Origin of the sequence: Mucilaginibacter myungsuensis (genome assembly GCF_015222005.1) — a bacterium.
Lineage (GTDB): Bacteria > Bacteroidota > Bacteroidia > Sphingobacteriales > Sphingobacteriaceae > Mucilaginibacter > Mucilaginibacter myungsuensis.
Window position 1 is genome coordinate 230686 of record NZ_JADFFL010000001.1, and the last position, 230686, is coordinate 461371.

The window sequence follows — 230686 nt, forward strand, 5'->3', positions numbered from 1 at the left end:
TAGCGGCCAAGGATTCGCCGATTCAAAGAACTTTATCCCACGCTGGTTAGCACCTGTGCCGGATACTATTAAGAACCGTATCAAAACATCATTCCCTGGCTCGCCAAGTGCAGGTGGGTCTGATAACGCTTCATTTGTAATGGCAGGTGCTCCGGGCATTTCGTTAGGCTCTTTAGGTTGGGCTTACGGTAACTACACCTGGCATACCAATCGCGATACTTACGATAAGGTTGTTTTTGAAGAGGTACGCAACAACGCGATGTTAGCTGCTATGTTAGCTTACATGGCCAGCGAAGATCCGCAAAAAACATCGACAGAGAAAGCCGAAGGCATCAGATGGCCTGGCTTCGTTAAGCCGAACCGCGGTGAGGAATTTAAGAAGTAGTAATTTTCTGACTTACAAAATAAAGCCCGATGTTCTTTAGAACATCGGGCTTTATTTTATCCCTTCTTAAACATCAGCACACTCAACGGTGGTAAAGTCACCACTATTGAGTCATCCTTACCATGCCAGTGTTCTTTCTCGGCGTCAACCGTTTCAGCGTTATTTACGCCGCTGCCCCAATATTTGGTTTCGTCACTATTAAATATCTGTTTCCATTTCCCTGATGACGTTACGCCCGTGCGTTGGCTTTCGCGCACTATCGGGGTCATGTTCAGGATCACTACAATATCGTCCGCAGACTTTTTACCTTTACGGATGTAGGCTAATACCGAATCATTGGCGTTACCACCATCCAGCCATTCAAAACCATCGTGTTCAAAGCCTCTTTCATATAAAGCGGGCTCGGCTTTGTAAAGCGCATTCAGATCTTTAACGGTTTGCTGGATGCCTACATGATTAGGGTATTGCAACAGGTGCCAATGCAGCGAATGCTGAAAATCCCACTCCGCGCCTTGAGCAAACTCGGCGCCCATAAACAACAACTTAGTACCCGGGTGCGAGAACATATACCCGTACATTAGCCTCAAATTTGCAAAACGTTGCCACTCATCGCCCGGCATTTTATTGATCATAGAGCCTTTACCATAAACCACCTCGTCGTGAGAGAATGGTAGCATAAAGTTCTCGGTAAACGCGTAGATCAAGCTGAAAGTAATTTCGTTATGATGATATTTACGATGGATCGGATTTTGACCGAAAAAGTTGATCGTATCGTGCATCCAGCCCATCATCCACTTCATCCCAAAGCCTAAACCACCTGCGTAAACCGGGCGACTAACGCCGGTAAACGATGTTGACTCCTCGGCAATGGTCTGCACATCAGGAAAGTGACTGTAGACCGCCGCGTTGAATTCTTTCAGGAATTCGATCGCTTCCAGGTTCTCGTTGCCACCAAATTGATTTTGCTCCCACTCGCCATGGTTACGCGAGTAATCTAGATAAAGCATTGATGCAACCGCATCTACACGCAAACCATCAGCATGGTATCTGTCTAACCAAAACAGTGCATTGCTGATCAGGAACGCTTTAACCTCGTTACGGCCGTAGTTGAATATGTATGATTTCCAATCGGGATGGAATCCTTTGCGCACATCAGCATGCTCGTAAAGGTGTGTACCGTCAAATTTATATAAAGCATGCGCATCACCGGGGAAGTGTGATGGTACCCAATCCAGGATCACTCCTATTCCAGCTTTGTGGAATTCTTCGATCAGATACATCAACTCCTGCGGATGGCCGTAACGTGAACTCGCTGCAAAGAAACCGATTATCTGATAACCCCAACTTGGATAGTAAGGGTGCTCCATGATCGGCATAAGCTCGATATGCGTAAAGCCCATTTCCTTCACATACGGAACTATCTTTTCAGCGATCTGTTTATAGGTATAAAATTCATCAGGGCTTTCGATGTTGCGCGCCCATGATCCTAAGTGAACTTCGTAAACAGAATATGGTTTATCCAGCGCATTATGCTCAATACGCTTCTTCATCCAATCCTGATCTTTCCACTCGTAATAAGTGTCAGTTACAATGGATGCCGTAGATGGCGGTATCTCCCACAATAAGGCAAACGGATCACCTTTTTCCAAGTCCTCACCAGTGCTGGCTTTGATGTAATATTTATAAACCTCACCATTGCCAATACCCGGCACAAAAGCTTCCCAAATGCCTGAACCATCCCAACGCGGGGATAAAGGCGTTGACTGTTTACTCCAACCATTAAAATTACCGATCACAGATACGCATTGCGCATTCGGCGCCCAAACCGCAAAGTACGTTCCTTGCTGTCCCTTAAACTCCACCACATGTGAGCCTAACTTCTCGTACAGTTTATAATGCTTACCCGACTTGAACAAGGCAATATCATAATCGGTAAAGCGGCTATAAAAATCGGTGTTATTAACTACTGTAGGCATTTCTGATAATACAGGCTGGATCACATCACTTAAAGTGCCCGCCGTTTCTTCAGTTATTGCTTTCTTTACAGGTTTGACAACGGTCGTCCCGACTTTTTTAGCAGGCGTTTTGTTTACCGGTTTAGCTTCAGGAGTTGTTTCGGCTTTTGCTTTACTTGATGTCGTTTTTTTCGCCGGGTTGGCTTCTGATGTGGTCTCAGTTTTTGCAGCTGTTGCTTTTTTTTTGCTTACAGGTTTTTCGGCCGGTAGGTCTGTTGTGGTGGTTGTAGTTTTTTTAGCCATAGTAGGTTGCCGTTAGGCGATGGTTATAAAGACGGGGCGCATTTGCCCTGCACATCAAATATAGTTTTATTAAACAGATATTTATTAATGATGTTTTACAGAATGCTTTAAACAACAAAGGCGATAGTTTCCTACCGCCTTCGCTCTTTATTTCATGATCTTCACCGTATGGAATTTCTTGTTGTGTCTAAATTCCAGTTTGTTATTGATGAACGTGAAGTTGGTGACCCACTTATTGTCTATCATAATATTCAACGGACGGAAAGGCAGGCCTACGATAGAGAACGCGTAATTCTCGTAACGTGGGTTGTATAAACCTTCCAGGCTTTGTTGGATCACAAAGTCGGCCTCAGTGCCATTTACTGCGAATTTCTTCTCCAAGTAAATGTCCTGCTCGTAAGCAAAGGTCTCACCATAATCTTCGAACATGAATGAGTTAGCTTCGTAATCGCTGTAGTAAATATTCAGCTTAACTTCTTCGATCTCTTTCTCGCCAACATATTGTTGTACCGGATACTCCGGTATTACCGAACCAGCCTTAACAAATAGTGGGATGGTATCCAGCGGAGTTGCTACTTCAACTTCGTCGCCGCCTTCCACAACTGTATTATCCCAGAAATTGTACCATTTACCTTTCGGCAGGTAAACTTTTCGACTTGTCTGGCCAGGATGTAACACCGGGCATATCAACAATTTATCACCGTAAGTGAACTCATCCTGACGGTAATGGTTCTTTAATACATGCTGCTCCTGCATTACCACCGGTCTCAGGATAGGGAAACCATAACGATGATGCTCCCAAAACGTTGAGTAAAGGTATGGCAACAAGCGGTAACGCAATTCGATAAACTTACGGTTGATGGACGTGAATGGCTCACCGAAACTCCATGGCTCACGCTCCTTGGTATCACCAGCCGAGTGCGCACGCATAAATGGTGAGAAAGTACCCAACTGGATCCAACGGGTGAATAATTCTCCATCAGGCTCACCGCTAAAACCACCGATATCGGTACCGCAGAAAGGAACGCCCGACATAGATAAGCGCTGGCACTGGATATTACCGATAGCTAAGTGTTCCCACGATGCCACGTTATCACCGGTCCAAACCGATGCGTAACGCTGCAGGCCAGAATAGCCCGCACGAGTGATGGTGAACGGACGCTTATTTTTCATGAGCTTGCGCAGACCCTCGTAAGTAGCGCGTACCATTTGCATACCGTAAACATTGTGTGCTTTACGGTGCGATCCGCGATGACCATCGTATTGGTGACGAACGTCGTCAGGGAATGTGCCCGCACCAAAAACGGCCGGCTCATTCATATCGTTCCACACTCCTGCTACGCCCATTTCAACCAACTCATCAAACAAACCACCCCACCAGGTACGTACCTCGGGGTTAGTAAAGTCGGGGAATTGGCAACGGCCCGGCCACACGTGACCTTCCATAAAATAATCGTCGCAACGGCGGCAGAAATATTTCTTCTCTTTACCTTCGCGGAATATCTCGTACGAGTCATCCACACGGATACCCGGATCAATGATCACAACGGTTTTAAAACCATCGGCCGCAAGGTCGGCGATCATTTTCTTAGGGTCTGGGAAATATTTACGGTTCCAGGTAAAGCAACGGTAGCCATCCATATAGTCGATATCTAAATATATACCGTCGCATGGGATCTTATTGGCACGGAAGCCTTTGGTAACCGCCCTTAATTTAGTTTCGGGATAGTAGCTCCAACGACATTGGTGATAGCCTAAAGCCCACATTGGTGGCATGGGGTGCGTACCCGTAATAACATGGTAACGCTTAACCACATCCATAATATGCGGACCATGGATGTAATAATACTGCATTTCGCCGCCGTCAGCCCAAAAACTGGTACTGTCTGACTGTTGCAAACCAAAGTCGAAATGCGATTTAAAAGTATTGTCGAAGAAGATACCGTGAGCGATGCCTTCATTAACGCTTACATAAAATGGAATAGTGCGGTACAGCGGATCTTGACCCCAACTGTAAGAATAAGCATCTGTGTTCCAGTTAGTAAACCTTTTTCCACGCAAATTTAATTCAGTTGGTTTATCACCTAAGCCAAAGAAAGTTTCGTCGGGATGGCATACTTTAGAACCATAAACATAATAACCACCAAATTGGGCATTCTCTTCCCAGTGCATCGAGGTACTATCTACACTGGTAACGTATTCGTTTTTATCAGAGAAAGCGATGTAGAAATTCTTTTTACTGATGTGACAATTGATGCTCGTGGTGCTGATGCGGTATTCGTCAGCGGTCTCGATCAGCGTAAATTCAGACTTGATCGGTTTTACATCTTTAGGGATAGCGTAAGAAAAATCCTCTAAAAATACGCCATGCGGGGCTAAACGGATGCGGATGATCTCGTTAGTTACCACAATGGCCTCAACTTTGGCCTCACCGTCAGTAAAGTAGAATTTATTCCCCGTCTGTTCTACAGCTTTTGGTGGGTTGAGGTATTTCTTTACGATGGGTTTAATACCATCAGCAGGGTTATTGAGATGTCGGAAACTATTTGGATCGTCGTCGATAGGTATTTCGATAGCTTCGTTTAGTACGTTTTCTTCCATAAAATGCTAAGATCGTGTTAAAATGCGGGCAGATCAGCAGTAATTTTATTGATGTGACCCTGTTTTATCTTTTAGTTAACGCATATTAGTGTTCAATAAGCGCGCCAAGAGGCTAAGATCAGTAAACAAATAATAATAAGAACGAATATGCCTGTTGCAAGCCTTAAAGCTACAATTAAACAGGCATACCGTCAATTAAAAACTGAGAATTGCACCGCTTGATGCCGGTAAAGCCAGATCAAGACCGTTAGCGATATCATCGGCCGCAAATTTGGCATCGCTTAAAGCATCTTTGAATGTGACTTTTCCCCCCAGGCCTAACCGCTCTTTTAAGTCGCCGGGGATACGGATATTAAGGTCGCGGTGGTCGCGGTTAAAGTTCACTACAACAAGCATACGCTGGTTTGATGTGTAGCGGATAAAACAATAAACCTTATCGTCAAAACCACGGCTATGCTGATTCTCCAGTATAAGTTCGTAGAAATCGCCCAGCTTTAACGCCTCATTTTCGCGGACGGCCAGCATCAATTTTTGATAGAAAAAGCGCAGGGCTTTCTCGCCACCTTCTAAAGTGCCGCCATCATATCTACCGCCGTTAACCCACTTTTGCAGGTTAGGTACACCCCAATAATCAAAAATAGTGGTACGGCCATCAGGTCCGCTAAAACCTTCGGAGCCGTTGGCAGGTTCGCCTACCTCCTGCCCCGAATAAACCATTACAGGACCTACAGATAAGGTCGCCGAAACGATCATGCCCGGGATAGCCAGCCAGGCATTACCTGCAAATGCTAGCGAGGCGATACGGTACTCATCATGGTTCTCCATAAAGCGCAGCATACGCTCGTCCATTCCGCGTGTGTCGTAATTCCACACTTTGTTTATCTCCCACACCGAACCTTCATTACGGGTAAGTCGGAAGATGGCATCGTACAAGCCACTTTTATCATACAGGTAATCGAACTTGCCATTAAAAAGGTAATTATGATACTCATTAATACTATATGCCTCGCCAATGAATAACAAGCCCGGGAATTCAGCTTTTAATTTTCCGATAACCCAGCCCCAAAACTCCATCGGCACATACTCCACCATATCGCAACGGAAGGCATTAATGCCCATGGACGCCCAATAGTGCAGGATATCGTACATTTTTGTCCACACTGATGGCAGCGGGTCAAAATGTAATTGCCAGCCATTTTGGTAGTCGACACCGTAGTTCAACTTGATAGTCTCGAACCAATTATTAATAGATGGCGAAGCACTATAAACGTTATCACCGGTAACTTTGGCCGGCACTTCATCAAACTTACCGTCTTTTAAAGGGTGCTGGTATCCATCGCCGCCCGGGTTATAGCCTTGCGGAGCAACGAAGGACTGTCCCGGCAAATAATAAAAATCGTTTTTGGGGTCGAAAGACTTACTTGTGTCATCCTGTTCGCCCAGATCAATAACGCCTTCAGGTTTAGCATCCGATTTGTAACTCCTTGCTACATGATTAGGCACAAAATCCATTATCACGAATAGTCCATTATCGTGCGTACGTTTGATCAGTGCCTGATATTCGGCCATGCGATTGTTCACGTCGACGGCAAGGTCGGGGTCAACATCGTAGTAATCTTTTATAGCATAAGGCGATCCGGCCCTTCCTTTGATCACGTCGGGATCATCATCGGGGATACCGAAAGCTGCGTGGCTGGTCATGGTGGCGTGCTCAATAACTCCTGTGTACCAAACGTGGGTAAAACCCATTGAACGAAGCTCTTGCAGGGCTTTATCGGTAATATCGTTGAACTTGCCTACGCCGTTCTCTTCTACCGATCCGTAAAATTTATTGGTTGTGTTGGTGTTACCGAACAGACGGGGTAGTGTCTGATAGATCACTAATTTATGATCGGGGAAGGATGTTGCCATTAGTTTGATATGCTGCTACCGCGGTAGCATGAATAAAACGATTGAACTTGATGCGATATTAAATAAAAAACCGCGTTTATAGAACAACTTAAGGCTATTTTGTTTGACAGGCATCTACCGATCAAAAAAAATGCCCTGCCTCTAAATGGAGACAGGGCATTATGTGCATTAGACTAAACTTAGTTTGCGAAGATACCCTCTGCCCCACCGGCAACGGTCTGTTCTTTACCGTAGACTAACAGATCAATATTCTGATCGGACAGGTTCTGAACTTTTACGCCATCTTTGCTCACGGTCACTTTTATAGTGATACCACGGAAACCGATATGGAACGAGAATGAGGCCCATTTTTCAGGCAGGAATGGTTGGAATGACAGTTTATCTTCACGCATTCGCATGCCGCCAAAGCCTTCTACAACCGACATCCAGGTACCTGCCATGGATGTGATGTGGCAGCCGTCCTCAGTATCGTTGTTGTAATCGTCCAGATCCAAGCGCGATGTCCGCAGGTAGAACTCGTACGCACGTTTCTCGTCACCCAGTTTAGCCGCTAAGATAGAGTGTACGCATGGAGACAATGAAGACTCATGTACCGTACGTGGCTCGTAGTAATCAAAATTTCTTTTGATGGTATCTATATCGTATTGGTCTTCAAAGAAATATATGCCTTGCAACACATCAGCCTGTTTGATATAACATGAACGTAAGATCCTGTCCCAACTCCATTTTTGGTTGATAGGGCGGTCGGTGGCAGGCAGATCTTTCACCAGGATCTGTTCTTTATCCAGGTAACCGTCTTGCTGTAAAAAGATCTGTTGCTTTTCATCGTACGGCAGATACATATTGGCGATGATATGCTTAAAACGTTCGCCTTCGGTAATGATATCAAAGTTGATCTTAGCCACCAACGCTTCATATTTAGCGTTGTCTATGGACTTTACCTTTTCAATAACTTCTAACGCATATTCCATACACCAAACCGCCAACGTACTGGTGTACCAGTTGTTGTTGATATTATTCTCGTACTCGTTAGGGCCTGTTACACCCAGCATCACGTACTGTTGCTTATCTTCAGACCAATTAACACGCTGCGACCAGAAGCGGGCAATAGCCAGTAATACTTCCAGACCGTAATCTGCCAGATAAGCTTCGTCGCCAGTGTAACGGACATAATTATATATCGCGAAAGCAATAGCGCCGTTACGGTGGATCTCCTCGAAAGTGATCTCCCATTCGTTATGGCATTCGGTACCATCCATGGTTACCATTGGGTAAAGGGCCGCACCATTTTTGAAGCCCAACAGAGCAGCATTTTCTATCGCTTTTCCTAATTGTTTATAGCGGTATAGTAACAAATTACGGGTTACGCGTTGCTCTGCGGTCGACAGATAGAATGGCACACAATAGGCCTCAGTATCCCAATAAGTAGAACCTCCGTATTTCTCGCCGGTAAAACCTTTCGGACCGATATTCAAGCGGTCGTCCTCGCCGGTATATGTTTGATTCAGTTGGAATATATTGAAACGGATAGCTTGTTGTGCCGATACATCGCCGTCGATAATGATATCGTTCAGTTCCCATTTTTTTGCCCAGGCTTCGGCTTGTTCGGCCATCATGGTGTCGAAACCTTTTGCCGATATCTTGTCCAGAACGGCATAGGTTAATTCTGCTAACTGATCAGACGGATGATTTTGTGACGACAAGTTAGCGGCATACTTGTATAGGGTAACCGTTTGCCCCTCGCCTGCTTTTAATTTCACTACTGTACCAACATATTTCTCTTTATCTATTGGCTCAGCTATTATTTCAGCAGCATTACCATCTAAAGTAAGGTTGAATTTCATACCGGTAGCGACCTCAAAGCCGGTCTTTTTGGTACGCATCTGCACATAACCGCCATCTTGCTTGGCTTCTTTACTTACCTCGTCCCAAAACTTTTCGTCGTAGTTAGAGTCCTGATTTTTAACGTCGCCATCTATAGATGGGGTAATTGTTAGCTCGCCTGAAAAATTGATGGGTTTGATACTGTATTTAATAGCACCGGTCTCGTCATCGGCCATGCTGCAAAAACGGATCGCCTCTACTTCAACTATCTTGCCCGATGCGGTCTTGGCAGTAAAGTTCCTTTTCAGGTAACCATCCTTCATATTCAACTCGCGACGGAACTCGCTTACCTCACATTTGGCCAGATCAAGCTGCTCACCGTCTAACTGAACATCGATACCCACCCAATTGGCGGCATTCAAAACTTTAGCAAAGTATTCGGGATAGCCGTTCTTCCACCACCCTACGCGGGTTTTATCAGGATAATAAACACCTGCAACATAGTTACCTAAAAGCGATTCGCCGCTGTAGGCTTCCTCAAAATTGGCGCGCTGGCCCATACGGCCGTTGCCCAAACTGAAGATACTCTCGGATACTTTATGTACATGCGGATCAAAGCCTTCTTCAATGATCTTCCACTCGTCAATTTTTATATAGTCTTTCATTTCTTATTATTCGGTTCTGTCTGGCATTATGATCATTAAACCACAAAGAACACAAAGGTTCTCACAAAGGCCTTGTTAGCTAAAAGATCTTTGTGTTACGATTCTTTTCTTTGTGTCTTTTGTGGTTAGATCGCTACTTTTTATTGGTGCCGTAAAGATGCAAAGCATTTTATCGATCTGAACATCCGATACACTAAGCTCAATTATTTTTTAAACTTTTTGTAAAACAATAAAGCGCTAATAAGTTGTTTAATAGCGCTTTACTAAAGTTAAAGAACGATTTTTTTGAGAAAAAATTTAAAGGATATTGATGACCAACAGCCCTCCTTATCTTCCATGCAATGCCGGATATTATAGCGTATCCAACAGATCTAAGGTCATTTTGTCCAATCCGGTCAGTACAATATCTGCCTTTGTTAATACCTCAGGCTGGCCGATGCCAACTACCTTCATTCCGCCGTTCTTACCGGCCTCAACCCCGGCAATTGCATCCTCGAATACCACACATTCTGATGGCTCAACACCCAACTCAGCCGCGCCTTTAATAAATACTTCCGGATCAGGCTTGGCGGCAGATACTTTGTTGCCGTCAACTATCGCATCGAAAAGGTCTGTGATACCTACTTTATCCAATATCATCATCGAATTTTTACTGGCCGATCCAAGCGCGGTCTTTAGTCCGGCATCACGACAAGCTATTAAAAACTCTTTAGCGCCCGGTAATATCTCGTCAGGTGTCATCTTGCCGATCATATCTACATACCAGGTATTTTTAAGGGTAGCCAATTCCTCCCGCTCTGCTTCTGCTTTGGTTACGCCGCCTATAGCCAAAATGATCTCTAACGAGCGTACACGGCTTACACCCTTCAACTGTTCATTGTCGTGTTCGGTAAAATCAAATCCCAACTGGTTGGCCAGTCGTTTCCAGGCTTGGTAATGGTAAACGGCGGTGTCGACTATCACACCGTCCAGATCAAAAATACATGCTTTTATTTTGCTCATAACTGTACGTGGCGAAAGGTACAAATTAGACGGATAAGGTGTCGGCTTTGTTTAAAAAAGATATATCAGCACAATTATCGCCAAAACAAAAACTCCCGTCTTTGGGGTCACAAAGTACGGGAGTTGGGTTTATAAAGATCGGTATTATTAAAGTATATAGTACACGCTCTCTTTATCCTGATCACTTTTGCTATTCAAGCCAATTTCTGGACTATCGTTCATCATTTGTTTCAGGTCGCGTTCGATAGTTTGAGATATCGCCGTAGTTGGTGTATCGGTCGGTTTGTTCTCGAAAGGATCTTGCAGATGGATGGCCATTTTCTCTACCAGTAAAAAGGCAGCGGCAATAGCTATGATCAGCGGAACCTCGAACATGCCGAAATACTCGATCAAACCAAAAGGCAATAGCGCAATGAAAAGGTACAAGCAAAAATGGATGTACAAACTATACGTAACCGGGAATACCGTGTTTTTGATACGCTCGCATTTCCCCATAGCATCGCAAAGGCGGTTGATCGTACCATCTATCTGCACTTGCTGATAGTCGTTCAGCCAGCCATTGCGATGAGCCAGACGCAGATCCATGCCGTGCAGTTTTAAAAGCGCGTTAGGCATATTGCTGAATCGGCGAGTAAATTTCACCTCTTCATCAACCAAAAAATCGATAGAGCGGATGTAGGCATTCTGCCCGCGCAAGCTTTGGCTTAAGCTATAGCACCAGGCTATTTGCCTGTTCAGGAAACGTTTTTTAAAGGTCTCTATTTCTTCAGAGCCATCATTCATGCCTAAAAAGGTGGTCATCTCGCGGGCCAGTGATCGCGAATCGTTCACTATAGCGCCCCATATACCGCGGGCCTCCCACCATCTATCGTAGGCCTGGTTAGACCTGAACGCAAGCAGCAGCGAAATGATAGTAGCGAGAATGGCCGGCACGGCAATAGGGATAGATATACGCAGACTTGGAAAAAATTGATGAAAAAGCGCTATGATGATACCATAGGCGGCAACCAATATCAACTCGCCCTTTATCTTTCCAACTACGTAGTTTACCGGAATATTTTTTTTGAGTAACATAGCGTTTAGCTTTAAAGGTTAAACATTAAACCAGTTAAACTTCTTCTAACTCCTCTACCTGAGGAGCTGCCACGCGAGCAGCTACAGTAACCACCGGCACCATTACGGCCGATACCTCAATTACAGGATATTTACATTTTTGGATCAGCAATTCGGGATCCACACTGTAGCGGTTAAGTTTATTGTAAGTATGATCTTTCACGCTTACAACACTCTCGATATCCTTAGCTTCTAAAAAGTTTTTAAATACCGCCACCGTGCTTCCGTAGAAGAACTCGTAGCTCACATTCACTAACTGATCTTTCTTCAATCGTTTAAGGTTGCCCAACTGATCTTCAAATTCTTGCGTGATGTGCTGGTACTCGCTTGCGCGGCGGGACAGCATTAATAATTCGGTAATACTGTCAGACACTTGCATAAAGTGCACCATCGAGATATTAAATTTTTGATCGGGGTGCTTATGCAGCAAATTATTTATGGCGGTAAGCGATGCCAAACTAAAATCGGTCGGGACCAGGATGTTCTTTGTTTTCATAGCGATACTCCTTATATTTGTTTTACTATTGTTGTTATGATACAATAGTAGGTACCGCTGATTAAGAACTCATAAGAGCGAGATTAAGATCCGATTAGAATTTCACCTTTTGGGATGATACGCGGGGAGCGCAATGCGGATGTCCGCACCCATATTCACTTTTGATATTATTGCAATAGTACCCTTGTGTAACCTGATGATATTCAGTGCCAAAGGCAAACCTACGCCATGACCGTCGAATTTACCGGTGTTAGATGCCCTGAAAAATGGCTCGAAGATATGCTGGATATCTTCTTCTGGAATACCGATACCCTGATCTTTCACACTGATCACTACCCTGCCCTTCTCGGTAAACAGTTTAATGATCACTGCTTTATTATCAGAGTATTTACAAGCATTAAGTACGATATTGCTGATGGCCAGTTTAAGCAGATGAACATTACCCAATAGCGTAATAGTATCAACATCCTCGGGCAGTTCAGAAAGATCTACGGTGATGTTGTTGGCCGCCACAATGTGATCTGCCGCTTTCTTGATATCCCAAACCAACTCATCCGCACGTATAGGTTCCCAATTTTGCTTCTTCCCGTCGAAGCCGGTTTGGGCTAAGCCAAGCAGACTGGTGATCATATCCTGCAAACTTTTAGCGCCTTTAAGTATCTCAGAAAGAGCTTGCTTGTTGACGGTATCATCAGGCGAGACGTGCTTTAGGGCCAGCTCGGCCTCGCCTTTGATAATTGATAGTGGCGTACGCAACTCGTGCGACGCATTACTGACAAAGTTATTTTGGGTCTCGAAAGCCGTCTCCAGACGGTTGAGCATATCGTTAAAGGTTCGGGTAAGTTCGGCTATCTCGTCGTTACCGTCGCTACCGTCTAAGCGCAAGTGCAGGTTGTTGGCTGTAATGGTGTTTACCTTTTTTATAATGTTACGTACAGGCTTAAAGGTATGGAAGGAAAAACGTGTACCTATAATATAAACCAGCACCAATAGCACCACAAAGCCTACTATAAGTATCTTCTCCAGGTTATCCAGTTCTTTTAATCCGTACGGATCTTTAGCCGATACCACAAAGATCAGGTCACCCTCGGTCAACCGCACTACCTTCCCGGCGTAAAAAGTGTTGTTAGTTTTATAGCGGGACTTACCGTCGGCCAAAATATTATCCAGGAAATTTTCGGGAATAGCATCGAACTTATGCGTGAGCCTGTCCGCAGGTTTAATAATGTATTGACTTTCACTGGGTAAGCGTTCCAAAAAACGCTGGCGCATGTCCTTAACCGCGCCGGCACTATCCAGATCTTTGGTTTGATAAACGTCGGCTGCAATGTTTACCCTCGCTTCCAGTCGTTTATAAAAATCCTCGAAGTTGAATTGATGCTCGAAATAAAAGACAGCTGCGCTAAAAAGAATGATCACCCCCGATGTTAGGGCAAAAAACAGCCAGGCAACTTTCTTTTGTATGGTCATTTATTGGGCCGGCTCCTTTAATATGTAGCCCATTCCAACCACGGTGTGGATCAGCTTAACATCATGATCCTTATCTAATTTTTTGCGCAGATAGTTAATGTAAACATCCACAACATTGGTGCCCATATTAAAATCGATATCCCAAACATGCTCCAATATCTCAATGCGCGACATCATCCGGTTCCTGTTCTTCACCAAAAACTCGATCAGACGGTATTCGGTAGCAGTAAGTTCGATCACGGCACCACCACGGCGCACCGAGCGCTCATCCTGATTGATCACCAGATCAGCTACTTGCAGGGTGCTTACCGGCTTGCCACCATTACGCCTGCGCGTGAGAGTGCGGATACGGGCATTCAATTCCTCTAAACTGAAGGGCTTAACCATGTAATCGTCGGCACCACTATCCAAGCCTACAACAATGTTATCAGTAGTACCTAAAGCGGTCAGCATCAATACGGGAGCCTGGCTATCAGCCTTACGCAGGTTGCGGCAAACCTCTATCCCGTTCATGCCGGGTAGCATCACATCTAAAATGATCAGTGCTGGGTCTATCTTCATGGCCATCTGCAAACCGGTGTTGCCGTCCATCGCTACACTTACCTGATAGCCTTCGGCACCAAGATCACGTTGTATAATGGATGCTAAGCGGGGTTCGTCTTCAATTAACAAGATCTTCATGCTCTCTCAAATATATTTAGTGCATAACAAAAATATGTTTAAACTGTTATTTTCAAACAGTCATGGGTCACATTTTTATTTACATGATTTGAATTTTGCAAATAATGGATCGATTAGCGCAAACGCTCGCCTCCTTAACCGCTATACCTTTGTATCAACAAAAAACAAATAAAAAATGAATACCACAAGTAAAATAGCATTAGTAACGGGCGGCAGCCGCGGTTTAGGAAAAAACATGGCATTGAGCCTGGCCAAGAAGGGAATTAACGTGATCCTGACCTACCACAGCCAAAAAGATGAAGCCCTTAAGGTAGCAAGCGAAATAGAAGCAATTGGCCAAAATGCAGCCGTGTTGCAACTGGATAGCGGCAATGTAAGTAGCTTCAATGATTTCTTTTTGCAAGTTAAGGCTATATTAAAAGACACCTTTAACGCGGATGGTTTTGACTTCTTGATCAACAATGCCGGTATAGGTATCAACGCTCCTATTGCCGACACTACCGAAGAGCAATTTGACACTCTTGTAAACATCCACTTTAAAGGTGTCTACTTCCTTACCCAACAAGCATTGCCGGTAATTAAAGATGGTGGCCGTATCATCAACCTGTCTTCGGGTTTGGCCCGTTTCACTATGCCGGGTTATTCGGCCTATGCAGCTATGAAAGGAGCTATCGAAACACTATCCCGTTATCAGGCCTTAGAATTAGGCAAACGTGGTATAGCTGTGAACATTGTAGCCCCCGGCGCTATCGAGACCGACTTTGGCGGTGGTGTAGTGCGCGATAACGAGCATATCAACAAACATATCGCCGGTATAACCGCTCTTGGCCGCGTTGGTTTGCCGGATGATATTGGCGGTGTTGTTGCTTTCCTTTGTACAGACGAAGCTCGTTGGATCAACGGTCAGCGTATCGAGGTATCGGGTGGTATCAACCTGTAATTGATAATAAAACCGAGTCTGGAGCTTGTCGAAGGGCGGCGTGTTGGGATCACAGCAATGCATAGCAGCCATTTGCATAGTGGTGATCCCTGCGCACCATAGTTCGGCAAGCTCACTATGACGCCTTATTAACAACAACATCATGGACAACATCGTGAAGGATCTTTGAGAATAGCACCAATGAGCTGCTAACCCGCTCTGCTGAGTTACAGATCCTTCGCTATGCTCCGGGGTGACAAAATTCTATATCTATCTAAAGTTATCATCCACTTGCCGGGTAGTAACATTATACCGCCTAACGATCAATCTATTATCTCCATCTTTATTAAAGTAATTGATGGCCCAACTAATAAACACGATCACCTTGTTACTGAATCCCGCCAGTGACATCAAGTGGACGAACAGCCACAACACCCAGGCAAAAAATCCCTGAAAATGCAATTTACCAATATCCGCCACGGCATGGTTACGACCAACTGTAGCCATGGATCCTTTGTCGTTATATTTAAATGGCACAAGCACTTCTCTGTTGATCAGCCTGAGCAAATTTTGCGCTAAATGTTTACCCTGTTGGATCGCAACCTGTGCCACACCCGGCAATCCTTCGGGTAATTCATCTGTGATCATAGCCGATACATCGCCAATGGCAAATACATTATTGTAAGAGTTCACCCGATTGACACCATCAACTTTGATCTTGCCACCGCGTGCGATTGGTGCATCGGTCAATCCGCCGGGCATCTCCCCCTTTACACCGGCCGCCCAAAATACATTGCGGGTTTTAATGACCGTTCCGTCGTCTATGGTGCACGTAAGGCCATCGTAATGTTCAACATGCACGTTGTTTTTGATCATGACACCCAAGCTTAATAGAAAGTCCTTAGCTTTTTTTGATGCCCCGTCGGACATGGCTGCTAGTAGGTCGGCTTTGCCTTCGGCGAGGTAAACCCGCATGTCATCCAAACACAGGCCCGGGTGGTCTTTGCAAAGGGTGTGCATACGCATTTCGGCCAACGCGCCGGACAGTTCCACACCGGTCGGACCGCCGCCTACTACTACAAAAGTGAGGAGTGCTTGCCGTTCTTCCTGGTCGGTGGTCACCATGGCTTTTTCCAAATTTTGTAGAACCAAACTGCGCAAGTTCAACGCCTCGGGCAGGTTCTTCATGGGCATGGTGTTACGCTCTAACTCCTCGCTGCCGAAAAAGTTGGTGGTAGCGCCGGTGGCTAATATCAGATAGTCGTATTTGATCGGGCCGACCTCGGTTTCTAAAGTATTATTCTGATGGTCGACTTTATTGACCGATGCCATCACGAAAGTAAAATTCTTTTGCCCGGCAAAGATGCGCCGAATAGGAAAAGCTACCGAATCGCCTTCGATAGCTCCCATAGCCACCTGATATAACAGGGGCTGGAAAGTGTGATAATTATGTTTATCCAGCAGCAATACCTCGGCCTTGGCCTTCTTTAGATTTTTTGCTACCTGTATACCGCCAAAGCCCCCGCCAATAATAACAATGCGAGGGGTGCCGGGTTTGGTTGTTGTAAAATCCATAGGGTCAGTTAACGACTTATGCCGTAATGTTGTACCCTAAATAAAGCAGATCTTTAGCTAATGTTTTGGATAAACTTTAAAATTAAATTTAGATGGATCAGTTTTTATTATTGGAGCCCTGTCTCGAATTCCATACGTGAGCTCCCATCTTCTGGTAATTAAAAGCCAAAGAGTCTGAAATGATCGTTGTGGTATCTCCCTTACCTCTCAATGTTGCAAATATTCTTTTGCTATCGTCGGCATCTTTGCTACCTCTGGCCGTAATGAGTTTTTTCTTATTATCGATGGTAACATGCTCTGCAGTTATAGTCATCTCGCCTATTTTTAAGTCGACGCCACCGTAAAGCTGAATGTGATCTTTATCTTTTTTAACCGATGACCCCGCTTTTAATACATAGATGTCTTTCATGGTCAGCGGGCGTTTTGCAGCGGCAGCTTTATTATCCGCCTTCACGTAAAACTTAGGGAACAAAGTTGGCTCCTGTATCCCATGGCTTTTGATATCATCAGATATGGCTACCCAATTTACCTGGTAGGTTTTAGCGCCGGTCTTCTTTTCGCCAACAAAACGTAGGCGTACGTGGTCGTCGTCGGATAACGAATTCATGTCCGGGCCATCAGGCTTAAAATTGATATTAAATCGGTAGCCATTAACGGTCTCTACTACAGCAGTTTTCCATTTTCCATTGGCGTACTTGGTGATCTTGGTAAGTTGGCCATCTGTAAAACGTACTTTATTAGCTTCGTAAAGGAACGGATAGGCCGGTATTTTTCCCGCCTCGGCTAACTCGAATACCTTTTTGTCATCTTTGATGATATAAGAAGGCCAGATCTCAATATATTTAAATTCTTTACCGATGGTCTCACCAAAGGATTTCAATTTCAAAACGTCGCCCACTTTAAGAATGTTGGCTAATTGTTTTTGCTGGGCGCGCCCCGTCGCAATAAAATACTCCTGACCGGCGTGGTCAAATGTCAAACCTTTATTGCCACGGTTATCGGTCGCATTAGCTTTGATCTTTACGGTAACTTCGCCCGCTTTATGAAACTCGTCTATCGATTTCTTTTTTATCTTGAAATCATCGGACTTACGATAAGCATCCTCTTTCTCACGTGCTGCTTCGCCCGCCGGGCTAAGTTTCTGGCGATACTTGTTGGTATCGATCACAGGCTCTTGTGCAGCGTCCTTAAAATCTTTACCAGCGCTATATAACATCTCACCGCCTTTATAAATACTTTCTGGCTTTAGTTGCAACGGTTCGCTGATCTTCATTTCCATCAGTCCCTTAGCTTTAGGCTCGAAATCTATGATAAAGGTCTGGACTTTAATAGAAAGCTCATCCCCTACTTTAAGATCAGGCATCTGAGGAAGGTTGAAGTGCAAGATCTGATACGGATACCCTTCATATTTAACTTTTAACAGGTCAAGCTTACCATCATTAAATTCCAGATCCGTAACTTTAACTTTGATGGTTTTGTCCACAAAGGCATGCGATCTTTTATAATAATCCGTCTTTTTAAAGTCCTCGATGACCTTGGGTAATTCAAGCTTCTTCAGCTTCTGAGGTCTGTCGATCACATTGTGTGCCTTCTCACTTTTCTTTAAGCTGGCAAAGGCCAGCGAGCTGATCAGTACCACGGGTACGAACAGCAGGTAGATCACTTTTTTCATATTGGTTGTCGGTTTAATAAATAACATAGTGATGCGCTTTTTAAGCGGCACTTTACTAAAGTTGTGATAGAGTATGCCATTGCCGGCGACCGACAAATGTAGCAGCAGGTTAGCGTAGTTCTGTTTGTCGGTATCGTTCGCTACCGCATGGTCTACCTCAAACTCGTGGTTCTCTTCCACCGAGCGTGCATACAGATAAATGAACGGGTTGAACCACAATATGATCTGTGCAAGTTTCACGATAATCCTATCGGCAGAGTGGTACAACTTCACGTGCATCATCTCGTGTGCGATGATCTGCCGGATCTCGTCAGCACTTAGCTCGCCCTCGTTCACAAAAATATAGTTAAGGAAAGAGCCGTTACTGACCTTGTTGTTGCCGCTCAAAATGTTCACATTGCCAAGTTTGCTTATCTGTTTGCCTTTCAACCGCTTGAAAAAAGCCAATAGCGTAATCAGTAAGTGCACACTTAGTGCTGCTACCGCGATATAATATGTGTAGCGTAAAACGTCTTGCCATTTTACTGGCTTACTTATGGTCGCCTCGTCGACTGTCAGGGTAAACACAGTTGGTTCGGCTGGTTGCGGAGCGTAGTTGTAAACCACTTGCTCCACAACCCCGGTATAAGGTTTAGGTTCGTTAATATCAATCTTGATCAGCGGGATCAGGAAACTCAGTATCACCGTTGATAGCAAATACCATCTATTGATGGAAAAGAACGTCAACTTGCGCAAGAACGCGTAATAGAACAGGTAGAAAACCGCTGTGCAGCCGGTCACCTGTGCCAGGTAAATGATCATGTTCATGATTTTTTGCTTTGGCTAATAATGTCCTTTATCTTATTCACGTCCTCTTCGCTCAGTTGCTCCTCTTTAACCATAAAACTGAAAAGGCTTTCGGCCGAGTTATCGAAATAACCCGAGAAGAACTTCTTGAAAGACGATTTGCGGTAGTCGCTTTTACTGATAGCCGGGAAATACTCGTAGGTCTTGCCATAAGCTTTATAATCCACGTACCCTTTCTTTTCCAAAAGTCTTACAACAGACGATATGGTGTTGTAGGGCGGCTTAGGATCATCGGGCAATTCATCGATGATATCCTTCACAAAGGCTGTTTTTAATCGCCACAAAATGTGCATTACGCGTTCTTCGGTCTTGGTTAGCTCTTCCATAACTCAAACTTAAAACTTACTTTTCAGTTTTACAACTATTTTATACGTTTTAAAACGTATTTATCAGTTTTATAAGTTAAAAAACTGATAATCAACATATATAAATTATAATTGCAAAGAACACGAGACTTTCGCAAAGGACTTAACGGGCATTGTAGTCAACTAAAAAGTAATCATATCGACTAATATCTTTATGTTCTTTGTGTCTTGTGCCTTACCCGAGATCCTTTGTGGACTTTGTGGTTAAACTCACCCGCCTCCGCCCCATACTCTACCAATTCAGTAGTTTAATTTCACATTTACGACGGATGTTTACCCGCGTTTACCTATTTTCGCAAAATTTCAATTGCGCATGCTACCTCTCTATGTGATCAAGATCGGCGGGAACGTCATCGATAATTCTGAAGCTTTACATCGTTTCTTGGAGACCTTTACCAAACTGAAGGGCCATAAGATATTGGTGCACGGCGGCGGTAAGGTAGCTACTAAACTAGCGGAAGATCTGGGTATAGAGTCGCAATTGGTAGATGGCCGTCGCATTACCGACATTGAGACATTGCGTGTGGTGACCATGGTTTACGGCGGATTGATCAGCAAAAATATCACCGCGCAACTACAACGTTACGGCACCAACGCCATTGGCCTTACCGGTGCTGACGGCAATTTTATTAAAGGCAAAAAACGCCCGGTAAAAACTATCGATTACGGCTACGTAGGCGACCTTGACGATAACTCGGTCAACGCCAAAGGTATCAGCGACCTGCTGAATGCCGGCTTCACCCCTGTCTTTGCGGCTTTAAGTCACGATGGAGAAGGTCAGCTTTTGAATACAAATGCAGATACCATAGCCTCAGCACTGGCGGTCGGCCTTTCATCTTTATATCAAACTACCCTCATCTACTGCTTCGAAAAGAAAGGCGTATTACAGGATATAGACGACCCGGAGTCATTAGTTAGGGATATCAATCCCGAGCGTTACGACGAGCTTAAAGCAGCCGGTATCATCCACAGCGGGATGCTACCTAAGTTGGATAATGCGTTCAAAGCGATAGATATGGGCGTACAAGCAGTTATCATTGGTCATGCCGATGATCTGAGACAAACTAACGAGGGCGGTACTTTTGGTACACGATTAAGCAAATAACAACATGAACACACAAGCAATTGCCATTTTAGGCAGCGGAAATATAGGCCTGTCATTGGCCAAAGGATTAGTTAAAGCAGGCATTTATCAGCCCGAGCAGATCGCGTTAACGCGCCGTAACATATCAGCCTTATCAATTTTAAAAGAACAAGGTTACATCACTACATCTAACAATGCTGAAGCCGTGGCCAATGCTACGATCATCGTGTTAGCCATCCTTCCGCAACAATTGAATAAGTTACTGGACGAGATCAAACCGTCTATCGACCCAAGCAAACACCTGCTGATATCTGTAGTATCCGGCGTAAGCTGCCAGGATGTGCGCGAGCATTTAGGTTTGGATGTACAGGTGGTCCGCGCAATGCCTAATACGGCTATCGCCATTGGCCACTCTATGACCTGTATCGCAACCGATACAGCTTCGGACGCTAACATTAGTTTGGTCACTTCATTGTTCGATACCGTTGGGGTGAGCATCCGAATTAATGAGGAACTGATGACATCGGCAACTGCGCTTTGCGCTTGCGGCATCGCCTTCTTTTTAAGATCGATACGTGCTGCTTCGCAAGGTGGTACCGAGATAGGTTTCCATGCGCACGATGCATTAAAAATGGCTGCGCAAACTGCCAAAGGTGCCGCCGATCTTCTTTTACAATTAGCATCGCACCCCGAGCAAGAGATCGATAAGGTAACATCTCCAAAGGGATGTACTATTGCCGGCCTGAACGAAATGGAGCATAACGGTTTCAGCTCGGCCATGATCAAGGGGATCAAAACATCTGCGGAGAAAGCAGGCATTCTGTACAAGCAGTCGTAGGCTGCTTTGTCGAAATGGTAAGCCACCCTGCCGAAATGAAAATTAATTAAGATATTTGCGCTCCCGAATAAAAACTAAAATAATAATTACCAATAGCTTAGGCAGCGCGGTCTTTTCAGGGCAAGTGTTTTGCTAAGCAAGGGTAAATGAATAATAACATGCTCACAGTAGAAAAAATAGGCGGCACGTCAATGAGTGCCCTTAAGAACGTAATTGATAACATCATCCTTTTTAATCGCACCGGCGACGAATTGTATAACCGCATTTTTGTGGTGTCGGCATTCTCGGGCGTAACTAATTTACTATTAGAGAATAAAAAGACCGCCGAGCCGGGCGTTTACCACCGTCTTGCGCAGATGCAGGATTTTCATAAACCACTTATCGATCTGGTGGCCAAATTGAAAGAGATCAACACACAATATGTTGACCTTGGTTTGAACTTGGCTGCTGCTGATGAGTTTATCGAAAAACATGTTGCTGATGCTCAAAAATACTTGGAGAACCTGTCTAACATATTGGCTTCAGGCTATGTAAGTAGAGACAATATTTTACAAGCAGCCCGCGAAATATTGGCGTCCATCGGCGAAAGCCACTCTGCCTGGAATTTTACTAATATTCTGCAAAACATGGGCATCAATGCCACATTGGTCGACCTGAGTGGTTTGCACGATAATCGTCCGTTTACCATTGATCAACGCATTAAACATGCGTTTGACGGTATCGAATTAGCCAAAACCATTTGCATTGTGACCGGCTATGTTAAAGGTACCGAAGGCATTATGCGGGAGTTTGACCGCGGTTACAGCGAGGTTACTTTCAGCAAGATCGCCGAGGAGTTGAAACCGACCGAAGCGATCATTCATAAAGAATATCACCTGTCTACAGCCGATCCGGGTATTGTCGGTATCGAGAACTGCCATCCGGTAGGTAATACCAATTACGATATCGCCGATCAATTAGCTGATGTGGGTATGGAAGCCATTCACCCTAAGGCATCAAAACCACTGGAGATAAATGGAATCAACCTGCGTATCAAAAACACTTTCGAGCCTGCTCATCAAGGTACGCTGATCACCAAGGATTTCATTTGCGAGACCAAACGAGTAGAAGTAATCACTGGTACTGATAAACTGATCTTAATAGACGTTTACGACCCATTAATGGTAAGTAACGTTGGTACCGACTTAAAGATCATGCAGGTTTTCTTTGACCATAACGTAAGCTATATTTTCAAGGCAACGAGTGCAAATAGTATCTCAATAGTGATATGGGAACGTGACTTGAACGATGGCCTTATACAGGAACTGGAAGCAAACTTTGAGAAAATAGCTGTTGAGAAAACCGCTATGGTTTGCATGCTGGGCACCAATATGGATCAGCCGGGTTTATTGGCCCGCGCTGCCGCTGCCCTTACCGAGGCAGGCATCAACATCATGAGTGCAGGTTTTGCCCTGCGCAAAGTAAACATCCAGTTTTTGGTAGCGAGAGAGTCATTTAAGGACGCGGTGATCGCGCTGAACCGAGCGATGGCCAACTAATTTTGAATGCGAAATGCGGAATGCCAATTGCGAAATAATTAAGTAGGTAATTTACCTTCATTTCGAATTTGACATTTCGCATTTCGATATCCTTAAAACCAATTTCGCAATTGGCATTCCGCATTTCGACTTCCTTTAGATCTTCTCCGTTAAATGCCGCCAATACCGTTTTGGTACATGCATTAAATGCAGCTTATTATTTTTCCTTGCGGGGATATTGACGCTTTTAAAATAATTCTTCCATAAAACCTGATACAGTTCTTCTCCCTCATCATAAGCGGAAACTACTTTAGTCGGCGTCACGTCTGAGAAATCCAGCGAAATATATTCCGTGTGATGCAAATTATAATGCACCCCATATTTTCGACGGGTATCATAAATGATCCATTGCTGATCGGCATATCGGTTCTTAAAATGACGAATGATCAGCGGCAGCACGTTAAAATCAGGTTCGATAGCTGCATAAAATGTTTCATCTTTTAATTTTTGGAAACGGATAAAAGCTTCCATCCGGTGCTTCTCGCGGCGTACCTTACGGACCAGTTCAGATACACGCATTACGTATTTATTGCCGTAATCTTCCTCGATATTCTGCCCTGCATCAAAAACGTAACGGATATAACCTAATAACATGTTATCCTCATTCTCAAATTCGGCCAAATGCGCAGCATACAAACGTTGCAAGCCCATTCGGGACAGCTTCTGTTTCAAACCAGCCAATACCCGTTCCGCCCTTGCGTTGTCAGTTATCACTTGGATCACCTCGTCAAACAAAGCATCGGTTCGCCTCTCCCCTTTTTTCAGGTCGACATAGAGCAGGCGACGTTCATACACTTCGAACGCGGCAGTAAGTAGCCCTTCAAAGCTACCGTCATATATCAACGTTGTCATATTAAAACAGGTTGAGTTGAGTGTGCGAATTTTTTAAATATTTACTGGTCGACTCTGCCAAAATAAATTGCTTGATCCTACTGCCGGTCAGGTCGCGACGTTCAAATTCGCTGCTGTTGCAGGTCACAAAATAACGGGCACGATTTAGGGCGATGCCCAACTTTTTCAAATGATCCCAATTCAGTTTACCGAACTTTCGCGCGCTCACGATCTTATGCGCTGATTGTACGCCTATCCCTGGCACACGCAAGATCAATTGCAGGTCGGCCTTATTAATATCCAGAGGGAATACCTCCATATTACGCAAGGCCCAGCTCAACTTCGGGTCGATGTCCAGATCCAACAATGGCTGGTCGTGATTTACGATCTCGTTCACGTGGAAACCGTAATTGCGCATCAACCAATCGGCCTGGTACAATCTATTCTCCCTGACCATTGGCACGGCGGTATTTAACTCAGGTAAGCGTTTATCAGCCAATACCGGCACATAACCAGAGTAATACACCCGACGCAGCTTATAGCTTTTGTAAAAGCTTGCCGCGGTGTACAGCACCTGCATATCCGTCTCAGGCGTGGCACCAACGATCATCTGAGTACTCTGCCCCGCCGGTGCAAACATTGGCGCTTTCTTAAATAGCTTCTTCTCTTCGGTTCGCTGAATGATCTCGGTCTTTAAAAAGCCCATTGGTTTGATCATTTCCTTGCGGTCTTTTTCAGGTGCTAAGAGTTTGAGTCCCTCCTCGGTCGGCATTTCAAGATTGACACTTAAACGGTCGGCATAAAGTCCGGCCTCCATCATTAGTTCGTCACTTGCTCCGGGGATGGATTTAAGGTGGATATAACCGTTGAATTTATGCTCAGTACGTAACTTCTTGGCTACCCGCACCAGGCGTTCCATAGTAAAGTCGGCATCTTTAAAAATACCTGAGCTAAGAAACAAGCCTTCGATATAATTACGTCGATAAAAATTGATGGTCAGATCCACTACCTCTTGCACAGTAAAGGCCGCCCGTTTGATATCGTTGGTCTTGCGGGATACGCAATAGGCGCAATCAAAAATGCAGTGGTTGGTAAGCAATATCTTCAATAAAGACACACACCGCCCGTCCTCGGTGTATGTATGGCAGATGCCATTGCTGGCATTTCCCAAACCTTTATTTTCATTCTTACGTTTACTCCCGCTCGATGAGCACGATACATCGTATTTTGCCGCATCGGCCAATATATTCAACTTCTCAACTATCCGCTCCTCATTCATTGAGATAAAATTACTAACAATTTTAGTTTAATCATCAAAAAAGATCAGATCTATTTAGAGATTGAGAAGTTAAGAAAGTTTACAAAGGTTAACATTTTTCAAACTGCATAATATTTAAGTATCTGCATACCAAATAGTTATAAATATATCAAGTTAAACGGTGTAAACCCTGGGCGACAAGCGATTGCTAAAATTTACCGCAAAAAACCAATTCTTATATAATGTATGTTTCGTTTTATGAGCAAGGCGACAAAACTTTCTCCGGTGTCCGGTGGTTGCTTTTTAAAAGATCATCATCATGAAAAAATTATATACAGCCGTCGTTACTGCCAAGGGTGGTCGCGAAGGTCACATCACATCGGCAGACGGAATTATTGATCTGGAATTACGCAAACCCGCGGCCATGGGTGGTGAGGACGGTTACGCCAATCCCGAATTGTTATTTGCAGGTGCCTGGGGGAGTTGCTACTTGGGCGCTTTAGGCTCGGTAGCTAAAAAGGATAACATTGATGTGAGCGAAGCAACTGCCCAAGTGCATATCAGCTTTAACCAGGAAAGTGAGACCACTTATGCCTTATCGGCCGAATTACATGTACACATTCCCGGATCGGAATTATCAGAGACCCAACGTTTAGCTGATCTGGCGCATAAGGGTTGCCCGTATTCTAAAGCTACCCGCGGCAACATCGAAGTAAAAGTGATAGCAGTTTGAAATGGAAGAGATGTTAGATATGAGATGTGAGACAGGCTGCGGTATAAGTGACGTGAGCTTTAAAAGCAAGCAAAATGAGCCATATACACAAACGTTAAGATATGTAAAAACTGATCTTTGAGTTATGAAAAACTTAGAAATGATCAATTTAGGAAATAACGGCCCGCTTGTTTCAAAACTGGGATTGGGCTGTATGCGCATGTCGTCGGTATGGGGAAGCGCACATCAGGATGAGGCCGAAAGCATTGCCACCATTAACGAGGCGTTGGATAAAGGCATTAACTTTTTAAACACGGGCGACCTTTTACGGCGCCGGTCATAATGAGTTGCTGGTAGGTAAGGCCATTAAAGGCCGCCGGGACGATGCTTTTATCAGCGTTAAATTTGGCGCGATATTTCATAACGGCCAATGGTTGGGTTTAGATCTTAGACCCATCGCTATCAAAAACTTCATCAATTACTCGCTTACCCGCTTGGGTATAGAGACCATTGACCTGTATCAGCCTTGTCGTATGGATGGCAGCGTACCTGTCGAAGATATTGTTGGTACCGTGGCCGACCTCGTTAAAGAAGGTAAGGTGCGCTACTTAGGCGTATCAGAGATCACTGCCGAACAACTACGGCAGGCTAATAATACTTATCCTGTAAGCGCGCTGGAGATCGGTTACTCGCTTGCCGACCGACAGATCGAGACCGACCTGCTACCAACTGCAAAAGAGTTAGGCATCAGCGTAGTGGCCTTTGCTAATACAGCCGAAGGTTTGCTTACCGGCGACCTGAAAGCACCATTGCCTGCCGATGGCCATCTGTTGCATTTCAGCCGTTTTCAGGGTGATAACCTGGTAAAAAACCTGGAGAAGGTCGAGATATTAAAGCAGCTGGCCACAGACAAAGATGCTACCCCTACCCAACTGGCCATTGCCTGGGTGAACGCCCAAGGTGATCATATTATTGCCATTAGTGAGCATGAGCCGCCGCAAACGCCTGCCCGAAAACATGGCCGCTATGAATATCCAATTTTCTGCAGATGAAATGAACCTGTTGAACACTACCTTTGCACAAGGCGCCATCCTGGGCGGAACCTATTTGCAACGCTAATGACCAACCCTACAGAGATCATCCCGGGAGTTATCTTTTACTCGTATCTGGCAACAAGCCGTAAAGATAAAGTCGGCTTCCTCCAGCACCATACGCTGGTGCTGCAGGTATCGGGCCATTTTAAGCTGGAAACGGCTGGGCAAACGGTGACCATGAACGGCGGCCAAATGCTGCTGATCCGCAAGAACCAGTTGGGGCAGATCACCAAAACTCCGCTACCGGATCAGGATTATGAAACTATTGTGATATCCTTACAGGAAGATCTGTTGCGACAGATCGCTTTAGAAGAACATATCGATATTGACCAAAAATATATCGGCCCGCCAAATATCCTTATTCCGGCTAACGAATTTTTAGCCGGTTATTTTAATTCGATAGTTCCTTACATACGCAATTCATCATCGATATTGACTACCGAGATGGGGCTGATCAAGATCAAAGAGGTGGTGAAATTGCTGATGCATACCATGCCACGGTTAAAAGAATTCCTGTTCGATTTTTCTGAACCTTATAAAATAGATCTGGAGAAATTTATGTTGGGCAACATCCATTTCAACTTGCCGGTAGAGAAGTTCGCTCAACTTACCGGCCGTAGTCTGGCCGCCTTTAAGCGCGATTTTCAAAAGACCTTCGGCCAACCGCCGCGCCAATGGCTGCAAGAACGCAGATTGACCGAAGCCCGGCATTTGATCGAGGCCAAACACCGCAAACCGTCAGCCATTTATTTAGACCTTGGTTTTGAGAGCCTTTCGCATTTTTCGCACACATTTAAAAAGCGGTTCGGGAAGACGCCGAGTGAATTTATTGGGGTTAATATAAATGCCCCGATCGGAAAATTAGCTACCTGATCGCAATAGTCACGACGCTTAAGCTATCATCGGATATATTTTAATGACCTGAGGATCTTGCTCTAAAGCATCACTATCGTAAACAGTTACGAGGTATGGTTTCGCATTCTGATCTTTGAAAAGCATCAGATCTAAATATTCTGCACCTATACTCCCGTTTTGCGAGAGCATTTTTATAGCTTCTGTATCGTTCGCTTGGATCAATTTTTCTATTGCGGTGTATTCCTCCTTAACGAAATAAATTACTTTAAGACTGTCTAATTCGGTTACCGCTGTTATGCCGAATTGATCGTTAGCAAGAATGCTTTTTACAACATATTCATCGTATTCCATAGCTATATTGGTTGATGTGCTAAAACTGAGCAACCTCCCTCTTAGTACTCTCTGGATAAATTGCAGTGCTACAATTTCCGCTGGTGCGATCTTTCTGCCGGATGTCTCGACAAAGGCTCCTGCGCTCTTAACGCTACAGATCCATGTCAGTCGGACGTGGTTGATCTAAACTACCGATGAGTTTAGTGATGCCTAATTTCACGGGTTCAGGTATCTTGTTATCGTCCCGGATCAGTTCTCGAATGAAATCATATTCTGAGTTTGACAACGCCAATAGTCCACTAATGTTGCAGATGAGTCGGTAAACGTCAGGGCTGATCTCAATATTATTATTGTACAGTCGGTTTACAACAAAATCGAACGCAATTTCAGTTTCATTATACTCAAGATATTCTTTAAAGCTATCGACTTCTTTACCACTTACTCCAAGGAATTCAGCAGCTATCAACAATCTCATTATTTGATCATCGACAACTTTCGTGTTTCGCACGTAACTCATATCACACTTTTTACGAAACTATCCGGCCTTGGCCATTAAGATAATTTATCGATATTCCCCCTCTTCCCCAACACACTATTCTTATAACCGAAAGTAAAATAAACGATCAAGCCTAAACATAACCAGATCAGGAAACGCTCCCAGCTTTGGTAAGGCAGTTCGGTCATTAGATAAAAGCAGCTCATTAGGCCTAATACCGGTATAAGCGACAAATTCTTTAAGAATGATAGCACGGTAAGCACCAATGATAAGATGATGAACAGGAAGAAAGGGAATTTATGGTGCAGATTATCACCATCCAACAGTTTGGTAAACGGCTCCCAAAACACTACCATACCGATAACGAACAGTACCGGTACGATGAACTTAGCATTGATATAAGGCAGACGGAAACGGCCTGCAACAGCGGCTTCGCGAGGCATTAATAACACACCACCACAAACTAAAACAAAAGCAAACAAAGTACCTATACTGGTCAGGTCGGTCACTTCGGTCAGGTTCATGAATAAAGCGGGTATTGCTACCACGCAACCAGTCACGATGGTAGCGAACGACGGCGTATGATATTTAGGGTGGATGCGCGAAAAAGCTTTAGGTAACAATCCATCGCGGCTCATGGTCATCCAGATACGTGGCTGGCCCATCTGGAAGATCAATAATACACTGGCTGTTGCGATAACCGCGCTGACAGATATCACATAGCTGATCTTATTTAAACCCACTTTCAGGAAAACGTAAGCCAAAGGATCACCAACGCGAAGGTCTTTGTACGATACCATACCGGTCAAAACCAAGGCGATCAGGATATAAAGTACGGTACAAATTATCAGCGAATAGATCATACCTCTTGGCAGATCACGTTGTGGGTCTTTACATTCCTCGGCCGTGGTAGAGATGGCATCGAAACCGATATAAGCAAAAAACACGCCCGATACCCCCTTCATCACTCCACTAAAACCGTTAGGTAAAAAAGGGCTCCAATTAGCTGGTGTAACATAAAAACAACCGATCAGGATAACCGCTATTACAATGGCTATCTTTAAGAACACCATAGCATTGGTCGCCTTCTTGGTTTCGCGAATGCCGATGTAAACCAGGTAAGTGATAGATACCACGATCAGCAGCGCCGGGATATTACCTATCAATTTAATGCTGCCAAAAGTGGGGGCTGTATCCCAGGCCAAAGCGGCGTTTTTAATGGTGTCGGTTATCTCACTTAACTTTCCGGCTTTAGTCAGTTCTTGCACCGCCTCATGGGCTTTAAAGGCCGACAGGTAATCCAGCGTTAGATATTCGGGGACATGGATACCAAGTCCGGCTAAAAAGTTAACAAAGTAGGTGCTCCATGATATAGCCACGGCAATGTTACCGATAGCGTATTCCATCAGCAGATCCCAGCCGATTATCCAGGCTACCAGTTCGCCGAAAGATGCATAAGCGTAAGTGTAAGCGCTGCCTGCCACCGGGATGCGCGAAGCAAATTCCGCATAACACAAAGCCGAAAACCCGCAGGTGACCGCGGTAAGGATAAACAATAAGGTAACTCCCGGACCGCCGTGAAAAGATGCCTCGCCTATGGTAGAAAAGATGCCCGCCCCTACTACGGCGGCAATACCCATCAGGGTTAAGTCTTTAACGCCTAAGGCCTTGGTCAGATGCACACCTGAGTGCTCGCCATCGCCGAAGCCGTTCTTTACATCATCTAAAATACTTTGTACTGATTTTTTGCGGAATATGCCGTTGGACATGCTATGTTCGGTAGGGTTTCTGTAATATTCAAACCAAACATAATCAATTTTTCGGAATATGAAGTTGTTGTTAAGGTAGTTTGAGGTTTAAGGTCCTGATCTGAGAACTTTAACCCCAAAGCATTCAAAGAAATAGCATAAATGACACTAAGCCCTTAAAATCGTAACAACTTTGTGCAGTTAAAGACTTACGAAGCTTTGAAACCTCGTAAGCCTACCATTAAATTTAATATCCCCTGTTGAAGAGGATGGATATCTGTTACTTCTGATACAAATTATCGATCAGCATATCGTGTTTGCGTTTACGCCTCACCATCAGTATCACAAAAATGATCACCGCTATCACGCTAACGCCAATAATGATCAACGTACCGCTTACCCCTTGCCATTTACCAAAGGTGAGGTACTGGTCGGTCCCATCCAGTTCAGGCGGAGATTTGATGCCCGCGAAGAATGCTTTCATCTCTTCGGCGGCTACATCCTGGCGTTGCTCATCATACAGATACTGGAAAGTGTAAGTTACCGGTTTGGTGTAGAGGATGCGGAACTTGCGTAATTGCACGCCGCTGCCGGTATCTGTACGCAGTACAAAATCGTGCACCTCCAGTTTATTCATAATAGTATCCTTACTATCGGTAATGGTACCTTCGGGCAAACCTGCCTGAACTTCTTTGATATAATCTTTAAATATCTTCTTCAGTTCTTTCTCCTTCTTTAGCACCTTTTGCTCTCCATTTGGCACACGGCTAACGATCATATAACCATAGCGTGAATTAGCGGTATAGGTCTGCTGACCAAGGGTATCTATCTTTCTAACATCGGCCGGTAAAGTAAGACTTACCACCTCATCTAATCGTACCTTTTTTGTGGTCTGGGCAGATCCGGCCAGGCCGAAAAGTACTATATTGAAACTCAATAATATCTTTTTCATAGTACCAATTACAACTATTTGGATATCGAATGGTTTTTGAAAATTTCAGACATGACACATTATCAATGCTTTAACAAATTAAATATCAATATTTTAACTAACAGAATTTAGCTTCGGATTAATTGTACTTTTAACACTTATAAAACATAAAATTAGCCTTATCGGTCGTACCTTTGCGGGCATGTCACCTAATGCTACCTACACCAAATACCCTAAAACAATGTTACGGATGGCCGCCGGGGCCATGTTCTTTATCGTGGGCTTATGCTTTGCCAGTTGGGCATCGCGTATCGCAACTATTCAGCAAACACTCGGATTAAGCGAGGCTGCATTAGGTGGCGTATTATTTGCCTTGCCCGTAGGCTTAATGTTGTCTTTACCATTTGCCGGTTGGGCGGTGAGTAAGATCGGAAGCCGCCGGTTATTGATCATTGCAGCCGTAACCTACGGGATAGCATTGGTAGGCTTAGGTTCGGTAACATCTATTTTTGGACTGATAGTCTGCTTAATATGTTTCGGCTTTGCAAGTAATACAGCCAATATCTCGGTGAACACACAGGCGGTAGCGGCCGAACAATTATACGAGCGGCCTATCCTGGCGTCCTTTCACGGACTTTGGAGTTTGGCCGGATTTGTCGGCGCTGGCATCGGTACTTTTATGATCGATAAACAGATAGCCCCTCAGCAGCATTTTATTATCATTTTAGGTTTGATGATATTGATCGTGGTCATCTGCTCCAGATATCTGAACAATGACCGCAGTATAAGTGACGAGCCAATATTTGTGATGCCCGATAGCTCGCTGATAAAATTGGGTATCATCGCCTTCTGTTCGTTAATGTGTGAAGGAGCGATGTTTGATTGGAGCGTGATCTATTTCAAAAAAGTAGTATCGGTAGACGGCGCGCAAATGGCCGCCGGATACACCGGCTTTATGCTGACCATGGCATCCGGTCGATTTGTGGCTGATAAGTTGGTTCATAAATTCGGGATTAAAAGGATACTACAGATCAGCGGACTATTATCTGCAATTGGTTTGATGATAGCCGTGATCTTCCCGACGTTCTACACCGCCATCATCGGTTTCTTGCTGGTAGGTTTTGGCGTATCGTCTGTAGTGCCATTGGTTTACAGCGAGGCCGGAAAGTCAAAAACCATGCGCCCCAGCGTGGCTTTAGCGGCAGTGTCTACCATCGGTTTTATCGGCTTCCTGATCGGGCCACCAGTGATCGGTTTCATTGCCGGCATTACCGGTAGTTTGCGGTATTCTTTCACGCTGATAGCCGCCATGGGCATGAGCGTTGCGATATTGTCTACAAAAGCGAAGCTGTCTTGAAAGTCCGAAGTCAAAAGTCCGAAGTCAAAAGTCTGAAGTCAAAAGTCTGAAGTCGGATCGTTTATGATCTATTATTTTGACTTTCGACTTGAGGCTTAAGACTTTAGACTTAGAACTCAAGACTTTATAACGTAATCAAACTCCTCATACCCATTCTTAAAGATCAGCTTTAACGGTTCGTGAGGTATGTCGATATCTAAAGATAGCTGACCGATGATCTGCGGCAGATTATCGCGGATGAGTTTCAAGTCGGTCACATGCGGCATGGTGATATGGATGTCTTCACCCATGGGCTTTATCTCCCACCCTTTTAGGTTGGCCTTACTTAACAGGTCTATCCATTTTTCCTGATACGCGCTCATAATAATTGGTTTATTATAAAAAGCAGATGTATCTGCAAAAGGTTTGCCCTAAAATAAAAATGCCCTCCAACGGACATTCCGTGGAGGGCATCTAAACTATAACAAAACCGCTTAGTTAGCAGTGAATTTGTAGATGGTCGATGTTTTGTAAGTTGCGCCCGGTTTTAAAGTAGTGGTCGGGAACTCTGGTTTATTAGGAGAATCAGGATAGTGCTGGGTCTCTAAACAAAGGCCTGTACGGAAATCGTTCTTAGCTTTACCACCTTTTAAGGTGTGCTTACCTTGCATAAAGTTACCGCTGTAAAACTGGATGCCCGGCTCCTCGGTGAATACTTGCATAGTGATGCCGGTCTTGTCGCCTGTTAAGGTGGTGATAGGCGTGGTGATATCGTGCTTGTTCAGTACGTAATTATGATCATAACCTTTACCGTTCTTCAGTTGCTCGTTAGCTTGCTCTATACGGGTACCGATCTTTTCAGGGCCGCGGAAATCGAATGGCGTACCTTCAACTTTCTCGATCTTGCCGGTCGGGATCAGTGTAACGTCAACAGGAGTATAACCATCAGCCGCTATTTGCAAAGTATGGTCAAGGATAGTACCGGTACCGAAGCCGTTCAGGTTCCAATATGCATGGTTGGTCAGGTTAACCACGGTCGGTTTAGTGGTGGTAGCCTCGTAAGCTATTTTTAAGCTGTTATCATCGCCCAAGGTGTAAATTACCTTAGTACTCAGGTCACCCGGGAAGCCCTGGTCGCCATCTTTCGAGGTATAGGTCAGTTCTAACGCGTTCTCGCCTACTTTTGTAGCAGCCCACAGGTGCGAATCGAACCCTACTGTACCGCCGTGCAGGGTGTTCGGTCCATTGTTGGCAGGTAATTTATACTCTTTACCATCTAAGGTAAATTTAGCTTTACCAATACGGTTACCGTAACGACCGATCAGCGCGCCAAAGTAATCGCCTGCGCCCTGGTAAGTGCTTACGCTATCAAAACCAACCACTACGTCGGTCATTTTGCCGTCCTTATCTGGCACTACCAGGCTAACCAATCTGCCGCCGAAGCTGGTGATGGCCGCTTGTACGCCGTTCTTGTTCTTCAAAACGAACAGGTCGGCCTGACCACTATCTACCGCGACCTGGAAACCTTTGGCATCCGGTAACGAGAAAGTTGAAATGGTGGTTGTGCTGGTAGAGCTGCTGTCCGTAGTTTCTGTTTTACTGCTGCTGCCCGAGCCGCCGCAAGCCGTTAAGCCTGCCATGCCTGCTAATAAAAGCCCGGCCGTAATGTTCTTTACGTGAAAATTCATCGTGATGTATGGTGTTTATAATATATGGTTAACAAATGTAAAGCTAACAGGAAATGTTTTGATCCGATACCCCTATCGTTAAATTTTTCAAATAAATTTTGATACTTAGAACTTCTATGTATATTTGAAATACCATGACGACAATTAGTAAAGACCTTATAGCAGCCACATCCACCCCCATTATTTTGGCGGTACTTAATCAGGGCGAAAGTTACGGGTACCAGATCATACAGAAAGTTAAGGAGGCATCTAACGGCCACCTGCAATTTTCGGACGGGACGCTCTACCCTATCTTGCGTAAACTGGAAGACAAAGGATTCATCGTATCTGAATGGCGCATTGCCGAGAACGAGAAACGCCGCCGCTACTACAACATCACCGAACAAGGCCGGGACCATTTTAAAAATGAGCAAACATCCTGGAATATTATGCACCAACTTATCATACAACTATGGAACCAACCCAAAACCATTTTAGCTTAACTACCCAACTTGCCAAATGGCAACAAACCATGGCTCACGGATCGCTCACATCCGACGACCTGACCGAGTTAACAGACCACCTGACCGAAGAAATATCATCGCTCCAAAAAGCCGGATTGAATGATGAAGAAGCCTGGATGGTAGCAAGGCAGCGTATCGGTCAGCCGGTCGTTATAGAAGCTGAGTTCCGTAAGGTAAATCCCGACCATTTAGCTAACCGCAATCTGGTGATGATGTTTTGGGGAGCTATCTTCTTTATGACGCTGCAGATCGTGTGCTTCGCATTGCCGTCTATTATAAACAGTTTTTTCAGGCCTTTAGACAGCAGAGGATTTCCTTCAAACTTATTGTCTGCTACGGATGTGCGCAATATGCTGTATGCTGAGATAGCAATTATTGCTGTGTTTGTTTTAGCAGTAGTATTTAAAGGAAACAGAATTGTGGCATGGTTTTCGGAAATGATAGAAAAATACTACTTCGTATGCTGTCTGTTGTTATTGGTTGCATCTCCTTTTCTCATCAGTTTTAACGATATGATGGTGCTTAACCATCTTATACACGGAATGCGTTCGGTCTACTCACCCGAAATACAGACGGCGGGCGGGGTGTTAAGTTTCGTTATTTATATCCCATTGATCGCTTTTACTGTATTCTACACGTTACGTTACCGTAGTCAGGATATCAGAAACATAGCGTCATTTGCCGGATCGATCAATTGGCAAGCATCACTAATGCTTGGGATCTTGTTTAAGTTAGTCAGTTTATCCACCTATAGTTTTTTTCCGGTCAGCATTTTAAATACAATACTGCCGACGATCATATTCTTTTTTGCAGGTTGGTTAATGGGTCGCTCTAAACGGCCGTGGGTAAATACATTGATACTGCATAGCCCATCCCTCGTATTATTGCCATTGGCGTTACTACCCAATAGCGTTGGTTTTGGGGATATGTTCAACTTTCTTTGCAAATTTGTCCTACCATCCGCGATAGGATGCACATCCAGCATCCTGCTTTACCGAAAGACACAGCTGGCCTAACTAACTTTTTAACCAAAAAAGTCAGTATTTTTCCACAATTAGTTATCTTTTACGTTTCGGTAACACTATTCGTTAAAGCTATTCGGGTAAACATATTACATTTGCATCGCAAACAACAATTGCGGTGCAAACGTATATAGCATAGCAATGATCGCTATTAACAGGTCTGCTTAAATGGATAACCCAAATTCGACGAACGTACATCCCCAAAATAAAAATTCAATTGTGCGCGGCCTGACCGATATGTTCATCAGCCTGTACAAAATATACCTCTTTCTGGCTAAATTTTTTAAAGAAGTTTTTCTGCCGCCCTACGAGTGGAACGAGGTGATGAAGCAGATGTACCAAATTGGTGTACGCTCCTTCACGCTTATTACTTTTACAGGATTTGTTGTCGGGTTGATATTTACCAAGCAATCAAGACCGTCGCTGGCGCAATTTGGCGCTACGTCGTGGATCCCTGGATTAGTTTCTATCGCTATTATGCGTGCCCTTGCCCCTTTGGTTACCGCACTGATCGCTGCCGGTAAAGTAGGATCAAGCATCGGTGCCGAATTAGGCTCCATGCGGGTGACCGAGCAGATAGACGCCATGGAAGTATCAGGTACTAAGCCCTTTAAATATTTGGTCTGCACGCGTATTATCGCGTCAAGTATCGCCATACCTATTTTGGCTATCTATGTAGGCTTTGTGGCCATGATGGGTAGCTATCTGAACGTGCTGGCAGGAGAAGGAACAAGTTTTACCACCTTTATGGCGCAGGTATTCGAGCCGTTATCATTTGTGGATTTTGAAGCATCATTGATCAAGGCCATATTTTTTGGATTTACTATCGGAGTGGTAAGCTGCTATCAAGGCTATTATGCCGATAAAGGTACCGAAGGTGTAGGCAAAGCCGCTAACGCATCCGTAGTTACGGCCATGTTCCTGATTTTCATGGAAGAAGTTATTATTGTACAAGTAGCCGGCTGGTTCCGTTAAAATTATGCAGAAACCAAAAGGACATATCAATTACGACGATACGGTGATCAGCATACGCGGATTGCGCAAATCATTCGGCGACCTGCATATCCTCAAAGGTGTCGATCTGGATCTCTTTCAAGGTGAGAACCTGGTCGTTTTAGGTCGCTCGGGTATGGGTAAATCTGTACTGATCAAGATCATTTCGGGATTATTAAATGCAGACTCTGGAAGCGTAAATGTATTAGGCGAGGAAGTGACTAACATTGCCGAAAAAACATTACAGCAACTACGCTTGAATATCGGATTCTCATTCCAGAACAGCGCCTTGTACGATAGTATGACGGTACGCAAGAATTTGGAATTTCCGCTGGTGCGTAACCACAAAGGCTTGCGCAGGGCAGAGATAGATAACGCTGTCGAAACGGTTTTAGACGCTGTAGGGCTTTCACAAACGATCAATCAAATGCCGTCAGAACTTTCAGGCGGTCAGCGTAAGCGTATCGGTATTGCAAGGACATTGATCCTGCAACCCAAGATCATGCTTTATGATGAGCCTACTGCAGGTCTGGATCCGATCACCTGTATCGAGATCAATGATCTAATCAATGAGGTGCAGCAGCGTTACAAAACATCATCAATTATTATTACACACGATATGACTTGCGCCAAGCAAACCGGCGACCGCATGGCGATCCTGCTCGACGGGCAATTTCAGCGCCAGGGCAGTTTCGACGAGGTTTTTGCAACCGACGATGACCGTGTGAGACCATTTTACGATTATAATTTTATACAATAGATATTTAACATGGATCCAAAAGAAAACAAACGTGCTATAACCGTAGGGATTTTTATCTTCCTTGGTATCGCGCTTTTTGTGCTGGGTATATTTACTTTGGGCAATGGCCAAAAAAGTTTTGGTGGCGGCTTAAATGTTAGCGCGGTGTTTAACGATGTGGGCGGTCTTAAAAAAGGCGGCGCAGTATGGTTCTCGGGCGTAAAGGTGGGTAACATCACCGATATCCGCTTTACCGGCCCGTCTGAAGTGACGGTTAAAATGACCATCGACGAAAAGATACAATCGTATGTGCATAACAATGCCGGGGTAAAGATCAGTTCGGACGGATTGATCGGTAACAAGATCATCGTGCTGGATCCTGGTAGCTCGCACGCACCGGTTATACAGAACGGCGATGTGCTGCATGCGGAAAAGATCTTATCTACCGAAGAGATCACCAAGACCTTGCAAGAGAACAATATCAACCTGCTATCTATTACTAATGACCTTAAAAAGGTGACCAAACAAATGGCCGAAGGTAAAGGCGTTGTCGGTACGCTTTTAAGCGATAGCGTACTGGCAGACAAGTTCCGCAGCATTGTTCAAAACCTGAATGCTACTACTTTAGCCACGCAACGCATGGCCGGCGACCTGCAAAAATTCGGCACAAAACTAAATAGCAAAGGTACATTGGCGGATAACCTGCTGACAGATACGTCGACTTACAAAAAACTGACCGCATCTGTAAACAACCTAAAGCAGACCACTGCCAGCGCTGCCCAGATGGTTGACAATATGAATAAAGCCAGCGATAAGCTGAATGGTACTAATAGCATTATTGGCGTATTGCTGAACGACCCTAAAGGTGCGGTGAAAGTTCAAAGTTCTCTCAACTACCTGCAAGAAGCCAGCATCAAACTGAATGATGATCTGGAGGCTGTCCAACATAACTTCTTCTTAAAAGGCTTCTTCAAGAAACGCGAGAAAGCAAAAGCGGATAGCATTAAAGCTGCCGAAAAGAGCAGACAATAGAGAACACGTATAAAGCGAAAGGCGTTTTGGATAACCAGAACGACTTTCGTTTTTATATACCGAAGGTTTTACCTTCTATAGCCAAGTCCGTTTCGGGGAATGCTGTTCGGGCCTCGTCCAGTAATTCGTTAAGGGTTTTGTAGCGTGCTGAAAAATGCCCGATGATCAGCTTTTGCGCGTTAACCTTTTGGGCTACCTCGCCGGCTTGCAATGCGGTGGTATGGAACGTCTCTTTAGCCCTATTCAACATATTGTGCAGAAAGGTAGCCTCGTGATAAAGCATATCCGTACCGGCTATCTGTTCAAAATAACTTTCGTTGTAAATAGTATCCGAGCAGTAAGCATACGACCGCGGACGGTCAGAGTCCGTGGTCAATTCCTGATTGTAATAGGTCTTGCCTTTCAGGTCGGTGTAGTTCTCCCCTTTTTTTAGTTTAGAATAATACTCCACGGGGATGTTCAATTGCTCTACTTTTTCTTTGATCAGCTTACGCAGGCGCTTCTTCTCTTTAAAGATAAAGCCCGTGCAGGCGATGCGGTGACTGAGCGGAATACTCTCCACGATAACATCCTGATTATCCAGTAGAACCGCAGGTGCGGACGGATCGGTAAAAACGTATTCGATAGGATAATTGATATGACTTTCGGAATATTGGAAGTTAAGCTCGATGATGTCCTTTAGTTGCGGCGGACAAAAGAGGTAAAGAGCTTTAGTGCGGCCATTAAGATTAAGGGATGATAGAAGGCCTATAAGTCCGAGATAATGATCACCGTGAAGGTGGCTGATGAAGATATGATCTATACGGCTGGCTTTAACATCAAAGCGCAGCATTTGCTGCTGGGTACCCTCGCCGCAATCTATCAGGTACAGGCGCTCGTTTACATTAAGCGCCTGTGCCGTAGGGTTTCTGTTGAAAATAGGTGTTGCTGAACTGCTTCCAAGTATGGTGACCTCGAATTTCATTACTCTGTAACGATCGCCAGCCTATTTTGCTTCTTTTTTTAATTCTTTTTCGATCTCTTCCATAAAGATCAGGTCAATAGCCTCGTCAACGGTCTGCACGATGGTCAAAACCGAGTCTAATTGAGATATGGTGATCAAACGGGCAACCGCCTCATTTAAACCTACCATAATGAAAGAGCCATCCGCATTTTTACACAAACGGTGGCCGACCAGCAAGCTGCTTAAACCGGATGAATCGGCAAACTTTACCTGCGACAGATCCAGAACGATATTGCGCTGACCTTCAGCATTTACCAATATCAATTCAGATTTAAGTTGTGGTGTAACTAACGAGTTGATCTTCGACTCATTTAGTTTTATCAATACATATTTTTCGTGTTTATCAACAGAAAACTTCATGTTATATCCTTATAATTTAGAACAGCTAAGATATGATTTATTTGTCCAATACAATAAAAAAGCAAATTTAACTATTAGTTGGTGTGTCTGCTCTTTGCGGATATTTTGCAGGTCCTATTTAATGCATCTAAACCATTATAGATCCCCAAGTTGTAACCAGAGTGGTAATATCCGTCAAACCTATAATAACCCCTCACATTTCTTTCGAACTTGTTGCATGGTAACTCCCGCCGCAAAACGCTAAGTTTGCACTAACCAATTATTCCAGGTCTTATGAAGGAAGTAGTTATTGTTGCAGCAACGCGTACCCCTATCGGTAGTTTCGGCGGTGCTTTATCATCCCTAAGCGCCACGCAGTTAGGCGGTATCGTTATTAAAAGTTCGGTCGAGAAGGCGGGTTTAAAGCCTGACCAAATACAAGAAGTTTATTTCGGCAATGTGATGTCGGCCAATTTAGGGCAAGCTCCGGCTACCCAGGCGGCAAAATTTGGCGGATTGCCAGATCTGCCTGCAACTACCATTAACAAGGTTTGTGCATCAGGCACTAAGGCTATTATGTTAGCGGTCCAAAGTATCGCTTTAGGTGATAACGACATTGTTATTGCCGGTGGTATGGAGAGCATGAGCAATATTCCTTATTACCTTGATAAAGCCCGCAATGGTTATCGTTTAGGTCATGGCCAACTGATAGATGGCTTGGTGAAGGACGGTCTTTGGGATGTTTACAACGATTGTCACATGGGATCTGCCGCCGAACTTTGTGCTGACGAATGCAAGATCAGTCGCGAGGATCAGGATGCGTTTGCAATTGAGTCATATAAACGATCACAACAATCCATTGCTGATGGTAAGTTTAAAGACGAGATCACCCCGATCGAGATCAAAGACCGCAAGGGCGATATTGTTATAAATACAGATGAAGAGCCATCTGCTGTAAAATTTGACAAGATACCTTCTTTAAAACCTGTTTTTAAGAAGGATGGCACGGTGACCGCGGCCAATGCATCAACCTTGAACGACGGCGCGGCTGCATTGGTATTGATGAGTCGCGAAAAAGCCGACGAGTTAGGCATCAAGCCGCTTGCACGAGTGGTAGCTTATGCTGATGCACAGCAAGCTCCTGAGTGGTTCACTACGGCACCTGCTAAAGCTATTCCATTGGCCTTGCATAAAGCTGGATTATCGACAGATGACATTGATTTTTTCGAGATCAACGAAGCATTCTCGGTTGTCGCGATAGCTAATAACCAGGCGTTAAAGATAGACCCGTCCAAGGTGAACGTTAACGGTGGCGCCGTTTCATTGGGGCATCCGCTGGGCGCTTCGGGTGCAAGGATCGTGGTAACATTGATAAACGTTTTGAGCCAAAATAATGGTAAATTTGGCGTGGCGGGCATTTGCAACGGTGGCGGTGGCGCCAGTGCAATTGTTATCGAAAATTTACGTTAACTGGTTATGATCAAAAAGCTTACGGTATTTTTTATTGCAATGCTATTCACCATGGGCGCAATGGCCCAACATTCTGATGAGGGCACACGCATCCGTCAACTGAATGTGTATCAGGATACTTTAAAAAAACTGGGCCGTAAGATATTTGACGAAGACTTGGACATGGAGCGCAAGAATGCTAACTACGCTTATATCAGATTACTGACCAGCGCCTTAAAGGTCAACAATTCATTCTACTACAAGTTCGATTCGGTAAAGACGATGAGCGTGATTACGGCGCCGGATAACAAGTTCAGGGTGTTCAGCTGGTTCGTAAAGAATGATGACGGCAGTTACCGCTTTTACGGTACGCTGCAAATGAATACCGGCGGTCCGCTGAAGATGTTCCCGCTTGGCGACCATTCCCCGCTGATCAAAAACCCTGAGGATTCTATTCGAACTAATCGCGAATGGTACGGCGCGCAATACTATAACATTATCCCCGTGAACGGGCTTAAAAAGTACTATGTGCTATTAGGCTGGAAGGGCAACACCATCGAATCGACCAAGAAAGTGATCGAGGTAATATCCTTCAACGCGCAAGGTGAGCCTGAGTTCGGTCAGCCCGTTTTTGATGGCAATAGCAAGACAAGACAACGCGTAGTATTTGAATATAACAGACAGGCATCCATGATGTTGCGCTATGTCCCTGCCGAGAACCTGATCGTGTTTGACCACCTTGCCCCTCCCGATAAAAAGATGGCAGGGCAAAAAAACATGTACGGCCCGGATCTGAGTTACGATGGGTATAAATTAAAGGGCGCCCGCTGGCAATTTGTGGAGAATATAGATATGAAGAACATGTCAAGCGAGGACGATGCCAAGTATATCACACCCGAGCCTCAGCCCAAGATCAACGGTATCCGGAAACCCGCGAGAGGAAAATAAACCTACAGGTTGCCCTGCCATACAGCACGTATGTTGGTCAATATTAATGCAACATTATATCAGGGTTGGTAATAAATTCAGCATTAAATTTTGATTTGGCAGAATTGTAGTATTTTAGAAAAATTTTAACTGACATTATATATGGCGAATGAGACACTGGCAGTGCCAGCCGAAAAGAAAGCAAGGTATCCCCGAAGTATCCCCTTTATCATCGGGAACGAAGCAGCCGAGCGATTTAGCTTTTATGGTATGCGATCGATACTTGCAACCTTCCTTGTAGCACAATTTTTTAACCCCACCCACAACCCGGCCTTACAAACCGTAGCCGAAGCTCAGGCCAACCAAAGTACTCACTTTTTTGTAACCCTTGCCTATACCCTACCTTTCTTAGGCGCATTGATAGCCGATTGGTTCACAGGTAAATACAAGATCATTTTATGGGTATCTATCATTTATTGTTTTGGTCACTTATGCCTTGCCATTTTTGATGATAACCTTAACGGTTTCATTTTTGGTGTGATCGTTGTGGCGGTCGGCGCAGGTGGTATCAAATCCTGTGTGGCAGCCAACGTCGGCGACCAGTTCGATAAGACAAATCAAACGCTATTATCCAAAGTTTACGGCTGGTTTTATTTCAGTATCAACGCCGGATCTATGGTAGCGACAGTATTGATCCCATGGGTTTACGCTAATTACGGTGCCAGTTTAGCATTTGGTATCCCGGGTATATTGATGGCATTAGCTACGATCATTTTCTTTTCGGGTCGCAAAATGTATGTGAGGGTCCCTCCTTCGGGTATCAACAAAAATAACTTTGTATTTATCTCCTTATACGCGTTGTTCAACCTTGGCAAAAAGCAAAAAGGCCAGTCTTGGTTAGATGTTGCTAAAGGACCTTACAATCCTGAAAAAGTTGAAGGCATTAAAGCGGTTTACCGTGTATTGGCGGTATTTGCATTCGTCCCGATATTTTGGGCCATGTGGGATCAAAACCTGTCTGAATGGGTATTACAAGCCGAAAAATTGGACCGTCATATCGTATTAGGTCCGCTGGATTTTACGGTATTGGCCGGTCAGGTACAAACAGTTAACCCTGTGTTCCTTTTGTTGTTCATTCCGATATTCAACTACTTCGTTTATCCTTTCTTTAGAAAGATCGGCATCAACCCAACACCGCTACGCCGTATCGGTACAGGTCTGGCATTGACCGGCTTATCATTCGTTATCATTGCGTTTGTGCAGGGGAATGTTGATAAGGGCGCTCATCCATCGGTTTGGTGGCAGATATTCGCTTACGTTATCTTATCGGCAGGTGAAGTAATGGTTTCAATAACCGGTTTAGAATACGCTTATACACAAGCACCTAAATCAATGAAATCGACGATGGGCGCTATATGGTTATTGACCGTAGCTGCAGGTAACTACTTCGACGTGATCGTGAACGGAAGTATCGCCAGCGGTGGTTACTTTTCTAAATTTGTAGGTGCTGATTTTTACTGGTTATTCGCAGGTATATGTGCCGCGTTCCTATTGGTGTTCCTGTTCGTGTCGCCACGATTAAAAGAGCGTAACTACATCGAGCAACCCGAAGAAGAGGCTGAAGCCGCTGCGATCTCTACAAATCTGTAATTCAATAACAAAGTAACATTTATAGCGATGTTGTTTAACCGTTAAATAAGGTTAAAAGCATCGCTATATTTGTATTATAAAATATAAGCCCTTAGCTTCGCCGAAAATTTTAGCTAAACAAAACATTTGCCCGTGTCTGACAGTATCGTCATTATACCTACCTACAACGAAAAGGAGAATATTCAGCGCATGATCCGCAAGGTAATGTCGCTTGAGTATGACTTTGACCTGCTTATCGTCGACGACGGCTCTCCGGATGGCACTGCTGCTATTGTAAAACAAATGCAGTTGGAGTTCCCTAACCGTGTTTTTCTTGAAGAGCGTAAAGGCAAATTAGGTTTAGGCACAGCCTATATCCACGGCTTTAAATGGTGTTTGGAGCGCCCTTACGAATACATTTTTGAGATGGACTGTGATTTCTCGCACAACCCCGACGATCTCATCCGTCTGCGGCAGGCTTGCGTGGAGGGTGCTGATATGTCCATCGGTTCACGCTATATCAAAGGCGTTAACGTCGTTAACTGGCCAATGAGCCGGGTGCTGATGAGCTACTTCGCTTCGGTATATGTTCGCTTCATTACCGGTATCGATATCCAGGACTCGACCGCTGGTTTTGTTTGCTATAAGCGCAAAGTACTGGAAGTTATCCAATTGCAAAAGATCAAGTTTGTAGGTTATGCTTTCCAGATCGAAATGAAGTATACTACGATCAAGCATGGCTTTAACGTGGTAGAGATACCGATCATCTTCACCGACCGTACCGTAGGCACGTCTAAAATGTCGAAAGGTATTTTTAAGGAGGCAATACTTGGTGTTATCCAAATGAAGATCAATAGTATCTTTAGGAAATATCCTGAGGGGTGATCATCGGGAGAATTTCGGATGTCGGACGTTCGATTTTAGATTTTTTTTGTGTTTTCGATTTGCGCGTTATTTCATCAAATAACTGCACTTTTTGCCTCTTATTTTACGTTTCTGTTATCGTTTGCAAAATACGCAACTGATAGGTTGCATATCGATTTTTAAAGCCAAATGTTGTTACGTTAATGGTCGCTAATTTTCTATAGATTTGACTTTAGGCGATGAGAACACCGAACAAAAATGCCGAACCAAAGATCAGCACCTCTAACGAACCGATACCAAGACAGAGGGCCACCGACGGTGAGACCGCATCAACTGACCATTTTACTCAGTTACTCGAACAAGAAGTTTCTAAAGCAATCCGAGATAAAGGCTACACATCTGAAGATCTTGATAATTTATTGAACGCCGAAAGTTGATACTGCGTTGATAACATTATCGAAACGTTGATTTGTCTCTTAAGGTAATCACACCTGAATGGTTGATCCAAAATTCTAATTCATCTTCTTTAAAAAATTTATCGATAACCTTCTTTCTGTTGAGTCGATGGTTGGTTCCAAAGCAACGATATAGGCCATCGTTATTTATGGCCATGACTTTCATTCTGGGATAATTTCCGGTTCCCTTTTGACATACCAAATCGCCAATCTTATAGTTTGTCTCCACAGTTAAGAATATTAAAAATTCAACAACAATCACGTTTCCATTCTATGCTAACCAAGAGTAAATTTACTAATAAAAGTAGCATTTGCAGTAATTTAAATTCGATAAGAATCATTTCGCAGACTTCTCATTGCACATTAAGGGTAGCATCTTTTCAAAATTATCTGCACATTTGCATATAGGCACATCTGCACATCGCGGTGGGCCCATCTGCAAACCAAAGAATGAACGAGCACCTCGATCCTGATCGTGAAAAACTTTCTGCTGCCGAATACGATATCGAAAAAGTACTTCGTCCGCAGGCTTTTGATGATTTTACCGGTCAGCAAAAAATATTAGATAACATTACCGTTTTTGTTCAGGCCGCCCGTATGCGTGGCGAGGCTTTGGACCATGTGCTGCTCCATGGCCCTCCGGGATTGGGTAAGACCACCCTATCGCACATCATCGCTAACGAAATGGGTGTAGGTATCAAGATCACCTCGGGCCCTGTATTGGACAAACCAGGCGACCTTGCCGGTCTGCTAACCAATCTGGAACCCGGCGACATTCTTTTTATCGACGAGATACATCGCCTAAGTCCTGTGGTGGAAGAATACCTGTACTCGGCCATGGAGGATTTTAAGATCGATATTATGTTGGAGAGCGGTCCTAATGCCCGCTCGGTGCAATTATCTTTAAATCCGTTCACGCTGGTCGGCGCTACTACCCGTTCGGGTTTGTTAACCGCTCCCCTACGGGCCCGTTTCGGGATCAATGCAAGACTTGAATATTATGATGCCAAGTTATTGACCACCATCTTATTAAGATCGGCAACGATATTAAAAACGCCTATTGATGAGACCGGCGCTTACGAGATAGCCCGCCGTAGCCGCGGTACGCCGCGTATAGGCAATGCCTTGTTGCGCAGGACACGTGACTTTGCCCAGATAAAAGGCAACGGCAGCATCGATACCGCCATAGCCAAATATGCCTTGAATGCGCTGAATGTGGACGAACACGGCCTGGATGAGATGGACAACAAGATCCTATCCACCATTATCGAGAAATTTAAAGGCGGCCCTGTGGGTTTAAAGACCATCGCGACAGCCGTTGGCGAGGACGAAGGCACCATTGAGGAGGTTTACGAACCTTTCCTGATACAGGAAGGTTTTTTGATGCGGACATCGCGCGGAAGAGAGGCTACCGAGCACGCTTACAAACATTTAGGCTTATTTAAAGCCGGAGGAACTCAAACACTATTTTAGTATATTTATCCACCATTATTAATTCACTTCATTTCAACTTGATGAAAAGATCATTACTTACCACTATGCTGTTAGGTGCTGCAATGCTTACGCAAGCACAAACAGTTGGCAAGGTAGTTAATCCGGTAGATTATGTAAACCCACTGATGGGTTCGGCATCAAAGCCGTCATTATCTAACGGTAACACCTACCCTGCCATCGCGCTGCCTTGGGGCATGAACACCTGGACACCGCAGACCGGCCCTAACGGCGACGGTTGGGCATACACTTATGATGCCGACAAGATCCGTGGCTTTAAACAAACCCACCAGCCATCGCCTTGGATGAACGATTACGGTGTGTTCTCGATCATGCCCGTGACCGGTAAAATGAAATTTACCGAGAACGACCGCGCAAGCTGGTTCAGCCACAAGGCCGAGATCGCTAAACCATATTACTACAGCGTCTATCTGGCGGATCACGATGTTACTACCGAGATCACCCCTACCGAGCGCGCTGCTCAATTCCGTTTCACATTTCCTAAGGCCGATAGCTCTTTCATCGTGATCGATGGTCAGGATCGTGGCTCGTACATCAAAGTTATCCCTGGTCAAAATAAGATCGTTGGTTACACGCAGCGTTATACCCGCGGCAAGATGACCAACTTTAAGAACTACTTTGTGATCTACAGCGATAAGCCGTTCACGTTCAACAAAACCTGGAGCACAACTGCTTCCGGCCGTGGCCGCGACCGTAAAGAGGTGAACCGTTTAGCCGGCAGAGATACTTTAGAGCTTACTGCTGACCATGTGGGCGCGGTTGTAGGTTTCAAGACCCGCCAAGGCGAGATCGTTAACCTAAAGGTAGCTTCGTCGTTCATCAGCTTAGAGCAAGCTGAGTTGAACCTGAAACGCGAGATCGGTAACAGCAGCTTTAACACCACCATGACCAACGGTCGCAACATCTGGAACAAAGCCTTGAGCAAGATCCAGGTTGAAGGTGGTTCTGTTGATCAGACCCGTACTTTTTACTCTTGCTTGTACCGTATGTTGTTCTTCCCGAACAAATTATACGAGTATGATGCCAACAACAAGATCGTTCACTACAGCCCTTACAATGGTAAGGTAGAACCTGGTTACATGTTCGGTGGTACCGGTTTCTGGGATACCTTCCGTGCGCTTTATCCATTCTTGAACCTGATGTACCCATCCATCAACAAAGAGATGCAGGAAGGCCTGGCTAACGACTTTAAAGAAGGCGGTTGGTTGCCTGAATGGTCGAGCCCGGGTTATTCAAACATCATGATCGGTAATAACTCTGCCGTGGTGGTATCTGATGCCTACATGAAAGGTATGCGCAACTACAGCATCAACACACTTTGGGATGCTGTTACGCACGGTGCTAATGGCGAAGGCCCGGAAGGTACCGGCCGTACAGGTGTTAAATATTACAATGAGTTAGGTTATGTACCTTACGATGTAAAGATCAACGAGAACGCTGCCCGTACTTTAGAGTACGCTTTTGACGATTTCGCGATCTACCAATTAGGTAAAGCTTTGGGTAAACCAGCTTCGGAGATAGAGATCTACAAGACCCGCTCTATGAACTACAAGAAATTGTTTGATCCGCAGACCGGTCTGATGCGTGGCAAAAACCAAAATGGTAGCTGGTCAACTCCTTTCAACCCTTTGAAATGGGGTGATGCCTTCACCGAGGGTAACTCATGGCACTACTCATGGAGCGTACTCCATGATATTAACGGCCTGGCTAACCTGATGGGTGGCAAAAAAGCATTCGTTAACAAACTGGATTCGGTATTTATGATACCTCCTATTTTTGACGATAGCTATTATGGCGGCGTTATCCACGAGATCCGCGAAATGCAGATCATGAACATGGGTAACTACGCGCACGGTAACCAGCCTATCCAACACATGATCTACCTGTACAACCACGGCGCTCAGCCTTGGAAAGCACAATATTGGGTACGTGAGGCTATGAACCGCCTATACAAACCAACTCCGGATGGCTATTGCGGCGACGAGGATAACGGTCAAACTTCGGCCTGGTATATCTTCTCTTCGTTAGGTTTCTACTCGGTTACCCCTACTGTTGATCAGTATGTGATCGGTGCGCCATTGTTTAAGAAAGCTACTTTGAACCTGGAGAACGGCAAGAAAGTAGTGATCAATGCTGCTAACAACAGCGACGCTAATCGCTACATCAAATCGATGACGGTTAACGGCAAACCTTACGACCTGAACTGGTTAAGCCACTCAGGCCTTCAAAAAGGTGCGGTGATCAACTTTAACATGGCCCCTGTCCCTAACAAGACACGTGGTATCAAAGATTCGTCTTTACCATACTCACTTTCTTTAGAGAAGTAAGATATCATGACCACATTAAAAAAACGGTTGTTATTGCTGATGCTACTTTGCCTGGTCAAGGCGGCATCGGCACAATCCAAACTTAACGTTTGCGTTGTCGGCTTAGATCACGATCATATTTATAATATCCTTAACGCGTACAGCAAAGGCCAGGTGAACATCATTGGCATTGCCGAACCAAATAAGATATTGTGGAGCAAATACGGCACGCGCTTTAAACTGCCCGATTCGGTATTTTTTGAGGACACTAAAAAGATGCTGGCCGTGCGTAAACCCGACGTGGTGTTAGGCTATAACGCCGTTGCTAAACATGTGGACATTGTGCGTGCCTGTGCACCCCTTGGTTTGCCTGTAATGGTAGAAAAACCATTGGCGGCAACACTTGGTCAGGCTAAAGAGATAGAGGCTCTATCAAAAAAACACAACACCAAAGTTTGGGTCAATTTTGAGACCACCTGGTATGCATCCAACCAAGCGGCTTACAATACGTTTGCTGCCGACAGCATTGGTGGTATCCGTAAAATGGTTTTCCATGACGGCCACGAAGGCCCGATAGAGATCGGTTGCAGCAAGGAATTTACCGACTGGCTCACCGACCCTATCCTTAACGGTGCGGGTGCTCTTAACGACTTTGGTTGCTACGGCGCCGACCTGGCCACTTGGTTTATGAAAGGGCAAAAACCTATTGCTGTTACCGCCGTTACCCGCCAATACAAACCGCAAGTTTACCCTAAGGTTGATGACGACGCGACCATTTTGGTGGAGTATGCTAATGCTACCGTCCTGATCGAAGGGTCATGGAACTGGCCATACTCTATTAAGGACATGGAAATATTTGGCGAGAAGGGCTATATCCATTCCTTAGATGGCAATAACGTTGTTACCCAGCTACGCGGCAAAAAAGCGGTGACACGTAAAGCACCACCATTGCCTGCACCTATCAACGATCCGCTGGTGTATTTGGCAGCCGCGTTGCAGGGCAAGATCACGGCTGATGACCAATCATCATTAGCTTATAATATGGTAGCTATGCAGATATTGGATGCTGCAAAACGTTCTGCCCAAACAGGCAAGCGCATAGTGCTGTAAGCACAGAAATTTGTTTATAATTAAAATTTTTTAAGTGGTGGTATAAATTTATTTTTACCGCCACTTTGTATTTAAATACCTCTAACCATATGCGTAAAGCGATATCTATGCTGGCCCTTGCAGGCATGTTCTTCTCTAATACCGTTTCGGCACAAAACAACGCCGCCATCATTGCCAAAAAGCAAGTTCCTATTCTTTGCTACCACCAGATCCGCGATTGGAAGTCGACCGACTCTAAAGGAGCTAAAGATTACATCGTTCAGGTACAAGCTTTTAAAGACCACATGAAAATGCTGGCCGACAGCGGTTATCATACCATCCTGCCCGATCAGCTGCATGCTTACCTGACCAAAGGCGCGGCACTACCAAGCAAACCGATCATGCTAACTTTCGATGATACCGATCTGGATCAGTTCACCGTAGCTAATCCTACGTTAAAAAAATACGGCTTTAAAGCAGTTTATTTTGTGATGACCGTATCTATCGGTCGCCCGCGTTACATGACCGCTGCGAACATCAAGCAACTGTCTGACGAAGGCAACGTGATCGCCTCCCACACCTGGGATCACCACCGCGTTGATAAATACTCGCACAATTCGGAGCTGATCATTAAAGGCCTGAATGGTAAGATCACCAAACGCCCAACAGACGACTGGGTTACCCAAATAGACAAACCGACCAAAAAATTAGAAGAGATCACCGGCAAAAAAGTAAAGTACTTTGCCTACCCCTTCGGCATCTGGAAAAAACCTGTGTTACCTGAGTTTAACAAAAAAGGCTTTAAACTGGCCTTCCAATTAGCCGACAAACGCGATCCGGATTATCCGTTATTGACCGTTCGTCGTATTTTGGATAGCGGATATTGGAGCACAAAGACGCTGAGTAACGCGATCAGGAATAGTTTTTAAGCCCCCGGCCCCTGAAGGGGGAATTAGAATATTGAGCCTTGCAAGTTTTGGACTTGTGAGGCTTTTTTGTTTCATGCCCACTTTCCAATCCCTCCTTGGGGAGGGATTGGAAACATAGTAGGTTTGACTTTCTATATGAGTGGCGCAAGTCAATCCCTCCTCGGGGAGGGGCGCGAGGGGCTTGTGCGGCTGCAGGGAGGGGTTAGCCACGATGCATATCGACGAAACCCCTCCCTGCCTTCACGCTTATTCCATCCGCACCCCTCCCCAAGGAGGGATTGGGAAAAACGGCCATCTCTAACCTTCAAAAACGTATCTTTGCTCCCCAATGCAAAACCGCTCTGCATACTCCCAACTCATCAAAGCCGAGGCCAAACGCCTGGGCTTTATGTTTTGCGGCATTGCTAAGGCAGAGTTTTTGGAGGAGGAAGCGCCACGCTTGGAAACCTGGCTAAACAAGGGCATGCACGGCGAAATGAAGTACATGGAAAACTACTTCGACAAGCGACTGGACCCGAGGTTGTTGGTTGACGATGCTAAGTCGGTAATATCATTGGGGCTGAATTATTATACCGATGAAAAACAGCTTGATCCTTTAGCACCTAAGATATCCAAATATGCTTATGGAGCTGATTATCACACCGTCATCAAAGAAAAGTTAAAAGAATTATTAAATACGATTCAGGAGCAGATCGGTGATGTTGGCGGTCGTGCTTTTGTGGATTCCGCACCTGTGTTGGATAAGGCCTGGGCTAAAAAGGCCGGCTTGGGTTGGGTGGGTAAAAACACCAATCTGATCAATCAGCGATCAGGATCGTTCTTCTTTTTGTGCGAGCTGATCATTGATGCCGAACTGGAATATGATATCCAGCCCACGGCCGACCATTGCGGTACCTGCACCCGCTGTATCGACGCCTGTCCTACCGAGGCTATTGTAGCCCCGTACATCGTTGATGGCAGTCGGTGCATCTCCTACCTCACCATTGAACTAAAGAACGAGCTACCGCAAGAATTTAAAGGCAAGACCGACGACTGGATGTTCGGCTGCGACGTTTGTCAGGACGTATGCCCCTGGAATAAATTTTCTACCCTGCATACCGAACCTGCCTTTAAACCCCACCATGAACTATTGGGCATGACCCAACGCGATTGGCAAGAGATCACTGAAGATACTTTTAAAGCTGTATTCAAGAATTCAGCGGTAAAGAGGACGAAGTACACGGGGCTGACGAGAAACATCAGTTTTTTGAAGAGTTAGAGACAAGAATAAAGAGTCAAGAATCAAGACAGAAGTTTGGAAACAAAAAGCCGACCGGAATAGAACCAACAATATAAATCCAAGGATCAAGATAGAAATTTGGGAACAAAAAAGCCGAAAAGCTTTCGCTTCCCGGCTCGATACCGTAAGTCCTTGTCTTGATTCTTGACTCTATACTCTTGAATCTTTTTCCTGACGCTGTATTCCTGATTCTCTTCTCAGAGCTTTTTAAACTTATCTTTCAACGCCGACAGCATGTCTTCATCCACAGGTTTGGCCGGGGTCTTATCCTCGCGCTTTACAAATGGTTTTTGCTGATAGGTTGGCTTCGGCTTGTTGTAGTTAGGGTTGCCGCCTTGCGGTTGTGCCGGGCGTTGCTGTTGTTGTGCTTGCTCTCCTTGCGCAGGTTTTGGTTGCGGCGGACGCGCGGCACGTTCGGCCTGGCGTTTGTCGTTCCAACGTTTGTAGATGGCTTCGAGCTGTTTTTTGGTGTACAATGGGAAATCGCCCTGCATCATCCAGCTATAATAGCTCGGCTCGATGTTGAATACCTCTTCTACCGGGCGGCCTTTGTGTTTACCAAAGTTAAAGCATTCCTCGCCGGCATCGTTAAATACCATACGGCCTGCAAAATCTACATTGCGGTTAAGGTTAGTGAACACGTGTAACGCTTCTACATCACCTACAACCGGGGTACTTTTATTGCCTTGTTTATCTTCGAACTCGGTATTTTCGTAACGCTCTATCTGGGCTAATAATACCTCCATGGTCGCGCGGGTGTCGGCCTCGGCAGTATGCGCGTTGATGATGTCCTTATCGCAATAGAATTTATAAGCGGCTTTGAGCGTACGTTGCTCCATTTGGTGGAAGATGTTCTGCACGTCCACCGTGTGGCGCTCGTCCAGGCTAAAATCAATATTGGCACGCATAAATTCCTCCATCAGCATCGGGATGTCGAATTTGTTGGAGTTGTAACCGGCAAGGTCGGCATCGCCAATAAAATCGGCTATCTCGGTGCCTATCTCTTTAAATGTCGGTTTATCGGCAATATCAGCATCGTAAATACCATGGATCAACGAAACTTCTAAGGGTATCGGCATAGCCGGGTTCACGCGCCAGGTCTTCACCTCGTCGTGCCCGTCCGGAAAAAGCTTTATTACAGAAAGTTCGACTATACGGTCGGCCCCCACGTTGGTGCCGGTGGCTTCGATATCGAAGAACGCAAGCGGCCTCTTGAGTATTAATTTCATTAGATGTGTAAATGCAACACAAAGGTGCTTAAAAGAAAGTACAAACCCCGCCTAATTATAATTTATTTCGGCGTCTGATGAAAATTCCGTATCTTTATTATCACTTAGACCTATTATTTTAAATGAAACTCTGGTTATTATTCCTGTCTTTTGGGGCGTTGCCTTTCGGTGTGTTCGCTCAGAATTTAAAGTTTGGTGAGGTTGCTGCCGATGAGATGAGCATGAAGATGTATGCAAAGGACAGCTCGGCCCATGCCGTTGTGCTGAATGAATTTGGCAAGACCTGGCTCAGCAGCGCCGACCACACCCCACTCATCCACGAGTACTACGTAAAAATAAAGCTATTTGATACCGAGGCCTTTAAGTATGGCACGATAGAGATCCCGCTGTACCGTGAGGATAACGACCGCTTTGAGACCGTCACCGATATCAAGGCCATCACTTACTACCGCGACGAGAACAATCAACTACACACTGCCGAACTGGACAAAAAGAGCATCTTCCGCGTTAACGAGAACAAACATTGGGACGTACTGAAATTTACCTTGCCCAACCTGCGCCCGGGCTGCGTGATCGAGTATCAATACACCATGGAGACCTTTCGCCTGTGGAATTTTAAAGAATGGCGTTTTCAGTGGAATATCCCCAAGGTTTACTCGGAATACGAGGCGCATATCCCCGCGTTTTACAACTACAACGTGCAATTGGTCGGCCCGTATAAACTGGACAAAAGCCCCGCCGTGCTTGAGCGCGATTGCTTTATGCCGGGCTACGGTGTTAAGTGCGATTGCTCTAAGATAAATTACGTGATGACCAATATCCCGGCCTTTGTGGAGGAGGAATACATGACATCGCCTAAAAATTTCATGTCGGCTGTTTATTATGAACTGTCTGACTATTATGATTTTGGCACAGGCAAGAACATCAAAGTAGCCAAAGAATGGAAGGACGTTGACCTTGACGTTAAGCGCGACCAATATTTTGGCGGACAGATAAAACGTTCGCCCGTGCCTAAGGCTGTGTTGGATGGGTTGATCGCCGGCAAGACCGACGAAATGGAAAAAGCCAAGGCCATTTACAAATTCATCCAGAACAGTTTTAAGTGGAACAACTTTATAGGCTGGCGGTCGGAGAAAGTAAAAACCGCCTTTGAGGCCCATACCGGCAGCGTAGCGGATATCAACCTGAGTTTGATCGGTACCCTTAATGCCGCCGGTATCAAGACCGACGCGGTGCTGCTATCAACCCGCGACCATGGCATGGTGAACAAGCTTTTCCCTGTCGAGACCGGGTTTAACTACGTGGTGGCTACCACCAAGATCGGCGATAAAACTTACATGCTGGATGCTACCGACCCGTTGTTGCCATTTGGACTGCTACCCTTAGAATGTATTAACGACCAGGGCCGGGTGGTGAGTTTGGATAAACCGTCGTACTGGGTAGATATGGTGGCAGCCGAGAAAAAGGGCCGTACCATTATGTTCGACGTTACCTTGCAGGAGAACGGTAAGTTTAAAGGCACTATGGTAAATTACTCGCTTGGTTACGAAGCTTTGGACAAGCGCCACGCCATGAGGAGGTACAACACCATGGACGAATATGTAGAAGAACTTGATGATCGCCTCAAAAAAGTAAAGATCAAAAAGTTCGACATTAAGAACCTGGATACCTTAGATGCCCCGCTGATCGAGAGTTACGAGGTAGAGATGGATGGATATCCCGACCTGAGTGCTGTCAAATATTCGTTCAACGCGTATTTTATCAATCGCGTTAACGAGAACCCATTTAAGCTGGAAGAGCGTAATTACCCGGTAGACCGCGGCGCTATTTACGACGACCGCTTCGTATTGAACCTGCACCTGCCGGCAAACATGGAGATAGAAAGTTTACCCGAAAACGTGGCCCTGGCTATGCCGGTACAAGGTGGCCGCTTTATGGTAGATTACAATAAAACAGCCGATGGGTTAAGTTTCTCTCATCGTACGCAGTTCAACCGTTCGGTATATTCCACGTCAGAATATCCTTATCTGAAGGAGATGTTCAACAAGATCATACAGGCGCAAAGCGGCGAGATCGTATTTAAGAAAAAGTGATGAGGGCTTACTGTCTGTTGATCTGTTTATACTTTATGGGAGGCATTGTGTATGCCCAGCAAAATTATGATGTGGCGCTTATCCCTAAACCCTTACTCCCCTACGCCACGGCCGTAGTGCGCAATTGCGATGAAAGCATTGAGGTGAAGGGTCTGGATAACACCATTTACCGCATTAAGCAGGCCACCACCATTATGAATAAAAATGGCGACGACCATGCCCAGATCGTGGTGTGGCATAACAAGGGCAACGTGATCAAGTACATTAAGGGCGTGGTTTACGATGCAGGCGGTAAGCAGATAGGCAAGTTTACTGAGAAAGATTTTGATGACTCGAACGCGGCCGGTGGCGAGAACTTATTCGCCGATTCGCGGGTGAAACATTATCGTCCGTCTATGATCATTTATCCTTACACCGTGGCTTATGAGTACGAGGTACGATCCAAACAAAGCCTAAACCTGAACGATTGGGAACCAAACCCCGGCGCTGGCGTATCGGTAGAGAAAAGTTCGTTCACCGTAACTACCAAGGGCGACTTTATCCTGAGGTATAAAGAGATCAACTGCCCGCAAAAGGCCGAGACCGGCACCAATGCCCAGGGACAGAATACCTATAAATGGGAACTGACCAACCTGAAAGCCATCCGGCCCGAGCCGTATAGCCCTGATCCGGAAAACTATCAGACAATGGTGAAGCTATCGCCGGCAAAATTTAGTTACGAAGGCATCCCGGGCGAGTATAATAACTGGAAAGATCTGGGTAAATGGATCTATGATAAGTTGCTGACCGGAAGGGATAAATTGCCCGAAGAGACCATCCAAAAAGTAAAACAATTGACAGCCGGCATTGCCGATCCAAAGCAAAAGGCCAAAGCCATTTACAACTACATGCAGCAAAAGACCCGCTACGTAAGCGTGCAGGTGGGCTTGGGCGGCTACCAACCGTTTTTAGCTGCGGATGTCGACCGCAATAGTTATGGGGATTGTAAAGCGCTGGTGAATTACACACAAGCGTTACTGAAAGTGGCCGGCATATCGTCGTGGTATTGTGTGGTGAAGAGTGGCAGCTGGAAAAAGAGCTTCGACCCGGATATAGCCACCATGGGCCAAGGCGACCATGTGATATTGGCCATCCCTTTTAAGAATGACACTACTTGGCTGGAATGTACCAGTCAGATCGCTCCCTTCGGTTTTTTGGGCGATTTTACAGATGACCGTTTGGTATTGGCCTGTACCCCCGAAGGCGGCAAGTTGCTGCATACCCCAAAATATACGTCGGCCACCAATGCTACCATCCGTAAAGCGGTGTTGGATATCGACGACAAGGGCAACCTGAGGGGCAATATGAATACCAGCTTTACCGGCACCGACTATGACACCCGTTACCGCTTTATCAATTCGGCTTATGCAGAACAGGTGAAGAATATTAAAGAGATATATCCCATCCCTAACTTTGATGTGGAGAGCCTAAAATTGACCAGGGCCGATGATGAGCGGGCGGTCTCTACTGAGGTTATCAAACTAAATTCGAGAGAGTTCGCTAATACCAACTCGGGCAAGTTATATTTTAAGATCAACCTGGCTACACGGCCGGGCGGTGTTCCTAAGGAATTGCGCAACCGCACTACCGATGTGTACATTAACCGGGGCTATGTAGAGGAGGATGAGTTTACCTATACCCTACCCAAAGGCTACAAACCCGACCGGACTTTGAGCAATACCGTGTTGGATAAACCCTTTGGCAAATTTACGCTGACCACCAAACTTGATGGCGACAAACTGACCTATAAACGGCGTCTGCAGATCAACGACGGCACCTATCCAAAAGAAAGCTACGATGAACTGATAGAGTTTATGCAGGCCATAGCCGACACGGACAGCGAGACCATGGTATTGGCCAAGGCTAACTGAAAATAATGATGCCAAGGATAATGCCTACGATCATTACCACATAAAGCAATATCTCGTTCTGGGCAAATTTTTTGTACTTAGTCCAAAAGGTATAGTCTTCCTTTTTATTCATGGGGCAAAGGTACAGTTTTGGGTTTTATCATAGGGTAGATCAACCACGAAGTTCACAAAGAGAGGAAGCACAAGGAACGCAAAGGTCTTGCCTATTCCTTAAACCTTTGCGCGCTTTGTGGTTAAATAATAAGACCGCCTCGTCAGCATCGTTGTAAATAACATCAACGTTAAACCTTTATTAATTAACTTGCTCCAAACAAAGCTATTGCACCCTAACGGTAGCCTGCATAAACCTACATCAACCCAACATGACCAAACTACTGACCTTATTGCTGGCCTTTGCCGCCGCGTTGCCTGCCTTCGGGCAAGAGTTGAACGTACCCAAGGGTAAAGAGTTTTCTTACACTACGCGTGTTACCGGCAGCGGTACGCGCAGCTATGATATTTATAACATCTACAATTTTAGATCTTTGGGTAAAAATGTCAATGGCGATAACGTTTTTGAATGCACACTTATCAAGTCGGCAAATAAAGACAACGCGGATGTTAAGGAGTATGATCTTGATACGGATGACCTTAGATCGGCCAAATTCAACAACTCAGGCGTATTAAATTCAGTTGCGTTTTTGCATAAACCGTTCACGGTCATTATTAATAAATACGGCAAAATAGTGAAGATGGACGGACTGGAACAAATAGTGAATGACGCGGCGGTGAAATGGGGTTTGTCGGCTGGCATGAAACAACAGCTGACCAGTCATTCCGGCACGATTAATTATAATATCCAACAACTTTTTTTCCAGATCCCGCAACAATATACCGGTGCAGGTAACAACTGGAAGACCAAAGATGGAACTACTTATAAAATATCGCCTACCAATATCTCAACAATAACCTCTGTTGACCTCGGCCAGGAGGTTAAACAGTTTCAGGAAGTCGATAAGAAAAAAAACACATTTATTAAGATCAACTATGTATCGGGGACTTTTACGGGGGATCGGGCGGTTTATATTCTTGATGCGAAGACAGGTTTGATCCAAAATTCGCTAAAGGACAGGAATTTTAACGCTGACTATAGCTCGGTAAAAAACCAAGTGGTTGATAAATCCGAACAACATATCGGATCGGCAGGGAAATATGCCCCCGCCGATACAACATGGTCGGACATGGCCGTAACACTTAGCAGTTTTGCTGACGCGCTTAAAACTAATGGTAAACCGGACATCACCAAATTGTCGGCTTATTTTAATGCCAATGATAAAAGATTTGTAACAGACACCTATTACATCACTCAAAAACTAAGGGTGCTGGGAAATATGTATGACGATGACTCGCTCGCCAAAAAGATCTACGATAGCACCTTGTTCAACACTCCGGACAAGTATCTTCATGCCCGACATGATAATTTATATACAGCGCTGGGTAGTAAGTTTGCCAAACTATCGCGCGGTGGTCAGCCACAAAAGGCTTATGAAACCTCCAAATACTTTTTTGATAGCGAGATGATCAAATTTTGGCTGCACGAGGCCACATCTCAAACCTTCTTGTTCAATGGTGAGAATGAGGCGATCGAAAGGGCCAATAATTTAGAACTTCTAAGGCTAATGAGTGCCGATAACGAACAGGGAATGCGGGCTGTTGCTAAACCTTTGTATTTGTGGGCCTCAGCAAAAAAAGACAGTACGAACACCGAACTATTGTTACAGAACATTGCTCAGCTTAACGCGATGGACGAACGCGCTATGCAACGGGGCAAGGCTGGCCGCTATGCTTTGCTCATGTATGATATGTTGTTAAAGAGAGGTAAGCAAGCGGAAGCTGAAAAGTTTTTGGATATTACCATAGGCAAACTATCTAAAGCGGTTGAAGATACGCTTTACAAAGACCGCATACAGGACCGATCGCTACTGGCACATGCCTACTACCTAAAATATCAGGCAGAAAAAACCGCAGGCAGAACGGACGCGCTGAAAAACCTTTCACTAGCGGCTCAATTTTCACCATCCGGACCAGCTGACAAAGACAGGATGATGATGATGGATCGACATTTTTTGAAGTCGAAAGAGAGCTATCGCCAAGATCTGATGGAGCACCTATTTGCATTAGGTAACGAAAAGGAAGCTTTAAAGGCATTTGCCGCTCACATTAGCGCCGAGCCGGAAAGCCTGACCGAAATGAAAGCACTTTATGAAAGTAAGTTCCCCGGCAAAAATTTCAAAACAGCGTTTCAAAACGATGTGGTGGCGAGTTGGGATACCGCGCCGGAATTCGAGCTAAAAGACTGGAAAGATAAGGATCATCAACTAAAAGAATACCTGAACAAGTGGATAGTTATTGATTTTTGGGGGACCTGGTGCGGCCCGTGTCAAGAAGAAGCACCAGGCATCAACCAGTTCAACAACGCGCTGTCCGACGATCCCAACGCTGCCTTTTTAAGTATAGCATGTAAAGATTGGCCAGATCATGTGACCACTTTTATGAATAAATTCAATTACACGTTCCCGGTACTGATGTCTGATAATAAGATAGAACACAAATTCAAAGTCGACGGTTACCCTTACAAGGTTTTGGTATCCCCCACCGGCAAATACATTACGTTGGAGCGAGGCAAAGATTGGAAGAAGATCCTGAAAACATTTAGCAGTATATAAAGCAACATGGCACAGATACTCTGCATCTTATCGCTATCTTCAACAACCAGTTATCCAACCATGACCAAATTACTTACTTCACTGTTTTTAATTGCGGCTGCTGTCCCTTGCCTGGCGCAGGAATTGAATGTGCCGAAAGGAAAAGAATTCTCGTACACTACGCAGATCGATGGCACCGGCACTCAAAAATATAACACGGCTAAAACCTATAATTTCCGTTCTTTAGGTAAGGATGCGGATGGCAATAGTGTATTTGAGTGCACGCTGATCCGCATAGTAGATAAACAAGATCATGATCGTGATGGCAAACCGTCGATCAATAGCGATAATGCCGCGTCATCTAAATTCAATAGCACCAGCATTATCGATGCTTTGGCCATCCTGAATAAACCTTTTAAAGTGACCGTTGACAAAGAAGGCAAAGTGCTTAAGGTTGACGGTGCCGATGAAGCCGCCAAAGCGGCCGGCGTAAAATGGGATCTGGACGCTGATACTAAAAATAGACTGATCAGTCATACACAATTCATCAGCTCGCAAATTCAGCAAATGTTCTTTTGGGTGCCGGGTGGAATTACGGACAAGACCGCTACCGAATGGAAAGCAAAGAACGGCCGGATCTACAAGGTCTCCCCTGTCGATGTGGTGCCTAATAACCTTAACCTGAACACTGAGGTAAAGAAACCTTTAGATGCTCCGAATAATGACCAGTCGCTGGTTAGGATCACTACCAAGGCTAACGACATGACCAATGAGTTAGCCGAGTACATCATAGATACCAAGACCGGTTTGGTGCAAACTTCGACCAAGAAACGGGATATGACCCTGCACATGAGTTCGCAAGAGATGCGCCACATTGATAAGACCGAGCAAAAGATCGGTGCGCCGGCAAAACCTGTTCAGCAGGATACAACGGTAACGGATATGATGGTCCAAATGGGTTCATTCTCGGATGCGATGCAGGTCAACCGTAAGTATGACCTGGACAAAATGCAGCGTTATTTTAAGGCTAACGATGCCAAATTTAACGGTAACCCATACTACCATAGTGCCAAACTGGGCGCGATACAACAGTTACCTAAAAGTGACGCCAACAGCGCCCTTTACGATAGCCTTTTGCTGGCAACCCCAAGCAAATATTTATACATTAAGGAGGGTCTTCACACACAGCTGATCAATAAATTTTACAAACTATCCGAGACCGACCCAGAGAAAGCCTACGAGGTAGCCCAACAATTTTACGATACAGATCGGTTTAGGGAGTGGGTACAAACGACCACCGCACAAACATTCTTAAGTCCATCAAAAGCCTATCCTAAGGAGTGGGATATCGCCCTTAAACTGGTAACTAAGATGTATAACGCTAAAGAGCCTATTCTGAAAAAGGAATTTACACCGCTATACCTTTGGGCCACCGCGCGTAAGGATACTTCCAACACAGCTTTATTGATGGCCAACGCCAAACAATTGGCCGCTGCCGATAAGCAAACCTTCCGTTTGGGCATGGGCGGCCGCTACGGTCTACTACTGTATGGGATGTTAGAAAAAGCCGGCAAACCTATCGAGGCCAAGACCATGCTGGACGCGACCATCACCAAACTGCACAATGCTGCCACCGATAGTACCAACGTGCTGATGGTAGATGATAAGTACACCTTGGCCCATGCCTATTACCTAAAGTACCTGGCAGAAAAAAAACGCGGCAATTTGAACGCGCCGAACTACCTATCGCTGGCGGCCCAAAATTCGCCATCCGGACCCAACGATAAAACTTACGCGAGGGGCTACGACAGCCATTTCCTGAAGTCGAAGCCAAGCTATCGCGAAGATCATATACAGTACCTATTATCCATTGGCGATGAGCGAAAGGCCGCTAAAAGCATTGCCGCTCACATTAGCGCCGAGCCGGAAAGCCTGCCCCAAATGAAAAAACTTTATCAGGGCAAATATCCTGACAAGGACTTTAAAATGGTGTTTATGAAAGACGTGGTAGGCAGTTGGCCGAACGCACCGGATTTTAACCTGCTGGATCTGGAAAACCGTAGCCACTCGCTGACCGAATATCTGAACAAGTGGACCGTAATAGATTTTTGGGGAACATGGTGTGGCCCATGCGTTGCCGAACTGCCCGATGTCAACGGCTTTTATCAGGAGTTGGCCACGGACGATAACGCCTCTTTCGTGAGCATTGCATGCAAGGACTTTACGCAGACCGTTATCCCGTTCATGAAAAAAAACGACTACAGTTTCCCGGTACTGATGTCGGATGGAAAGATCCAGCAAAAGTTTTTGGTACGGGCCTATCCGCATAAAGTATTGGTATCGCCAAGCGGAAAATTCATCCCTATAGAATACGGTAAGGATTGGCGCAAGATCCTGAAAACTTTTAGCAGTATTTAGATCACCTTCGGTAAAGCAAACTCTATAACGGGTCCAAGATCATTACACTCCGGCCCAACCTATTATCTATGACCAAATTACTGACCTTACTATTCGCCTTGATCCTCACATCTTCTGCTTTTGCACAGGAGTTGAATGTTCCGAAGGGGAAAAACTTTTCGTACACTACACATGTGGTAAATAATGGGTCGGACAAGTCCGATGAGTTGTACACTTATGCTTTCACATCGCTGGGCAGGGATGCTGCGGGGAATAATGTTTTTGAGTGTAAACTGATCCGCATGGTAGACAATACCGAAGATAAACGGATAGATGCGAAAATGAACACTGACGACATCAAGACCCTAAGTCTGTCCAGATCAAGTATGGTGATGACCTTGGCGCTTTTGAACAAACCATTCAAAGTGACCATCACCCCAAAAGGTGAAGTGGTCAAAGTAGATGGCCTTGAAAAATTAGTGAATGAGGCGGCTGATAAGTGGAAAATAGAACCGGACATCCGCAAGCAAATGCTGCACAACCAAGGCAATTACGACTATTACATGCAAAAAATGTTTTTCCGTATGCCGGATAATATCGCCAAGACTACGGACGGATGGAAGGATAAAAATGGAACAGCCTACAAGATAACACCTACTGACGATGCCAAACTTAACCTGATAGACCTGAACACCGAAAAACCAAAGTTGACTAAAAAGCCTTCGGCAAAAGGGAAGTTTTTGAACATAAGTTCCTCATCAAACACTGGCGAAAATGAGAAAGTAGAATACGTACTCGATGCACAGACAGGTCTGATCCAGAACGCTGTACGTAACCGTAACTTTGATTGGAGCTATAGTTCAGTCACCGAGAATGTTAAAGACAGGTACGAGCAACGCATCGGCACAAATACCGACGGTAGTAAACCGGATAGCGCCCGGACAAATATGATGGTGACGCTGAGCGGCTGGTCGGACGTTTTTAAGTCAGGCAATGATGCCGACCTGAAAAAAATGCAGGGCTATTTTAAAGCCAATGATACTAAATACAGAACCGACCCTTACTATAACGTTGCTAAACTACGCTTGCTGGGCAGCTTTAAAAAGAACGACAAAGCAGATGCCTATCATGATAGCGTTCTGCTGACCACGCCCGATGAGGCCCTGTATGTAAAGTATGATCCGCATGCATCGTTCATGAATAAGCTGGCATTGTTGGAACGTACCGATCCTCAAAAAGCCTATGCGCTTACCAAAGTATTCGCTAAGACCGATGCCCTACACATGTGGCTTCACTCCACCACGGCGCAAGCTATCTTGAACGAAGACCCTGAATATGCCGGCGAACGTGCCAACGTATTAGCATTGGCCAAACTAATGAGCGCCGACAAAGAACCTATGCTGCATGGCGTTGCTACTCCTCTAATGCTTTGGGCATCGGCCAAAGCTGAACCTCAAAACACAGATCTGTTGGTGGAAAACGCTGCCAAGTTAGCCAATATGGATGCACCATCCGTACGACAGGGAAAAGGCGGCCGTTACGCGTTGTTGACCTATCAAATGTTGCTGAACGCAGGCAAGGCTACAGAGGCTAAAACCCTGCTCGATTCGGCTATTAGTAAACTTACTAAAGCTGTCAGGGATAGTTCTTACACTTACGTGAACGACGATAAGTCTGTGCTTTCCCATGCTTACTATTTAAAATATCAGTCGGCTAAGACTGCCGGCAATGCCGATGCCTTGCAATACCTGTCCTTAGCGGCGCAGTTTTCTCCATCGAACGGTGAGCATGGTTCGTTAATGAATAACGATGATCACTTTTTAAAGTCGAAGAAAAGCTACCGCGACGTATTGATGCGCGAACTCTTTAACTCAGGCGATCAGCAACAGGGTTTAAAGACACTCATCTCCCACATTAAAGCCGAGCCGGAAAGTTTGGATGAAATGAAGAAAGTTTATGAAAGCGCTTTCCCGGGCAAGGACTTTAAGACACTATTGCAGACCGAGATCATGAACAGTTGGAACGAGCCGGTGGATTTTAAATTGAAAGATCTACAAGATAAAGCCCATCAACTAAAAGACTATCAGGGCAAGTGGTTGGTGATAGATTTTTGGGCTACCTGGTGCGCGCCCTGCATTGCCGAAATGCCTGCCGCTAATACTTTTAATAAGCAATTGGCTAATGATTCAAATGCCGCGTTCCTCAGCATTGCCTGTAATGACCTGACGGAAAAGGTAGCACCATTTATGAAAGATCATAATTATGATTTTCCCGTACTGATGTCGGACAATGTGATCGAGCGTAAGTATAAATTGCGGGCTATGGGGCATAAAGTACTGATGGCCCCTAACGGAAAATGGATAGCCTTAGACTTTCAAAAAGACTGGAAAAAGATATTAAAAGCTTTCAGTACTATTTAAAACTGTAACGATAATGACGGCCGGGCTATGAAGCATTTGGCAATAAAGCATACATTTGCAGGGCAATGAGGGAGCTTGCCTATCTAAATAAGTTTTTGTGGAAATACCGCTGGCGATTGATACCGGGCACGCTGTTCGTGATCATATCCAACGTTTTCAACGTGTTAACTGCGCAGGTGGTCCGCATTGCATTTGATCTGGTCACTATTAATATCGGCACTTATCACCTGTTTACCGGCTTTAAGCAGCAGGATACCATTTACGGCGCTTTTGGGCGTAGTTTAATGTGGTTCGGGGGATTAGTAGTATTGTTGGCGTTGCTGCGCGGGGCGTTCCTGTTCTTTATGCGGCAAACACTTATTCTGATGTCGCGCCATATTGAATTCGATCTAAAGAACGAGATATATGCGCATTACCAGGTGCTGTCCTTAGCTTTCTACCGTCGCCATAAAACAGGCGACCTAATGAATCGTATAACCGAAGATGTTAGCCGCGTGCGGATGTATTTAGGCCCGGGCATTATGTACACCATTAACACGGTGGTACTTTTTGCCATGACCATTTACGCTATGATGACAGTGAACGTCCGCCTGGCGATATTTTCTTTACTGCCGATGCCGATACTGGTGATCATGATCTATTACGTTAACGGCATCATCAACTCACGGAGCGAAAAGATCCAACAACGCCTCTCTTCCCTATCCAGTTTTGTGCAGGAGAATTTCTCCGGTATCCGGGTGATCCGCTCCTACGTGCGCGAAGGTTCAGTTAAGAAAAGTTTCGCCAAAGAAAGTGACGACTACAAGACGCAAGCCATGTCATTGGTACAGGTACAAGCTTTGTTTTACCCGCTGATGTTGCTACTGATCGGCGTGAGTAATATCGTTGTGATATACGTTGGTGGCGTAGAGGTAATGAAGGGTAACGCGACCGCAGGTAATGTGGCGGAGTTTATCGTTTACTTAAACCAGTTGATGTTCCCGGTGATATCTTTAGGTTGGGTAACCTCGCTGATCCAGCGTGCCGCGGCATCACAAAAACGTATCAATGAGTTTTTAAAGACGCAGCCCGAGATCGTATCGGCAACCAAAGAGCATACCAAAATAGGCGGGCAGATCACTTTTGATAATGTCAGCTTCACCTATCCGGATACCGGCATCCAGGCTTTGAAAAACGTATCCTTCACGGCCGAGCCCGGGCAAATGGTGGCTATTATTGGTCGCACTGGATCTGGGAAATCTACCATCGCAAACCTGATCATGCGAATGTATGACAGCGATACCGGCGATGTTAAAGTAGACGGCACCCCCATCCGCCAAAAAGATCCGGAGAATTATCGCTCGCAGATTGGTTTTGTTCCGCAGGAGGTTTTCCTTTTCTCAGATACTATCGCCAATAATATCGCCTTCAGTGCCGACGTGTTGGACATGCCTGTTGTGGAGCAGGCCGCTAAAGATGCTTCGGTTTACAACAACATTATCGCTTTCGAAAAAGGTTTTGAGACCATGATCGGCGAACGGGGTATTACGCTTTCGGGCGGACAAAAGCAACGCGTTTCCATTGCCCGGGCTATCGTAAAACAGCCGCAAGTTTTGATCTTTGACGACTGCCTCTCTGCTGTTGATACTCGTACCGAAGAAGCCATATTGGGTAACCTTGGCCGCATCATGCAGGGCAAAACGAGTATTATTATCGCGCATCGTATCTCTACCATTAAAAATGCCGATAAAATATTGGTGATGGATGCAGGCCAGATCGTAGAACATGGCACACACGAGCAATTAATGCAACAACACGGCGCTTATTTTGACCTGTACGAGAAGCAGTTACTGGAAGAAGCCGAAGAGAAGCTGCAATAACTCCTATCTACACTTTTTATTGCCTTTTGTTTCAATATTATTGAAATACACCCTTGCGTTTTGAAAAAATTGATATATTAGTACCGATCAATCTAAAACAAATACATTAAACATGGGTGATTTTGACAATAAAGAACGGGAGGAAGTTTTTTCGAAGAAAGTAAGGGCCGGCAAGCGTACCTATTTTTTTGATGTAAAGGCGACAAGATCAAACGATTATTATGTTACCATTACCGAAAGCAAAAAGCGATTAGAGGATAATGTGTTTGTTAAGCACAAGATATTCCTGTACAAAGAGGACTTTGAGAAATTTAGCGAAGGCCTGCAGGAGATCGTTGATTACATTAAACAACACCAGGAAGTAGTTGAAAAACGCTACGAATACAGCAACGATTACGAACCTGCAAAGGCATCGGCCGACGAGGGTTACTCGTACTAAATAGCAAACCCTAACCAATTATAAACCGTAAGCCTCCGCAAATTTTTTGCGCGAGGCTTTTTTGTATTTGTTACTTTTTAAACCACAAAGGGCACAAATAATATAAAACACAAAGGACACAAAGCTTTGCATGTTGATCATTGCATCTTTGTGTCCTTTGTGGAAGTCTCTGTGTACTTGTGGTTATATCACCACCAAAACTTACAAAGCCTTAGCATCCATATTGTCCATAGTAGCGATAGCACCGTAAGCGCGGAAACCTACGTTGCCCGACTTATATTCATCGTCCGATGCAGTTAATAATGGCGTTGCACCGTCACCTACGTAAAACTCAAATTTATTGCCTTTCGCTTTTACTTTCAACTTGTGGGTGTCATTCAGTTTCACCGCGAATTTCTCTGACGCAATCACTGTCCATTTTTTACCATCAGCTTTGCCGAATTCTATAGTGCCTTTTGTCGGGTTAAGGCCAACGTAATACCCAAGATAAGCATCGGCGCCAATAGATGGTTTGGTTACGCGGAACACCAGTCCTGCATCTCCCGGTGAATTAATAGTGATATCGGCACTGTATTCCAAGTCAGCAAAATTAGTCCCAGTAGCGATCATCTTCGGACCGTTCCCTCCCGAGCTATTGCCACCGTTAGATGCGCAATGCAATGCGTTATCTTTAGCGAACCAGCCACCACCGTAGATCACCAGGTCCTTAATGGCATTGTTGTCAAAAGTTTGTTTAAAGGTTTTGTTAGCCCAGTTGGTTTGCCCAATGGTCGGGAATACACTTAAACGCAAATTCTCTGAGCCATAAGGCACTAAGGTAACCTCTTCAGTCCTTTCGGTAGATGGTGTTGGGCTATAAGGAGCTTCAAAAGCAGCCGAGCCTTTGTGATCTATACCCCAACCCGGGATCTGTTTAGCCTTAGCTTTTAGCATGATCGGGGTTACATCCTGCTCGAATGGATTTTCAGGCATGGCAGCTTTTACTACCGTAAAGTTATTAGCGGCCGGGCCGGTCAGAACCAAACCATAGTTCCAAGGCGTGGCGGGACTTAATTCGGTCTCTTTGAAATCAGAAACCTGATACGTTCTTGATACTTTAACGTTCTCTTTGATCTTCAGCGCGTAAACCAGCGGACCACGTTCTACACTTACGCCATTATTCACCTGCTTGGTCACGGCTACATTCATTGGGAAATTAAGGGTGATCTTATCATTGGTTTTCCATTGTCTGTTCAGTGCCAGTACGTCGCCTGCTTTAACAGCAGCTACGGCAACGCCATTAACTTTTACTTGTGGCTTTTTACACCAGGCCGGGATACGTAAATTGAGCGGAAATTTGGCCGACTTATCTAAAGATAAGTTCAACGCGATCTGCTCATTAAAAGGATAATTGGTAACCTCATCTATTTTTACTTTGGAGCCATTAGCAACTACGGCATTTATCTCCATAGGTGCGTAAATGCTTACCGCTAAACCACCATCTGGTGTAGCCAGCCAGGCGTTCTTTACAAAATAAGGCCAGCCCATATGCATATTGTATCGGCAACATGGGAAACCTGAATATGGGCTCAGTACAATGCCATTGCCGTAATCCTGATTAAAACCATGGTTGCCAGGCGTGCTTTGGACCTGATTGGGTAAGGTGTAATAAGCATGGTTATGCAAGTCGCGGCTGTATTGTGCAGGCAAGGTATTAAAGGCGATCTTCTCTAACTGATCACCAATAGATACGCTATGGTCTACACGGGCAGCACTCTCTAAACTTTGCATCCATTCAACCACCGCACAGGTCTCTACGCCCTGCAAGGCACTCGTGCCCGACATAAATTCGGTACCCGAACCAATACCCGTTGGCTGGCCGGCGTTATTAAGTATATGTTCGATACCCCGCTGCATCCCTTGGGAAAATGCCGGCGTAGGTTCTACCTGCGAATAAACGATAGGGAATTTTAAGGCCTGCGATACATTGACCATGTGCTTAGGCATGTGGTCATCGCCATAATATAGGAACTCGTTCTGATTAAATATCTTGTCCCATGGGTAAGCCTGTTGTTTAAGCTTGGTGGCTAAGGTCAACAGATCCTTATCCCCTGTTTTATTATACACCCATAGTACGATCTCGATATTATCGGCAGCACGGGCTTTACCCCACTCAAACAGTGGTTCTTTATCCAAATTAGCCAACTGATATTTAAAGTAGTTGGATAATAGAGGGATAACTCGCTTATCCTGCGTAGCCTCGTGATAGCTTTGCAATGCATACATAAAAGGCATACGGGGCCACCAATCCTTCATCTTAGTCGGACCGAATTTGCCATCGGCTTCAGGATGATCAAGCGTATAGTCGAGCCATTTTTGTGCCTTGGCCTTTAGTTCCGCGTCATCCAGCGTATAAGCTAATGCCACTAAGCCTTTGACGTAATACGGCACTTTTTCCCAGCCATTACCGCTGCCGCCCAACCAGTCAGAATCCTTACCGAGGTCATTTTTGCCGGGGTAAAGTTCTTCTGCATGGCCGGTCATGCCGGTCTTTTGCAGTTCCAATTGTTTCAATAACCAGCCTTTGGCTTTGATACTACCTATTGGCAATTGAGCGTAAACATTTTGTTTTAATGGCGCACGGTTGAACGTGTAAGGCGTGTTTGTTTGTGCCGACGCGCTGTTTGCCAACAAGGCACACGAAAGCAGTACGACAGAGTAAATAGAGAATTTCATAATTGATATTGCTCCGTACCATCTGCACGGAATTTATGGTGGATGAGATACAAAGCTAAAAAAATAGCAGGAATGGGCAATAGCTATGTCGGGGCGGCAGATAACGAAAAAGGCCCCCTGAAATGATCAGGGAGCCTGCGTTAAAATTAAGATCTTAAATTAACGCATCAATGACGCGGCATTCATGGCGAAGATCATCATTGCTACGATAAAAATAATATACAAGATGATGGCCACGATAAGAATGATACCCTTCAGCTTAAAAAATGACTTCAGTTTAGCTATGGATGAGGTAAGTATAGCGCTATCTGCAAACCCGATAGCTTTCTTTGCCCTCGATGCGAATTGATATAAAGCCAGGTTGATAAAAAATATCACTATCGCTACAACAAAATAGGCCGCGCCAATGAACGGCCCCATCAGCGCGATCACCGGATTTGACATTGCACCCGGCATGGCGGACATTGCAGCCATCATGGTGCCGGCGAATATGCCCATTACCGCTATTAAACCGGCGCCGATAAAGCCCATAATGGCTAAGAACGACGCCCATTTGGCTGCCTGTTGTAAATAATACTGTGCTTCCTGACTAAGGGTCATGCCCTGTTCTTCAGATGGTTTGGTGTAAGCTTCGTCGCCGTAAGTTTCCATGTGTTGTGTGAATGTTTGGTTTGTTATCGTAAAAATAAAAATAATTACCTACCAAACAAGCCTTACCATCACAAAAGCGTCCCGCTCAGGATGGATACCGCAAAACTAAAATAGATCACCAGCCCTGTAACGTCAACCAGTGTAGCCACGAATGGAGCCGACGAAGTGGCCGGGTCGAAACCAAGTTTTTTGAGTAATAGTGGCAACATCGAACCTGTCAGAGAACCCCAAAGTACGATACCGACCAACGTCAGACCGACCGTCAAGCCTACCAATGCCCAATGCGGGCCGTAAACATCACTGAACAGACTCCAAACGTATATCCTTAAAAAACCGATGACACCAAGCGTACCGCCCAGCATAATGCCCGATACCAATTCCCGGCGCATTACACGCCACCAATCGGCTATCGTAACCTCGCCCAAGGCCATGGCCTGTATGATCAGCGTAGACGCCTGCGAACCGCTATTACCGCCGCTGGACATGATGAGCGGGATGAACATGGCCAAAACCAACGCTTTCTCTAACGCCCCTTCAAAATGTTGCATGGCGGTAGCGGTCAGCATCTCACCTAAAAACAGGATGATCAACCAGCCTACCCTTTTTTTCACCAGGGTGAACAGATTGATATCCAGATAAGGTTCGTCCAATGCCTCGGTACCACCGATCTTTTGGATATCCTCGGTATATTCTTCGTTGGCTATCCAAAGGATATCATCTACAGTGACGATACCTAACATGACCTTATCATCGTCAGTAACTGGTAAGGCCACCCGATTATTCATCCGAAAAACGTTGATGGCTTCTTCCTGTGGATCTTTTACGTTCAGCGAGATGGAACGGCCGTCCATCAACTCGCTCACTTTGGTCTCAGGCTTCACTAATAGAATATCGCGGATACGGATGTCATCAAGAAGCACACCCTTATTATCGATCACGTAGAGTACGTCGATGGTCTCGGAATTTTTACCATATCGCCTAAGGTGCGATAATACCCGCGGGATATCCCAATCTTGTTTTACGGTGACGTAATCAGGTGTCATCAAACGGCCAACGCTTTCTTCCTCGTAACCTAAAAGAGTTAACGCTTCTTTACGGTCATCAGCAGAAAGGTGAATGATAAGGTTCTTTACAGCATCGCCATGTAATTCGGCAAATAAAGCGGTACGATCATCGGGCGGCAAACCGTTAATTAGGTCAGCTATTCTTTTACTCTGAAGTTTTTTAATGATACGCTCCTGCGTAGGGAAATCCAGGATACGGAACACGTTAACAGCACGATTGATCTGCAGCAACTCGATGAATTTCACCGCATGCTCGGGATACTCATCGATCAGGGGTTCGACATCGGATATGTTGAGATCGTTAAGAAAAGCGCTAAGCGGTTTATCATCGTTCTGTTCCAGCAATAGTTCTAATTCTTCAACCATCTCTTTTTCCATACCTGTCGCCTCCTTTTGTGTTTACATGTTGTGTTGATAAATGCTGCCGGGCAGCTGCCGCAAAAGTGCGTTTATTTTTCCAAAAATTCAGCCCTTTTTTGTGTTATCTTTGCGCGGAAATTCAGAGTCAAGAATATAGAGTCAAGAGCCGAGACATCTTTGCTAATTGATCAATTTTATCTTGTTCCTGACTCTATATTCTTGACTCTTTAAACGAAAACATGGGACTACAATGTGGAATAGTAGGTTTGCCTAACGTTGGTAAATCAACACTTTTTAATTGCTTATCAAACGCTAAGGCGCAGGCTGCTAACTTTCCTTTCTGTACGATTGAGCCTAACGTAGGCGTGATCACCGTACCTGATGAGCGCCTGACCAAGCTGACCGAGATCGTTCAGCCTAAGAATGTGGTGCCTAACGTGATCGAGATAGTAGACATTGCGGGCCTTGTAAAAGGTGCCAGCAAAGGCGAAGGATTAGGTAACCAGTTTTTGGGTAATATCCGTGCAACTAACGCTATCATCCACGTGTTGCGTTGCTTTGATGACGATAACGTGATCCACGTTGACGGCTCGGTAGACCCGATCCGCGATAAAGAGATCATCGATACCGAATTGCAGTTGAAAGACCTGGAGTCGATAGAGAAAAAGCTTCAGAAGGTTGAGAAAGCTGCCAAAACAGGCGACAAGGATGCAAAAAAAGCATTCGATGTGTTGACCACTTACAGAGAGCATTTACTAAGGGGTAAGTCGGCCCGTACCGTGGCTGTAGAAGAAGAGGATAAAGAGCATGTAGCTGATCTTTGGTTACTGACCGCTAAACCCGTAATGTATGTTTGCAACGTAGACGAAGCTGCCGTAAACACAGGTAATGCTTACGTTGATAAAGTACGCGAGGTAGCCAAAGAAGAGAATGCCGAAGTGTTGGTTATCTCTGCCAAAATAGAGTCTGAAATTGCAGAGTTGGAAAGTTACGAAGAGCGCCAGATGTTCTTAGACGACCTGGGCTTAACCGAATCGGGTGTCACTAAACTGATCAAAGCGGCTTACCGTTTGCTTAACCTGCAAACATATTTTACCGCAGGTGTGCAAGAAGTACGCGCCTGGACCATTAACAAAGGTTTCACCGCGCCGCAAGCGGCCGGTGTTATCCACTCAGATTTTGAGAAAGGCTTTATCCGTGCCGAGGTTATTAAGTACGACGAGTTTGTGAAATATAACGGTAACGAAGCTACCATTAAAGAGAACGGCAAATTGGGCGTTGAGGGCAAAACCTACATCGTTCAGGACGGCGACGTGATGCACTTTAGATTTAATGTGTAATTTTCAGGCGAAAGGTTAAGGGCGAAAGGTTAAAGGTTCGTCGATCCTGATGATAGAATACAAACGGCGCTCAGACCACCTGAGCGCCGTTTTAGTTAAGTTGTTTTAGCTCCTTCCCAAACATTTTACCTTTAACCTTCAACCTTTCGCCTTTGACCTACAACTTCATCCGGTTTATCTGCGGGTTCATGGTGGCGTTTACCTGATAAGTATTGATGCTATTATTCATATTAACCTCAACAATGCGGTAACCTTTGTAGCTTGTTCCCCAATCGCCGCCAAAATGCGCGTCAAAAAAATGAGGAAATTTGCCGGTGTATCTTACGCCATCAAGTGTATGATCATGCCCGTGGAATGCGGCTTTGATGTTGGGATATTGATGCAGTAATGCGATCACTTCGGGGCATTCCGCAAAAGCTGCTTTCTCTTCGGGCAGCCAAATGTGGGGCGGGATGTGCAGGATCACAAATACCACCTCCTTGTGCTTGAACTTCTCGAACGAACTTTTCAAAAAGGCAAGATCCGGGCAAATAAACTCACCCTTAACGTTTGATGTATTGGCGAATACGATACCGATATCACCCTTCTCTACCACATAATTATCATCGTAACCAAATACCTTTTTCCAAAGCGCGGCATCAGCATGGTCGTGGTTACCCGGCACGGCATATACGGGTACGCCGATCTTGTCAAAGTATTCCGATTTGATCTTGGGTAGCAGGTCGGGGCGGTCATGTACAAGATCGCCGTTAGCTATCACCAGATCCAATTGGTTGCTTTTGTATTGAGCCTGCATCCAGCTTACCATATCGTCAAAAAATTTATCAGACTCGGTATTGGGCTGCCCGTAATGCCCATCGGAAACAATGGCAAAACGCAGTTTAAATACCTCCCGCGAATTATCATCGGTTGCGATCGGTGCACCGGCAAATGCATCTATCGCAGGCAATAAGGTGATCCCGGCCAATCCGGCCATTGATGAACTAATAAATTTTCTTCTACTATTCATTTGCAATGTATTGATAACACTAAATATAGGCTACAAAATTGCAATCGGGTTATTGCCGTGTTGTTAATTTCTTATCAATTTTCAAACATCGCGGTATCGATCAATTTTATATCTTTGCGCCATGCTTCCGTAGTTCAATGGATAGAATTATGGTTTCCGGTACCATCGATATGAGTTCGAATCTCGTCGGGAGCACTTTTAAGTCAAAAGCCTTTAGTCGTAAGTCTAAAGGCTTTTTTGCTTAAACTAACAAAGCCGCCAAAATTGGCGGCTTTGTTAGCAACATATCATAATTAATTACTAATAAGTACTCCATTGCGCCACACCTTCCGGTTCGGCTTTTTTTACTTCGTCACTTTTAACCTGGCTCATCTGTTTATCCAATTTTTCCTTTTCGGCTAAAGCTTTGGCCATTTCTTTAGGTTGCTTGGTTTGGCCTTCTGTTTCGGTCACATAAGTTATTGGATCTTCTACGTAAACAAAGTCTTTGCCCATGCCTTTGATCTCGCCTTCATTCCATGGGCCTCTAACAGTGCCGTCAGACAAGTTGTACACCTGCTGCAAAAATCTCGGGTCGGCGCCTAGTACCGCCGGTGGGAAATTCGGCTGAATAGTATCCAAGGCCGCTTCGAACATTTTGTAGTGGGTTACCTCACGGGTCATCAGGAACGACAAAGTTTCTTTAACGTAAGGATCATCGGTAAATTTCATCAAGTGCTCGTATACCAATTTTGCCCTCGATTCTGAAGCCAGGTTGCTACGCAGATCTACCGTCAGGTCCCCGTTAGAGTGAATGTATGACGCACACCAAGGAATGCCCTGGCTGTTGCGCAAAGTAGGCCCGCCGCCAGTGATGATGGGAAACTGTGGATTTGCGGTCAAAGCAGCATGGATGATGCTTTCTTTGGTTGCCTTGCCATCCATAACTTGCATTATCTCGGACTGCTCGGCTGCGTTCTTCATTTCGCCATTAACACCCTTCAGTAACATTTGGATGGTTGCTCCAACTATCTCGAGGTGGCTAAATTCTTCGACAGCGATATCCATTAGCATATCATACTTGTCGGGGTGTGGTTGCTTGGCACCGAACGCCTGCGTAAAGTACTGCATTGCAGCAGCAAGTTCTCCATTTTCACCACCAAATTGCTCTAATAATAAGTTGGCAAATCTTGGGTCAGGGCGGGATACCCTTGCATTAAATTGTAGGTCTTTTACGTGATGGAACATTTTATTTTTGATTAGTTGTTTATTCGGAATATTTGCAGGACGTAGCGTAGAGAATGGGTATCGTGCGTGTGTAATACAACTAACCGGAATGAATTATGTTTTAATAATAGGAAATAAATTAATTTAAAAGTTAAATACAATAAGCCATCATAATCTGACGGTATTGACGTTATTATTTTGATGAGTGATCACGCTACGTTTTCTTATCCCTAGATCGGCTTGTTATATTTAAATTACTAACAGGAGGATAATACATGGAAAAGTCTTCAGAAAATACAAACACAGAACGGGCAACGCAGTTGAGAACAGACTACCCTCTTTGCGAAAAGGACGAGCAAGCCAGGGCCATAAAAAAAGCGCAACAGGCCAATAAAGAAGCTCTGAATAACTGGCGCGAAATGCATAAAGTCAATACTGACAAGAAAACCTGAAAAGCTTAAAACCAACCACGACTACGTTTGGCTTCAGAACCACCGTACAATTCGCGTTTAAATTCTTCCTGATCGCGATAGTTGTGCCAGATCACCCAGCTTATCAGCAATATAGCAAAAACAGCTACCCCTCCTATCCACCAAAAATTAATATCCTTAGCGGCATTCTCTATCAATACAAATGCTGTTGTCATATATATTGGTTGATGTGTTTTAGTTCTTTTGCAGGCACCACGTGGTCATGCAGCGTATATCTTGTACGTTGGTGGTCTTAATAGGCTCAAAAAGTTCGCCATTTAATTTCACACTGTAAGTTAATAGTTTCTCCCTGTCTGCCAGATAGCGTGTCGAGCCATCGGGTAAAAGATAACGGCCATTGCCAAGTGGCCTTACTAATTCTTCGATACCGATATTCGAGGCTAACCTGGCAAAGAGATAACCGCCCGGCTTTAACACCCTCCATATTGAACGTATCATAGCGTCAAAATGTTCGTGATCGCGGGCAAAGTGCAACACCGCGCTGCAGATCACCAAGTCAAAGGTTTCATCACCATGCGGCACGTTCTCTGCCGTAGCAATAGTAAAATTATCAGGGGATAGATCGGGGGCAAGTTCGGCTGCCGATTGTTTAACCGCCTTAACAGCGTTCGCATCAGGATCGATACCATACACATTAAAGCCGTTCCGAAGAAAATAATACAGGTTACGACCACCTCCACAACCAACATCCAGAATGGTGCGGCATCCATCGAACCGACCTTTTAAAAGCTGATCGAAAAGATAGATATCGATATTACCGTATAGTTGTTGCAGATCGTTCATTCCTGATAAATGCACTGCAAAGTAACCTAACAAAAATAAAGGCCGCAAGTCCAAACAGACTTACGGCCTTTACCAGCTCGTTAATTTTAATGCGAAATTACATCCCGAAAGCTTTCTTTAACTGTGCAACTGCATATTCCTCAGCATCTTTAGCCTCCGGAACAATAGTGCCCATACCAAAAAATTCGTGGGTCACGCCATCGTAATTTTTGCTATCGACGGTCACTCCTGCTGCTTTTAGTTTATCAGCAAGCATCATTCCGTCACTTTGCAATGGGTCAATTTCGGCAGTAATGATGGTTGTGGGTGGCAAACCTTTAAGGTTAGCAGCAACCAAATTGATCCGCGGATCTTTAGCTTCGGCCATGCTGTTTAGATAATGTTTTACAAACCAGCCCATCATAGGCTTATTCAACGGTTTAGCAGCCGCGAATTTTACGTATGATGCTGTATTCATATCGGCACCTGCTACCGGGTAAACCGCTACTATAGCTGTCGGTAACATAACACCTTTATCACGCGCCATAATAGCTACGTTGGTTGCCAGGTTGCCGCCGGCACTTTCACCACTCACTGCGATCTTTTTAGGATCCCCTTTTATTGACGCGGCATTAGCCACAACCCATTTGTAGGCTGCAAAGGCATCGTTATGCGCCGTTGGGAATTTAAACTCAGGTGCTTTGCGATAAGCTACTGATACCACTACCGCGCCCAATTTGTCGGCCATTACGCTTGGCGCAGCATCGTAAACATCCAGGTTAGCTATCACAAAGCCGCCACCATGATAATAAACTACTATCGGGAACGGACCGCTACCCGTGTTAGGTGTGTATATACGTAAATGAATGTTACCACCATCAACCGGGATATCCTTGCCCATGGTATCTATTTTAAATACGGGTTTAGGGATATTATGTTCCTTCATCAGGTCCATCACAGCATCCGTAGGTGTGTGGTTTTTACGGGCCTCGGCCGGGGTGAGCGTTTCGATGGGCTTGTCGCCGTAACTGGCCAGTTTTTCCATCACGGCTTGCATTTCGGGCTTAATAGATGGTGCCCATTCAGGTGCCGGACCGGCTGATTTAATAGCAGTTGATGAATTTGAGTCGGCCGGAACCATTGAACTGTCGGCACCGGTACTATCCGCGCCCGACTTTGAGCCGTTACTGCTACATGCCGATGCTAACGCGATAGCCATAGCAGCCATTGGTAAAAGAATTTTAGTTTTCATAGGTAAATGTGTTATACTTTCACTTGCAAAAACAACATTAATGCCAGTTGAATTCAATTATTAAGATAGACCGTCAATTACTACTCAACAGAGTGATGTTGTGCGTGATCACCTTGGCTGGCAACTAATTCAACTCAGCAGCGTTTGATAAGTGCTTATCCCCGATGGCCTGCAAATGCTTCAATACGGCTAACTCAAAGCCAGGCAACGTGGTCAGGTCCGTATCCCATAGTGGTTTATTGCTGAGTATAGATCTAACCCCTTGTTCAGCTTCAGCATCGTTCCAGGCGTAATGGAAGATGGCTGCGTTGTCGTCTGTAACAGTATATTCCCTTCCGTTGATATAACCTTTTAGTTGGTCATCTATCTTCATAAATCGGATAAAGGCGGCGATACCCTTACTGATCAATGCCGGCGCGGTAGATGACGTTTGATAATGCTTGAACAGTAAAGGCAACACCCTTAGTTTGATCTTTGATGAATATTGCAAGGATATACTTAACCACTTATGCTGCAAACTTGGGTTACGGAACCTATCCAAAACCTGCCCCGCATATTCCTCCTTTTCGGCTACCGCGATATCTAAGGGTATGGAAGGCGATATCTCGGTCAGCATCATATCGCTAATGAATTGCTCGAACTCCACATTGTCCAATGCCTCGCTAACGGTCTCAAAACCTGATAAGACGGCAAAGGCACAACTTAACGTGTGTGTGGCATTGAGCAAACGCAACTTCAACTCGCGGAATTTTTCAATATCAGCAGCTATCACAACACCACTATCAACTTGAGCAAAGCTAAGCACCTCGGCAACCTCTGCGTAACCTTCTATGGCCCAAAGGGTGTAGGGCTCGGCAATAATCCGCAGGTCATCCTGGTAGCCTAACTCTGTATCCAATTGCTGATGTGTAGCAGTATCCGGTTTACCGGGAACAATACGATCCACCAGCGAACTACAGAAATGATTGTGCTGCTCCAACCAGTCCATAAACTTCGGTTCCATTTTGTTGATGTGGGCCAGTTCCAGAATTATCCCTTCCAGTTTTTTGCCATTGTCAACGATCAGTTCGGTCGGTATGATCACAAGGCCGCTCTCGGCGCTACCGTTAAAAGCCTTAAAGCGATGGTATAGTACGGCCAAAAGTTTAGCAGGGAATGAAATTGGCGGTGTGGCTTGGATATTATCATCCGCAATCAGCTGGATACCAACCTCGGTAGTGTTCGATACAATGACTTTTAGATCGGCACTTTCGGATACTTTCAAGATCTCGCCCCATTGGGTCGAAGCCGATACTACCCTGCTTATTGCTGATGAAATAATATCTTCTTTTACTTCAGATCCGTTCTGTATACCCTTGATATGTAAGGAATATAGACAATCCTGCTCATCAAAAGCTTTTGTATCGCCCTTGTCGGTCGATTTAACAACTACTATCCTTCCGTTGAATATTCCTTCGCGATTAGCCTTGTCTATAAAGTATGCCGGTAAGCCGCGCAGTAATACGCCGGTGCCAAATTGTAGTACCTTTTCGGGCAGTTCAAATACATTATCATTGGGTTTAATAACCTTGCTATCTATCGCGCTTAAACTTTGTCTGGATAATTTCATCAAAGCTAATTTAGCTTATATAGATGAGTTTGGCATCGATCGTCACTTTTAATTATATTAAATAAAACGCTATCGTTCCCGGGAACGTTTGCATCAAAATAGGCTTGTATTGCTGATCTATTTACTAATTTAGGGGTCTGAATTATGTTTGGCGCTGTTACCATAAAAGATATTGCTAAGGCTCTGGGGCTATCCACATCAACCGTTTCGCGCGCGTTGAACGGCAGTTATGAGATAGGCGCCGAAACAAAAAAACTGGTACAGGAGTATGCCGAAAAGGTGCATTATCGCCCCAACCCTATCGCGCTGAGCCTTAAAGATCAAAAAAGCCACTCTATTGGTGTAGTTGTTGCAGAACTGGCTAACAATTTTTTTTCGCAGGCCATTAACGGTATCGAGTCTATTGCTTACAGCAGTGATTACCACGTCATCATTACCCAAACGCATGAATCGCACGAGCGCGAGATAGCCAATGTAGAGCACTTAATGTCGCGCCATGTGGATGGATTATTGGTATCGGTCGCTTCGGGCTCCACGGATCTTAAGCATTTCCAGTCATTGCGTGATCGAGGCTTCCCGATCGTGTTTTTTGACCGTGTTGTCGACGACATCGAAGCCCATAAGGTGGTCACAAATAACTTTAAAGGCGCTTTTGATGCTACGGAATTATTGATCAATAATGGTTTTAAACGCATCGCCCATATTGCAATGGCCTCCAATTTAGCTATCAGCAGGGAGCGTTTAAATGGCTATAAAGCGGCGTTAGAAAAACATGGATTACCCTTTGATGCCGAATATGTAAAGCATTGCCTGCACGGTGGCCGTGCAATAAATGAAGTTGAAGAAGCTATTGCCGAACTGATGGCCTTAGCGGAAAAACCCGATGCTGTATTTTCGGGCAGTGACAGGATCACGATAGGTTGTTTTGGCACTTTCAAAAAAATGGGTTTGACCGTACCTAATGATGTTGCTATGGTGGGTTTTACCGATAGTGACGTTACCGAATTGTTCGACCCGCCGTTGACGGTTATCCGCCAGCCAGCCTTCCAGATCGGACAAATGGCTACCGAGATGCTGATCAAACAGATCCGAAGTAAATATCCTGTGACCGAATTTGTGACCGAAACACTAAGCACCGAGCTTATAGAGCGTGGATCGGCTAAAAATACCGCAAAACCATAACCGTAAACGGGTTTAAAAAATGACGTTTTAGTACCTAATAGCTGTATGTTTAGAAGCGGGATACCGTTGCCTTTACAATTTTTTTTCTTAAACTTGCCTTCGCATACGCGAGGTGCGCCCGGTGGGCTTATTGTAACCAAGACACCGATCGCAAACCACCCTATTTTACACCCCTTGGCGTATAAGTACTACTAAGATAATGAGCGGTCACACTACAGATGTTGATGTTGTTTTAATTGGCGCAGGTATCATGAGCGCAACTTTAGGTTTTATGCTGAAAGAACTGCAGCCCGACCTAAAGATCGAACTTTTTGAACGCCTGGATGTAATGGCTGCCGAAAGTTCGGACGCGATGAACAACGCCGGTACCGGTCACTCCGCTTTTTGCGAGTTGAACTATACGCCGCAATTGCCTGATGGTTCGGTAGATATAAGTAAAGCCATTAAGATCGCCGACCAATTTGAGGTATCTAAACAGCTTTGGGCTTATTTAGTAGAACAGGGATATATTAAAGACCCTAAGACCTTCATCAACAAGGTACCTCACATTAGCTTTGTTTGGGGCGAGCAGAATGTATCTTATCTTAAAAAACGTTACGAAGCACTTAAGAAGAACCATTTTTTCAGTGATATGGAATATACAGAGGATCCTGCAAAACTAAAAAGCTGGATGCCCCTGGTGATGGAAGGCCGCGACCCTAACGAAAAGGTATCGGCCAACTACATGGACATTGGCACCGACGTTAACTTCGGCGCGTTGACCAAGGATCTGATCAATATCGCAAAAAGCAAACCCGGCTTCAATGTTCATTTAAGCCATGATGTTACCAATATCAAACGCTCACCAAAAGGCGGTTGGACGGTAACCGTAAAAGGTTACGGCGGCTCGCGCAAGTTGAATGCCAAATTTGTTTTTGTTGGTGCCGGTGGTGGTGCTTTGCCACTATTGCAAAAGTCGGGCATACCGGAGAGCAAAGGATTTGGCGGTTTCCCGGTAAGCGGGCAATGGCTGGTTTGTAATAACCCGGCTATTATCGAAAAGCATCAGGCTAAGGTATATGGTAAGGCATCGGTAGGTTCGCCGCCAATGTCGGTACCTCATTTGGATACCAGGGTGATCAACGGTAAGCGTTCGCTCCTTTTCGGCCCGTATGCTGGCTTCTCAACCCGTTTTTTAAAACAAGGTTCGTTATGGGACCTGTTCGGGTCTATCAAATTAAATAACATTCGACCGCTTATGGCGGCTGGTATAGACAATATCCCCTTGACCCGCTATCTTATCGGTCAAGTAATGCAATCTCAAGACGATCGTTTGGCGGCACTTAAAGATTATTACCCTGAAGCTAAGGCCGAAGATTGGAAACTGGATATTGCCGGTCAGCGTGTGCAGGTGATCAAGAAAGACGCTAAACGTGGTGGTGTATTAGAGTTCGGTACCGAAGTAGTTACCGCTGCCGATGGCAGTATCGCAGCTTTGTTAGGTGCGTCGCCGGGTGCATCAACATCTGTACCTATTATGGTGCAACTGATAGAGCGTTGCTTTAAAGAGCAGATCAAGACCGACGGCTGGCAAACTAAGTTAAAAGAGATGATTCCATCTTACGGGAAAACTCTTGCCAAGGATGCCACGTTAGCCAACGCTACCCGCGAGCGCACAGGCAAAAGTCTTGATATCGTTTAAATTAGGCCGATCTTTACTATATTAGGTGTCGATCATCATACATCTATGATTTTGAGTTGAGGGCATGCGTGGTTTTACTTTCCTTATCATTTTCCTATGCGGGATCCGGGCTTACGGGCAGGATAAGGATAGCTCGGCTTTAGGCCAGTGGCGTGGAACGGTTAAACAGTACGGCGCACCTATCGTAAATTTTAAAGTAGCTTTTACTTTAAATAAAGGATATACCAATCAGATCATCGGGGTATCTAAGTACAACCGTGCCGATGGCGCTTCGGTAGAGATGCGTTTTGATGGCGAGATGAACGGCGATCAGGTTATCATCACCGAGCGGGAAGTTCTGAAAAGTACACCTCGCGAAGCCCAATGGTGCCTTAAACGTTTCTCTATTAACTTTAAACATAATGGAAAGACCGGCATTGATAGCTTAAGCGGTTATTGGCAAGGTGTCCGCGCTTACGACAAAGGCCTTTACTACGAGCTTGGAGTTTCCGATAACAACGGCGTTATCCACCGTTGCGAACCGGGCGACCTGAGACTATGGCGTAACAGCGAAAAAGATACCGCGAAAACCCCACCCCCACCTGTCGCCAAAGTAAGCGACCGGCCACGTGACGGCTATTATGATAAAACAGCGGTCGCCACCTCCAAAGTTTCTGAATTTACACCGCTTCGCGAAGCTGATGTAGTTTTTGCAAAACGGATATGGCGCGAGATAGACGTTCGCGAAAAAATGAACACCTACCTGGCATCCCCGAACGCAAGGTTGATAGACGTGTTATTGGATGGACTAAAAGATGGCAAATTCGCAGCCTACAGCACTACGCCTACCGAAGAAGATCCCGGAGGCGATATGTTCACCAAACAATTGACCATCGGGCAGGCCTTGGGTATGCTAAGCGATAGTTCGGTAGTGACCAAGCGAGACGCTGATAATAACATCATCGATTCTAAACTGGAAGCCAACACTTTTGATCCGGATAGTTTGGTAAGGTTCAGGATAAAAGAGGATTGGGTATTTGATAAACAACGTTCGGTATTTGAACCTCGCATCATTGGCATTGCCCCAATGATCAGGATGAAAGTATCAACAGGCGCACAAGTAGATATGCAGCCCGCATTTTGGATCTATTTCCCTCATGCCCGGCCTCTACTGGCGGTTAAAGCCATCAGCAACGAAAATAACGACCAGACCGGACTTAGTTTTGACGACGCTTTTATGAAGCGGATGTTCGCCAGTTATATTGTCAAGCAGTCAAACGCTAAGGACGAGCGTATAAAAGATTACATGCAGGGCATCGACAGGTTATATGAAGCTCAGCGCGTTGCCAAGCAACTGATGGATTGGGAATTGGACCTGTGGCAGTATTGATGAGTTCGTTTAATTATCACCGGCTAAAGTGAAACCGATCGGTACTGTATAGCGTACCCTCACCGGTAAACCATCCTGTACACCCGGTTGCCAATTACCGGATGAAAGCTTTATACATCTAACGGCCTCTTCATCGCACCCGGATCCGATACCGCTCTTTACAGTGATGTCAGTTATTGCTCCGTCGCGCTCTATGATAAAAGTAACAGATACCCTTCCTTGAATATTATTACTACGAGCCTTTTCGGGGTAGCGCAAATTCCGTTCAACCAACTTATAGAAAGCGTCTAAACCCCCAATATACTCTGCGGTCTTTTCGCTTTTTGTTAATACCTCATCCCCATTAACGCCCATATTTACGCGGTCACCTTTTTTCAGTAAGCCATCCTGGTAAGCAGCTAAAAGTACTTTACCACTATCTGCAAAGCTTTTCCACTCGCCGTTGCGCAAGCCATTTTTGTAGTAACCCCTTTCTTTAATCATTGAAAAAGTTGGATCGTATCTAACAAACTCGCCATTGCCTTGCTCAACCATTTTCTGCCTATCGAATCGTGACTTTTCATACATTTGAAATATACCCGACGAAGTGTATTTTCCCGAGTAATATAATTTTCCGTTTGGATAATAGGCCTCGGCTTCGCCCCATAACTGGCCGGCATTAGAATTAAATACAGCTTTAGGATTTCCGTTAACGTGATATTCAATAATTGTTCCCATCAAAGTGCCATACGGGCTATTGGTCGCAAATTTTCCGCGCATGCGCATATGGCCATTTAAAAAGCAATCATTAACGATCACGAAGCCGCTTTTTATCGTATCGGGAGATATGATCATTCTGAAACCATTGGCTTTTTTTACGTCATCCACCCATTCGCCTTTACCGTATTCAAAAGGTAAACCTTACTCAAATATCATTGGGTAAATAGCAGTGTCACGCTTAACCTGAGCCGTTACTGTAGTAGTGTAATATAAGACGGACCCAAGGATAAGATATTTGTACATTGTTTTAGGTTTATTGATCTAAAATAACATTTTCCTGCCAAAGCAAATGTTGATATGTTAAAAATATCCAGCCACGTTGTTTAATGTTGCATTTTATATTTACAGTATGAAGTTGCATCTAATCAGATCCTACGTATTGATCGCATTGTCGGACATATTTATCATCAGCAGTTGCGGCTCAAAAAAAGCTGCTCTAAAAGGCAACGCCGGCCAAATGGTAAAACCAGAAAAGGCCATTGCCAATAAATACGCCGAAATAATGAATGTAGACAAAAACGACATACAGAACGGCAGGCTTTACAGCTTTATAGACTATTGGATGGGCACGCCTTACAAATTTGGCGGACAAACCAAAGATGGCGTGGATTGCTCGGGGTTTGCGCAGCTATTAGAGCAACAGGTATTCAATGTTAACATTCCGCGGATGACCAGTCAGCAGGTTAACACCATTAAGCGCAAATACGAGGAGGACCTGAACGAGGGCGATCTGGTATTTTTTGATTTTGACGGAAAAAAGTTCAGTCATGTCGGAATCTATCTGCAGAACGGATATGTAGTACACGCCAGCACCCGTCGAGGTGTGATTATAGTTAAACTGAAAGACCCGTCGTTATATAAGTATTTCTCGCGCGCCGGAAGCCCGCCTGAGCATGCAAAAACAGAATAAAAGATAGATAACATCAATGCGCCACTATGCCCGAACCGCCTGTTACTAAAGGAGTTTTTATCCTGCGCCGACTGATGAAATATATCGTGCAGGATAATAATCCTGCGCCACACATTACTGCCGATAAGGGGATGATATTGGTAACGTTAATAGCGCTCATGCCCATTGTAGCACCCGCACCTATACCTAACTGTAAAGCTCCTAACAGCGATGATGCCGTTCCTGCATTACGCTCGAAAGGGGCGATAGACAAGGCTGACATATTAGGCGCTAAAATACCTATGCAGCTTAGTTGAATAAAGATCATGCCGATAATTTCCGGTACGCCCAACCAATTTTGCCATGATGCAAATAAGAACAACGCCCCGGATATCAGTTGGATCACCAACGCTTTCGGCACTATCTGCTCGCTGCGGAACCTCTTTAACATCAAACTATTCAATTGGCTGGCACCAATAAACCCTACCGATAATCCAGCGAACATCAACCCAAAGGCTTTAGCGTCCATATGATATATCTTCATGAACACCACAGGCGCCCCGGCTACATAAACAAAAAGCCCGGCGAATGACATGGCACCCGATATTGCGTATGTGTAAAACTGTGGTGTGCTAAGTACTACCCAAAAACCAGTCAGAATAGGAACGGGTTTAAGTGAAATAGTGGGATCGGGTTGATATCTATCAGGCAAAAAGAATATGACCGCTAAAAAGATGGCGGCAGCAATGCTGGCCAAGATCAAAAATATCACACGCCAGTTCATCGCATCTGCAACAAAACCACCCACGGTAGGTGCTATCATGGGCGATGTGCCTAACACCAACATCAGCAGTGCAAATACTTTTGCATTTTGGTTTATTGGGAACAGATCGCGCACCATGGCTATAGATGCGACTCCCGCCGCGCAGCCGCCTATTGCTTGTACAAAACGTGCTATAATAAGCATATCGATACTTTGCGCCGCAAAACACCCGAACGATGCCAGCAGATATATACATAACCCTACATACAGTGGCTTTTTGCGCCCGAATTTATCAAGCAGCGGACCGTAAAGTAACTGACCGCCGGCCAACCCAATAAAATAACTTGAAAGAGAAAGTGCCACCGTCTCTACCGTAGTGTGCATCCCATCGGCTATCTGAGCGAAAGCAGGAAGATACATATCGATACTAAAAGGGCTTAAAGCCGTCATGGACCCTAAGATGAGCACTAAGAAGAAATATTGTTTGTTTGACATAGCAGGCTGCAAAGATACGGCAGCTTGTATCTAACTAAGCGTCATAGAATTATTAAAAATTTATAAAAAGTGCGAACATTTTAACGCTTTAATGGTTTTTACAACAAATTGTTGTATTGTTATTAATTATACGTATCTTCGGGTGTTTTCACGGTATCAAATACGTGATTTAGGGTATAGCGGGCCACCGCGACACAAACTATCTTTGGAACGTAGGTTAAACATTAAATGTCTACAGCTATGGAAATTAAAATTAACGTTATGTTCAAATTATTTATCGGGTTCTGTTTGGTTAGTCTATTCTTGGTCGCTTTGGCTAATTATGCCTGATCAAGCTTGTTTCTGGTCGTTTTTTGCACTTTGAAGCTAAATGTAGCGCGAATGCAAAACGAGCGGTTGTAGGCCGATCATTCTTACATTTTACATAAACATCTTATTTTGTGATACTTACGGATTACTCTGTTCAGCATTTACAAAATGTTGATAATTATTATACTTAACTAAACGCTAAATTCTTTTCAATAACCTATTATTGCTTTTGTTTGTGGCAAATAAAAGCTTCAAAGCTGATAAACAATTACCAATAATAACGGTTAAACTTTTTTAAACTAAACAATCTATTTCAATGGCAACAGCAGCAAAAGGCGGCATTACCGCTTATTCAGTAAAAACTAAAACTAAAAATGTACCGATGATCGATCCGGTTATCGACGTAAAATCTGGCCGTTACATCGCTACCGGTAAAGATGCCGATGGTAACAAGATGGCTGCAATTTTAGGTAAAGCTTCTGCAGAAGAGCATATCGCTGCGGGCAACGCTACTAAAGGTTCAGGCTGGTAAATAATAACTACCACAGTATAAGAAAACCCGTTAACCCAAAAAGTTAACGGGTTTTCTTTTTAATATAAAAATCACCGCTGTAAAATGTAACAGATCGCACCGTTCTGTATCTAAATTTTTTAACTACATTTAGTTTATCACACCTCATCCTCGAAAAAGACAATGACCACCGAAACGATACAACCTATCGCCCAAAGCAAGCGTACCGCAATCGTGGATATGCTGCGTGGCTGGGCCCTATTGGGCGTTTGCCTGATGAACTATGTAGATTATTCTTTCTTTGACATTGTTGGTAACCAGCCACGCCCTAAACCGGATATACTGACCTCAATATTGCAAGGTCTCGGGTCTATCATTTTCCAAGCTAAATCATGGACAATGCTGAGTATGCTCTTCGGTTATGGTTTTGCCGTACTGCTCAAGAACGTGCAAAAGAAAGGCTATAACCCTGTATTGTTCTTCACCAAGCGGATGCTTTGGTTGTTCGTCATCGCCTTTATCAACTGCTGTTTTTGGTGGGGCGACATTCTAAAAGATTACGCCTTTATGGGTTTAGTGATGTTGCTTTTCTATAAGTTAAAACCGAAGCCGGCTTTCATTTTATGTATTGTTTTGTTATTGTTATTGCCGGCGGTAGTGGTGTTGGTGGGCAAGATACCAAGCACCAGTTTTAAAGAATATGAAAAATTAGTACCGCTTTATCATAGCTCAAGCTTTATCAATAACGTAAAATTCCATCTATTGGCTACGTGGTACCGCGAGGTAATATCCCCAAGTTATTTATACAATGTGCACTTGGTGCAGCTGATCTGTTTCCTTGCAGGTTTCGCGGCAGAAGGCATTGGCTTTTTTGAAAACCTGGCCGCCAACAAAAAATATGTTAAACGCATATTCTGGTGGAGTTTAGCAGTCGCGTTGATCTTAGTAGGAGTATTCATTGCCAGCAGTGTTTTAAGCAGCAAATTCAAGATCGATATATTTAAATACTATGCGCCATTCTACTGGTTCATCCTGGCCAGCATGTTAATGATCACCACCGGACTTTGCTGGCTATACGTTTCCGGTAAGCTCAAAGGCTTTTTCCGGGCTATGGAACGTATCGGCAAAATGACGCTTACCAACTATATGATCCAGAACGTGATATCGTTCTTCGTCTTTGGCGGTGTGGGTTTAGCTTTAGGTAGCAAAATGCCGTATTGGTTTTACCTTGCACTGGGCTTGGCAGTTTACCTATCGCAGGTCTTCATTAGCGCATGGTGGTTGAAACACTACAACTACGGCCCTGTAGAGTGGATCTGGCGACAATTAAGTTACTGGAAACGCTTACCACTAAAACGGTCGGACGTAAAAGCACCCGAAGAAGCCGGAGAGAAATTTGCACTGTAACAATGTGTGATCAAACAGAAAAGCCGAAGCAATTACCTTCGGCTTTTCTATTTGATGTCAATTAGCTTTTCAGCATCCGCTGGATCTCGTCCAGTTTCATCATAGCTTCCACCGGTGTCAGCGTATTTACATCAAGGTTGTTTAGCGTATCGCGGATCTTGACCAGTATCGGGTCATCGATCGAGAACATTTGCAATTGCAGGGCTTGTTTCTGCACCTTCTTCATGCTCTCTTTAATGCTTTCACCTCCGGTACGTTCGTTCTCCAGTTTCTTTAATATTTCGTTAGCGCGGCCCAATACTTTAGCCGGCATACCGGCCAGTTTTGCCACGTGGATACCGAAGCTATGCTCGCTACCTCCCGGAACCAACTTACGCAGGAAGATGATCTGATGACCGACCTCTTTGACCGTCACGTTATAATTTTTAATACGGCCGAAGGTATTGCTCAACTCATTCAACTCGTGATAGTGCGTGGCGAATAGTGTTTTAGCCTTATACTGCGGATGGTTATGAAGGTACTCGGCAATAGCCCAGGCAATAGAGATACCATCGTAGGTGGACGTACCCCGACCAATCTCGTCCAAGAGGATCAAACTCCTGTCCGATAGGTTATTCAGGATACTGGCCGTCTCATTCATCTCCACCATAAAGGTCGATTCGCCCGATGACAGGTTATCCGATGCCCCTACCCTGGTAAAAATTTTATCTACGATACCCAGCGATGCTTCTTTTGCAGGCACAAAACACCCCATCTGCGCCATCAGTACGATCAATCCTGTCTGCCTTAACAGAGCCGATTTACCCGCCATGTTGGGACCGGTAATAATAATGATCTGTTGACTATCCGAATCTAAAAAGACGTCATTTGTAATATACGATTCGCCCAAAGGTAAATTCTTCTCGATCACCGGGTGTCGGCCGCCTTTGATATCTATTACTTTGCTTTCGTTGATCAGCGGTTTTACGTAATAATTTTTGATGGAGATATGCGCGAAGTTAAGCAACACATCCAACCGCGCTATCAGGTTAGCGTTAAGTTGTATCGGCTTAATATACTCGGCCAATGAGTAAAGCAGATCGTTATATAACTTGGTCTCTAAGGCCAGGATCTTTTCCTCAGCGCCTAAGATCTGGTCTTCGTATTCTTTGAGTTCCGGAGTAATGTATCGCTCGGCATTTACCAGCGTTTGTTTACGGATCCACTCTGATGGGACTTTTTCCCTGTGGCTATGTGTTACTTCTAAATAGTAGCCGAAAACGTTATTAAAAGCTACTTTAAGCGATGGTATGCCGGTCGCCTCGGCCTCGCGTTTTTGTATCTCTAACAAATAACCCTTTCCGCCGAAGGCGATCTTACGCAAACGATCCAATTCCTCGTTAACGCCATCGGCAATTACGCTGCCTTTAACCAGCATTACCGGTGGCTCGGGGTGTAATTCCTGCTCGATACGCTTGCTGATCATATCGCAAGGGTTCAACTGGTTGCCGATAGATCTCAGCGGGTCACTTTCAGATGTTTCTGTGATAGTTTTGATCTCTGCAATGGCCAATAATGCTTTCTTTAACTGGCAAACCTCGCGCGGGTTAGCGCGTTGCAAAGCTATCTTTGATATCAGTCGCTCTAGATCGCCGATCTGGCGGATATGTTGTTGCAGCGTGTCGCGCAGTTCATCATTATGGATAAAATGCTCTACCACGCCTAAACGATCGTTGATAGGCTTGATCTCTTTCAGTGGCATCACTATCCAACGGCGCAGCAAACGCGCGCCCATGGGCGAGCAGGTGTTATCCAACACATCGACCAACGTAGTAGCATTCTCGTTATGCGAGCCGATCAGCTCCAGGTTACGGATACTGAACCTGTCCATCCAAAGGTAGCGATCCTCTTCTATCCTACCAATGGATGAAATGTGCTGCAGATTGCGGTGTTCGGTCTCATTGAGGTAATGGAGGGCAACGCCGGCCGCCACAATGCCTAAATTCAGTTTATCGATCCCAAAGCCTTTTAAACTCTTTACTTCAAAATGCTTCAACAAGGTCTCCTGCGGATAATCGCCGCTGTAAGGCCAATCGTCCAGCATGTAGGTATAAAAGCGGTCGCCGTAAAGTTCTTTAAAGTCCTTGCTGCGGGTTTTAGGGAAGATCACCTCGCTCGGCGCAAAGCTTTGCAGCAGCTTATCAATATAAGTGGTATTGCCCTGGGCCGTTAAGAATTCCCCTGTCGAAATATCTATAAAAGCAATGCCAATGGTATTCTTTTCAAAATAGATAGATGCCAGATAGTTATTACTCTTTTGATGAAGGATGTTATCGCTGATAGCTACCCCGGGGGTCACCAATTCGGTCACACCGCGTTTTACGATGGTCTTGGTGGTTTTGGGGTCTTCCAACTGATCGCAGATAGCTACCCGCTGACCGGCCCTCACCAATTTAGGCAGATAGGTCTCTAGCGAGTGATGCGGGAAACCGGCCAACTCGATGTGACTGGCCTGCCCATTTGCGCGCTTGGTCAGCGTGATACCCAATATGCCCGACGCTTTAACAGCGTCCTCGCCAAATGTCTCGTAAAAATCGCCCACGCGGAACAGCAGCAAAGCACCAGGGTACTTCACCTTGATCTGATTATACTGCTGCATTAACGGCGTTTCCTTGGTATCGCTCTTAGCCAATCGGTGCTCCTTTTGTTTAACCCGTAAAGTTAATATTTAGCACCGGGATAGCCCGTGATCGTGGAAAAGTAGAGCAGTGTGGGATCATCATGTTCAAATGATCATGAGCTGTAGGTGTATACGGTAATTGTGTAAAATTATTAATCAACTCATTTTCAAACAAATAACATTAATCCATTGAAAATAACCCCCGGAGTTATTTTCAAAAGCATCTGTTTATCAATAAGTTGACATCAACAAGGAGTGTATACGCCTAAAAGTTGTATACACCCCCTTGGGCTTATTTTTTAAACCTCTCTTTTACCCTATCTACATTTAAAAAAAAGACCCGGTATTGACCGGGTCTTTTATAGTATATCAAGAAATTACTTTGTTGGAGGCGGAGGGGGCGTACCGGCACCACCTTGCGGCGGAGGACCACCCGCTCCCGGGCGACCAAAACCAGGGCCACCCTGCGGCGCCGATAATAACTCTTTCAATTCGGGATGGGCTGAGCCGCGGTGGCAAGTGATACAAGCTATACCACTCTCACTCATCATGCCTAACGAATCTTTTTTACCCTCAAAATATTTACTGTTGATCTTGGCCGTCATCTTGAACATTTCGCGGGCCATTTCTTTCTCTTTTTTGGTATCTGCCGCATTATTACCACGTTCGTGACAGAAATTGCAGCGTACGCCTAAAGCGCGTGTCCATTTACGCATGATGGTCTCGATCTGATCATGGGTAAGGTTTTTAGGCAATACTTTCAAATTCTTAGCTTTCTCCGGTTCAGGGGGCATGGATGCTAAGGCTCCAAAAACAATAAGGCTGGATAGGCCCATTGTGATAAATAGCTTTTTGTTGATCATTGCTGCTTTTGGTTATTTTGAAAACCAAGATAGCTCAACATTACTTAATTATGACAATTGTAAACAAAAAAATACGTGGCAACACCTATCCACAGGCATTACCACGTAAAGTTATTTATTCTAATACGATCTTAATCTATTAGATCAAAGCTAATTGAGGGTTGCAAAGAACCTTATTTATATAGATTATAAATTACTGTTTCACGGGTTGATTAGAAGCCATAAGGTCTCTCTTGGGCATAAAAACTATCGGGCAAACAAAGTACGACTTAATATCATGCCCATTTTGGCGGGCCGGATCCCATTGCGGCGCACCCTCAAAAATGCGCACCAACTGCTTGTTCATTTCTTCGCTCAGCACATGTTTGTCAACTTTAGCACGACGCACTTTTCCCTTTTTGTCTACCATAAAAGCTACCTGCACCTTTCTGCCTGCGTGGCAGGTAGAGTCCAGCTTGATCTGCGATGCCAAGTAACCATAAAAGTTACTCATTCCTCCCGGGAACGAAGCCTCGGAGCGGTTCGCTGTTTCGGGGTCGGCAATTTCTTTAGCCGGCTTTACGGAGTTTACGTCCTGAGCACTGGCCGTGTATGATGCCACACAACACAAACCGGTGATCAACGCGAACTTAAATTTGTTAGAACGGATAGCGGACAGAGTTTTCATAACCTTGTAATTTAATTGATGAACACTAAAGCTGTTGTTATAAGGCAGGGCGCGGAAGTTGATGTCGGTGTAGAAATTGACGATCAATTATTTAAAGCTAAGTAATTTATTTTATTGTAACAAGATAATTACTAAAATAGTTTTACTCCCGGCGGGTGTGGTCGTTGAAGTTTTTTATCCTTAACTTGCTTAAAAACAAAACCCACATGAAAAAACAATTGATATTAGGGCTGATGCTACTGTTCACTGCCGGCGCCTTCGCCCAAACAGAAATGCCCACCGCCGAAAGCGTGCTTAAAAAAGCTTACGCACAAGCTTCGAAAGAGAAAAAGAAAGTAATGGTGATCTTCCATGCATCGTGGTGTGGTTGGTGCAAAAAGATGGATGCATCAATGGCGGAACCTGCCCTAAGCAAATTCTTTACCGATAATTATGTAATAGCCCATTTGGACGTGTTGGAGCAACCCGAAAAGAAGAACCTGGAAAATCCCGGCGCTGCCGACGTAATGAAGCAATACCAGGGTGATAAAGCCGGACTGCCGTTCTGGTTCGTTGCCGACACTAAAGGCAAAAAACTGGGCGATAGCCAGATCCGTCCCGAAGGCGCTGCTTTAGATACTTATGGTACAAATGTAGGTTGCCCGGCCGATGACAACGAGGTGGCCCATTTCATCAAAGTGCTAAAAGGCACATCAAAACTTAACGATAGCGAGTTGGCCCAGATCACCGAGCGTTTTGCTAAGAATAAACCGGCACCAAGACCGGCGGCAGCTAAGCCTGCCGCTACAGGAAGCAGATAATTCTGCATTTACGCTATAAACAAGCAAGGCCCCGAAAATTCGGGGCCTTGCTTGTTTAAAAAACTCACGTCATCGCGAGGAGATTCTATCGGCGATGTGGCGATTTCCATGACATGTTGATCAAAACAAATTAAAGTCTCGCTTCCCCGCTTGAGCGGGGTCAGGGGTGTGTCCTTCATTTGCAAGGTCTGCGAAAGGACACACCCCTACGATAGTTTCTGCTCCACGTTCGTCCAGTGCTTCACCGCTCAAGCGGGGAGACTTGGGGTCTATCACTTCGAAGTCCTGGGAGATCGTAAAAAGCGCGATGCGGCCCGTTGTGATCAATTCATCACCCTAACCTTCAAAAAGCTGGGATGCAATTTAGACGTGTAAACCTTATGAGTCGCTTTCTTAAAGTCACTTTCATCAGCCTTCATGATGTTCACAAAGGTTTGTGGGTTACGATCCATCAACGGGAACATGCTGCTTTGGATCTGAACCATAATGCGGTGACCTTTTTTAAAGGTATGTAACACATCTTGCAACTCGAATTTTACCGGGGTGATCTTGCCCGGCACAAATGGCTCTGGTTTATCAAAAGCGTTACGATATTTACCGCGGATAGGTTCGCTCCTAACCATTTGCTGATAGCCTTTCATATCTATCTCTTTACCGCGGATGGTGTTATTAGCAGCGGTATCAGGATAAACGTCGATCACTTTTACTATAAAATCAGCGTCAGTACCTGTGGTCGATACATTTAAGCTTGGCCAGATATTGCCGGCAATGGTCACGTCTTTATCAAGCACATCGCTGGTGTAGCTGATCACATCTTTACGATCCTTAAGGAACCGTTGGTCAGCTACCATGTATTCCCTATCCATACCCATGCTTTTAGCGGCGGTAAATGGCACCGGGTTAGCCGGATCAGACTCATAAGCATCGAAGCTTTCTTTGGTTGATGTTGCGGCGGTGAATGATAACTTTCCGCCCGGTAAAAGGTATAAACTCTTCTCCACAGATGCTACCGGTGGCCAGGCTTTGTAAGTGCGCCATTTGTTTGTACCGGTCTCGAACGTGTTGATCGTTGCCAGGTCGCCTAATATTGTTCCTTTTAAATAATGACTAAAGAAACGGAACTCCACATTTTCGCGATACCACGGACCTGTTGGGCCGCCAAAGCTAATATCACCTAAAGCGTCGCCGTCACCTCCGGCCCAGCCGCCATGTACCCATGGCCCCATCGTGAAATAGATAGGAGACTTAGGGTTATTCTTTGCTAATACTTTGTAGGTATTAATAGCGCCGTAAAGATCCTCAGCATCATACCAACCACCTGTAACCAGCACCGCTGTTTTGATATCGTGCAGGTGGGTCAGAATGTTGCGATCTTTCCAGTGTTGGTCGTAGTCCGGGTGTGCCAATAGGTCGTTCCATAGACGCATGGTATCTTTGTAGTACTTCGCATTGGTGTTTTTCATCGGCCCCATTTTCAGGAAGAAATCGTAGCCGTCATCTGTACCCGGGTTCATCCGCCCACCTCGGCGCTGTGTAGGCTTATCATCCTGACGGTTGATAAATCCCGGATAAAAGCCAAAGTTAGCGACCAAAAAGAAAGCGCCGTTGTGCCAGCCATCATCGCGCCAAAGATCGGCGATAGGAGCCTGGGGCGATGCAGCCACCAATGCCGGGTGACGGCTTGTTAAAGCAGCGGTGGTATAAAACCCGGGGTAAGATATTCCCCACACCCCTACTTTGCCGTTGTTGTTAGCGACGTTCTTCAATAACCAGTCGATGGTATCGTAAGTGTCCGTGCCCTCGTCTACATCTTTATTGGTCTTGTGTACTTCTAAGGCTGGTGTCATTTCCTTGTACATCCCTTCGCTCATGTAACGGCCACGTACGTCCTGGTAAACAAAAATGTAGCCATCATGCACAAATTGCGTCGACGGACCTAAAGATGTTTTATAAGTATCCGGCCCGTATGGCGACACGCTGTAGCAGGTACGGTCCATCATAAAAGGATATTTCCTGGTTTGATCTTTGGGAACGTATACTGAGGTGAACAGCTTTACACCATCGCGCATAGGTATCTGATACTCAAACTTAGTATAATTGGCCTTAATGTACTCCGCATCAGGACTTGGGCGACCTCGCTGGGCGAAAGCTGCAACCGTTGACAGGGTAAAAATATAAATGAGAATTCGCTTCATCTTAGGGGGCTATTTGAATTTTTGGGAGTTTAACCTAACGATGTCAAAGTATCATTAATGGTTCTACCATCTTTTGTTATGAATTTACTATGATAGTTTATCATGATTTGATCTATCAGCGGCAAATTTTCAAATATCTCTTTGACCTTAGGAAAAAGTTGGATGTAATTGGCGATAAAAAAAGAAATTAATTTTATTCCTGTTGCGATGTTAAAATTACTCATCTGTATGTAATCATTCTTTTGTTTGTCAAATAAATTAACATACTGGAAAACGGCAACATTCGATGGGTGAGCGTAAAGTGAGAAATAATTATACATTGGTCCCATCTTTTCTACATCCATGTTCATGTGAGGTATTGTCGTTTCCCAAGACAATAACTCTACATCATTCCGATTAATTTTAACTTTGTAATCTCTCTTTTTTATTTGCTCAATAATTTTTTTCTTTCCTGCGTCGGTTAACGAATTAAAAACGTTTGTTTTTTCAATTTCAGATGTCAATGTCAAAATCTCAGCGGCCTCAGCAATTTGTTTTTGCCTGTTTTCATCAATAGTAATATTATTTGAAAATTTCTGTCGATATTTTAATCCAGCTATAACCCAAAGATTGTACATAATCTTTCGTTCTTCTTCAAATTGCGGAATGATGAAAACGAGATTAAACATAGCAACTGTTTCATAAAGTGTCCTAACTAACACCGCGACAACAGTAGGGTCTATGATCGTATTTATTCGGCTCCCATCGCGCGATTCAAAGTTCACTCCGGCTAACATGTCTCTTAAACTAAGCAGCTTTGAAAACATCATTTGCAAAACAAGTTTTGACTCACTTTCAGCTTTAGTCTGAGGTATTTCTCTGCCATGAATGTTTAATATCTGAAACATGCATTCACAAAGAATTTGACACATATCGAAGTTAGCGATAAGAGTATCACCTCCTGATAAATAAACAAAATCATTCCTCAGTTTATTGATTTCTTCTTGTTTCATTTGTTAAATCGATGAGCAGATTTCGAATAGTCACAATTTAAAGTAGTTAATTTACAACAAAAGCCGGTTTGTAACAAACCGGCTTTCATATCTTGGGTACTTAGAAAATAATTACTCGTTTATCGCTTTCACGCCCGGCAATTCTTTGCCTTCCATGTATTCTAATAAAGCGCCACCGCCTGTTGATACGTAGCTTACGTCATCGGTCATGCCAAATTTAGCTACCGCTGCTGCAGAGTCACCACCACCGATCAGTGAGAATGCGCCGTTATCGGTCGCTTTTGCAACTGCCTCAGCTACCGCTTTAGTACCGATCAGGAATTTCTCCATTTCAAATACCCCCATCGGGCCGTTCCACAAAATGGTTTTAGAGTTCTCAACTACCTCGCTGAATAATTTAGCCGTCTCAGGACCGATATCTAAGCCCATCCAGTTGTCAGGTATCTCGCCGGTTTTAGCAATGCCGGTGTTGGCATCAGGAGAGAAAGCATCAGCAGTAACGTTATCTAAAGGCAGGTATAATTTAACGCCTTTTTCTTTTGCTTTTTGTTTGATGGATAAAGCCAATTCTAATTTATCAGCCTCAACCAATGATGTACCGATGGTGCCACCGTCAGCCTTAGCAAACGTATAAGCCATACCGCCACCAATGATCAGGTTATCTACCTTATCTAATAATTTTTCGATAAGCAGGATCTTGTCAGATACTTTTGAACCGCCCATGATCGCAGTGAAAGGTTTAGCAGCGTCGTTCAGGATCTTCTCGGCGTTGGTCAATTCAGCTGCCATCAGGTAACCGAAGTATTTAGCTTCAGGGAAGAACTGTGCAATGATCGCTGTAGATGCGTGCGCGCGGTGAGCGGTACCAAAGGCATCATTCACGTAGATATCGCCTAACTTAGATAGTTTCTCGGCAAATTCTACATCGCCTTTTTCTTCTTGTTTGTAAAATCGTAAGTTCTCTAATAAAAGCACTTCGCCCGGCTGCAAAGCTTTAGCTTTTTCTACAGCTTGCTCGCCAATGCAATCATCAGCAAACTCTACCTGCTGACCTAACAGGTCTGACAAGTGTTTTACCACATGCTTTAACGAATATTTATCGGTAGGGCCATCTTTTGGTCTGCCCAGGTGCGACATCAGGATAACTGCGCCGCCATCTTTCAGGATCTTTTGGATGGTTGGTAAAGCCGCGGTCATGCGGTTATCATCGGTGATGTTGAACTGTTCGTCTAACGGAACGTTAAAATCAACCCTGATGAGTGCCTTTTTGCCCGAGAAACTTATTTGATCTACTGTTTTCATATTAGATAGCTATGGTTGTAATTATAAGGTCGGCAAGATCGTAAAAATGATCTGAAAACCTAAAGCCTAAGTGCTAAAATATGTTAGCCTTTAGCAAAAACTTCACTGTATCTTAACATACATTACATAATGAGGGCCTATTCCGGCCACTTCAAACTCGCCGGATATGACCTCGAAGCCTAAACCTTTATAAAACTTGACAGCAACCTTACGGGCATTGCACCAAACGTAGTTAGCCTTTTGGCCTTTCAGGTATACGATAGCAAAGTTGACCAGTTGGTTACCCAAGCCTGTACCGCGATATTTTTCGGTAGTAGCCATGCCACGCAACTGATATGCCTTACCGGCAAACTCACCATAATTTTGCGGATGGAAAGATGCCACGCAGGCCAACTCCTCCCCTACATAATATCCTAAATGAAAAACGCCCTCGATGGTGTCTGTCGGGAAGCGGCACTGCTCGTCGGTAAGGTTATGGCCTTCTCTTAAAACGGCGTTGCGGATGGGCAGCAGGTCTTCTACTGATATAAATTTGATCATGCTTTCTTTAAATTATTTATGCGTTCAACCAAGTCTGCTAACCGGCTCGAATAGCCAACTTCGTTATCGTACCAGCCAACCACTTTCACCATCTCTCCTACTATGGAAGTTAATAGCGAATCAAACAGACAACTGTGCGTATTACCCAACACATCTACCGATACAACCGGATCTTCAGTATATTCCAGGATATTTTTCATCGGACCATTGGCTGCAGCTTTAAAAGCGGCGTTGATCTCGTCTACAGTTGGGACAGTTTTTAATGTACAGGTAAAGTCAGTTAACGAACCATTAAGCACCGGCACACGGATACCCGCACCGCCTAACTTGCCATCTAAATGCGGGAATATAGCCGTGATTGCCTTAGCCGCACCTGTTGTTGTGGGGATGATAGAACCCGAGGCTGCCCTTGCCCGGCGCAGATCCTTATGCGAAGCATCATGCAGGTTTTGGTCGCCCGTCATAGAGTGTACTGTGGTGATGTAGCCGCTAACGATGCCCCAATTATCTTCCAGCACTTTGATCATCGCGGCCACGTTATTGGTGGTACATGATGCATTGGAGATGATAAGCGCACTCAAATGCGCGATATCATCATTAACACCTAACACGGTTGTCGGGGTTTCTTTATCTGTCGACGGTGCCGATAGGATAACCTGTTTAGCGCCTGCTTGCAAATGCTTTTCACCACCGGCGCGGCTTGCGTATTTACCGGTAGCCTCGATCACCAGATCGATATCTAATTCAGCCCAAGGTAATTCAGATGGTTCTTTGATACAAAGAGTTTGGACGGACTTTCCGTTGACGATCAGCTTGTCACCATCGGCAGAAACAGTTCCCTGGAAACCACGATGTACCGAATCGTACTTAAAAAGATGGGCTATGGTGGCGGTATCGGCCAGGTCATTTATAGCAACCACTTCGATATCCAGCTTGGCCAATATCTGCCTTAAAAATATCCGGCCTATCCGGCCGAACCCATTAATAGCTATACGCATGTTTGGTTTATTTAAAGCACGCAAAGCTAAGTAAATATTATAAATGCGTTAGATGCCGATCATCAGCGTACCGTAACAAAAAGAGCGTCCCTTTTTTGGGGACGCTCCATTCACTATAAAACAAGGACTCTATTAACTGAACCTTACGCCGAACGGGCTAACAATGGCAGTTACTTGTGCAGCTGTTAACGGCTCGTCGAAAGACTCGGTAGCAGCATTTACTGATATTGTTGTTCCGGCTGTTGCACCGGCCAATTTAGAGATATCGGCACCTGCTTGCGTTACGTTAGCTTCGCCATCGTAAACAGCGTTCACAGCGGCTATGCCTGTATCGTTCCCACCAGTGATCCATGGTTTGATAGCTGTACCACGGGTACGGCGCAAGTAACGGATAGCGGCAGCGTGACGCGCCTCTACCGAGTGGATATTCAAAGCTGCGGTCAAAAACACCTGCTGACCTAACAACACACCTGCCTGGCCTTTGTAAGCCCTTACGCCTGTGTCCTCAAATGCTTGCGCAACGGCAAGGAATGTATTGTAATCGCTAAATACCGTAGCGAAACCACCACCTGCTGTAAAATCATAACTGTTGGCGGCGGGAGCAGGTAAAGCTGCACTACCTAAAACCCCCTTAAGGAAGTTAACGTGCGCGTTCTCATGAGCGGCGATCGGTGCAATATAATTGCTACGGTCTGCCGATGGGATCGTCAACGTAGAAGCGGCTAAACCGCGGTTATAAAACTCAGCCTCAAAATACTCTAAGCGTAAAGCGATGTTTAGCGTAGTAGTAATGGCTGGCGTAAGGGTCGCGGTTTGTCCGTATGCTTTTTTTAACAAAGCGGTAAACGCAAATGGCAACGCGGCGGCAGCGACCTTCGTGCCGAAACCCATCATATTTTTGATGGCAGCACGGCGTGGATCGATCCTGTCCTGAAATTCCGGGTCTGCCTTATCTATCTGGTCAATTATTTCTAAAATATTCATGGCAATGGGGGTGATTAAGGAACGTAATTAAATGAAGCTGCACTTACTTTTGTCTTTAAATAGGTGTTAGCTATTGTTAAAGATTGGGCTATGGTCAATTGTTTGTCCATAGCATTACCATCTAAAATGGTGCTGTCGGCAAAGCTTGCTGGACTGATCAGCGCACGAATGTAAGCCGCATGACGCGCCTCTACTGATACGATCTTACCTGCTAAGGCCAAATAGTTAACATCTTTGATCAGGTAACCGGCACCGTTGTAAGCACCTACACCTGTATCTTCAAATGCTTTGGCCGCAGCTAATACTTTGTCGCGGTTTGAAAAATCGATAGAACTGAAATCTACCGTTAACGCGTTGATCGCACTACCGCCGATAGCTGCTTTAAAGAACTGACGGTGGGCAACCTCATGGTCGCGGATGTCTGTCAAAAGGTCACGCTCACTTTGTGATATACCGCTGTAAGGGTTGGCAACTGCTTGAATGTAAAATGCAGCCTCTAACTGCTCCAAGGCATAAGCAAAGTTAAGGATACCGATATCGCCGGCACCAATATCGATAGTGTTTACCGGAGTTGGTACGTCGTTATCCTTTTTCTTGCAGGAATCAAGTACCATGGCACCGGTAACGGCTGCCGCGCCTACACCTGCATAACGTAAGAACGACCTCCGGGCCATGTTCACGTTATTCTCTGAGTCGAGTTGTGTTTTCATATAAAGTAATTGAGTTGTTTAGTATCAATTACTCGTTTTGTGTAAAAATGGTTTTACATTTGTCAGGTATATGTCAGACCGTTTCGGAGTACTCCGAATAAGCCTAACCATTTATGTCAGAACAGATTGAACAACAGATAGAAGCGTTAATATTCGCGTCGGAACAAAGCATCCGTGCCGAGGAGATCCTGTATTGTTTACAGGCAGCTTTCGAGCAGGACTTTAGCGACGAGGACATCAACACCCATATCGATAATATTAAAGCTAAATACAGCGCGCCCGAGCTGGCTATCGAATTGGTGAAGATCGGCAGCGGTTATCAATTCCTGACCAAAAAAACCTTTCACCCTATCATCAATCAATTGCAATTAGAGCGGTCGAAGAAAAAGATGAGTCAGGCCGCTATAGAAACTTTAGCTATTATTGCATATAAACAACCGGTAACCAAGCTGGATGTTGAGCAGATACGCGGCGTTAACAGCGATTACTCGATACAAAGATTGTTAGAGAAGGAATTAATTGTGATATCGGGGAAGTCCGAAACGGTGGGAAAACCGCTTCTGTATGCTACCAGTCCGCTTTTTATGGACTATTTTGGCATAAACAGTATTGCAGAATTACCTCAGATAAAAGACTTTACCGATACAGCTGTAAGTATAGGCGAAGCGCAGGAATAATTTGGAATAATTTTTTTGTTTAAAACCCGACTTTATTATTTTTGGGATACAGTAAACAACTATTGATAGGAAACGATTATCGAACAAAACAACCTACTAAGGTCTTAAAAGCTAAAGTATATGGGAGCCCCAAAGAAACCTACGAAGAAAGCCAGCACTGATAATGATGATCTGGATGATGACGATGACATGCCGGAAACTTCGACCAAGAAGAAGTATGACGAGGATGAAGACGACTATGATATGCCGTTAGACGATATTGAGAACGTTGATTACGACGATGACGACGACGATTTTTGATCGTCGACCGATATAAAATGGAAAGGCATCCGTTACCACAACGGATGCCTTTTTTATACATGTACTTTTAAACGCCCTGCATGACCATAGTTGAAGTTAAGGATAAACATACCCGAAAGCAGTTTTTAGATGTAGCCCGCTTTATTTATAAAGACGACCCAAATTGGGTATGCCCTTTAGATAACGAAGTTGAAGCGGTGTTTGATCCGGCTAAAAACAACTTCCACAAGCACGGCAAAATAACAAGGTGGGTCCTGCTCAATGATCAGCAAAAACCTGTAGGCCGTGTGGCAGCCTTTATTAACGAAGAAAAAGCTTACAAACACGATCAGCCAACCGGCGGCATGGGCTTTTTTGAATGCATTGATAATAAAGAATATGCCTTTACACTATTTGATACAGCCCAAAATTGGTTGCAACAACACGGCATGAAAGCCATGGACGGCCCGATAAACTTTGGCGAGAACGATAGCTTTTGGGGATTGTTAGTAGAAGGCTTCACTCAGCCATCCTACGGTATGACATACAACCTATCTTATTATCGCGCATTTTTTGAGGAATACGGATTTACCACACTTTACGAACAGATCACCAACCACCTTTCGGTACACAAGCCATTTCCGGAGCGTTTTACGAAGATCGCTAATTGGGTGGCCCAAAAACCGGGCTACAGTTTTGAGCATTTAAAGATCGGCCAGATAGATAAATTCGCCAGCGACTTTATGGCTATTTATAATGATGCCTGGAAGGATTTCGAAAATTTTGTCCCGATAGAACGCGCCACCGTATTAGAAAGCTTCGAAAAGATGAAAGCCATTATGGACGAAAAGCTGATCTGGTTCGCTTACGTTGATAAGGAGCCTGCATCATTCATCATTATTTTGCCTGATGCCAACCAAATGATCAGATCGCTCAATGGGAAACTGGACCTGATCGGTAAACTAAAATTCCTTTACAACCGATGGAAAGGTGTAACGCGGATGCGAGCCGTAGTAATGGGCACCAAACAAAAGTTCCAAAAGCACGGGCTGGAATCAGCCATATTCATCAAGCTTAAAGAATACGTACTGCCATTGAACCAATACGATGAACTGGAACTATCCTGGGTAGGTGATTTTAACGATAAAATGCTGGCCATCCACGAAGCTACAGGAGCGACCTTCGGTAAGCGGCATTTAACAATGAGAAAGATATTTTAAAACCTTAAATACAGTTATCCAACCACAACGAACTTTATTGTTCATAAAAGGCCTTTATATGCTTTGTGATCCTTTCCTTTGTGCACTTTGTGATTAAGCAGTAAACGGGACAACAAAAAGCCCTTCTTAATAAACAGAAGGGCTTCATATTATGCGGTCACTTTATTATGCCTTAATTCTTCAAATAGTTCGATGACCTTTTTCTGTAGGTCGATAACCTCAGCTTCGCGATCCATCAATTTTTTATGAACGGCTTCTAATTCGTTCTGTGTTTTTTGGTCCTGTTCGCCCTCACTAAAAGTTAGTAACTGAACGACGGACATCTCGAACAGGGTTGAAATTTGCTCGAGCCGGGAAAGATTGATATCAGTTATACCGGTCTCAATTTTAGAGAATGCCGGGATAGAAATGTCCAATCTTTTAGCAACATCTTCCTGACTCCATCCTTTTTGATGCCTTAATAATCTGATCTTTTTTCCAAGTGTCTTCATAAATATTAATTAGGATAAGGGTTTCTCAATAGTTAATAAAGTTACAATAAAAATTCATTTTTCAAAAAAAATAATTAATTATTCGAACTTTTTTAATAGTTTATTCGTTAAAGCGCCTAAGTCGATACCACCAAAGTTGCCTGAACTCATCAGGAGCACGTTTTTGCCCTCAATGTCTAAATTTTCCAAGTGCTCTTGTAAGGCTGTTGGGTCATTAAAAAACAGCACTTTTTTGTTCGCGAAGGCTGTCCTGAGTACCGAACCATCATATGGTTCCATCTTTTTCTGCTCAAAAGTCTTACGGTCGATGAAAACTATCGCCATATCAGCAGCATCCAGTGTGCCGGCATACTCGCTTAAAAACTCTTTGTTAAGGCTGCTGAAAGTATGCAACTCCATACAAGCGATCAATCCCCTATCAGGGAACTGCGTTTTTACCGCATTGATAGTTGCATGCAATTTAGATGGCGAATGCGCAAAGTCTTTATAGATGTTAGTACTGTCAGACTTACCCATCAGCTCCAACCTGCGGGCCGCTCCGGTAAAGCTGCTGATCGCTTTATAAAAGCTATCGCTGTCTATACCCAACTGCTCGCATACCAAACGGGCCGCCTGCATATTCAGCAGGTTATGGTCGCCGAACACGTGCATATCGTAAACGTTGCCTTCTGCAATTACCGAGGTAACGCCTTCTTTGATCTGATACTTTGGTAATGTGTAAGGTATCTCGACAATACCATCTGCCTGGGTTTGGGCAACTGCCTCGCTCAAAACGGTATCGTCCTCACTAAAGATCAATTTACCGCCCGGCTGGATGGTTTTAATGAACAAGCGGAACTGCTCTATATAGCTATCAAAAGTCGGGAACACATTGATATGATCCCAGGCTATGCCACTGATCACACCGATGTTACCTTTATACAAATGAAATTTAGGCCGGCGGTCTATCGGCGAAGCCAGATATTCGTCGCCCTCTATTATGATCACAGGCGCGTCGGTCAGCTTAACCATGGTTTCAAAGCCTTTCAACTGCGCGCCAACAAGGTAATCGAACTGTTTACCTACATTGTTCAATACATGCAGGATCATGCTGGTGATGGTGGTTTTACCGTGGCTACCACCAATAACAACACGAAGTTTATCTTTAGACTGCTCGTAGATATATTCAGGATAAGAATAGATCTTCAGGCCTAATTCCTGTGCTTTCAGTAACTCTGGATTATCTACGCGGGCATGCATTCCTAAAATAACGGCATCAAGGTCGACGGTTATCTTTTCAGGATACCATCCCTCCTGCTGTGGCAGGATACCATATTTTGCCAGACGACTACGGGAAGGCTCGAACATGACATCGTCCGAACCGGTAACTTTAAAGCCTTTGTTGTGAAGTGCGATAGCCAAATTGTGCATAGCGCTGCCGCCAATGGCTATAAAATGTACCGTCATTTAATCCTATAGGTTGTAAAAATTTGTTATTGCAAATAAACACAAAAAACTATTAACCTTTATAAAATTATTTGTCGTTTACAGACTATTTTAAACTCACTTCAACAACAGCACGGGTACGGACGAATTGAGCGATAATTGCTCTGAAATACTACTGTGGACCAGCGATTTAAAAAAAGCTTTAATTATGCGGCAAAGCGGTCGTCATTTGCAAGCTCGTTTTGTCAGTAACGTTTCATTTTAAAGGATCGCTATCAAAATAACTTGCCGAATTAAATATTCAGCGTACATTTGTACTGTAATAATTTTAATTACAGATAAACAGAACATGAACGCCCGTTTCCAGATCGCGATACATATCCTCACCCTGCTTGATCACGCAGATGGTGAAGTATTATCGTCAGACTATATGGCCGGCAGTTTGAACACCAACCCGGCCCTGGTACGTAAAGAGATAAGCAACCTGCGCAACCATGGCTTGATAGATAGCAAAGAAGGTAAAGGCGGCGGCTACACGTTAAGTTTATCCGCCGATAAGATCACTTTAGATATGATCTATCGCACTGTGAAGACCGGGCCGTTATTGGGTTCATCAAAAAATCAACCCAACCCGGCCTGCCCTATCGGGCGACAAATAGGCGGACAGATCGGTAAACTTTATGACGAAGTTGACCACGAGATATTGACCAAACTTTCGACCATAACGCTCGCCGAATTTTCGAGAAATTTCGATTAAAAAAATTTAAATAAAACTGTAACATATTTAATTACAATTAAAATGACAAATATAAAAATTGCATTAATAGGCGCTACCGGCTATACCGGCACAGCAGTATTGAACGAAGCATTAAGCCGCGGCCACCAGGTAACTGCCATAGCACGTAACCCGGATAAGATCACCGTAACTAATGATAACCTGACCCTAAAGGCAGTTGATATTTATGATGCCGACGCTTTAGCAGAAGCACTCACCGGCCACGACGCCGTATCGAGTTCCTTTAATGCAGGTTGGGGAAACCCGGATCTGTATGCCGACTTTATCAAAGGCTCAGAAACTATCCAAGCTGCTACAAAAAAAGCCGGTGTAAAACGTTTACTGGTGATAGGTGGTGCCGGTAGCTTATACTTACCTGATGGTTCGCAATTGGTAGACAGCACTGAATTCCCGGCTGAGTGGAAAGAAGGCGCGACAGCTGCCCGCGATTACTTAAATATCCTAAAGAATGAGACCAAACTGGATTGGACGTTCCTAAGCCCTGCCATCAACCTGCACCCGGGTACGCGCACCGGTGTATTCCGTTTAGGCACCGATAACCCTGTATTTAACGAGCAAGGTAAAAGCGATATCTCTGTTGAGGACCTTGCTGTAGCTTTGGTTGACGAATTGGAAAAAGGTCAATTCATTAAACAACGTTTTACCTTAGGTTACTAAATAATGAAGCCTTCCTGACTCTGTGTCGGGAAGGCTCTATTATCTTGGTAATCAAAAGCCTTAAGCTTTCATCACCCCTATCTTCTCCCCTTTCCAATCAGGGAATAGCTTTTTATCGTTATTGATCTTCAGATGTTTATCGGCCACCTCGCTGAACACCGCGCGGAAATCGGTAGTTACGGCCAGATCGCGGCCATCTTCCAGGTTCTCTTTGATCAGCGGCTTCATATCGCCATGTACCAGTCCACCGTTAACGTCATTACCTAAAATGAAGTTACACGATGCACGGCCATGGTCAGTACCACCTGTACCATTCTGCGCTACCGTACGGCCAAATTCGGTCATGGTCATTAAGGTAACGTCGTCCTGATACTGACTGATATCGCTCCAAAATGCTACGATACTATTGCTCAGATCGGCCACATTACGGGCGAACGGACCGTTCTCGGTACCCTGATTAAAGTGCGTATCCCAACCACCAGATTCGGCGAAGGCTATTTCCAGGCCTACGTCCATCTTTATCAGTTGGGCTATTTGTTTAAGCGAATTACCTAAAGCGGTATTGGGATATGCAACTCCGGCAGCAGGTCTGTAATTCCTTACATCATTCTTTTGCAGCATTTTTACGGCATCAAAGCTCTCTTTACCGGTCTCTTTAAGCAAACTGGATGTAGCCTGACCATAAAGATCCTCAAAGCTTTTAGCCGCCATATTAGCGGCGTTCTTATTGCCGCCCATCTGTATGTCAAAATCCTGCAGGTTGCTGATCGATACTGAAGGGTTATCCCCATAAAATGAGCGCGGCATCGATGAGGTTAAACTCACCGCCTGGAATGGCGTAGCGGCCTCGTGACCTAACAGACCGACAGCCCTGTTAAGCCAACCACTGGCGGTACCTTTATTAAATGGCGTACCGGCCTCCATGTAATCCTGCGCATCAAAGTGTGAACGGGTATTATTCGGCGAACCTATCCCATGAACGATACCTAAACGTTTCTCACGGAATAACGGCTCGAAAGCAGCCATTGAAGGATGCAGACCAAAGCGACCGTCCAGATCGATCAATGGCTTGGTTTTGCCGCCTTGCGCTGCCGTCATGAATAACGTTGGGCGGGCTTTCTTTAAATTCTCATCGGTGAACGGTGTCACCGCCATCAGCCCATCCATTGCGCCACGCTGAAAAATAGTAACCATGATCTTACGTCTCTGGAACGGGTTAATGATCTTATTACCACTTGCAGCAGCCTCGGCTAAAAAAGCCGGGATACCGCCCATCAATCCAACGCCGAACAGGGCTATCCCACCTTGTTTTAAAAAACCTCTTCTCGATGTCATGACCTTATATTTTTGTTTGGTTTTTATATCCAATTCTTATTTCCCCAATTCCTCCACTTTAGGGAAGGGGGGCCTTATCTCCTCTGAAACTCCGGAGAACCTACAATAATGCCCACCACTTGTGCGAGCATGGTATTGTTACCTTTATTATTGGTCTGTGCCTGGTAACCATTTCGGCGACCGGCATTTGGTTTCGGTTCTTTCGGTTCAGCACCTGCAGCCATCATTTCTTGCCCGCCGCTCATCATCATATCACTTTGTGCTGCGGGTAGCGTTGGCGGCGGCGTTTTGCTTGCAGCTTCGGCCACCTTTTGGCCAAGGTTAGGGTCGTTCAGCATGGGCGTTAATTGTTTAACGGTAGCTGTAACGTCACGCTCGGGCATTACCAGTTTGCTGTATGTCAACAACGCTGCTTCGGGGCTTTCGGGTTCGCGGTTCTTGTTCAGGGCCGCAAGATCTATCTTAACACCTGGGATCCTGTCTGATGCTAAGGCCAGACCGAAGTTCATCCTACTTAATAACGCGCCGGTATTTATCCAATATTGACCCTTATCAGGATAACCTGTCGGTGCCTGATAGCCATACATGCGCTGCCCCATTTTATTGGCCCAACTGTACAATTGATATGGTTGGGTAATGGTTGCATTTAAACTCCTAACCGAACTGATCACTAACTCGAATGGCGATTTAGTTTTTTCCCTCAACGCCGATGCCGACCAAAATTCTGGCGAAGTTGCCATCGTCGTTAACACCTTACGGATGTCGCCGTCTTCGCTGTTATACGTTTTGGTCATTTTGTCCAACAAGCTTTTCTGTGGGTTATCGTTTACAAAACGCACTGCCAGTTTGCGGGTGATAAATTTTGCGGTAGCATTATGATGGGCCAGCATATCCAACAATTCCACACCTTCCTGATAACCAGCCGGGCTAAACTTTTTACCCATCACGGTCTTCTCAGCATTATCATGTCGGTTAGGGGTAAACAGGAAATCACCATCGTGGTAATATCCTTTTGCTTTTAGTTTGTCGTCGTCACCAATTCTGGCTAGTTGCTGCATGGTATTGGCACCGCCACCATATTCGCTCATAGGGTAAACTGTCCAGCCGGTAAGCACTTTGGCGGCTTGGGTCACATCTTCTTGCGTGTAACCGCCGTCCACACCAAGTGTATGTAGTTCCATTACCTCACGGGCGTAGTTCTCGTTCAAGCCCGAATTCTTTTTACCCTTGATCACTTTATCCATCATCTCGGCCATCATCGGGTTGGTGGCAGCCTGTTCTTCCATCGCTTTCATACGCGCCTGGAATTGCTTATTATTATCCTGATTAGCGCTCGCTCCCGAACTGGTAAAATTATCCAGGTAATAAAGCATCGCCGGGGATTTAGCAGTAGCCAGTAACAGGTCGCCAAATTTGCCGGTCACGTTAGGGCGTATCACATCACGCTCGTAAGCCGGGATAAACTCGGCAGCGTCACCTTTGGTGGTAGATACGTTAAAGTGGTTCAGCCAAAACTCGGTCAGCACCTCACGCAGTTGATTATGAGAGTAGGCCGCGCGCATCACCTTTTGGTTATATAATTGGCGATACAATTCCTGCATCGGTTTTAAACCTTTAGATGCCATGTAGGCGTTCAATTCGTTACGGTATTCCTTGCGATCCTCGCGTGCCGAATCTTTATTGATCACACCGTCTTTGATAGCCATACGCAAAGCCTGACCGCCGCGCGGGTACACGTTTGCGACTTGGGTATTGGTCATCTTCATGGCATCGTAGGGTGCAAGCAGTGTGGTTAGCGAATCATCCGGCATATTGCCGTCCAATTGCTGTTCGAACCATTTTTCCAGCCCCGTCTTCACCACTTCATCTATCTCGCCGGGCGTTGCACCGTAAGTGAATCGGCTTAACAAGTGAGCGGCTGCTTGCCGTTCCGTCAGACCTGCTTTTTTATATGGAAATTTAAAACTGGGAGCGACCGACCAATCAGCCGAAAGGAATGACGATAGAACGAAAATTCCGCTTAATAACGCAACAAGCGACAGAAAATACTTGACTGGACTTTTCATAATGCTTTTAGTTAAGACAGGGGAAGGCAATAATTGTATGACGTAAAATTAAGCCATTGGTTTAAAATATCGTATCGACCGTGAACGAATTTATGTAACGATATTATTGACATTGAACATCATAACCTTTGTATAACCGAAAAGCGGGCAATAAGTTTACCGTAACAAATTCGTAAGTCAGGGCATCATATCGGCGATCTTTTGTACCTTAACGCAAAACTTTCAGCTCTGCATATGAACGATACCCCTCTGATACGGATCAGTAACCTTCAAAAATATTACGGCGATAAATTGGTCCTTAAAGGCCTAGACCTCGACATTTACCCCGGTCAGGTGATCGGTTACATTGGCCCCAATGGTGCCGGAAAATCCACTACGGTTAAAATACTGACCGGACTTATCCCCGATTTTAAAGGCGAAGTGATCGTAGACGGCATCAACATGGCCCAAGATCCGCAAGGCATAAAAAAACTGATCGGTTACGTACCCGAGAACGCTGAGATATACGATGTGCTTAGCCCTATGGAATACCTTGATTTTATTGGTAAACTGTACGGCATGGAAGAGCATTTACTTCATGATCGCGCTAAAAAGCTACTGACCGCGTTTGGCCTTGGCGATAACATCAATAACCGGATGGACACCTTTAGTAAAGGCATGAAGCAAAAGGTATTGCTGATATCGGGTATTATCCATAACCCCAAGATCATTGTATTAGACGAGCCATTATCAGGTCTGGATGCCAACGCGGTGATCATGATCAAAGAATTGATCGTAAGGTTAAAAGCAGAAGGCAAAACGGTTTTCTACTGCTCGCACATGATGGACGTGGTAGAAAAGGTATCCGACCGGATCTTATTGATCGATAAAGGCAAGATCATTGCCGACGGCACTTTCGAGTCACTCAAACAAGACCATAGCGATACCCTCGAAGGCATTTTTGCTAAACTAACTGGACGTGAAGGCTCGGGCACCGAGGCTGACGCTATCATTAACGCATTCGACTGATCGGGACTATGAATAAACTACTACTACGCTTAGCCCGCATGTTCGATCCGATACTGATCAAGGCGGGCGTGAATACCGATCAGTTGCATCATATCCTCGCTGTTAAATTAACAATGGACGACCGCCGTCCGCGCACGCTGTTCGCTAAAAAGAAGACCGCTACAAGCAATAGCGGCAACCCTATCCTCACCATCCTTTTTTCGATGCTGATGGGTTTGGTTTTGGCCATGATCTTGTTTTATGGCGAAGGGCCGCTATCTTCCCATACTTTCTTTTTCAGTATATTCATCATCCTGCTGTGCTTTACGATTGTTACCGATTTTACCTCGGTATTGATAGATACGCGCGATCAGTTCATCATCCTCCCCCGCCCTGTTGACGACCGCACCATCGCTGTATCGCGCATAGCACATATTACCGTTTACGTAATCAAATGGGCTTTCGTTCTGGGTCTCCCTGCTATAGTTTTGGCGGGGGTGGCCGATAAAAGTTTCCTGTCGCCGTTCGTAATGCTGATCGAAGTGTTGCAGGCTACCTTCATCAGCGTACTGATCGTTAACCTGGTCTACCTGGCCATGATGCGCACAATGGATCCGCAACGGTTTAAGGATCTGATCAACTATTTTCAAATAGCTTTTTCTACGCTGATCTTCGCCACCTATTATTTACTGCCGCGATTAGTGGATCTGAAAGCTTTGGCCAAGATCAACCTGCTGGAACATACCTGGGCTTATTTTTTACCTTCGGTTTGGATATCAGCATTTAATTACGTGTTCATCCACCCCGGCCAATTGACCTTACCTGTTATCATTTTGGCATTGATGGCTTTGGTAGTACCGATGGTAGGTATATGGTTCGTGATCAAAGTGCTGGCACCGGGCTTTAACCAAAAGTTGATGGCGTTATCAACCTCTGACGGAAATACCTCGGCGCCGAGATCTATTAAAACCTATGACAAACAGGACCTCAGAGATAAAATAGGGAAAATGGTAGCGCCTGATCCGGTAGAGAATGCGGGTTTCAGCATCAGCTGGAAACTGGCCGCCCGCAGCCGCGACTTTAAGCTAAAAGCCTACCCGTCATTCGCATTCGTACCTATTCTATTCCTCTACATGGCTTTAAGCGGCGGGAAAGGGCAATCCCTTGATGATAAACTGACCAACATACAAAGCGGCAGCGCCTATTTTTCGCTGCTTTACCTTAGCAGTATCATCCTTACATCCATGCTCACCAACATTGCCATGTCCGAAAAATTCAAGGCCGCCTGGATCTACTACGCGGTGCCTGTAGATAAACCGGGCAGGATACTTTCGGGGATGTTCAAGGCGGTCTTGACATTATATTATCTGCCGTTCTACATGATCACAGCTATTGGCGTAGCGGTAGTTTGGGGGCCTGCCACTATTAACGACGCGATATTGGCTTTTTTTATATGCCTTATTTATGGGGTGTTGGTCGCTTTGTTCGGTGTCAAGGGATTACCATTCTCTAAGCCGGTGGTAGTGAAACAATCAGGTGGAAAAGTGATCGCGAGTATGGCAACATTGATATTGGTAGGTATATTAGGTGTTGGCCACTACTTTTTAAGTAAATGGGAGCTTGCTATTTGGATAGTTATTGTACCAATTGCCGCCATTGCCTGGATCATGATCGTGCAATATAAAAAAACCAGTTGGATGGATCTGGAATCGCTGGATGAAAGCGAGGCGATCGAAAAGCCCAAGAAAATTAAGAAACCCACTAAACAAACTATATGAAAAAACTCAGTACTTACATCTTCCTGCTACTGGCATCAACCTATGTGCATGCACAAGACGAGACCGGCTACCGGACGCCACCCAAAGCCATGAGCGATCTGCTATTGGCTAAACCAACGCCCACTGCCGGCATCGACTCTAAAGCCGAGTGGATGTTATTAAGCGAGCGTAACCCCTACCCGTCGGTAGAGGAATTGGCCCGGCCCGAAGTGCGTATCGCAGGTTTGCGTATCAACCCTAATAACTACTCGTTAAGCAGGCAGACCTTCGTTAACAATTTTACACTGAAGAACATTAAGACCGGCAAAACCTTCCCGATCACGGGATTGCCTGCACCGCTTTTTGCCGGCGGCGTTAGCTGGAGTCCCGATGAGCATAAGATCATTTTCACGCAGACCAATGCCAAGACCGTTGACCTTTACATGATCGATGTGTTGACCCACAAGGCTACCAAGATCAACAAACATTCTTTAAACACGATATTAGGCACAGGGATAACCTGGGTAGATAATAACACAGTATTATATCGCGCTGCCTTAAAACCGGCAGCTTTAGCGCCGGCCAAACCACTGATGCCTAAAGGGCCAACTATTCAGCAAAGCTTAGGCAAGGCCGCACCAAGCCCCACTTATGAGGACCTGATCAAATCGCCGCATGACGAAAGCCTGTTCGAGTTTTACGCTACCTCGCAACTAACTCGCAATAAAGGTGGTGTGGAAACACCTATCGGTAAGCCGACTATTTACAGCAGCATCACGGTATCGCCCGATAAACAATTTATGCTGATGCGTACCATCCGCAAACCATTCTCGTACCTGGTTACTGTCGGCGGCTTCCCATCTACCGTGGCCATTACCGACATGACCGGCAAAGTGGCCAAAGTAATGGCGACCCTGCCATCAAGCGAGGGTACACCCTCGGGCGCGGATAACACCCAAAACGTTCCGCGTGGATTTGATTGGCGCGATGACGAGCCTGCCACCATCACCTGGTCGCAGCCACTGGATAGCGGTGTCATTAAAAAGAAAATGGATTTTCACGACGCTGTGTATTCGCTAAACTCGCCATTTAAAGGTGAGCCTAAGGAGTTATTCAAAACCCCATACCGTTTCCGTGGCATTACTTGGGGAACACCGACACTGGCATTAGTAAGTGACGGTTTAAGATCTAAGCAAACCAACCGCACATCGGTATTCAACCCGTCGACAGGGAAATTGGAAACCTTGATCGAGCGTAGCACTACAGACTCGTACAATAATCCCGGCACACCTGTTTTGGTTAAAAATAAATATGGTCGCAGTGTGATTCACACTACTGATGGCGGCACCAAGCTATTGATGAACAATACCGTAGGTGCATCAAAAGCCGGCGACCTTCCATTTTTGGCTAAGTTTGATCTGAGCACTAAAAAGAACGATATCATTTGGCGCGCAAGCGAGGGCCATTACGAAATGGTGGTTGATGTATTGGACCCGGATAAACTCATCGTATTGACCCGTCGCGAGTCGCAGACCGAAGTACCTAATTATTTTATTAAGGATCTGAAAGCACCCGGTAACGATAAGCAGATAACCAGTTTTGCAAACCCTTACCCGCAAATGGAAGGTGTTAGCGTGCAAAAGATATTTTATAAACGTAAAGACGGTGTAGACCTGACAGGCGACCTATACCTGCCAAAAGGCTACAACAAAGAGAAGGACGGCCCACTGCCGGTACTGATCTGGGCTTACCCACGCGAATATGATTCGGCCGCTGATGCCGCACAGACCCGCGGTTCTAAAGACCGCTTCACCACAATTGGTGGCGGCAGCCCGGTATTTTTTGTGATGGCAGGTTATGCGGTGTTGAACAATGCCGAAATGCCGATCGTTGCCAAAGAAGGCAAACGCCCTAACGATAGCTTTGTAGAGCAGTTAGAACTGAACGCCGAAGCGGCCATTGGCAAATTATCAGACATGGGCGTTGGTGATAAGAACCGTATGGCCGTTGGCGGCCATAGCTACGGCGCTTTTATGACCGCTAACCTTTTGGCCCATACCAAATTGTTTAAAGCCGGATTGGCAGAGAGCGGTGCATACAACCGTACTCTTACCCCTTTCGGTTTCCAAAACGAGGACCGTACTTACTGGCAAGAGCCTAAGTTGTATTTTGATATGAGTCCGTTCAGCTATGCCGATAAGATCAAAACCCCGCTCCTGCTTATCCACGGCGATGCCGACGATAACTCGGGTACCTTCCCGATCAACAGCGAGCGTTTATTCGCGGCTGTAAAAGGTTTGGGTGGCACGGTGCGTTTTGTTTACCTGCCTTACGAGGCCCACGGCTATCGTGGTAAAGAGAACCTGCTGCACAAACTTTGGGAGCAGCTGACGTGGATGGATACTTATGTAAAGGGAGCTAAGTAGTCTCGGGTCGGAAGTCTGAAGTTCTAAGTCAGAAGTCCTTTATGTTTGTTGACTTCGGACTTTAGACTCGAGACTTCCCGACTTAAAAACCTATCTTTGCCCCTGCAAAACGTTCTATCGCTGTTCGCCGCAAGGCGGGCGGAGGAAAGTCCGGGCAACACAGAGCATCCTGCTTCCTAACGGGAAGGCACCCGCAGCGGGTGACAGCAAGTGCCACAGAGAATATACCGCCTGTTAGTAATAATGGGTAAGGGTGAAAACGTGAGGTAAGAGCTCACGGCTTTCGCGGGTGATCGCGATCGCGGTAAACCTCAGGAGTTGAAAGGCCAAATAGGTGTCGGACGCGGGGCTGCTCGTCCCCTTCACAACGTCAAGTTGGGATGTCGGCATGGGTAGGCCGTTAAAGCTGTGCGGCAACGTACAGAAAAGATCAATGATAGAAGCTCCCGTCAAACGGAGAACAGAACCCGGCTTATAGCTTTGCAGCTGATATTTGCCCCCTCGTAAAAAAGGGGGCATTTTTTTAAACAAGATCTAATGTGTTTTGTTTACTATACAATTCAGCATATATTTAACCCTGATATTATCATATCCTCATAACCAAGCATGGCCAAAATTTTAATTATTGACGACGAGCGGGCGATCCGTAATACTCTACGCGAAATTTTAGAATACGAAGATTACACCGTAGACGACATTGATAACGGCGTTGACGGATTGGTGAAGATCCGCGATAACGACTACGACCTGATCCTTTGCGACATTAAAATGAACCGCATGGATGGCATGGAAGTGCTGACCGAAGGCTTACTGATCAAGCCCGATCTGCCGTTCATTATGATATCGGGCCATGGCACGGTAGAGACCGCGGTAGAGGCCAGCAAGAAAGGCGCGTTCGATTTTATCAGCAAACCACCAGACCTTAACCGCCTATTAATTACCGTACGTAACGCTTTAGATCGCGGTAGTTTAGTTACTGAAACAAAGGTCCTTAAAAAGAAGGTATCAAAGGTACGCCCTATCCTTGGCGAATCTCAACCTATACATAAGATCAAAGAGACCATCGACCGTGTTGCACCTACCGATGCCCGCGTATTGGTGACCGGTGCTAACGGTGCCGGTAAGGAATTGGTAGCACGCTGGTTGCACGAAAAATCTAACCGATCTAACGCCCCCATCATCGAGGTTAACTGCGCGGCCATCCCTTCAGAGTTGATCGAGAGTGAATTGTTCGGTCACGAGAAAGGGTCGTTTACCTCGGCTGTTAAGCAGCGTATCGGTAAATTCGAATCGGCATCTGGCGGCACTTTATTCCTTGACGAGATCGGCGATATGAGCCTATCTGCCCAAGCCAAAGTACTGCGCGCCTTACAAGAAAGTAAGATCACCCGTGTAGGCGGCGAGAAAGAAATAGATGTGGACGTACGTGTAATAGCGGCGACAAACAAAGATCTGTTAAAAGAGATAGAGGCCGGTAATTTCCGTATGGACTTGTATCACCGCTTGAGTGTGATACTGATCCACGTACCGCCATTGGTAGAGCGCCGCGACGATATCCCAATGATCACCCAAAGCTTTTTGGATGAGATCTGTACCGAATATGGTATGCCTGTTAAAAAGGTATCCGAAGCAGGTATGGAAGCTCTAAAGAACCTACCTTGGACCGGGAACATCCGTGAACTACGTAACATGGTAGAGCGTTTGATCATCCTGAGTGATAAGGTGATCACCGACGGCGATGTACGCCAATTCGCTAACCCATCGGCACCGGTAACGGCCGTAGCTGGTGCAGCCGCAGCTCCGCAAACGGATTATGATCAGTTCAAAAACTTCCAGGAGTACAAAGACTTTGCTGAACGCGAGTACATCAAGTTCAAACTGGAGAAGAATAACTGGAATGTATCCAAAACTGCCGACGATATAGATATCCAACGCAGTCACCTATACAGTAAGATCGAAAAATTCGGCCTGAAACGGGGCGAGTAACTCCGTAAGGCTTAACTATTAGCGCCATGCAGGTTTTCTTGCATGGCGTTTTTTTATGATTGTCAACTGAGATCAACACCTGGCGGCTAAAACAAAATTCTGTGAGGTTGTAGGCTAACGGTCACCGCTTTTGTAATACTGCTTTAGGCTTACTAAATTTACGATCGAATTAAAACACACGGCATCTATCTTATTTTATGGGCATTATCCTCACCATCAGGTCTTTTATCTACGTCGCTTTCAGTTCGGTATTAATGCTGGCGCAATGCAGGTCGTCGCAAGCTACTATCCCAAGTCCCGAGGTAGCTGCTGTCGATACTGTCGCTATCACGCCGATGTCGGTAGAGGTCCCTGTTAAACCCGATGCGGTGCCATTGAAAAACATGTTCGGGGTGAATGCTTTTGAGTGGGATTTTCTGTCGAACCCATTCGATAAAAATAACCGTAACGACATTTATCAAACCAATATGGATATCATCAGGTCTTTTAGTGGTTTCAGGCACTATATGGACTGGCAAAAGATAGAGAACACCGAGGGTAATTACACCTTTGCCCCTACTAATGATGGCAGCTGGAATTACGATGTGATCTACGCCCGTTGCAAGGCCGATGGCATTACCGTGCTGGCCGACCTGAAAAATTGCCCGCCCTGGTTAATGAACACCTACCCTACCGAAGCGCGCGACGCGGAGAACGTGCCTGCCCCTTTTGGCGCCGATCTAAGTAAACCAGCAAGTTACATTAAACAGGCACAAGTAGCATTTCAGTTTGCTGCGCGTTACGGATCTAATGCCGGTGTGGACCGTAACTTGCTTAAGGTAGACAGCAAACCACGCTGGAACGGCGACCTGATCAACGAGGTAAAGGCAGGTCTGAACCTGGTCAAATACATCGAATGCGATAACGAACGCGATAAATGGTGGAAAGGCATCGCCACTAAACAGACCGCCGAGGAATACGCGGCCAATATGTCTGCTTTTTACGATGGTCACAAAGGGAAACTCGGCCCTAATGTTGGTGTGAAAACCGCCGACCCGAACATGAAGGTTGTAATGGGAGGTATAGCCACCTGCGATACCAATTTGGTAAAAACGATGATAGAATGGTGCCGCAAAAACCGTGGCACGCGTTCGGATGGCTCAGTCGACCTTTGTTTCGACGTGATCAATTATCACTATTACGCTAATGATGGCGGCATAAACCCGCACCGCCAGGGAACTACAGGTGTAGCGCCCGAGCTTTCGCAGTCGGGCCAGGTGGCGGATGCTTTTGTAAGTTTAGGCAAACGTTATAAATTGCCGGTATGGGTTACCGAGAGCGGTTACGATATTAACCAGGGTAGCTGGCAAAGGGCTATCCCGATCGGCTCGAAATCGGCCTTATTAACTCAGGCCGACTGGAACTTGCGCCAGGCTCTATTGTACATGCGCCACGGCATTGACATGCTGTATTACTACATGCTTTTTGACGCCAACCCGGGCAACGACCCTACTCAATACGCCACCAGCGGCATGGCCGAGCGCGGCAAACGCCGCCCGACCACTGACTATATCCTGCAAACCAACAAACTGATCGGCGACTACACCTATAGCAAAACCATCAATGCCGACCCGTTGGTGGACGTTTATGTAAAAGGCAACAAAACGATGTACGTACTGACCGTCCCAGATCAAACAGGTCGCACTACTGACTATGAATTAGCTTTAGATGGTGCATCGTCTGCCAACGTTTACAAATTAGTAGCCGGTGACGATGCTATGGATAAAAGCACCCCCAAATTTAGCGGTGGTAAATTAAAGATAAGCGTTACCGAGACGCCGGTTTTCGTGGAAGGGAATTAAGGTCGACCCAAAAGTCGATGTGATCGGAAACAAGCGGCAAAGTTGATAACAATTTGTCATTTTGGAACGCAGTGAAGGACCCTCACTGATACGTATTTCGGATCTGCTTTTCCTGCTTTGCATTGTAGCGGCAGTCTTTAACTGCTTTCAGGATGACAGGCTTTCAACCATTGACCCCTTTTAGTTGACTGCTCCCACGAGCGAATCGGATCAGAGTTGTGTCGTTCGTTTGTAGGATGACGAAAGCCTACGCTGTTAAAAGTTAAGCTTAATTCTCTCAGCATTCACCTCAACTAATATCACAAAACCACCATTCCCAATACTTCTATCTCACCCTCTATTGATGATTATCGCTTATCGAATATCATTTTAATCAAGTCCAAATTTATTCCTTAAATGAGTAACCTTTTCGTGACCTTCTCGTAAAAAAGAGAAAGATCACGAAAGTGAGATTTCTCATCTGCCAATTTTACTGAACTATTGACCCTAATTAATTGACTGATGATTAAATTTTTACACACCTCAACTAAAGCTATACTACTGGCTGCTACATTACTAACTTTCTCGCAATGTAAAAAGGAGGAGTCGCTGATGCCGCTCACCACTGCGCATCCAAAACTGGAAACTTTAGCGCTTGCTGAATACCCGATCCCGGCGCTACCTGCGAGTGTCCCGCTGAAAAATATGTTCGGCATTAATGCTTTTGAGTGGGACTTTTTAGAGAACCCCCACGATCAAAACAACCGCAGCGTGATCTACGAGGCTAAGATGTCGCTCATCAAAACTTTTAGCGGTGTGCGCCACTATATGGATTGGGAGAAACTGGAGAACGCCGAAGGCAGCTTCACCTTTAACCCGACCAACGCAGGCGGCTGGAATTACGACATCATCTATAGCCGCTGCAAGCAAGAAGGCATGCCGGTAGTTGCCGACCTGAAGACCGTACCTAACTGGCTTTTAGAGACCTACCCTGCGGACCAGCGCGATAACGAGAACGTTCCTGCACCCTACGGCGCTTACCTGCCCGATCCGGCATCGTATTATAAACAAGCCTTAGTAGCATTTCAGTTTGCGGCGCGATACGGCTCTAACACCGCTGTTGACCCATGGCAGGTAAAAGTGAACACCACGCCACGCTGGACCAATGATCCGGTGAACGAGAAAAAAATAGGTTTAGGTCTGGTAAAATACATCGAATGCGATAACGAGCGCGATAAATGGTGGAAAGGCCCGGCCACTAAGCAAACTGCCGAAGAATATGCAGCTAACATGTCCGCCTTTTATGATGGGCATAAAGGTACCATGGGTGCCAACGCTGGCGTAAAGACCGCCGATCCTAACATGTTGGTGGTAATGGGCGGCATTGCCACTTGCGATACCATGTACGTTCAGCGTATGATAAACTGGTGCAAAACCAACCGCGGTTACCGTGCCGATGGTTCGGTAAATCTGTGCTTTGATGTGATCAACTATCACTATTATTCGAGCGAAGGCAGGGTAAACCCTTTTGTGCAAGGTTATAAAGGCATAGCGCCGGAGCTATCAATGGCGGGCGAAGTAGCCGATGCATTTGTTCGCCTGGGTAAAGCCTACGGTCTACCGGTTTGGGTTACCGAAGCCGGCTACGATGTTAACCAGGGCAGCTGGCAAAAAGTGCCACCGGTTGGCAGCAAATCGGTATTGCTGACACAGGCCGATTGGGTTTTGCGTACATCGCTGCTGTACGCCCGTCATGGTATCCAAAGCTTGTATCATTACCTGCTGTTCGATGCTAACGATGGCGACCCGACCCAATACGCCACCAGCGGTTTGAACGACCCGACCAAACGCCGCCCGGCTGCCGACTATATCCTGCAAACTAAAAACCTGATGGGCGATTACAGCTTTGTAAAGAACATTAGCAAAAACCCAATGGTGGATCAGTACACTAACGGCATCAAAACCATGTATGTATTGGTAGTTCCGGATCAGAAAGACCGTAAGGCAACTTACAAATTGGATCTGGGCAAGGGCAGTTACACCGCTAGCATTTACAAACCAAAGCCCGGTGCCAACACCATGACTAAAACCACAGGTTTAGCCATAGGCGGTAAACTGACCGTTACGGTTACCGAAACACCGATGTTCATCCAGTCAAATCAATAATCTTCTTTTTGCCGATGTTGCCTAAAATGGCGGCATCGGCAAAATTATCCTCGAAATGTTTTTGATCTCCGGGCAAAATTTTGCCTCGGCTACGATAACTAAAACTTTATCGACGTTCGGATCTTTGGTTAACCTAAGCAAATTTCTTTTGCTAAAACATGAGGGGTTATGCGATAGTTTGTATATTGCATAACCCTTTTTTTAGGGCAAACCAAAACCTAAATTAATGCCTCTGCCTTCTTACCTCCACTTTGTTAAAAGATATAGCTGTGCTATTTTATTAGTTGCCTTCGCCGGTATTTGCCGGGCGCAGGTAGATCAGTCTACATCGGCCCGGATCGTCGACAGGGATATGAAACGCATATTCGATTCGTTAAAAGCCACTAACCAAAAACTCCCTACCGAAAAGGTACACTTGCATACCGATAAAGCGTTCTACAACATTGGCGATACCATTTGGTTCAAGGCTTATGTAGTGAACAACGTCACCGGTAAAGGCACCAATATGAGCAACCGCTTGTATGTGACCATGCAGGATGACAGCCTTAACGTGATCGACCGCATTAGCGTACGCCTGGTCAATGGCATAGGTTGGGCGCAATTTCCTATTCGTAAGATACAATACCTGGAGGGCAATTTTACACTGTGGGCCAACACCACCTGGATGCAGAATTTTCAGTCGTACTATTCCCGCCGTTTTTATTTTGGTCAGGCCATGACGGATGCCTGGCTGGTCACATCGGACACTAAGATAGATAGCGTAAATGGCAAAAGCCGCATATCTGTTTCGCTGGCGCTTAACCGTACCGATAAGTTATTATCCCCCGTCACGCTGAAAGATGTGGAGGTAAGGATATACGATCGCGACCGTTACCTTTTTAAAAAGAAGATGCGCACGGGCGTGGATGGCAGCCTTAAATTTACCGAGGATCTGAAAGACAGGGTAGACGGTAAACGCGTGCGGGCGCAGATCACATCCTTAGACCCGATAGATACCAATAAGATATTAAAAGTACCGCTAACCATTGACCGCAGCAACAAGATAGACCTGCAATTTTTACCCGAGGGCGGCAAACTGGTGGCAGGCCTAAAGTCGACAGTAGGTTTTAAAGCGATCGGTGAAGATGGTCGCGGGACAAATGTGGCCGGGGATGTATTTGATAGTAAGGGCAAAAAAGTAGCGAGTTTTAAGGCATTACATAAAGGTATGGGCGCGTTTGAGTTTACTCCGCAGCCGGGCAGCGATAGTTTGAACAGAGCGATACAGTCGTGGGTCAACAAACGCCCTACCGAAACTTACACCGCACGCATTACCGAGCCGCAAGGCGTTACCGAAGAATACCAGCTGCCCAAGGTTGAGCCCTTTGGCACGGTGATCCATTTAGAGAATGTCGAGAACGCTAACCATGTCAAAATAACTTTAGCGGGACTTAACAGCGTTCCATTAGACAGTGGCATAACGATGGTTGCTACCGCTGGTGGCGCGCTGCGTTACGCCCAAAAAGTAATGATCGACACTAAAGAACTCATTGTTGAAAAGAAGGCTTTCCCTACCGGCCCCGTCCGTTTTACTTTGTTTAAAGGTATCACACCGTTGAATGAGCGTGTTGTTTTTATTGACCATCACGACCAATTACAAATGAAGATAACTCCCCACAAACCAAGCTACGGCAAGCGGGATAGCGTAAGCTTGAGCATTGAGGTAAAAGATAAAAACGGCAATCCGGTAGCCGGGCGTTTCTCGTTATCGGTCACTGATGACCGGCAAACCAAAGTGGATACGTTGGGTGATCTTGACGCTACAACCAGTTTATTGTTGACCGGCAATTTGACGATAAGCAAGATCAAAGATTTTAAGAAGATGTACCTGAAGGATTTTGAGGAATACTTTGTAAAAGGAGAGATAGAATCGCCGGGGTATTACATCCATCGCACCGATAAAAAGGCATGGGAGGCGTTAGATAATTTAATGCTGACCCAGGCCTGGGCCGATCATCCGTGGACAAAAGTGTTCGGGTCTGAGAAAAAGATCTGGTTCAAACCGCAAAACACCCAAAGTATCACGGGAACGGTACTTAATATGTCTGGCAAGCCTATACCCAACGCCAACGTATGGATATATTCTAAAAAACCGGCACTTGACGGTAAAGAGGTGACCGATAAGAACGGTGTCTTCGCCTTCCGTAGCCTTTTAGCTATCGACTCAGGCTCCTTTTTCTTCCAGGCGGTTAATGCTAATTTGAAACCGTTGGCGTTAAGCGAGGTAGATATTGACCGCGCCCACTTTATGTTGCAGCTTCCCTTTTTTAACTACCCTATCCTGCCTTGGTATGTAAACACAGACAGCACACTGATCGATCAGGCTAAACGCCTTACGGCTTGGGCTAACGCCGCCTATCCAAAGGGGGTAGGTACTTTGTTAAAGGAGGTGAAGATCAAACAAACAAAGATCATCAGAGGCTCGTACAACGAGATCGGCCCCGGGAAGGCCGACTATATATTTGACGAGAATGACATCAAGCGATCCGGACTGACTAACCTGTACGAGTTCTTATCAAGAAATATCCCCGGTTTAAGATTTATGCACGGCTATAACAGCCGGGATGAACCGATCATAATTGTTAAATATAACGGCCTCCAAATAAGTCCTAAATTGGATTTTGACCAAATGGTTATCAATGATTTCAAAAACCCGTGGGGGTATTTTCGGCGGTCAGTTGATGCTGTAGAGGAATTATCGAAGTTCAATCTTTCTGACATCCGCGGGATCGAACTTGCTGTGAGCGATAAATACACACACTTTAAGGGGCCAATGATGGCTATAACCAGTTACAGTGGTGTTGGCGGCAAAACACAATATGCCAACGCATCTTTTCAATTTTACCGCCCGGTACCGATTACACCTCCTAAACTATTTTACACCCCTAAATATGCCATCAAAAGTAAGCTGACCTTTCCTGACTATCGCCCTACCGTGCATTGGGAACCAAACATCGTTACGGATAAGAACGGCAAGGCGACGGTTACCTTTTATACATCCGATAGTGATGGTGGACTGAGCATAAACCTACAAGGCATGAGCGCTGACGGGCGGACCGGAAGTTTGTTGTATAAGTTACCGGCCAAGAGCAAATGACCCCCCTGTTTTTCTGATCCCGATGGTCTTTGAAGTATGTATGACAAGGGAGATGTCACCCTGAGTTTGAAGATTCACGATGGGACTTTGAAGCTGATATTACAAGGGGGTGTCATCCTGCGCTTGTCGAAAAGCGACATGCGGGGGGATCGCCACAATGCACAGTCACCATTTGCATAGTGGCTACCCCGCCGCACCATGGTTCGACGGGCTCACCATGACACCCTTTAAAAATAAAACTTGCCATGGGTAGACGATGGTTATTGGTCCAGCAGCTTCTTTTTGCGTTTCTCAAATTCTTCTTTCGTGATCGCGCCCGAATCCATCAGCTCTTTTAGCTTTTTGATCTCGTCGGCGACAGAAGCTACGGGTCCACTTGACCTATCGGCCTCTATGCTATTTTTACATGGTGTTACTTCGCATACTGAGATAGCATCGTCTATATACATGGAATAACGAAATGGCCCCGCGCCTGACACCATAAAAACGTATTTGTCTACGTTTTTAGCTTGGATCTTTTTAATGCTTTTAACAATAAGCGCCCCGTTGGCAAACTCTTTTTGCAGGCCCCGGCCATTGCTTCGGCCCTGAGGGTTGGGTACGTTGATGAAACCCATGGCACCCCGATCTTCCACAAAAAAGAAAGAGCCATTATTATTCGACCCCTTGCCCAGGCGTACAGTATCGTTAAGATGGTAAGTCACCCCGTTGGTAGCCTGGTATTCCTTGATGTCTTGCGCTTTGGTGAGCATCGGCACCAGGAGCGTTGTTAGTAATACTAATTTTTTCATCTGCTTGATCAATACGACACCAAGTTAAGCAAAACGTTTAATGGCCGGTAATTTATCGCTATCAAATATAGGTTGCGATAGCCTGACGCACTTGCCCCAGGTAGCCCGCCCCGAATAAATTTAGATGCAGCAGCAAGGGATACAAATTGTAAAGTTCCAAACGTTCCTGCCAGCCCGGCTGTAATGGATACGTCGCGTGGTAGGCCTCATAAAAAGCCCTGTCGAAACCGCCGGATAAGGTGGTCATGGCAATATCGAACTCGCGGTGGCCATAGCTAACCGCCGGATCGATCAGGTATGGTTTACCGCTTTTGCTAATGATATAGTTACCGCTCCACAGGTCGCCGTGGATGAGCGCCGGAGGTTCTTCAGGAAAGATTTCGCCCAGTTTTTTATAGATCTGTTCTACATTGTGGTTGTCGTTGAAGGTAAGGTAACCTTTGCGGTTAGCTATATTAAGCATCGGGGTCAGTCGCTCATCTCTAAAAAAGTCGGACCAGTTAGTATGGCGCTTGTTACTTTGCGGAAGCGAACCCATATAGTTATCAGCATCAAAACCGAAGGAGGACGAGCTGTGCCGGTGCATTTGAGCAAGTTGCTCGCCAAAGGTCGTTTGCGATTTTTTGTTACTAATACCGGCTGGTATCCATTCCATCAACAGAAAGGCATCGTCCTCCAACTCTCCTGCTGCTATCACCTGTGGAACAGCGATCATGTTTGTTGATGCAATGGCCGATAGCCCCTCCTGCTCTCTTTGAAACATCAATGGGAAACGGTTTGCGCTATTAAACTTGATAAAATACTCGCCGGATAACGTTGCTAAGTAATAAGCCTGGTTGATGCTGCCACCGCTAACGGGTTTAATGATGGTGATCCTTTCCGTGGTTGTTGCTATATGGTCGGTGAGCGCGGGCGATATCATTGTAAAAATATTCTTTCAGGCGCACCGGCGGGCGATGCATCCTTATTGAATATTACTTTGCATTGTCCGCAATTCCCGGCAACTTCTTTACTTGTACCATTATTAGCGTAGGAACGCTCTATTTCCTGGTTCAATTTGTTATAAGACGTTCGATGCAGTTTTAAATTACCGTTGGGATAATAGACCCGGATCTCGTAAACCTCCTCCTTCATATCTAAGCGCTCTTCTAAACTCATCCCTTCGGTAACTTTATAAGACTTCCTAATATAACTCCGGCCATCAGCACTATACTCATAAACCTGTTGTAGCTGTTTATCCCGACCGTTTACCGTTCGCATCGAGTCTAATTGATGAATATTGAATAAACTGTCTTTATGGTCAAATGCTAACATGATCCTCATTTTAATACGTTCCGACGCCTCACCGGTATCAAGATAACTTACCGCTTTGGCGATCAGGTTATCTCGATAAGTAACATCTCTGATCAGCTGACCGCTTGGCGAATAGATCAACCGATGACCCGTGCGGATACCATTATTAAATTCCTCGGTTATAAATGGGATACCTGTAGGGTACCAGATGTTGCGCTTACCATCCAACCGTCCATTTTTAAAATGTTGTGATACCTCGGTTTTACCATTTGGACAAAGTATCTTACTTAATACGGTTGACGACGGGTGCTGATAAATATCTCGCAACAGCGCCAATTTCTCCATAGTGTAAGTGTTAAACCAATCACGGTAGCCGTCGGCATCTTGATATTTTGTTGTATGGTCGCAACTGAAGACCGACATTTTACCTTCGTAAACGATACCAAAGAACAACCATACCTCTCCCACTTCTAAACCCAAATTACAAGTGGTATTAAAACCTGGGTCTACAAATAGCGTGGTAGGCTCGCCTTTAAACTGTTCTAACACGGTCACCTTTACATTTGGGGTCTTACGTAAAGTGATCCTGCCCGAGTCTACCGGGCCCAGATCGTCTATCCTCACCAACGCTATCGCCTGGTATCCTTTCAGGTCTTCTTTATTTTTAAACGGTTTGATCCCTTCGCACCAGCAGCAATAGGCTTGCGTAGTAATAAAAGAGCATAATAGGGTCAATAATAACTTCATTTGATAAGGCTTTGAGTTAATTTATTTTACGCTAAAGTACTTAATTCGTTGCGCCGTTCATAAATATCAACCCAAAAAACTATTTTTGCGGTTGAATGAAGAATATCCGTAATTTCTGTATCATAGCACACATCGACCACGGCAAAAGTACCCTTGCCGACAGGTTGTTAGAATATACCAACACTATTACCAAGCGCGAGGCACAGGCCCAGTTGCTTGATGATATGGATCTTGAACGCGAACGCGGTATCACCATTAAAAGCCATGCCATCCAAATGGACTATGAGCTTAACGGCGAAAAATATGTTTTGAACCTGATCGATACCCCGGGACACGTGGATTTTAGCTACGAGGTTTCCCGCTCTATAGCCGCCTGCGAGGGCGCTTTGCTGATCGTAGATGCATCGCAAGGTATCCAGGCGCAAACCATATCTAACCTTTATTTAGCTTTAGAGAACGACCTGGAGATCATCCCGGTACTAAATAAAATGGACCTTCCCGGCGCTATGCCCGAGGAGGTGAAAGACCAGATCGTTGATCTGATCGGTTGCAAACGCGAGGAAATTTTAGCAGCCTCGGGTAAGACCGGCTTAGGTGTGCATGATATACTTGAAGCTATCGTGGCCCGCGTCCCTGCTCCCGTTGGCGATCCTGAAGCTCCGCTGCAAGCCTTGATCTTCGACTCGGTGTTTAACTCGTTCCGTGGTATCATCGCTTATTTTAAAGTGGTGAACGGCGAGATACGCAAAGGAGATAAAGTAAAATTCTTCGCTACGGAAAAGAATTACATTGCGGAGGAAGTTGGTACGCTTAAGCTGAACCAATTGCCTAAAGATGTGATCAAGACCGGCGACGTTGGTTATATCATTTCGGGCATCAAAGAAGCCAAAGAGGTTAAAGTTGGTGATACCATCACTAACATAGCACGCCCATGTGCCGAAGGTATTCAAGGTTTTGAAGAAGTAAAACCAATGGTATTTGCCGGTATATACCCTGTTGATACTGACGATTACGAAGAACTGCGCGAGGCCATGGCCAAACTGCAACTGAACGATGCATCACTGGTTTTTGAACCGGAATCGTCTGCAGCATTAGGATTCGGTTTCCGTTGCGGTTTCTTAGGAATGCTGCACATGGAGATCATCCAGGAGCGTTTGGAGCGCGAATTCAACATGACGGTGATCACCACCGTTCCCAACGTATCGTACATCGCCTACAGCACCAAAGGCGAAGAAATGCTGGTGAACAACCCAAGCGACCTGCCCGATCCAAGCAAAATGGATTATGTAGAGGAGCCTTTTATTAAAGCGACCATCATTACCAAGTCCGAATTTGTTGGTCCGGTGATGTCACTTTGTATACAGAAACGTGGTATGGTGATGAATCAATCATATCTAACATCCGACCGCGTGGAGATGACTTTCGAGATGCCAATGGGCGAGATCGTATTTGATTTTTACGATAAGCTAAAAACCATTTCTAAAGGTTACGCATCGTTCGATTACCACCAGATCGGTTACCGCCGCTCTGACCTGGTTAAACTGGATATCCGTTTGAACGCCGAACCTGTAGATGCGCTATCATCATTGATACACCGCAGTAACTCTTACGATTTTGGTAAAAAGATCTGCGAGAAACTGAAAGAACTATTACCTCGTCAGCAATTCGAGATCATTATCCAAGCATCTATCGGTGCCAAGATCATCGCCCGCGAAACGGTTAAAGCCATGCGTAAAGACGTGACCGCCAAATGTTACGGTGGTGATATCTCGCGTAAACGTAAACTGTTAGAGAAGCAGAAAGCCGGTAAAAAACGCATGCGCCAGGTAGGTAACGTAGAGATACCGCAAAGCGCATTCATGGCGGTTTTAAAACTGGACTAATATTAGAATCAGGAGGCAAGAATCAAGATACAAGACTTGGGACTTGCTTCTTCTATTTTATAAGCAAATAATTTTTGAGGCATTTTTGTCTTGCCTCTTGACTTTTTATTCTTGAATCTTTCCCATGCAGTTACTCGACGGCAAATACGTATCAGAAAAAGTTAAAGGTGAAATAGCTGAGCAAGCAGCAGCTTACTTAGCAAAGTCAGGAAGGAAACCGCACCTGGTGGCCGTACTTGTTGGCCACGACGGTGGCAGCGAGACCTATGTAGCCAGCAAAATGAAAAATTGCGAGGCCGTAGGCTTTAAGTCGAGCCTGGTGCGTTATGAGGCTGATGTTACCGAGGAAGAATTATTGGCCAAAGTAGCCGAACTGAATGCAGATGCTGATATCGACGGTATCATTGTGCAGCTTCCCCTGCCAAAACATATCAATCCTGAGAAAGTGACCGAACGAATAGACCACCGCAAAGATGTGGACGGTTTCCACCCGATCAACCTGGGCCGCATGCAGCGTAACCTGCCATCTTTTATCCCGGCTACTCCTTACGGTATCACCCTAATGCTGAAGGAATACGGCATTGAGACCGCGGGCAAACATTGCGTGGTTGTTGGCAGGAGCAATATCGTAGGTTCGCCGATGAGCATTTTAATGGCTCGCAACACTCAACCGGGTAACTGTACGGTAACCATTTGCCATAGCCGCACACCGGATATCAAGAAATTCACGCTGGATGCTGACATCCTGATCGTGGCCATCGGCAAAAAGAATTTCATCACCGCTGATATGGTAAAAGACGGCGTAGTTGTAATAGACGTAGGCATGAACCGCGAGACATCAACCGCAACCAAGTCGGGCTTTAAATTGTTCGGCGACGTTGATTTTGAAGGCGTATCGCAAAAAGCATCGTGGATAACCCCTGTTCCGGGCGGTGTTGGTTTGATGACCATTATTGGGTTATTGAAGAACACTTTGGCGTCGGCAAATAAGGAAGTCTACGCTTGATTTCACAGATTTTGGAAGGATCTCACCGATTTTATCGAACTTATAAAATGGGTGAGATCTTTCTAAAATCGATTTAATTTAGGTAGGTGAAATCCTTCCCAAATCGGTGTAATCAAGAAAACAATCGGTGAAATCCTTCTCCAATCGGTGAAATCAAGAAGAAAACATTTTCTTTACCTTCTCCATAAACGTCTCGAACCCAACAAACACATCCTCGCCTTCGGTCGTCACAGCATAAGTATTAACGTAATCACCCTGACCTGTGCTGCCTCGCCCATTTTCCAGATCGTAAGAGAACCGATGCACCGGGCAAACCAGCTTCCCATCAGCACACCAACCGCGACTCAGGTCTTCGCCGGCATGCGGGCAACGGGCCGATAGGGCAAATAGTTCACCTTCGTAATTGATCAGGCATAAGGAATGTCCGTCTATCCGGATCTTTTTGATGAAGGGTTGGCTACGGTCGGGCAAGCGATCAACTTTGTACCATTTCATATCGGTGCAAAATTAAAAGTCTATACGGATATCCATCAAACGCGGGTTCTTGATCACCTCGTTCATATCTGTTTGAATCGTAACGCGTTTACGATCGGCCGAGAGTACGGCTTTGGGATTGTTCAACTTCTTAACCGGTTTAGCAAAATTTAATACGACTTTATAAGGTGTTTCGATCAGCATAGCCTTAGCCATACTGAAAGTAGATGCCGTCTTTTTCAGGAACGCGTTGAATTTAGAGATATCCACGCTACGGTAGAATTTATTACTGCTGATCTCGTAAATATAATAATCCTCGCCCGACAGGATATTTTGTGCATCGAACACGGGTGTTCTTTTGCTATTTCTACTGATGGCATTTGCACCACCGGCGCTGCTTATTTTGGCAAAATGTTCCAGGTAATATTTTAGGCTGTCGGCGTTGCGGGCGGTATGGCTTAAAGTGATCTTCATCAGGTCCTTATTCAGATCCATGTTAATACGCAGCTTGCTATTTTTGGCCATGGCCGCGTCTTTGGCGTTCAGTTTGTCGGCGGTACTATCTGGCAGGGCGCTGTAAAAATCGAGCGTGGTATCTTTAGCCATGGCAAACTCCGGCGTGGCCCGGGCCGAGTCGGTCATCAGGTTCATCAATACCGAAACGGCTTTGCTCATATCGAATATATTGACTACCGTGCAAGACCCATCTGCATTAAAATCATACCGTTCTTCAATGTCGACACAGGATGTAAAGCATAAGGTGATCAGGAAAACGAATAAGAGTCGGTGTTTTTTCATGAGCCGTCCTTTAAAAACTAAAGTAGTAATTTCTGTAATGGTTTTGTTTAATTTTTAATGATAGCTAAATGCCTATCGACCATATCTCACCTTTACCCTTTCGTCTTTATCCTTTCACCTCATCTAAATTATCAACGCAATCTCACCTTTACCCTTTCGTCTTTATCCTTTCAACCCAAAACAGTACCTTTGCACCCTCAAATTATGGCACACGTAATACCGGAAGACGGGACATTGCTTCCTTTAATGGAAGAATTTTACACGATACAGGGCGAAGGTTACAATACCGGTAAGGCAGCGTACTTTATCCGCCTGGGTGGTTGCGATGTGGGCTGCCATTGGTGCGATGTAAAGGAAAGCTGGGACGCCGAACTTCACGCGCTAACACATGCCAATACCATAGTTGAACACGCCTCGGTAAACCCTGCTAAAGCGGTAGTAGTTACCGGCGGCGAGCCATTGATCTACAACCTTGATTATCTGACCGCTCAATTACAAGGCAGCGGTATCCGTACCTTCATCGAAACTTCGGGCGCTTATCCCCTTTCGGGATCTTGGGATTGGATATGTTTGTCGCCCAAAAAATTCAAAGCTCCCGTGCAAAGCGTGGCCGAAAAAGCGCACGAGTTAAAGGTGATCGTATTCAACAAATCTGACTTTTTGTGGGCCGAGCAACACGCCGAAATGGTTGGCCCGGATTGTAAGCTATACCTACAACCCGAATGGTCTAAACATGCAGAGATGACCCCGCTGATCGTGGACTATGTGATGAACAACCCTAAATGGGAGATATCGCTGCAAACCCACAAGTATTTGAATATTCCTTAAAAGGTGTAACTTAGGACTATCGTACACCTCAACGCCTACCCTAAAAATGAGAATTTCGATAGCCCTGATAGTTTCTTTCTTTTTATCATCCGCGTTGTTTGCCCAAACGGGGCAACTATCCACCAAGAATAAAAGGGCGATCGAATTTTACTTCCGCTCTAACCAAGCGATCGACGAGAAAGACTACGAGAAAGCCCTTTTTAACCTGCACGAGGCCATTAAGACCGACGAAAAGTTTATTGAGGCCTACGCGCAATTGGGCGACATCTACCGCCTGCAACGAAAATACAAAGAAGCTATCCCGAACTATCGCCGTGTAAATGAGCTGAATGCCGACTTTAATCGGGCCATCTATTTAAAACTGGGCGAAGCCGAGATCTTTACTGCTGAATATCCTTTAGCCAAGGCCGACCTTGAAAAATACCTCACCTACCCTGCCATTAGCGAGGCCAATAAATCATATGCCCGCAAACTCATCCTGGATTGCGACTTCAGTATCGATGCGTTGAAACACCCCGTCCCCTTCAAGCCTATTAACATGGGCGAGACCGTGAATACCGCCGACGACGAATACATGCCCGTAGCCACAGCCGACGAAGCCACACTGATATTTACCCGAAAAATAGCCCAGAACGAGGATTTTTATAAAAGTAACAAGCTGGATAACAAATGGCAAAAGGCCGTTCCGCTACCCGGGCAGATCAATACGCCCAACTACAACGAGGGTGCGCAATCCATTTCTCAGGATGGTAAATACCTGTTTTTTACGGGCTGTAACCGCCCCGACGGTATAGGCCGCTGCGATATCTACATATCCACAAAGCGCGGCGAACAATGGGGTAAACCATTTGATATTAGTCCGCCGGTTAATACCAACGGGTGGGAATCGCAGCCATCATTAAGCGCCAGCGGGCGCACGTTATATTTTGTCAGCAACCGTGCAGGTGGTTTGGGTGGTTACGATATCTGGCGGTCGAGCTTAGGCGATAAAGGCTGGGACGCCCCCGTAAACATGGGGCCGAATATCAATACCATTTACGATGAGCAATCACCGTTCATCCATGCCGATGATAGTACGCTTTACTTTTGCTCTAACGGCTGGCCGGGCATGGGCAATAAGGACCTTTTTGTAAGTCGTTTATCTAAGAGCGGCGAATGGGGCAAACCTGTAAACCTGGGTTATCCCATCAACTCTAACGGCGACGAGAACGGCCTGACCACCACTGCTAATGGTGCCTACGCGTTCTTCGCATCCAACAACCTAAATGGTTTTGGCGGCTACGATATCTATACTTTCGAGCTGCCACCTGCCGCCCGACCGCGGGTGGTGACCTATGTTAAAGGGATCATTAAAGATGCGCGAACAAAAATATTGCTGGAAGTCGCAGTGGAGATCATTGACCTGGAAAAGAACATCCCGATGTACCAAAACTACAGCAGCCTACCCGAAGGCGACTTTTTGGCGACTCTTACCTCAGGGAAAAATTATGCGCTGAATATCTCAAAAAGTGGTTATCTCTTTTATTCGGATAACTTCTCGTTGGTAGGGCACGAGGCTAAGAATCCGTTCAATATCGTGGTGTTCTTAGAGCCAATAGAGGTAGGCAGCAAGACCATCTTGAAAAATATCTTTTTTGACACCAATCGATTTGACCTGAAGCCGGAATCCATGTCCGAACTAAATAAGCTCGTCAGCTTCCTCAACATCAATCCGACGGTCAAGATCGAAATATCCGGCCACACCGATGACGTAGGCGCCGACCAAACCAACCAAACCTTATCCGAGAACCGGGCAAAGTCGGTTTACCAATACGTGATCAGCCACGGCATCCCGGCAACACGGTTGGTGTTTAAAGGTTACGGCGAAACGCAACCAATCCAGCCGAATACCAATGATGAAAAAAGGGCAATGAATAGGAGGACGGAGTTTAAGGTGGTGGCGAAGTAAATGGGAATGACAATTAATTTCATCGAATCGGCGGAAGATCTTGCAAAAGCAAAAGAAGAATTGTCCAGTATAATTAAATTAGATGTAGATCTTATTTATAATCCATTTCAAAAGGACTTCACAATATTTAAAGCCTTTGAATTTGATAGGATCTATGGTCTAAACTTCTATAAAGGACTTACAGACTTTCTTATCAAAAACCGAATTAACGAATTTACTTTCTACACCTTACTGCCGAATCCTGAAGACTATTTTCATCACCATTTTGCCAAATATAGTATAGTAAAAGTTAATGCAAACCTAAGTCATGATGATTTTTGGGATTTTTTAGACACTGACCCAGGAAACTCGCCTGCCGATGCATTGATATTTAATGCTGAAACAGTTGCTTTATATTCTAAAGAGTCCAGTTGGGGTATCGTTGGCTCGAAGGATCTGGAAATAGGCATAATAGGATTTAGAGAGGAGAAAGTCCAAAAAGAATTTATCAGATGTTTTGATCCAAACGTCTTCGTAAGCATTCGATCACGTTTAAGTGATCTTGACGATATGTTAAACCTTTCAATTGACACTAAAAACATCCATGAATTGATAATTAAGAGCTATACCGATTAATAAAACATAAAACACCGTGCTACCGCAACCGTCTCAGCGTTGGTCCGGATGTTCCATCCCGGACCGTGTTTCAGGCGGATCTGTGATCCGCGTATTATGATCAACATAATCGCATTTGTGAATTTGTGCAGGGTTTGTATATTTAAACATGGGCTTTAAATACCGTATCACCAGTGACGACGAACTTTATTTTTTAACAATGACCGTTGTTGACTGGATAGACGTTTTCACCCGTAAAGAATTATGCCTTGATCTATTGCTATCTTTAAACTATTGTCAGCAGCATAAGGGGCTTAAAATATATTCGTGGTGTTTGATGCCCAGTCACCTTCATTTGGTGGTATCGGTTGAACCAGGGCCAAACACGTTGTCGGATGTGATGCGCGACTTTAAAAAGTTCACTTCAAAAAAGATCGTTAGTTCGATAAAAGAAATTGCTGAAAGCCGCCGAGAGTGGTTATTGCGACACTTTGCATATGCCGGCAAATTTAACCCAAAGATCAAGGAATATCAATTTTGGCAGGAGGGCTTACATCCTATTGAATTAAAAACATTTAAGTTTATAGAGCAAAAGATCAATTACATTCACAATAACCCGGTCGAAGCCGGAATGGTATATCGTGCCGAAGATTATGTATGGAGTTCAGCTGCGCAATATGCAGGCGAATATAATCCCTTGTTGACTGTATTGGTGATAGAGGATGTCGGTACGATGTTACGAGGATTATAAATCCTCGTAACATTTAGTCCGGGATTGTAAATCCGGACTAACAGAGAGAACCGCGCCAAGTCGGTTTACCAATACGTGATCAACCACGGCATCCCGGCAACACGTCTGGTATTTAAGGGCTACGGGGAAACACAGCCGATACAACCTAATACCAATGACGAGAACAGGGCGATGAACAGAAGGACAGAATTTAAGGTGGTGGCGAAGTAAATATGTTTATATGCGTACACACCAATTATGAAAAAACTATTCCTTTTCTTATTGAGTCTGCTTCTCGTAAACTGTAGCAATGCGCCGGTATCAACACCAAAACGGCCTCAAGACCCTACCTCCTATCCTTATAGACAGGAAGATGTGACGTTCACAAATCCAAAGGCAGGAAACAGCTTGACCGGCACGTTAACCATACCTTCAAAAGGCAAAATCTCTAAGATAGTTGTACTTATTACAGGGACGGGACCGCAAGATCGAAATTACGCATCAAAAGGACTTAACCATCGACCTTTTTTGGTTTGGAGTGACTGGCTTACCCGTAATGGCATCGCAGTTTTAAGATATGATGATCGTGGCGTCGGTAAGTCTACAGGCGTTTTTGATACAGGCACCACGGCTGATTTTGCTGATGACGCGGAGGCTGCCGTAAATTATATACATTCAAGAAAGGACCTTAAAGGTTTATCTATTGGGCTAATGGGCCATAGCGAGGGCGGCATGATCGCACCAATAGTGGCCAGTAGGGTCAAGTTGGTTAGTTTTATATGTTTACTTGCCGCGCCCGGAGTGCCTGCACACGAGTTGATGGTTCAACAGGCTAAAGATCAAATGCGGCTAAACGGTGCATCTGCCGAAGATAGGGAGCTGACGGTGGCGGGTATGCGGAAAATTTATCGGACCATACACGATAATGCGGGATTGCGCCATTCTGAACTAAAGCTAAAACTTGATACACTACTTTATAGAGAGACCAGAAATGTACCACTGCGCTTATTGCAAGGAAGATCTGTAGACGAGGTTGTTAAGCTTACCTCGGCACGATACCTTTCGCCCTGGTTTAAGTATTTTATATTGTTTCAACCTGCAGACTATTTATCTAAAGTCAAATGCCCTGCGTTTGCGTTGAATGGCACGTTGGATATCCAGGTAGAAAGCACTACCAATCTTGCTGCTATAAAGAACGCCTTACAAAAGGCCGGTAACAACAACCATCAGGAGATGGCGTTACCCGGATTAAATCACGCTTTTCAAAAAGCAAAGACCGGAGCGGTAAGTGAATATCCGCAAATTTCTGAAACTATTAATCCGATAGCGCTCAAAACAGTATCAACATGGATCAGTCAACTTAATTAGCTGGAAACGTTCAATCCCCCCGACTGGCGCGAGTATGCAGCGGGGGCCGAAAGCGGTGGGGTACTCGTGACTTTGTACATTTAGCAATGTCTCTAAACTATAAAAATTTGATAGTCACGATTAACCCAAGCCACTGATCCTACGCTGCATACTCGCGCCAGTCAAGAGTAAGAACGAAACACTGGTGTGTTCTTCTTTTTTTAATCTATAATTATGTCACGAGTACGCTACGTAATAGACTTTGGTTGCATACTGCCCCTTAGTCAGCGTACGCGTACCGCGTGTGCTAATATACTTGCGCGTACCACCGCCCCTCCCTACTTTGACAAGAGCGCGGAACGCGCTAAGAAACCATGTCACACGCGGCACGTGTGCGCCAGCATTGGGGCATAGTTAAACCATTCAATAATTTCGTGGATTTCGCTTCAGTAGCAAATAAACATACATTTGCCACCGTAACTGCATATTTAACGAGCGATATACCTGCTGGTCATATTGAGTCTGCATATCTCCGCATTGACCCAAGATCTTATGATAAAGATCATCCATCTCTTTTTCATAATTATCGGTAAATACCGCAGCCCGAAAAGCATCAGCTAATTTACGGGCATAAAGTTCAGAAATATCAAAATGCAATTGTTCGTGAGCTAATAGGTCGGGCAAATGATGTTCTTTTGACCTAACGAACGAGACCTGGGTATCAAAAGTACAACGTACCTTAAAACTGAAATAATAGTTAACGCTATCGGTAGTCTTACGTTCGTAACTATAAGTGATAGCAGACGACGTTGCAGCGCTGTATCCCGATCTCAGATCGGGTTTGCCTGCAAAATCTTTCCATACCAAGGGTCTATTCTCTTGCCATTCTATTACTTGCGCTTTAACAGGCACCGAGCCTGTAAGTAAAACGATGATCGCTAATGTTGTTAAAAGCCGCATGTACGGTTAGGTTTGGTAGAACTAATTTACTGTTTTTTAAAACAGTAAGCACTATCAATAAAACATTGCAATTCATCTGTCCTCGCAGGGGTCTCACGCAGTGGACCCTGCGCAAGTTAGCAGGTCCGGATGCAGATCAGCACCAATATTTAGAATAATTTATGATCTCGACAAACGGATGTCGCTTCACTAACTTATAAAATGCAGCGCTGCTATGTGAATAGTCGGTAAAACGCTGTAAAATATTATTCACAAATCAAAGCTTTGATCTCTTCAAAAGTTCCTTGGACAGATATCTTAGCATACGGGCCGTGAGCAAAATACAAATTGGTTAGATCCCCCTCTGGTTTGATCAATGCTATATAATCAATGTTGATAACTACCTCTTGTCCAAGAGGTGCTGCAATAAGTTCTACAAAATTAGGCATTAAGCGATAAAATTTAGGATATAAATCTACATATAAAAGACTTGATCTTTTAGCTATCTGGTAACCCTTTTAAGAATAACTTTGCATAACTGAGTTAGATTTAGTTTGGATGCTCATGGTGGTCCGGATGCTCCATCCCGGACCAAGTTTTAGTCGGATCTGTGATCCGCGTAATACCATCAGTTGACCTCGTTGCCTTAATACCGAGGCAGTGCCCCTTAGGCCTCCAAACCTAAAACTTTAGACTTCTCCCCCTTTATAATTCCCTCTATCATATCCAACTGTTCGGCACTTAGTGATTTTAAATTTTGCTGGCTAAGTATGGTGTTATTAATTTGGATATAGTTATTCTGCTCGTTCACTACCGTTGCGGGCTGCTGCTTATTCAATGTGCCGATCATTTCAAAATATAGCTTGGCGGCCCGCATGTCGCCATTGTTAGCCAGCTTGAAAACTGTGGAAAGTACGGAGTTGGACATAAATTTGAATTGTTCCATTTCCGCGTCGAACATCGGGTGCTGTGCATACCCGTTAAAATGCTTGGCTATGGTTTGCCTGCTCAGGCCCGTTTCATCGGCTATCGCCCCTCTTTTGGGCATCACCCCGTACTTTTGAATAAATTTCGATATAGCCTCGCTAATGACCATATGATTATACTCCCAAACGGCATGCCGCGTACCGGCCGTTAGGATGGGGTCTATTTTTGACAAATAACGGTCTCGTACTTCGTCTTTTAATTGATCAAGCCGTTCGGTCAATACCTCGGACATATGATTTTTTTCTGCCTGGCTGAGATGCGCGATATCAGGCAACGTAATAATTTGTTTAGCAAGCAGGTTATTGATCTTGTTTTTTGATGTGATAAGCTGATTTACAGCACTGGTTGTAATGTCCATAAGTATAAATGGTTTAAGGTTAATAATAAAAGATCTTGGCGCACAACCCTAACGAATGGCTAACGCCAATGTGGGATATTGAGAATACCGCCGACCAAGGCCGCAGACAATGAAAGAAAGTTTATGATACTCCCCCAAGACGTGAATGCCGTCCGGACGAAGTTAAATTGAAAAAAATGGCCCGCCAGTAATTGACCATTTAAGAAGATAATATGCCCCCTGACAAATGTAAAGATACCGAAAAACATCTATGCTTACTAATGAAATTAGTTATTTTATTAATTCAGCTATAAACATTATAAAATACCGATTATCAGATATTTAAATAAGATATGGTAATAAAAAATGTTAACCTTTGTAAACTTTCGTCTGGTTAGTGTAGCATTGAACTTCTGTAAAAGCAAAAAGCCGGGCGTTCCCACCCGGCTCTATTAATATAATACCTTCAGACTTTCAACTTAAGACTACAGACTTAATTCCCCAACTCCGACATGAACTTGATACGCATCAACTGCACTTCCTCGCGGGTATAGTCGTCGGCTCCTAATTCAACCAGGGCGTTATCTATCGAGTCAACCTCGGCAGAGCGGAAATAGTCGTACACCTCGTCTTGTTTATCCTCGTCTATAACTTCGTCGATGTAGTAGTTCAGGTTCAGTTTGGTACCTGAGTTAACGATAGTCTCGATCTCTTTTAAAATATCCTCGTAGGTCAAACCTTTAGAGCGGGCAATATCCTCAAGATCAAGATGGCGGTCGATGTTTTGAATGATATAGACCTTCAGGGCCGACTTATTAGCCGCGCTCTTGATCACCATATCTATCGGGCGGTCAATATCGTTATCCTCTACATACTTCTTGATCAGCTCGATGAACGGCGCGCCGAACTTCAAGGCTTTACCCTGCCCTACGCCGGATATCTGTTTTAACTCGTCGGTGCTGATCGGATAGTGCGTACACATCTCCTCTAACGACGGATCCTGGAAGATCACGAATGGCGGCAGGTTCTTTTGCTTGGCTACCTTCTTGCGCAGGTCTTTCAACATCTGTAACAGAGCCGTATCTAAAGCGCCGCTGGTGCTCTTCGGGTTATCATCGTCAGAGTCATCATCAGTAGCGCCGATCGGCCTGTTCATGATAAAGCGGATGCTGTGCGGGTTCTCTAAAAAGTCGTGTCCTTTGGCGGTCAATCTAAGCAGACCGTATTGGTCAATATCTTTAGAGATGTAATTGTCCAGCAAAGCCTGACGGATCAGCGAGTTCCAAAGTAAAGCGCCATGCTCCTTACCTGAGCCGAACGACTCCAACAAGTGATGCTCGTAATGGTGCACATGCGGTACATCATCACCCATCAGCACGCTAACAATGTGGTGGTCGTCAAACTTCTCGCCCAGGTTCTTCATCATGCTCAGCATGCGGTGCAGGTGCTCTTCGCCGTCAAACTGTTGTTTGTGGGCGCAGCAGTTATCGCACATATTGTTACAGCCGGCCTCGTTAAAGTTCTCGCCAAAGTAGTGCAAAATCTGTTTACGGCGGCAAACGGCCGACTCGGCATAGTCAATAACCTCTTTCAGTATCTGGGTACCTATCTCACGTTCAGCGACAGGCTTGTCTTTCATAAACTTTTGCAGCTTGTCAATATCCTTTTCAGAATAAAAAGCCACGCAAATGCCCTCGCCGCCATCACGCCCGGCACGACCGGTCTCTTGGTAGTAACCCTCCATGCTCTTAGGCATATCGTGGTGGATCACGTAACGCACATCGGGTTTATCAATACCCATACCAAAGGCAATGGTAGCTACGATTACATCAGTATCTTCCATCAGGAATTTGTCCTGTGTATCGGCACGTACTTTTGCATCTAAACCAGCGTGATAAGGCAGTGCTTTAACGCCGTTTAGTGTAAGTGCCTGTGCAACTTCCTCTACCTTTTTACGGCTAAGGCAATAAATGATCCCCGATTTACCCTGATGCTGTTTAACGAACATCACCAGTTCTTTCATTACGTTGCGCTTAGGGCGAACTTCGTAAAACAAGTTAGAACGGTTGAACGATGATTTGAACACCGTTGCGTTATTCATCTGCAGGTTCTTTTGGATATCCTGCTGCACTTTTGGCGTTGCAGTAGCGGTCAGCGCTATGATCGGGATATTCTCGCCGATATTGCTGATCACCTGGCGTATCTTACGGTATTCCGGGCGAAAATCATGTCCCCACTCAGATATACAGTGCGCCTCGTCGACCGCCACGAACGATACCAGGTTAAGGCGTAGAAAGTCGATATTATCCTGCTTGGTAAGTGACTCAGGTGCTACGTATAGTAATTTGGTCTTACCGGCCAGCACGTCTTCTTTAACGCGTGCTATCTCTGATTTGGTAAGGGACGAATTAAGGAAATGGGCTATGCTGTCAGATCCGCCAAAGGCGCGCAATTGATCTACCTGATTTTTCATCAGTGCAATAAGCGGAGAAATTACAATTGCGGTGCCCTCGCTCATCAGGGCCGGTAATTGGTAACACATAGATTTACCGCCGCCCGTAGGCATTATCACAAAAGTATCGTTGCCTGATAGTATATTGGTGATGATCGCTTCTTGCTCACCCTTAAAATTGTCGAAACCGAAAAAATTCTGGAGGTTATCGAAAAGAGATTTCTTAGTCTCTATCATTATTTAGTTTGTATGTGGTGCTGTGTATTAAAGTTCAAAATAACAAAAATTTTCAAAAAAACTATGCATGCAGATGATATTTTTAAATAAATATGATACTAACTGCAAACAATTCGTTTTTTTATTGATTTTTATACCCGTCGGTCGAGTATAATTAACGTAAATTCGCCCTGTAATCGTATTACCTGCAACGGTTAATTTCGATAAAAAGATACCGGCACTACCGATAATAAAACAATGAATAAAAACTACTACGCCATTATTATGGCCGGCGGCATCGGAAGCCGTTTTTGGCCCATCAGTCGTACCTCTCACCCTAAACAATTCATCGACATTTTAGGCACCGGAAAAACCCTTATCCAGCAAACTTACGATCGCTTTTTAAAGGTTTGCCCGCCCGAAAATATCTACATCGTAACTAACGAGATATACAGCGACCTGGTTAAAGAGCAATTACCCGGCATTACCGATCAGCAGGTACTTACCGAGCCTGTGATGCGTAACACCGCACCGTGTGTGGCTTACGGATCGTTCAAGATAGAAAGTTTGAACCCGGATGCTGCTATTGTGGTAGCCCCGTCAGATCACCTGATACTCGACGAAGCCGGATTTGTATCGACGATAGAGCGATCTTTGCAAACCGCTACTGAAAATGATTGTCTTGTTACCCTTGGCATCAAGCCGTCGCGCCCGGATACAGGCTACGGTTACATCCAATATACTGACCAGGCCATTAACGGTGATTTCCATAAAGTAAAGACCTTTACCGAAAAGCCAAGCCTGGAGATAGCCAAAACCTTTATCCAAAGCGGTGATTTCCTTTGGAATGCCGGTATCTTTGTTTGGACGGCCAAAGCGATCGTTGAAGCTTTTAACAAGCACCTGCCCGACATGAGTGAGATCTTTGCCGATGCCCGCTCTGTTTACAATACCGACGAAGAGAAACCGCACATCCATACCGCTTACCAGCGTTGCACCAATATATCTATCGATTATGGTATCATGGAAAAAGCATCTAACGTGTACGTGTTACCGTCTGAATTTGGCTGGAGCGACCTTGGTACCTGGGCATCGATCTACCAATTGGCCGAAAAGGATTACGTAGGTAATGCCGTGATCCCGTCGGATAAGGTGATCATGTACGATTCATCAAACTGCATGGTGAACGTACCCGAAGGTAAACTGGTGATCATTAAAGGCCTGCACGACTTCATCGTGGTTGAAGATAACAACACCCTGATGATCAGCCCGCGCTCTGAAGAGCAAGGCGTTAAACAGATCGTTGCCGACGTAAAGCAACAGTTTGGGACGAAGTATATTTAAGTTTAGTGATCAGTTAATAAGAGAATAGAGATTTGGTTCTCATTGATCTTAAGATAGCGATGAGTTAAAAATTCATCGCTATTTTTGTTGATACCCATGTTAGGCAAGTTTGGAATATTTGAATTTCGCGATAACAGCTTCGTCGTGCAGTTGAGCAGTAGAACTATAGAGATATTTTGGGATAGCATCTCTGAGGTAAATGTTTATAAGGTCGATCTGATGACGATAGACGATATAGTAATGGAGATCACTTATAACGATCGACTACTAAAAATAACCGAGGAAACTGAAGGCTGGAACGATTTTACCGACCGCTTAGAGCAGAGATTCCCAACTATTCCCAATGACTGGTGGCAAAAGGTGGTGCAACCTGCTTTTGCCACAAACTTCACAACTATCTACAAAAAAACCACCTAAATTTTTACTGTAAAACCGATCTCCAATTAACTAATCTCTTATTTTTTGACGTTGCCTTATCGCCTCATAAATGATCACCCCTGCCGATACAGATACGTTCAGCGATTCTATCTCACCCAACATTGGGATCTTGGCCAAATGATCGGATATGCGGATCAACTCGTTACGGATACCTTCATCTTCGGATCCCATAATGATGGCCGTTGGCATGTTGTAATCAGGTTTGTAGATATAGTCGTTAGTTTTTTCAGTACAGCAAACCAATTGCAGGCCAGATTCCTGTAAAAATTTAGCGGTCTGAACGATATTATCATGACGACAGACCGGGATCTTATATAAAGCTCCTGCCGATGTTTTGATCGCATCAGGATTGATCTGTGCCGAACCTTTTGATGGAATAACGATGGCATGTACACCGGCACACTCGGCAGTACGAGCTATCGCACCCATGTTGCGCACGTCGGTAATGCTGTCCAGAATGAGGATCAGCGGGGTCTCTCCTTTTTCAAATATCTGCGGGATGATGTCTTCTACTTTTTGATAAGTGATCGGCGATATAAAAGCCACCGCGCCTTGATGGTTCTTCATCGTTAGGCGGTTCAGTTTCTCTACCGGCACCTGTTGGGCTTGGATCTGGTATTCGGTCAGCAAGGTCCGTAACTCGTACCAAAGGTCGCCGCCAAGGCCGCGTTGCACGTACAAGGCTTCAATCTCTTTGCCTGATGTAATGGCTTCCATCACGGCGCGGATACCGAATACCATTTGATTACTTTCGCGTTTCTCGCGCGGTTCCCTGTTGCTGTGGAATGCCATATCGTACTTATAAAATGAGGGTGCAAAAATAGCGATTATGATCCATATCAGCAGCGGCTTATTCTGCGCCTAAATTTTATACCAATTTTATGCATCATAATCAAATCATAGTTTTTAACATCTAACAGAAAACTTTATATATCAATTACTTACAACAAGTTTCCACAGCCGATCGTTAATAACAAAGTTGATTATGAGCGATTTATAAAAAGTGCAAAAATAGCGGATCTTTTAGTATACTTTTGTTCCCCCATGATGTTTCCAGAGGCAGACCCACCAAAAAGCAATTACCGCGAGCGACGCAAATACGATAAAGCGCCATTACAAAATAACGGATTGGTAGGCAAACTACCGCCGCAAGCATTAGACCTTGAGCAAGCCGTTTTAGGTGCCCTGATGCTGGAGAAAGACGCACTTTCTTCTGTTATTGATATCATCAAACCCGAGGTTTTTTATGATGAACGCCACCAGCGCATCTTTAACGCGATCCGCTTGCTGTTCGAGCGTACCTCTCCTGTCGATATCTTAACGGTGACTGCCCTGCTGCGCCAACAAGGCGAACTGGAAATGATCGGTGGTGCTTACTATATTACCGAGCTGACCAACCGTGTGGCCTCTGCGGCTAACATCGAGTATCACTCGCGTATCATCATTCAAAAGTATATACAACGCGAATTGATCCGTATCTCTACCGACACCATCAATAACGCATACGACGATACATCCGACGTTCTGGACCTGCTGGATAAGGCCGAGAAGAACCTGTTCGAGGTTGCCCAGAACAACTTGCGCCGCGACTCGCGCAAGATGGACGACCTGATGAACGAGGCCTTGAAAGCGATCGAAGCTTTAAAGGACCGCGAGGACGGCCTGACCGGTGTAGCATCAGGCTTCACTGATCTGGACAGGATGACCTCGGGTTGGCAAAAATCGGATCTGGTGATCATCGCGGCTCGCCCGGCGATGGGTAAGACGGCATTCGTACTGACCTGTGCGCGTAATGCGGCAGTCGATTTTAACAAGCCGGTAGTGGTGTTCTCGTTAGAGATGTCCTCGGTTCAGTTAGTGAACCGTTTAATATCGGGCGAGGCTGAAATAGAGCAGGAAAAGATCCGTAAGGGAACTTTAGAGGAATGGGAATGGGCACAGATCCACACCAAAGTGGCCCGCCTTGAACAAGCAACCCTGATCATTGACGATACCCCTGCGCTGAATATTTTTGAGTTCCGCGCTAAATGCCGCCGTTTAAAATCCCAGCACGATATTCAACTGATCATCATTGACTACTTGCAGCTGATGCATGGTAAGAGCGATGGCAAGGGCGGTAACCGTGAGCAGGAGATCGGTAGTATATCCCGTGCATTAAAATCGGTTGCTAAGGAATTGAACGTGCCGGTGATCGCCCTGTCGCAGTTAAGTCGTGCGGTGGAAAGTCGCCCGGGTGGTTCTAAAAAACCAATGCTATCCGACTTACGTGAGTCGGGCTCTATCGAGCAGGATGCGGACATGGTATTATTCCTGTACCGCCCGGAATATTACGGACTGGAAGTTGACGAAGATAACAACCCTACAAAAGGCGTTGGTGAGGTTATCATTGCCAAACACCGTAACGGTGAAACGGGTACTGTGCGACTGAAATTCGTTGGTAAATACGTTAAGTTCACCGACCTTGACTCAGGCATGGGCGATTTCGGTATGGGTGGCGGCATGTCGCCATCGGCCGGACTAACGCCATCAACTGATTTTGATAAGCCAAGCAACTTTATTATTCGTCCGTCAAGAATGGATGATATGGATGAGGATGCGCCGTTTTAGAGAGAGAGTCAAGAATAAAGAATCAAGATACAAGACAAAAAATATTGGCGGCGCTCTGAGATATCAGAGCGCCGTTTTTGTGTTGGGTGTTTACAGATCGAATTTATATCGTTCTGCCACTTTCTTTAACCTATTGATCGAATACGTACTTATTGACGGCTCTAACCACGTGACCACTTCTTTGCCATCGGGATAACGAATTACACTTTTAGAAGATGTTGGAATAAGGGCTTGTTGATATCTTGCCTTTACGATAGTTTTTCCTCTTTAAAGATCACCACACTCAAATTCAGAAAGATATTCGTAGTCACTATCGCGATCCAACGGATATCGCAGTTCATTCTTAGGGGTCCGAACTACATCGATCAGAGACTTTAAGGTGTTCAATTCTTCAAAAAACGAGAACAAATGGTTGTCTACATCACTTTTTAATTGATCGAATACGTCCTGATAACTTTCTCCGATATTAAGTTCATACCACTCATCCTGATGATACACTATACGCCCTAACCTTACTCTAAGAAAGCAATTCACAGCAATGATAGACTTTGGTTCATCATCTATATTGAAATATGCTTTATAAAGGCGATCATTATAAAATCCAAGATTGAAAGTAAATAGAACCCTTTTTACGTGATTGAACTGACTCCGTTTGGATGCTGAGACATTGGGTCATACCATCGCAAATGCGGTTGAAGTTTTGCCCGTTCTTTTTAAAGCCTAATTTCTTCAACGCCGGGGTTAGGGCATCTTTGATCAAACACTTATACTCGTCCTGCAAGTTTCTTTCCATCGGTCGATATCAAGTTTAAAAGACTAATCCCAGCACCACACCCAACACAATAATTATCGGCGTTTTTATTTTGGTAAAACGCATCAACAAAAAGGTAGCGATCATTAGTCCGCAAGATTGCCATTGAAAGAAAAAAGGTTTGGCAAGCAGGATGAACGCCGTCGCCATAAAGCCTACGGCTACGGAGTTGATGCCGCTGAGAGAGTTTTTGATGCGGGTGATCTTTTTAAGGTCCTCCCAAAAAGGGACGATGAAGAGGATCAGGATCAGTCCGGGAAGATTGATACCGATAACCGCTACCAAACTGCCGATGATCTGCCCGGCTATACCGTAACCGTTGTTACCTAAGGTCAATCCGCCGACGAAGGATGTGAAAGAGAATGTTGGGCCGGGTAAGGCTTGTTGCAAAGCGTATCCCGTCAGGAATTCTGAGTTACTGAGGTAATGTTTTACCTCCACAAATTCGGTATACATCAGCGGCACTAACACCTGTCCCCCGCCAAAGATCAGGATACCGTTACGGTAAAAGTTCTCGAATAAACGTATCGGCAAACTGAAGGGCGATGTACGATTGATGATAGCACCTAAAGCAGCGAACAGTAGCAGGATGCCAATAAAATAAGTCACCTTGCGGCGGTTTACGTTGGCAAAGAGCTTTACACGCAGTTCATCCTCCTGCGGTTGCGTTTCAACTGCCGATGATATGATCCCGCCCATCATGATCAGGATGGGGAAAGCGTAGGCATTTTGCAAGATCAGCGTTGCGATCAAAGACCCCACGGCAAGCATCATACTGGTCTGTGTTTTAAGGCATTTAGTCGCAAAGCTATAGGTAGCATAAGCCACAATGCCTATAGCCATCGGCTGGACAAATTTGAGCACTTTTGCCAATTGATCATGCGCCTCAAAAGCTTTATAAAATATCGCAGCAGCGCCCATTATCGCGGCCGATGGCAAAACCCAGATCAAAAACGTCAGCAATGCCAAGCGCAGCCCTCCTACTTTCCAGGCAATACCGATCAGCGTTTGTGTTGACGATGGTCCGGGAAGTACTTGCGATAGCGCGCTCAATTCCATTAACTCATCCTCGGTGACGTAGCGCCGTTTCTCTACCATATCGCGCAGCAAAATAGCCACGTGTGCCTGCGGCCCGCCGAACGACGTAAAGGTATAAACCAATGCATCCCGAAGAAAAAGGAATTGGCGTTTGTTCAAATTTGGTTCATGGTTAATGGTTAATGTAAGAAGTTCATGGTTAATGGTTCATAGTTCATGGTAAAAAGAGAAGCTTCAATTTTCTTACTATGAACTATGATCCATCAACTATGAACTAATACTCCTCGTCATCATCATCCCCAAACCCTACCGCGGTGTTATAAACCGACTGCAACTCGGACAGGGCGTGATTATCGCGTATCTCGCGGGCTATTTTCATACCGGTCTGGTAGGTAGTTATGGCATCATCCTTGCGGTTCAATGCTTCGTATAATTTACCAAGATGATAATAGGTGCCAACGTATTTGGGATGGTCTTTTACCAGGCCTTCGTAATAGCTCAGGGCGGTTTCGCCCTGGTTAAGGCGCAGATATTCTGTCGCTAAGGCATATAAAAGAAAAGGGTCGTTGGGTTCGTCCTTTAAAAAATCCAGCAACTTTGTTAATCGGTCAACCTGCATTTTAAACGGTCAATTATTTAATTAAATTTGCAAAAACCTATGTGATATGAAGATATTAGTGTGCATTAGCAACGTCCCCGATACCACTACAAAAATAACCTTTACTAATAACAACACGCAATTTAATACCAATGGCGTGCAATTTATATTGAACCCGTACGACGAGATCGCTTTGGCACGCGCCATCGAACTGACCGACGGCGGTAAAGGAACAGTGACCGTGATCAACGTTGGCGACATAAGCACCGAGCCGACCATCCGCAAAGCATTAGCCATTGGCGCTACCGATGCCGTACGTGTGAATGCTGTCCCGCACGACGCTTGGTTCGTAGCCAAACAAATAGCTGAGTATGCTAAAACCAATGGTTTCGACCTGATCCTGACCGGCCGCGAGTCTATCGACTATAACGGCTCTAAGGTAGCAGGCATGTTAGGCGAGTTGCTTGATCAGCCATCAGTATCCATCATCAAAAAATTAGACATCGACGGAACAACAGGTACCGTTGAGCGCGAAATCGAAGGCGGCAAAGAAGTGCTGACCATCTCATTACCATTTATAGCCGGCACAGCCGAAGGCGTTGCCGAACTAAAGATCCCGAATATGCGCGGCATCATGTCGGCCCGTACCAAGCCTTTGCAGGTGATCGAGGCCGTAGAAGTGCCGTCGACGTCAGAAGTGATCTCATTTGAAACCCCTGCCCCACGCGGCGCGGTAACATTGATCAGTGCTGATGAAACCGCCAAGCTGGTAGATCTGTTACATACCGAAGCAAAGGTGATATAGTTTGAGATATGAGTATTGAGATGTGAGATATGAGATCTTCTTGCATCACGATACCCAACATAGCGTTTTGTCTCAGATCTCATATCTAACATCCCAAATCTACTAACCATGCCAATTTTAGTATATACCGAAAATGCCGCAGGCAAATTCAAAAAGTCGATATTCGAAGTTGTGTCTTATGCTAAGGCCATTGCCGATCAGCAGCAGACCACCGTCACCGCCCTATCCATTGGCGATGTAAGCGCTGATGAGTTAGCCACTTTAGGCAAATACGGTGCTGATAAAGTACTAAACGTATCTAATGATAAATTAAAGACCTTTGTTAACCAGGCCTACGCCTCGGTTATTGCCGAAGCTGCCAATAAAGAGGGTGCGGATATCGTCGTGCTATCCAACTCATTCTCTGGTCGTGGTTTAGCGCCGCGTGTTGGTGTAAAGTTGGATGCCGGCGTAGCTGATGGTGCGGTTTCACTGCCTGATCTTTCGGACGGCAAATTTAGCATCAAAAAAACGGCTTTCTCAGGCAAAGCATTCGCTAATGTGGAGTTGACCTCTGCAAAAAAGGTTATCGCCTTAACTGTTAATTCTTATAAGGTTGTTGAAAATGGCGGTACAGCTAAAGTAGAGGACTTTACGGTCGATGTAAAAGAGTCGGACTTTAGGGCAATGCTGAAAGAGATCGTTCAGTCGACCGATAAGATATCATTGCCCGATGCCGAGATCGTAGTATCAGGTGGCCGCGGTTTAAAAGGTCCGGAGAATTGGGGCATGATCGAGGAATTGGCAACCTTGTTAGGTGGCGCTACCGCTTGCTCTAAGCCTGTATCCGACGCGGGTTGGAGACCACATAGCGAGCACGTTGGGCAGACAGGCATAGCCGTGAGTCCAAATTTGTATATTGCTATTGGTATTTCGGGAGCGATACAGCATTTGGCCGGTATTAGCCGCTCAAAAGTTATCGTGGTGATAAACAAAGACCCCGAAGCACCGTTCTTTAAGGTAGCAGATTATGGCATTGTGGGTGATGCCTTTGATGTGGTACCCAAATTAATTGCAGCAGTAAAAGAATTTAAAGCGTAAGCACCAAACAGGATAAGCCGGGTATGGGTAACAACATGAAAAAGATAAAGCTGGATATAGTAGGCCTGTCATACAGCCAAACACAGTCCGGCGCATATGCTTTAGTTTTGGGCGAGGTGAATGGGCGCAGACGATTGCCTATTATTATTGGTAGTTTTGAGGCGCAGGCCATTGCTATCGAAATAGAGAAAATGACGCCAAGCCGTCCGCTTACGCACGACTTGTTTAAGAGTTTCGCGCAGGCATACAATATCCAGATACAGGAGATCATTATCTACAATCTGGTAGATGGCATCTTTTACGCCAAGCTCATCTGCTCCGACGGTAAAAAGACCGCCGAGGTAGATGCCCGCACATCCGACGCGATAGCTATGGCCGTCCGTTTTGATTGCCCGATACATACCTATGAATTTATTCTGTCTACCGCAGGTATCGTAATGGAAGATAATGATCTGGTTTATTTAGAGAATTTAGCTGAGACACCATCTGACGAAAAGACTTCATCGGGCAGCAGTTCGTCTGCCGCAGGATATGCATCCATCAGTGATGATGAGCTAAAAAACCTTTTACAAGCCGCCCTATCCGAAGAAGCCTACGAAAAGGCCGCCAAGATCCGCGACGAACTCAACAAGCGCAAAGCATCATAAAACAATGAGGGAGGACATGCAAATGTCCTCCCTCATTGTTTATCTGTACTCTGTTAAAAGTTAAAGCCTATGGTGAGGGCAGACACACCGTTGTGATACTTATTACCGTCTGCTGATCTTTTGGCACCTATAAAAGTCCCTAACACGTTAAATTCCGCAAAAAACTTAACGTTATCTTTCACTCTCACCTGCCCGCCAAAACCCCATAGTATACCCATATTCATGCGGCTCACATCGGGTTTTACAGCAACTCCGTTATCTATCTTTTTACCGCTCAATAAAACCGCACCATAAGGGCCAAGATGAGTGTAAAAGGCTTTGCCCTGCCCGAAATGAAAATTGATCAATATCGGTAAGCTCAAATAGTTAAGTTCATGGTCCAGCTTAATATCCTTTTCCGGGCTATCAAGGCTGTTGCTACTCCCCCAACCTTTCATGTCGTATTGCAATTTGCCCTTGACGCTCCATTTCTCGGACAAGTAGTGATCTATAGACAGTAACAAATTAATACCGCCGCGGTTACTGCCTCTAATCTCAGACCCGATATTCACCATCGAACCGTTATAGCCATAACCTATCCCCCATTCATTATAACCTTTGGTTTGCGCGTTGGCATTAGTGGCGAAGCAAAAGCAAGCTACAATTAGTAACCAGATGTATCTCATAGTATATTTAAAGTTCGGTTGATGTCTGTCCGATATCGGTGCGACGATACGAATAACATCAATACGTTATTAATGCCGCATTCCGTACCCCATATAAATAGAAAAAGCGCATGGTCAATGCGCTTTTTCTATTCTTAATAAAAGAAGTATTAAAAATTCAGACCAATATTGAAGGCCGATAGGCTATTGCGATAAACCGCGTTATTAGCGGTCGAAATATCGGCGATACCACCTTGTCCGGCAAACTCAACAAAGAATTTGGTTTTATCTGCAACAGGGAACTTGTAACCGATACCTAAAGCAAGGCCGGCGTCTACGTCGTTAAAGAATGGTTTCACGTCGAAATTATTAGCAGTAGTTTTAGCGCTCACCAACACCGACACATACGGACCAAAATTCAAGTACCAACCTTTAGTGCGGCCAAAATGCCAGTTAGCCATTACGGGCACGGTGATGTAGTTCAGCTGATACGGGGTATAGGTTGTTGATGTGCCAATGGTCAGGTAGCCTTTAGACCAGCCTTTTTGATCGAACAGGGCTTTAACCTTCAGACTCCAGCTATCCGAGAAATAGTGATCTGCCGATAAACCAACGTTCAAGCCGGCGCGTGTGCCTGCGTTCTGGTTGGTTTCATCAACAACCACGGTAGCCAGGTTAAGGCCAACGCCAACACCAAATTCTGTTTGTCCTTTTGTTTGTGAGAATGCAGCTGTACCCGCTGCCAACACTGCTACGAGTGTGATCAATAGTCGTTTCATAAATTGTAAATAAAGTTCGGCGACGAAGATATATCTTTCCTTTAAAACCGAATATTAAAAATTCGTTAAAAATTGTTTGGAACAGCGTTTTAGCATTCGCCAATATTTGATTACTTTCCGCTTTTAATTGATCAAAAACTATACACCAAACGAGCACCACAGATATGAACATGAAGTTCCGGCTGATATTGATGAGTTTTATGCAGTTTTTTGTTTGGGGGGCCTGGCTACTCACAATAGGTGCTTATTGGTTCCAGAATAAGCAATGGCCCGTGGGCTCGTTCTCGGCTATCTTCAGCACCATGGGTATAGCGTCCATTTTTATGCCCGCGCTTACCGGTATCATTTCAGATAAATGGATCAATGCCGAAAAATTATATGGCATTATGCATATACTGGGATCTATAACGCTATTCGCTATCCCGATGGCGCCGAACCCGACCGTGTTTTTTTGGCTCATTTTGTTGAACATGATGTTTTACATGCCAACGCTATCGCTATCAATAACTGTAGCTTACTCGGCTTTAAAAGGTAGCGGCAGAGATGTGGTGACAGATTACCCGCCTATCCGCACCTGGGGAACAGTTGGTTTTATTGCCGCGTTATGGGCCGTGAGCCTTACTCATAATGAAACATCGGCTAATCAATTTTATATCGCGTCTGCCGTGGCATTAACTTTAGGTATCTATGCCTTTAGCCTGCCTAAATGCCCGCCGTTGCTTAATAGAGACCAAAGCAAGTCGCTGAGCGAAAAATTGGGTCTAAATGCATTCTCTTTATTCAGATCGCCGCGCTTTGCTATTTTCTTCGCCTTTTCGTTGCTATTAGGTGCCGCGCTACAACTCACCAATGCTTACGGGGACACTTATTTGCATGATTTTGATAAAAACCCGATCTACAAGGATACCATAGCAGTTAAATATCCTGCTATCATCATGTCTATATCCCAGATATCCGAAACCTTGTTCATCTTGGCTATACCATTCTTTTTACGCAAGTTCGGTATCAAATATGTGATGCTGTTCAGCATGCTGGCTTGGGTATTAAGGTTCGGTCTGTTTGCCTATGGCAATCCGGCAGATGGCTTATGGATGATCATACTATCCTGCATCGTTTACGGTATGGCCTTTGATTTCTTTAACATTTCGGGATCATTATTTGTAGAGACACAGGCCGCCCCCGAGATACGCGGAAGTGCCCAGGGTTTATTTATGATGATGGTGAACGGCTTTGGTGCTCTTTTCGGTAGTTTGATCAGTGGAGCAGTTATCCAGGAATTTTTTACCAATGCCGATGGCAGTAAAGAGTGGCAAGGCATCTGGCTAAGCTTTGCAGGCTACGCGCTGGTGATCGCCATTATATTCCCGTTCGTATTCCGTTACAAGCATAATGCAGCGTTAAAACACGCTATAGAGCACGCTTAGATATCTCAAAATATCCCAAAAACAAATGCCAGTGCAGATGATCTGTACTGGCATTTGTTTTGAAAAGATCTTGTTAAAACGAGAACAAACTGTAGGCTACTGTCAGATTAAATAAATTCACTCTGGTAGATTCGTTGTTGCCGTACGATTGCTTGCTTAAGCCATACTCGTAACGCAGGTCGACAGATATTTTTTTAATGTCCAGACCTGCTCCCGCTGTCCAGGCCAAATTTTGATCTTTATAATTTAAGCGCGATATGTTACCAAGCGCAGTGCCGGTACTTTGATCTTTATTTACCGCGAACGACACTAAAGGACCTGTATAAAACCTTCCACCGAAGCCAAATGCGCCGATCTTAGATCCAAACAATAAAGGCACATCTATACTGGTGAACGTTGCCTTGTTGATATTGCTGCCATCGCTAACATTTACACTTTTGCTTGTCAGATAAAGTTCGGGCTGAAAATGGAAACCTATGGCCCCTACTCTGGCCCACGCGCCTACCAGGTATCCGGCACGGTTATCAGCCGCCAACGCGCTGCTATTGGTAGAAAAGCTTGATAAATTAACTCCGGCCTTTGCACCAAATTGAAATGAGGGTAATAACTGAGCAGAGCTAAATTTAGCGGCCAGCAAACAAATGGATAAAATAAAGATGCTTTTTTTCATAATGATGATGTAGAGATATGTTGTAGGGAGCAAAAGTACCTTTACCTGATCAACTTTTAGCAAAGCTTTATTAAATTATCAGTAATTAATATATAAAAAAAAAGGATATATCCAAATATTTCAGCCAAAAAATTAACTTATAAACACCTGACTATCAATAGCATTTTAGTGTATATAGTGTATACACCCACTCCGTATACACCTACACGCCGCGTACAATGATGCCCAACATGCTTTTTTGATTAATTTTGTACCGATGGACTTCATAATAGACGCTACCCTTAAAGCACTAAAACACCTATATAACGCCGACATTACCGCGGAAGATATCAGCCTGCAACAAACCCGTAAAGAGTTTGAGGGCCAGGTAACTATCGTTACCTTCCCGTTCACTAAAGTATCTCGCAAGTCGCCTGAGCAGACCGGCGCTGACATTGGCGAGTATCTAAAGAACGAGGTAGCCGAGATAGCTGATTTTAATGTGATCAAGGGTTTCCTTAACCTGTCCATAGCCGATGTATATTGGTTAAAGCAATTCTACAACCACATTCTACCCGGCGACGGCATTGTAGCCGAGCCGAACGGCAAAAAGGTGATGGTGGAGTATTCATCACCAAACACCAATAAGCCGCTACACTTAGGTCACGTTAGGAATAACCTGTTAGGTTATTCGGTAGCGAATATTTTAGCAGCTGCCGGGTACGAAGTGATCAAAGCTAACCTGGTTAACGACCGCGGTATCCACATCTGTAAATCGATGTTGGCCTGGCAAAAATGGGGCGATGGCGAAACGCCTGAAAATACCGGCATGAAAGGCGACCATTTGGTTGGTAAATATTATGTGGTTTTTGATAAAGAATATAAAAAGCAAATAGATGATCTAAAGGCTGCCGGTCAGACCGAAGACGAAGCTAAAAAGAATGCCCCGCTGATCAAACAAGCGCAACAAATGCTGCAGCAATGGGAAGCCGGCGATCAGGAAGTGATCGACCTGTGGTCGACCATGAACGGTTGGGTATATGCGGGTTTCGAGAAAACTTATAAAGCACTTGGTGTTGATTTTGATAAATTCTATTATGAAAGCAACACCTACCTGTTAGGTAAAGATATTGTTGATGAAGGCCTTGAAAAAGGCGTATTCTTCAAAAAAGAAGATGGATCGGTTTGGATAGACCTGACCGAAGATGGCCTTGACCAAAAATTAGTATTACGTGCTGACGGCACTTCAGTATATATCACCCAGGATCTTGGCACCGCCCAATTGAAGTACAATGACTTTAATATGGACGAGTCGATCTACGTGGTAGGTAACGAACAGGACTATCACTTTAAGGTGCTGTTCCTGATCTTGGATAAACTGGGCAAAAGCTGGGCGAGAGGTCTTTACCACCTATCTTACGGCATGGTCGACCTGCCATCAGGCAAAATGAAATCCCGCGAGGGTACGGTAGTTGATGCCGACGACCTGATCCGCGAAATGAAAGAAACGGCTAAAGAGCATACCGAAGCTTTAGGTAAAGTAGACGGGTTTGACGAGGAAGAGAAAACAACGCTTTATCAAACCATCGGTATGGGCGCTTTAAAATACTTTTTACTGAAGGTTGATCCTAAGAAACGTTTATTGTTTGACCCTAACGAATCGGTAGATTTTCAGGGACATACCGGGCCATTCATTCAATACAGCCACGCCAGGATACGTTCGGTGATCAGTCGTGGCGCGCTGCAATTAGAGGATGTGATGCCATTGACAGAAGTATCGGCCGAAGAGCGTGACCTGATCATGGTATTGGGCCAATATCCGGAGGCTATCCAAGTCGCAGCACAAGGTCATAACCCGGCGGCTATTGCAAATTACGTTTACGAGGTGGCAAAACTGTACAATAAATTCTATCATGAGCACCAGGTCATCAATGCCGAAACTGAAGCTTTAAAACGTTTCCGTTTGCAATTATCAACCGCCACAGCAAATGTCATCAAAGCTGGAATGGGCTTATTAGGTATCGATGTGCCGGAACGGATGTAGCCGTTATGAAGAACCATTTGAAACCCAAATAGAAACAAAAAAACCGCTCTGCAGATATTGCAGAGCGGTTTTTTTGTTTCTATTTGGTGATCCCATCAGGATTCGAACCTGAGACCGACAGATTAGAAATCTGTTGCTCTATCCAGCTGAGCTATGGGACCATTGCGGCTTTTGTTTTCCGCGGTGCAAATATGCGAAAATTTACTTTAAAATTTATGTTGTTGATAAATTTCAAAAGTTGAGAATTTAAGCCATATTTACCAACTGATACCGACAGTGTTAACGCACTGATAAATTAATATCAACCGAACTTTAACAAATAATTATAACCAATTGCTACAAAGTGTTTCTTTTACAATAAGTAAATCATACTTTTAGCGAAACATTAATTAAAAATTATGATCATTATTGCTGACGGGGGCTCGACCAAAACCAATTGGTGCCTTGTTAATGAAGAAGGAAAAAAAATCTATTTCAACACCGAGGGCTATAACCCCTACTTCGTGAGTGAAGAGTACATTATTTCGTCTCTGAAGGAAAGCCTGCCAATCGACTTACAAATTGATAAGATCACCGAGGTTAATTACTATGGTGCCGGTTGCTCTACCCAAGAAAAACGCGATCATGTAAAGCGTGCCATGTCAGCAGTATTCACGTCAGCAACTGTAAACATTGGTCATGATCTTTTAGCAGCTGCCCGTGCGTTATTAGGCACCAATGAGGGCTTTGCCGCTATTTTGGGTACTGGCACTAATACTTGCATCTATGATGGGAAAGATGTAGTGAATAATATCGATTCAGGCGCCTACATCCTTGGCGACGAGGGTAGCGGTTGCTACATCGGCAAAAAATTATTGACCGACTATCTACGAGGTTACATGCCTGAGGCTGTTCGCGAATTATTCTGGGAAACCTATAAATTAACACCGGACGACGTTAACGAACAAGTTTACACTAAACCTTTAGCTAACCGTTTCTGTGCAAGCTTCAGCAAATTCGTTTACGACAATAACGTACACATCGAATACTCACGTAACCTGGTACGCACCTCTTTCGAGGACTTCTTTAAGAACCTGGTTACCCGCTACCCTGACTATCAAAAATATACTTTCAACTGCATTGGTTCGGTAGGTTACAACTTCCGTAACGTGTTAGAAGAGTTAGTGATCGAGAACGGTATGACCGTTGGTAATATCATCCGCTCACCTATAGATGACCTGGTGAAATTTCACCTGAACCAGGCTGCTGCTCTGAAAGCGTGAGGAAGAGAATCAAGAATATAGAATCAAGAATCTATACTTAAAAACGAAAGGGGCGCTAAACTTAATGTTTAGCGCCCCTCTTTTATTAATGAAACTCCTGTCTTGATTCTTGACTCTATATTCTTGATTCTCTAAGCTTAACTATCAAGATTCAACTCATTCTGAAATATCTTAGAGTACTTCCTTCTGTCGAATTTGTAAAGTTTGGCAGCGCGGTATGATACCCCTTTTTGCTTTTCGTCCAACTCTTTCAGGAAACCGTAGCTTAACATCTTCTTGCGGAAGTTACGTTTATCCAGTTTCTTATTCAGGATAGCTTCGTAAAGTGACTGCAATTGGGTCAATGTGAATTTCTCCGGAAGCAGTTCAAAGGCTATCGGTTGGTAACCTAAACGGCGGCGGATCTTGTTAAAGCCTGTCTTAAAGATCTCGCTATGGTCGAAACCTAACTTTGGCAATTCGTTTACCGGATGCCAGAATGCCGTTTTAGCGATAGCACTTAAAGGCTTCAATTCCTTTTGTCCATTCAATCGCAGCAAGGCATAATAAGCCACAGTGATCACACGCCCTTGCGGGTGGCGGTCCACATCACCAAACGTATGGAACTGCTCCATATGCAGCCCACGCAAGCCTGTAAGCTCGTAAAGGATACGTTCGGCAGCATCATCAAGACTTTCGTCCTGCTTAACAATGTAACCCGGCAAAGCCTTCCAATCTTTAAAGGGTTCTTCGTTACGTTCTATCAGCAATATCTTCAGTTCGCCATTCTCAAAACCAAATATGACACAGTCAATAGAGAATACCGATTCAAATTTGGGCAAGTTTTGTTCCAAGTGCGTTGCGATTTTATTAAAAGGCTAATATATACCCTTCATTGCAAATGTAAAAAAATAAAAAAAATAATATAGTGTAGTTTCTACACACTATATTCGCAACTTCTACTTTATAAACAGATACCAGTATGCCTGACATTTCAAAAATAGCTGTACTCACTTCTGGTGGTGATGCCCCGGGTATGAATCCCTGCATCCGTGCCGTTGTCCGTACAGCCATCTTCAATGGTTTAGAAGTTACCGGCATTAAACAAGGCTATAAGGGCATGATCGAAGATGACATGCAAGATATGCAACGCCGTTCGGTAAGCAATATACTAAATTTAGGTGGCACAATCTTAAAAACTGCCCGTTGTATGGAGTTCCATACCGACGAGGGAATGGAGAAAGCCTATCAAAATCTAAAAAAACGCGGGATACAAGCTTTAGTAGTTATCGGTGGCGATGGTACTTTCACCGGCGCCCTGCGTTTCTCTAAAAAATACCCCGACATTAAAGTGATAGGTGTTCCAGGTACGATTGATAATGATCTTTACGGATCTACTTATACCTTGGGTTTTGATACCGCTACCAATACCGTTATCGATGCGATAGATAAGATCCGCGATACCGCCGATGCGCACGACCGTTTATTTTTTATCGAAGTGATGGGCCGCGATTCGGGTGCAATCGCTTTACGGGCCGGCATTTGTTGCGGTGCCGAAGCTATCTTACTACCGGAGAAAGAGACCGCTATCGAAGATCTGATCAAAGGGTTAAAAGGCGGCGAGTATGATACCAAAACATCCAGCATTGTAATTGTTGCCGAAGGCGATAAAAATGGCGGTGTTTATGATATTGCCCAAAAAGTTAAAAAGGAAGTTACCCATTACGATATTAAAGTTACTATTCTTGGTCACTTGCAGCGTGGTGGCGCCCCTTCTGCTTTCGATCGCATCTTAGGCAGTCGATTGGGATTTGCAGCGGTGAACGCGCTTATAAAAGGCGAATCGCAGCAAATGGTAGGTTTAGAGGCTAACGTGATCAGATTGGTAAGTCTTGAAAAAGCACTCAACCAAAAAGACAAGTTTAAATTAGAGGACGATCTTTTAGAGATGGCCCATGTGTTATCTATCTAATACAAAAGGATGATCGGAGTAGTATTTAGCGGATCTAACAATGCTGATTGGCGCCTGAGCGACAAAGGACGCACTGTGGCCTCGTTCAAAACCACGGGCATTAACCCCTACTTCAGCGACGAGCATAACATCCTGCAGATACTTAACAAGAATATCAACCTTATCCATCACGCCGAAGAGATCAAACGCATTTACTTTTTTGGTGCAGGGTCAAGCTCGGTGGCTTTGCAAGCTACGGTTACCAATGCCTTAAGCAAGTTTTTTAAGAACGCTAAGGTATCCGTCCAGCATGACATTGAGGCAGCAGCCGTGGCCAGTTTTAAGACAAAGCCAGGCATTGTGTGCATTTGTGGCAGTGGCAGCAACGCGGCATGGTACGACGGAAAAAAAGTTAAGTCTAACAATTACGGTTTAGGTTACATCCTGGCCGACGAAGGCTCGGGTAATTGGCTTGGTAAGCAATTGCTAAAAGGATTAATGAGCGAGACCCTCCCGGAGGAGATACGCAAGAAAGTTCAAAAAAAATATAACCTGGACCGTAAGTCGGTTCTGGAGAAAGTATATCGCCAGAAGCACCCGGCGGGCTATTTAAGTTCATTTTCGGGCTTTTTTGTGGAAAATGCAGACGAGCCTTATGTGAAAAACACAGTAAAAAAGGGATTCGACAAAATGCTGAAGACCTATGTGTTACCTTTGCAAAAACAACACCCGGGCGCACCGGTAAGTTTTATAGGTTCGGTAGCGGCAAACTTTCAGGACGAGTTACGCCAAACAGCTGCCGACAATGGCATTTCTATTGAATATATTATCAAAGAACCAATAAACAATTTACTAAATTATTACGCTAACAAAAATTAAAAACAATGAAAATAGGAATTAACGGATTCGGCCGTATCGGTCGTTTAGCTTTCAGAGCAGCAATTGAAAGACCAGAGATCGAAATTGTAGGTATCAATGACCTTGTTGAGCCTGATTACATGGCTTACATGTTGAAATACGATTCGACCCACGGTATTTTCAAAGGCACTATCGCTGTTGAAGGTGGTAACTTGGTTGTTAACGGTAAAACTATCCGTGTAACTGCCGAGAAAGATCCGGCTAACTTAAAATGGAACGAAGTAGGCGCTGAAGTTATTATCGAGTCTACAGGTTTGTTCCTGACTATCGAGACCGCTCAAAAACACATTGATGCCGGTGCTAAGAAAGTTGTAATGAGCGCGCCTGCAAAAGACGATACCCCTACTTTTGTAATGGGTGTTAACCATAAAGAACTGAAAGCTGAGCAAACTATCGTTTCTAACGCTTCATGTACTACTAACTGTTTAGCTCCAATCGCTAAAGTATTAGATGACAAATTTGGTATCGTAGAAGGCTTAATGACCACTGTACACGCGGTTACTGCTACTCAAAAAACTGTTGATGGTCCGTCTGCAAAAGACTGGAGAGGTGGCCGTGGTGCTTACCAAAACATCATCCCTTCATCAACCGGTGCTGCTAAAGCAGTAGGTTTGGTATTGCCTCAATTAAAAGGTAAATTAACAGGTATGTCATTCCGTGTTCCGGTTGCTGACGTTTCTGTTGTTGACTTAGTTGTTCGCTTGAAAAATCCTGCGTCTTACGAGGATATCAAAAATGCTATGAAAGAAGCTTCTGAAGGCGAATTGAAAGGCATTTTAGGTTATACTGAGGACGAAGTTGTTTCTGAAGATTTCAAAGGCGACGCTCGTACTTCTATCTTCGACGCTAAAGCTGGTATTGCCCTGAATGATAACTTTGTTAAAGTTGTTTCTTGGTACGATAACGAGTGGGGTTACTCAAACAAGATCATCGACCTGGTACAAGAGATCGGTAAGTTATAATTGATCCGTACTTTGATCATATAAAACGAAAGCCGTCCAAATTGGGCGGCTTTTGTATTTATACACGCTAAAAATTTAGGTTTCTTCATCACATTAGCTCGCTATCCTCTTTTTTATGGTAGGTTTTAAAAGCCAAAAAGAATAACAAGACCACAGCGAACATATAGCCGAAAGAACTTAAATTATTAAGCGCGGCCTTGTGAGGCATATAAACCTCGCAGAATAACAATACCAATGCTAATGTGCCGCCTACCAGATACAGGTAAAAGAATTTACTGTTCATGTTTTCCAAGGTTTGATTATAAAACAGTTTTCGCTGATCAAAGTTTTAAGAAGTATCACTAAGTGATCTAAAAAACTATATATTGCAAAATAGATCTGAACGCTATGCACAACTGGGAAGACACTTATTTAGAAGCCGAAGAAGCAATTAGGAATACCAACTATCTACATGCCAAACAGTTGTTGGAGAATATCATTATGGATGAACCATCGACAGCCCAGGCACATAATTCCTTAGGATGGCTGTACCGTACCCAGTTTGATGATTACGAACGCGCTGAGAATCATTACAAAGCGGCTATCCGCAGTAACCCTAATTATCCGCACGCCTATGTTAACCTGATGGTACTTTACACCTATCAGGAGCAATGGGATAAACTGAAACCTATTGCCGGTAAAGCCATGACCCGGCCGCTGGTGGATAAATCATTAGTGAATTACCGCTTAGGCATTATGGAAGAATATTTGCAAAACTTCGATTCGGCGATCGGCTACTATAAAAAGGCTATTAAACTTTGCCTCAATTTTGATTCGGTAGAGGATTATAAAAGAGCGATCAATAATTGCGAATATAAATCTTCATTATAGCAGTTTTAAGATAGCACGTCGCTCACGACATTGACATAGTCTAATTCGGACTATGTCAAATTTCTATCCTTGAACCAAACCTCGTCCGGTTTGGCGTTAAAGTTCTCCATTAGGTTCAATAATTCTATCGGATCGGCAGATGTGATAACCAGATCCCGGTTTGCTTTTTTAAGGAAGCGTTGCTCTACCATCACGTCCATTTGCTGAAGCAACAGGTCGTAAAAGCCGTTCACGTTCAATACGGCTATAGGATTATTGTGCAAGCCTAACTGCAGCCAGGTCAATACCTCAAAAAATTCCTCTAAAGTACCAAAGCCGCCAGGCAGCATAATGATACCATCGCAAAGGTCATTCATCATTTGCTTGCGCTGATGCATGTTCTCAACGATATGTAACTCGGTCAGGCCGGTATGACCAACTTCTTTATCCATCAAAAATTGTGGTATAACACCGATGGTTTTACCACCCTGGGCTATAATCGCGTCGGCCAGCATGCCCATCACGCCTACCCTACCACCGCCAAATACCAAAGTAATTTCCCTCGTGGCCATTACCTGAGCTAATTGTTCTACAGCTTGTTTCAGTATTGGGTCGCCGTTAAAGTTGGCCCCGCAGAAGACAGTTATTGCTTTCATGGCTCGAAAATCGGCAAAGTAAAGGATGTGATAAAGAAAAAGTTATCAAGGTTTTCCAGCAGACAGCAGTGCTAATAACGGCTTTCTATACTCTACATCCTTTTCCCTGATCTCGATTCTGTGCCCCACCAAGTTGATATTCAGAAAAACCTGAGCTTCATCTTCTTCGCCCTCATCAAAATAATCGAAGAATAATTTATATGCTTCGGTTCCCTCAATATGGTTATTTGCATGTCTACCAAATTGGTGAACCGTGAACTTATCTAAGTCAACATAATCCCCAATAAGCTCCTTTTTAAATAATGAATTAATCGGTAATGTAAAACCATATAATTCAGCCATTGCCGATAGTAACCTATCACTATCGGAGCCGATGCTGATTATTTTAACACCCTGACCAAAGCCCTGGTGCGAAGTCTTTTTTTCGGCATGGAAACTTTCAAGCCTACAGTATCGCTCTTGTAGATCGCTTTTGCAACGTAAATATTATCATTGTCGGTAGTAGTTTGATCCGTTATTGTAAGCACCAGATCTCTGTCTGATGGATCTTCTGTCGATGTAGCTAATAATTCTGATAAATTTGCATCATGGTCCATGTTGAAGTTTTTGCAAGAATGAGAGACAAGGCTAACTAATAGAAACAGCAGGATCTTCGTGTTAAGGTTTATTCCGTAAAAATAATCTTATAAACAAAAAAAGCGATAGTGTCCTATCGCTTTTAAATGTATAACGAGCCGATCCTTTAATTCACCAACTCTTATTTCTAAAAATTAACGAGTATAGTTCGGTGCTTCCTTAGTGATCGTAATATCATGCGGATGGCTTTCGCGGATACCCGATGCAGTGATGCGTACAAATTGAGCGTGTTGCAAGGTCTCGATATCCTTAGCACCACAATATCCCATGCTTGCGCGTAAGCCACCAACGTTCTGGTAAACAACCTCGGCCAAAGTACCTTTGTATGGTACACGACCTACGATACCTTCAGGGACCAGCTTCTTGATATCATCCTCAACATCCTGGAAGTAACGGTCTTTAGAACCTTGCTCCATCGCTTCGATAGATCCCATACCACGATACGATTTAAAGCGACGACCTTCGTAGATAATGCTCTCGCCTGGTGCTTCCTCGGTGCCGGCAAATAATGAACCTGCCATGATCGTACTTGCTCCCGCGGCAATGGCTTTAGCTACGTCGCCTGTGTGTTTGATACCACCATCAGCAATTACAGGGATACCAGTGCCTTTTAATGCCTGGGCGCACTCGTAGACCGCGTATAGCTGAGGTACACCAACACCTGCAATGATACGGGTGGTACAGATAGAACCCGGACCGATACCGACCTTAACCGCATCAGCGCCGGCTTGTGCTAATGCACGGGCAGCGTCGCCGGTAGCGATATTACCTGCTATCACCTGCAGATCTGGATATTGGGTTTTCACTTCTTTCAGTTTATCGATAACACCTTTAGAGTGACCGTGCGCTGTATCTATAGCAATAACATCTACCCCAGCTTTCACCAATGCGTCAACGCGCTCCATGGTATCGGCAGTAACGCCAACAGCGGCACCTACACGTAGGCGGCCGTGCTCGTCTTTACAGGCGTTAGGGTAATTTTTTACTTTTAAAATATCACGATATGTGATCAGACCGATCAGTTTACCTTGCTCATCAACAACAGGCAACTTCTCTATTTTATGGCTTAACAATATCTCTTGCGCTTGTGGTAAAGACGTATTTTTCGGTGCAGTGATCAGATTAGTTTTGGTCATGATCTCGCTGACCGCTATCGTCATATCTTTTTGAAAACGCAGGTCGCGGTTAGTGATAATGCCTTTCAGGATACCACCATCATCTACAACCGGGATACCACCAATGCTATGTTCGCGCATGATCTTTACAGCATCGCCTACCAAAGCTGTCGCAGGTAAGGTCACCGGATCTTGAATCATACCGCTTTCAGAACGTTTCACTTTACGCACTTCATCGGCCTGTGCCTGAATGCTCATGTTCTTATGCAACATGCCTAAACCGCCTAATTGCGCTATCGCGATAGCCATCTTAGACTCGGTCACCGTATCCATTGCGGCAGATACGATAGGAATATTCAATTTGATCTTTTTGGTCAAGAATGATCGCGTGTTCACGTCACGCGGTAACACTTCTGAATAGGCAGGGACTAACAATACGTCATCGTATGTTAAACCTTCGGCGATAAATTTTTGGGGATCTGGAGGAAGCATAGCAAATAATTATGGTGGATCACTTGCCGGGCAAAGGTAGGATTTTATTTCGGATTTTTAATATGTGGGCGCCGAATTTTAGGAAATGACAATGTTTTGAGAAATCGGATGTTCAGCCTAAATATTCATCACGAGATAAATGCAGAACTAAACATCCGAAATTAGAGATCTTTAATATTTCCCCGCCACTACCTTATAAAACTTATCCAGATCCAAATATTGGTTAGCCAGTTTCAAAATATCGTCCGAAGTGATAGACTTTATGGTGTTAGTGTAATAGTCGTAGTAATCATAATTTAAACCCGAGAAGTAGAGGTTCTTGAACTTATCAGCATGCGACATTACATTTTCCAGACTACCTAACAGTGAGCCAAGCATGTAATTGCGCACTAACGATAGTTCTTCTTCCGGCACCAATTCCGTCTTTAAACGGTCGATTTCAAATTGGATCTCTTTAAGAGCAGCATGGCAAACATCTGCACCAACCTCTGTTGCGATGAATATTGAACCCGACTGTTTTAAAGACGTCATTGCCGAGCCGATACCGTAAGTATAGCCTTTATCCTCGCGGATATTAGCCATCAGTCTTGATCCAAAATATCCGCCCAAGATGGTATTCAATACCTGAACTTTCGGAAAATCGGGATGGCTACGGTTGATCGTTGGCCTGCCCATGCGGATAGCCGACTGAATGGCCTCTGCACGCTCTACAAAATAGAAATGCTCGGTAGCGGGCTGCAGTTCAGGTTGCGACGTATCAGCACTTGGCCGTTGGCTTGTCCAATCAGCATCAAAATGCTTACTCATCAGATCGGTAAGTTCAGCATCTACCCTACCGGCCACCACAATGGTGCAATTAGCAGGCTGATACATTTGTCTGAAATGTGCTTGCAGATCGGCTTGGTTCAGTTGCTGATAATCGGCAACCTCGGCAGCGTATCCGTAAATCGTATTGCCGTACATGGCACGATTGAACTGACGGCGGGCCAGCACATCGTTCTTTTGCAAAGCCACTTGTAACTTCTGCTGATGGGTTTTCACGTAAGTCGTTATCTCTTTTTCAGGAAATACCGAATTAGTGAGCACATCGTGAACGATGGGCAGCGTGTGCTGCAAGTGCTTATTTAAGCTATAAAGCGACACCGTACAGTTATCATAGCCGTAATCAACCTGAAAGAAAGCACCATAGTAATCGATACTATCAGCTATCTGCGCAGCCGTACGGGTAGTAGTGCCTTCCGTCAGCATGGCATTGGCCACGAGATTCAGTAACGGCTTTCGCTCGTCGAAACGTAAGTTGCCAAATATCCATTCGATGCGTACCAATTCATGATCCTTGGAATTGAAATTGAATACGTTGCACCCGTTACCATATTTAATGTGTTGGGGTTTTATTAAGCTTATATTTTGCGCCTGTTTAAAATCAGGCGCTATGGTTCTGTCTAACATGTACACTTCGTGTAAGTCCGGATCCCGATAGTTATCGGGACGGGAAGTCCGGATATAATTTTTAATGACTCTATAAAGAAGCCTCTTCTGCTTCCGGACTTTCGGTCTTTCCGACTTGCGAACTATTCTCCGCCAAATAGATCATCGTTGTCGAATTCTCTTTTCTGAATAATTGCCGGGCCTGCTGCTGGATCTGTTCAGCTGTCACAGCAATATACTTATCCGATTCCTTGTTGATCAGTTCAGCATCGCCAAGCAACTCGAACGATGCAAGGTTCATCGCTTTATCCAATAAACTCATCTCGCCAAATACCAGGGTCGATTCGGTCTTGTTCTTAACCTTGGTCAGTTCCTCGGCAGGCACAAATTGCTGTTTTAAAATTTCTAACTGTCCCCATATTGCAGCCTCGGCTTGTTCAATGCTTACGCCTTCGGCTGGCTTACCTTCTACCACAAACATGCCTTTGTCCATACTGCCGGTACTATAAGCACCAATTTCTGTAAACAATTGTTGTTCTTTGACCAGGTTACGGTGCAGTCTTGATGAATTACCTCTGGAAAGGATGTCCGATATCAGGTCGGTTGCATAATAAGTATCCGCACCACGCTCATCACCCTGGAAAGCTACATACACAGAATTAAGCGGAACCTTCCCTGAGTAAGTAGCCCGGCGTTCGTCGGTCTGAACAGGTTCTTGCGGAAGATCCCGTACGTACTTCTCCCCCGCCGGAATCGGGCCGAACCATTTTTCGGACATAGCTTTAACATCATCTGTTTTGATGTTCCCTCCCACAACCATAATAGCGTTCTGAGGATTATAATGCTTTTTAAAGAAAGCTTTTACCGCATCGATCTGCGCATGCTCAATGTGCTCCAATTTCTCACCAATGGTTGCCCAGCGGTAAGGGTGTTTTTTGTAAACCAACGGGCGTAACTTTAACCATACGTCGCCATAGGGTTGATTGAGGTAACGTTGTTTAAACTCCTCCATCACCACGTTGCGCTGCACTTCTAAACTCTTCTCGCTAAAAGCTAAACTAAGCATACGGTCACTCTCTAACCAGAAAGCTGTCTCCAGGTTCTCAGCCGGAAGGGTAATGTAATAATTGGTGATATCGTTGCTGGTGAAAGCATTATTCTCACCGCCAACACGTTGCAAAGGTTCATCGTAGCTTGGGATGTTTACAGAGCCGCCGAACATCAGATGTTCGAACAAATGCGCAAAGCCTGTCTGCTCGGGATCTTCGTCGCGGGCGCCTACATCGTATAATATATTCAGTACGGCCATTGGTGTGGTGTCATCTTCGTGCACCAATACCCGCAAGCCGTTAGATAGTGTAAATCGGTTGAATTTAACCATGCCTAATTTTAGTTTGGTTGACAAATGTAGCAAAACCACACAAGGCTGCAAGCTACACACCCGTTTTGTTTACGCTGATATTACCTTAACTTTGACATATCACCATGCCATGACCAAAGCCGAAATTGAAAAACACTTATCCGCCAGCATCGGCAAACCTAAGGTGATCGCCCTGGCCAACCAATTGGTATTGGACGGCAATGATCTGAAGGAATTGATCGATGTGACTTTCCATAAAGACGAAGGCATCGGCTTCCGTGCGGTATGGGTTTTAGAAAATATCTTTTTAGATCATCCGGATGCTTTTCTGCCGCATATCCCCTATTTCCTGGATCGGTTTAAGGATGTAACTAATCCCGGGTGCAAAAGGCATTACTCCAAGATCACTATGCATTTGATGGAGAAACAAGCACCGGATAATGTGAAGCAATTTGTGTCGACGCTGGAGCTTGAACCGGCCATAGAAAAATGCTTTGATTGGATGATAGACCCCGAAGTAAAAGTAGCCGTTAAAGTTTACGCCGCCGAAGCGTTATTTGCCATGCGCAAACGCTATGATTGGATAGCGGACGAACTAAAGGCCCAATTACAGTTTATGATGCGCGAGGGCGGCACCTTTGCCAATACAGCAGGAAAGCGCCTGTTACAAGCCTTGGCTAAAGACAAGTAACAGGCGCTTTCAACACCGGTATTTCAAACCGTTAATTATTTACCGGTCTGTCCGATCCGTGCAAGTTATTACTTACCTGATGGTGATGTAGTTTTGCAAGGATGGCAGAATCGCTATCGTCGGCGTAAGTACCGTAAGCATTCACAAGCGCACCTTTTAAGTTGTATTTTTTTGATGATACCGCATAAACGATAGACATATCCGACGGATTACTTGCACCCTCAAAGCGATAAAACTCATCTATCTCAAAATCATCCGGGCCCATTTGTATGTTGGCCGATTTGTCATCTATCGTATCACCGTCTAAACTTAAGTTAGCGGAATAACCTCTCTTATTCAGGTCGTTCAAAGCGTCGACCATTGTCTCGTAGTTCTTCATGGTTTATAGGGTTGTTTGTCCCTTTATAACCACTAGTGGTAGAGAGTTGTTTTTATTTTTTAGATCAGAAGTCGGAAAGACCGAAATTCCTGGAGTAAAATACAGCATCCGTCTTTTGGACTTTCTGACTTACGGTCTTTCGGACTTTTCCTTATTCACTCCTCAAACTCTTTACCGGGTTGGCGGTAGCTGCCTTTACTGCCCTGAACCCCATGGATAACATTGCTATAATTAAAGCCGCTAACCCCGCTATACCGAACATCCACCATTGGATGTTGATATGATAGGCAAATCCCCTAAGCCACTTATGCATCAAATAAAACGATAATGGTGTTGCGATCGCAAATGAAAGTAGGATAAGCTTCACCAGATCATTAGATAACATCAAACATATCTGGCCTACTGTGGCGCCTAATATTTTGCGGATGCCGATCTCTTTAGTGCGTTGAATAGCGATCAGCGATATCAAACCCAATAATCCTAACGAACTGATCACAATAGCGATACCCGCCGCTACCCAGATCAGTTTTTGCTGCACGCTTTCTTTTTTGTAGAGTTTCGCTATACGTTCATCTACAAATTGGTAGCTGAATACCTGATCAGGTAGTACCTGCTGATAGGTTTTCTGCAATTGATCAATAGTGGCTTGGGTATTTGTCCCGGTCAGTTTTACAGCCATGGTTTGGTACTGAACACTATCTTCTGACACTACCGACGGATCTATCTTAGCCACCAGGGAGTTGATACTAAAATCCTTTACCACACCCACGATCACGCCTTCGTCGTCGCCGTTACTGAAACCACCAGCTAACAGTTTCTTCCCGATCACTGTTTCTTTATGCGTCCGGGTGAGCATATCAGCCATTATTTTGTTGATCAGGTATTCATGTTTACCACTCCGGATATTCCTGCCGGCAATTAGTTGCAGCCCGAAAGTTTGCTGATAACCTGCATCGCCAATGGCGTAACGGGCGGGCCATGTCTCCCACTCATGATTATTGAACCTTACGGTGCCTCCTCTATGGCTATCGCTCGACGGCGTATTTAAACAAAAACTTACAGACCTGATACCAGGCATCTGTTTAAGGCTTTGCGTCAATTGATACTGCTGAGAAGCTGTAGTATTACCGGTAGGTATGGTGACCACTTGGTTACGATCAAATCCCATGTCGGTATTTTTGAGGAAGTAGACCTGCATTACAATAATCAGCGTACAAACGATCAGTCCCTGGGTTACCACATTTTGGAACACCAATAAGATCTTACGGCCGATGCCGGCAGGCAAATTCAAAACATTATTTTTAAGTGCCTGGGCCACACTCACTTTGCTTAGCAAAAAGGCGGGATAAGCGCCGGTCCCAATAATAAGTACAACCAATAATGCGGCGACACATATCGCTAAATCCGACCACGATATCACATGCAACGGCGTGTCGTTAAATAGCCAGGCATTAGCTACCGGCAGCAGACCGATGACCAGCAAGCAAGCCAATATAACAGCAATGACCGACGTAAGAGAAGCCTCCACAATAAACTGCATAAATATCTGCATAGACGAACCACCTAATACCTTACGCGTGCCTATCTCGACCGCGCGGGCCGATTGCTGTGCTACTACCATATTGATGTAATTGATCACTGCGATAGTGATGATCAACAGACCGATCACTGTTAAATTCATCAGCAGCGACTTTTGCACTACACCCACATAACGAGTGTCAAAGTGATTGTCCTTTAAAGGTAAAAGCGGGTAGCTGAAATACTTTTCGTCCTGGCCAAATACGCGCTTCTTCTCTTTATCTAATTGAAGTTCGACCGCTGCTTGATCTGTGGCGTGCCTTAGTACTACAAATCCGGTAAAACGGCTGCCTAAATTTCCCCAATTGGTCATTATCTCCTTACCCATATTATAGCCTGGGTCAACTTTAAATAATGATAGAAAAGAGACGTAAATTTCCGAACGCACATTGGTATTGTAAGGTGCATCGCCAATAATACCACTAACGGAAAGTGGTTGTTTGTTGATAATGATGACCTTCCCGATCGGGTCATCATTACCAAAATACTTGTGGGCTTGCTTTTCGCTCAATACAACATTCCCGGGTTTATTCAACTGGACAGGACTTCCTTTTATCCAATTAAAACGAAATATTCTGAACCAGTCGCCATCCGTAAATGAGACCGAATTTTCCTCTTTAAAACGTTTCTGCTTGGCTCCCGGGATGTTGACGATAAAACTTTGGTCGCGTATGCAAAAGGCCGCGATATCAACCTGTGGAACTTTGCTTTTTATAAATTGATAGGTAGCATAAGAAGTACCGGGGCTAAACTCATCCTTATCCAAATGTAATTGGTTGACCATGCGGAAAGTCCGGTCACTGTAGGTATGGTATCTGTCGACGCTAAGATTGTAGGTGTTATACAGGTAAATAAATATACAGCAACAAATGGCCAAAGCAAGGCCGCTAACATTTAAGAACGTGTAGAATTTGCGGTTAACGATATTGCGCCAGGCTATCTTTAGGTAATTTTTGAACATACAATAAAGATAACCCGAAACAATGGCGCGCTAAAATGCAGTACCTTGATTTAACATATTTTAGCATTTGGCATCTTCACTCCGACCGCAAACTCTTTACCGGATTTGCCATAGCCGCTTTCACGGTTTGCAAACCGGATGTTATGAACGCCACGATCAGCATACCTGACCCGCTCAGCGCGAATATCCACCAACTGATCACGGTACGGTCGGCAAAGTTTTGTAGCCATTGATACGCGGCGTACCATGCTATCGGCAACACGATCACAAAGGCCAATGCTACCAGCCAAACTAATTCTTTGGTCAGCAAGCTTACGATCTGGCCAATGCTTGCGCCCAAAACCTTCCGTACCCCTATCTCTTTAACACGTTGACCCGTAGTGAATATAGCCAGTCCTAATAACCCTAAACAACTGATCAATACCGAAAGGCCGGTTGCCCAGTTCAATAAGCTCGCCGTCTGTTGTTCGCTCTGGTAGAGGTTGGCGATCGATCTATCTACAAATTCGTACTCAAAATCGTGCCCCGGATAAACTTGTTTCCACGCTCCCTCTAAATTGGTAAATGCCCTTTGCCATTCGTCCCCACCTGCTGTTTGCGGCTTTAGTGCGATGTGAAATGTGGCATTCCAGTTTACATCGGTAGTGTGCAAGATCACCAATGGTGTTAAAGATGAACGCATCGACTCCTGCTGAAAATCACCCACCACACCTACGATCTTCATCCGCTGGTCGCCATTAAAGTTATCGATATGCTGACCGACAACACCGTTGAGATCTTGAAAACCCATCATACGGGCATAGGTCTGGTTGACCAGCACCGCATGGTTAGTATCTGCCGGTTGTAAATTACGCCCCGCTAATAATTTGATGTGGTAGAGGTTAATGTAATTTTCATCACCTATCTTCATCGAAACCTCGGTCTTCAATTCCTTTTTGCCGTTGTTGAAGGTGGCCTCGGTAGAGCTGGTATTCTCTGACGATGGCGCATCATGGCCCATGCTCACGATTTCCACCTGTGGCAGGCTCCTGAATTTTTGAGCTAACAACGCATTCTGCTGTGCCGTGCGATGACGGAATGGTGAGGTTATGGTAACCACTGCGTCCTTTTTAAAACCAAGATCTTTGTGCGTAGCGTACCATATCTGCTTGCTCACCAAAATGGTAGCCATAATAAAGAACTGCGCGATCACGAATTGCGATACGGTAAGCACCCTTCGTAAAGCACCGCTACGGGTTTTACCGGTGTTACTCCTCGACTGATCTTTAAACACTGCGACCGGCTTGTAAGCCGACAATATTAGCGCTGGATAAAACCCTGATAATAAACTCACAACAACCGTTAATGCTATCAAAAATACAATGATCGGCGCTTGAGTCAGTGAACTTATGCTGATGCCTTGCGGTATCAAGCCATCGAACAATTGCAGTACAAATGGGCATAACCCAACAGAGATAACTACAGCTAATAAGGTGACAACAAATGTCTCGCTTAGGAATTGAAAGATAACTTGCCTGCGACTGCTACCCATCGTTTTACGGATACCGATCTCTTTAGCCCGTTGCGATGCTTGCGCCGTATTCAGGTTGATAAAGTTGATACAGGCAAGCACCAACAAAAATGCAGCGATCGACAACAGACCGTATAGCACTGGCTTGCTGCCGTGTCTGTCGGCAGTATCGATACTTAAATAGCGATCGTTAAAATGGATATCGTTGAATGATTGAAGTGCGAATTGTTGTTTTCGTTCCTTATTCAAGGCTTCCGGCCTGTTCCTTACCAAGATGGTATTCAGTTGGCTTTCGATCTGTTCCGGACGTGATCGTGGTGATAGCTTTACAAAAAATTGTTCTTTTACGCTGGTGCCACCCCAATTATTCAGCCTCAGATCTTGGTTTAGTTCGGCGTTGGTAAGATGGGTATTGTAAGATATAAAGTCGTGAAAGGTAAGATCTGAATTTTCTTTAAAATTTTCAACAACGCCGCTGACAGAGGTCTTAATACTATCATAAATAATAGTTTTGCCGATCATATCAGCATAGGCCGTTCCCGGGAAATAGATATCGGCTTGTTTAGAAGTGATCACTACCTGGTTTGGCTCGTGCAAAGCAGTTTTAGCGGAACCTGATAACCATTTGTATTCAAATAGTTTAAAGTATCCTTCATCGGCCAGCACAACGCCTCGCTGTTCCTTAAACTTCACAGGCTTTTCGTTGCCGCGTGTGACAAATACATCGGGCAGTAAGATGCGGTAGGTCGTTGCTATCCCCTCTAAACCGGTAACTTCGCTTTTCACTGCCGCAGGCAACGCTCCACTTACGCCTGGATTGTAAGATAGCCGCCCATCAAAACTAAAATTGGTCACCACCCGATAAATTCTGTCTACATCTTTGTGGAACTTATCAAAAGTTAGATCGTGATAAACGATCAACCCTATCACTATCGACGCGCTGATACCAATAGACAGGCCGATCACATTGATCAGCGTGAACAACTTTTGGCGCATCAATACACGAATGGCTATTTTGAAATGATTTTTAAACACAAGCTTTATTTAGTTCGGAAATCGGACGACCGAGAAACCGAAATTTATTATTTTAATATTCTTCTACCTCCGGACTTTCAATCTCTCTGAATTCCGGACTTTTCTCTACTCAGACCTTAAACTCTTAGCCGGATCTGCCAACGCTGCTTTTATCGTTTGGAAACTGATCGTAACTAAGGCTATCAGCAATGTGATAACTGTAGCTAACGCAAAAACCCACCATTGGATATGTATCCGATAGGCAAAATCCTGTAGCCATTGCTGCATAAAGTACCAGGCTATCGGCGACGCAACTATGATTGAGATCGCCACCAAAACCAAATAGTCTTTAGATATCAAAGCGTTAATATTAGCTACACTCGCACCCAACACCTTACGGATACCTATTTCTTTAACCCGTTGCTCGGCAGTAAAACTTACTAAACCGAACAAACCAAGGCATGCCAGGAACACCATTAACACGCTAAAACAGGTGAACAGTTGTTGTAATTTATGATCGGCTTTGTATTGGTCGTTCACTGCATCAGCTACCCAATCATACTTAAATGGTTTATCCGGGAAGAACTTCTTAAATTCCTTATTAACAGCATTTAATATTTTTGTCTGCTGACCTGGTTTCACCCGGATCAAGATACTACCCCACGCCTGTATCTCTGTTGCATGGATAAAAGTCGGTTGTAGTTTGGTATGCAGGGATTCACCATGAAAATCTTCTACGATGCCTATCGGTACACCACCAAATTTGTACTTCTCCCCTGCCTTTAAGCCTAATAATTTAGCTGTGTATGCTGTGGTAAGCAACGGCCTTACAGCCAATTGATCTTTAGTAGCCTGACTTTGCGGATTCATAGCCGAATCGGCATTCATTACGTCAGACGGTTTAGTACGGTCGAACAAACGGCCTGTCTTCGTTTTTAAGCCCAAAACGGCCGGCAGGTCGGCATCGCCGTCAATAAAAAAAATATTGATCTTGGTTTTAGTGCCGGGCAGATCCACCGTCTTAGACATATTACCGGGTCCGCCACTGGCCGGATACCAGCTGGTGATGCTCACCTGTTCTACACCCGGCAGTTGGGACAGCGTTTGCTTGAAAGCACCGCCTTTGTTACCCCAGCTGTTAAATGACAGGCTCAGCAAATTATCCTTTTTAAAACCAAGATCTTTGGTCGATACAAAATTCAACTGGGTATGTACTACAATGCTTACGATGATGATAGTAGCCGTTATAGCGAACTGCCCTACTACCAAAGCTTTCTTCAGGTAACTTAATTGAGTACGGCTGGTCAATTTGTCTTTTAGTATCGCTATCGGTTTTGGCCGCGATAAATACCAGGCAGGATACAGCCCCGTCAACAGACTGATCAGCAACACGATACCGATGATTCCGAATAGATAGCCGCCACTTTGCATGTTCAGCACCAATTCGTGGCCGAGGTAAGCTTCGACCGGTTTAATGAAAAGAGGATATAGAACCATTGCTATACCGAGCGCGATCACAAAAAAGATAACCGACTCGGATAAGAACCTGATCACCAGTTGCATTTTCTCGGCTCCCAAGACCTTACGGATGCCGGTCTCCTTTGCACGGTTAAACACCCTCGAAACGGTCAGGTTCACAAAGTTGATGCAAGCAATGATCAGTAACAGAGCAGCCACCACCGCAAATATGTAAACGTTACGGATGTTGCCTGCCACTTTTTGGTAACCATCTAACTGAGATGACTTTAAATAAATATCCTTAAATGGCTGAAATTGATATACATAATCCGGCTTACCATCGAAGTATTTGCTATACCATTGGTTCATTTTTTTTGTGAAAGCAGCCGCATCTGTACCGGGCTTCAGCATAATATATCCCGGTAAAAAGGTAGCGTAACCATCCTTCGGCACTACGTTATCCTGAGCGCGATATTGGCTAAGTGTGATGATATCCGACCGCAAGTGGCTATTCTGGGGGATGCTCTTGATCACGCCGGTCACCACATACTCCTGCACATCTCCAAAAGTTGGCACATTTTTAATAACCTTGCCTATTGGATCCTGGCCCGGGAAATATTGATCGCGTACCTTCTCGGTGATCACCAAATTACCTTTACCCGCAACAAATTTCCGCGGATCGCCTTGTAAGATGTCAAAATTCAGCACATCCCAAACGGTCGGCTCCGCATCAAGGGCTATAAACTCTACGCCATCATCGGCACTGCCTAATTTTAAGCGCTCTTTGTGGGTCGACATGCGGCAGTAATTCTCAACTTCTGGCAGCTCACGCTTTAAAGTTGGCCCTATGCCTGCATAACCTACGGACATAGGCGCACGGTCCTTAACCTGCGTGCTGGAACATAATATCCGGTACACATTGTCACCCTTGCTCCATTGCCTATCGTACGATAATTCGTCGAATACCACCGTCGCAACTATTAGGCAAGCTGTTAAACCGATACTGAGACCTGCAATATTAATGAACGAATAAGCCTTATGCTTTAGCAGGCTGCGCCAGGCGATCTTTATGTAGTTTTTTATCATGATATTTTGTTAGTCCGGAAGTCGAAAAGACCGAAAGTCCGGAAGCTATTTCTTAAGTTTTACTTTTTACTTCCGGACTTTCCAACTTATGCGGACTTCCGGACTTCTTTCTACTCACTCCTTAAACTCTTCACCGGATTAGCCAATGCCGCCTTCACCGACTGGAAACTGATGGTCGCAAAAGCGATGATGGCTGTCACCAAACCTGCAAGCGCGAATACCCACCAGTTAAGGTCTATTTTGTAAGCAAAGTTTTGCAGCCACTTATCCATGCAATAGTAGCCTAATGGCATAGCGATGACAGTGGCTACCAGCACAGGTTTAAGCAGATCTTTAGACAGTAGCAACAGAATATTCGGTACCGATGAACCCAATACCTTGCGTACGCCTATCTCTTTAGTGCGTTTGGTAGCCGTGAATGACGCCAAACCGAACAGCCCAAGGCAAGCCACAAAAATAGCCAGGCCAGAGAAGATGCTTAAGATAGTTTGCTGGCGAAGGTCTTTTTTGTAGGTGATATTAAATTTCTGATCAAGGAAAGTGTATTCCAAAGGATAGACCGGTGCTACATTGCGGTAGGTATCTTTAACCGCGTTCAATCCGGCATCAAGGCTGCCCGGTTTCAGTTTAACTACAATTACCCGTCGGTCGTCACTTGGCGATATCACCAGCGCATCCATGTTCTCTTTCAGCGACAGAAAATTAAAATCTTCTACCACCCCAACTACTCTTCGTTTTAAACTGTCCCGTACGGCATTCCTCATCCATTTGCCCAGCGCTTGTTGAGGTGTAAATCCCAACTTGGTAGCAGCGGTACGATTGATCAATACCGACTGTGTGCTATCGGTAGCAAACTGAGGCGACAGATCCCGCCCGGCGATGATCTTTAACCCTAAGGTCTTTACATATTCAAAGTCGGCATATTCTGTGCGGGGTTTAAAAATTTCCCGCTGTCCTTCTGCTTCAAAGCCCTGCACGTCAAAAAAGCCACCCGGCTCGCCCGACATTAGGGATACCGATGCTACATTGCTATTCTGCGTCAGCTGTTTTTTAAAGATGTCGCGCTTATCGTAAATATCGTTATTATCGATCGGGATCACTACAGATTGTGACTGGTCATAACCTAATTGCTTACTTTTTACGTAGTTCATTTGGCTAACGATCACGATCGTTCCAATGATCAGTAATACCGATACACTGAACTGAACTACGACCAACCCTTGCCTAAACAACGAGCCGCCCTTACCTAACTTCAACCTGCCTTTTAAAGCCTGTATCGGTGAGAAAGCCGACAAAAAGAACGCAGGGTAACTGCCGGCTAAAAAGCCAACCACTAAGATCACGCCGATCAGGAACAGATAAATTGGCGCTGTGTTCCACGATACTGTCAATGAGTAACCTAACAGATCGTTATAGTACGGCATCAAAGCCAATAGCAACCCTACCGACAGGATGCAGGAAACAATGGTCAACAGTAACGATTCTCCTATAAACTGCAGTATCAAATGGTTCTTTAAGGCACCCAATACCTTACGTAAGCCAACCTCTTTAGAACGTTCTACCGCCCGTATAGTAGAAAGGTTGGTGAAATTGATACAAGCGATCATCATGATCAATACCGCTATAGAAATAAAGATGTAAACCACCGTCTTATCTCCATGCTTCACATTATCAAAAGCGCTCGAAGGTTCAAAATAAATATCTTTTAATGGCCTTAGCGATATACTAAAGCTCATCCCAAACTTGCGCATATCGTTACCCATATACTTTTCCATAAAGTCACCAAAGTGGCTTTGCAGGCGTGCTACATCGGTGTTTTGATCTAACAACGCGTAAACGAACAGACCGTTATTTATCCAGCCGTTAAAACCTTCGCTTTGCGTGTAATTGGTGATCGGGACTACAAAGTCAAAATCCAGGTGCGAGTTTGACGGGATGTTTTTGGCAATTCCGGTCACGGTAAGCGGCAAGGTCTTGTCCAGTTTGATCACCTTACCCATCGCGGCATCGATGCTGCCAAAGTATTTTTTAGCGGTATGCTCTGTCAACACAACACTGTTCGGGTTTTTAAGTACCTGCTTAGTATCCCCTTTGATCAGTGGAAAAGAGAACAGTTCAAAGAAGCCCGGGTCGACATCATAAACCTTTTTTTCTGAGAATGCCTTATCATCAAACGAAACCAAATAATTAGTTGGGCGCACACGCACGGCCATCTTGATATCCTGCGGATAGTCATTCAACAAAGCCGGGGCATAAGGGCCTGACAGGTAAGGTACATCTGTCTTGTTCTGATCAAAACGGCGCATCACACGGTAAATGCGGTCGCCTTTTTGATGGAATTTATCCACACTGAATTCGTTCATGATGAACAGGAAGATCATCATACAAACGGTGATACCAATGGTTAATCCCAAAACGTGGATTAGAGAAAAAGCCTTGTGCTTGTAAAGGTTTCTCCAGGCTATTTTGATGTAGTTACGTATCATAAGTACAAACTGAATTGTGAACGGACTATGGACCGGATAACCGTATAGAATAAACGTACCAAATATATAAATTATTGATTTACAGAGATATAACTACAAATAAACTATATAATGCCGTCCGCTTGTGTACAGAAAGCGTTCGGTTATGATACAGGTTCGAATCTGAAGTCTACAGTCCGAAGTCAAAAGTCTTAAGTCGTTCTTTTTTGACTTAAGACTTTTGACTCGAGACTTCAGACTTAAAAACTTCCTACTCGCTTCTCAAGCTCTTCACCGGGTTGGTCAGCGCTGCTATGGTTGCGCGGTAACTCACGGTTATCGCGGCTATAACAAATGTTGATGCAATGGCCGCTAAAAATATACCAGGGCCAAGGCTTATCTTATACTTAAAATCCTGCAGGTAATTGTGCATGGCCCAGCCTGCCAGTGGGGCGGCTATCACAAAAGCAATAAGTAACAGATAAGTAAACTCTTTGCCGAATAGCCATAGTACCTGGCCAATGTTAGCACCTAATACTTTGCGTACACCTATCTCTTTGGTTTTAGGTACCGCCATGAACGATACCAGGCCATACAGGCCAAGGCAGCTGATGATGATGGCGATAGCAGCAAATGCTTCGACCAATTTTAACAAGGTATTATCCAACTCGTAAAAACGGGCTATCGATTCATCTAAAAATTGGTAAGAGTATAATTCTTCGGGGAAAGTGCTGCTCCAGATCTTTTCGAATGCGGCCAGTGACTCTTTTGCATGGCGCATGTCCATTTTGACGGCCGCAGTATAATAGTTGTCACTTTGGGTCATGATACAGATCGGCGCTATCTCTGAGTGGAACGAGTGATTATAAAAATCCTTCACTACGCCAACTACAGGCCCTTTTATAGTACCGCCGTTAACAGCGATCTTTTTACCGATCAGATCTTTAGGCTGGATGCCTAATTTACGGGCGACAGTCTCGTTCACCAAAAATTCGCGCACGGTATCAGCAGCAAAAACGTTACGACCAGCCACCAGTTTAATATTAAATGTGGAGATGTACTGATCATCGGCCGACTTCATATTGATCCCCCAGTGCTCGTCTTCCGCACGGTTATCGTAATTGATGCCGGTGGTACTGTTAGATCGCGATGCCGGAGCGCCCATACAAAAGGTAACAGACTCGACACCGGGTATGCCCGACAATTGGTTGCGCATAGTACCCACTGTCGCTTTATCATTTTTGGGCATCGGTAACAAAACAATAGCATCCTTTTTAAAACCAAGATCGGCAGTTTGAGCATAACGCATCTGCGCCACCACAACGATAGACCCTATGATGAGTACCTGCGATATAACGAACTGCGTAACTACCAATACTCGTCGTAACGAAAACCCGCCCACATCCTTTTGTGATAATTTACTTTTAAGGGCCAGGATCGGTTGAAACCTTGCCAATACCAGCCCCGGGTAAGATCCTGATAAAAAGATTACCACAACGGTGGCAAAAACAATAAACAGACTTAACTGCATCCAATGGAAATCCATTTCGGTTTTAAATAGGCCATTTAGCATCGGTAAAAATAGTTCGGCCAAGCCTACTGCCACAATTACACCAACCAGCGTGATAATAGCCGTTTCTGCAATAAATTGCCAAAATAATTGATAAGGTAAGCTACCCATTACCTTACGTATGCCCACCTCTTTAGCGCGGTTTAGCGCCTGGGCCGTGGCCAGGTTAACAAAATTTACACATGCCGTTATGATCAGGAATAAACCGATAAAGAACAGCGCCCACAAATAGGTCTTGCTGGCGTAAGCATCAAATTCGGTATTAAAGTGCACATCGCTGAGTGGTTGCAACTTAAATTTCCAAACCGAAGCATCGCGGCCTGTAAAGTGCTTTTTAGGTAATTGTGCCAAAGCCATGTCTGCCGCGGCACGCGTAACGCCAGGCTGCAGTAATGTGTAAGCTTTAGAAGAACTCATTACCCCACCCCAATTTTTATCGTTGCCAAATGCGTCGTAATCAATAAGACTGCCGTAGGATACGTAGATCTCTGTATTCAGATCGGTATTGGCAGGTATATTTTTCAGAACGCCCACAATGGTGAATTGCGTCTTATTCTCCACTTTGATGACTTTTCCTATCACATCTGTAGTGCCAAAAAATTTAAATGCCACCTTCTCCGTAACTACAGCTTGCTTGGGTTTACCAAACAGTTCCTTACTGTTGCCTTTGATAAGCGGAAAATTGAATATATCTAAAAAGCCCGGCTCGGCGAAAGTGACACCGTTCTCTTCTCTAAACTTTTTAACATCGTTGCCCTGGTTAATGGTCACCAAACTGTTGCCCATCAAAAAAGTACGGGCCGTTATTTGTCCCAAACTAAAGTCGGTCCGAAAAGCCGTCCCAACAGGCATTGGTACCGAACTAGATCGGTCTATTTCGTCATCGTGCCATTCGGTCACAAAGCGGTAGATCCGGTCCGGGTTTTTATGGAACGTATCAAAACTTAAATGATACGTTACCAACGTGAATATCAGGATACCACAGGCCATGCCTAAAGCCAAGCCGATAACACTGATAGCCGCGAATGCTTTATTCTTTAATAAGTTTCGCTAGGCGATCTTGATGTAATTTTTTAACATGATAGTATTGTTTTATCCGAAAGTCCGCATATCCCGATCTCTATCGGGACGGAAAGTCCGAAAGATGTTAATTGATTTTTTCAGAACCCGGTCTCTACCGGATCATTCTCTACTCGCTTCTTAACGACTTCACCGGATTTGCCGTTGCCGCTCTGATGGTTTGGAAACTGATGGTAAGCACCGCTATACCAATGGCAATAGCACCTGAAATCAGGAATACCGAACTGCCGACATCTATCCTGAACACGAATTCCTCCAGCCATTTATTGATTGCCCACCAAGCAATTGGCGACGCAATGACAATAGCCAGTACCACCAGCTTCAAAAAGTCTTTGGATACCAACGCAATGATGCCACCCACGCTTGCGCCTAATACTTTGCGTATGCCTATCTCTTTCATCATAATCTGGGCGGTGTAGGTAGCCAGACCGAACAGCCCTAAGCATGAGATCACGATAGCCACGGCCGAGAAGATATTGAACAGCACGCCGCTACGTTGGTCGGTTTTGTACAACGCGTCATACTCCTCATCCATAAAGCGATACTCGAACGGGAAGCCGGAGTTGTATTTATCCCAAAGCTGTTTACAGGCGGCAATAGCTTGCGCAGCGTCTTTACCTGTGGTTTTGATGTAGAGTTTGTAACCATAAGGTTGGTAATAGATCACGGCCGGGTCTATATTTTGTTTAAACGATGCCGCGTTAAAATCCTTCACCACACCAATGATCGTCCCTTCGGTCTCCTGATATTTAAAACGCTTGCCTATCGGGTCTTTAATGCCCGTCATGGCAATGGCTGTCTCGTTCAGGATAAAATGTGTAGCATCAGCCTTGCTCCCGCTAAAGTTTTTGCCGGCCTTCAATTTGATATTCATCACGGGCATAAAATTTTCGTCGATACCAAAATGATGCATAATGAACATCATATCGGTTGGTTTGCCATCCCAGTCAACCCCGCCTGTGGCGCGACCGTTATCAACCAGTTTATTGTCCGACGATGTAACTGCCCGGATACCCGGCACGCTCTTTAACTTCGCTTTAACAGCGTCAAGATGCTCACCCAACTGACCCGTACGGAACGAGAACACCTGCGAACGATCGTACCCAGGATCTTTCTCACGGATGAATTTCAATTGCTTACCGATCACTACCGTAACGATGATCAGCGTTACCGAAAATACAAATTGCGTGGTCACCAATATCTTGCGGAACGCGGCCTGGCCAATTCCCATGGTCAGTTTACCTTTCAAAGCTTTTAAAGGCTCGAACGACGATAGCAACAAAGATGGGTAGATAGACGAAATTGCCAGCGTACCAACAAAGGTTACTGCAACCACCTTCCAAAGGTCGGCATTGAGCATATCCAGTTGTAAGTGCTTGCCGGATACATCGTTGTAGTAAGGCATTAGTATATACAGCAACCCAAACGCCAGGAAGAGCGACACACAAAAGAACACCACCGACTCGATAATGAACTGCGCGAACAACTGCCTGCGCTGTGCCCCAATGATCTTGCGGATACTCACCTCTTTAGCTCTTAGCATAGCACGGGCTGTAGACAGGTTAACATAGTTGATGCAGGCGATCAATAGAGTAATAATACCCACGATCAAAAAGGTTTTGACCGTTTGTAACGAACCTGATGAGCCATCAGCCTGGTAAAAATGGATATCGGACATTGGCTGTAAGCGATAACCATTGCCAGGACTTACCTTTATCCAGGGCGCTACTTTCTTTTGTGCATTGATGAGGTGGTCGCAAACTTGTTGTAGGCTGGTACCAGGCTTGATATCAAAGAAAGTAGAGTAACCGTAATTACCCCAATCTGTATCTAATGACTTCCAGAAGTTGCTGGCGTTGTACTGACGGGCAATAATATTTATCGGGAACAGCATATCGAACTTGATGCTGGAATTATCCGGGAAATCGGCTATCACACCGCTCACCGTAAAATTGGTCTCGTGATCCTGTTGTATCACCTTACCTACCGGCTCATCATCGCCAAAATAACGTTTGGCGGTCGACTCCGTAATGATCACCGACTGATCAGTTGGGAACGGCTTTGTCTTACTCCCTTTGATCAGCCTAAAATCGAACATCACGAAGAACGATGGGTCGGTATAACCAGTATTCTCCTCTTTAAGCAGTTTATCTTTGTAGGTATAGATGCTATTCCAACCGTGAGAGATACGTACCGCATTGCGTACGCCCGGTATCTCGCGCAAGGCGGTAGTGGCTACAGGCCCCTGGGCGTTGTCCCAGATCTTTATACCCTGGCCCGACCCCGTAACCCCATTCACACGGTAAATGGTATTCACTTTACTATGGAACGTGTCGAAACTCATTTCGTCCTGCACCCAAAGCAGGATCAGCATACCGATGGTTAAACCAATGGTCAGCCCTAAAATATTCACGAACGAATACAGCTTGCTTTTCAGCAAGTTGCGCCACGCTATTTTGATGTAGTTCTTTATCATAACTTTTCGTTAGTCCGGAAGTCTGAAAGACCGAAAGTCCGGAAGTTGTTCTATTCTGACCTCAAGCTCCTCACCGGATTGCTCAATGCTGCCTTGATAGCCTGGAAACTAACCGTGCAAATGGTGATCAATATGGCCACGATAGCGGTAATAGCAAATATCCACCACGATAATTCAGCTCGGTACTTGTAATTTTGTAACCAGCTTTCCATAAAGTAATAGGCTACCGGGCTGGCGATCACTAACGATATCACCACCAATAGCACAAAATCTTTTGACATCAGGCTCCAGATGTTCAGCACCGATGCGCCTAATACTTTGCGTACGCCTATCTCTTTAGTGCGCTGTTCGGCCATAAAAGATGCCATACCGAACAAGCCCATACAACTGATAAAGATGGCCAGCGAGGCAAAGAAGGCCGACAATTTGCCTACGCGTTCTTCATCCGCAAATTTTTGAGCGTATTCCGAATCGGTGAACTTATAGTCGAACGGTGCTTCTGGGTCATATTTTTTAAACACCTCTTCGATCTCAGCTAAAGCTTCGGACATATTTACTGTTGCTTTAACGCGAACGGTCATAAATGCCTGCGCCTCGCGGTTGAACACAAAAAGGGCCGGTTTAACAGGATTATAAGGCGACGACATCACCATATCCCGCGTTACACCAACTATGGTGTATTTGCTATCGCCATGCCTCACGATCTCGCCTACCGGATGTTTCAAATTCATAAACTTGGCGGCTGATTCATTCAGTATCATAGAGTTAGAATCGGCTTTGTTATTGCGTATAAAGTCGCGTCCATCTATCACGTTCCAACCTGATACTTTTCCAAATTCAGGGCTGATCTGGATGTAAGCAAAATCGTCCTGCAGGTCCGGCGCTTTTCCTTTCCATTCAAAACCGCTCCAGTTAGACCATATCTGGGTTAGCGCACTGCTCGATTCTGATATCTCCTCTACTTTCCCACTTGCCAACAGATCGGTACGTACAGCATCAAAGTGCTGGTGCACCGGTTCGGTCTTCATCAGGATCTGTACGATCCCTGCCCTGTTATAACCTACCGGACGGTTCTTGGTATGCTGCACCTGGCGGAAAACGATGATAGTGCCAATGATAAGCGTGATAGACACCGTGAACTGCAATACAACCAATATCTTGCGCGGCAATGCGGCATTCTTACCCGCTTTAAAAGTTCCCTTCAAAACTTGTACAGGTTGAAACGACGACAGGTACAATGCCGGATAGCTACCCGCCACCAAACCTGTGATCAAACTAAAAACGATGCATATCACCCAAAACAATGGGTTAGCCCAAAGAATGTGCATCTCCTTATCGGCCACCTCATTGAACCATGGCAATGCTGCTAAAACCAATACTACAGATAATGCCAGGCCGAATAAAGTGATCAGCAGGGATTCGCTAAAGAATTGTTTAATGAGCTGGCTGCGTAACGAGCCGATGGTTTTACGGATACCGACCTCTTTGGCTCGGCGTTCGGAGCGGGCCGTGCTCAAATTCATAAAATTGATGCAGGCCAACAGTATTACAAATATACCAATAATTCCGAACATATACACGAACTGAATGCGGCCACCGGTATTTATTCCGTTCTTGAATTCGTCGAGCAGGTGCCACCTGTTCATTGGGAATACAAAGATCACCGGCTTGAAGGACTTGGCCAGGTTATCACCTGTTCTTGCTACATTCTTCAATTTCACATCGCGGATGGCCAGGTTAACTTTTTCCAGATCGGCACCGGGTTGCAACTGAGCAAATACTTGCCATGAATTATTGCCCCAATTATCTACGTTGCTTTTTAACCAAGGTTCAGCAGACACATAAAGCGCCCACGTTGTGATATAATCCATATCGTTGAACTCGGTATTCTTAGGGAGGTTCTTGTAAACGCCCGTAACTTTCGCGTTGATACGGTTATCCATTTTAATGGCCTTACCCATAGGGTCTTCATCGCCGAAAAGCGCTTTGGCTAAACGTTCGTTAATAATGATGGATGACGGATCTTTAAGCGCATTACGGTCTCCTTTCACCATGTCAAGCGTCAGCAGTTCAGGGGCTTCCTCTTGCATGTAGTTCCCTTCACGGTTAAGCTTCTTGTCGCGATAGGTCAGGATATGTTCCTGTGTCCATGATGACATCACCATGTATTTAAAAACATTACCGTAGTCTTTTCTAAGCACGCCGGCGAGCGGCAATGGCATGGAGTTTTGGGTGCCGGTATTTCCATTAAAGGTCTGGTGCTGCATTATACGCACCACGCGGTCGTAGTTCTTAAAGTATTTATTGTAAGATAGCTCGTCGTATATCCAAAGACCGATCAGGATAGCTACGGCCATCCCTACCGCCAATCCGGTAACGTTTATGAAGGTAGAGAACTTGTTCTTACCCATGTTTCGTAAAGCGATCTTGATGTAGTTCTTCAGCATAGGTTTTTATTTTTAGTCCGGATGTCGGAAAGACCGCCCCCGGATGATGTTATTTATCGTTTTCTTCCGAACGTTCCGACTTATACGGACTTCCGGACTTTACTTTATTCGCTACGTAAGCTCTTTACCGGATTAGTTATCGCAGCTTTGATAGCCTGAAAACTGATCGTAAGCAGCGCGATCGATACCGACAGCATGGCCACCAAAACAAAAGTGAACCAGTTGATATCGATACGATAGGCGAATCTCCCTAACCATTTGTTCATCGCATACCAAGCTATTGGCCACGCTAATAAATTGGCTACCAAAACCAGTTTAACAAAATGCGTAGATAGCAGCACCACAATGTTTTGGACAGACGCGCCGAGTACTTTACGTACACCGATCTCCTTCACGCGTTTCTCAGCTGAATACGAGGCCAAACCGAATAGACCCAGACAGGATATCAAAATAGCAAGCCCGGCCAGTATGCCTACGATCTTGCTGACCTGAGTATCCGCCCTATACACCTCATTAAAGTGGTCATCCAAAAATTGATATTCGAAAGGAAAGTCGGGATTGATATTGTCCCATGTAACTTTAATGAACGCCAATGCTTCGGCAGCTTTACCGGCATTGATCTTAACAGATACCTGACTGATACCCCAATCAGCGTGGTTAGATAGGAACATGGTCTCTACCTTATGATGCAGCGAGTTGAAATTAAAATCTTTTACAATACCTACGATGGTACCTACTGAGTCAAAACCAAAATACTGCCCGATCAACGATGACTGTTTTGCATTTGGATAGTCTTTTAGCAACATTTTAGCTAAGGACTCGTTCACGATGTATTCTTTACCTATGCTGGCTTTATTACGAGAGAAGTTTTTGCCTTCTGCCATTTTTATCTTGTACACGTCCAGGTAATTGTCGTCGACGATAAGCCGGGTGACAGCAAGATTTTTGAGAGGTTCTGAATTGTATTTAAAATCTACCCCGCTTTGATCGAGGTGGCTACCAAGCTGATCTTGCGCGCCGGTTACACCCTGTATCATGGCGTTGCCTAACAGGCGCTGTTTAAATGCTTCGTAATTCTTTTGCACCTGACCACTTAGCGGAATGGTTACTATTTGCTCGCGATCAAAACCCGGATCTTTCTGCTGCATAAAGCGTAACTGCTTTACTACAAAAATAGTAGCGATCATTAAAAAGACAGCGCTCGCAAACTGCCCTACCACAAGCACGTTTCTAAAGTTGCCTTTGTTTTTGCCGGTCTCTACCGAGCCTTTTAAAACTTTAACAGGTTTATAAGACGACAGGAAAACTGCCGGATAGATGCCGGAAAGTAAGCCTACAAACATGGCACCACCAATGATTGCCAAAATAAAGCCCACGCTATGGTAAAGCGGTCCACCAAGTTCGCGTTGACTCAGGTTATTAACGTACGGAAGTGCTAACGCTACCAAGATCAAAGCAACCACTAACGCAATCAGGGATAGTAACACGGTCTCTCCTAAAAACTGCATCGATAGCTGAAAACGTCTTGCGCCGATCGATTTGCGGATACCTACTTCCTTAGCCCGCTCTGCCGAACGGGCAGTAGACAAGTTCATGAAGTTGATACAAGCGATAACCAATACGATAATGGCTATGATTGCAAATAGGTTTGTCGACTTGGCATCAAACTTTTGGAAGTTGAGATAATCCAATCCAATATCGCCAGCGTTGGCATGGATGTCCTTTAAGGGCAGCAAGAATAACTCATAATATTTCACATTCTCCGGGTTAGGCATACGCTTTTTTAGGTAGGCCGGAAATTTCTTTTCAAGGGCAGCTATATCTGCCTTAGGGTCTATCTCAAAGTAAGTATCCAGCCAATTGCCAGACCAACTCCCCATCCATGACTGATATATCGTACGAAAATTAAAAAGACCATCAAATTGCAATTGCGAATTTTTAGGAACGTTTTGCATCACACCCGTAATGGTAAATAATGTAGTGTCGCCACCATAGTGGGTAATGGTCTTCCCCATCGGGTCGGCATCGCCAAATAATTTCTTAGCGGTTTCGGCAGTAACGATAGCTGTGTTAGGTTTTTCAAGCGCAGTGTTTGGGTCGCCGCTGATCAGCTTGAAATCGAATATCTTAAGGAAAGTAGAGTCAACAAAAAACACCTGCGGCAAAAACACCCGCTTATCTTGATAAGTAGTCTGGTATTTTTCTTTCCAATTAACGCGGGTAAAGTTCTTGATCTCAGGGAAATCGGCCTTGATCGTCGGCCCCATTGGATACATGGATAAGCCAACCTTTTGCGAGGCGTTCATCCCAGGGAACTTCTGCACCTCGTTCAGTCGGTAAATGTTCTTGGTATGGAACTCATCAAAGCTTTTCTCGTACTTAACAAAAAGCATAATGATGATACAAGCCGCCATGCCCACCGAAAGGCCGACGATGTTGATCCCCGAAAAAACTTTGTTCTTCCAGAGGTTCCTCCAGGCAATTTTGATGTAATTTTTAAGCATAGCAATGGCGTTTGTTCCCATTTGCAAGCCCCTTCCGATTAAGGAAGAGGCCTCAATGGCACATTAATTAACTGATATAAATTTTAGGTCGTAAGCTTGTTATATCATGATGTTCTCTACCACGGTCTGCCCGTCCAACAGGCGGATGATACGGTGGCTGTAGCGTGCATCATGCTCAGAGTGCGTTACCATGATGATGGTAGTACCTTGTTCGTTCAGGTCGGTCAGCAGTTCCATCACGTCGTTACCGTTGCTGCTATCCAGGTTACCGGTAGGCTCATCCGCAAGAATGATCTTCGGCGTATTCACTACTGCGCGAGCAATGGCTACACGCTGTTGCTGACCACCCGATAATTGTTGCGGGTAGTGGTTACGGCGATGCATGATCTGCATTTTGTCTAAAACGGCCTCCACTTTCTTCACCCTGTCAGCGGCGGCTACGCCGGTGTAGATCAATGGCAATTCCACGTTCTCGAACACGGTCAACTCGTCGATCAGGTTAAAGCTTTGGAAAACGAAACCAATGTTGTGTTTACGCAGGTCGGCACGTTTGCGCTCGTTAAAGTCGGCCACCTCAATATCGTTGAACAGGTAACTGCCTGCATCCGGATCATCTAATAGGCCCAGGATGTTAAGCAAGGTTGACTTGCCACAGCCCGATGGGCCCATTATGGCAACGAATTCGCCTTTTTTAACTTCCATCGAAAGTTTGTTCAATGCAATGGTCTCCACCTCTTCGGTGCGGTAGAATTTTTCAAGGTTGGTAATTTTGATCATTTGGCCTCCCAAAGCCCAAGGGCTTGTTTTATTTTGTGTGTGATAATATCTTGTCTATTTATTTATGTAGTGAAGACCTCTCGCCTTTCACCTCTAACCTTTTGGCTTTACTTAATAATTAGCTCCTGTATATCGCCGTAAGTATCATAACTGCTTGTGATCACTTTCTCGCCAGGTTTCAATCCGCCTAATACTTCAAAGAAATCAGGGTTTTGGCGGCTCAGCTGGATATCTGCACGATAAGCTGTTTTCCCATCGGCGCTTAGTTTAAATATCCAGTTACCACCGGTGGCTTGATAGAAACCTCCACGTGGTACCAATACCGCTTGGGTCTCATCGCTTAAAGCTAACAAGATCTGCAAGGTCTGCCCGCGACGGATGCCGGCCGGCACCTTGTCAACAAATTGCATATCCACCTGAAACTTGCCGTTGGTGATCTGCGCGTAAACTTTTTTTACCACCAGTTTAAATTGCTTATCGCCCAGCGCAAAAGTACCGGGGATACCCAAAAATACTTGCTGCAAATAATGTTCATCAATGTTAACCCTCACTTTAAAGCCGGTGATCACGTCTATCTGGCCAATGCTTGCGCCTTTAGCTTTGTTTTGACCGATCTCGGCATCCATTCCGGTCAATTGGCCATCAACAGGTGCACGTATGGTCAGGTCATCTACTTTTTTGCGCATCATCGCCAACGAGTTCTTCATGTGGGCGTATTGCTCTTGATTTTGCTTCTCTTCGGTCCTTACCTGAGAGCTATCAGACGATAGGATCTGGGTGGTCAATTTTTTACGGTTCAGCTGATAGTTATAATCATTTTCAGATTTTTTGAACTCCTGCAAACCAATGGCTTTTTGATCGTACAACCGTTTGTTTAATTTGTAGATGCGCTCTGCCTCACGGAAACCATTATCAACATCGGCCATTTGGTTCAGCTTGCCAATGGTGGCCTGACGCGCGTTATTGCGCGATATCTGCATCTGCGTGATCTGCCCGAAAACCTGTGTCTCCTGGTTAGATAAACTTAGTTCCAAGTCGCTATTGCCTAACTTTAATATCGGGTCACCTTTTTTTACCATAGTGCCGTCCTCTACAAACCTTTCCTGCACACGGCCGCCCTCGGCGGCGTCAACGTATATGGTGGTAATAGGTAATACAACGCCATTCTCGGGGATGGTTACCTGGAACGGGCCCTTGGTCACTTCGCTGATGGTGATACGCTCGCGGTCTACATTCAATTTGCTTTTGCCCGATGTGGCCAATACCACATACACAATGCCGCCAACCAACACCACTACGCCTCCAATGGTCATCAGAAGTTTACTATTCCACTTTTTTTTCTCGATCTTTCTGTCCACGTATTTTTAGCTATTTTGGCATAGGTCAATACAATCTTGTGCCATAAATTAAGTTACTGTATTTCAATTAATTAGGTATCGTATTTTACTAAGTGCCGTACGCTTCTGTTACATTAAGTGTTCGGTATTGATACACTGACCGTACGGTGCCCGATGGTGATAATACTGTTTATCAACCACTTGCCAAAATGGGTATTAAATTGGTATGCAGATAGTTAAATTTAGTTAAAGCTTTTGTGTTAAGGCTGGACCTAACTGGTCTGCCCGAAGCACTTTTGACGACTATAGAGCACTTTAACTATAAATAGCTACTTTAACACTTTTTATTGAGACGATGATACTAAAAAAGGCGAACGTTTTAATTGTGGACGACGATCCCGATGTACTTACCGCGGTTAAGTTATTGCTAAAGACCGAGGCACAAGAGGTGATCACCGAAAAGAACCCCGAAAACATTAACTGGCTGCTGCAACGCAATCAGGTTGATCTGGTGTTGCTGGATATGAACTATAACAGCGCAATTAACACTGGCAACGAGGGTATCTACTGGTTGCGCAAAGTTAAAGAATGGAAGCCGAACGTTTGCGTGATCATGATCACCGCGTATGGCGATATTGACCTCGCCGTGCGTTCGCTAAAGGAAGGCGCTAACGATTTTATAGTAAAGCCATGGCATAACGAGAAATTGTTAGACACCATCAAAGACCTGCTTGATAAAAAAGAAGGTGTTAAAACGGTAAAGTCGGCCACCAAAAGTGCCACCGGGTCTACGGACATCCTTGGTGAGTCAGAAGCGATGGAAGATGTCTTCCACAAAGTAAACAAGATCGCCCCTACCGATGCCAACATCCTGATACTTGGTGAGAACGGCACAGGCAAAGATCTGATGGCAAAAGCCATTCACGAGCGTTCTATGCGGGCTAATAAACCCTTCATTAAAGTTGACGTTGGCGCATTGACAGATACACTTTTCGAGAGCGAACTTTTCGGTCACAAAAAAGGGGCGTTTACTGACGCACGTGAAGACCGTCCCGGCCGTTTTGAGGATGCGCAGGGCGGAACCTTGTTTTTAGATGAGATCGGTAATATCAGCCTGCAACAACAAGCCAAGCTGCTTACCGTATTACAGAACAGGGAAGTGACCCGCCTGGGTACTAACAAACCTATCGATATTGATATCCGCCTCATTTGTGCTACCAACGTCCCTTTACAGGAGTTGGCTAACGAGAATAAATTCCGTAAGGATTTGATCTACAGGATCAACACAGTAGAGATCACTATGCCTCCGCTCCGCCGCCGTAATAATGATATTGTGTTGTTAGCCAAACACTTTGCCAAGGTTTACTCATCTAAATATGCAAAGCCGGCATTGGATCTGGATAGCAGCGCCATTAACAAATTGCGCACCTATAACTTCCCCGGCAACGTACGCGAATTGCAGTATTCAATAGAGCGTGCTGTAATTATGGCCGATGGCCACTTACTGACCAGTGATGACCTGATATTCTCATCATTAGAGACCGCTGTTGAAACGATAGAATTAGAGAACGTGCCGTTGAGCACGATGGAGAAAAGCGCCATCCTACGCGTGATAGATAAGCATAACGGCAACATCACCCGGGCTGCTAAAGAATTAGGACTGACCCGCACTGCACTTTACCGTAGACTAAGCAAATATGATATATAAGCGTTACGAGTGGCGGCTGATCCTGCGTGTTATTGCCATTTTTATGACCATTACCGTGGCTGCATTTATTGTAGTAAAAGGTGTTTATATCTATCTGGTGTTTATGGCCCCGCTGATCGCTTTTCAGTTGGTAGACCTGATACGGTTGCAACGTAAAGCGCAGGATGAGGTGAGCCAATTTGTGGAGTCGATACAATACCGTGATTTTTCGCGTCATTTTGATGAGCGTCACGCGCCATCGGAGCTGAGGCCGTTGCGTAAAGGATTTAACGATATTAACAGTACTTTCAAACTGATCAGTCGCGAAAGGGAAACCCAATACCATTACCTGCAAAAGATACTGGAACTGGTGGATACCGGCATTGTATCCTACGATGCCGAGACAGGCGAAACCGGTTGGATCAACGAGGCTTTTAAGAACCTGCTCACCATCCCCTATCTTAAAACGATCCATTCATTAGAGAAACGCGAACCCGGCCTTTATCACGACGTAGTCGCCCTGAAACCCGGCGACAGTAAGGTGGTGACACTTACACGCAACCAGCAACTGATCAAGATATTAGTAACTGCAAGCGTACTACGCAGCGATGGTCGTCTTTATAAACTTCTCGCTTTCCAGAACGTGAGCGAAGCTTTGGATGAGACCGAATCTAAAGCCTGGCAAAAGCTATTGAACGTGATGACGCACGAGATCATGAACTCGGTTGCGCCGATATCATCGCTGGCTGATACTTTGAAAAACAGGCTGCAAAGTCCGGAGATAGCGAATAGTCCGGTGAGTAGCCAGTTAGAGGATCTGGAATTGGGTATCGACACCATTAAACGCCGGAGCGAAGGGCTATTGAAGTTTACCGAGAGTTACCGTAACCTGAATAAGATCACCAAACTGGATCTTAAAAAGATCATGGTGCGCGACCTATTCGAGAACCTGAACAACCTGATGTCGCCTACGCTGGATAAAAAGAAGATAGAATTGGACATCGTATTGCGTGACCCTACGTTGGCCATCGAAGCAGATATCAATTTGGTGGAGCAAGTATTGATCAACCTTTTGGTCAATGCTATAGAGGCTGTGAAAGACCGCGAATCTCCACTGATCGTATTATCGGCCGAGGTACAAAGTAACAATAAGATCATTGTAAAGATAGCTGACAACGGAGTTGGTATGCCACCCGAACTGCTGGACAAGATCTTTATACCATTCTTTAGTACCCGCAAAACAGGTAGTGGTATTGGCTTGAGTTTGTGTAAACAGATCATGCTGTTACATAAGGGCAATATTCAGGTACAATCGAGCGAGGGAAAAGGTTCGGCGTTCTTGTTACAGTTCGTGCCGTAAGCGCCCCCGTAAGTTGAAATACAAGTCGCGGTAGGTGTGTACGATCCAAACTGCATACACCTACCCTCCTCCTAATTTTCTATCAGGTCAGCGTGAGTATTCCGGCTACTACCGCTCCGGTAGCCGTATTTAAAAAGTTAACCACGTTGTTACCTATCAATCCATTACGCTCCATCGTAGCGCCTAACGCCGAGTCGGTCACGTTACCCACAAAGCCTGCAGCTATTATCCATAACAAATTGACCGACCAACCAAAGCCAGCGCTATAAACCAAGCCGATCAAAGCTGCGCCAGCTATGCCGATCATTGTCCCCTCTAAACTTATTACGCCATCTAATCCGCGCTCGTCCCTTTTGAAGGTGATGATGTTAAAGAACCGCTTGCCGTAGACCGTCCCTAATTCAGACGATAGCGTATCAGCCGTTGCCGAAGCTAAACTACCGGCTATCATTAATTGAAAGATCTGCTGATATGCCGGCAGCAGAATTGCTAAAGCACCAAGGATAGCTGCCGTACCGCCGTTAGCCAGCACTTGCCCGGCGGTGCGTTGGCTACTTTCACTTTCGTTACCCGGCAAAGTTGCCTTCTGTTTAGCTTGCCAAGTGGTTGCAACAGTCCCGGCTATAAAGGAAGTTGCCAGTAAGGCGATGCCGGTGTAACCTGCTCCTTTATAGATCAGCGCGCCTACTATTGCTCCGGTTAGCGCTCCTGCTAAGGTCAGCTTTTTAAAGCGGTAGCTTAGCAAACCGCCAAGTAACAATGCGGTATAAATGAGGATGTCTGTTATGGGCATCGATTAATTATAATTCGTTACGGTTTTCCAGGAAGTCCAGCCATACACCTTCTAATTCATCCACCAGTTCGGGGCGTATCGCTATGCCTGATGCTTGCGGTGTCCAGGTCTGCTCGGCGAGATCGCCGGTTTTTAGGATATCCAAACCCAGGATCTGTTCAGAGTTGGGATCAAGCAAAGTATCGAATGCGATCCCGATCCTAAAATACGATCGACCGTTGCGATAAGCATGGTATGGCTTAGTGCTGATATACCCCGACGCGAATATCCCCTTCGGCTCTACGCCTACTCTCACCACATAGGCACGATCGCCAACTTCTATCGTTTTGTGGCTGGCAACGCTCCAATTATCCTCCAGATGGCCGGTCTGTTCAAATCGTTTTTTATCGTCGGGTAGATCGATCCATGGGAATTTCGATGGGTTCCATCCAAAAAGGTATGCTTTCATTTTAAGTTCAAATACGGCAGACACTGTATGTTATAATATACAAATTTCAATTTAACAAAATTATCAATAGCGCCTTTGTTCGCTTCAGACACATTATCCGATTCATGGTATCAAAATTGAAGAGGTTGTTGAAACATCACCACCATGAAAAACCAAGTTGAATGCCCGCACTGCCGTAGCTGCAAAAAAGTTAGTCGCCACAGCAAACTCACCCAAATATTGATAGGCCTTGGCGTTGCGCTGGTCGGCTTTGGATTTTTGATCGTTGCCGTTACCGGGGTTACGGGTTACTATCTATTCTCTTTACCGTTGTTAGCAGTAGGCATGATCGGCGCAGGTAAGGAATATACCAGCCCATATTTTAAAGCCCATTGCCACGATTGCAAAAAGACGTTTGAATATGTTCCGGAAACTACTACCAGCACGTTAAAGAACACCGCGCCAACATCATAATGGAATATTGCCGTGCTTCTTGCGCGGCATGTTAACCACTTTATTTTCCAGCATTTTAAAGGCACATATCAGTTTGATACGCGTCTCGGCGGGTTCTATCACATCATCAATAAACCCGCGCTCGGCAGCCCTGTACGGATTAGCAAATTTATCCGAATAGCGCTTTTCCATTTCCAGCCATTTGGCTTCGGGATCTTCGGCATTGCTTATCTCCCGCTTAAAAATGATCTCGGCCGCGCCTTTAGCACCCATAACCGCTATCTCTGCTGATGGCCAAGCGTAATTAATGTCAGCCCCAATGTGTTTGGAGTTCATTACATCATATGCTCCACCGTAAGCTTTGCGGGTGATCACGGTGATCCTTGGCACCGTAGCCTCGCAAAAAGCATAAAGCAATTTAGCGCCATTGGTAATAATGCCTTTCCATTCCTGATCAGTACCCGGTAAAAAGCCCGGCACATCCTCAAACACCAGCAGCGGTATATTAAAGCAATCACAAAAGCGTACGAACCTTGCCCCCTTTGTCGACGCGTTGATATCCAGCACACCAGCTAAAAATGCAGGTTGATTAGCTACGATACCGATACTTCTGCCCGCTAATCGCGCAAAACCGATAACGATATTCTCAGCAAAATCTTTATGTACTTCAAGGAATGACCCCTCATCGATCACCACATTGATAATATCCCTGATATCATACGGCTGAGATGCGCTCTCAGGCATAAAAGTATTCAGTGACTCGCGGTACTCATTATTCACCTCATAAGGCACCGACGGCGCGCGCTCCTCGCAATTTTGCGGCATGTAGCTCAGCAATTGTTTGATATGCTGAATAGCCGCTATTTCGTTAGCGCAGGCAAAATGCGTAACGCCCGACTTGGTAGCGTGTGTCATCGCCCCGCCTAATTCTTCGGAAGTAACCTGCTCGTGGGTTACGGTCTTTACCACATTAGGTCCGGTAACGAACATGTAAGAGGTATTCTCTACCATCAAAATGAAATCGGTGATAGCCGGCGAGTAGACCGCGCCACCGGCACATGGACCCATAATGGCTGACAACTGCGGGATAACACCCGATGCCAGCGTATTGCGATAAAAGATATCAGCATAACCACCTAAGGATACCACCCCCTCCTGTATACGCGCCCCACCCGAATCGTTCAACCCGATGATGGGTGCTCCATTCTTCATGGCCATATCCATCAGTTTGCAGATCTTTTCGGCATGGGTCTCGGACAGGGAGCCGCCAAATATCGTAAAATCCTGAGAGAACACATATGTCAGGCGGCCATTGATCATTCCGTATCCGGTCACTACACCATCGCCGGGGTAGTGTTCTTTTTCCATCCCAAAATCGGTAGAGCGATGAGCGACCAACATCCCTATCTCCTGGAACGAACCTTCGTCCATTAAAAAATGTAAACGTTCGCGCGCGGTCAGTTTGCCTTTTTTATGCTGGGCCTCTATCCTTGCCTGGCCGCCACCGGCCAATGCTTGCTCGCGTTTACTGATCAGGTTTTGTATCTTCTTCTCCACCGGTTTTAACAATTAGTAAAAGTTTAAAAGTAACAATTAATGGCCGCTTTCAAAATCGATCAGGTTTGCGCCGGCAATCCAGTTTGTTGTTGCAAATAAATAATAATTTATTAAATTCGATACACTAAGTAACATTACTGATGTTCACTTACTTGCGCTTCAAAAACATCGTAGGGGCGTTTTTTATATCGTAGTTTTTACAAAACCTTAATTATATTTACCCGATCCTAATCAATTTCTAATTACTTTTACATCTGTTGAAACGGAGCACGTCGCATATTTTGATCAGCATGATCTTCATTGGCATCTTTGTCATGAAGATGGGCATCTCTGTTGCGCCTATTTTTTTGGCATTTAACAACAATAAGGTAATAAACGCAGTGATCCTACAGTTAGAGCTGGAAGGCAAAGACGAAAAAGACACTACCGAAAAAGAATCGGCCAAAGAGAAGAAGTTTTTTGACGAGGATCTGGTTATGCATTGTTACGCCATTACACCCGTCCTATTAGAGAATAACCTGCTGCACAATCAAGAGCATGCGCTGCCCGTGCAAACGTTCCACCCCGTAGTCCCTACACCGCCGCCCAACGCGTAAAGATACTCCTGCCGGTCCTTATTCAGGTCCGGGACTTTTTCGCTATCCCTATTTTTTTCATTCTTACAATTGATCGTAACTTTTTATGGAGCAACATGAGTTTGCTGCAGGCGGGCTTAACCTGGGTAAATACTTTAAAGCTAAAAATTTAAAGAGAGACCTCCCTGCAAGTATAGTAGTATTTTTAGTGGCCTTACCGCTTTGTTTGGGTATAGCGCTGGCCTCTGGCGCACCGCTTTTTGCGGGTGTGCTTACAGGCATCATCGGTGGTATCGTAGTAGGTTCGTTAAGCGGATCGCAGCTCAGTGTTGCCGGTCCGGCAGCGGGTTTGACAGTTATCGTAATGAATGCGATCCACAGCTCGGGCACTTACGAGGCCTTTTTACTGTGCGTTGTATTAGCGGGAGTTTTCCAGATCATCCTTGGTTTGATCAAGGCCGGGACTATCGGTAACTACTTTCCGTCTGCAGTGATCGAGGGTATGTTGGCCGCTATTGGTATCATCCTTATCCTGAAGCAATTCCCCCATGCTGTAGGTTACGATAAAGACTTTGTAGGCGATGAAGAATTTATGCAGGTGGATAAAGAGAATACCTTCTCGGGCATTTTGAGTGCTATCAGCAAGATCAATTATGGCGCGATGATCATCGCAGCTGTTTCTATCTCGATATTGATCTGGTGGCCAAAGATCAAAAAGGTGTCCGGTATTCCGGCCGCTTTAATGGTAGTGTTGGCTGGCATTGGTTTAAGCCTGGCTTTTAACAATACCGGGTTAGAACTGCGCGATAAACAATTTGTACAGATCCCTATCGTTAACAGTGCTAACGAATTTTTCGGTTTGTTCCGAATGCCCGATTTTGGCGCTATCGGCAATAAACAGATCTGGGTAAGCGCATTTACAATAGCTGTAGTGGCCAGTTTGGAGACCCTTTTAAGTTTAGAAGCGGTAGACAAGATAGACCCGATCAAACGGATATCCCCTACCAACCGCGAACTTTGGGCGCAAGGGGCTGGTAACATTGTGAGCGGTCTGTTAGGTGGTTTGCCAATGACGGCGGTTATCGTGCGCTCGTCGGCCAATGTCAACGCTGGTGCTCGCACTAAAATGAGTGCTATTTTTCATGGCTTTCTTTTGTTGATATCACTGGTGCTTATCCCTAAGATCATCAACTACATTCCCCTATCTTGCTTAGCAGCTATCCTGCTAATGACCGGTTACAAACTGGCGCGTATCTCTTTGTTCCAACATATGTGGCACAAAGGCCTGAACCAGTTCATCCCGTTTGTGGTAACTATTGTGGCAGTTGTGTTTACCGACCTGTTGATCGGCGTGGGTATAGGTATGTTGGTGGGTGTGTTCTACATCCTGCGTACCAATATGAACAATCCTTATTTCTACCATATCGAAAAAAATGGCAATAAGAACGTGTTCCGTATCCGTTTGGCCGAGGAGGTTTCTTTTTTGAACAAGGCTTCGATACAGGTTATGCTGACCAAGTTGCCTAAGGAATCGACGGTGATCATTGACGGTACGAGTTCGAGATATATTGACCAGGACGTTTTAGAGACTATCTTCAATTATAAACACAATGCCTTTACCAAAGCGATCATTGTAGAACTGGTCAATATCAAACACAATTACCCGGTACCTAAATTTAAGGAGTTGACTTTTGAGGCATCATCAAAAACAGACGAGGATCAGTAAGGAATATCATACCGGATAACGCGAAATAAAACTTTGCTATATTTAGGGCATGAGAAAAAACCTTATCGCTATTGTACTGCTACTGACGGCTTGTGCCGCCAAAGCTCAAAGTTCGAGTACTGACACTGTTAAAACTAATACATCGGCCACTGCAAAGGATAAACCTGCGACTGACGACAACGAGATCTACTCGACCGTTGAAGAGCAGGCCGAATTTCCGGGAGGGATAGATGAATTCATGAACTTTTTATACAACAACGTGAGATACCCGATGGAAGACAGGATGGCTAAACGTGGCGGAAAAGTGTTCGTGCAATTCGTGATCGAGAAGAATGGCAGTTTATCGCAATTCAAAATCATAAAAAGCGTCTCGAAAACCATAGACCAGGAAGCGATACGTGTGATAAAGTCGAGCCCGAAATGGAAACCGGCAAAGGAAAAAGGTGTTATTGTGAGGCAACTGTTCACCGCGCCGTTCGCTTTCAGCACCAATTGATATTTAAGTACTAAAATGATACCGATGCGTAAACCGCTCTTGATCTTAATGATGTTAGGTTTTGCCTTTTTTGCAAAAGCCCAAACTACCGTAGACCCTAAAAAGGATACAACGATCTACACCACGCCCGATGTACCTGCCGAATATCCCGGTGGCATGGATGCGCTCTATAAATTTATAGCAGAAAACCTGGTATATCCGCAAAGTGCTAAAACATCTAACGTGCAAGGTAAGGTGTATGTAGGTTTTGTTATCGAAAAAAAGGGCAACCTATCGGGGGTAAAAGTTGTGCGCGGACTTACCAAAGATGTAAATGCTGAAGCGGTACGCGTGATCAAAGATGCACCACGCTGGGCGCCGGCCAAGCAAGGTGCGAACGCGGTAAGGCAGGAGTTTATGGTGCCCATCAGTTTTAATATTAAAGAGGATGCAACGGCTGAGGTATTTGAACCTGTTGATGAATCGGCAGAATACCCGGGTGGTATGGAAGCTTTTTTAACCTATATCACCAAAAAATTGAACTACCCTAAGCAAGCCCGTTTAGATCGGGTGAACGGCAAGGTGCAACTAAGTTTTGTGGTGGAGAAAAATGGTATTGTCAGCAACGTAAAGATATTAAAAAGTCTCACGCCCGAAACCGATGCCGAGGCTATCCGATTGATCAAAGGCTCCAAAGAGTGGAAACCGGCTAAAATTCGTGGTAATCCCGCACGACAAAAATTCACGCAAGCGATCACATTTTCGCCACCTGAGGAGTAAATAAATTTAAGTTACACGGTCTCACAATTGCTTTAGGATCATGAAAACTCGAATGCTTTTTTTATCGTTACTGTCCTTATCGTTTTTTACGGCGAAAGCTCAAGAAAAAAAGAGCCCAAGCTCGGCTAAAATTTATGATAACGTCGATGACTCACCGGAATATCCTGGTGGCTTACAGAATTTTTATAATTTTTTAGGGCAAACCCTACGTTATCCGGATAGTGCACGTACTCATAATGTGCAAGGCAAAGTATTTATTCGGTATGTGGTTGAAACTGATGGCGCACTAAGTGATCTTACCGTGATGCGCGGCGTGAGTGCCGATCTGGATGCTGAGGCTATACGTGCTATGAAACTGTCACCAAAATGGAAGCCGGGTAAGATCGGTGGACAGGCGGTCAGGGCATATTACACCATACCAGTGTCGTTCGTACTTGCACCTGAGAATTTTGAGGCCATAGAAAGTTCGGCAGATTACCCCGGCGGCATCGATAAGTTTTACAACTACTTAATGGCTAACCTAAAATACCCCGAGCAGGCAAAAAAAGATAAGGTTGAAGGCAAAGTAAAGGTGAGTTTCGTGGTAGACCAAGATGGGTCATTAACAGACATCGAAGTAGTTGGCCCTTTGTCAAAGGAAACCGATGCTGAAGCTATACGGTTGGTAAAAGGTTCGAGAAAATGGGCACCGAGCCAGCAAAATGGCAAACCTGTACGTCAAAAATTCACCGTACCAATTACGTTCAGTTTAGCGTCATTACAGTAGAATAGCAAAAACCCTTTAACGTCATAGACGTTTAAAAATTAAAAAACGATAATTAACACATAAGCAGTGATGAGGGAATTAAAGTTCCTCACCTACATATTAAAACAATCTATCAATTATGAGTACTCCACACATTCACGACACCAGTCATATCACCTACGAAGGTTTACTGGCCGGTAATGAAACATTTGTTGCCAACGCTTTGGCACAAGACCCTGATTTTTTTAACACCTTAGCTAACGGACAAGCTCCGCCTGTGCTTTGGATCGGTTGTGCCGATAGCCGTGTGCCAGCAAACCAGATCACCAACACTGCCCCGGGCGAGATATTTGTACACCGTAACATTGCCAACGTAGTGGTGCATACCGATATGAATATGCTTTCGGTTCTGGATTATGCTGTTAACGTATTGAAAGTAAAACACGTGATCGTGACCGGACACTATGGTTGCGGCGGTGTGTTGGCAGCTATGAGTAACAAACAAGTAGGCTTGATCGATAACTGGTTGCGCAACATCAAAGATGTTTACCGTTTTTATGCAAAAGAACTTGACGCGATCGCCGACGAAAAAGAACGCGGAAACCGTTTGGTGGAACTGAACGTGATAGAAGGTGTACGCAACCTAAGCAAAACCTCTATTGTACAGAACGCCTGGAAAAATGGCCAGGAACTTAACGTACATGGTTGGGTTTATGCCCTATCTACCGGCAGGATCAAGGACCTTAAAGTTAGTGCCCATAACAACGAGGCCCTTGACGAGGTGTTCAAGTTTAAGTCTTAAACAGTCCGAAAGTCGGAAAGACAGCAAGACCGAAAGTAAAAAACTGGTTGGTCACAAAATAAAGCGGCGTCACGAACTCTTCGTGACGCCGCTTTTGTCATATATCTTTCGGACTTACCGACTTACGGTCTTCCGGACTTTTTCTTACTCCGCCAAGAACGGATATCTGTAATCTTTCGGCGGATCAAAGGTCTCTTTGATCGTGCGTGGAGATACCCAACGCAACAAGTTGATCATAGAACCGGCCTTATCGTTAGTACCAGATCCGCGGGCCCCGCCAAATGGTTGCTGACCTACTACTGCACCTGTTGGCTTATCGTTAATGTAGAAGTTACCGGCCGCGTTGCGTAAGCCTTGGGTAGCCTCGGCAATAGCATAACGATCTTGCGAGATGATCGAACCGGTTAAGGCATAGATCGATGTTTTATCGACGATCTTGATCACCTCGCTGAAGTCAGCGTCCTCGTAAACATAAATTGTAAGTACCGGGCCGAATAGCTCTTCGCACATGGTCACGTAAAAAGGATCGTTCACTTTGATCACAGTTGGGTGGATGAAGTAACCTTCGCTTTTGTCGTAAGTACCACCGGCTACTATCTCTACTGATGTATCAGCTTTGGCATCATCTATATACTTAGCTAATTTATCAAAAGAACGCTCGGTGATCACCGCGTTAACAAAATTGCTAAAGTCCTCTACCGGTCCTACTTTAAAACTTGCGATGTCGCGCTTCATAAGCTCGCTAACTGCCGGCCATAGTGATGCTGGTACATAGGCGCGTGAAGCAGCAGAACATTTTTGTCCCTGATACTCGAACGCGCCACGTACTAAAGCAGTACTCACCACGTCGGCATCAGCGCTTGGGTGGGCTAACACAAAGTCTTTACCACCGGTCTCGCCTACTATGCGCGGGTAAGTTTTGTACAGGTGGATATTAGTACCTATGGTCTTCCATATCTCCTGGAACACACCTGTTGAACCTGTAAAGTGGATACCTGCAAAATCCGGATGTTTAAATACGATATCACCAACGGTCGGGCCATCGGCATAGATCAGGTTGATCACGCCCGGAGGGACACCTGCCTCGTTAAACAATTGCATCAACACGTTAGCGGCATAGATCTGCGTATCGGCAGGTTTCCAAACTACTACGTTACCCATCATGGCTGCTGATGCAGGCAGGTTACCGGCAATAGCCGTAAAGTTGAACGGTGTTAACGCAAACACGAAACCTTCTAACGGGCGTTGCTCTACCCTGTTCCAGATACCTTTTGGCGATACCGGCGGTTGCTGCGAGTAGATCTCGGTCATGTATTGCACGTTGAAACGCAAAAAGTCGATAAACTCGCAAGCCGAATCGATCTCGGCCTGGTAGGCGTTCTTGCTTTGGCCAAGCATCGTAGCGGCATTTAATCTGGCACGGTACGGGCCTGATAAATGCTCTGCAGCTTTTAAGAAAATGGCAGCACGTTGCTCCCACGGCAGGTTCTCCCAATCGGCTTTCGCTGCAAGGGCAGCGTCGATAGCCGCCTGGATCTGCTCACGATCGCCAATATGGTAAGTACCTAATAAATGTTTATGATCATGCGGCGGGCGCAGTTCGCCGGTGTTACCGGTGCGCACTTCTTTGCCGCCAATGTACATGGGGATGTCTACTTGCTGTGCGCGGGCTTCTTCTAAAGCCTTTTTTAAAGACGCGCGTTCTGCACTGCCCGGACCGTAATTCAGAACGGGTTCGTTAACGGGCTGCGGGGTGTTAAAAAATCCTTTAAGCATAGATGGGTATTTTTTGAGATGGGCAAAGATAGGCTTTAAATCATTATGCCCGAAACAGCCCGCTTGTAAATTACTGCCGATCAACAAAGCATGTAATTGTAACAATGTATGTGACGTAGCCTGTAGACTTAAACTATCGCCAAAACAGATAGTTCAACCTATAGAAAACAAAAAATAACGACCATGAAAACTCTTAGAATAACATTAGCAAGTTTAGTAGCCTTAGTAGCTATATTCTCATACAATGCAGCGAGCGCGCAGGTACGTTTAAGTGCAAATATCAATGTAGGCCATCCGGGAGCGCATCGTACCGTGGTGGTACACCGCCCGCCGGTTGTTCATCGCACTGTTGTAGTACATAGGCCTGCTTATCGTCCGGCACCGCGTCATGTGGTTGTGCACAGACCGGCATATCGTCCCGCACCACGCCGTGTAGTGGTGCATAGGGCGCATCCACGTAAAGTGGTTATGGTACATGCCGCTCCTCGCCATGTGATCTACAGGCATCGTTAATAAATTAAGGCCCGCCAAAATATCTGGCGGGCCTTAATTTAGTTCTAAAGTGACCTTATCTTCAAATTTTTAAAGGCGACGGGGCCGTGGTGATCTTGCAGCATTATCCTCCCCTTTTCTACCGTCCCGAACATCGGCTCCACTTTACTGAATTTACTATCGGCTACGCAGTCGGCATACTCTTTACTACCGCGGGTATATTCTAACACCTTTACGCCGTTAACAAAGTGTTGCACGTTCTTCCCTTTAGCAATAACCCTGATCGTATTCCATTGTCCCGGCGGGTTAACTTTCTTTTTGGTTTCTACAGGCGGTAACACATCGTACAAAGATCCCAATAAATGATCGGCCAGTTTATTATCCTCACCATTCACATCATCAATGATCTGGAACTCGCAACCCAGGTTGCCGCCCTTATCATATTTAGTAAAAAAGTATTTGATGCCGCTGTTGGTGCCAGCCACCAGGTTAAAATCGGCAGTGAACTCAAAATCACCGAATTCGTCTACAGTAAAGATATCGCCGCCCTTTGCTTCTTTCTTCAGCGTAAGTGTGCCGTTATCTATCTCCCATGCACCTTGGGCGGCAACCGTCGGTTTGCCATCGCCGGAAGTCCAGCCGGTGGTAGTGCTGCCATCGAACAGTAATTTCCAGCCTTGCTTTTTTTCTTTGGGGTTCAGCACGTTGTCGGGCATGCTTTGTGCAAAGGCATAGTTGCCGATAAATACAGCGGTCAGCAGCATCAGTAATATTTTCTTCATTTTATAATTGGTGTGATAGCTTAAAATTAGCGCAATTCAGACCCATTTGCAACACTACTTCGTCCGATTCACAACCGTTATGTGTATTTCGATATAATGGTATAATAAAGTTACAGTAACAAAATTGTGCTATCACAAACTTATGATACAAACCGATACCTTTGCATAGACCTGATATTATAAAACCTAAAATTAGTTTCGTAAATCCCTTGTTACAAGCAACTTTAATACACAAGGCAAATAAACTATATTAAGTATTTAACGTATTAGCTATAAGCCTTACACCATTACCCTAAAATGGCAAGGCACTTAAACTATTGACCTTGTTACGCCCATGTAATTGCAGGGCGATCGGAAACACGTTACTTATATTTCGCATCACATTTACCAATTTACCTGATATAACCTAACCAACATCGCTATGAAAAACAACCTTATGAGAAACCATTTTTTACTATTCATCACCTTTGTACTGGCATTTACAGGCTGCAAAAAAAGCACGATAGAAGAACCTACACCCGGGCCTACCAAAAATGATACTGTGGTAACTAACCCACCCACGCCAACAACACCGGCACACCTAAAGGGTTTAAAGATCAACGGGGCGGACTGCGCATTCGATTCGACATTTGTTACCTTTTATTACCCTGTAGCCGTCGGTACTACTTTAAGTAACATCACTATCAACTTTGACACTACAGCTGCCAAGAATTTCTATTTTAACGGCACCAAGGTTAGCAACGGCGGCACTATCAGCGCCAACCTGCAGACAGATCAAAAGATCAGCGTAAAAGCGGCGGATAAAGACAACAACGGGCCTACTTATGACCTGGTGATCACCGGCCTGCCGATCGTAATGCTGACCGCTGGGTCTACCATTGGCGATAACGAGATCTCCGGCGGATTTAAACTTGTTAACCCCGACTATATTGCGCAAAAAAGCCAGTTGCAGCTCAATTCGGCCATTAGCATCGCCATCCGTGGTGCTACATCACGCGCTTATCCTAAAAAGAACTACAAAGTAAAAACCACAGACGATGCCGGTACGAGCCTGGATAAAGCATTCCTTGGTTTACGCGAAGACAATAGCTGGATACTGGATGCCATGTATGTTGATCAGGGCCGTATGCGTAACCGGGTTTGTACCGACCTTTGGAATACGTTTAACAACGTTCCGCATTTTGCAAGCGAACCCGAAGCCCTTAACGGGACACGGGGCTACATGACAGAGGTCTTCCTGAATGGACGCTACGCCGGTGTGTACTGTCTTACCGAGAAACTCGACCGTAAACAACTGAAACTTAAAAAGCAATACGGGAATAGCTATAAAGCGAACTTATGGACCAACGAAACATCGTTCTACGGTAACTCGGATTTTGATAATACTAAAAAAGAATGGGGCGGCTGGGAGTTAGAGTATCCGGACCTTGGCGACACACCTGCACCTAACTGGGGCTATTTGCACACTATTGTTGAGTTTATAGCTAATTCGACCGATGACGAATTTAGCGCACATATCGGTGAAAAGGTAGACCTGCCTAATATTGTTGACTACTTCATCTTTATGAACGCTATGGTGATGCACGACAATGAAAACAAGAATACCTTCTTTAGTTTTTATGATTTGCGCAACGCCAACAAATTCTTTTACTCGGTTTGGGATATGGATGGCGCTTTAGGGCGTAACGCAGGTGGTGGTAAGACGGCTAACCAAGTGATCGGGGCAAGCAATAATAAACTATTTCAACGCCTGCTGCAATTGGATCCTAAAGGATTTAAAGACATGGTAAAAGCCCGCTGGAATGTCTTAAAGGCAAACAAACTTAGTCCCTCGGCTATTGACGAACGCGTAGAGAATTACCGCAAAAAACTGGTAGAGACCAAAGCCATAGATCGGGAGAAAAAGGTTTGGACAAATTTAGGTCAGGACCTGAATACCGAAGCTGAATATATGAAAAGCTGGTATGGTTCTCAATTCACGCTGATCAACGATTATTTCAATAGTTTATAAACTACTTACTATAACAAAAGAAGCCGCCCTTGCTTAAGGAGCGGCTTCTTTTGTTATGACTATTTTGCATTACGCCGATCGGCCATATTACACTTACCTTGATACCGGCCCTTTAGCTTACTTCCGTCGACCAACCCAAGTTTGTAATCGATCTCAAGTTGATCTTTATTAAGTATCACGTCAAAATTGCCCGACTTGACCGCTATCTTTTGGCCATCCTTAATAAATGCGCCATAAAACTCAAATGGCTTTCTGGTATTCACGCCTTGATTACTGTAGCTATAATGCCCGTTAGTCAACTTTTCAATATCATTACACGCCAAACTTATCCATATCGTCTCTTTAGCTTGTGCCATATCAGCATTACCCGAATAAAGATCGATCTCGAACTTCGATGTTGTAGAAAATGATTCGTTAGCCACGGCTACGTACTCCATCGGCATGTCGGCAATTCGCATCGCCATAGAAATAAAAGTAAGGATGGTCAATACCGATGTTAAGATCATCGTGCTGATCCGGATGGTAGTTTTACGTCCTGTTTTCATGATAATTAAATTTATGGTTTGGTTAATTAATTCCATTTAACAAATAGCGTATCCCCGATACCGTCCGTCACTTTTTCAACCCGTTCAAAAACTTTACGCTTTCGGGCATTTGGGCATCTATAAATTCAGGGGCGCTTTCGTCCTCTATATAAAAGTATTTGATCTTGGTTTTTTTCGCCGCGCGGATGATCGCCTCCATATCCATTTGGCCCTCGCCTACCGATACAAAACTGGTCTTGCCGCCGCGTTCCAAGCCTTTCTTTACATTCTTCACGTGCATCAACCTAAACCTATCCGGATATTTTTGCAGCCATTTTATCGGATCCTGACCAGGCCAATAAACCCACATCACATCCATTTCAAATGATACGTACTTAGGGTCGGTATTCGCTACAAGGTAGTCGAAAAATAACCCGGCACCCAGTTCACCTTCGCCTTTAAACTCCGGGCCGTGGTTATGATAGCAATAGGTCAAGCCATTGTCGTAAAGGACCTTTCCGTATTTGTTGAAGTCTTCAGCAGCTTTTTTAACGTGTTCGGCCCGCAGGTCTTGAAAATCTCCGGGGTGGGATATAGAACCTATCCTTACAAATTCTGCACCCAGTGTTTTAGCCTGAGCGATCACCTTATCCATGTTCTTTTCCAGATCCCCCTGCCCTACACCAATACTGGTGCAGCGCATACCACGCTCATCAAGCAAAGCTTTCATTTCAGCAGGTGTTTTGCCGAACAGGTTAGAGAACTCGATGTTGGTAATACCCACAGCCTTGATCTTATCAAGCGTTCCGGCAACATCCTTTGCAAAATCGGCACGATAACTGAAAGAGACCACACCGGGTGCTTCTTTCAATAATTTCTTTTGTGCGGTGGCGGGCGAGCAGTATGCCCCCGCGACCATCAGCATTATAAATATCTTCTTCATATCGGTTAATTGGTCTTGGTAGCCGCATCCTCGGGTTTAGCAGGTGCGGTCAGCTCATCCATGGTAAACGTCTTTTGACGGGTGGCTAACTTGCTCCGTAGTGTTTTTACATCGGGTGCATTCACCTTATCACCTTTATTCTGCCATGAACGGCGGATAAAGTTCATCACTTGGGCAAGGTCATCATCAGTGTAATCCTTATTGTCGGCAAAGCCGGGCATTTCGCCGGCTATCTCGGGTGCCTGGTAAACCTTGCCGTTCACTTTAACAGGGCCGCTCAAGCCCTTCAACAAAATAGATGTAAGGGTCGCCTTGGGGCCGTTAACGATCTCCGACTTATTCAACGGAGGCGCTAATCCCGCCACGCCATTGCCATCCTCGCCGTGGCAGGTCTTACAAACAGTTGCGTAAATAGCCACACCACGCGGGTAGTATTTAGCCATCAATGCAGGGTCACTGTTCAGCTTGGCATCATCAATAGCGATCACCGTTCTGGCAATGCGTTTATTTATCGCCAACGCAGTATCGGGCATTAAGGCCAGCATTTGTTTTTGAAACTCGTGCTCTCGCCCCTGCAGGTTGCTTACAATAGCGTCGCCTACGTAATTATTTTTAGGGAATTTCTTTGCCAGGGCGAGCAGGATGCCATCTGCCAATTTACGGTCAAAGGGCTGAACTGCATTGGTCACAAATCCTACATAAGGCGCTGCCGCCGTGTCATTTCTAGCTATCATATCCTGCAAGATCCCGGCAAAAGCTTTGTAACTGTCCTTACCGATCACCGACTGCGATACCGTCAAAGCCTGCATCCTTATCTTCCATTGGGCCGACTTTAATAAAGCCAGTACCTCATCCGCTATTAACTCGCCCAAACCCTCCAGTGTCCACAATGCATGTGTGACTAACAAAACATTGTCTGACTTGATGGCCTGACGCAAGGCAGGGATAGCGGCCTGAGGTTTAGTATCCACCAATATCTGCTGAGCCTTATCCCTGACGTAACCGTTGGTGTTCCCCAACAATGCTACCAATTTTATCGGATCGGCTGGGAATACAACATTGTTCAGTTTTTTGCCTAAAGGATAGATCTTATACAACCTTCCGCATGATAGTGGTTGGGTCAAATTACGTTTCTCTATCTCGCCTTTTAAATAGGGTGTCAAATAGGTTTTATGCTGAATGATGCCGCGATACATATCTACCACATATAAAGCCCCATCCGGGCCATCATACAAACTCACCGGGCGGAAACGTTCATCAGCACTGGCCAAAAACTCGCGGCCTTTATAGGCTTGTTTACCGCGTACAACGTTGCCTCTCAGTTCGGTTATGATGTTACGCTTGATCAGGTTGGCTGAAGGCTCGGGTGTAAAGCCATTGAAGTTATACTCCGGACCGAACAAGCCGCCACGATAAATGAGCGGACCGGCGGCGGCTGTAAAATTATTCAACCGTAAACTATCATCTAATATACCCTTCATGTAACCACGGTTAACGCCGGGCGTCGGCCTGATCGGATACACTTTATTATCGGCAACGATACGTTGATTAAAACCAGCCTTGGTTTTAAGGTTCTTATTATTAAGTCCCAAACCCGGAGGGAAAAAGTCGCCGTTCAGGTTGGTGGAGTTATCGTTTGAATATATCCGCCCCTCGTTATCCTGCGTGATGCCCCATTGCCCCTGCTCCTGCATTGGGGCGATCAGCCATTTGTCGCCCGCTTTGCGGTAACGCTTGGGAGAGTTTGCATTATAGATCCAGTTATCCAACCCGCGATAAAGTCCATTGGGTTGGTGCTCCACATTACCACCCTCAGTATATTTAGGGTCGACAAGGGTACGCTTTACTACTTTATCATTTGCCAGCTGATAGAAATACAAATTAGGCGGCGACGCCACCAAAATACCGTCCTCTATCAGGCAAAAAGCCCGGGGCATCAGTAATGAATCGATCACTACCGTGCGGCCGTCCATCACGCCATCTTTGTCCTTATCCGTTAGTACCACAACTTTACCATTAGCTAATTCTTCGCCTTTGGCAGATGTGTCGGGCATGTAATCCTGCATCTCCAAAACCCAGATGCAGTTATGCTTATCAAAGGTCATCGCTACGGGGGTACTGATCAGTGGTTCTGAAGCGATCATAGAGATAGCCATACCTTCTTCCAGTTTCATTTTGCTGATAGACTGTCCCGGTGGCACTACGGGCGACGAATTGACATCGGCCTTAGGCGGGTTAGCCGAAAAGTTGATGAACTTGCGGGTGGCACATTGGTATAGCACAATGGCCATAAGCAGCGTACCGATAATGTAAACGTGTTTTTTCATTGCTTGCGAATATCATTGCGCAACCGGCTTGGTCTGGCACAGATGCACGATATCTGAACAGGTGAAGTTAATATTTAAATTGAAAAGCCGGACCGAGTTGCTCCGGCTATTTGCACGCAAACGTGTGCGGTAATGATCATTTTACTTTTAGGGATGCTCTGAATGACCATCGACGATATTGAGTAGCTACCCCAATACCTGATAAACCGTCATCGGTAATACTTTATTCTTGAGAACAACCTCGCCTATCATTTCGCAATTGAAAGATTCTTTGGCTTTTTGATAGGTCGCCTCGTTGATGAGGATCTGTCCAGGCTTGGCAGCCGATTGCAGGCGCTGAGCAGTATTTACAACATCTCCAATTACAGTATAATCCAACCGCTTCAATGATTCGGACCCGATATTGCCCGACACCATCTCGCCGGTATTGATACCGATAGATATTTCCGGCTTGTAAACCTTATCTCCCATCGGGGCAGGCTCCTGCTGACCGATACGGGCCTTTGCAGCCAAAGCCGCATCAATAGCCCTATCCAAATGATGCTCGCCTTTGAAGACGGCCATTACAGCATCGCCCATAAATTTATCTACAACGCCGCCCTGAGCGATCACCTCTTGAACCACTTTATCAAAGAGGCTATTCAGCAGATTCACAACCTCATTGGCCGGGACTTGCTCAGTAATAGCCGTAAAGCCAACAACATCCAAAAATACAACGGTAGCATTCAATACCTCGTTTTTGAGCAAAGATTCCTCAAAGCCTTTATGCCCCATAAAGTTCAGTACGTTCTCATCCACGTACATTTTCAGGATGTTATTCTCTTTGATGGCTTTTAGCGTATCCTGCATCTGTTTAACATGGAGAATGGTCTTTTCCATGGTCAGGTCCAGATCGTCGAAATCAACTGGCTTGAATACAAAATCGAACGCCCCCCGGTTCATAGCCATGCGGATGTTCTGCATGTCGCCATATGCCGATACCACTACCGCTTTCAGCAGCGGATTCGCTTCGGGCAGGTGACTCAGTAAGGTCAGGCCATCCATAATGGGCATATTGATATCACTTAGGATCATGTCAATATCAGCGTGCTCCTTAACTTTCTCCAGTGCATCGGCACCGTTGGCGGCAAAAATAAACTCGTACACATTCTCCCTGATCTTGCGGCGGAACTTTTGTTTCACCAGCAACTCCAGATCGGCTTCATCATCAACTACCAGTATTTTGGCCATCAGGTCAGTATCGTTTTAAGTTTCTCTTTTAACAGACTAAAATCAAGCGGCTTGGTCAAAAAGTCGTTAGCGCCGTGCTCTATGGCCTGGCGGTGGTTCTCGTCGTCGCCATAAGCAGTGATCATCATTACAACGGGTGGTGGCGGGGCATCAAAATCCTTGCGGATCCGCGATAACAGCTCGATACCACTCATCCCAGGCATATTGATATCCGACAGGATAAGCACTACCTCCGAATGTTTCTCTTCCAGGTATTCCAGCGCCTCTTCGCCCGAGAGGGCAAAATCGAACTCTACCTGGTGTTCTTTGATCTCTTTTCTAAAGCGCTGTAAAAAAAGCGGTTGAACATCCGCTTCGTCATCTACTACCAGTATCTTCATTTGTGCTAAATATAGCCTTTAAATTCAGGCCGTCGGTAACGTAATTATAAATTCGGATCCCTCGCCTTCGGTGCTGTTGATATCGATCTTACCGCCATGGGCTTTGGTGATGATATCATAGCTGATAGACAAGCCCAAACCAGTGCCCTCGCCGGTAGGTTTGGTAGTGAAGAATGGCTGCAGGATCTTATCCCTGATATCGTCGGGAATGCCGGTGCCGTTATCCTTTACCCTTATTTCTATGGCTTTATTAAGCGCTGACGTAGTCACGCTAACGACGGGCTTAAAATCAACACCCAGCTTTTTTTGCTTTTGATGCACTGCATAAAAAGCATTCGTGAACATATTCAACAACACCCGGCCAACATCCTGTGGCACCAGGGTGATAGCAGGCAAACCATCGGTATAAGAGGTCACCAACTCGGCATTAAAACTCTTATCCTTAGCGCGCAAACCATGGTAAGCTAAACGGAAGTACTCATCGGCCAGTTTATTGATATCGGTCGGCTCCTTGGTATCGCTGCTGGCGCGGCTATGTTGTAACATACCCTTTACAATGCCATCAGCGCGTTTACCGTGGTGGATGATCTTCTCCAGGTTCTGTTTGATATCGCCGGCAATGGCCATTACTTCTTCGGTATCGCCTTTGGCTAATTCTTCGGCCATTTCATCCATCAGCTCTATGCTAACTTCAGAGAAGTTATTGACGAAGTTCAACGGGTTCTGTATCTCGTGGGCTATGCCGGCGGTCAGTTCACCTAAAGATGCCAGTTTCTCTTGCTGGATCAGTTGCGCTTGGGTGGCTTTTAACAGATCGATGGTTTTTTCCAGTTCAGCTTTTTGTTGGGTCAGTTCGGCGGTGCGGAGTTCTACTAAGCGGTCCAACTCGGCGTTACGCAAATTGGCTACCTGTAATTCCTCGCGCTGCTTCTTGTTGGCGGCCCATCGGATAAAGATCCAACTGAACGCCATTAGTTCACCACAAACGAAAATATAATCCCACTTTTCGTAAAACGCAGGCGCTAACCAATCAATAACAGAGCTTACAAGGCCAACAGTTATCAGCGGATAATGGCTATTGAAATAGAACTGAAATTTGACGAACTCCGGCTGTAACTGCAAATACAAAACAACACCTGATAATGCCAAAATACCGATCACTGCGTTAATGATCTCATAATCGTCCAGCGCTTTTTGTGTTAGAATGAACAAGCCGACTATGCCCAAGGTCATGTACAACAGCGGCTGTCGCCATTTGGGCGACATGTTGGTTCGTTCAACCAATCTCCGTAAGCGGACCGGAAGTAAAAGGGCGGCAAGGAAGTAGAAAAAAAACATGCGTTAGATGTAATGTGATCAGTAAAGATAAAAATTTTAACGGATAATGGACCGCTCCCGTAACCGGGACATTAGTTAAGCATCAACTGCAGCTGATCAATACCGCTCATGTGCTCACAGATCGTTCACGTTCACGGGCGGGACACACCTGTAAATTGCAACCCACTCATTATCAACGCCATTTTTATAACCCGTGAACACGTTCAAGATGGGCACATTAATAATTATATTTTTATCTATCTAAATTTCAATTACTTAAAAACAACAACATTCTAAAATGACAAAGACTTCGCGTGAACGATCGTGAACAAAACTCAGTTAAACTTTATTTAATTTTAATTATTAATTGATATATAGCTATTTATAAAATAAACATTTAATAGATCTGCGAAATTGGTGATCATTAACCGCGATCCATCCTCTTTTCTTTATCCCATAAAGAAACCGCATATCCCTATATTTGCTACCTGCATGACCGACTATTTTAAGCGACTGACCGAACTTTTAGAAAAAGAACGCCAAGCCGATGAGGCTTCTTTTAACCAACTGACCAAAGGCGCAGGTGCGGCGCAACGGCGCGAAGCCGGACTGGCCTGGTACCCCATCGCTATCCGTAATACCGAACCTACCCGTGGCGACTACCTGAGCGTTGAAGTTGAGCGCACTACGCACAAGGACCTCTCCCATCAGATCAGGTTCGGCAGTTCGGTAGCGTTGTTCTCTAATCACGATGTTAACGACCGTGTGAACGCAACGGTGACCTACATAGGCGGCGACCGTATGCGCATCACGCTACGTACGGAAGAACTGCCCGACTGGGCCGACCAAGGCAAACTAGGCATCGACCTGTTATTCGATGCCTATAGCTACGATGAGATGCGCGACGCTTTGAAGGAAGCCGACCGATCAGACTCGCGACTTATACAGGTATTGACCGGGAACGCGTCTACAAACAATACTCCTGTTGTTTACCACGATGATAAATTGAATGCATCGCAGCAAGCGGCCGTGCAAAGTATCCTCGGCGCACAGGACCTGGCAATAGTGCATGGCCCACCGGGGACAGGTAAAACAACAACTTTAGTTTCGGCCATTAAAGCGCTTATAACACAAGGAGAAAAGCAGATATTAGTAGTTGCGCCAAGCAATACAGCAGTGGACCTTTTAAGCGAAAAATTAGCGGAGATCGGGTTGGATGTGTTGCGCATTGGTAACGCCGTAAGGGTTAGTGAGCGGTTGCAACAACTGACCCTTGATAGCCGGATGGCTACCCATGCGCAAATGAAGGATGCGAAGAAATTACGCAAACAAGCAGCCGAGTTTAAGAACATGGCGCACAAATACAAGCGCAGCTTTGGCAAAGCAGAGCGCGAACAACGCAAGGCTTTATTTGACGAAGCGCACCGCATTATGCGCGACGTGACCAAGATAGAGGAGTTTGTTAGTGACGATGTGATCGACCGGGCACAGGTGATCACAGCGACGCTTGTGGGTGCAGACCATCACTCGATCAAAAACCGAAAGTACAATACAGTGATCATGGATGAGGCTGGTCAGGCTTTGGAACCAGCCGCCTGGATACCCATTTTAAAGGCCACGCGTTTGGTTTTAGCCGGCGACCACCTCCAGTTACCTCCCACTGTAAAGTCGCAACAGAGCGGCTTAAAAACAACCTTACTCGAAAAAGCGGTAGCGCTGCATCCGCAAGTGGTTACCATGCTTGATGAGCAATACCGTATGAATGAGCAGATCATGGGATTCCCATCGTTGAAATTCTACGAGGACAGGCTTGCAGCTTCGCCATCGGTGTCTAACAGGTTGCTTCGTGCTGATGATAAGCCCATCACATTCGTGGATACTGCCGGGGCGGGTTATGAAGAACAGTTAGCAGGCAACAGCGTCACCAACCCCGAAGAAGCAGCATTTTTGGTAAAGCACATCGATCAAACCAATTATAGTTCCACTACAAGTGTAGCTATTATAGCGCCTTACAAAGAGCAGGTTAACTTGTTAAAAGAGTTAACAAAAGAGATGACCGTTGAGGTAAACACCGTTGACGGTTTCCAGGGCCAAGAGCGCGATGTGGTTTACATTTCGCTTACGCGCAGCAACGGCTCAGGTACTATCGGTTTCCTATCCGACTATCGCCGCATGAACGTGGCTATGACACGCGCTCGGATGAAACTGGTACTGATCGGCGATAGCGCTACCCTATCGCAAACACCGTTCTACGCTGATATGATCAATTACATTGAACAGCTTGGCGGTTACGAAAGCGTTTGGGAATATTGACCAAATAGCTCGGCCGCCCTTCCCTGGTATCCGCAATTACGGATAACCAACAACGAACCGGCCAAGGGTTGCCGTTGCAATTGTTCTTTGCTCAGCCCTACACTGGCCGAGGTGATGTAAAGGTCTTGCAGATCATCTCCGCCAAACGTACAGGAAGTGATATTGGCAGCGGGCATGGATACACTCAACAACTTTTCTCCGGTCAGCGGATCCCAGCGCGATACTTGCCAGCCATCCCAGTGGGCTATCCAAAGTTTATCCTCCGCGTCGATGGTCATGCCGTCGGGATAGCCATCACCGTCTGGTAATTTGACGACCACACGTTCGTTGCTGATCGTGCCATCGGCCACATCAAAGTCGAAGGCGACAACCTGCTTTGTCGGCGTATCAATGTAATACATCACCTTATCATCGGCAGACCAAGCTATTCCATTAGAAATAGTTACATCACTCAATTTAAGTTGTAGTCTAAGATCTTTGCCAAGCATATACAGGTTACCCGCTCCCTCCTTTTCATCCAAGGCCATCGTCCCTGCCCAAAAGCGACCCGCCGGATCGCATTTACCATCGTTAAAACGGTTGCCGGGCAGATCTGACTCGGGATCGGCAATACGTTCAATGTCGCCGGTCGCCCTGTCAATAAATGCAAAGCCGTTAGCCAAAGCGGCGATCAGTCTGCCATCGGCACAAACAGCTATCGTGCCGATCATCTCGCCTACGCTGATCGTGCGTAAACGTTTGTCAGGGGTTGAATACTCATAAATATCGCCTTTATGAATATCTATCCATAAGATAACTTTACGCTCCTTGTCCCAAACCGGGCCTTCGCCCAATGTGCAAATATGCGGAACTACAACTTCAACTAACATAAGTTAACTTTAATAAGGTGAAGGACTAACGCTTGTCCACCCGCCGTCAACCACAATGGTCTGTCCGGTAATGTGCCTTGCCTTGTCAGACACTAAAAACAAAGCTGTATCTGCAATATCGGCTACCCGAGCCGGTCGCCCCATCGGTGTGATGCGCGACCATACGTTCTCGTAATCGGGGTCTTCCAGGGTACGCTCGGTAGCCGTGGCTCCGGGAGCGACCGTATTTACGTTGATGCCGAATTCGGATAGTTCGATTACCAGATTTTTGGCCAGCATCTCTAAGGCCGCCTTGGTCATGCCATAAGCTGCCAAATTTTTATGCGCCTGGTGTCCGGTTACCGACGACATGAAGAGCAAACTGCCGCCACTCACTTGTTTACGCATTTGCTTAGCGGCGGCCTGGGCTAAAAAGAAAGTCCCGCCAAGGTTCACCTGCAACACTTTAAAAAATGAATCGGCAGGATAATCAAAGAAATCGCCGAAGAGGGTGATACCCGAATTGGCAATAGCGATATCCAAAGCACCGTATTCGTTTACGGCCTTATCCACTAATTGTTGGATGACCTGCATATCACCGGAATCTCCTGATACCGCGATACAAGAACCGCCTGTTGCCCTCACGATTTCTGCGGCCTTTTCAGCCAGTTCCGCATCAAGGTCGTTCAACACCACCTTCGCCCCTGCAGATGCCAGCTTTTTGCATATCTCTAAACCTATGCCTTGTCCTGCGCCGGTCACTATCGCTACTTTTCCTTGTAGTTCCATTATTTATTTAGATAAGTTTATGGTCGATCTAATGAGAATCACGTGTAACCTTACTGCCCGATGAACCACGCAGAAAATCCAGATCGGCACCCAAGTGCGCGCCTTGTACGTGTTGCTGATACAACTGTACATAGCCCCTGTCCGCTTTAGGCAGCTCTATCCGCTTGTTCAGGATACGTTGGCTAATCACTTCATCAGAAACCTCTAAACGTAATGACCGCCCCGGGACATCTAGCACGATCATATCCCCGTCCTCTACAACACTGAATACCCCACCATCAGCAGCCTCAGGTGATACATGCAATACCACAGTACCGAATCCGGTGCCGCTCATCCGCCCATCGGATATGCGGATCATATCCGTTACACCTTTAGCCAAAAGTTTAGCAGGCAGGCCCATATTGCCTACCTCGGGCATGCCGGGGTAACCTTTAGGACCAACATTTTTGAGGACAAGGATACTATGCTCGTCAACCTCAAGTTCGGGGTCGTCTATACGTTGTTTGTAATCGTCAATATCTTCAAAAACCATCGCTTTGCCGGTATGCTGTAACAAATTTGCGCTTGCGGCCGAAGGTTTGATCACCGCTCCATTGGCACAAAGGTTTCCTTTCAATACTACAACGCCTGAAAGCGGGTTGAACGGCGCATTTAACGGGCTAACGATATTGGTGTCGTAACAAACCACCTTGTCGTAATTCTCGGCAATGGTCTTACCGTTGGCGGTCAGACAACCAATATGCAACCTTGGCAGTAGTTCCTTCATCACTGCCGGCAGGCCGCCTGCATAATACAGGTCTTCCATAAAGTACTGTCCGGATGGTTGGAGGTTGACCAACAGCGGGATATTGGCTGATAGCTTATCCATATCGTCCAAGGTCAATTCAACCCCGATACGACCTGCTATGGCCAGCAAATGGATCACAAAATTGGTAGAGCCGCCTATTGCGGCATTCACCATGATGGAGTTCTCGAAAGCTTCGCGAGTGAGGATATCCGACAGTTTACGATTCTCTTTCACCATCTGCACGATCTGGTATCCCGAACGCTGAGCCATGATCTTACGCGCGGCATCAGGCGCAGGAATGGCGGCGCTGCCCGGCAAGGAGATACCCAGCGCTTCCACCATGCAGGCCATGGTAGAAGCCGTGCCCATAACAGCACAATGACCATCACTACGGCACATACCGGCTTCGGCCAGGCTCATTTCCATATCGTCCATCTCGCCCGTACGGTTGGCTTCGCTAAAACGCCAGATATCTGACGTACTGATCGACCTCCCCTTGTGCCGGCCCGTCAGCATCGGCCCGCCGCTGACCACAATGGTTGGCAGATCTACACTGCAAGCGCCCATCACCAACGATGGCGTGGTTTTATCGCAACCGCAAAGCAGCACCACGCCGTCTATCGGATTAGCACGGATAGCCTCCTCCACATCCATACTGGCCAAATTGCGGAACAGCATGGCGGTGGGTTTCATCAGCGTTTCGCCAAGGGATAGCACGGGGAACTCCACCGGGAAACCACCGGCCTCGTAAACACCGCGCTTAACATGTTCGGCCAGTTCCCTGAAATGCGAATTACAAGGTGTCAATTCAGACCATGTGTTACAGATGCCAATGATCGGCCGCCCGTCAAACTCGTGGTCGGCTATACCCTGCTTTTTCATCCAGGCCCGGTAGATAAAGCCGTCCTTGCCCGAACGGCCGAACCACTCGGTACTCCGTAGTTTCTTTTGTTCCATAAATAGGTATCGATATTTATCGAAGGTTTATGAAAGCAAGATCGTTTATTTGGCCGAAAAATGTCAAGCCCGGCAAAAATAAATTAAGGCCGGGCTTGACCGAGACGCGTTTGGCTAAAAACCGCCGTTAATGGCCAGTTTATTATGCCAGTTTGCACCAAAGTGGCAGGCATCCAATTTTAATACTTCGGCAAAAGCGATCTTAGCCTTGGCATCGTCACCTAAACCTAAACAGCCTAAACCTTGCAGGTAAAAACAATGTGCACGATTGCGCAGGTTAAGATCATCATCAAAAATGAGCAGGTTGGGTAAGGAAACGGCGAAATAATCTATTTTGATATCGTCGTTAAGATGGTCCACCCCAAAATCGACCAGTTTTTGAAAGATAACATCCGCTTTAACACCATCACCTAATTTACGCCACGCCAAGCCTTGGTAGAATATTTTATCAGGCTGCTGATCATTGTAAAATATCGCGGCAGATGGTTCATCTAAACCGATGACAGTTTTTTGGTAGAAGGCTTTAGCCTGATCAGCATCTTCAAGTCCTTCGTAAGTCCTGCCCAACCAATAGAAGATATCATTCTCCTGAGTGCCATACAGCTTACCCTCGCCAAGGTTATGCGGATAGTTTTGCGCATCTGTAAGGTACTTCACAGCTGCATCGAATCTACCACTATTTATACACTCCACCGCCAAAGCGACCAAACTATAAATATATTGCCCCGACGCTTTACCTTCCCCCCCTTCCCAGGGATGGAACTGACGACCCATGATCTGGTCGAAAGCGGTTTGGTGGTAGCCTAAAAAGTTATACAATGCGGCGCGTTCCAGGTAAACGTCGTCACGCTGGGTGGTCATATTAAGGTTGTCCTCGAGCAGATCCAATCGTTTGGCCGGGGTATAGTTCAAACGCTTGTAAAGCTGATCCAATTCCATTAATATCCTCGCATCTGCTTTATTTAAAGCAAAGGCGCGTTCAAAATAGCTAACGGCTTTACCGTGTTCGTCGCGTTTGTTAAAACAGGCAATGGCCAGGTTGCGCAACACGGTCGGGAAACTGTTATCCAACTTTACCGATGCTTCCCAGGCGGCAATGGCATCATCGTACTGCAACTTGTCGTAAAACAGGTTGCCCAAATAATAGGGAGCTTTGGCATCAGCAGAGTTCAATTGCATGGCTGTTTGCAGCACGGCGATATCCTCTAACCTGTCCGGAAAACATAGGTAAGGGTCGGCATCGGCCGCTTTCCTAAATAATTCGACGGCCTGACCTTCATCACCCAACTTTAATTGAAAATAACCAAGGTAGTAATACACCATCGGATAGGTCCGCTCGCCATCAAGGGCGTAGTGCAATAAGCGGAAAGCTTCGTCGTACAAACCGGTATTAGCATAGTCGAGCGCGTACTCAATGAAGTTTTGGTGATAGCCGCGAGCCAGTTTTAGCAGATCTTGCATAGCGTTGCCGCTAAGTAATTTGTCGCCGGCCGATTCGCAAGCGCATACTAACTCGAATAATGCACCTAAGTTGAAGGCATCGCGTTTTAAAGCTATCGTAGACACATTTATTGCATCGGCTGAACGGCCTAACTTACGGTAAGCCGCCGACTCGATCACATATGCTTTGCTGTTATGCGCATTCCTATCAATAGCCGAACGGATGTGTTCTAACGCCAACTGATAGTCGCCGTTGATCATATCCAGTTGAGCTACCATATAAAAGCCGGTATCCTTCCACGCGTTACCCCAGGTGGCTTTGTAGAAAGCACCGTAAGCTTCCTGCAATTTCCCCTGAAATTTTAATGAAAGACCGAGGTTGTAATACGGCTCAGTATCGTAAGGATTAGGATTCCGGCTAATGCTCGTCTCCACCGATTTACGGAAATAAGGCTCACTCTTAGCGAACTGTCCACGACGGAGGTACCATAAACCTAAGGCGTTATTGTTGCGAAAATCTTTAGGATCCCGGCGCAAAGCCTCTTCATAATACGGCACCGGGCTATAGGTAGCATGGCGATATTGCTCTAAGTGTTGCGCGGTCAGGAACAATTGCTCGGTGTTTTCCACTTCGCCCGGCTGTAAAGCTGGTTTAGCTGCTTCGGGCAGGTCGTTCACTTTATCAGATGCGGGATCGTAACGCAATAGTTCTTTCCCTGATGATGATGAGACAGTTAAGATCAACTGCTTTTCGTTTACTCCATTGGCATCTATTGTTTTGCGATAAACTTCCTCAGGTACAATACTCACCACATCAGCCAGCAAAACGGTATCAGCATGTTTTAAGCTGATCCTCAAATTCTTCTGCTCTCCGGTCACATATATCTTCAGGTCGATCTTGCTATCGGTCACATCAAGTGCCGTGAGGATATCTTTGGTGGCATTCTTCACCATGCCTAACTCGTGGTAAGGCAAAAAGTATTGGGTAAATTGCTTTTCCTCGTTCGGCATCAGCCAGGTAAAATCGGGCTGATTATCGGTGAACATGCCGGTCATCAATTCAATGTACGGGCCATCCTCATCGGTCAGGTTGCGGTCCCAGGCCTGGCCGAAATCGCTGTGTCCCCAGGTCCATTGTTTTTTACCGGGTGATACATGATGGTTGGCCACGTGCAGCAGGCCTGCCTGACTATCGTGCTCATATCCGCCTACAAAATCATAAGCCGAATTGATTGCCATGTAAGATGTCGGCACCGGGATGTTCTTATAGCGCGATATATCCGTTCCGGGCGAATAATCCACTTTATAATAAGTCCCCGTCGCGATGGGGAAAGTTGATACATCCCGTTTACCATGGTCAAAAACCGCGTTAACATCAGGTGGAAAAACCGACTGATAATCATCATTCACCTTTACTGCCGGGTTGGCCCACCATAAAAAGGTTTGCGGCAACAGCGAGCGGTTAAAGAGTTTAGCCTTGATCTCGATATAAGCCTTATCCGGATACAGCGTAAAACCCGCCATCCCCTTGGTGTGGAACATGCGCTCTACCTCGTTTATCCAGATGGTCTTGCTACCGTCTGCGTTCTCCTCTATTTTATGATCTACAGGTTCAAAAGTACTTGGGCGATGGTGTTGCGGCCAGTTGAACTCTATGCCGCCAGATATCCATGGGCCTGTCAATCCGACCAAAGCGGGTTTGATAACTTGATTATAGTAAATAAAATGCCGTTCGCGTATCTTATCGTAAGCCATCTGGATACGTCCCCCTAACTCGGGCAGGATCATGATCTTGATATATTTATTTTCCAGGAAAAGACCGGAGTATTGTTTGTCCTCTTTCTCGTCAAATATTTTTTCGATCACGGGATTTGGGTACACCTTGCCACTGCTGCCCTGATACACCCTTTTCTCAAAAAACATAGGGTTTGGGTCAGGTTTGCCAATACCGTAGGTAGGGATGGTCACTTGTTCCTCCCAAACGTTCACAAATAAGTCGCTCATCGTTATAAATTAATGTCTTATTAAATTGTCTTCCAGCTCTTCTAAAGTTTGCCCTTTGGTCTCTTTTACCTTGGCCTTCACAAAGAGGAATCCCGCGAAACAAATGACCGCGTAGAGATAGAATGGCCCGTAAGTACCCAAAGCTTTAGCCAGTATAGGAAAGGTAAAAACCAGCACAAAATAGGCTCCCCAAAGTGACACCACAGCTACGGTTGATGCCGTGCCGCGTATCTTGTTAGGGAATATCTCTGATATCAATACCCAGGTGATCGGGGCTATGGAGATGGCGTATGTGCTGATGGCCAGCAATACAAATATCGACACCAACCCGGCCGCATATTGGTTTTGCAGCAAATAAGCCAACACCAAATAGAGAACGGATAAACCAAGCGCTCCAGCCAACATCAGTGGGCGACGGCCCAATTTATCAACCTGCCACATGGCCAGTAAGGTGAATACAAGGTTTACGATACCGATGGACACGGTCTCGAACAATTGCTGGTTCAGGTTTGAACCTACCGACTCGAATATGGTTGAGGTATAATTAAACACCACGTTGATACCGCAGAACTGCTGGAACACGGCCAGCGTAATACCCACCAGTACAGCCGGGCGAACGCTTTTCTCGAATACCGCTTTGAAAGACTGCTTGCTCCCGCCCGTTAGCGACTTTTCTATCGCGACCACGGTATCATTGACAAAACCTGCCGAGCCGATCTTATTTAAGACCGACCGCGCTTTATCAGCTTGCCCTGCTTTGATCAACCAGCGCGGGCTTTCGGGCAACCACAATACACCCAACAAGAAAAACACCGAAGGCACCGTTCCTAACCCGAACATCCACCGCCAGGCATCGGGACCGGCATCGGCTAAGAAATAATTGACCAGATTAGTTACCAGGATGCCCAATACCACGGTCAATTGGTTGATTGCCACATTACGCCCCCTAACAGCTGCCGGTGATATCTCGGCAATATACATCGGGCATAGCATAGAAGCCATCCCTACACCAATACCCGCCGCAAAACGCATGATGACAAAATAGACCATCCCCTTTGACAACGCTATCGCGACAGAAGATATAGCAAAGATGAGTGCCGATACCATCAATCCCGGCCTACGGCCATATTTCTCGGCTATCTCACCTGCGATCAAGCAACCTACAATACAGCCCAGTGCCAAAGACCCCGTAAGGAAACCTTCCCACACGGGTGTCAGCGCAAATTCGGTACGGAGGAAAGGCAATGCGCCCGATATCACCGCGAAATCAAATCCGAAAAGATACCCCCCCAATGCTGATATAAAAGAAATACCTACAATATAGGCGTTGTTAAATGAATGTATTTGTTGGCTCATTATATTGGTTATTATTGGTCTGTTCCGAATTTAAACTTGATGTACTGATCATAAACTTGGTGCTTTGGCAGCAAGGCCGACGGAAATTCAGGACGGTTCATGGCATCGGGATAAAGCTGGCATTCGAGGCACAAGCCGCCGAAAGGTTGATAGGAGTCGCCTTGATGACCAGGCTGCGCGCTCAACAGATAGTCGCCGGTGTAAACAAATAAGCCGGGGTACGAGGTATCGATAGTAAGTAATCGACCGGATGTCTGCTCGCTCAACTTGACGGAAAACCTGTTTTGGACTTTTAATTCGTCATCAAGGATGTAATAACTGTTGATGCCATCGCCTACTTCCGGTTTATGTCCGATCTTATCAGCGATCGTATTACCCTTGAATAACAACTCCCCCGCTTCCACGATGTTCCCGGTAGGGATATAGTTGCGATCAGATTCGACGATAGACCTCCCGCTGATCGTCAACTGATGCCCGAGTATATCAGCCTTACCTGATAAATTAAAATAGGCGTGGTTGGTCAAATTAACATAGGTGTCCGCGTCGGCAACGGCTTGATAACGCATCGTCAATTGGTTATCGTCGGTCCAATTATAGGTCACCCTCAAATTCAAACTGCCCGGGAAACCGCCGGAATCGTCAGTATCGTCTAGCGTTAAGACCAATTCGTTGTAGTGTATCTCAAAACCAAACATTTTACTGTTAAAACCTGCCGCGCCACTGTGATTGGAGTTAGGGCCATCGTTCGCATCAAGCTGATAGGTTTCCTCGTTTAATTCAAAACGCGCGTTGCTAATACGGTTGGCGTAGCGACCTATGGTTGAGCCGATGTAACAGTTATCCTTTAGGTAACTATAAAGATCTGCAAAACCCAAAACAACACTACCGAGTTGACCCGCTCTGTCGGGCACCATTATATTCACTAAAGTTGCGCCATAATTAGACACCTCGATATAAGCACCGGAACTATTCCTTAAGCAGAACAGATACACCGGCTGATCGCCTATATTACTCCAGGGGCGATATGTTATACGCTCGGTCATTATACTGTTACCGCTTTAACTTAGTGTTTTTAAATGGCATAAATTGGTTTGATAAAAGTAGAATGATAAGCTGTTAACTGAAATGGATTTTATTAATTATTAGATGGATTATCTGATCATTGGCGTTATGACCATTCATTTACCGACCGATGCACATTTTAAAGCCAAAACAAGAACTAATATATTTGACCAACAGGCATCCTCTAAATTTAAAAGATGTTACATTTTGATCTATATTGCCACCGATAAGGTAGACAACAATGACCGCACATCCAGATAAAAAAATCGAAGAAGGTTTTATTGGCCAGCGGATGATCGTGTTGCCACCTGATGTTAAAAGACAGATAAACAGCAACACGCTGATCAGTTCGTTTTATCTTACGGCGATCGGATATTATCCCAAAGCGATCTATCACGATCGCGAACGTAAGCAGGGCATTAACGAGTATATTTTACTCTATTGTACCGAAGGCGAGGGGTACGTGAACATTGTCGAAATAGAACAGAAACTGACCGCCAACAGCTTTGTGATCATCCCTAAAGATACAGCACACCATTACCGAAGTTCGGACAGCTTGCCATGGAGTATTTATTGGATACATTTTAGCGGCAATAATGCAGATGCGCTGTATCGGCGATATTCAGAACAAGATGCAGCAGATGTTCAACACATTCCATACGATAAAAATAAGATAATGCTTTTTGACCGGGTTTTCACCATATTGGATCACGGTTTTGATGAGACCAGACTGGAGATAGCCAACATAGATCTGCTGGGGTTTATAGCATCGTTAGTTTATCATAAAGTGTCCGACATAGCTACCTCTGATACCGATACGGTAAGCCAGTCGATCAGTTTCATGAAAGAGCATCTTGGGAAAAAGCTGACCATAAACCAACTGGCCGATCAAAGCGCATTATCCGTTTCGCATTATTCCCGTCTTTTTAAGCAAAGGACAGGTTCATCGCCAATTGATCATTTTAATTTGCTGAAGATACAGCAGTCGTGCCAGCAGCTTTATTTTACCGATCTTAGCGTTAAAGAAATAGCCGCTACTTTAGGGTTTGACGATCAATATTATTTCTCCAGACTATTCACTAAATTGATGGGTGTTTCGCCAATGAAGTATCGTAATGCGCATAAACGATAGTTGATCAACTCCGCGGGTGGAAGTCCTTGATCGTACTCTTTAAAAATTCCCTGTCCAAGTGGGTATAGATCTCTGTAGTAGTAATACTCTCATGTCCCAATAATTCCTGCACAGCGCGAAGATCGGCCCCGCCTTCGATCAAATAGGTAGCGAACGAATGCCTAAAGGTATGCGGGCCAATGGGCTTTTTATAACCAATAGCGTTGGCCAAGCGCTTAATGATGGTAAAGATCATCTCACGGGTGAGGTGAGCCCCTCTCCTGTTCAGGAAAACAAAATCCTCCTCCCCTTTTTTGATCGGGCTATGTACGCGTATCTGCTCCAAGTATATCTCTAAAGCTTTTTTAGCATGACTTCCTATCGGCACTAAACGCTCTTTACTGCCTTTGCCGGTCACTTTAACAAAGTCGATATTGAGATAGAGGTTCGATATTTTGAGCGTGGTCAATTCAGATACCCGCAATCCGCAACTGAACAGTACCTCGATGATCGCTTTATTGCGTGTCCCTTCGGGTTTAGATAGGTCTATCGCCGCTATCAATTTTTCTATATCGGGCAGGGTTAGCACATCAGGTAGCTTGCGACTGGTCTTGGGCGCTTCAAGTAGCTCGGTCGGGTTTTTGGTGATCAGTTCTTCGGTCAGCAGGTATTTGTAGAACGCCTTGATGCCGGAGATGATACGCGCTTGCGAGGTTGGGATCATCCCCAATTCGAATACCCAAACTATAAATGCACGCAGTTCGGTCAGCGTTATCTGCAGCGGACCAATTGGTGCGGACAGGGTTTCGGTGTATTGGTATAGCTTCTCTACATCGCGCTCGTAAGCCATGATGCTATTAGCCGACAAGGAACGCTCCAATTTTAAATACGACTTAAAACCTTTTATTGCCGCCTGCCAATCCAAATGCTGTTTTATTTATTAAGTTTGATGCGATGAAGATACAAATTATAAATGGCCCCAACTTAAACCTACTTGGGGTGAGGGAAAAGTCCATTTATGGCGACAGCGATTTTGCGACCTATTTCGAGTCGTTAAAAGTACGCTTTCCTGAGCATGAGTTAAGCTATTATCAAAGCAATAAAGAAGGCGAACTGATAGATAAACTGCACGAAGTTGGTTTTGATCTTGATGGCATCGTATTGAACGCCGCCGCCTATACACACACCTCAATTGCTATTGCTGATGCTATCGCTGCCATTAAAACGCCGGTAATAGAAGTGCATATCTCTAACGTGCACAAGCGCGAAGAGTTTCGCCATAAGTCTATGATCGCTGCTAATTGCAAAGGCGTGATCGCAGGTTTTGGATTAGATTCCTATCGTTTAGCGATAGAACATTTGATCGGATAAATATAGGTCATCGATAAAAGACCAATAAAAAAAGCTGCTATAAGTGATGATCACTTATAGCGGCTTTTCTGTTTCAGCAACTACATCGCGCTGAAACTCTTGATCACCCCTCTCCAATCTTTACCAAAATCAACCTTGATCATTTTCCCTTCAGGTGATATGATGATCTTTGACGGGTATCCGCTGATCTTATAGTTGCCTTGTACCTTACCGTCGGACATGGCTACCGGCAGGCTGTATTTATTCTCTTCTAAAAAATCTTTTACTTTTTTGTCGGTATCATAGCAAGATATGCTCAGGAAATCCACGTTAGGATATTTTCCTTCAGCAACCTCGGTACTGAATTTGTTTACCACGGGCAATTCCTCGCGGCATGGGCCGCACCAGGTTCCCCAAAAATCAAGCACCAGCCATTTGCCTTTATGATCGGCAAGGGCGTACGGTTTGCCGTCCCAACCCTTCATAGCAAAGTCAGGCGCAATGGCCCATTGGGTCATGATCTTGTCGGTGAAGAACTTTTTAAAATCCCTGTCCGGAAACTTTTGGGTATACAATTTCTTTGTTTCCTCAATGTTCTCGGGCATGGCATTTACATGCTCGGCAAACATCGCCAGGGCTTCATCCTCATTGCCAGACTTCAATAATTTCTCGATGAACAATTCGCGATAGCTTTCTTTGGTCTTCAGAAAAACCCTGTCATAAAAACTGGTGTAAGCCTTCTCTTTTGGTGAACGCGGCGAATACTTGGCAGCAATGGCTAAGGACTTAACCGCACTGGCATCACCCGCTTTCTCCTGGGCCAAATACTTTAAGTAATATGCACCCGCCAACATATTTTGATCGG

The 230686-nt window shown here is 45.1% G+C and carries 191 protein-coding genes, 2 tRNA genes, 1 other RNA gene and 1 pseudogene (2 of these 195 running past the window's edge); 91 read left to right on the forward strand and 104 right to left on the reverse strand.

What is annotated here, in order from left to right; translation table 11 throughout:
* Positions 1 to 385: the final stretch of a M20/M25/M40 family metallo-hydrolase gene (locus tag IRJ16_RS01020; protein WP_194109655.1), read on the forward strand. Its footprint begins 1175 nt before the window's first position; only the last 385 of its 1560 coding nucleotides appear in the window; its start codon lies beyond the left edge, outside the window; the stop codon is at positions 383 to 385.
* Between the two features lie 56 nt (positions 386 to 441).
* On the opposite strand, the gene glgB is transcribed toward IRJ16_RS01020, so the two are convergent.
* The 9 genes from glgB to IRJ16_RS01065 all read right to left on the reverse strand — a co-directional run bounded on the left by glgB (position 442) and on the right by IRJ16_RS01065 (position 14406).
* Positions 442 to 2643, reverse strand: a complete 2202-nt coding sequence (gene glgB / locus IRJ16_RS01025; RefSeq protein WP_194109656.1) for a 1,4-alpha-glucan branching protein GlgB — start codon at positions 2641 to 2643, stop codon at positions 442 to 444.
* 147 nt (positions 2644 to 2790) lie between these two features.
* Positions 2791 to 5244 (reverse strand): glycoside hydrolase family 31 protein, encoded by a 2454-nt coding sequence (locus IRJ16_RS01030; RefSeq protein ID WP_194109657.1) that lies wholly within the window; start codon positions 5242 to 5244, stop codon positions 2791 to 2793.
* A gap of 195 nt (positions 5245 to 5439) precedes the next feature.
* Entirely contained in the window at positions 5440 to 7155 is a 1716-nt protein-coding gene (locus IRJ16_RS01035; RefSeq protein ID WP_194109658.1) for an alpha-amylase family protein, read from the reverse strand.
* Positions 7156 to 7334: 179 nt separating this feature from the next.
* Positions 7335 to 9644, reverse strand: coding sequence for a glycoside hydrolase family 65 protein (locus IRJ16_RS01040; protein ID WP_194109659.1), 2310 nt, complete (start codon positions 9642 to 9644; stop codon positions 7335 to 7337).
* Between the two features lie 351 nt (positions 9645 to 9995).
* The gene (gene pgmB / locus IRJ16_RS01045) at positions 9996 to 10646 is read right to left on the reverse strand and encodes a beta-phosphoglucomutase (protein WP_194109660.1); all 651 of its coding nucleotides are present in this window, start codon (positions 10644 to 10646) and stop codon (positions 9996 to 9998) included.
* A gap of 147 nt (positions 10647 to 10793) precedes the next feature.
* Entirely contained in the window at positions 10794 to 11720 is a 927-nt protein-coding gene (locus IRJ16_RS01050; RefSeq protein WP_194109661.1) for a bestrophin family protein, read from the reverse strand.
* 34 nt (positions 11721 to 11754) lie between these two features.
* On the reverse strand, positions 11755 to 12255 hold the full coding sequence (locus tag IRJ16_RS01055) for a hypothetical protein (RefSeq protein ID WP_194109662.1): 501 nt from the start codon (positions 12253 to 12255) through the stop codon (positions 11755 to 11757).
* A gap of 102 nt (positions 12256 to 12357) precedes the next feature.
* Complete coding sequence (locus IRJ16_RS01060; RefSeq protein WP_194109663.1) at positions 12358 to 13725, reverse strand: sensor histidine kinase; 1368 nt, start codon at positions 13723 to 13725, stop codon at positions 12358 to 12360.
* Complete coding sequence (locus IRJ16_RS01065; RefSeq protein WP_194109664.1) at positions 13726 to 14406, reverse strand: response regulator transcription factor; 681 nt, start codon at positions 14404 to 14406, stop codon at positions 13726 to 13728.
* Between the two features lie 175 nt (positions 14407 to 14581).
* Between IRJ16_RS01065 and IRJ16_RS01070 the strand changes: the two genes are divergently transcribed.
* Positions 14582 to 15346, forward strand: coding sequence for an SDR family NAD(P)-dependent oxidoreductase (locus IRJ16_RS01070; RefSeq protein WP_194109665.1), 765 nt, complete (start codon positions 14582 to 14584; stop codon positions 15344 to 15346).
* Positions 15347 to 15595: 249 nt separating this feature from the next.
* Here the strand turns inward: IRJ16_RS01070 and IRJ16_RS01075 are convergent, their stop codons facing one another.
* From IRJ16_RS01075 to IRJ16_RS01085, 3 genes are all read right to left on the reverse strand, one after another.
* Positions 15596 to 16900 (reverse strand): NAD(P)/FAD-dependent oxidoreductase, encoded by a 1305-nt coding sequence (locus IRJ16_RS01075; protein ID WP_194109666.1) that lies wholly within the window; start codon positions 16898 to 16900, stop codon positions 15596 to 15598.
* Between the two features lie 97 nt (positions 16901 to 16997).
* On the reverse strand, positions 16998 to 19379 hold the full coding sequence (locus tag IRJ16_RS01080; RefSeq protein WP_194109667.1) for a M56 family metallopeptidase: 2382 nt from the start codon (positions 19377 to 19379) through the stop codon (positions 16998 to 17000).
* Complete coding sequence (locus IRJ16_RS01085) at positions 19376 to 19744, reverse strand: BlaI/MecI/CopY family transcriptional regulator (protein WP_194109668.1); 369 nt, start codon at positions 19742 to 19744, stop codon at positions 19376 to 19378. The genes IRJ16_RS01080 and IRJ16_RS01085 overlap by 4 nt, the downstream gene beginning before the upstream one ends.
* A 352-nt stretch (positions 19745 to 20096) precedes the next feature.
* Here IRJ16_RS01085 and argB point away from each other — a divergent pair, with 352 nt between their 5' ends.
* From argB to IRJ16_RS01100, 3 genes are all read left to right on the forward strand, one after another.
* The gene (gene argB / locus IRJ16_RS01090; RefSeq protein ID WP_194109669.1) at positions 20097 to 20888 is read left to right on the forward strand and encodes an acetylglutamate kinase; all 792 of its coding nucleotides are present in this window, start codon (positions 20097 to 20099) and stop codon (positions 20886 to 20888) included.
* A gap of 4 nt (positions 20889 to 20892) precedes the next feature.
* Positions 20893 to 21705 (forward strand): pyrroline-5-carboxylate reductase, encoded by an 813-nt coding sequence (gene proC, locus IRJ16_RS01095; RefSeq protein ID WP_194109670.1) that lies wholly within the window; start codon positions 20893 to 20895, stop codon positions 21703 to 21705.
* Positions 21706 to 21863: 158 nt separating this feature from the next.
* Positions 21864 to 23243: an aspartate kinase gene (locus tag IRJ16_RS01100; protein ID WP_194109671.1), complete on the forward strand. Its 1380-nt coding sequence runs from the start codon at positions 21864 to 21866 to the stop codon at positions 23241 to 23243.
* A gap of 135 nt (positions 23244 to 23378) precedes the next feature.
* Here IRJ16_RS01100 and IRJ16_RS01105 read toward each other — a convergent pair whose 3' ends face one another.
* Together IRJ16_RS01105 and IRJ16_RS01110 are read right to left on the reverse strand one after the other, a co-directional pair.
* Positions 23379 to 24134 carry a TIGR03915 family putative DNA repair protein gene (locus IRJ16_RS01105; RefSeq protein ID WP_194109672.1) on the reverse strand — a complete coding sequence of 252 codons (756 nt, stop codon included), beginning with the start codon at positions 24132 to 24134 and terminating at the stop codon, positions 23379 to 23381.
* 1 nt (position 24135) lies between these two features.
* The gene (locus tag IRJ16_RS01110) at positions 24136 to 25392 is read right to left on the reverse strand and encodes a putative DNA modification/repair radical SAM protein (protein ID WP_194109673.1); all 1257 of its coding nucleotides are present in this window, start codon (positions 25390 to 25392) and stop codon (positions 24136 to 24138) included.
* A gap of 298 nt (positions 25393 to 25690) precedes the next feature.
* Between IRJ16_RS01110 and IRJ16_RS01115 the strand changes: the two genes are divergently transcribed.
* The 4 genes from IRJ16_RS01115 to IRJ16_RS01125 all read left to right on the forward strand — a co-directional run bounded on the left by IRJ16_RS01115 (position 25691) and on the right by IRJ16_RS01125 (position 28050).
* The gene (locus IRJ16_RS01115; RefSeq protein WP_194109674.1) at positions 25691 to 26104 is read left to right on the forward strand and encodes an Ohr family peroxiredoxin; all 414 of its coding nucleotides are present in this window, start codon (positions 25691 to 25693) and stop codon (positions 26102 to 26104) included.
* A 124-nt stretch (positions 26105 to 26228) separates the two neighbouring features.
* On the forward strand, positions 26229 to 26426 hold the full coding sequence (locus IRJ16_RS22800) for a hypothetical protein (RefSeq protein WP_228079707.1): 198 nt from the start codon (positions 26229 to 26231) through the stop codon (positions 26424 to 26426).
* A gap of 4 nt (positions 26427 to 26430) precedes the next feature.
* Positions 26431 to 27135: an aldo/keto reductase gene (locus tag IRJ16_RS01120; RefSeq protein WP_228079708.1), complete on the forward strand. Its 705-nt coding sequence runs from the start codon at positions 26431 to 26433 to the stop codon at positions 27133 to 27135.
* A 66-nt stretch (positions 27136 to 27201) separates the two neighbouring features.
* On the forward strand, positions 27202 to 28050 hold the full coding sequence (locus IRJ16_RS01125) for an AraC family transcriptional regulator (protein WP_194109675.1): 849 nt from the start codon (positions 27202 to 27204) through the stop codon (positions 28048 to 28050).
* Between the two features lie 18 nt (positions 28051 to 28068).
* Here the strand turns inward: IRJ16_RS01125 and IRJ16_RS01130 are convergent, their stop codons facing one another.
* The 4 genes from IRJ16_RS01130 to IRJ16_RS01145 form a co-directional block, all read right to left on the reverse strand.
* Positions 28069 to 28383, reverse strand: a complete 315-nt coding sequence (locus tag IRJ16_RS01130) for a hypothetical protein (RefSeq protein WP_194109676.1) — start codon at positions 28381 to 28383, stop codon at positions 28069 to 28071.
* Between the two features lie 133 nt (positions 28384 to 28516).
* On the reverse strand, positions 28517 to 28882 hold the full coding sequence (locus IRJ16_RS01135) for a MafI family immunity protein (protein WP_194109677.1): 366 nt from the start codon (positions 28880 to 28882) through the stop codon (positions 28517 to 28519).
* Positions 28883 to 28917: 35 nt separating this feature from the next.
* On the reverse strand, positions 28918 to 30630 hold the full coding sequence (locus IRJ16_RS01140) for an amino acid permease (protein ID WP_194109678.1): 1713 nt from the start codon (positions 30628 to 30630) through the stop codon (positions 28918 to 28920).
* 259 nt (positions 30631 to 30889) lie between these two features.
* A complete protein-coding gene (locus IRJ16_RS01145; RefSeq protein WP_194109679.1) occupies positions 30890 to 31561 on the reverse strand; it encodes a hypothetical protein in 672 nt (223 codons plus the stop codon).
* A gap of 181 nt (positions 31562 to 31742) precedes the next feature.
* Here IRJ16_RS01145 and IRJ16_RS01150 point away from each other — a divergent pair, with 181 nt between their 5' ends.
* Entirely contained in the window at positions 31743 to 32897 is a 1155-nt protein-coding gene (locus tag IRJ16_RS01150; RefSeq protein WP_228079714.1) for an MFS transporter, read from the forward strand.
* A 116-nt stretch (positions 32898 to 33013) separates the two neighbouring features.
* On the opposite strand, the gene IRJ16_RS01155 is transcribed toward IRJ16_RS01150, so the two are convergent.
* Together IRJ16_RS01155 and IRJ16_RS01160 are read right to left on the reverse strand one after the other, a co-directional pair.
* A complete protein-coding gene (locus IRJ16_RS01155) occupies positions 33014 to 33259 on the reverse strand; it encodes a hypothetical protein (protein WP_194109680.1) in 246 nt (81 codons plus the stop codon).
* Positions 33260 to 33370: 111 nt separating this feature from the next.
* On the reverse strand, positions 33371 to 34564 hold the full coding sequence (locus tag IRJ16_RS01160; RefSeq protein WP_228079717.1) for an aldose epimerase family protein: 1194 nt from the start codon (positions 34562 to 34564) through the stop codon (positions 33371 to 33373).
* A gap of 134 nt (positions 34565 to 34698) precedes the next feature.
* Between IRJ16_RS01160 and IRJ16_RS01165 the strand changes: the two genes are divergently transcribed.
* From IRJ16_RS01165 to IRJ16_RS01185, 5 genes are all read left to right on the forward strand, one after another.
* Positions 34699 to 35046, forward strand: a complete 348-nt coding sequence (locus IRJ16_RS01165; RefSeq protein ID WP_194109681.1) for a PadR family transcriptional regulator — start codon at positions 34699 to 34701, stop codon at positions 35044 to 35046.
* Complete coding sequence (locus tag IRJ16_RS01170) at positions 35016 to 36083, forward strand: hypothetical protein (protein WP_194109682.1); 1068 nt, start codon at positions 35016 to 35018, stop codon at positions 36081 to 36083. Before IRJ16_RS01165 ends, IRJ16_RS01170 begins: the two co-directional genes overlap by 31 nt.
* 174 nt (positions 36084 to 36257) lie before the next feature.
* Positions 36258 to 37064, forward strand: a complete 807-nt coding sequence (locus IRJ16_RS01175; RefSeq protein ID WP_194109683.1) for an MlaE family ABC transporter permease — start codon at positions 36258 to 36260, stop codon at positions 37062 to 37064.
* A 4-nt stretch (positions 37065 to 37068) separates the two neighbouring features.
* Positions 37069 to 37842 carry an ABC transporter ATP-binding protein gene (locus IRJ16_RS01180; protein WP_194109684.1) on the forward strand — a complete coding sequence of 258 codons (774 nt, stop codon included), beginning with the start codon at positions 37069 to 37071 and terminating at the stop codon, positions 37840 to 37842.
* A gap of 9 nt (positions 37843 to 37851) precedes the next feature.
* Complete coding sequence (locus IRJ16_RS01185) at positions 37852 to 38853, forward strand: MlaD family protein (protein WP_194109685.1); 1002 nt, start codon at positions 37852 to 37854, stop codon at positions 38851 to 38853.
* A gap of 52 nt (positions 38854 to 38905) precedes the next feature.
* Here IRJ16_RS01185 and IRJ16_RS01190 read toward each other — a convergent pair whose 3' ends face one another.
* Both IRJ16_RS01190 and IRJ16_RS01195 read right to left on the reverse strand, forming a co-directional pair.
* Positions 38906 to 39817 (reverse strand): ribonuclease Z, encoded by a 912-nt coding sequence (locus IRJ16_RS01190; RefSeq protein ID WP_194109686.1) that lies wholly within the window; start codon positions 39815 to 39817, stop codon positions 38906 to 38908.
* Positions 39818 to 39838: 21 nt separating this feature from the next.
* A complete protein-coding gene (locus IRJ16_RS01195) occupies positions 39839 to 40216 on the reverse strand; it encodes an STAS domain-containing protein (protein WP_194109687.1) in 378 nt (125 codons plus the stop codon).
* A 273-nt stretch (positions 40217 to 40489) separates the two neighbouring features.
* On the opposite strand from IRJ16_RS01195, the gene IRJ16_RS01200 reads away from it, so the two are divergent.
* From IRJ16_RS01200 to queG, 10 genes are all read left to right on the forward strand, one after another.
* Positions 40490 to 41665, forward strand: a complete 1176-nt coding sequence (locus IRJ16_RS01200) for an acetyl-CoA C-acyltransferase (RefSeq protein WP_194109688.1) — start codon at positions 40490 to 40492, stop codon at positions 41663 to 41665.
* A gap of 6 nt (positions 41666 to 41671) precedes the next feature.
* The gene (locus IRJ16_RS01205; RefSeq protein WP_194109689.1) at positions 41672 to 42592 is read left to right on the forward strand and encodes a hypothetical protein; all 921 of its coding nucleotides are present in this window, start codon (positions 41672 to 41674) and stop codon (positions 42590 to 42592) included.
* Positions 42593 to 42733: 141 nt separating this feature from the next.
* Positions 42734 to 44221 carry a POT family MFS transporter gene (locus tag IRJ16_RS01210; protein ID WP_194109690.1) on the forward strand — a complete coding sequence of 496 codons (1488 nt, stop codon included), beginning with the start codon at positions 42734 to 42736 and terminating at the stop codon, positions 44219 to 44221.
* A gap of 132 nt (positions 44222 to 44353) precedes the next feature.
* The gene (locus tag IRJ16_RS01215) at positions 44354 to 45085 is read left to right on the forward strand and encodes a polyprenol monophosphomannose synthase (protein ID WP_194109691.1); all 732 of its coding nucleotides are present in this window, start codon (positions 44354 to 44356) and stop codon (positions 45083 to 45085) included.
* A gap of 218 nt (positions 45086 to 45303) precedes the next feature.
* Complete coding sequence (locus IRJ16_RS01220) at positions 45304 to 45501, forward strand: hypothetical protein (RefSeq protein ID WP_194109692.1); 198 nt, start codon at positions 45304 to 45306, stop codon at positions 45499 to 45501.
* 468 nt (positions 45502 to 45969) lie between these two features.
* A complete protein-coding gene (gene ruvB, locus IRJ16_RS01225; protein WP_194109693.1) occupies positions 45970 to 46992 on the forward strand; it encodes a Holliday junction branch migration DNA helicase RuvB in 1023 nt (340 codons plus the stop codon).
* 41 nt (positions 46993 to 47033) lie between these two features.
* Positions 47034 to 49358 carry a GH92 family glycosyl hydrolase gene (locus IRJ16_RS01230; protein ID WP_194109694.1) on the forward strand — a complete coding sequence of 775 codons (2325 nt, stop codon included), beginning with the start codon at positions 47034 to 47036 and terminating at the stop codon, positions 49356 to 49358.
* Positions 49359 to 49364: 6 nt separating this feature from the next.
* Positions 49365 to 50447 carry a Gfo/Idh/MocA family protein gene (locus IRJ16_RS01235; protein ID WP_194109695.1) on the forward strand — a complete coding sequence of 361 codons (1083 nt, stop codon included), beginning with the start codon at positions 49365 to 49367 and terminating at the stop codon, positions 50445 to 50447.
* Positions 50448 to 50554: 107 nt separating this feature from the next.
* Positions 50555 to 51355, forward strand: a complete 801-nt coding sequence (locus IRJ16_RS01240; protein ID WP_228079804.1) for a polysaccharide deacetylase family protein — start codon at positions 50555 to 50557, stop codon at positions 51353 to 51355.
* 328 nt (positions 51356 to 51683) lie between these two features.
* The gene (queG, locus tag IRJ16_RS01245) at positions 51684 to 52613 is read left to right on the forward strand and encodes a tRNA epoxyqueuosine(34) reductase QueG (RefSeq protein ID WP_194109697.1); all 930 of its coding nucleotides are present in this window, start codon (positions 51684 to 51686) and stop codon (positions 52611 to 52613) included.
* 218 nt (positions 52614 to 52831) lie between these two features.
* Here the strand turns inward: queG and IRJ16_RS01250 are convergent, their stop codons facing one another.
* A complete protein-coding gene (locus IRJ16_RS01250) occupies positions 52832 to 53863 on the reverse strand; it encodes a 3'-5' exonuclease (RefSeq protein ID WP_194109698.1) in 1032 nt (343 codons plus the stop codon).
* Between the two features lie 122 nt (positions 53864 to 53985).
* On the opposite strand from IRJ16_RS01250, the gene IRJ16_RS01255 reads away from it, so the two are divergent.
* The 7 genes from IRJ16_RS01255 to IRJ16_RS01285 all read left to right on the forward strand — a co-directional run bounded on the left by IRJ16_RS01255 (position 53986) and on the right by IRJ16_RS01285 (position 67665).
* On the forward strand, positions 53986 to 55956 hold the full coding sequence (locus tag IRJ16_RS01255; protein ID WP_194109699.1) for a DUF3857 domain-containing protein: 1971 nt from the start codon (positions 53986 to 53988) through the stop codon (positions 55954 to 55956).
* The gene (locus IRJ16_RS01260; protein WP_194109700.1) at positions 55956 to 57866 is read left to right on the forward strand and encodes a DUF3857 domain-containing protein; all 1911 of its coding nucleotides are present in this window, start codon (positions 55956 to 55958) and stop codon (positions 57864 to 57866) included. Before IRJ16_RS01255 ends, IRJ16_RS01260 begins: the two co-directional genes overlap by 1 nt.
* 362 nt (positions 57867 to 58228) lie before the next feature.
* A complete protein-coding gene (locus tag IRJ16_RS01265; RefSeq protein WP_194109701.1) occupies positions 58229 to 60571 on the forward strand; it encodes a DUF6263 family protein in 2343 nt (780 codons plus the stop codon).
* Positions 60572 to 60631: 60 nt separating this feature from the next.
* Positions 60632 to 62968, forward strand: coding sequence for a DUF6263 family protein (locus IRJ16_RS01270; protein ID WP_194109702.1), 2337 nt, complete (start codon positions 60632 to 60634; stop codon positions 62966 to 62968).
* 68 nt (positions 62969 to 63036) lie between these two features.
* On the forward strand, positions 63037 to 65367 hold the full coding sequence (locus IRJ16_RS01275; protein WP_194109703.1) for a DUF6263 family protein: 2331 nt from the start codon (positions 63037 to 63039) through the stop codon (positions 65365 to 65367).
* A 65-nt stretch (positions 65368 to 65432) separates the two neighbouring features.
* A complete protein-coding gene (locus IRJ16_RS01280; protein WP_194109704.1) occupies positions 65433 to 67226 on the forward strand; it encodes an ABC transporter ATP-binding protein in 1794 nt (597 codons plus the stop codon).
* A 112-nt stretch (positions 67227 to 67338) separates the two neighbouring features.
* The gene (locus IRJ16_RS01285; RefSeq protein ID WP_194109705.1) at positions 67339 to 67665 is read left to right on the forward strand and encodes a DUF3276 family protein; all 327 of its coding nucleotides are present in this window, start codon (positions 67339 to 67341) and stop codon (positions 67663 to 67665) included.
* Between the two features lie 201 nt (positions 67666 to 67866).
* On the opposite strand, the gene IRJ16_RS01290 is transcribed toward IRJ16_RS01285, so the two are convergent.
* The 3 genes from IRJ16_RS01290 to mgtE form a co-directional block, all read right to left on the reverse strand.
* Positions 67867 to 70380, reverse strand: coding sequence for a beta-L-arabinofuranosidase domain-containing protein (locus tag IRJ16_RS01290; protein ID WP_228079720.1), 2514 nt, complete (start codon positions 70378 to 70380; stop codon positions 67867 to 67869).
* Positions 70381 to 70539: 159 nt separating this feature from the next.
* Positions 70540 to 71031 carry a DUF5362 family protein gene (locus tag IRJ16_RS01295; RefSeq protein ID WP_194109706.1) on the reverse strand — a complete coding sequence of 164 codons (492 nt, stop codon included), beginning with the start codon at positions 71029 to 71031 and terminating at the stop codon, positions 70540 to 70542.
* 68 nt (positions 71032 to 71099) lie between these two features.
* Positions 71100 to 72473 carry a magnesium transporter gene (mgtE, locus tag IRJ16_RS01300; protein WP_194109707.1) on the reverse strand — a complete coding sequence of 458 codons (1374 nt, stop codon included), beginning with the start codon at positions 72471 to 72473 and terminating at the stop codon, positions 71100 to 71102.
* A gap of 221 nt (positions 72474 to 72694) precedes the next feature.
* Between mgtE and ychF the strand changes: the two genes are divergently transcribed.
* A complete protein-coding gene (ychF, locus tag IRJ16_RS01305) occupies positions 72695 to 73795 on the forward strand; it encodes a redox-regulated ATPase YchF (RefSeq protein WP_194109708.1) in 1101 nt (366 codons plus the stop codon).
* A gap of 157 nt (positions 73796 to 73952) precedes the next feature.
* Here ychF and IRJ16_RS01310 read toward each other — a convergent pair whose 3' ends face one another.
* The gene (locus tag IRJ16_RS01310) at positions 73953 to 74804 is read right to left on the reverse strand and encodes a metallophosphoesterase family protein (protein WP_194109709.1); all 852 of its coding nucleotides are present in this window, start codon (positions 74802 to 74804) and stop codon (positions 73953 to 73955) included.
* Positions 74805 to 74927: 123 nt separating this feature from the next.
* On the opposite strand from IRJ16_RS01310, the gene IRJ16_RS01315 reads away from it, so the two are divergent.
* Positions 74928 to 74999, forward strand: a tRNA-Arg gene (locus tag IRJ16_RS01315).
* Positions 75000 to 75104: 105 nt separating this feature from the next.
* Here IRJ16_RS01315 and IRJ16_RS01320 read toward each other — a convergent pair.
* The gene (locus IRJ16_RS01320) at positions 75105 to 76031 is read right to left on the reverse strand and encodes a manganese catalase family protein (protein WP_194109710.1); all 927 of its coding nucleotides are present in this window, start codon (positions 76029 to 76031) and stop codon (positions 75105 to 75107) included.
* Between the two features lie 254 nt (positions 76032 to 76285).
* Between IRJ16_RS01320 and IRJ16_RS01325 the strand changes: the two genes are divergently transcribed.
* Positions 76286 to 76462 (forward strand): hypothetical protein, encoded by a 177-nt coding sequence (locus tag IRJ16_RS01325; protein ID WP_194109711.1) that lies wholly within the window; start codon positions 76286 to 76288, stop codon positions 76460 to 76462.
* 5 nt (positions 76463 to 76467) lie between these two features.
* Here the strand turns inward: IRJ16_RS01325 and IRJ16_RS01330 are convergent, their stop codons facing one another.
* The 4 genes from IRJ16_RS01330 to IRJ16_RS01345 form a co-directional block, all read right to left on the reverse strand.
* On the reverse strand, positions 76468 to 76656 hold the full coding sequence (locus IRJ16_RS01330; RefSeq protein ID WP_194109712.1) for a hypothetical protein: 189 nt from the start codon (positions 76654 to 76656) through the stop codon (positions 76468 to 76470).
* Positions 76657 to 76675: 19 nt separating this feature from the next.
* Complete coding sequence (locus IRJ16_RS01335; protein ID WP_194109713.1) at positions 76676 to 77284, reverse strand: class I SAM-dependent methyltransferase; 609 nt, start codon at positions 77282 to 77284, stop codon at positions 76676 to 76678.
* Between the two features lie 97 nt (positions 77285 to 77381).
* Positions 77382 to 78515 (reverse strand): alpha/beta hydrolase, encoded by a 1134-nt coding sequence (locus IRJ16_RS01340; protein WP_194109714.1) that lies wholly within the window; start codon positions 78513 to 78515, stop codon positions 77382 to 77384.
* Between the two features lie 124 nt (positions 78516 to 78639).
* Entirely contained in the window at positions 78640 to 80124 is a 1485-nt protein-coding gene (locus IRJ16_RS01345) for a tagaturonate reductase (protein WP_194109715.1), read from the reverse strand.
* A gap of 144 nt (positions 80125 to 80268) precedes the next feature.
* On the opposite strand from IRJ16_RS01345, the gene IRJ16_RS01350 reads away from it, so the two are divergent.
* The 3 genes from IRJ16_RS01350 (at position 80269) to porN (ending at position 84356) form a co-directional block, all read left to right on the forward strand.
* Entirely contained in the window at positions 80269 to 81306 is a 1038-nt protein-coding gene (locus IRJ16_RS01350) for a LacI family DNA-binding transcriptional regulator (RefSeq protein WP_194109716.1), read from the forward strand.
* Positions 81307 to 81505: 199 nt separating this feature from the next.
* Positions 81506 to 82987 carry a malate dehydrogenase (quinone) gene (mqo, locus tag IRJ16_RS01355; protein WP_194109717.1) on the forward strand — a complete coding sequence of 494 codons (1482 nt, stop codon included), beginning with the start codon at positions 81506 to 81508 and terminating at the stop codon, positions 82985 to 82987.
* Positions 82988 to 83051: 64 nt separating this feature from the next.
* Positions 83052 to 84356 (forward strand): type IX secretion system ring subunit PorN/GldN, encoded by a 1305-nt coding sequence (gene porN, locus IRJ16_RS01360; RefSeq protein ID WP_228079723.1) that lies wholly within the window; start codon positions 83052 to 83054, stop codon positions 84354 to 84356.
* Positions 84357 to 84365: 9 nt separating this feature from the next.
* On the opposite strand, the gene IRJ16_RS23095 is transcribed toward porN, so the two are convergent.
* The gene (locus tag IRJ16_RS23095; protein WP_194109718.1) at positions 84366 to 85223 is read right to left on the reverse strand and encodes an energy transducer TonB; all 858 of its coding nucleotides are present in this window, start codon (positions 85221 to 85223) and stop codon (positions 84366 to 84368) included.
* Positions 85224 to 85464: 241 nt separating this feature from the next.
* Between IRJ16_RS23095 and IRJ16_RS01370 the strand changes: the two genes are divergently transcribed.
* On the forward strand, positions 85465 to 86025 hold the full coding sequence (locus tag IRJ16_RS01370) for a C40 family peptidase (protein ID WP_194109719.1): 561 nt from the start codon (positions 85465 to 85467) through the stop codon (positions 86023 to 86025).
* 13 nt (positions 86026 to 86038) lie between these two features.
* On the opposite strand, the gene IRJ16_RS01375 is transcribed toward IRJ16_RS01370, so the two are convergent.
* Entirely contained in the window at positions 86039 to 87262 is a 1224-nt protein-coding gene (locus IRJ16_RS01375; protein ID WP_194109720.1) for a multidrug effflux MFS transporter, read from the reverse strand.
* A gap of 625 nt (positions 87263 to 87887) precedes the next feature.
* On the opposite strand from IRJ16_RS01375, the gene IRJ16_RS01380 reads away from it, so the two are divergent.
* Both IRJ16_RS01380 and IRJ16_RS01385 read left to right on the forward strand, forming a co-directional pair.
* Complete coding sequence (locus tag IRJ16_RS01380) at positions 87888 to 88103, forward strand: hypothetical protein (protein WP_194109721.1); 216 nt, start codon at positions 87888 to 87890, stop codon at positions 88101 to 88103.
* A 162-nt stretch (positions 88104 to 88265) separates the two neighbouring features.
* Positions 88266 to 89489, forward strand: coding sequence for a DUF418 domain-containing protein (locus IRJ16_RS01385; protein WP_194109722.1), 1224 nt, complete (start codon positions 88266 to 88268; stop codon positions 89487 to 89489).
* Between the two features lie 61 nt (positions 89490 to 89550).
* On the opposite strand, the gene mutS is transcribed toward IRJ16_RS01385, so the two are convergent.
* The 3 genes from mutS to IRJ16_RS01400 form a co-directional block, all read right to left on the reverse strand.
* Positions 89551 to 92160, reverse strand: coding sequence for a DNA mismatch repair protein MutS (gene mutS, locus IRJ16_RS01390; RefSeq protein ID WP_194109723.1), 2610 nt, complete (start codon positions 92158 to 92160; stop codon positions 89551 to 89553).
* Positions 92161 to 92525: 365 nt separating this feature from the next.
* The gene (locus IRJ16_RS01395; protein WP_228079725.1) at positions 92526 to 93011 is read right to left on the reverse strand and encodes a c-type cytochrome; all 486 of its coding nucleotides are present in this window, start codon (positions 93009 to 93011) and stop codon (positions 92526 to 92528) included.
* Between the two features lie 193 nt (positions 93012 to 93204).
* Positions 93205 to 93678 (reverse strand): energy transducer TonB, encoded by a 474-nt coding sequence (locus IRJ16_RS01400; RefSeq protein WP_194109724.1) that lies wholly within the window; start codon positions 93676 to 93678, stop codon positions 93205 to 93207.
* Positions 93679 to 93884: 206 nt separating this feature from the next.
* Between IRJ16_RS01400 and IRJ16_RS01405 the strand changes: the two genes are divergently transcribed.
* Entirely contained in the window at positions 93885 to 94478 is a 594-nt protein-coding gene (locus IRJ16_RS01405) for a thioredoxin family protein (RefSeq protein ID WP_194109725.1), read from the forward strand.
* A 323-nt stretch (positions 94479 to 94801) separates the two neighbouring features.
* Here the strand turns inward: IRJ16_RS01405 and IRJ16_RS01410 are convergent, their stop codons facing one another.
* The 7 genes from IRJ16_RS01410 to IRJ16_RS01440 form a co-directional block, all read right to left on the reverse strand.
* Entirely contained in the window at positions 94802 to 96673 is a 1872-nt protein-coding gene (locus tag IRJ16_RS01410) for a CocE/NonD family hydrolase (protein WP_194109726.1), read from the reverse strand.
* Positions 96674 to 96702: 29 nt separating this feature from the next.
* Entirely contained in the window at positions 96703 to 97665 is a 963-nt protein-coding gene (locus tag IRJ16_RS01415; RefSeq protein ID WP_194109727.1) for a DUF5677 domain-containing protein, read from the reverse strand.
* Between the two features lie 111 nt (positions 97666 to 97776).
* Entirely contained in the window at positions 97777 to 98967 is a 1191-nt protein-coding gene (locus tag IRJ16_RS01420; RefSeq protein ID WP_194109728.1) for a phosphoglycerate kinase, read from the reverse strand.
* A gap of 102 nt (positions 98968 to 99069) precedes the next feature.
* On the reverse strand, positions 99070 to 99507 hold the full coding sequence (locus IRJ16_RS01425) for a GNAT family N-acetyltransferase (RefSeq protein ID WP_194109729.1): 438 nt from the start codon (positions 99505 to 99507) through the stop codon (positions 99070 to 99072).
* Positions 99504 to 100505, reverse strand: a complete 1002-nt coding sequence (gap, locus tag IRJ16_RS01430) for a type I glyceraldehyde-3-phosphate dehydrogenase (RefSeq protein WP_194109730.1) — start codon at positions 100503 to 100505, stop codon at positions 99504 to 99506. Before gap (IRJ16_RS01430) ends, IRJ16_RS01425 begins: the two co-directional genes overlap by 4 nt.
* Positions 100506 to 100637: 132 nt before the next feature.
* Positions 100638 to 101489 (reverse strand): ferritin-like domain-containing protein, encoded by an 852-nt coding sequence (locus tag IRJ16_RS01435; RefSeq protein WP_194109731.1) that lies wholly within the window; start codon positions 101487 to 101489, stop codon positions 100638 to 100640.
* A 14-nt stretch (positions 101490 to 101503) separates the two neighbouring features.
* A complete protein-coding gene (locus IRJ16_RS01440; protein WP_194109732.1) occupies positions 101504 to 102199 on the reverse strand; it encodes a ferritin-like domain-containing protein in 696 nt (231 codons plus the stop codon).
* Positions 102200 to 102312: 113 nt separating this feature from the next.
* Here IRJ16_RS01440 and scpB point away from each other — a divergent pair, with 113 nt between their 5' ends.
* The 3 genes from scpB (at position 102313) to IRJ16_RS01455 (ending at position 104375) form a co-directional block, all read left to right on the forward strand.
* Positions 102313 to 102876, forward strand: coding sequence for an SMC-Scp complex subunit ScpB (gene scpB, locus IRJ16_RS01445; RefSeq protein WP_194109733.1), 564 nt, complete (start codon positions 102313 to 102315; stop codon positions 102874 to 102876).
* A gap of 120 nt (positions 102877 to 102996) precedes the next feature.
* Positions 102997 to 103176, forward strand: a complete 180-nt coding sequence (locus IRJ16_RS01450; RefSeq protein ID WP_194109734.1) for a hypothetical protein — start codon at positions 102997 to 102999, stop codon at positions 103174 to 103176.
* Between the two features lie 80 nt (positions 103177 to 103256).
* Positions 103257 to 104375 (forward strand): GNAT family N-acetyltransferase, encoded by a 1119-nt coding sequence (locus tag IRJ16_RS01455; protein WP_194109735.1) that lies wholly within the window; start codon positions 103257 to 103259, stop codon positions 104373 to 104375.
* 149 nt (positions 104376 to 104524) lie between these two features.
* Here IRJ16_RS01455 and IRJ16_RS01460 read toward each other — a convergent pair whose 3' ends face one another.
* Both IRJ16_RS01460 and IRJ16_RS01465 read right to left on the reverse strand, forming a co-directional pair.
* Entirely contained in the window at positions 104525 to 104866 is a 342-nt protein-coding gene (locus IRJ16_RS01460; protein ID WP_194109736.1) for a helix-turn-helix domain-containing protein, read from the reverse strand.
* 78 nt (positions 104867 to 104944) lie between these two features.
* Positions 104945 to 106312, reverse strand: coding sequence for a UDP-N-acetylmuramate--L-alanine ligase (locus IRJ16_RS01465; RefSeq protein ID WP_194109737.1), 1368 nt, complete (start codon positions 106310 to 106312; stop codon positions 104945 to 104947).
* A gap of 328 nt (positions 106313 to 106640) precedes the next feature.
* Here IRJ16_RS01465 and IRJ16_RS01470 point away from each other — a divergent pair, with 328 nt between their 5' ends.
* Both IRJ16_RS01470 and IRJ16_RS01475 read left to right on the forward strand, forming a co-directional pair.
* A complete protein-coding gene (locus IRJ16_RS01470; protein ID WP_194109738.1) occupies positions 106641 to 107048 on the forward strand; it encodes an RrF2 family transcriptional regulator in 408 nt (135 codons plus the stop codon).
* A gap of 42 nt (positions 107049 to 107090) precedes the next feature.
* Entirely contained in the window at positions 107091 to 107744 is a 654-nt protein-coding gene (locus IRJ16_RS01475) for an NAD(P)-dependent oxidoreductase (RefSeq protein WP_228079727.1), read from the forward strand.
* A gap of 60 nt (positions 107745 to 107804) precedes the next feature.
* Here the strand turns inward: IRJ16_RS01475 and IRJ16_RS01480 are convergent, their stop codons facing one another.
* Both IRJ16_RS01480 and IRJ16_RS01485 read right to left on the reverse strand, forming a co-directional pair.
* Complete coding sequence (locus IRJ16_RS01480; RefSeq protein WP_194109739.1) at positions 107805 to 109079, reverse strand: DUF1501 domain-containing protein; 1275 nt, start codon at positions 109077 to 109079, stop codon at positions 107805 to 107807.
* A gap of 74 nt (positions 109080 to 109153) precedes the next feature.
* Positions 109154 to 111145 (reverse strand): DUF1800 domain-containing protein, encoded by a 1992-nt coding sequence (locus IRJ16_RS01485; protein WP_194109740.1) that lies wholly within the window; start codon positions 111143 to 111145, stop codon positions 109154 to 109156.
* 234 nt (positions 111146 to 111379) lie between these two features.
* Here IRJ16_RS01485 and IRJ16_RS01490 point away from each other — a divergent pair, with 234 nt between their 5' ends.
* The 8 genes from IRJ16_RS01490 to IRJ16_RS01525 all read left to right on the forward strand — a co-directional run bounded on the left by IRJ16_RS01490 (position 111380) and on the right by IRJ16_RS01525 (position 125423).
* Positions 111380 to 112153, forward strand: coding sequence for an ABC transporter ATP-binding protein (locus IRJ16_RS01490; RefSeq protein WP_194109741.1), 774 nt, complete (start codon positions 111380 to 111382; stop codon positions 112151 to 112153).
* Positions 112154 to 112161: 8 nt separating this feature from the next.
* Entirely contained in the window at positions 112162 to 113910 is a 1749-nt protein-coding gene (locus IRJ16_RS01495) for a hypothetical protein (protein WP_194109742.1), read from the forward strand.
* Positions 113907 to 116315: a prolyl oligopeptidase family serine peptidase gene (locus tag IRJ16_RS01500; protein ID WP_194109743.1), complete on the forward strand. Its 2409-nt coding sequence runs from the start codon at positions 113907 to 113909 to the stop codon at positions 116313 to 116315. The genes IRJ16_RS01495 and IRJ16_RS01500 overlap by 4 nt, the downstream gene beginning before the upstream one ends.
* A 101-nt stretch (positions 116316 to 116416) precedes the next feature.
* Positions 116417 to 116806, forward strand: an RNA gene (gene rnpB / locus IRJ16_RS01505) — RNase P RNA component class A.
* A gap of 115 nt (positions 116807 to 116921) precedes the next feature.
* On the forward strand, positions 116922 to 118301 hold the full coding sequence (locus IRJ16_RS01510) for a sigma-54-dependent transcriptional regulator (RefSeq protein WP_194109744.1): 1380 nt from the start codon (positions 116922 to 116924) through the stop codon (positions 118299 to 118301).
* 197 nt (positions 118302 to 118498) lie between these two features.
* Positions 118499 to 120142, forward strand: a complete 1644-nt coding sequence (locus tag IRJ16_RS01515) for a hypothetical protein (protein ID WP_194109745.1) — start codon at positions 118499 to 118501, stop codon at positions 120140 to 120142.
* Between the two features lie 501 nt (positions 120143 to 120643).
* The gene (locus tag IRJ16_RS01520; protein ID WP_194109746.1) at positions 120644 to 122287 is read left to right on the forward strand and encodes a hypothetical protein; all 1644 of its coding nucleotides are present in this window, start codon (positions 120644 to 120646) and stop codon (positions 122285 to 122287) included.
* 226 nt (positions 122288 to 122513) lie between these two features.
* The gene (locus IRJ16_RS01525) at positions 122514 to 125423 is read left to right on the forward strand and encodes a carboxypeptidase-like regulatory domain-containing protein (RefSeq protein WP_194109747.1); all 2910 of its coding nucleotides are present in this window, start codon (positions 122514 to 122516) and stop codon (positions 125421 to 125423) included.
* Positions 125424 to 125683: 260 nt separating this feature from the next.
* Here the strand turns inward: IRJ16_RS01525 and IRJ16_RS01530 are convergent, their stop codons facing one another.
* The 3 genes from IRJ16_RS01530 to IRJ16_RS01540 all read right to left on the reverse strand — a co-directional run bounded on the left by IRJ16_RS01530 (position 125684) and on the right by IRJ16_RS01540 (position 128254).
* The gene (locus IRJ16_RS01530) at positions 125684 to 126214 is read right to left on the reverse strand and encodes an SHOCT domain-containing protein (protein WP_194109748.1); all 531 of its coding nucleotides are present in this window, start codon (positions 126212 to 126214) and stop codon (positions 125684 to 125686) included.
* Between the two features lie 61 nt (positions 126215 to 126275).
* Complete coding sequence (locus tag IRJ16_RS01535; protein WP_194109749.1) at positions 126276 to 127136, reverse strand: fructosamine kinase family protein; 861 nt, start codon at positions 127134 to 127136, stop codon at positions 126276 to 126278.
* The gene (locus IRJ16_RS01540; RefSeq protein ID WP_194109750.1) at positions 127133 to 128254 is read right to left on the reverse strand and encodes a toxin-antitoxin system YwqK family antitoxin; all 1122 of its coding nucleotides are present in this window, start codon (positions 128252 to 128254) and stop codon (positions 127133 to 127135) included. Before IRJ16_RS01540 ends, IRJ16_RS01535 begins: the two co-directional genes overlap by 4 nt.
* A gap of 95 nt (positions 128255 to 128349) precedes the next feature.
* On the opposite strand from IRJ16_RS01540, the gene lepA reads away from it, so the two are divergent.
* Positions 128350 to 130137: a translation elongation factor 4 gene (gene lepA / locus IRJ16_RS01545; protein ID WP_194109751.1), complete on the forward strand. Its 1788-nt coding sequence runs from the start codon at positions 128350 to 128352 to the stop codon at positions 130135 to 130137.
* 124 nt (positions 130138 to 130261) lie between these two features.
* Complete coding sequence (locus tag IRJ16_RS01550; RefSeq protein WP_194109752.1) at positions 130262 to 131143, forward strand: bifunctional 5,10-methylenetetrahydrofolate dehydrogenase/5,10-methenyltetrahydrofolate cyclohydrolase; 882 nt, start codon at positions 130262 to 130264, stop codon at positions 131141 to 131143.
* A 153-nt stretch (positions 131144 to 131296) separates the two neighbouring features.
* Here the strand turns inward: IRJ16_RS01550 and IRJ16_RS01555 are convergent, their stop codons facing one another.
* Both IRJ16_RS01555 and IRJ16_RS01560 read right to left on the reverse strand, forming a co-directional pair.
* Entirely contained in the window at positions 131297 to 131638 is a 342-nt protein-coding gene (locus IRJ16_RS01555; RefSeq protein ID WP_194109753.1) for a Rieske (2Fe-2S) protein, read from the reverse strand.
* A gap of 12 nt (positions 131639 to 131650) precedes the next feature.
* Positions 131651 to 132415 carry a hypothetical protein gene (locus tag IRJ16_RS01560; protein WP_194109754.1) on the reverse strand — a complete coding sequence of 255 codons (765 nt, stop codon included), beginning with the start codon at positions 132413 to 132415 and terminating at the stop codon, positions 131651 to 131653.
* A 204-nt stretch (positions 132416 to 132619) separates the two neighbouring features.
* Between IRJ16_RS01560 and IRJ16_RS01565 the strand changes: the two genes are divergently transcribed.
* The 6 genes from IRJ16_RS01565 to IRJ16_RS01590 all read left to right on the forward strand — a co-directional run bounded on the left by IRJ16_RS01565 (position 132620) and on the right by IRJ16_RS01590 (position 137883).
* Entirely contained in the window at positions 132620 to 133243 is a 624-nt protein-coding gene (locus IRJ16_RS01565) for a 7-carboxy-7-deazaguanine synthase QueE (protein ID WP_194109755.1), read from the forward strand.
* 46 nt (positions 133244 to 133289) lie between these two features.
* Positions 133290 to 135191, forward strand: coding sequence for an OmpA family protein (locus IRJ16_RS01570; RefSeq protein ID WP_194109756.1), 1902 nt, complete (start codon positions 133290 to 133292; stop codon positions 135189 to 135191).
* Positions 135192 to 135197: 6 nt separating this feature from the next.
* Entirely contained in the window at positions 135198 to 135806 is a 609-nt protein-coding gene (locus IRJ16_RS01575) for a hypothetical protein (RefSeq protein WP_194109757.1), read from the forward strand.
* Positions 135807 to 135954: 148 nt separating this feature from the next.
* Entirely contained in the window at positions 135955 to 136536 is a 582-nt protein-coding gene (locus IRJ16_RS01580) for an REP-associated tyrosine transposase (protein ID WP_194109758.1), read from the forward strand.
* 30 nt (positions 136537 to 136566) lie between these two features.
* Positions 136567 to 136746, forward strand: a complete 180-nt coding sequence (locus tag IRJ16_RS23165) for an OmpA family protein (RefSeq protein ID WP_194110194.1) — start codon at positions 136567 to 136569, stop codon at positions 136744 to 136746.
* A gap of 27 nt (positions 136747 to 136773) precedes the next feature.
* On the forward strand, positions 136774 to 137883 hold the full coding sequence (locus IRJ16_RS01590) for an alpha/beta hydrolase family protein (protein WP_194109759.1): 1110 nt from the start codon (positions 136774 to 136776) through the stop codon (positions 137881 to 137883).
* 402 nt (positions 137884 to 138285) lie between these two features.
* Here IRJ16_RS01590 and IRJ16_RS01595 read toward each other — a convergent pair whose 3' ends face one another.
* From IRJ16_RS01595 to recQ, 4 genes are all read right to left on the reverse strand, one after another.
* The gene (locus IRJ16_RS01595) at positions 138286 to 138822 is read right to left on the reverse strand and encodes a DUF922 domain-containing protein (protein ID WP_194109760.1); all 537 of its coding nucleotides are present in this window, start codon (positions 138820 to 138822) and stop codon (positions 138286 to 138288) included.
* A 245-nt stretch (positions 138823 to 139067) separates the two neighbouring features.
* The gene (locus IRJ16_RS01600) at positions 139068 to 139250 is read right to left on the reverse strand and encodes a hypothetical protein (protein WP_194109761.1); all 183 of its coding nucleotides are present in this window, start codon (positions 139248 to 139250) and stop codon (positions 139068 to 139070) included.
* Positions 139251 to 139468: 218 nt separating this feature from the next.
* Positions 139469 to 140146: a hypothetical protein gene (locus IRJ16_RS01605; RefSeq protein ID WP_194109762.1), complete on the reverse strand. Its 678-nt coding sequence runs from the start codon at positions 140144 to 140146 to the stop codon at positions 139469 to 139471.
* A 472-nt stretch (positions 140147 to 140618) separates the two neighbouring features.
* Positions 140619 to 142811, reverse strand: a complete 2193-nt coding sequence (gene recQ, locus IRJ16_RS01610; protein WP_194110195.1) for a DNA helicase RecQ — start codon at positions 142809 to 142811, stop codon at positions 140619 to 140621.
* Between the two features lie 240 nt (positions 142812 to 143051).
* Here recQ and IRJ16_RS01615 point away from each other — a divergent pair, with 240 nt between their 5' ends.
* Entirely contained in the window at positions 143052 to 144137 is a 1086-nt protein-coding gene (locus IRJ16_RS01615) for a mannose-1-phosphate guanylyltransferase (protein ID WP_194109763.1), read from the forward strand.
* Positions 144138 to 144287: 150 nt separating this feature from the next.
* Positions 144288 to 144554, forward strand: coding sequence for a hypothetical protein (locus IRJ16_RS01620; protein WP_194109764.1), 267 nt, complete (start codon positions 144288 to 144290; stop codon positions 144552 to 144554).
* A 30-nt stretch (positions 144555 to 144584) separates the two neighbouring features.
* Here IRJ16_RS01620 and rlmB read toward each other — a convergent pair whose 3' ends face one another.
* Positions 144585 to 145367 (reverse strand): 23S rRNA (guanosine(2251)-2'-O)-methyltransferase RlmB, encoded by a 783-nt coding sequence (rlmB, locus tag IRJ16_RS01625; protein WP_228079739.1) that lies wholly within the window; start codon positions 145365 to 145367, stop codon positions 144585 to 144587.
* Between the two features lie 252 nt (positions 145368 to 145619).
* Between rlmB and dnaB the strand changes: the two genes are divergently transcribed.
* Positions 145620 to 147182, forward strand: a complete 1563-nt coding sequence (gene dnaB / locus IRJ16_RS01630) for a replicative DNA helicase (protein ID WP_228079741.1) — start codon at positions 145620 to 145622, stop codon at positions 147180 to 147182.
* Between the two features lie 267 nt (positions 147183 to 147449).
* Here the strand turns inward: dnaB and IRJ16_RS23170 are convergent.
* The 4 genes and pseudogenes from IRJ16_RS23170 to IRJ16_RS01650 all read right to left on the reverse strand — a co-directional run.
* Positions 147450 to 147758, reverse strand: a pseudogene (locus IRJ16_RS23170) (DUF4304 domain-containing protein); the annotation flags it as partial.
* 16 nt (positions 147759 to 147774) lie between these two features.
* Entirely contained in the window at positions 147775 to 147975 is a 201-nt protein-coding gene (locus IRJ16_RS23010) for a DUF4304 domain-containing protein (RefSeq protein WP_194109765.1), read from the reverse strand.
* Positions 147976 to 147990: 15 nt separating this feature from the next.
* Positions 147991 to 149190 (reverse strand): chromate efflux transporter, encoded by a 1200-nt coding sequence (gene chrA / locus IRJ16_RS01645; RefSeq protein WP_194109766.1) that lies wholly within the window; start codon positions 149188 to 149190, stop codon positions 147991 to 147993.
* Positions 149191 to 149305: 115 nt separating this feature from the next.
* Entirely contained in the window at positions 149306 to 149650 is a 345-nt protein-coding gene (locus IRJ16_RS01650) for a heme biosynthesis protein HemY (RefSeq protein ID WP_194109767.1), read from the reverse strand.
* Between the two features lie 46 nt (positions 149651 to 149696).
* Between IRJ16_RS01650 and IRJ16_RS01655 the strand changes: the two genes are divergently transcribed.
* The 3 genes from IRJ16_RS01655 (at position 149697) to IRJ16_RS01665 (ending at position 152161) form a co-directional block, all read left to right on the forward strand.
* Complete coding sequence (locus IRJ16_RS01655) at positions 149697 to 150434, forward strand: electron transfer flavoprotein subunit beta/FixA family protein (RefSeq protein ID WP_194109768.1); 738 nt, start codon at positions 149697 to 149699, stop codon at positions 150432 to 150434.
* A 108-nt stretch (positions 150435 to 150542) separates the two neighbouring features.
* The gene (locus tag IRJ16_RS01660) at positions 150543 to 151514 is read left to right on the forward strand and encodes an electron transfer flavoprotein subunit alpha/FixB family protein (protein ID WP_194109770.1); all 972 of its coding nucleotides are present in this window, start codon (positions 150543 to 150545) and stop codon (positions 151512 to 151514) included.
* Positions 151515 to 151549: 35 nt separating this feature from the next.
* A complete protein-coding gene (locus tag IRJ16_RS01665; protein ID WP_194109771.1) occupies positions 151550 to 152161 on the forward strand; it encodes a bifunctional nuclease family protein in 612 nt (203 codons plus the stop codon).
* Positions 152162 to 152214: 53 nt separating this feature from the next.
* Here the strand turns inward: IRJ16_RS01665 and IRJ16_RS01670 are convergent, their stop codons facing one another.
* Both IRJ16_RS01670 and IRJ16_RS01675 read right to left on the reverse strand, forming a co-directional pair.
* Positions 152215 to 152826 (reverse strand): outer membrane beta-barrel protein, encoded by a 612-nt coding sequence (locus tag IRJ16_RS01670; RefSeq protein ID WP_194109772.1) that lies wholly within the window; start codon positions 152824 to 152826, stop codon positions 152215 to 152217.
* A 149-nt stretch (positions 152827 to 152975) separates the two neighbouring features.
* Positions 152976 to 153584 carry a porin family protein gene (locus IRJ16_RS01675; protein WP_194109774.1) on the reverse strand — a complete coding sequence of 203 codons (609 nt, stop codon included), beginning with the start codon at positions 153582 to 153584 and terminating at the stop codon, positions 152976 to 152978.
* Between the two features lie 164 nt (positions 153585 to 153748).
* On the opposite strand from IRJ16_RS01675, the gene IRJ16_RS01680 reads away from it, so the two are divergent.
* On the forward strand, positions 153749 to 155008 hold the full coding sequence (locus IRJ16_RS01680; protein ID WP_194109775.1) for a nucleoside permease: 1260 nt from the start codon (positions 153749 to 153751) through the stop codon (positions 155006 to 155008).
* A 73-nt stretch (positions 155009 to 155081) separates the two neighbouring features.
* Here IRJ16_RS01680 and IRJ16_RS01685 read toward each other — a convergent pair whose 3' ends face one another.
* Entirely contained in the window at positions 155082 to 155678 is a 597-nt protein-coding gene (locus tag IRJ16_RS01685) for a porin family protein (protein ID WP_194109776.1), read from the reverse strand.
* 256 nt (positions 155679 to 155934) lie between these two features.
* Between IRJ16_RS01685 and argS the strand changes: the two genes are divergently transcribed.
* Complete coding sequence (gene argS, locus IRJ16_RS01690) at positions 155935 to 157701, forward strand: arginine--tRNA ligase (protein ID WP_194109777.1); 1767 nt, start codon at positions 155935 to 155937, stop codon at positions 157699 to 157701.
* A gap of 84 nt (positions 157702 to 157785) precedes the next feature.
* Here the strand turns inward: argS and IRJ16_RS01695 are convergent.
* Positions 157786 to 157862 (reverse strand) — tRNA-Arg (locus IRJ16_RS01695).
* 237 nt (positions 157863 to 158099) lie between these two features.
* Here IRJ16_RS01695 and IRJ16_RS01700 point away from each other — a divergent pair.
* Positions 158100 to 158963 carry an N-acetylglucosamine kinase gene (locus tag IRJ16_RS01700; RefSeq protein WP_194109779.1) on the forward strand — a complete coding sequence of 288 codons (864 nt, stop codon included), beginning with the start codon at positions 158100 to 158102 and terminating at the stop codon, positions 158961 to 158963.
* 137 nt (positions 158964 to 159100) lie between these two features.
* Here IRJ16_RS01700 and IRJ16_RS01705 read toward each other — a convergent pair whose 3' ends face one another.
* Entirely contained in the window at positions 159101 to 159796 is a 696-nt protein-coding gene (locus tag IRJ16_RS01705; protein ID WP_194109780.1) for an NUDIX hydrolase, read from the reverse strand.
* Between the two features lie 128 nt (positions 159797 to 159924).
* On the opposite strand from IRJ16_RS01705, the gene pfkA reads away from it, so the two are divergent.
* The 3 genes from pfkA to gap (IRJ16_RS01720) are packed head-to-tail and all read left to right on the forward strand — an operon-like array spanning position 159925 to position 162773.
* Entirely contained in the window at positions 159925 to 160914 is a 990-nt protein-coding gene (gene pfkA, locus IRJ16_RS01710; RefSeq protein ID WP_194109781.1) for a 6-phosphofructokinase, read from the forward strand.
* Positions 160915 to 160923: 9 nt separating this feature from the next.
* Complete coding sequence (locus IRJ16_RS01715) at positions 160924 to 161772, forward strand: hypothetical protein (protein ID WP_194109782.1); 849 nt, start codon at positions 160924 to 160926, stop codon at positions 161770 to 161772.
* A gap of 5 nt (positions 161773 to 161777) precedes the next feature.
* Positions 161778 to 162773 (forward strand): type I glyceraldehyde-3-phosphate dehydrogenase, encoded by a 996-nt coding sequence (gene gap, locus IRJ16_RS01720; RefSeq protein WP_194109783.1) that lies wholly within the window; start codon positions 161778 to 161780, stop codon positions 162771 to 162773.
* Positions 162774 to 162861: 88 nt separating this feature from the next.
* Here the strand turns inward: gap (IRJ16_RS01720) and IRJ16_RS01725 are convergent, their stop codons facing one another.
* Complete coding sequence (locus IRJ16_RS01725; protein WP_194109784.1) at positions 162862 to 163056, reverse strand: hypothetical protein; 195 nt, start codon at positions 163054 to 163056, stop codon at positions 162862 to 162864.
* 104 nt (positions 163057 to 163160) lie between these two features.
* Between IRJ16_RS01725 and IRJ16_RS01730 the strand changes: the two genes are divergently transcribed.
* Positions 163161 to 163643 (forward strand): tetratricopeptide repeat protein, encoded by a 483-nt coding sequence (locus IRJ16_RS01730; RefSeq protein WP_194109785.1) that lies wholly within the window; start codon positions 163161 to 163163, stop codon positions 163641 to 163643.
* Between the two features lie 50 nt (positions 163644 to 163693).
* Here the strand turns inward: IRJ16_RS01730 and IRJ16_RS01735 are convergent, their stop codons facing one another.
* The 6 genes from IRJ16_RS01735 to IRJ16_RS01760 all read right to left on the reverse strand — a co-directional run bounded on the left by IRJ16_RS01735 (position 163694) and on the right by IRJ16_RS01760 (position 169330).
* The gene (locus IRJ16_RS01735) at positions 163694 to 164278 is read right to left on the reverse strand and encodes an LOG family protein (RefSeq protein WP_194109786.1); all 585 of its coding nucleotides are present in this window, start codon (positions 164276 to 164278) and stop codon (positions 163694 to 163696) included.
* Positions 164279 to 164323: 45 nt separating this feature from the next.
* Positions 164324 to 164620 carry a hypothetical protein gene (locus tag IRJ16_RS01740; RefSeq protein ID WP_194109787.1) on the reverse strand — a complete coding sequence of 99 codons (297 nt, stop codon included), beginning with the start codon at positions 164618 to 164620 and terminating at the stop codon, positions 164324 to 164326.
* A 38-nt stretch (positions 164621 to 164658) separates the two neighbouring features.
* Positions 164659 to 164874: a hypothetical protein gene (locus tag IRJ16_RS01745; RefSeq protein ID WP_194109788.1), complete on the reverse strand. Its 216-nt coding sequence runs from the start codon at positions 164872 to 164874 to the stop codon at positions 164659 to 164661.
* 174 nt (positions 164875 to 165048) lie between these two features.
* Positions 165049 to 166521: an IMP dehydrogenase gene (gene guaB, locus IRJ16_RS01750; protein WP_194109789.1), complete on the reverse strand. Its 1473-nt coding sequence runs from the start codon at positions 166519 to 166521 to the stop codon at positions 165049 to 165051.
* 171 nt (positions 166522 to 166692) lie between these two features.
* Complete coding sequence (locus IRJ16_RS01755) at positions 166693 to 167970, reverse strand: M16 family metallopeptidase (protein WP_194109790.1); 1278 nt, start codon at positions 167968 to 167970, stop codon at positions 166693 to 166695.
* Between the two features lie 70 nt (positions 167971 to 168040).
* The gene (locus IRJ16_RS01760; protein ID WP_194109791.1) at positions 168041 to 169330 is read right to left on the reverse strand and encodes a M16 family metallopeptidase; all 1290 of its coding nucleotides are present in this window, start codon (positions 169328 to 169330) and stop codon (positions 168041 to 168043) included.
* Positions 169331 to 169439: 109 nt separating this feature from the next.
* Here IRJ16_RS01760 and IRJ16_RS01765 point away from each other — a divergent pair, with 109 nt between their 5' ends.
* Positions 169440 to 170000, forward strand: a complete 561-nt coding sequence (locus tag IRJ16_RS01765; RefSeq protein ID WP_194109792.1) for a hypothetical protein — start codon at positions 169440 to 169442, stop codon at positions 169998 to 170000.
* Between the two features lie 31 nt (positions 170001 to 170031).
* On the opposite strand, the gene IRJ16_RS01770 is transcribed toward IRJ16_RS01765, so the two are convergent.
* The 11 genes from IRJ16_RS01770 to IRJ16_RS01820 form a co-directional block, all read right to left on the reverse strand.
* A complete protein-coding gene (locus IRJ16_RS01770) occupies positions 170032 to 170379 on the reverse strand; it encodes a phosphoribosylpyrophosphate synthetase (protein WP_194109793.1) in 348 nt (115 codons plus the stop codon).
* Positions 170380 to 170530: 151 nt separating this feature from the next.
* Complete coding sequence (locus tag IRJ16_RS01775) at positions 170531 to 172918, reverse strand: ABC transporter permease (protein WP_194109794.1); 2388 nt, start codon at positions 172916 to 172918, stop codon at positions 170531 to 170533.
* A 76-nt stretch (positions 172919 to 172994) separates the two neighbouring features.
* Positions 172995 to 175463: an ABC transporter permease gene (locus tag IRJ16_RS01780; protein ID WP_194109795.1), complete on the reverse strand. Its 2469-nt coding sequence runs from the start codon at positions 175461 to 175463 to the stop codon at positions 172995 to 172997.
* A 105-nt stretch (positions 175464 to 175568) separates the two neighbouring features.
* Complete coding sequence (locus IRJ16_RS01785) at positions 175569 to 177986, reverse strand: ABC transporter permease (protein WP_194109796.1); 2418 nt, start codon at positions 177984 to 177986, stop codon at positions 175569 to 175571.
* 110 nt (positions 177987 to 178096) lie between these two features.
* Complete coding sequence (locus tag IRJ16_RS01790; RefSeq protein WP_194109797.1) at positions 178097 to 180472, reverse strand: ABC transporter permease; 2376 nt, start codon at positions 180470 to 180472, stop codon at positions 178097 to 178099.
* Positions 180473 to 180722: 250 nt separating this feature from the next.
* Positions 180723 to 183038, reverse strand: coding sequence for an ABC transporter permease (locus IRJ16_RS01795; protein ID WP_317174001.1), 2316 nt, complete (start codon positions 183036 to 183038; stop codon positions 180723 to 180725).
* Positions 183039 to 183210: 172 nt separating this feature from the next.
* Complete coding sequence (locus IRJ16_RS01800) at positions 183211 to 185577, reverse strand: ABC transporter permease (protein ID WP_194109798.1); 2367 nt, start codon at positions 185575 to 185577, stop codon at positions 183211 to 183213.
* 50 nt (positions 185578 to 185627) lie between these two features.
* Entirely contained in the window at positions 185628 to 188024 is a 2397-nt protein-coding gene (locus IRJ16_RS01805; RefSeq protein ID WP_194109799.1) for an ABC transporter permease, read from the reverse strand.
* 104 nt (positions 188025 to 188128) lie between these two features.
* Positions 188129 to 190528, reverse strand: coding sequence for an ABC transporter permease (locus IRJ16_RS01810; RefSeq protein ID WP_194109800.1), 2400 nt, complete (start codon positions 190526 to 190528; stop codon positions 188129 to 188131).
* Between the two features lie 99 nt (positions 190529 to 190627).
* A complete protein-coding gene (locus IRJ16_RS01815) occupies positions 190628 to 191305 on the reverse strand; it encodes an ABC transporter ATP-binding protein (protein WP_194109801.1) in 678 nt (225 codons plus the stop codon).
* A gap of 107 nt (positions 191306 to 191412) precedes the next feature.
* Complete coding sequence (locus IRJ16_RS01820; RefSeq protein WP_194109802.1) at positions 191413 to 192663, reverse strand: efflux RND transporter periplasmic adaptor subunit; 1251 nt, start codon at positions 192661 to 192663, stop codon at positions 191413 to 191415.
* Positions 192664 to 192997: 334 nt separating this feature from the next.
* On the opposite strand from IRJ16_RS01820, the gene IRJ16_RS01825 reads away from it, so the two are divergent.
* Positions 192998 to 194350 carry a sigma-54-dependent transcriptional regulator gene (locus tag IRJ16_RS01825; protein WP_194109803.1) on the forward strand — a complete coding sequence of 451 codons (1353 nt, stop codon included), beginning with the start codon at positions 192998 to 193000 and terminating at the stop codon, positions 194348 to 194350.
* Positions 194340 to 195689, forward strand: coding sequence for a sensor histidine kinase (locus tag IRJ16_RS01830; RefSeq protein WP_194109804.1), 1350 nt, complete (start codon positions 194340 to 194342; stop codon positions 195687 to 195689). Before IRJ16_RS01825 ends, IRJ16_RS01830 begins: the two co-directional genes overlap by 11 nt.
* A gap of 82 nt (positions 195690 to 195771) precedes the next feature.
* On the opposite strand, the gene IRJ16_RS01835 is transcribed toward IRJ16_RS01830, so the two are convergent.
* Positions 195772 to 196482 carry a DUF92 domain-containing protein gene (locus IRJ16_RS01835; RefSeq protein ID WP_194109805.1) on the reverse strand — a complete coding sequence of 237 codons (711 nt, stop codon included), beginning with the start codon at positions 196480 to 196482 and terminating at the stop codon, positions 195772 to 195774.
* Between the two features lie 7 nt (positions 196483 to 196489).
* The gene (locus IRJ16_RS01840; protein ID WP_194109806.1) at positions 196490 to 196930 is read right to left on the reverse strand and encodes a hypothetical protein; all 441 of its coding nucleotides are present in this window, start codon (positions 196928 to 196930) and stop codon (positions 196490 to 196492) included.
* Between the two features lie 144 nt (positions 196931 to 197074).
* Between IRJ16_RS01840 and IRJ16_RS01845 the strand changes: the two genes are divergently transcribed.
* Complete coding sequence (locus tag IRJ16_RS01845; protein WP_194109807.1) at positions 197075 to 197383, forward strand: hypothetical protein; 309 nt, start codon at positions 197075 to 197077, stop codon at positions 197381 to 197383.
* Here IRJ16_RS01845 and IRJ16_RS01850 read toward each other — a convergent pair.
* On the reverse strand, positions 197378 to 198919 hold the full coding sequence (locus tag IRJ16_RS01850; RefSeq protein ID WP_194109808.1) for an acyl-CoA carboxylase subunit beta: 1542 nt from the start codon (positions 198917 to 198919) through the stop codon (positions 197378 to 197380). The genes IRJ16_RS01845 and IRJ16_RS01850 overlap by 6 nt on opposite strands.
* A 257-nt stretch (positions 198920 to 199176) precedes the next feature.
* Between IRJ16_RS01850 and IRJ16_RS01855 the strand changes: the two genes are divergently transcribed.
* From IRJ16_RS01855 to IRJ16_RS01880, 6 genes are all read left to right on the forward strand, one after another.
* Positions 199177 to 199515: a hypothetical protein gene (locus tag IRJ16_RS01855; protein WP_194109809.1), complete on the forward strand. Its 339-nt coding sequence runs from the start codon at positions 199177 to 199179 to the stop codon at positions 199513 to 199515.
* A gap of 85 nt (positions 199516 to 199600) precedes the next feature.
* Positions 199601 to 201220 carry a SulP family inorganic anion transporter gene (locus tag IRJ16_RS01860; RefSeq protein ID WP_194109810.1) on the forward strand — a complete coding sequence of 540 codons (1620 nt, stop codon included), beginning with the start codon at positions 199601 to 199603 and terminating at the stop codon, positions 201218 to 201220.
* A 49-nt stretch (positions 201221 to 201269) separates the two neighbouring features.
* Positions 201270 to 201716 carry an energy transducer TonB gene (locus tag IRJ16_RS01865; RefSeq protein ID WP_194109811.1) on the forward strand — a complete coding sequence of 149 codons (447 nt, stop codon included), beginning with the start codon at positions 201270 to 201272 and terminating at the stop codon, positions 201714 to 201716.
* Between the two features lie 24 nt (positions 201717 to 201740).
* The gene (locus IRJ16_RS01870; RefSeq protein WP_194109812.1) at positions 201741 to 202475 is read left to right on the forward strand and encodes an energy transducer TonB; all 735 of its coding nucleotides are present in this window, start codon (positions 201741 to 201743) and stop codon (positions 202473 to 202475) included.
* Between the two features lie 40 nt (positions 202476 to 202515).
* Complete coding sequence (locus tag IRJ16_RS01875; protein WP_194109813.1) at positions 202516 to 203241, forward strand: energy transducer TonB; 726 nt, start codon at positions 202516 to 202518, stop codon at positions 203239 to 203241.
* Positions 203242 to 203359: 118 nt separating this feature from the next.
* Positions 203360 to 204022 (forward strand): carbonic anhydrase, encoded by a 663-nt coding sequence (locus IRJ16_RS01880; protein ID WP_194109814.1) that lies wholly within the window; start codon positions 203360 to 203362, stop codon positions 204020 to 204022.
* A 144-nt stretch (positions 204023 to 204166) separates the two neighbouring features.
* Here the strand turns inward: IRJ16_RS01880 and pruA are convergent, their stop codons facing one another.
* On the reverse strand, positions 204167 to 205798 hold the full coding sequence (gene pruA / locus IRJ16_RS01885; RefSeq protein ID WP_194109815.1) for an L-glutamate gamma-semialdehyde dehydrogenase: 1632 nt from the start codon (positions 205796 to 205798) through the stop codon (positions 204167 to 204169).
* 183 nt (positions 205799 to 205981) lie between these two features.
* Here pruA and IRJ16_RS01890 point away from each other — a divergent pair, with 183 nt between their 5' ends.
* Entirely contained in the window at positions 205982 to 206311 is a 330-nt protein-coding gene (locus IRJ16_RS01890) for a hypothetical protein (protein WP_194109816.1), read from the forward strand.
* A gap of 44 nt (positions 206312 to 206355) precedes the next feature.
* Here IRJ16_RS01890 and IRJ16_RS01895 read toward each other — a convergent pair whose 3' ends face one another.
* Positions 206356 to 207072: a 3-keto-disaccharide hydrolase gene (locus IRJ16_RS01895; RefSeq protein WP_194109817.1), complete on the reverse strand. Its 717-nt coding sequence runs from the start codon at positions 207070 to 207072 to the stop codon at positions 206356 to 206358.
* 421 nt (positions 207073 to 207493) lie between these two features.
* Here IRJ16_RS01895 and IRJ16_RS01900 point away from each other — a divergent pair, with 421 nt between their 5' ends.
* A complete protein-coding gene (locus IRJ16_RS01900; protein ID WP_194109818.1) occupies positions 207494 to 209083 on the forward strand; it encodes a CotH kinase family protein in 1590 nt (529 codons plus the stop codon).
* Positions 209084 to 209142: 59 nt separating this feature from the next.
* On the opposite strand, the gene IRJ16_RS01905 is transcribed toward IRJ16_RS01900, so the two are convergent.
* The 6 genes from IRJ16_RS01905 to IRJ16_RS01930 all read right to left on the reverse strand — a co-directional run bounded on the left by IRJ16_RS01905 (position 209143) and on the right by IRJ16_RS01930 (position 215825).
* Positions 209143 to 209628, reverse strand: a complete 486-nt coding sequence (locus IRJ16_RS01905; RefSeq protein ID WP_194109819.1) for a hypothetical protein — start codon at positions 209626 to 209628, stop codon at positions 209143 to 209145.
* A 67-nt stretch (positions 209629 to 209695) separates the two neighbouring features.
* Positions 209696 to 210550, reverse strand: coding sequence for a sugar phosphate isomerase/epimerase family protein (locus IRJ16_RS01910; protein ID WP_194109820.1), 855 nt, complete (start codon positions 210548 to 210550; stop codon positions 209696 to 209698).
* Between the two features lie 5 nt (positions 210551 to 210555).
* Positions 210556 to 212877 (reverse strand): DUF7133 domain-containing protein, encoded by a 2322-nt coding sequence (locus IRJ16_RS01915; protein ID WP_194109821.1) that lies wholly within the window; start codon positions 212875 to 212877, stop codon positions 210556 to 210558.
* A 186-nt stretch (positions 212878 to 213063) separates the two neighbouring features.
* Complete coding sequence (locus IRJ16_RS01920; protein ID WP_194109822.1) at positions 213064 to 214107, reverse strand: adenylate/guanylate cyclase domain-containing protein; 1044 nt, start codon at positions 214105 to 214107, stop codon at positions 213064 to 213066.
* The gene (locus IRJ16_RS01925; RefSeq protein ID WP_194109823.1) at positions 214107 to 214487 is read right to left on the reverse strand and encodes a response regulator; all 381 of its coding nucleotides are present in this window, start codon (positions 214485 to 214487) and stop codon (positions 214107 to 214109) included. The genes IRJ16_RS01920 and IRJ16_RS01925 overlap by 1 nt, the downstream gene beginning before the upstream one ends.
* Positions 214488 to 214511: 24 nt before the next feature.
* Positions 214512 to 215825, reverse strand: a complete 1314-nt coding sequence (locus IRJ16_RS01930; protein ID WP_194109824.1) for a sensor histidine kinase — start codon at positions 215823 to 215825, stop codon at positions 214512 to 214514.
* A gap of 471 nt (positions 215826 to 216296) precedes the next feature.
* Here IRJ16_RS01930 and IRJ16_RS01935 point away from each other — a divergent pair, with 471 nt between their 5' ends.
* Positions 216297 to 218117, forward strand: coding sequence for an AAA domain-containing protein (locus IRJ16_RS01935; RefSeq protein ID WP_194109825.1), 1821 nt, complete (start codon positions 216297 to 216299; stop codon positions 218115 to 218117).
* On the opposite strand, the gene IRJ16_RS01940 is transcribed toward IRJ16_RS01935, so the two are convergent.
* The 6 genes from IRJ16_RS01940 to IRJ16_RS01965 form a co-directional block, all read right to left on the reverse strand.
* On the reverse strand, positions 218093 to 218986 hold the full coding sequence (locus IRJ16_RS01940; protein WP_194109826.1) for an SMP-30/gluconolactonase/LRE family protein: 894 nt from the start codon (positions 218984 to 218986) through the stop codon (positions 218093 to 218095). The two genes, IRJ16_RS01935 and IRJ16_RS01940, sit on opposite strands and share 25 nt — an antisense overlap.
* A gap of 9 nt (positions 218987 to 218995) precedes the next feature.
* On the reverse strand, positions 218996 to 219754 hold the full coding sequence (locus tag IRJ16_RS01945) for an SDR family NAD(P)-dependent oxidoreductase (protein ID WP_194109827.1): 759 nt from the start codon (positions 219752 to 219754) through the stop codon (positions 218996 to 218998).
* Positions 219755 to 219782: 28 nt separating this feature from the next.
* On the reverse strand, positions 219783 to 221498 hold the full coding sequence (locus tag IRJ16_RS01950; protein WP_194109828.1) for an IlvD/Edd family dehydratase: 1716 nt from the start codon (positions 221496 to 221498) through the stop codon (positions 219783 to 219785).
* Positions 221499 to 221612: 114 nt separating this feature from the next.
* On the reverse strand, positions 221613 to 224942 hold the full coding sequence (locus IRJ16_RS01955) for a tetratricopeptide repeat protein (RefSeq protein WP_194109829.1): 3330 nt from the start codon (positions 224940 to 224942) through the stop codon (positions 221613 to 221615).
* A 9-nt stretch (positions 224943 to 224951) separates the two neighbouring features.
* Positions 224952 to 226298 (reverse strand): sugar porter family MFS transporter, encoded by a 1347-nt coding sequence (locus IRJ16_RS01960; protein ID WP_194109830.1) that lies wholly within the window; start codon positions 226296 to 226298, stop codon positions 224952 to 224954.
* Between the two features lie 11 nt (positions 226299 to 226309).
* Positions 226310 to 227341: an aldose epimerase family protein gene (locus IRJ16_RS01965; protein WP_194109831.1), complete on the reverse strand. Its 1032-nt coding sequence runs from the start codon at positions 227339 to 227341 to the stop codon at positions 226310 to 226312.
* 260 nt (positions 227342 to 227601) lie between these two features.
* On the opposite strand from IRJ16_RS01965, the gene IRJ16_RS01970 reads away from it, so the two are divergent.
* The gene (locus tag IRJ16_RS01970) at positions 227602 to 228492 is read left to right on the forward strand and encodes an AraC family transcriptional regulator (protein WP_194109832.1); all 891 of its coding nucleotides are present in this window, start codon (positions 227602 to 227604) and stop codon (positions 228490 to 228492) included.
* Between the two features lie 4 nt (positions 228493 to 228496).
* Here the strand turns inward: IRJ16_RS01970 and xerD are convergent, their stop codons facing one another.
* Positions 228497 to 229396, reverse strand: a complete 900-nt coding sequence (gene xerD, locus IRJ16_RS01975; RefSeq protein WP_194109833.1) for a site-specific tyrosine recombinase XerD — start codon at positions 229394 to 229396, stop codon at positions 228497 to 228499.
* Between the two features lie 29 nt (positions 229397 to 229425).
* Here xerD and aroQ point away from each other — a divergent pair, with 29 nt between their 5' ends.
* Entirely contained in the window at positions 229426 to 229842 is a 417-nt protein-coding gene (aroQ, locus tag IRJ16_RS01980; RefSeq protein ID WP_194109834.1) for a type II 3-dehydroquinate dehydratase, read from the forward strand.
* An 80-nt stretch (positions 229843 to 229922) separates the two neighbouring features.
* Here the strand turns inward: aroQ and IRJ16_RS01985 are convergent, their stop codons facing one another.
* Positions 229923 to 230686 carry the end of a redoxin domain-containing protein gene (locus tag IRJ16_RS01985; protein ID WP_194109835.1) on the reverse strand. 1546 nt of this gene lie beyond the right edge of the window, so the window shows 764 of its 2310 coding nt (coding positions 1547-2310); its start codon lies off the right edge, out of view; it ends in the stop codon at positions 229923 to 229925.

Bases quoted from the DNA above. Each gene is read 5' to 3' on its own strand.
- IRJ16_RS01580 (WP_194109758.1), top strand. From the start codon at position 135,955: ATGGGCTTTAAATACCGTATCACCAGTGACGACGAACTTTATTTTTTA.
- IRJ16_RS01700 (WP_194109779.1), top strand. From the start codon at position 158,100: ATGATCATTATTGCTGACGGGGGCTCGACCAAAACCAATTGGTGCCTT.
- IRJ16_RS01140 (WP_194109678.1), bottom strand. From the start codon at position 30,630: ATGTCCAACGGCATATTCCGCAAAAAATCAGTACAAAGTATTTTAGAT.
- IRJ16_RS01340 (WP_194109714.1), bottom strand. From the start codon at position 78,515: ATGAAAACTAAAATTCTTTTACCAATGGCTGCTATGGCTATCGCGTTA.
- IRJ16_RS01115 (WP_194109674.1), top strand. From the start codon at position 25,691: ATGAAAAAATTATATACAGCCGTCGTTACTGCCAAGGGTGGTCGCGAA.
- IRJ16_RS01100 (WP_194109671.1), top strand. From the start codon at position 21,864: ATGCTCACAGTAGAAAAAATAGGCGGCACGTCAATGAGTGCCCTTAAG.
- IRJ16_RS01560 (WP_194109754.1), bottom strand. From the start codon at position 132,415: ATGAAAAAACACCGACTCTTATTCGTTTTCCTGATCACCTTATGCTTT.
- IRJ16_RS01965 (WP_194109831.1), bottom strand. From the start codon at position 227,341: ATGACCGAGCGTATAACATATCGCCCCTGGAGTAATATAGGCGATCAG.
- IRJ16_RS01080 (WP_194109667.1), bottom strand. From the start codon at position 19,379: ATGAACATGATCATTTACCTGGCACAGGTGACCGGCTGCACAGCGGTT.
- IRJ16_RS01770 (WP_194109793.1), bottom strand. From the start codon at position 170,379: ATGAAGAACTACGAGACAATGGTCGACGCTTTGAACGACCTGAATAAG.
- IRJ16_RS01175 (WP_194109683.1), top strand. From the start codon at position 36,258: ATGGATAACCCAAATTCGACGAACGTACATCCCCAAAATAAAAATTCA.
- IRJ16_RS01755 (WP_194109790.1), bottom strand. From the start codon at position 167,970: ATGTTAGACAGAACCATAGCGCCTGATTTTAAACAGGCGCAAAATATA.
- IRJ16_RS01395 (WP_228079725.1), bottom strand. From the start codon at position 93,011: ATGATCAACAAAAAGCTATTTATCACAATGGGCCTATCCAGCCTTATT.
- IRJ16_RS01590 (WP_194109759.1), top strand. From the start codon at position 136,774: ATGAAAAAACTATTCCTTTTCTTATTGAGTCTGCTTCTCGTAAACTGT.
- IRJ16_RS01150 (WP_228079714.1), top strand. From the start codon at position 31,743: ATGTCACCTAATGCTACCTACACCAAATACCCTAAAACAATGTTACGG.
- argB (WP_194109669.1), top strand. From the start codon at position 20,097: ATGCTACCTCTCTATGTGATCAAGATCGGCGGGAACGTCATCGATAAT.
- IRJ16_RS01680 (WP_194109775.1), top strand. From the start codon at position 153,749: ATGAACATGAAGTTCCGGCTGATATTGATGAGTTTTATGCAGTTTTTT.
- IRJ16_RS01260 (WP_194109700.1), top strand. From the start codon at position 55,956: ATGAGGGCTTACTGTCTGTTGATCTGTTTATACTTTATGGGAGGCATT.
- IRJ16_RS01725 (WP_194109784.1), bottom strand. From the start codon at position 163,056: ATGAACAGTAAATTCTTTTACCTGTATCTGGTAGGCGGCACATTAGCA.
- IRJ16_RS01940 (WP_194109826.1), bottom strand. From the start codon at position 218,986: ATGTTAGTTGAAGTTGTAGTTCCGCATATTTGCACATTGGGCGAAGGC.
- IRJ16_RS01425 (WP_194109729.1), bottom strand. From the start codon at position 99,507: ATGATCAAATTTATATCAGTAGAAGACCTGCTGCCCATCCGCAACGCC.
- IRJ16_RS01555 (WP_194109753.1), bottom strand. From the start codon at position 131,638: ATGAAATGGTACAAAGTTGATCGCTTGCCCGACCGTAGCCAACCCTTC.
- IRJ16_RS01785 (WP_194109796.1), bottom strand. From the start codon at position 177,986: ATGATAAAAAACTACATAAAGATCGCCTGGCGCAGCCTGCTAAAGCAT.
- IRJ16_RS01320 (WP_194109710.1), bottom strand. From the start codon at position 76,031: ATGTTCCATCACGTAAAAGACCTACAATTTAATGCAAGGGTATCCCGC.
- pfkA (WP_194109781.1), top strand. From the start codon at position 159,925: ATGCCTGACATTTCAAAAATAGCTGTACTCACTTCTGGTGGTGATGCC.
- IRJ16_RS01230 (WP_194109694.1), top strand. From the start codon at position 47,034: ATGAAAAGATCATTACTTACCACTATGCTGTTAGGTGCTGCAATGCTT.
- IRJ16_RS01510 (WP_194109744.1), top strand. From the start codon at position 116,922: ATGGCCAAAATTTTAATTATTGACGACGAGCGGGCGATCCGTAATACT.
- IRJ16_RS01730 (WP_194109785.1), top strand. From the start codon at position 163,161: ATGCACAACTGGGAAGACACTTATTTAGAAGCCGAAGAAGCAATTAGG.
- IRJ16_RS01830 (WP_194109804.1), top strand. From the start codon at position 194,340: ATGATATATAAGCGTTACGAGTGGCGGCTGATCCTGCGTGTTATTGCC.
- IRJ16_RS01060 (WP_194109663.1), bottom strand. From the start codon at position 13,725: ATGACCATACAAAAGAAAGTTGCCTGGCTGTTTTTTGCCCTAACATCG.
- ychF (WP_194109708.1), top strand. From the start codon at position 72,695: ATGGGACTACAATGTGGAATAGTAGGTTTGCCTAACGTTGGTAAATCA.
- IRJ16_RS01475 (WP_228079727.1), top strand. From the start codon at position 107,091: ATGACAAATATAAAAATTGCATTAATAGGCGCTACCGGCTATACCGGC.
- IRJ16_RS01935 (WP_194109825.1), top strand. From the start codon at position 216,297: ATGACCGACTATTTTAAGCGACTGACCGAACTTTTAGAAAAAGAACGC.
- IRJ16_RS01740 (WP_194109787.1), bottom strand. From the start codon at position 164,620: ATGGCTGAATTATATGGTTTTACATTACCGATTAATTCATTATTTAAA.
- scpB (WP_194109733.1), top strand. From the start codon at position 102,313: ATGTCAGAACAGATTGAACAACAGATAGAAGCGTTAATATTCGCGTCG.
- IRJ16_RS01500 (WP_194109743.1), top strand. From the start codon at position 113,907: ATGAAAAAACTCAGTACTTACATCTTCCTGCTACTGGCATCAACCTAT.
- IRJ16_RS01905 (WP_194109819.1), bottom strand. From the start codon at position 209,628: ATGAAAACAGGACGTAAAACTACCATCCGGATCAGCACGATGATCTTA.
- IRJ16_RS01945 (WP_194109827.1), bottom strand. From the start codon at position 219,754: ATGGAACTACAAGGAAAAGTAGCGATAGTGACCGGCGCAGGACAAGGC.
- IRJ16_RS01650 (WP_194109767.1), bottom strand. From the start codon at position 149,650: ATGCAGGTTGACCGATTAACAAAGTTGCTGGATTTTTTAAAGGACGAA.
- IRJ16_RS01105 (WP_194109672.1), bottom strand. From the start codon at position 24,134: ATGACAACGTTGATATATGACGGTAGCTTTGAAGGGCTACTTACTGCC.
- IRJ16_RS01565 (WP_194109755.1), top strand. From the start codon at position 132,620: ATGGCACACGTAATACCGGAAGACGGGACATTGCTTCCTTTAATGGAA.
- IRJ16_RS01665 (WP_194109771.1), top strand. From the start codon at position 151,550: ATGAAAAAGATAAAGCTGGATATAGTAGGCCTGTCATACAGCCAAACA.
- proC (WP_194109670.1), top strand. From the start codon at position 20,893: ATGAACACACAAGCAATTGCCATTTTAGGCAGCGGAAATATAGGCCTG.
- IRJ16_RS01910 (WP_194109820.1), bottom strand. From the start codon at position 210,550: ATGAAGAAGATATTTATAATGCTGATGGTCGCGGGGGCATACTGCTCG.
- IRJ16_RS01030 (WP_194109657.1), bottom strand. From the start codon at position 5,244: ATGGAAGAAAACGTACTAAACGAAGCTATCGAAATACCTATCGACGAC.
- IRJ16_RS01270 (WP_194109702.1), top strand. From the start codon at position 60,632: ATGACCAAATTACTTACTTCACTGTTTTTAATTGCGGCTGCTGTCCCT.
- IRJ16_RS22800 (WP_228079707.1), top strand. From the start codon at position 26,229: ATGAAAAACTTAGAAATGATCAATTTAGGAAATAACGGCCCGCTTGTT.
- mgtE (WP_194109707.1), bottom strand. From the start codon at position 72,473: ATGGAAAAAGAGATGGTTGAAGAATTAGAACTATTGCTGGAACAGAAC.
- IRJ16_RS01170 (WP_194109682.1), top strand. From the start codon at position 35,016: ATGGAACCAACCCAAAACCATTTTAGCTTAACTACCCAACTTGCCAAA.
- IRJ16_RS01970 (WP_194109832.1), top strand. From the start codon at position 227,602: ATGACCGCACATCCAGATAAAAAAATCGAAGAAGGTTTTATTGGCCAG.
- IRJ16_RS01815 (WP_194109801.1), bottom strand. From the start codon at position 191,305: ATGATCAAAATTACCAACCTTGAAAAATTCTACCGCACCGAAGAGGTG.
- IRJ16_RS01050 (WP_194109661.1), bottom strand. From the start codon at position 11,720: ATGTTACTCAAAAAAAATATTCCGGTAAACTACGTAGTTGGAAAGATA.
- IRJ16_RS01190 (WP_194109686.1), bottom strand. From the start codon at position 39,817: ATGAAATTCGAGGTCACCATACTTGGAAGCAGTTCAGCAACACCTATT.
- IRJ16_RS01205 (WP_194109689.1), top strand. From the start codon at position 41,672: ATGATCAAAAAGCTTACGGTATTTTTTATTGCAATGCTATTCACCATG.
- IRJ16_RS01900 (WP_194109818.1), top strand. From the start codon at position 207,494: ATGAAAAACAACCTTATGAGAAACCATTTTTTACTATTCATCACCTTT.
- IRJ16_RS01810 (WP_194109800.1), bottom strand. From the start codon at position 190,528: ATGCTTAAAAATTACATCAAAATTGCCTGGAGGAACCTCTGGAAGAAC.
- argS (WP_194109777.1), top strand. From the start codon at position 155,935: ATGGACTTCATAATAGACGCTACCCTTAAAGCACTAAAACACCTATAT.
- IRJ16_RS01335 (WP_194109713.1), bottom strand. From the start codon at position 77,284: ATGAACGATCTGCAACAACTATACGGTAATATCGATATCTATCTTTTC.
- IRJ16_RS01600 (WP_194109761.1), bottom strand. From the start codon at position 139,250: ATGCCTAATTTTGTAGAACTTATTGCAGCACCTCTTGGACAAGAGGTA.
- IRJ16_RS01875 (WP_194109813.1), top strand. From the start codon at position 202,516: ATGAAAACTCGAATGCTTTTTTTATCGTTACTGTCCTTATCGTTTTTT.
- dnaB (WP_228079741.1), top strand. From the start codon at position 145,620: ATGATGTTTCCAGAGGCAGACCCACCAAAAAGCAATTACCGCGAGCGA.
- IRJ16_RS01450 (WP_194109734.1), top strand. From the start codon at position 102,997: ATGGGAGCCCCAAAGAAACCTACGAAGAAAGCCAGCACTGATAATGAT.
- ruvB (WP_194109693.1), top strand. From the start codon at position 45,970: ATGAACGAGCACCTCGATCCTGATCGTGAAAAACTTTCTGCTGCCGAA.
- IRJ16_RS01130 (WP_194109676.1), bottom strand. From the start codon at position 28,383: ATGGAATACGATGAATATGTTGTAAAAAGCATTCTTGCTAACGATCAA.
- IRJ16_RS01685 (WP_194109776.1), bottom strand. From the start codon at position 155,678: ATGAAAAAAAGCATCTTTATTTTATCCATTTGTTTGCTGGCCGCTAAA.
- IRJ16_RS01240 (WP_228079804.1), top strand. From the start codon at position 50,555: ATGCTGGCCCTTGCAGGCATGTTCTTCTCTAATACCGTTTCGGCACAA.
- IRJ16_RS01350 (WP_194109716.1), top strand. From the start codon at position 80,269: ATGTTTGGCGCTGTTACCATAAAAGATATTGCTAAGGCTCTGGGGCTA.
- IRJ16_RS01435 (WP_194109731.1), bottom strand. From the start codon at position 101,489: ATGAATATTTTAGAAATAATTGACCAGATAGATAAGGCAGACCCGGAA.
- IRJ16_RS01075 (WP_194109666.1), bottom strand. From the start codon at position 16,900: ATGGATTTTACAACAACCAAACCCGGCACCCCTCGCATTGTTATTATT.
- IRJ16_RS01655 (WP_194109768.1), top strand. From the start codon at position 149,697: ATGAAGATATTAGTGTGCATTAGCAACGTCCCCGATACCACTACAAAA.
- IRJ16_RS01895 (WP_194109817.1), bottom strand. From the start codon at position 207,072: ATGAAGAAAATATTACTGATGCTGCTGACCGCTGTATTTATCGGCAAC.
- rlmB (WP_228079739.1), bottom strand. From the start codon at position 145,367: ATGGCATTCCACAGCAACAGGGAACCGCGCGAGAAACGCGAAAGTAAT.
- IRJ16_RS01180 (WP_194109684.1), top strand. From the start codon at position 37,069: ATGCAGAAACCAAAAGGACATATCAATTACGACGATACGGTGATCAGC.
- IRJ16_RS01595 (WP_194109760.1), bottom strand. From the start codon at position 138,822: ATGCGGCTTTTAACAACATTAGCGATCATCGTTTTACTTACAGGCTCG.
- IRJ16_RS01550 (WP_194109752.1), top strand. From the start codon at position 130,262: ATGCAGTTACTCGACGGCAAATACGTATCAGAAAAAGTTAAAGGTGAA.
- IRJ16_RS01845 (WP_194109807.1), top strand. From the start codon at position 197,075: ATGAAAAACCAAGTTGAATGCCCGCACTGCCGTAGCTGCAAAAAAGTT.
- IRJ16_RS01660 (WP_194109770.1), top strand. From the start codon at position 150,543: ATGCCAATTTTAGTATATACCGAAAATGCCGCAGGCAAATTCAAAAAG.
- IRJ16_RS01540 (WP_194109750.1), bottom strand. From the start codon at position 128,254: ATGAAGTTATTATTGACCCTATTATGCTCTTTTATTACTACGCAAGCC.
- IRJ16_RS01575 (WP_194109757.1), top strand. From the start codon at position 135,198: ATGACAATTAATTTCATCGAATCGGCGGAAGATCTTGCAAAAGCAAAA.
- IRJ16_RS01035 (WP_194109658.1), bottom strand. From the start codon at position 7,155: ATGGCAACATCCTTCCCCGATCATAAATTAGTGATCTATCAGACACTA.
- IRJ16_RS01185 (WP_194109685.1), top strand. From the start codon at position 37,852: ATGGATCCAAAAGAAAACAAACGTGCTATAACCGTAGGGATTTTTATC.
- IRJ16_RS01960 (WP_194109830.1), bottom strand. From the start codon at position 226,298: ATGAGCCAACAAATACATTCATTTAACAACGCCTATATTGTAGGTATT.
- mqo (WP_194109717.1), top strand. From the start codon at position 81,506: ATGAGCGGTCACACTACAGATGTTGATGTTGTTTTAATTGGCGCAGGT.
- IRJ16_RS01255 (WP_194109699.1), top strand. From the start codon at position 53,986: ATGAAACTCTGGTTATTATTCCTGTCTTTTGGGGCGTTGCCTTTCGGT.
- IRJ16_RS01160 (WP_228079717.1), bottom strand. From the start codon at position 34,564: ATGAATTTTCACGTAAAGAACATTACGGCCGGGCTTTTATTAGCAGGC.
- pgmB (WP_194109660.1), bottom strand. From the start codon at position 10,646: ATGAGCAAAATAAAAGCATGTATTTTTGATCTGGACGGTGTGATAGTC.
- IRJ16_RS01070 (WP_194109665.1), top strand. From the start codon at position 14,582: ATGAATACCACAAGTAAAATAGCATTAGTAACGGGCGGCAGCCGCGGT.
- IRJ16_RS01615 (WP_194109763.1), top strand. From the start codon at position 143,052: ATGAATAAAAACTACTACGCCATTATTATGGCCGGCGGCATCGGAAGC.
- IRJ16_RS01460 (WP_194109736.1), bottom strand. From the start codon at position 104,866: ATGAAGACACTTGGAAAAAAGATCAGATTATTAAGGCATCAAAAAGGA.
- IRJ16_RS01220 (WP_194109692.1), top strand. From the start codon at position 45,304: ATGAGAACACCGAACAAAAATGCCGAACCAAAGATCAGCACCTCTAAC.
- IRJ16_RS01535 (WP_194109749.1), bottom strand. From the start codon at position 127,136: ATGATATCGCCCGCGCTCACCGACCATATAGCAACAACCACGGAAAGG.
- IRJ16_RS01805 (WP_194109799.1), bottom strand. From the start codon at position 188,024: ATGCTGAAGAACTACATCAAGATCGCTTTACGAAACATGGGTAAGAAC.
- IRJ16_RS01210 (WP_194109690.1), top strand. From the start codon at position 42,734: ATGGCGAATGAGACACTGGCAGTGCCAGCCGAAAAGAAAGCAAGGTAT.
- IRJ16_RS01870 (WP_194109812.1), top strand. From the start codon at position 201,741: ATGCGTAAACCGCTCTTGATCTTAATGATGTTAGGTTTTGCCTTTTTT.
- IRJ16_RS01790 (WP_194109797.1), bottom strand. From the start codon at position 180,472: ATGATACGTAACTACATCAAAATAGCCTGGAGAAACCTTTACAAGCAC.
- IRJ16_RS01165 (WP_194109681.1), top strand. From the start codon at position 34,699: ATGACGACAATTAGTAAAGACCTTATAGCAGCCACATCCACCCCCATT.
- IRJ16_RS01955 (WP_194109829.1), bottom strand. From the start codon at position 224,942: ATGAGCGACTTATTTGTGAACGTTTGGGAGGAACAAGTGACCATCCCT.
- IRJ16_RS01880 (WP_194109814.1), top strand. From the start codon at position 203,360: ATGAGTACTCCACACATTCACGACACCAGTCATATCACCTACGAAGGT.
- lepA (WP_194109751.1), top strand. From the start codon at position 128,350: ATGAAGAATATCCGTAATTTCTGTATCATAGCACACATCGACCACGGC.
- IRJ16_RS01285 (WP_194109705.1), top strand. From the start codon at position 67,339: ATGGGTGATTTTGACAATAAAGAACGGGAGGAAGTTTTTTCGAAGAAA.
- IRJ16_RS01765 (WP_194109792.1), top strand. From the start codon at position 169,440: ATGACCAAAGCCGAAATTGAAAAACACTTATCCGCCAGCATCGGCAAA.
- IRJ16_RS01735 (WP_194109786.1), bottom strand. From the start codon at position 164,278: ATGAAAGCAATAACTGTCTTCTGCGGGGCCAACTTTAACGGCGACCCA.
- IRJ16_RS01135 (WP_194109677.1), bottom strand. From the start codon at position 28,882: ATGAGTTACGTGCGAAACACGAAAGTTGTCGATGATCAAATAATGAGA.
- IRJ16_RS01200 (WP_194109688.1), top strand. From the start codon at position 40,490: ATGAAGGAAGTAGTTATTGTTGCAGCAACGCGTACCCCTATCGGTAGT.
- IRJ16_RS01800 (WP_194109798.1), bottom strand. From the start codon at position 185,577: ATGATAAAGAACTACATCAAAATAGCGTGGCGCAACTTGCTGAAAAGC.
- aroQ (WP_194109834.1), top strand. From the start codon at position 229,426: ATGAAGATACAAATTATAAATGGCCCCAACTTAAACCTACTTGGGGTG.
- IRJ16_RS01495 (WP_194109742.1), top strand. From the start codon at position 112,162: ATGAATAAACTACTACTACGCTTAGCCCGCATGTTCGATCCGATACTG.
- IRJ16_RS23010 (WP_194109765.1), bottom strand. From the start codon at position 147,975: ATGGAAAGAAACTTGCAGGACGAGTATAAGTGTTTGATCAAAGATGCC.
- porN (WP_228079723.1), top strand. From the start codon at position 83,052: ATGCGTGGTTTTACTTTCCTTATCATTTTCCTATGCGGGATCCGGGCT.
- IRJ16_RS01775 (WP_194109794.1), bottom strand. From the start codon at position 172,918: ATGTTCAAAAATTACCTAAAGATAGCCTGGCGCAATATCGTTAACCGC.
- IRJ16_RS01275 (WP_194109703.1), top strand. From the start codon at position 63,037: ATGACCAAATTACTGACCTTACTATTCGCCTTGATCCTCACATCTTCT.
- IRJ16_RS01440 (WP_194109732.1), bottom strand. From the start codon at position 102,199: ATGAAAACACAACTCGACTCAGAGAATAACGTGAACATGGCCCGGAGG.
- IRJ16_RS01520 (WP_194109746.1), top strand. From the start codon at position 120,644: ATGATTAAATTTTTACACACCTCAACTAAAGCTATACTACTGGCTGCT.
- IRJ16_RS01480 (WP_194109739.1), bottom strand. From the start codon at position 109,079: ATGACATCGAGAAGAGGTTTTTTAAAACAAGGTGGGATAGCCCTGTTC.
- queG (WP_194109697.1), top strand. From the start codon at position 51,684: ATGCAAAACCGCTCTGCATACTCCCAACTCATCAAAGCCGAGGCCAAA.
- IRJ16_RS01145 (WP_194109679.1), bottom strand. From the start codon at position 31,561: ATGAAAAAGATATTATTGAGTTTCAATATAGTACTTTTCGGCCTGGCC.
- IRJ16_RS01085 (WP_194109668.1), bottom strand. From the start codon at position 19,744: ATGGAAGAGCTAACCAAGACCGAAGAACGCGTAATGCACATTTTGTGG.
- IRJ16_RS01515 (WP_194109745.1), top strand. From the start codon at position 118,499: ATGGGCATTATCCTCACCATCAGGTCTTTTATCTACGTCGCTTTCAGT.
- IRJ16_RS01345 (WP_194109715.1), bottom strand. From the start codon at position 80,124: ATGAAATTATCCAGACAAAGTTTAAGCGCGATAGATAGCAAGGTTATT.
- IRJ16_RS01470 (WP_194109738.1), top strand. From the start codon at position 106,641: ATGAACGCCCGTTTCCAGATCGCGATACATATCCTCACCCTGCTTGAT.
- IRJ16_RS01410 (WP_194109726.1), bottom strand. From the start codon at position 96,673: ATGAAGCGAATTCTCATTTATATTTTTACCCTGTCAACGGTTGCAGCT.
- IRJ16_RS01860 (WP_194109810.1), top strand. From the start codon at position 199,601: ATGGAGCAACATGAGTTTGCTGCAGGCGGGCTTAACCTGGGTAAATAC.
- IRJ16_RS01040 (WP_194109659.1), bottom strand. From the start codon at position 9,644: ATGAAAGACTATATAAAAATTGACGAGTGGAAGATCATTGAAGAAGGC.
- gap (WP_194109730.1), bottom strand. From the start codon at position 100,505: ATGCGTATAGCTATTAATGGGTTCGGCCGGATAGGCCGGATATTTTTA.
- guaB (WP_194109789.1), bottom strand. From the start codon at position 166,521: ATGCTTCCTCCAGATCCCCAAAAATTTATCGCCGAAGGTTTAACATAC.
- IRJ16_RS01675 (WP_194109774.1), bottom strand. From the start codon at position 153,584: ATGAAACGACTATTGATCACACTCGTAGCAGTGTTGGCAGCGGGTACA.
- IRJ16_RS01400 (WP_194109724.1), bottom strand. From the start codon at position 93,678: ATGAAAACTCTGTCCGCTATCCGTTCTAACAAATTTAAGTTCGCGTTG.
- IRJ16_RS01570 (WP_194109756.1), top strand. From the start codon at position 133,290: ATGAGAATTTCGATAGCCCTGATAGTTTCTTTCTTTTTATCATCCGCG.
- IRJ16_RS01265 (WP_194109701.1), top strand. From the start codon at position 58,229: ATGACCAAACTACTGACCTTATTGCTGGCCTTTGCCGCCGCGTTGCCT.
- IRJ16_RS01715 (WP_194109782.1), top strand. From the start codon at position 160,924: ATGATCGGAGTAGTATTTAGCGGATCTAACAATGCTGATTGGCGCCTG.
- IRJ16_RS01920 (WP_194109822.1), bottom strand. From the start codon at position 214,107: ATGGCCAAAATACTGGTAGTTGATGATGAAGCCGATCTGGAGTTGCTG.
- IRJ16_RS01250 (WP_194109698.1), bottom strand. From the start codon at position 53,863: ATGAAATTAATACTCAAGAGGCCGCTTGCGTTCTTCGATATCGAAGCC.
- IRJ16_RS01065 (WP_194109664.1), bottom strand. From the start codon at position 14,406: ATGAAGATCTTGTTAATTGAAGACGAACCCCGCTTAGCATCCATTATA.
- IRJ16_RS01890 (WP_194109816.1), top strand. From the start codon at position 205,982: ATGAAAACTCTTAGAATAACATTAGCAAGTTTAGTAGCCTTAGTAGCT.
- IRJ16_RS01950 (WP_194109828.1), bottom strand. From the start codon at position 221,498: ATGGAACAAAAGAAACTACGGAGTACCGAGTGGTTCGGCCGTTCGGGC.
- IRJ16_RS01155 (WP_194109680.1), bottom strand. From the start codon at position 33,259: ATGAGCGCGTATCAGGAAAAATGGATAGACCTGTTAAGTAAGGCCAAC.
- IRJ16_RS01370 (WP_194109719.1), top strand. From the start codon at position 85,465: ATGAAGTTGCATCTAATCAGATCCTACGTATTGATCGCATTGTCGGAC.
- IRJ16_RS01865 (WP_194109811.1), top strand. From the start codon at position 201,270: ATGAGAAAAAACCTTATCGCTATTGTACTGCTACTGACGGCTTGTGCC.
- IRJ16_RS01385 (WP_194109722.1), top strand. From the start codon at position 88,266: ATGACCACCGAAACGATACAACCTATCGCCCAAAGCAAGCGTACCGCA.
- IRJ16_RS01055 (WP_194109662.1), bottom strand. From the start codon at position 12,255: ATGAAAACAAAGAACATCCTGGTCCCGACCGATTTTAGTTTGGCATCG.
- IRJ16_RS01760 (WP_194109791.1), bottom strand. From the start codon at position 169,330: ATGGTTAAATTCAACCGATTTACACTATCTAACGGCTTGCGGGTATTG.
- IRJ16_RS01375 (WP_194109720.1), bottom strand. From the start codon at position 87,262: ATGTCAAACAAACAATATTTCTTCTTAGTGCTCATCTTAGGGTCCATG.
- IRJ16_RS01405 (WP_194109725.1), top strand. From the start codon at position 93,885: ATGAAAAAACAATTGATATTAGGGCTGATGCTACTGTTCACTGCCGGC.
- gap (WP_194109783.1), top strand. From the start codon at position 161,778: ATGAAAATAGGAATTAACGGATTCGGCCGTATCGGTCGTTTAGCTTTC.
- IRJ16_RS01195 (WP_194109687.1), bottom strand. From the start codon at position 40,216: ATGAAGTTTTCTGTTGATAAACACGAAAAATATGTATTGATAAAACTA.
- IRJ16_RS01530 (WP_194109748.1), bottom strand. From the start codon at position 126,214: ATGAAAAAATTAGTATTACTAACAACGCTCCTGGTGCCGATGCTCACC.
- IRJ16_RS01110 (WP_194109673.1), bottom strand. From the start codon at position 25,392: ATGAATGAGGAGCGGATAGTTGAGAAGTTGAATATATTGGCCGATGCG.
- IRJ16_RS01840 (WP_194109806.1), bottom strand. From the start codon at position 196,930: ATGAAAGCATACCTTTTTGGATGGAACCCATCGAAATTCCCATGGATC.
- IRJ16_RS01295 (WP_194109706.1), bottom strand. From the start codon at position 71,031: ATGGAAACTTACGGCGACGAAGCTTACACCAAACCATCTGAAGAACAG.
- IRJ16_RS01415 (WP_194109727.1), bottom strand. From the start codon at position 97,665: ATGAAACAAGAAGAAATCAATAAACTGAGGAATGATTTTGTTTATTTA.
- IRJ16_RS01420 (WP_194109728.1), bottom strand. From the start codon at position 98,967: ATGAAAACAGTAGATCAAATAAGTTTCTCGGGCAAAAAGGCACTCATC.
- pruA (WP_194109815.1), bottom strand. From the start codon at position 205,798: ATGCTTAAAGGATTTTTTAACACCCCGCAGCCCGTTAACGAACCCGTT.
- IRJ16_RS01455 (WP_194109735.1), top strand. From the start codon at position 103,257: ATGACCATAGTTGAAGTTAAGGATAAACATACCCGAAAGCAGTTTTTA.
- IRJ16_RS01835 (WP_194109805.1), bottom strand. From the start codon at position 196,482: ATGCCCATAACAGACATCCTCATTTATACCGCATTGTTACTTGGCGGT.
- IRJ16_RS01325 (WP_194109711.1), top strand. From the start codon at position 76,286: ATGGAAAAGTCTTCAGAAAATACAAACACAGAACGGGCAACGCAGTTG.
- IRJ16_RS01235 (WP_194109695.1), top strand. From the start codon at position 49,365: ATGACCACATTAAAAAAACGGTTGTTATTGCTGATGCTACTTTGCCTG.
- IRJ16_RS01380 (WP_194109721.1), top strand. From the start codon at position 87,888: ATGGCAACAGCAGCAAAAGGCGGCATTACCGCTTATTCAGTAAAAACT.
- glgB (WP_194109656.1), bottom strand. From the start codon at position 2,643: ATGGCTAAAAAAACTACAACCACCACAACAGACCTACCGGCCGAAAAA.
- IRJ16_RS01925 (WP_194109823.1), bottom strand. From the start codon at position 214,487: ATGAAGATACTGGTAGTAGATGACGAAGCGGATGTTCAACCGCTTTTT.
- IRJ16_RS01915 (WP_194109821.1), bottom strand. From the start codon at position 212,877: ATGAAAAAACACGTTTACATTATCGGTACGCTGCTTATGGCCATTGTG.
- IRJ16_RS01525 (WP_194109747.1), top strand. From the start codon at position 122,514: ATGCCTCTGCCTTCTTACCTCCACTTTGTTAAAAGATATAGCTGTGCT.
- IRJ16_RS01745 (WP_194109788.1), bottom strand. From the start codon at position 164,874: ATGGACCATGATGCAAATTTATCAGAATTATTAGCTACATCGACAGAA.
- IRJ16_RS01330 (WP_194109712.1), bottom strand. From the start codon at position 76,656: ATGACAACAGCATTTGTATTGATAGAGAATGCCGCTAAGGATATTAAT.
- IRJ16_RS01605 (WP_194109762.1), bottom strand. From the start codon at position 140,146: ATGGACATTACAACCAGTGCTGTAAATCAGCTTATCACATCAAAAAAC.
- IRJ16_RS01930 (WP_194109824.1), bottom strand. From the start codon at position 215,825: ATGTTTTTTTTCTACTTCCTTGCCGCCCTTTTACTTCCGGTCCGCTTA.
- IRJ16_RS01485 (WP_194109740.1), bottom strand. From the start codon at position 111,145: ATGAAAAGTCCAGTCAAGTATTTTCTGTCGCTTGTTGCGTTATTAAGC.
- IRJ16_RS01310 (WP_194109709.1), bottom strand. From the start codon at position 74,804: ATGAATAGTAGAAGAAAATTTATTAGTTCATCAATGGCCGGATTGGCC.
- IRJ16_RS01825 (WP_194109803.1), top strand. From the start codon at position 192,998: ATGATACTAAAAAAGGCGAACGTTTTAATTGTGGACGACGATCCCGAT.
- IRJ16_RS01490 (WP_194109741.1), top strand. From the start codon at position 111,380: ATGAACGATACCCCTCTGATACGGATCAGTAACCTTCAAAAATATTAC.
- IRJ16_RS01125 (WP_194109675.1), top strand. From the start codon at position 27,202: ATGACCAACCCTACAGAGATCATCCCGGGAGTTATCTTTTACTCGTAT.
- IRJ16_RS01290 (WP_228079720.1), bottom strand. From the start codon at position 70,380: ATGAAATTCTCTATTTACTCTGTCGTACTGCTTTCGTGTGCCTTGTTG.
- IRJ16_RS01670 (WP_194109772.1), bottom strand. From the start codon at position 152,826: ATGAGATACATCTGGTTACTAATTGTAGCTTGCTTTTGCTTCGCCACT.
- IRJ16_RS01465 (WP_194109737.1), bottom strand. From the start codon at position 106,312: ATGACGGTACATTTTATAGCCATTGGCGGCAGCGCTATGCACAATTTG.
- IRJ16_RS01280 (WP_194109704.1), top strand. From the start codon at position 65,433: ATGAGGGAGCTTGCCTATCTAAATAAGTTTTTGTGGAAATACCGCTGG.